General features: G+C 63.3%; 210 protein-coding genes, 3 other RNA genes and 2 pseudogenes (1 of these 215 cut by a window edge). 129 read left to right on the forward strand and 86 right to left on the reverse strand.

Translation table 11 applies throughout. From position 1 onward, the window contains the following. From ACR65W_RS12330 to queF, 4 genes and pseudogenes are all read right to left on the reverse strand, one after another. Nucleotides 1-557: pseudogene (locus tag ACR65W_RS12330) on the reverse strand (hypothetical protein); the annotation flags it as partial. Then, nucleotides 554-1294: an NTP transferase domain-containing protein gene (locus tag ACR65W_RS12335; protein WP_434502690.1), complete on the reverse strand. Its 741-nt coding sequence runs from the start codon at nt 1292-1294 to the stop codon at nt 554-556. The pseudogene ACR65W_RS12330 and the gene ACR65W_RS12335, both read right to left, overlap by 4 nt. Nucleotides 1295-1317: 23 nt before the next feature. Further along, nucleotides 1318-2418, reverse strand: coding sequence for an inositol-3-phosphate synthase (locus ACR65W_RS12340; protein WP_434502692.1), 1101 nt, complete (start codon nt 2416-2418; stop codon nt 1318-1320). Between the two features lie 313 nt (nt 2419-2731). Beyond that, nucleotides 2732-3190: a preQ(1) synthase gene (gene queF, locus ACR65W_RS12345; RefSeq protein ID WP_434502694.1), complete on the reverse strand. Its 459-nt coding sequence runs from the start codon at nt 3188-3190 to the stop codon at nt 2732-2734. Nucleotides 3191-3219: 29 nt separating this feature from the next. Here queF and ACR65W_RS12350 point away from each other — a divergent pair, with 29 nt between their 5' ends. The 11 genes from ACR65W_RS12350 to cysN all read left to right on the forward strand — a co-directional run bounded on the left by ACR65W_RS12350 (nt 3220) and on the right by cysN (nt 14222). Continuing rightward, nucleotides 3220-4431 (forward strand): hypothetical protein, encoded by a 1212-nt coding sequence (locus ACR65W_RS12350; RefSeq protein WP_434502696.1) that lies wholly within the window; start codon nt 3220-3222, stop codon nt 4429-4431. 51 nt (nt 4432-4482) lie between these two features. Next, nucleotides 4483-5328, forward strand: coding sequence for a sulfurtransferase (locus tag ACR65W_RS12355; protein WP_434502698.1), 846 nt, complete (start codon nt 4483-4485; stop codon nt 5326-5328). Beyond that, nucleotides 5325-6536: a cystathionine beta-lyase gene (gene metC, locus ACR65W_RS12360; RefSeq protein WP_434502700.1), complete on the forward strand. Its 1212-nt coding sequence runs from the start codon at nt 5325-5327 to the stop codon at nt 6534-6536. Before ACR65W_RS12355 ends, metC begins: the two co-directional genes overlap by 4 nt. After that, complete coding sequence (locus ACR65W_RS12365) at nt 6533-7522, forward strand: mechanosensitive ion channel family protein (RefSeq protein ID WP_434502702.1); 990 nt, start codon at nt 6533-6535, stop codon at nt 7520-7522. The genes metC and ACR65W_RS12365 overlap by 4 nt, the downstream gene beginning before the upstream one ends. Before the next feature lie 98 nt (nt 7523-7620). Then, on the forward strand, nt 7621-8379 hold the full coding sequence (cobA, locus tag ACR65W_RS12370; protein WP_434502704.1) for a uroporphyrinogen-III C-methyltransferase: 759 nt from the start codon (nt 7621-7623) through the stop codon (nt 8377-8379). After that, on the forward strand, nt 8376-8672 hold the full coding sequence (locus ACR65W_RS12375; protein WP_434502706.1) for a DUF2849 domain-containing protein: 297 nt from the start codon (nt 8376-8378) through the stop codon (nt 8670-8672). The genes cobA and ACR65W_RS12375 overlap by 4 nt, the downstream gene beginning before the upstream one ends. A gap of 96 nt (nt 8673-8768) precedes the next feature. After that, complete coding sequence (locus ACR65W_RS12380; RefSeq protein ID WP_434502708.1) at nt 8769-10442, forward strand: nitrite/sulfite reductase; 1674 nt, start codon at nt 8769-8771, stop codon at nt 10440-10442. Further along, complete coding sequence (locus ACR65W_RS12385; RefSeq protein WP_434500034.1) at nt 10426-10932, forward strand: DUF934 domain-containing protein; 507 nt, start codon at nt 10426-10428, stop codon at nt 10930-10932. Before ACR65W_RS12380 ends, ACR65W_RS12385 begins: the two co-directional genes overlap by 17 nt. Next, entirely contained in the window at nt 10929-11678 is a 750-nt protein-coding gene (locus tag ACR65W_RS12390) for a phosphoadenylyl-sulfate reductase (RefSeq protein WP_434489660.1), read from the forward strand. Before ACR65W_RS12385 ends, ACR65W_RS12390 begins: the two co-directional genes overlap by 4 nt. Further along, nucleotides 11675-12592 carry a sulfate adenylyltransferase subunit CysD gene (gene cysD / locus ACR65W_RS12395; RefSeq protein WP_196401984.1) on the forward strand — a complete coding sequence of 306 codons (918 nt, stop codon included), beginning with the start codon at nt 11675-11677 and terminating at the stop codon, nt 12590-12592. Before ACR65W_RS12390 ends, cysD begins: the two co-directional genes overlap by 4 nt. 1 nt (nt 12593) lies before the next feature. Further along, a complete protein-coding gene (gene cysN / locus ACR65W_RS12400; protein ID WP_434500036.1) occupies nt 12594-14222 on the forward strand; it encodes a sulfate adenylyltransferase subunit CysN in 1629 nt (542 codons plus the stop codon). Between the two features lie 5 nt (nt 14223-14227). Here the strand turns inward: cysN and polA are convergent, their stop codons facing one another. Continuing rightward, entirely contained in the window at nt 14228-17221 is a 2994-nt protein-coding gene (polA, locus tag ACR65W_RS12405) for a DNA polymerase I (RefSeq protein ID WP_434500037.1), read from the reverse strand. Between the two features lie 93 nt (nt 17222-17314). Between polA and aroC the strand changes: the two genes are divergently transcribed. Then, nucleotides 17315-18397 (forward strand): chorismate synthase, encoded by a 1083-nt coding sequence (gene aroC / locus ACR65W_RS12410; RefSeq protein WP_434500038.1) that lies wholly within the window; start codon nt 17315-17317, stop codon nt 18395-18397. Between the two features lie 33 nt (nt 18398-18430). On the opposite strand, the gene ACR65W_RS12415 is transcribed toward aroC, so the two are convergent. Both ACR65W_RS12415 and ACR65W_RS12420 read right to left on the reverse strand, forming a co-directional pair. Next, nucleotides 18431-21277 (reverse strand): AMP-binding protein, encoded by a 2847-nt coding sequence (locus ACR65W_RS12415; RefSeq protein WP_434500039.1) that lies wholly within the window; start codon nt 21275-21277, stop codon nt 18431-18433. A gap of 346 nt (nt 21278-21623) precedes the next feature. Further along, nucleotides 21624-21878 (reverse strand): hypothetical protein, encoded by a 255-nt coding sequence (locus ACR65W_RS12420; RefSeq protein WP_434500041.1) that lies wholly within the window; start codon nt 21876-21878, stop codon nt 21624-21626. Nucleotides 21879-22231: 353 nt separating this feature from the next. Here ACR65W_RS12420 and ACR65W_RS12425 point away from each other — a divergent pair, with 353 nt between their 5' ends. Continuing rightward, nucleotides 22232-23005, forward strand: coding sequence for a methane monooxygenase/ammonia monooxygenase subunit C (locus ACR65W_RS12425; RefSeq protein WP_434500042.1), 774 nt, complete (start codon nt 22232-22234; stop codon nt 23003-23005). 124 nt (nt 23006-23129) lie between these two features. Here the strand turns inward: ACR65W_RS12425 and ACR65W_RS12430 are convergent, their stop codons facing one another. Both ACR65W_RS12430 and hemW read right to left on the reverse strand, forming a co-directional pair. After that, nucleotides 23130-23645, reverse strand: a complete 516-nt coding sequence (locus ACR65W_RS12430; RefSeq protein WP_434500043.1) for a GNAT family N-acetyltransferase — start codon at nt 23643-23645, stop codon at nt 23130-23132. Between the two features lie 24 nt (nt 23646-23669). Continuing rightward, a complete protein-coding gene (gene hemW / locus ACR65W_RS12435; protein WP_196392922.1) occupies nt 23670-24839 on the reverse strand; it encodes a radical SAM family heme chaperone HemW in 1170 nt (389 codons plus the stop codon). A 65-nt stretch (nt 24840-24904) separates the two neighbouring features. Between hemW and ACR65W_RS12440 the strand changes: the two genes are divergently transcribed. Continuing rightward, on the forward strand, nt 24905-25393 hold the full coding sequence (locus ACR65W_RS12440) for a hypothetical protein (protein WP_434502710.1): 489 nt from the start codon (nt 24905-24907) through the stop codon (nt 25391-25393). A 25-nt stretch (nt 25394-25418) separates the two neighbouring features. Continuing rightward, nucleotides 25419-26060 (forward strand): hypothetical protein, encoded by a 642-nt coding sequence (locus tag ACR65W_RS12445; RefSeq protein WP_434500045.1) that lies wholly within the window; start codon nt 25419-25421, stop codon nt 26058-26060. Between the two features lie 9 nt (nt 26061-26069). On the opposite strand, the gene ada is transcribed toward ACR65W_RS12445, so the two are convergent. Continuing rightward, the gene (ada, locus tag ACR65W_RS12450; protein WP_434502712.1) at nt 26070-27146 is read right to left on the reverse strand and encodes a bifunctional DNA-binding transcriptional regulator/O6-methylguanine-DNA methyltransferase Ada; all 1077 of its coding nucleotides are present in this window, start codon (nt 27144-27146) and stop codon (nt 26070-26072) included. Nucleotides 27147-27267: 121 nt separating this feature from the next. On the opposite strand from ada, the gene ACR65W_RS12455 reads away from it, so the two are divergent. Then, the gene (locus ACR65W_RS12455) at nt 27268-28287 is read left to right on the forward strand and encodes a histone deacetylase family protein (RefSeq protein WP_434500047.1); all 1020 of its coding nucleotides are present in this window, start codon (nt 27268-27270) and stop codon (nt 28285-28287) included. A gap of 14 nt (nt 28288-28301) precedes the next feature. Here the strand turns inward: ACR65W_RS12455 and hisG are convergent, their stop codons facing one another. Both hisG and ACR65W_RS12465 read right to left on the reverse strand, forming a co-directional pair. Continuing rightward, nucleotides 28302-29273, reverse strand: a complete 972-nt coding sequence (hisG, locus tag ACR65W_RS12460; RefSeq protein WP_434500053.1) for an ATP phosphoribosyltransferase — start codon at nt 29271-29273, stop codon at nt 28302-28304. Beyond that, the gene (locus tag ACR65W_RS12465; protein ID WP_434500048.1) at nt 29273-30424 is read right to left on the reverse strand and encodes an ATP phosphoribosyltransferase regulatory subunit; all 1152 of its coding nucleotides are present in this window, start codon (nt 30422-30424) and stop codon (nt 29273-29275) included. Before ACR65W_RS12465 ends, hisG begins: the two co-directional genes overlap by 1 nt. 139 nt (nt 30425-30563) lie before the next feature. Between ACR65W_RS12465 and ffs the strand changes: the two genes are divergently transcribed. The 4 genes from ffs to recR all read left to right on the forward strand — a co-directional run bounded on the left by ffs (nt 30564) and on the right by recR (nt 33673). Then, nucleotides 30564-30660: signal recognition particle sRNA small type (gene ffs / locus ACR65W_RS12470), an RNA gene on the forward strand. A gap of 76 nt (nt 30661-30736) precedes the next feature. Next, nucleotides 30737-32590 (forward strand): DNA polymerase III subunit gamma/tau, encoded by a 1854-nt coding sequence (locus ACR65W_RS12475; RefSeq protein ID WP_434500049.1) that lies wholly within the window; start codon nt 30737-30739, stop codon nt 32588-32590. Then, a complete protein-coding gene (locus ACR65W_RS12480) occupies nt 32587-32910 on the forward strand; it encodes a YbaB/EbfC family nucleoid-associated protein (RefSeq protein ID WP_192879583.1) in 324 nt (107 codons plus the stop codon). Before ACR65W_RS12475 ends, ACR65W_RS12480 begins: the two co-directional genes overlap by 4 nt. A 157-nt stretch (nt 32911-33067) precedes the next feature. Beyond that, the gene (gene recR / locus ACR65W_RS12485; protein ID WP_434500050.1) at nt 33068-33673 is read left to right on the forward strand and encodes a recombination mediator RecR; all 606 of its coding nucleotides are present in this window, start codon (nt 33068-33070) and stop codon (nt 33671-33673) included. A gap of 59 nt (nt 33674-33732) precedes the next feature. Here the strand turns inward: recR and ACR65W_RS12490 are convergent, their stop codons facing one another. From ACR65W_RS12490 to rpsA, 6 genes are all read right to left on the reverse strand, one after another. After that, a complete protein-coding gene (locus tag ACR65W_RS12490; protein WP_434500051.1) occupies nt 33733-34383 on the reverse strand; it encodes a DsbA family protein in 651 nt (216 codons plus the stop codon). A gap of 96 nt (nt 34384-34479) precedes the next feature. After that, nucleotides 34480-34683 (reverse strand): hypothetical protein, encoded by a 204-nt coding sequence (locus tag ACR65W_RS12495; RefSeq protein WP_196402000.1) that lies wholly within the window; start codon nt 34681-34683, stop codon nt 34480-34482. A 282-nt stretch (nt 34684-34965) separates the two neighbouring features. Next, nucleotides 34966-35583 (reverse strand): 30S ribosomal protein S4, encoded by a 618-nt coding sequence (rpsD, locus tag ACR65W_RS12500; RefSeq protein ID WP_434494753.1) that lies wholly within the window; start codon nt 35581-35583, stop codon nt 34966-34968. Between the two features lie 280 nt (nt 35584-35863). Next, entirely contained in the window at nt 35864-36202 is a 339-nt protein-coding gene (locus tag ACR65W_RS12505) for a hypothetical protein (RefSeq protein ID WP_175092708.1), read from the reverse strand. A gap of 115 nt (nt 36203-36317) precedes the next feature. Next, nucleotides 36318-37253 (reverse strand): hypothetical protein, encoded by a 936-nt coding sequence (locus ACR65W_RS12510; protein WP_434501520.1) that lies wholly within the window; start codon nt 37251-37253, stop codon nt 36318-36320. Between the two features lie 187 nt (nt 37254-37440). Continuing rightward, nucleotides 37441-39186: a 30S ribosomal protein S1 gene (gene rpsA, locus ACR65W_RS12515; RefSeq protein ID WP_175092710.1), complete on the reverse strand. Its 1746-nt coding sequence runs from the start codon at nt 39184-39186 to the stop codon at nt 37441-37443. A gap of 557 nt (nt 39187-39743) precedes the next feature. On the opposite strand from rpsA, the gene ACR65W_RS12520 reads away from it, so the two are divergent. The 3 genes from ACR65W_RS12520 to ACR65W_RS12530 all read left to right on the forward strand — a co-directional run bounded on the left by ACR65W_RS12520 (nt 39744) and on the right by ACR65W_RS12530 (nt 41746). Then, nucleotides 39744-39974 carry a hypothetical protein gene (locus tag ACR65W_RS12520; RefSeq protein ID WP_124738695.1) on the forward strand — a complete coding sequence of 77 codons (231 nt, stop codon included), beginning with the start codon at nt 39744-39746 and terminating at the stop codon, nt 39972-39974. A gap of 90 nt (nt 39975-40064) precedes the next feature. Beyond that, nucleotides 40065-40910 (forward strand): MNIO family bufferin maturase, encoded by an 846-nt coding sequence (gene bufB / locus ACR65W_RS12525; RefSeq protein ID WP_434501519.1) that lies wholly within the window; start codon nt 40065-40067, stop codon nt 40908-40910. Then, nucleotides 40907-41746 (forward strand): HvfC/BufC family peptide modification chaperone, encoded by an 840-nt coding sequence (locus tag ACR65W_RS12530; protein ID WP_434501518.1) that lies wholly within the window; start codon nt 40907-40909, stop codon nt 41744-41746. The genes bufB and ACR65W_RS12530 overlap by 4 nt, the downstream gene beginning before the upstream one ends. Here the strand turns inward: ACR65W_RS12530 and fae are convergent. Then, nucleotides 41716-42258: a formaldehyde-activating enzyme gene (gene fae / locus ACR65W_RS12535; RefSeq protein ID WP_434501517.1), complete on the reverse strand. Its 543-nt coding sequence runs from the start codon at nt 42256-42258 to the stop codon at nt 41716-41718. The two genes, ACR65W_RS12530 and fae, sit on opposite strands and share 31 nt — an antisense overlap. Before the next feature lie 161 nt (nt 42259-42419). On the opposite strand from fae, the gene ACR65W_RS12540 reads away from it, so the two are divergent. After that, the gene (locus ACR65W_RS12540; protein WP_434501516.1) at nt 42420-43205 is read left to right on the forward strand and encodes a hypothetical protein; all 786 of its coding nucleotides are present in this window, start codon (nt 42420-42422) and stop codon (nt 43203-43205) included. Between the two features lie 72 nt (nt 43206-43277). Here ACR65W_RS12540 and ACR65W_RS12545 read toward each other — a convergent pair whose 3' ends face one another. From ACR65W_RS12545 to ACR65W_RS12560, 4 genes are read right to left on the reverse strand one after another with little or no spacing between them, the layout of a single operon-like run. Beyond that, nucleotides 43278-44348, reverse strand: coding sequence for a quinone-dependent dihydroorotate dehydrogenase (locus ACR65W_RS12545; protein WP_434501515.1), 1071 nt, complete (start codon nt 44346-44348; stop codon nt 43278-43280). Further along, nucleotides 44345-44689: a DUF952 domain-containing protein gene (locus ACR65W_RS12550; RefSeq protein ID WP_434501514.1), complete on the reverse strand. Its 345-nt coding sequence runs from the start codon at nt 44687-44689 to the stop codon at nt 44345-44347. The genes ACR65W_RS12545 and ACR65W_RS12550 overlap by 4 nt, the downstream gene beginning before the upstream one ends. 31 nt (nt 44690-44720) lie before the next feature. Then, entirely contained in the window at nt 44721-46904 is a 2184-nt protein-coding gene (gene mdoH, locus ACR65W_RS12555) for a glucans biosynthesis glucosyltransferase MdoH (RefSeq protein WP_434501513.1), read from the reverse strand. Between the two features lie 32 nt (nt 46905-46936). Next, nucleotides 46937-48481, reverse strand: coding sequence for a glucan biosynthesis protein (locus ACR65W_RS12560; RefSeq protein ID WP_434501512.1), 1545 nt, complete (start codon nt 48479-48481; stop codon nt 46937-46939). Between the two features lie 246 nt (nt 48482-48727). Here ACR65W_RS12560 and glmU point away from each other — a divergent pair, with 246 nt between their 5' ends. The 4 genes from glmU (at nt 48728) to glmS (ending at nt 52730) form a co-directional block, all read left to right on the forward strand. After that, nucleotides 48728-50089 carry a bifunctional UDP-N-acetylglucosamine diphosphorylase/glucosamine-1-phosphate N-acetyltransferase GlmU gene (gene glmU, locus ACR65W_RS12565; RefSeq protein ID WP_434501511.1) on the forward strand — a complete coding sequence of 454 codons (1362 nt, stop codon included), beginning with the start codon at nt 48728-48730 and terminating at the stop codon, nt 50087-50089. A gap of 38 nt (nt 50090-50127) precedes the next feature. After that, the gene (locus tag ACR65W_RS12570) at nt 50128-50400 is read left to right on the forward strand and encodes a hypothetical protein (RefSeq protein ID WP_434501510.1); all 273 of its coding nucleotides are present in this window, start codon (nt 50128-50130) and stop codon (nt 50398-50400) included. Beyond that, nucleotides 50397-50789 carry a type II toxin-antitoxin system VapC family toxin gene (locus tag ACR65W_RS12575; protein ID WP_434501509.1) on the forward strand — a complete coding sequence of 131 codons (393 nt, stop codon included), beginning with the start codon at nt 50397-50399 and terminating at the stop codon, nt 50787-50789. The genes ACR65W_RS12570 and ACR65W_RS12575 overlap by 4 nt, the downstream gene beginning before the upstream one ends. Nucleotides 50790-50900: 111 nt before the next feature. Then, complete coding sequence (gene glmS, locus ACR65W_RS12580) at nt 50901-52730, forward strand: glutamine--fructose-6-phosphate transaminase (isomerizing) (protein WP_434501508.1); 1830 nt, start codon at nt 50901-50903, stop codon at nt 52728-52730. A 5-nt stretch (nt 52731-52735) separates the two neighbouring features. Here the strand turns inward: glmS and ACR65W_RS12585 are convergent, their stop codons facing one another. Next, nucleotides 52736-54235 carry an FAD-dependent oxidoreductase gene (locus ACR65W_RS12585; protein ID WP_434501507.1) on the reverse strand — a complete coding sequence of 500 codons (1500 nt, stop codon included), beginning with the start codon at nt 54233-54235 and terminating at the stop codon, nt 52736-52738. A gap of 203 nt (nt 54236-54438) precedes the next feature. Here ACR65W_RS12585 and ACR65W_RS12590 point away from each other — a divergent pair, with 203 nt between their 5' ends. Together ACR65W_RS12590 and ACR65W_RS12595 are read left to right on the forward strand one after the other, a co-directional pair. Continuing rightward, nucleotides 54439-55263, forward strand: a complete 825-nt coding sequence (locus tag ACR65W_RS12590) for an ABC transporter permease (RefSeq protein WP_434501506.1) — start codon at nt 54439-54441, stop codon at nt 55261-55263. Beyond that, on the forward strand, nt 55253-56014 hold the full coding sequence (locus ACR65W_RS12595) for an ABC transporter ATP-binding protein (protein ID WP_434501505.1): 762 nt from the start codon (nt 55253-55255) through the stop codon (nt 56012-56014). The genes ACR65W_RS12590 and ACR65W_RS12595 overlap by 11 nt, the downstream gene beginning before the upstream one ends. On the opposite strand, the gene ACR65W_RS12600 is transcribed toward ACR65W_RS12595, so the two are convergent. Continuing rightward, nucleotides 55993-57159 (reverse strand): LptF/LptG family permease, encoded by a 1167-nt coding sequence (locus ACR65W_RS12600; RefSeq protein ID WP_434501504.1) that lies wholly within the window; start codon nt 57157-57159, stop codon nt 55993-55995. The genes ACR65W_RS12595 and ACR65W_RS12600 overlap by 22 nt on opposite strands. Before the next feature lie 122 nt (nt 57160-57281). Continuing rightward, complete coding sequence (locus ACR65W_RS12605) at nt 57282-58175, reverse strand: hypothetical protein (RefSeq protein ID WP_434501521.1); 894 nt, start codon at nt 58173-58175, stop codon at nt 57282-57284. A 170-nt stretch (nt 58176-58345) separates the two neighbouring features. Between ACR65W_RS12605 and ACR65W_RS12610 the strand changes: the two genes are divergently transcribed. The 4 genes from ACR65W_RS12610 (at nt 58346) to hrcA (ending at nt 63082) form a co-directional block, all read left to right on the forward strand. After that, a complete protein-coding gene (locus ACR65W_RS12610) occupies nt 58346-59623 on the forward strand; it encodes a glycosyltransferase (RefSeq protein ID WP_434501503.1) in 1278 nt (425 codons plus the stop codon). Nucleotides 59624-59707: 84 nt separating this feature from the next. Then, nucleotides 59708-60973, forward strand: coding sequence for a glycosyltransferase (locus tag ACR65W_RS12615; RefSeq protein ID WP_434502715.1), 1266 nt, complete (start codon nt 59708-59710; stop codon nt 60971-60973). A gap of 168 nt (nt 60974-61141) precedes the next feature. After that, nucleotides 61142-61912, forward strand: a complete 771-nt coding sequence (locus ACR65W_RS12620) for an outer membrane protein (protein ID WP_434501501.1) — start codon at nt 61142-61144, stop codon at nt 61910-61912. A gap of 84 nt (nt 61913-61996) precedes the next feature. After that, nucleotides 61997-63082: a heat-inducible transcriptional repressor HrcA gene (hrcA, locus tag ACR65W_RS12625; protein ID WP_434501500.1), complete on the forward strand. Its 1086-nt coding sequence runs from the start codon at nt 61997-61999 to the stop codon at nt 63080-63082. 37 nt (nt 63083-63119) lie between these two features. On the opposite strand, the gene ACR65W_RS12630 is transcribed toward hrcA, so the two are convergent. Then, a complete protein-coding gene (locus tag ACR65W_RS12630) occupies nt 63120-65363 on the reverse strand; it encodes a primosomal protein N' (RefSeq protein ID WP_434501499.1) in 2244 nt (747 codons plus the stop codon). A 100-nt stretch (nt 65364-65463) separates the two neighbouring features. Between ACR65W_RS12630 and ACR65W_RS12635 the strand changes: the two genes are divergently transcribed. Beyond that, nucleotides 65464-65955 (forward strand): hypothetical protein, encoded by a 492-nt coding sequence (locus tag ACR65W_RS12635; protein ID WP_434501498.1) that lies wholly within the window; start codon nt 65464-65466, stop codon nt 65953-65955. A 30-nt stretch (nt 65956-65985) separates the two neighbouring features. On the opposite strand, the gene ACR65W_RS12640 is transcribed toward ACR65W_RS12635, so the two are convergent. Both ACR65W_RS12640 and smbP read right to left on the reverse strand, forming a co-directional pair. Continuing rightward, nucleotides 65986-67245, reverse strand: coding sequence for an NAD(P)/FAD-dependent oxidoreductase (locus tag ACR65W_RS12640; protein ID WP_434501497.1), 1260 nt, complete (start codon nt 67243-67245; stop codon nt 65986-65988). A gap of 268 nt (nt 67246-67513) precedes the next feature. Further along, nucleotides 67514-67876, reverse strand: coding sequence for a small metal-binding protein SmbP (gene smbP, locus ACR65W_RS12645; protein WP_434501496.1), 363 nt, complete (start codon nt 67874-67876; stop codon nt 67514-67516). Nucleotides 67877-68044: 168 nt separating this feature from the next. Between smbP and rnpB the strand changes: the two genes are divergently transcribed. From rnpB to ACR65W_RS12745, 20 genes are all read left to right on the forward strand, one after another. Further along, nucleotides 68045-68425: RNase P RNA component class A (gene rnpB / locus ACR65W_RS12650), an RNA gene on the forward strand. Between the two features lie 510 nt (nt 68426-68935). After that, complete coding sequence (rsmH, locus tag ACR65W_RS12655) at nt 68936-69937, forward strand: 16S rRNA (cytosine(1402)-N(4))-methyltransferase RsmH (protein ID WP_434501495.1); 1002 nt, start codon at nt 68936-68938, stop codon at nt 69935-69937. Next, the gene (gene ftsL, locus ACR65W_RS12660) at nt 69937-70350 is read left to right on the forward strand and encodes a cell division protein FtsL (RefSeq protein WP_434501494.1); all 414 of its coding nucleotides are present in this window, start codon (nt 69937-69939) and stop codon (nt 70348-70350) included. Before rsmH ends, ftsL begins: the two co-directional genes overlap by 1 nt. After that, nucleotides 70347-72122, forward strand: a complete 1776-nt coding sequence (locus ACR65W_RS12665) for a peptidoglycan D,D-transpeptidase FtsI family protein (protein WP_434501493.1) — start codon at nt 70347-70349, stop codon at nt 72120-72122. The genes ftsL and ACR65W_RS12665 overlap by 4 nt, the downstream gene beginning before the upstream one ends. Then, nucleotides 72122-73573 (forward strand): UDP-N-acetylmuramoyl-L-alanyl-D-glutamate--2,6-diaminopimelate ligase, encoded by a 1452-nt coding sequence (locus ACR65W_RS12670; protein ID WP_434501492.1) that lies wholly within the window; start codon nt 72122-72124, stop codon nt 73571-73573. The genes ACR65W_RS12665 and ACR65W_RS12670 overlap by 1 nt, the downstream gene beginning before the upstream one ends. Further along, nucleotides 73570-74988 carry a UDP-N-acetylmuramoylalanyl-D-glutamyl-2,6-diaminopimelate--D-alanyl-D-alanine ligase gene (locus tag ACR65W_RS12675; RefSeq protein ID WP_434501491.1) on the forward strand — a complete coding sequence of 473 codons (1419 nt, stop codon included), beginning with the start codon at nt 73570-73572 and terminating at the stop codon, nt 74986-74988. Before ACR65W_RS12670 ends, ACR65W_RS12675 begins: the two co-directional genes overlap by 4 nt. 9 nt (nt 74989-74997) lie before the next feature. Beyond that, on the forward strand, nt 74998-76080 hold the full coding sequence (gene mraY / locus ACR65W_RS12680) for a phospho-N-acetylmuramoyl-pentapeptide-transferase (protein ID WP_434501490.1): 1083 nt from the start codon (nt 74998-75000) through the stop codon (nt 76078-76080). Nucleotides 76081-76082: 2 nt separating this feature from the next. Then, on the forward strand, nt 76083-77510 hold the full coding sequence (gene murD / locus ACR65W_RS12685; RefSeq protein WP_434501489.1) for a UDP-N-acetylmuramoyl-L-alanine--D-glutamate ligase: 1428 nt from the start codon (nt 76083-76085) through the stop codon (nt 77508-77510). Continuing rightward, on the forward strand, nt 77507-78661 hold the full coding sequence (locus ACR65W_RS12690; protein ID WP_434501488.1) for an FtsW/RodA/SpoVE family cell cycle protein: 1155 nt from the start codon (nt 77507-77509) through the stop codon (nt 78659-78661). Before murD ends, ACR65W_RS12690 begins: the two co-directional genes overlap by 4 nt. A 13-nt stretch (nt 78662-78674) precedes the next feature. Then, nucleotides 78675-79784 (forward strand): undecaprenyldiphospho-muramoylpentapeptide beta-N-acetylglucosaminyltransferase, encoded by a 1110-nt coding sequence (gene murG, locus ACR65W_RS12695; protein ID WP_434501487.1) that lies wholly within the window; start codon nt 78675-78677, stop codon nt 79782-79784. Between the two features lie 2 nt (nt 79785-79786). Then, nucleotides 79787-81193 (forward strand): UDP-N-acetylmuramate--L-alanine ligase, encoded by a 1407-nt coding sequence (gene murC / locus ACR65W_RS12700; RefSeq protein ID WP_434501486.1) that lies wholly within the window; start codon nt 79787-79789, stop codon nt 81191-81193. 237 nt (nt 81194-81430) lie between these two features. Next, complete coding sequence (locus ACR65W_RS12705; RefSeq protein WP_434501485.1) at nt 81431-81712, forward strand: ribbon-helix-helix protein, CopG family; 282 nt, start codon at nt 81431-81433, stop codon at nt 81710-81712. Continuing rightward, nucleotides 81690-82142 (forward strand): type II toxin-antitoxin system VapC family toxin, encoded by a 453-nt coding sequence (locus ACR65W_RS12710; protein ID WP_434502717.1) that lies wholly within the window; start codon nt 81690-81692, stop codon nt 82140-82142. The genes ACR65W_RS12705 and ACR65W_RS12710 overlap by 23 nt, the downstream gene beginning before the upstream one ends. A gap of 29 nt (nt 82143-82171) precedes the next feature. Further along, on the forward strand, nt 82172-83092 hold the full coding sequence (murB, locus tag ACR65W_RS12715) for a UDP-N-acetylmuramate dehydrogenase (protein WP_434501483.1): 921 nt from the start codon (nt 82172-82174) through the stop codon (nt 83090-83092). Between the two features lie 294 nt (nt 83093-83386). Further along, the gene (locus ACR65W_RS12720) at nt 83387-84310 is read left to right on the forward strand and encodes a D-alanine--D-alanine ligase (RefSeq protein ID WP_434496469.1); all 924 of its coding nucleotides are present in this window, start codon (nt 83387-83389) and stop codon (nt 84308-84310) included. Between the two features lie 179 nt (nt 84311-84489). Then, entirely contained in the window at nt 84490-85290 is an 801-nt protein-coding gene (locus ACR65W_RS12725; RefSeq protein ID WP_434501482.1) for a cell division protein FtsQ/DivIB, read from the forward strand. A 4-nt stretch (nt 85291-85294) separates the two neighbouring features. Next, entirely contained in the window at nt 85295-86605 is a 1311-nt protein-coding gene (ftsA, locus tag ACR65W_RS12730) for a cell division protein FtsA (RefSeq protein WP_434501481.1), read from the forward strand. 146 nt (nt 86606-86751) lie between these two features. Beyond that, the gene (gene ftsZ, locus ACR65W_RS12735; RefSeq protein WP_434501480.1) at nt 86752-88386 is read left to right on the forward strand and encodes a cell division protein FtsZ; all 1635 of its coding nucleotides are present in this window, start codon (nt 86752-86754) and stop codon (nt 88384-88386) included. A 192-nt stretch (nt 88387-88578) separates the two neighbouring features. Continuing rightward, on the forward strand, nt 88579-89514 hold the full coding sequence (gene lpxC, locus ACR65W_RS12740) for a UDP-3-O-acyl-N-acetylglucosamine deacetylase (RefSeq protein WP_434502719.1): 936 nt from the start codon (nt 88579-88581) through the stop codon (nt 89512-89514). 342 nt (nt 89515-89856) lie between these two features. After that, nucleotides 89857-90756 (forward strand): outer membrane protein assembly factor BamD, encoded by a 900-nt coding sequence (locus ACR65W_RS12745; RefSeq protein WP_434502721.1) that lies wholly within the window; start codon nt 89857-89859, stop codon nt 90754-90756. On the opposite strand, the gene ACR65W_RS12750 is transcribed toward ACR65W_RS12745, so the two are convergent. Next, nucleotides 90700-91635 (reverse strand): alpha/beta hydrolase, encoded by a 936-nt coding sequence (locus ACR65W_RS12750; protein ID WP_434501422.1) that lies wholly within the window; start codon nt 91633-91635, stop codon nt 90700-90702. The two genes, ACR65W_RS12745 and ACR65W_RS12750, sit on opposite strands and share 57 nt — an antisense overlap. A 112-nt stretch (nt 91636-91747) precedes the next feature. Here ACR65W_RS12750 and recN point away from each other — a divergent pair, with 112 nt between their 5' ends. The 3 genes and pseudogenes from recN to ACR65W_RS12765 all read left to right on the forward strand — a co-directional run. Beyond that, a complete protein-coding gene (gene recN / locus ACR65W_RS12755) occupies nt 91748-93427 on the forward strand; it encodes a DNA repair protein RecN (RefSeq protein ID WP_434501423.1) in 1680 nt (559 codons plus the stop codon). Between the two features lie 289 nt (nt 93428-93716). Further along, nucleotides 93717-94277 (forward strand): hypothetical protein, encoded by a 561-nt coding sequence (locus tag ACR65W_RS12760; RefSeq protein ID WP_434501424.1) that lies wholly within the window; start codon nt 93717-93719, stop codon nt 94275-94277. 148 nt (nt 94278-94425) lie between these two features. Continuing rightward, nucleotides 94426-94536: pseudogene (locus ACR65W_RS12765) on the forward strand (integrase); the annotation flags it as partial. A gap of 241 nt (nt 94537-94777) precedes the next feature. Here the strand turns inward: ACR65W_RS12765 and ACR65W_RS12770 are convergent. Together ACR65W_RS12770 and ACR65W_RS12775 are read right to left on the reverse strand one after the other, a co-directional pair. Next, complete coding sequence (locus tag ACR65W_RS12770; protein ID WP_434501425.1) at nt 94778-95065, reverse strand: type II toxin-antitoxin system RelE/ParE family toxin; 288 nt, start codon at nt 95063-95065, stop codon at nt 94778-94780. Further along, complete coding sequence (locus ACR65W_RS12775) at nt 95062-95358, reverse strand: CopG family ribbon-helix-helix protein (protein ID WP_434501426.1); 297 nt, start codon at nt 95356-95358, stop codon at nt 95062-95064. The genes ACR65W_RS12770 and ACR65W_RS12775 overlap by 4 nt, the downstream gene beginning before the upstream one ends. Nucleotides 95359-95472: 114 nt before the next feature. Here ACR65W_RS12775 and ACR65W_RS12780 point away from each other — a divergent pair, with 114 nt between their 5' ends. From ACR65W_RS12780 to ACR65W_RS12795, 4 genes are read left to right on the forward strand one after another with little or no spacing between them, the layout of a single operon-like run. After that, entirely contained in the window at nt 95473-96351 is an 879-nt protein-coding gene (locus ACR65W_RS12780) for a chorismate mutase (protein WP_434501427.1), read from the forward strand. A gap of 2 nt (nt 96352-96353) precedes the next feature. Beyond that, a complete protein-coding gene (hisC, locus tag ACR65W_RS12785; protein WP_434501428.1) occupies nt 96354-97484 on the forward strand; it encodes a histidinol-phosphate transaminase in 1131 nt (376 codons plus the stop codon). Next, entirely contained in the window at nt 97477-98400 is a 924-nt protein-coding gene (locus ACR65W_RS12790) for a prephenate/arogenate dehydrogenase family protein (protein ID WP_434501429.1), read from the forward strand. The genes hisC and ACR65W_RS12790 overlap by 8 nt, the downstream gene beginning before the upstream one ends. A 38-nt stretch (nt 98401-98438) precedes the next feature. Then, complete coding sequence (locus ACR65W_RS12795) at nt 98439-99134, forward strand: class I SAM-dependent methyltransferase (RefSeq protein WP_434501430.1); 696 nt, start codon at nt 98439-98441, stop codon at nt 99132-99134. Here the strand turns inward: ACR65W_RS12795 and ACR65W_RS12800 are convergent. Then, on the reverse strand, nt 99109-99462 hold the full coding sequence (locus ACR65W_RS12800) for a polyhydroxyalkanoic acid system family protein (RefSeq protein WP_434501431.1): 354 nt from the start codon (nt 99460-99462) through the stop codon (nt 99109-99111). The two genes, ACR65W_RS12795 and ACR65W_RS12800, sit on opposite strands and share 26 nt — an antisense overlap. Before the next feature lie 283 nt (nt 99463-99745). Here ACR65W_RS12800 and ACR65W_RS12805 point away from each other — a divergent pair, with 283 nt between their 5' ends. Next, nucleotides 99746-100708: a class I SAM-dependent methyltransferase gene (locus ACR65W_RS12805; RefSeq protein ID WP_434501475.1), complete on the forward strand. Its 963-nt coding sequence runs from the start codon at nt 99746-99748 to the stop codon at nt 100706-100708. A 72-nt stretch (nt 100709-100780) separates the two neighbouring features. Here the strand turns inward: ACR65W_RS12805 and ACR65W_RS12810 are convergent, their stop codons facing one another. The 4 genes from ACR65W_RS12810 to sseA all read right to left on the reverse strand — a co-directional run bounded on the left by ACR65W_RS12810 (nt 100781) and on the right by sseA (nt 104946). Further along, complete coding sequence (locus tag ACR65W_RS12810; protein WP_434501432.1) at nt 100781-101752, reverse strand: PstS family phosphate ABC transporter substrate-binding protein; 972 nt, start codon at nt 101750-101752, stop codon at nt 100781-100783. Nucleotides 101753-102039: 287 nt separating this feature from the next. Further along, a complete protein-coding gene (glnA, locus tag ACR65W_RS12815; RefSeq protein ID WP_175092761.1) occupies nt 102040-103449 on the reverse strand; it encodes a type I glutamate--ammonia ligase in 1410 nt (469 codons plus the stop codon). A 105-nt stretch (nt 103450-103554) separates the two neighbouring features. Further along, on the reverse strand, nt 103555-103893 hold the full coding sequence (locus ACR65W_RS12820) for a P-II family nitrogen regulator (protein WP_014890136.1): 339 nt from the start codon (nt 103891-103893) through the stop codon (nt 103555-103557). 174 nt (nt 103894-104067) lie between these two features. Next, entirely contained in the window at nt 104068-104946 is an 879-nt protein-coding gene (sseA, locus tag ACR65W_RS12825) for a 3-mercaptopyruvate sulfurtransferase (RefSeq protein WP_434501433.1), read from the reverse strand. A gap of 91 nt (nt 104947-105037) precedes the next feature. Between sseA and ACR65W_RS12830 the strand changes: the two genes are divergently transcribed. After that, a complete protein-coding gene (locus tag ACR65W_RS12830; RefSeq protein WP_014890134.1) occupies nt 105038-105454 on the forward strand; it encodes a hypothetical protein in 417 nt (138 codons plus the stop codon). An 88-nt stretch (nt 105455-105542) separates the two neighbouring features. Further along, nucleotides 105543-106379: a DUF3108 domain-containing protein gene (locus ACR65W_RS12835; protein WP_434501434.1), complete on the forward strand. Its 837-nt coding sequence runs from the start codon at nt 105543-105545 to the stop codon at nt 106377-106379. A 16-nt stretch (nt 106380-106395) separates the two neighbouring features. Here the strand turns inward: ACR65W_RS12835 and ACR65W_RS12840 are convergent, their stop codons facing one another. Then, nucleotides 106396-106788 carry a hypothetical protein gene (locus ACR65W_RS12840; RefSeq protein ID WP_434501435.1) on the reverse strand — a complete coding sequence of 131 codons (393 nt, stop codon included), beginning with the start codon at nt 106786-106788 and terminating at the stop codon, nt 106396-106398. Nucleotides 106789-107580: 792 nt separating this feature from the next. Here ACR65W_RS12840 and ACR65W_RS12845 point away from each other — a divergent pair. Beyond that, nucleotides 107581-108333: a LuxR C-terminal-related transcriptional regulator gene (locus ACR65W_RS12845; RefSeq protein WP_434501436.1), complete on the forward strand. Its 753-nt coding sequence runs from the start codon at nt 107581-107583 to the stop codon at nt 108331-108333. Nucleotides 108334-108453: 120 nt separating this feature from the next. Here the strand turns inward: ACR65W_RS12845 and ACR65W_RS12850 are convergent, their stop codons facing one another. Both ACR65W_RS12850 and ACR65W_RS12855 read right to left on the reverse strand, forming a co-directional pair. Further along, nucleotides 108454-109245 (reverse strand): YdcF family protein, encoded by a 792-nt coding sequence (locus tag ACR65W_RS12850; protein WP_434501437.1) that lies wholly within the window; start codon nt 109243-109245, stop codon nt 108454-108456. A gap of 58 nt (nt 109246-109303) precedes the next feature. Continuing rightward, entirely contained in the window at nt 109304-110980 is a 1677-nt protein-coding gene (locus ACR65W_RS12855) for an electron transfer flavoprotein-ubiquinone oxidoreductase (protein WP_434501438.1), read from the reverse strand. A 176-nt stretch (nt 110981-111156) separates the two neighbouring features. Here ACR65W_RS12855 and ACR65W_RS12860 point away from each other — a divergent pair, with 176 nt between their 5' ends. The 4 genes from ACR65W_RS12860 to ACR65W_RS12875 are packed head-to-tail and all read left to right on the forward strand — an operon-like array spanning nt 111157 to nt 114503. Next, nucleotides 111157-112146, forward strand: a complete 990-nt coding sequence (locus tag ACR65W_RS12860; protein ID WP_434501439.1) for an HlyD family secretion protein — start codon at nt 111157-111159, stop codon at nt 112144-112146. After that, nucleotides 112143-113072, forward strand: coding sequence for an ATP-binding cassette domain-containing protein (locus tag ACR65W_RS12865; protein WP_434501440.1), 930 nt, complete (start codon nt 112143-112145; stop codon nt 113070-113072). The genes ACR65W_RS12860 and ACR65W_RS12865 overlap by 4 nt, the downstream gene beginning before the upstream one ends. Further along, nucleotides 113069-114256 (forward strand): ABC transporter permease, encoded by a 1188-nt coding sequence (locus tag ACR65W_RS12870; protein ID WP_434501441.1) that lies wholly within the window; start codon nt 113069-113071, stop codon nt 114254-114256. The genes ACR65W_RS12865 and ACR65W_RS12870 overlap by 4 nt, the downstream gene beginning before the upstream one ends. Before the next feature lie 43 nt (nt 114257-114299). Beyond that, nucleotides 114300-114503, forward strand: coding sequence for a hypothetical protein (locus ACR65W_RS12875; RefSeq protein ID WP_175092770.1), 204 nt, complete (start codon nt 114300-114302; stop codon nt 114501-114503). Between the two features lie 33 nt (nt 114504-114536). Here the strand turns inward: ACR65W_RS12875 and ubiA are convergent, their stop codons facing one another. Together ubiA and ACR65W_RS12885 are read right to left on the reverse strand one after the other, a co-directional pair. After that, nucleotides 114537-115493: a 4-hydroxybenzoate octaprenyltransferase gene (ubiA, locus tag ACR65W_RS12880; protein WP_434501442.1), complete on the reverse strand. Its 957-nt coding sequence runs from the start codon at nt 115491-115493 to the stop codon at nt 114537-114539. After that, nucleotides 115490-115933, reverse strand: a complete 444-nt coding sequence (locus tag ACR65W_RS12885) for a hypothetical protein (protein ID WP_434501443.1) — start codon at nt 115931-115933, stop codon at nt 115490-115492. The genes ubiA and ACR65W_RS12885 overlap by 4 nt, the downstream gene beginning before the upstream one ends. 140 nt (nt 115934-116073) lie before the next feature. Between ACR65W_RS12885 and ACR65W_RS12890 the strand changes: the two genes are divergently transcribed. Further along, nucleotides 116074-116835, forward strand: a complete 762-nt coding sequence (locus ACR65W_RS12890; RefSeq protein WP_434501444.1) for a 16S rRNA (uracil(1498)-N(3))-methyltransferase — start codon at nt 116074-116076, stop codon at nt 116833-116835. A 256-nt stretch (nt 116836-117091) separates the two neighbouring features. Further along, nucleotides 117092-117415 carry a hypothetical protein gene (locus ACR65W_RS12895; RefSeq protein ID WP_434501445.1) on the forward strand — a complete coding sequence of 108 codons (324 nt, stop codon included), beginning with the start codon at nt 117092-117094 and terminating at the stop codon, nt 117413-117415. 26 nt (nt 117416-117441) lie between these two features. Here ACR65W_RS12895 and ACR65W_RS12900 read toward each other — a convergent pair whose 3' ends face one another. Further along, nucleotides 117442-118830: a glutamate--cysteine ligase gene (locus tag ACR65W_RS12900; protein WP_434501446.1), complete on the reverse strand. Its 1389-nt coding sequence runs from the start codon at nt 118828-118830 to the stop codon at nt 117442-117444. Between the two features lie 200 nt (nt 118831-119030). Next, nucleotides 119031-119951 carry a DUF937 domain-containing protein gene (locus tag ACR65W_RS12905; protein WP_434501447.1) on the reverse strand — a complete coding sequence of 307 codons (921 nt, stop codon included), beginning with the start codon at nt 119949-119951 and terminating at the stop codon, nt 119031-119033. 298 nt (nt 119952-120249) lie between these two features. On the opposite strand from ACR65W_RS12905, the gene ispH reads away from it, so the two are divergent. From ispH to ACR65W_RS12950, 9 genes are all read left to right on the forward strand, one after another. Then, nucleotides 120250-121218, forward strand: coding sequence for a 4-hydroxy-3-methylbut-2-enyl diphosphate reductase (gene ispH / locus ACR65W_RS12910; protein ID WP_434501448.1), 969 nt, complete (start codon nt 120250-120252; stop codon nt 121216-121218). A 29-nt stretch (nt 121219-121247) separates the two neighbouring features. Next, entirely contained in the window at nt 121248-122213 is a 966-nt protein-coding gene (thrB, locus tag ACR65W_RS12915) for a homoserine kinase (protein ID WP_434501449.1), read from the forward strand. After that, nucleotides 122210-122686 carry a ribonuclease HI gene (gene rnhA, locus ACR65W_RS12920; RefSeq protein ID WP_014890115.1) on the forward strand — a complete coding sequence of 159 codons (477 nt, stop codon included), beginning with the start codon at nt 122210-122212 and terminating at the stop codon, nt 122684-122686. Before thrB ends, rnhA begins: the two co-directional genes overlap by 4 nt. Nucleotides 122687-122878: 192 nt before the next feature. Beyond that, nucleotides 122879-124630, forward strand: coding sequence for an OmpA family protein (locus ACR65W_RS12925; protein ID WP_434501450.1), 1752 nt, complete (start codon nt 122879-122881; stop codon nt 124628-124630). Nucleotides 124631-124651: 21 nt separating this feature from the next. Beyond that, nucleotides 124652-125440, forward strand: a complete 789-nt coding sequence (locus tag ACR65W_RS12930) for a hypothetical protein (RefSeq protein ID WP_434501451.1) — start codon at nt 124652-124654, stop codon at nt 125438-125440. A gap of 29 nt (nt 125441-125469) precedes the next feature. Continuing rightward, nucleotides 125470-126255 (forward strand): pentapeptide repeat-containing protein, encoded by a 786-nt coding sequence (locus ACR65W_RS12935; RefSeq protein ID WP_434501476.1) that lies wholly within the window; start codon nt 125470-125472, stop codon nt 126253-126255. Continuing rightward, complete coding sequence (locus ACR65W_RS12940) at nt 126252-127178, forward strand: ROK family protein (RefSeq protein ID WP_434501452.1); 927 nt, start codon at nt 126252-126254, stop codon at nt 127176-127178. The genes ACR65W_RS12935 and ACR65W_RS12940 overlap by 4 nt, the downstream gene beginning before the upstream one ends. Nucleotides 127179-127307: 129 nt before the next feature. After that, nucleotides 127308-128111, forward strand: coding sequence for an NAD kinase (locus tag ACR65W_RS12945; protein WP_434501453.1), 804 nt, complete (start codon nt 127308-127310; stop codon nt 128109-128111). A 5-nt stretch (nt 128112-128116) separates the two neighbouring features. Next, a complete protein-coding gene (locus ACR65W_RS12950; RefSeq protein WP_434501454.1) occupies nt 128117-128416 on the forward strand; it encodes a (2Fe-2S) ferredoxin domain-containing protein in 300 nt (99 codons plus the stop codon). Here the strand turns inward: ACR65W_RS12950 and ACR65W_RS12955 are convergent, their stop codons facing one another. The 3 genes from ACR65W_RS12955 to ACR65W_RS12965 are packed head-to-tail and all read right to left on the reverse strand — an operon-like array spanning nt 128417 to nt 132010. Beyond that, a complete protein-coding gene (locus ACR65W_RS12955) occupies nt 128417-128824 on the reverse strand; it encodes a hypothetical protein (protein ID WP_434501455.1) in 408 nt (135 codons plus the stop codon). It abuts the gene before it with no gap. A gap of 48 nt (nt 128825-128872) precedes the next feature. After that, entirely contained in the window at nt 128873-130249 is a 1377-nt protein-coding gene (locus tag ACR65W_RS12960; RefSeq protein ID WP_434501456.1) for a type ISP restriction/modification enzyme, read from the reverse strand. A 27-nt stretch (nt 130250-130276) separates the two neighbouring features. Continuing rightward, nucleotides 130277-132010, reverse strand: coding sequence for an N-6 DNA methylase (locus ACR65W_RS12965; protein WP_434501457.1), 1734 nt, complete (start codon nt 132008-132010; stop codon nt 130277-130279). A 106-nt stretch (nt 132011-132116) separates the two neighbouring features. Between ACR65W_RS12965 and ACR65W_RS12970 the strand changes: the two genes are divergently transcribed. Together ACR65W_RS12970 and ACR65W_RS12975 are read left to right on the forward strand one after the other, a co-directional pair. Further along, nucleotides 132117-132845: an aldolase/citrate lyase family protein gene (locus ACR65W_RS12970; protein WP_434501458.1), complete on the forward strand. Its 729-nt coding sequence runs from the start codon at nt 132117-132119 to the stop codon at nt 132843-132845. Between the two features lie 8 nt (nt 132846-132853). Next, nucleotides 132854-133849: a hypothetical protein gene (locus ACR65W_RS12975; RefSeq protein WP_434501459.1), complete on the forward strand. Its 996-nt coding sequence runs from the start codon at nt 132854-132856 to the stop codon at nt 133847-133849. 54 nt (nt 133850-133903) lie between these two features. Here the strand turns inward: ACR65W_RS12975 and ACR65W_RS12980 are convergent, their stop codons facing one another. Further along, entirely contained in the window at nt 133904-135526 is a 1623-nt protein-coding gene (locus ACR65W_RS12980) for an outer membrane beta-barrel protein (protein WP_434501460.1), read from the reverse strand. A 353-nt stretch (nt 135527-135879) separates the two neighbouring features. Here ACR65W_RS12980 and ACR65W_RS12985 point away from each other — a divergent pair, with 353 nt between their 5' ends. Beyond that, nucleotides 135880-137436 carry an FAD-dependent oxidoreductase gene (locus ACR65W_RS12985; RefSeq protein ID WP_434501461.1) on the forward strand — a complete coding sequence of 519 codons (1557 nt, stop codon included), beginning with the start codon at nt 135880-135882 and terminating at the stop codon, nt 137434-137436. Nucleotides 137437-137443: 7 nt separating this feature from the next. Here ACR65W_RS12985 and ACR65W_RS12990 read toward each other — a convergent pair whose 3' ends face one another. Next, complete coding sequence (locus ACR65W_RS12990) at nt 137444-143497, reverse strand: apolipoprotein acyltransferase (protein ID WP_434501462.1); 6054 nt, start codon at nt 143495-143497, stop codon at nt 137444-137446. 269 nt (nt 143498-143766) lie between these two features. Between ACR65W_RS12990 and ACR65W_RS12995 the strand changes: the two genes are divergently transcribed. Then, nucleotides 143767-144210 (forward strand): Hpt domain-containing protein, encoded by a 444-nt coding sequence (locus ACR65W_RS12995; protein WP_434501463.1) that lies wholly within the window; start codon nt 143767-143769, stop codon nt 144208-144210. On the opposite strand, the gene ACR65W_RS13000 is transcribed toward ACR65W_RS12995, so the two are convergent. Beyond that, nucleotides 144177-145073 (reverse strand): transporter substrate-binding domain-containing protein, encoded by an 897-nt coding sequence (locus tag ACR65W_RS13000; protein WP_434501464.1) that lies wholly within the window; start codon nt 145071-145073, stop codon nt 144177-144179. The two genes, ACR65W_RS12995 and ACR65W_RS13000, sit on opposite strands and share 34 nt — an antisense overlap. Nucleotides 145074-145146: 73 nt before the next feature. On the opposite strand from ACR65W_RS13000, the gene ACR65W_RS13005 reads away from it, so the two are divergent. Next, complete coding sequence (locus ACR65W_RS13005) at nt 145147-146211, forward strand: hypothetical protein (RefSeq protein ID WP_434501465.1); 1065 nt, start codon at nt 145147-145149, stop codon at nt 146209-146211. Here ACR65W_RS13005 and ACR65W_RS13010 read toward each other — a convergent pair. Both ACR65W_RS13010 and ACR65W_RS13015 read right to left on the reverse strand, forming a co-directional pair. Next, on the reverse strand, nt 146126-146962 hold the full coding sequence (locus tag ACR65W_RS13010; protein WP_434501466.1) for a hypothetical protein: 837 nt from the start codon (nt 146960-146962) through the stop codon (nt 146126-146128). The two genes, ACR65W_RS13005 and ACR65W_RS13010, sit on opposite strands and share 86 nt — an antisense overlap. Before the next feature lie 71 nt (nt 146963-147033). After that, a complete protein-coding gene (locus ACR65W_RS13015; protein ID WP_434501467.1) occupies nt 147034-147279 on the reverse strand; it encodes a DUF6471 domain-containing protein in 246 nt (81 codons plus the stop codon). A gap of 71 nt (nt 147280-147350) precedes the next feature. On the opposite strand from ACR65W_RS13015, the gene ACR65W_RS13020 reads away from it, so the two are divergent. Further along, complete coding sequence (locus ACR65W_RS13020) at nt 147351-148361, forward strand: IS1595 family transposase (RefSeq protein ID WP_434501468.1); 1011 nt, start codon at nt 147351-147353, stop codon at nt 148359-148361. Nucleotides 148362-148510: 149 nt separating this feature from the next. Beyond that, nucleotides 148511-149410, forward strand: coding sequence for a KilA-N domain-containing protein (locus tag ACR65W_RS13025; RefSeq protein WP_434501469.1), 900 nt, complete (start codon nt 148511-148513; stop codon nt 149408-149410). Nucleotides 149411-149412: 2 nt separating this feature from the next. Here the strand turns inward: ACR65W_RS13025 and ACR65W_RS13030 are convergent, their stop codons facing one another. Then, complete coding sequence (locus tag ACR65W_RS13030; protein ID WP_434501470.1) at nt 149413-149850, reverse strand: hypothetical protein; 438 nt, start codon at nt 149848-149850, stop codon at nt 149413-149415. Nucleotides 149851-149902: 52 nt separating this feature from the next. On the opposite strand from ACR65W_RS13030, the gene ACR65W_RS13035 reads away from it, so the two are divergent. Then, nucleotides 149903-151021, forward strand: a complete 1119-nt coding sequence (locus tag ACR65W_RS13035; protein ID WP_434501477.1) for a glycosyltransferase family 2 protein — start codon at nt 149903-149905, stop codon at nt 151019-151021. Here ACR65W_RS13035 and ACR65W_RS13040 read toward each other — a convergent pair. Then, nucleotides 150980-152053 (reverse strand): DGQHR domain-containing protein, encoded by a 1074-nt coding sequence (locus ACR65W_RS13040; RefSeq protein WP_434501471.1) that lies wholly within the window; start codon nt 152051-152053, stop codon nt 150980-150982. The two genes, ACR65W_RS13035 and ACR65W_RS13040, sit on opposite strands and share 42 nt — an antisense overlap. 280 nt (nt 152054-152333) lie before the next feature. Here ACR65W_RS13040 and ACR65W_RS13045 point away from each other — a divergent pair, with 280 nt between their 5' ends. Together ACR65W_RS13045 and ACR65W_RS13050 are read left to right on the forward strand one after the other, a co-directional pair. After that, nucleotides 152334-153821, forward strand: a complete 1488-nt coding sequence (locus tag ACR65W_RS13045) for an ATPase domain-containing protein (RefSeq protein WP_434501472.1) — start codon at nt 152334-152336, stop codon at nt 153819-153821. After that, nucleotides 153818-155395, forward strand: a complete 1578-nt coding sequence (locus ACR65W_RS13050) for a hybrid sensor histidine kinase/response regulator (RefSeq protein WP_434502723.1) — start codon at nt 153818-153820, stop codon at nt 155393-155395. The genes ACR65W_RS13045 and ACR65W_RS13050 overlap by 4 nt, the downstream gene beginning before the upstream one ends. A gap of 63 nt (nt 155396-155458) precedes the next feature. Here ACR65W_RS13050 and ACR65W_RS13055 read toward each other — a convergent pair whose 3' ends face one another. Together ACR65W_RS13055 and ACR65W_RS13060 are read right to left on the reverse strand one after the other, a co-directional pair. Further along, nucleotides 155459-157081: an ABC-F family ATP-binding cassette domain-containing protein gene (locus tag ACR65W_RS13055; RefSeq protein WP_434501478.1), complete on the reverse strand. Its 1623-nt coding sequence runs from the start codon at nt 157079-157081 to the stop codon at nt 155459-155461. Between the two features lie 178 nt (nt 157082-157259). After that, complete coding sequence (locus ACR65W_RS13060) at nt 157260-157973, reverse strand: MgtC/SapB family protein (protein WP_434498351.1); 714 nt, start codon at nt 157971-157973, stop codon at nt 157260-157262. A 305-nt stretch (nt 157974-158278) separates the two neighbouring features. Here ACR65W_RS13060 and ACR65W_RS13065 point away from each other — a divergent pair, with 305 nt between their 5' ends. Next, nucleotides 158279-159607, forward strand: coding sequence for a DEAD/DEAH box helicase (locus tag ACR65W_RS13065; protein ID WP_434498357.1), 1329 nt, complete (start codon nt 158279-158281; stop codon nt 159605-159607). A gap of 36 nt (nt 159608-159643) precedes the next feature. Then, entirely contained in the window at nt 159644-161110 is a 1467-nt protein-coding gene (locus ACR65W_RS13070; protein ID WP_434498352.1) for a glycerol-3-phosphate dehydrogenase, read from the forward strand. Nucleotides 161111-161344: 234 nt separating this feature from the next. Here the strand turns inward: ACR65W_RS13070 and ACR65W_RS13075 are convergent, their stop codons facing one another. Next, nucleotides 161345-163084 carry an acyl-CoA dehydrogenase gene (locus ACR65W_RS13075; protein ID WP_434500831.1) on the reverse strand — a complete coding sequence of 580 codons (1740 nt, stop codon included), beginning with the start codon at nt 163082-163084 and terminating at the stop codon, nt 161345-161347. A 122-nt stretch (nt 163085-163206) separates the two neighbouring features. On the opposite strand from ACR65W_RS13075, the gene ACR65W_RS13080 reads away from it, so the two are divergent. The 6 genes from ACR65W_RS13080 to ACR65W_RS13105 all read left to right on the forward strand — a co-directional run bounded on the left by ACR65W_RS13080 (nt 163207) and on the right by ACR65W_RS13105 (nt 166830). Continuing rightward, a complete protein-coding gene (locus ACR65W_RS13080) occupies nt 163207-163767 on the forward strand; it encodes a hypothetical protein (RefSeq protein ID WP_434500832.1) in 561 nt (186 codons plus the stop codon). A gap of 38 nt (nt 163768-163805) precedes the next feature. Continuing rightward, complete coding sequence (locus tag ACR65W_RS13085; RefSeq protein WP_170162493.1) at nt 163806-164030, forward strand: FmdB family zinc ribbon protein; 225 nt, start codon at nt 163806-163808, stop codon at nt 164028-164030. Then, nucleotides 164027-164902 (forward strand): alpha/beta fold hydrolase, encoded by an 876-nt coding sequence (locus ACR65W_RS13090; protein ID WP_434500833.1) that lies wholly within the window; start codon nt 164027-164029, stop codon nt 164900-164902. Before ACR65W_RS13085 ends, ACR65W_RS13090 begins: the two co-directional genes overlap by 4 nt. 201 nt (nt 164903-165103) lie before the next feature. Beyond that, entirely contained in the window at nt 165104-165631 is a 528-nt protein-coding gene (gene infC, locus ACR65W_RS13095; RefSeq protein ID WP_018408763.1) for a translation initiation factor IF-3, read from the forward strand. Between the two features lie 122 nt (nt 165632-165753). Further along, complete coding sequence (locus ACR65W_RS13100) at nt 165754-166599, forward strand: hypothetical protein (protein ID WP_434500834.1); 846 nt, start codon at nt 165754-165756, stop codon at nt 166597-166599. A 30-nt stretch (nt 166600-166629) separates the two neighbouring features. Further along, entirely contained in the window at nt 166630-166830 is a 201-nt protein-coding gene (locus ACR65W_RS13105) for a hypothetical protein (RefSeq protein WP_434500835.1), read from the forward strand. Nucleotides 166831-166849: 19 nt separating this feature from the next. On the opposite strand, the gene ACR65W_RS13110 is transcribed toward ACR65W_RS13105, so the two are convergent. The 7 genes from ACR65W_RS13110 to ACR65W_RS13140 form a co-directional block, all read right to left on the reverse strand. Then, nucleotides 166850-167680 (reverse strand): ABC transporter permease, encoded by an 831-nt coding sequence (locus ACR65W_RS13110; RefSeq protein ID WP_434500836.1) that lies wholly within the window; start codon nt 167678-167680, stop codon nt 166850-166852. Beyond that, a complete protein-coding gene (locus ACR65W_RS13115) occupies nt 167677-168423 on the reverse strand; it encodes an ATP-binding cassette domain-containing protein (RefSeq protein ID WP_434500837.1) in 747 nt (248 codons plus the stop codon). The genes ACR65W_RS13110 and ACR65W_RS13115 overlap by 4 nt, the downstream gene beginning before the upstream one ends. Then, nucleotides 168420-169373, reverse strand: a complete 954-nt coding sequence (locus ACR65W_RS13120; RefSeq protein WP_434500838.1) for a YVTN family beta-propeller repeat protein — start codon at nt 169371-169373, stop codon at nt 168420-168422. Before ACR65W_RS13120 ends, ACR65W_RS13115 begins: the two co-directional genes overlap by 4 nt. A gap of 131 nt (nt 169374-169504) precedes the next feature. Next, on the reverse strand, nt 169505-170683 hold the full coding sequence (locus ACR65W_RS13125; protein ID WP_434500839.1) for an ABC transporter substrate-binding protein: 1179 nt from the start codon (nt 170681-170683) through the stop codon (nt 169505-169507). Nucleotides 170684-170748: 65 nt separating this feature from the next. Beyond that, entirely contained in the window at nt 170749-171153 is a 405-nt protein-coding gene (locus tag ACR65W_RS13130) for an EF-hand domain-containing protein (RefSeq protein WP_434500840.1), read from the reverse strand. A gap of 91 nt (nt 171154-171244) precedes the next feature. Beyond that, the gene (locus tag ACR65W_RS13135) at nt 171245-173644 is read right to left on the reverse strand and encodes a TonB-dependent receptor (protein ID WP_434500841.1); all 2400 of its coding nucleotides are present in this window, start codon (nt 173642-173644) and stop codon (nt 171245-171247) included. Nucleotides 173645-173961: 317 nt separating this feature from the next. Next, on the reverse strand, nt 173962-174690 hold the full coding sequence (locus ACR65W_RS13140) for a DUF1614 domain-containing protein (RefSeq protein WP_434500842.1): 729 nt from the start codon (nt 174688-174690) through the stop codon (nt 173962-173964). A 319-nt stretch (nt 174691-175009) separates the two neighbouring features. Between ACR65W_RS13140 and ACR65W_RS13145 the strand changes: the two genes are divergently transcribed. Beyond that, entirely contained in the window at nt 175010-175375 is a 366-nt protein-coding gene (locus ACR65W_RS13145; protein WP_434500843.1) for an STAS/SEC14 domain-containing protein, read from the forward strand. Here the strand turns inward: ACR65W_RS13145 and ACR65W_RS13150 are convergent. Then, nucleotides 175369-176700: an ATP-binding protein gene (locus ACR65W_RS13150; protein ID WP_434500844.1), complete on the reverse strand. Its 1332-nt coding sequence runs from the start codon at nt 176698-176700 to the stop codon at nt 175369-175371. The two genes, ACR65W_RS13145 and ACR65W_RS13150, sit on opposite strands and share 7 nt — an antisense overlap. A 106-nt stretch (nt 176701-176806) precedes the next feature. On the opposite strand from ACR65W_RS13150, the gene ACR65W_RS13155 reads away from it, so the two are divergent. Continuing rightward, nucleotides 176807-177427, forward strand: coding sequence for a response regulator (locus ACR65W_RS13155; RefSeq protein ID WP_434500845.1), 621 nt, complete (start codon nt 176807-176809; stop codon nt 177425-177427). A gap of 40 nt (nt 177428-177467) precedes the next feature. Here ACR65W_RS13155 and ACR65W_RS13160 read toward each other — a convergent pair whose 3' ends face one another. Further along, complete coding sequence (locus tag ACR65W_RS13160; RefSeq protein ID WP_434500846.1) at nt 177468-178505, reverse strand: cytochrome-c peroxidase; 1038 nt, start codon at nt 178503-178505, stop codon at nt 177468-177470. 158 nt (nt 178506-178663) lie between these two features. Then, on the reverse strand, nt 178664-178741 hold the full coding sequence (pqqA, locus tag ACR65W_RS13165) for a pyrroloquinoline quinone precursor peptide PqqA (RefSeq protein ID WP_083481414.1): 78 nt from the start codon (nt 178739-178741) through the stop codon (nt 178664-178666). A gap of 348 nt (nt 178742-179089) precedes the next feature. Between pqqA and ACR65W_RS13170 the strand changes: the two genes are divergently transcribed. From ACR65W_RS13170 to ACR65W_RS13200, 7 genes are all read left to right on the forward strand, one after another. Continuing rightward, the gene (locus tag ACR65W_RS13170) at nt 179090-180190 is read left to right on the forward strand and encodes a formylmethanofuran dehydrogenase (RefSeq protein ID WP_434500847.1); all 1101 of its coding nucleotides are present in this window, start codon (nt 179090-179092) and stop codon (nt 180188-180190) included. Continuing rightward, the gene (locus ACR65W_RS13175) at nt 180181-181818 is read left to right on the forward strand and encodes a formylmethanofuran dehydrogenase subunit A (protein ID WP_434500848.1); all 1638 of its coding nucleotides are present in this window, start codon (nt 180181-180183) and stop codon (nt 181816-181818) included. The genes ACR65W_RS13170 and ACR65W_RS13175 overlap by 10 nt, the downstream gene beginning before the upstream one ends. Next, a complete protein-coding gene (fhcD, locus tag ACR65W_RS13180) occupies nt 181806-182714 on the forward strand; it encodes a formylmethanofuran--tetrahydromethanopterin N-formyltransferase (RefSeq protein WP_123175878.1) in 909 nt (302 codons plus the stop codon). Before ACR65W_RS13175 ends, fhcD begins: the two co-directional genes overlap by 13 nt. Further along, nucleotides 182711-183520, forward strand: a complete 810-nt coding sequence (locus ACR65W_RS13185) for a formylmethanofuran dehydrogenase subunit C (RefSeq protein ID WP_434500849.1) — start codon at nt 182711-182713, stop codon at nt 183518-183520. Before fhcD ends, ACR65W_RS13185 begins: the two co-directional genes overlap by 4 nt. A 62-nt stretch (nt 183521-183582) precedes the next feature. Further along, on the forward strand, nt 183583-183798 hold the full coding sequence (locus ACR65W_RS13190) for a hypothetical protein (protein WP_434500850.1): 216 nt from the start codon (nt 183583-183585) through the stop codon (nt 183796-183798). Between the two features lie 34 nt (nt 183799-183832). Then, entirely contained in the window at nt 183833-186949 is a 3117-nt protein-coding gene (putA, locus tag ACR65W_RS13195) for a bifunctional proline dehydrogenase/L-glutamate gamma-semialdehyde dehydrogenase PutA (RefSeq protein ID WP_434500852.1), read from the forward strand. 95 nt (nt 186950-187044) lie between these two features. After that, the gene (locus ACR65W_RS13200) at nt 187045-187545 is read left to right on the forward strand and encodes an Hsp20/alpha crystallin family protein (RefSeq protein ID WP_434496555.1); all 501 of its coding nucleotides are present in this window, start codon (nt 187045-187047) and stop codon (nt 187543-187545) included. Nucleotides 187546-187578: 33 nt separating this feature from the next. On the opposite strand, the gene ACR65W_RS13205 is transcribed toward ACR65W_RS13200, so the two are convergent. Beyond that, complete coding sequence (locus ACR65W_RS13205) at nt 187579-188856, reverse strand: FAD-dependent monooxygenase (protein WP_434500853.1); 1278 nt, start codon at nt 188854-188856, stop codon at nt 187579-187581. Between the two features lie 137 nt (nt 188857-188993). Here ACR65W_RS13205 and ACR65W_RS13210 point away from each other — a divergent pair, with 137 nt between their 5' ends. The 4 genes from ACR65W_RS13210 to rlmH all read left to right on the forward strand — a co-directional run bounded on the left by ACR65W_RS13210 (nt 188994) and on the right by rlmH (nt 192069). Beyond that, nucleotides 188994-189707, forward strand: a complete 714-nt coding sequence (locus tag ACR65W_RS13210) for a CDP-alcohol phosphatidyltransferase family protein (RefSeq protein WP_434500854.1) — start codon at nt 188994-188996, stop codon at nt 189705-189707. After that, the gene (locus ACR65W_RS13215; protein ID WP_434500855.1) at nt 189700-190671 is read left to right on the forward strand and encodes a quinone oxidoreductase family protein; all 972 of its coding nucleotides are present in this window, start codon (nt 189700-189702) and stop codon (nt 190669-190671) included. The genes ACR65W_RS13210 and ACR65W_RS13215 overlap by 8 nt, the downstream gene beginning before the upstream one ends. Nucleotides 190672-191178: 507 nt before the next feature. Beyond that, entirely contained in the window at nt 191179-191523 is a 345-nt protein-coding gene (rsfS, locus tag ACR65W_RS13220; protein ID WP_434496558.1) for a ribosome silencing factor, read from the forward strand. A 66-nt stretch (nt 191524-191589) separates the two neighbouring features. Further along, nucleotides 191590-192069 (forward strand): 23S rRNA (pseudouridine(1915)-N(3))-methyltransferase RlmH, encoded by a 480-nt coding sequence (gene rlmH, locus ACR65W_RS13225; RefSeq protein ID WP_434500857.1) that lies wholly within the window; start codon nt 191590-191592, stop codon nt 192067-192069. Nucleotides 192070-192113: 44 nt separating this feature from the next. On the opposite strand, the gene ACR65W_RS13230 is transcribed toward rlmH, so the two are convergent. After that, nucleotides 192114-192587: a YgaP family membrane protein gene (locus ACR65W_RS13230; protein WP_434500858.1), complete on the reverse strand. Its 474-nt coding sequence runs from the start codon at nt 192585-192587 to the stop codon at nt 192114-192116. Between the two features lie 167 nt (nt 192588-192754). Between ACR65W_RS13230 and ACR65W_RS13235 the strand changes: the two genes are divergently transcribed. The 5 genes from ACR65W_RS13235 (at nt 192755) to ACR65W_RS13255 (ending at nt 198648) form a co-directional block, all read left to right on the forward strand. Beyond that, nucleotides 192755-194050, forward strand: a complete 1296-nt coding sequence (locus ACR65W_RS13235) for an adenylosuccinate synthase (protein WP_434500859.1) — start codon at nt 192755-192757, stop codon at nt 194048-194050. 455 nt (nt 194051-194505) lie between these two features. Continuing rightward, complete coding sequence (locus ACR65W_RS13240) at nt 194506-194907, forward strand: hypothetical protein (protein ID WP_434500860.1); 402 nt, start codon at nt 194506-194508, stop codon at nt 194905-194907. Between the two features lie 166 nt (nt 194908-195073). Next, nucleotides 195074-196444, forward strand: coding sequence for a glycosyltransferase family 4 protein (locus ACR65W_RS13245; RefSeq protein WP_434500861.1), 1371 nt, complete (start codon nt 195074-195076; stop codon nt 196442-196444). 105 nt (nt 196445-196549) lie between these two features. Then, the gene (locus ACR65W_RS13250; protein ID WP_434500862.1) at nt 196550-197611 is read left to right on the forward strand and encodes a glycosyltransferase family 2 protein; all 1062 of its coding nucleotides are present in this window, start codon (nt 196550-196552) and stop codon (nt 197609-197611) included. A 188-nt stretch (nt 197612-197799) separates the two neighbouring features. Beyond that, the gene (locus ACR65W_RS13255; protein WP_434500863.1) at nt 197800-198648 is read left to right on the forward strand and encodes a glycosyltransferase; all 849 of its coding nucleotides are present in this window, start codon (nt 197800-197802) and stop codon (nt 198646-198648) included. A gap of 94 nt (nt 198649-198742) precedes the next feature. On the opposite strand, the gene ACR65W_RS13260 is transcribed toward ACR65W_RS13255, so the two are convergent. Continuing rightward, nucleotides 198743-199801 carry an SGNH/GDSL hydrolase family protein gene (locus ACR65W_RS13260; RefSeq protein ID WP_434502726.1) on the reverse strand — a complete coding sequence of 353 codons (1059 nt, stop codon included), beginning with the start codon at nt 199799-199801 and terminating at the stop codon, nt 198743-198745. Nucleotides 199802-200198: 397 nt separating this feature from the next. Between ACR65W_RS13260 and ACR65W_RS13265 the strand changes: the two genes are divergently transcribed. Next, entirely contained in the window at nt 200199-201677 is a 1479-nt protein-coding gene (locus ACR65W_RS13265; protein WP_434500218.1) for an asparagine synthase-related protein, read from the forward strand. A 63-nt stretch (nt 201678-201740) separates the two neighbouring features. Here the strand turns inward: ACR65W_RS13265 and ACR65W_RS13270 are convergent, their stop codons facing one another. The 4 genes from ACR65W_RS13270 to ACR65W_RS13285 form a co-directional block, all read right to left on the reverse strand. Further along, complete coding sequence (locus tag ACR65W_RS13270; protein ID WP_434500219.1) at nt 201741-202757, reverse strand: glycosyltransferase family 8 protein; 1017 nt, start codon at nt 202755-202757, stop codon at nt 201741-201743. Between the two features lie 9 nt (nt 202758-202766). After that, nucleotides 202767-203996, reverse strand: coding sequence for a class I SAM-dependent methyltransferase (locus ACR65W_RS13275; protein ID WP_434500220.1), 1230 nt, complete (start codon nt 203994-203996; stop codon nt 202767-202769). Nucleotides 203997-204138: 142 nt separating this feature from the next. Continuing rightward, a complete protein-coding gene (locus ACR65W_RS13280; RefSeq protein WP_434500221.1) occupies nt 204139-205719 on the reverse strand; it encodes a glucan biosynthesis protein in 1581 nt (526 codons plus the stop codon). Nucleotides 205720-205818: 99 nt separating this feature from the next. After that, nucleotides 205819-206052 (reverse strand): hypothetical protein, encoded by a 234-nt coding sequence (locus ACR65W_RS13285; RefSeq protein WP_434500222.1) that lies wholly within the window; start codon nt 206050-206052, stop codon nt 205819-205821. Nucleotides 206053-206324: 272 nt separating this feature from the next. Here ACR65W_RS13285 and ACR65W_RS13290 point away from each other — a divergent pair, with 272 nt between their 5' ends. The 4 genes from ACR65W_RS13290 (at nt 206325) to ACR65W_RS13305 (ending at nt 211562) form a co-directional block, all read left to right on the forward strand. Next, a complete protein-coding gene (locus ACR65W_RS13290; protein ID WP_434500223.1) occupies nt 206325-207788 on the forward strand; it encodes an amino acid permease in 1464 nt (487 codons plus the stop codon). Between the two features lie 146 nt (nt 207789-207934). Further along, the gene (locus tag ACR65W_RS13295) at nt 207935-209377 is read left to right on the forward strand and encodes a cryptochrome/photolyase family protein (RefSeq protein ID WP_434500228.1); all 1443 of its coding nucleotides are present in this window, start codon (nt 207935-207937) and stop codon (nt 209375-209377) included. 111 nt (nt 209378-209488) lie between these two features. Beyond that, a complete protein-coding gene (gene cobT, locus ACR65W_RS13300; RefSeq protein ID WP_434500224.1) occupies nt 209489-210511 on the forward strand; it encodes a nicotinate-nucleotide--dimethylbenzimidazole phosphoribosyltransferase in 1023 nt (340 codons plus the stop codon). Nucleotides 210512-210596: 85 nt separating this feature from the next. Further along, entirely contained in the window at nt 210597-211562 is a 966-nt protein-coding gene (locus tag ACR65W_RS13305; RefSeq protein ID WP_434500225.1) for a LysM peptidoglycan-binding domain-containing protein, read from the forward strand. A gap of 88 nt (nt 211563-211650) precedes the next feature. Here the strand turns inward: ACR65W_RS13305 and ACR65W_RS13310 are convergent, their stop codons facing one another. From ACR65W_RS13310 to mnmA, 5 genes are all read right to left on the reverse strand, one after another. Then, nucleotides 211651-212031: a hypothetical protein gene (locus ACR65W_RS13310; protein WP_434500226.1), complete on the reverse strand. Its 381-nt coding sequence runs from the start codon at nt 212029-212031 to the stop codon at nt 211651-211653. A gap of 188 nt (nt 212032-212219) precedes the next feature. Next, nucleotides 212220-212822: a 5-formyltetrahydrofolate cyclo-ligase gene (locus ACR65W_RS13315; protein WP_434500227.1), complete on the reverse strand. Its 603-nt coding sequence runs from the start codon at nt 212820-212822 to the stop codon at nt 212220-212222. Between the two features lie 26 nt (nt 212823-212848). Next, nucleotides 212849-213003, reverse strand: a non-coding RNA gene (gene ssrS / locus ACR65W_RS13320) — 6S RNA. A gap of 54 nt (nt 213004-213057) precedes the next feature. After that, nucleotides 213058-213780, reverse strand: coding sequence for a class I SAM-dependent methyltransferase (locus ACR65W_RS13325; protein WP_434499344.1), 723 nt, complete (start codon nt 213778-213780; stop codon nt 213058-213060). Continuing rightward, nucleotides 213777-215009, reverse strand: coding sequence for a tRNA 2-thiouridine(34) synthase MnmA (gene mnmA / locus ACR65W_RS13330; RefSeq protein WP_434499345.1), 1233 nt, complete (start codon nt 215007-215009; stop codon nt 213777-213779). The genes ACR65W_RS13325 and mnmA overlap by 4 nt, the downstream gene beginning before the upstream one ends. Before the next feature lie 248 nt (nt 215010-215257). On the opposite strand from mnmA, the gene ACR65W_RS13335 reads away from it, so the two are divergent. Beyond that, complete coding sequence (locus tag ACR65W_RS13335) at nt 215258-216190, forward strand: ribose-phosphate pyrophosphokinase (protein ID WP_041927112.1); 933 nt, start codon at nt 215258-215260, stop codon at nt 216188-216190. A gap of 33 nt (nt 216191-216223) precedes the next feature. On the opposite strand, the gene ACR65W_RS13340 is transcribed toward ACR65W_RS13335, so the two are convergent. Next, nucleotides 216224-216679, reverse strand: coding sequence for a hypothetical protein (locus ACR65W_RS13340; RefSeq protein ID WP_434499347.1), 456 nt, complete (start codon nt 216677-216679; stop codon nt 216224-216226). A gap of 127 nt (nt 216680-216806) precedes the next feature. On the opposite strand from ACR65W_RS13340, the gene ACR65W_RS13345 reads away from it, so the two are divergent. Then, nucleotides 216807-217751, forward strand: a complete 945-nt coding sequence (locus ACR65W_RS13345) for a helix-turn-helix domain-containing protein (protein ID WP_434499348.1) — start codon at nt 216807-216809, stop codon at nt 217749-217751. A 52-nt stretch (nt 217752-217803) separates the two neighbouring features. On the opposite strand, the gene ACR65W_RS13350 is transcribed toward ACR65W_RS13345, so the two are convergent. Beyond that, a complete protein-coding gene (locus ACR65W_RS13350) occupies nt 217804-218316 on the reverse strand; it encodes a DUF1697 domain-containing protein (protein ID WP_434499349.1) in 513 nt (170 codons plus the stop codon). A gap of 165 nt (nt 218317-218481) precedes the next feature. Here ACR65W_RS13350 and ACR65W_RS13355 point away from each other — a divergent pair, with 165 nt between their 5' ends. Continuing rightward, nucleotides 218482-219990 (forward strand): acyl-CoA synthetase, encoded by a 1509-nt coding sequence (locus tag ACR65W_RS13355; RefSeq protein WP_434499351.1) that lies wholly within the window; start codon nt 218482-218484, stop codon nt 219988-219990. Between the two features lie 91 nt (nt 219991-220081). Here the strand turns inward: ACR65W_RS13355 and ACR65W_RS13360 are convergent, their stop codons facing one another. Then, complete coding sequence (locus tag ACR65W_RS13360) at nt 220082-220558, reverse strand: integration host factor subunit alpha (RefSeq protein WP_434499352.1); 477 nt, start codon at nt 220556-220558, stop codon at nt 220082-220084. A gap of 144 nt (nt 220559-220702) precedes the next feature. Next, nucleotides 220703-220876, reverse strand: a complete 174-nt coding sequence (locus ACR65W_RS13365) for a hypothetical protein (RefSeq protein WP_434499353.1) — start codon at nt 220874-220876, stop codon at nt 220703-220705. A gap of 298 nt (nt 220877-221174) precedes the next feature. Here ACR65W_RS13365 and ACR65W_RS13370 point away from each other — a divergent pair, with 298 nt between their 5' ends. Continuing rightward, nucleotides 221175-221543 (forward strand): hypothetical protein, encoded by a 369-nt coding sequence (locus tag ACR65W_RS13370; RefSeq protein ID WP_434499354.1) that lies wholly within the window; start codon nt 221175-221177, stop codon nt 221541-221543. A 130-nt stretch (nt 221544-221673) separates the two neighbouring features. Here ACR65W_RS13370 and ACR65W_RS13375 read toward each other — a convergent pair whose 3' ends face one another. Beyond that, nucleotides 221674-222060, reverse strand: coding sequence for an AprI/Inh family metalloprotease inhibitor (locus ACR65W_RS13375; protein ID WP_434499355.1), 387 nt, complete (start codon nt 222058-222060; stop codon nt 221674-221676). 174 nt (nt 222061-222234) lie between these two features. Here ACR65W_RS13375 and hemN point away from each other — a divergent pair, with 174 nt between their 5' ends. From hemN to ACR65W_RS13390, 3 genes are all read left to right on the forward strand, one after another. Continuing rightward, nucleotides 222235-223581, forward strand: a complete 1347-nt coding sequence (gene hemN, locus ACR65W_RS13380; protein ID WP_434499356.1) for an oxygen-independent coproporphyrinogen III oxidase — start codon at nt 222235-222237, stop codon at nt 223579-223581. 24 nt (nt 223582-223605) lie between these two features. Then, nucleotides 223606-223995, forward strand: coding sequence for a hypothetical protein (locus ACR65W_RS13385; protein ID WP_434499357.1), 390 nt, complete (start codon nt 223606-223608; stop codon nt 223993-223995). Between the two features lie 72 nt (nt 223996-224067). Beyond that, a complete protein-coding gene (locus ACR65W_RS13390) occupies nt 224068-225162 on the forward strand; it encodes an ATP-dependent DNA helicase (RefSeq protein WP_434499425.1) in 1095 nt (364 codons plus the stop codon). Between the two features lie 45 nt (nt 225163-225207). Here ACR65W_RS13390 and ACR65W_RS13395 read toward each other — a convergent pair whose 3' ends face one another. Together ACR65W_RS13395 and ACR65W_RS13400 are read right to left on the reverse strand one after the other, a co-directional pair. Continuing rightward, nucleotides 225208-226398 carry a hypothetical protein gene (locus tag ACR65W_RS13395; RefSeq protein WP_434499358.1) on the reverse strand — a complete coding sequence of 397 codons (1191 nt, stop codon included), beginning with the start codon at nt 226396-226398 and terminating at the stop codon, nt 225208-225210. Nucleotides 226399-226762: 364 nt separating this feature from the next. Further along, on the reverse strand, nt 226763-227263 hold the 3' portion of the coding sequence (locus tag ACR65W_RS13400) for a hypothetical protein (RefSeq protein WP_123175916.1). The gene runs 12 nt beyond the window's last position; only the last 501 of its 513 coding nucleotides appear in the window; the start codon falls outside the window, past its right edge; it ends in the stop codon at nt 226763-226765.

Here is a 227263-nt window from a genome sequence, read left to right on the forward strand (position 1 = left end):
GGCGGCAACGGCAACCCGTTTGCCTTGGCAAAGAGTTGAAGACTCGCAGCCGTCGCGCGTGAATTGACGATGATTCCGGCCGCGCCGCTCAGCGCGTTGACCACCCGTCCTGTGTGGCGACGCACTGCATGAGGCGTGCAAAATTCGGCATCTTCGATCGGGATCAGGTCATGAACGAGATAGACCGCCTTCAGGTCAAGCCGCCGAATCCAGCGATGATGGCTGGCAAGGTCGAAGTCGGTATGGCCGACATTGAGATAGACCTTGCCAGCGCAATGAACGCCAGCCGATTTCGCGGCAAGAATGGCGGGCATCATGCGCGTCAATCGTGCGCGGAAGCCCGCACGACGGTCTGCAAGCAAGGCAAACAACGAATCTGAAAGTGCTTCACCAAGAACCCTGACAATCCCGCGATGCTGAATCACGGCATGTGAACGCTCGCCATAATGTGCAAGATAGGCGTCGCAAACGCGGTCGATGCCGGTAGAATGCCGACCGGTCCAGCCAGTCGCGATCGACCGCGTGACGTCGAGCAGAAACGGGCGATCAGACATCATACAGGTGCCAAAAGATGCGGCATTCGGCGGGGCAAAGCCTCCTCTGCCAGCGCATGCATGGCAGGGTCATCGACATCGATCCACCATTCCTGTCCGATGTCGAGCGTGGCGGCGCGTCCGCGATCGGCCAGCCATTGCATGCCCTCCGAAAGACTTCCGGGGCGACCCTCGGCGATCGCAGCTTCGATCCCTTCGGCGAGTCCGGGCGTCGCCAGGAAGGCCCCACAATCGACCGCATCGGCCCCGTCAATCCGTTTTCCGATCTTTGTGATGCGGCCATTTCCGTCAGTCTGCACAAAAGTTGCGTCATCAGGATCGATCAGCGGGCCGTCCAGTCGGCGATCTATCGCCAGCTTAACCCCGCGATCAGGCACATCGGCCGCAGCCAGATTCCGCAAGATTGGCAAAGAAATCAGATGGTCCGCCATCACCAGGAGATATTTGCCACTGGTCCGGGCTGCCCCCGCAACTACCGACAGGCCGTTGGGCAGGGTCCAGTTGTCAATCCTGACGGCTTCGATGGGCAGGCCCGCCGCCTTGCCGATTTCCGGCAGGGTCGCCTCAACGTCCGCCGCCTTGTAGCCGGTCACGACCACAACCCTGCGAACACCCGCCTGCGCAAGTTGCCGCACCGCGATTTCGAGCAGTGAAAGGCCGCAGACCTTCGCCAACGGCTTCGAATCGCTTAACGATTGCAGTCTGCTGCCCAAGCCGGCAGCGATAATCACGCTATCCATGGTCTGACCCGCCCTTGACCGGGTTATGCTACAGCGATCGCGAGTGCTGCCGCCTGTTCGGCCAGCAACTGACGCGCGAAGTTTTCTTCCATCTGCTGCGGCGGATGCTTGCAATAATAAGCGGAAGGCACCACCAACGGCCCGCCTTCACCTTGATCCAGTGCCAGTTTGGCGAAACGGATTGCATCCGCAACGCATGCGGCGGAATTGGGGCTGTCCTCAACAGCAAGGCGAAGCTCGATATTCACCGGCGAGCCCCCCCAATGTTCTCCCTCGATCCGCAGGAAACACAATTTGTTGTCGTTCTGCCAAGGCACATACTCGGCAGGGCCGATCAGGATATTCTCGTCCGCAAGACGCTGCGCCAACGCCGCCTGAACAGCTTCGGTCTTCGATTCCTTCTTGCTCTCGAGGCGCGACCGATCGAGCATGTTCATGAAATCGGTATTGCCGCCCGTGTTGAGTTGGTACGTCCGGTGGACAGTGACCCCACGAGCCGCGAACAATTCCGACAGGGTCCGGTGCACGATCGTGGCGCCAACCTGCGCCTTGATGTCGTCACCAACGATCGGCAACCCCCGAACACGGAAGCGCTCGGCCCATGCAGGGTCGCTGGCGAGAAAGACCGGAATGCAATTGACCATGGCAACGCCCGCCTCAAGGGCGCACGCCGCGTAGAATTCGGTCGCTTCCTGCGAACCGACGGGCAGGAAATTGACCAGTATCTCGGCCCGCGCCTGCTTTAGCGCTGCGACAACTTCTTCTTGCGATGGCTCAGTCTGGTCAGCCAGCCGAAAGCCGCGCTCCCCAGCCGAAAGCATATGCGGAGCAATGCCGTCAAGCACGCGCCCCATGCGGACTTTCACCCCGTTGGCCGGAATATCCCGGTGAAAAACGAACGTGTTGTTGGGGGCAGAAAATATCGCTTCCCCCAATTCAAGTCCGACTTTTCTCTCATCGACATCGAATGCGGCTACGACTTCGAGGCTTTCCACCCCGTATCCGCCGATTCTTGAATGAATAAGGCCTTCACGCGATGCGTTTTGGCGATAATAGCCGATCCCCTGCACAAGGGAACTGGCGCAATTGCCAATGCCTACAATTGCGACACGAATACATTTCATGTTGCATCCTACCTGGTAGATTTCGATTCAATATGGCTTCCCTCTCCGCGACCCCCCTAACACTCTTGCCATATGTTTGCGGTGTTAGCGTGTCAAAAGAAAAGGGAACGCTTCGTCCCATGCTAAATGCAATTTAACGATAACCTGGTGAAGCGTCGCGATCATGCCTGGGCAATTGAAACCCAGCTTCCCTTTGGCAGAAATTTCTGCCGGATTCCAGTAGTGTAACAACTCAATGACAACTTGGACACATTTCTGGCAGCAGCCAGTCCGCTCTTATCCGCACAAATACTTAAATTGGCGGGTGTTGAACCTACCCCCGGCCGCGATAGGGGGCGACGCCCTGATCGGGCACCCACAGCCCCTCCGGCGCGGGGTTGGTCTGCCAGAATACATCGATGGGGATCCCCCCGCGCGGATACCAGTAACCGCCGATGCGAAGCCATAGCGGCTTCATCTCGTCCGCTAGCCGCTCACCGATGCCGACGGTCACATCCTCGTGAAAACCGGCATGGTTGCGAAAGCTGGCGAGGAAGAGCTTGAGGCTCTTCGATTCGACGATGGTTTCGCCGGGCGCATAATCGATCACCAAGTGTGCGAAATCGGGCTGCCCCGTCACCGGGCACAGCGAGGTGAATTCGGGCGCAGCAAAGCGCACGAGGTAGAGCGCACCCCCTCGCGGATTGGGTACATAGTCGAGCCGCGCGGCTTCAGGCGAGGCTGGCAGCGGCGCGTCCTTGCCGAGGTGCAAGGTCCGGGGTTTTTCTGTCATGCCGCGCTGTTGCCGCGAACCGGCACTCGATGCAAGACAATCGATGGCTGGCGTCCGTTCAGCGCTGCTCCATCCTGCGCCGGTATGAGAAGGGGCCAATGCGTGCGAACCTCGCCTTGATTCTGTCCGCTGCTGCCCTGCTGGCGTTGCCTGTAGCCGCGCAGCAATCGCCGCGCGATTTCACACTGCCGCCCCCGCCGGCCGAGCCCGCACAAGGGCCGGTCGATGACAGCGGAGTGGTTCCCGTCGCGCCCCGCACGATCCCCGTTGAACGGCGCACGCAGGAACCTGCGAGCGATGGTGCGTCCGAGGCGGCTCCAGCCACGGCCCCTGCTTCGGCCTCTGCTTTAACCACACCAATCACGCAAAGCGGCGGTGATGTCCGCACGAATCGCGAGGCGCGCAGGCCGGGCACCGCGCAGGCCGCACCTGCGCCTTCTGAGGCAACGTCGCGTCCTGAGCCTGCCATTGAATCGCCGTTGTCAGAGTCCCTTGCAGCGCCGGACGCTGGAGCACGCTCCGATGCCGAACAAGCGAATGCCCTCCCCTCGTCGCTTCCTTCAACGAATGTGACTTCCGGTCCGGCCGATCGCTGGGCGATAATTCCAGCGTGGCAATGGGCGCTGGCGGGCGGGTTGGCATTGCTGCTCGGGCTTGTGCTGGCCGCTCTGGTCCTGCGGAGCAGGCGGATTGCGAAGCAGGTGCCGACTATCGAGCCTCCGCTGGTGAATTCGCGCGCCATTGCCAATAATGATGCAAACCTTGGTCAGGCAGTTGAGCTTGCGGTCGAGATTACCGGGCTCAGCCGCAGCCTGATGATGCTGTCTCTGACCTGCGAGCTTTCAATCGCCAATCGCTCGGCCCGGGCGCTGCGCAACCTTTCCATCCATGCCGATATCACCAGCGCGCATCGCACCCTGCCCGTCGATCGGCAGCTGGCGCTTGAAGACACGGTGCTGCCTCTGAGCGCCACGATAGAGCGGATCGCCCCGCACCAATCGCTGGTCACGCGTTTGAACCTGCAATTGCCGGTTCGCGAGCTTGCTGCCTTCCGCCGGGGCGAAGCGATCGCCTGCGTGCCGCTGTTGCGAATCAGGGTGGAGGGGCCTTCGATCGAAAGCAGGATGCAGACGCATGTGATCGGGTTGGCGAACGGGAGTGCGACAGGCCGCCTCCGGCCGGTGCCATTGCATACTCCGCCCGGGGGCTATCCCGACGTGCGGGCACGCGCATTGGCCTGATCGTCAGCCAAGCCCCTCGACGGGCGAGGACGTCGCGGCTAGCATAAGCGTATGGAAAGCCTCGTCAGCACAGATTGGCTCGCCGCGCGGCTGGGCGAGCCGGGGTTGGTGGTGATCGATGCCTCGGCGCACCTGCCCGCCGCCGGGCGCGATGCCCATGCCGAGTTTCTCGCGGGACATATTCCCGGTGCACGCTTCCTTGCGCTCGCCCGATTGATCGATTCCACATCCTGTGTCCCGCAGGCCCTCCCCCGCCCCGAACAGCTGGCGCATGAACTGGCGCTGCTGGGTATCGGCCCCGGCGTGCGCATGGTCTTTTACGATGATTCAGTGGTGAAAACCGCGGCGCGCGCATGGTTCCTGTGCCGCGCGCACGGAATCGATAGCGTCGCCATCCTCGACGGCGGACTTGCCAAATGGAAGGCCGAAGGGCGCTCGCTCGAAATCGGGCCGTCGCAGATCGAGCGGGTCGAGCCAATGCCGCTCCCCAGCCCATCGCGCATCCGCTACAAGGCGGACATCCTCGCCAATATCGCACACGGCAGCGAGCAGGTGCTTGACGCGCGCGACAACGGGCGCTTTTCGGGCACCGTTGTCGATACCGTGCACAACCTGCCCGGAGGGCATATCCCCGGTGCCTGCAACCTGCCCTTCGCCACGCTGTTTCGTGAGGATTGCACCTATAAACCGCTCGACGAGTTGCGCGCGGCGCTTGATGCCGCCGGGATTGACTCCGATCGCCCGATCGTGACCAGCTGCGGCAGCGGGGTCACCGCGTGCGTGCTGCTGTTCGCGCTCCATCTTGTCGGGAGGGACGATACCGCGCTTTACGACGGCAGCTGGCTCGACTGGGGTGGCGACCCGGCCACGCCCAAATCGGTCACGGCGCCGAAATGAGCGACAGGCACGACAAGGGCCAGGCGCCAGCGACGCGGCTCGTCAAGGGCGGGCGCAGGCCCGAATGGACCGGTGCTGTGGTCAATCCTCCGGTATGGCGCGCCAGCACGCATCTCTATGCCAGCGAAGCCGAGCGTAAGGCGGCGCAGGGCAAAGATCGCGACGGCCAGTTTTTCTACGGACGGCGCGGTGCGCCCACGCAATGGGCGTTGGCCGAAGCGTTGACCGAGATCGAACCCGGTGCGCATGGCACCATGCTCTATCCCAGCGGCGTTGCGGCAATCGCGGGCGCACTGCTCGCGGTTTTGCGCCCCGGCGATGAACTACTGGTCAGCGACAATTCCTACGAACCGACGCGCGACATGGCCCGCGGCCTGCTCGCGCGCATGGGGATCACACATCGCTTCTTCGATCCGCTCGATCTCGATGCCTACCGCGAGATGTTCACCGAGCAGACCAAGGCGGTCTGGCTCGAAAGTCCGGGCAGCCTGACGATGGAAGTCTGCGATGTCCCGGCTCTGGCGGCCATCGCCCGCGACAAGGTTGCGGTCACGCTCATCGACAATACCTGGGCTACGCCGATTGGCTTTACCGCGCTGGAGCATGGCTGCGACATCGCGGTGATGAGCCTCAGCAAGCACGTTGGCGGCCATTCGGACCTGATGATGGGCTCGGCCTCTGCTGGCGAACACTTGTATCGCCGCCTGCGCCAGACCAGCCACCAATTGGGGCAAGTGGTTTCGCCCGACGATGCGGCTCTGGCGCTGAGGGGCCTCAGGACCATGGGCATCAGGCTGGAGCGCAGCTCGAAGTCCGCGCTTCAGATCGCCAAATGGCTGAAGGGCCGACCCGAAGTGGCGCAAGTGCTGTGTCCGATGCTGCCGAGTGATAGTGGTCACAAGCTGTGGCGGCGCGATTTCACCGGAGGCTGCGGCCTGTTCAGCATTGTCCTCAGGGGCGAAGATCGTGCCGCGAGCGCTCGCCTCGTCGACAATCTCGAGCTGTTCGGTATCGGTTACAGCTGGGGCGGATACGAAAGCCTCGCCCTGCCCTTTGACCCTTCGGGCATCCGCGTTTCCATGCGATGGCCGCCGCAGGGTGTGGACGATGGCTGGCGATCGGGAGTGCGTCTGTCGATCGGCCTGGAAGACCCCGACGATCTGATCGCCGACCTCGAACAGGGACTGGCCGCAATGGGATTGCCATGACACCAATTCCTCCAGACGATACGATCAGGTCGGCGGACAACCTCAGGGATGTCGCTCACGCAAAGAGCCAAACCGTCGGCTCGATCATCGATACGCTCGATTCGGTTGCCTTCACGCTTGGCAGCACGCGCATGTCGTTGTGGGACGCCGCAGTCGGTATCAGCCTGATCCTGATCGTTATCCTGGCGGCCTGGTCGTCGAGCAAGGTCTGCGGCACGCTGCTGCGGCGAGCCACTCGCCTGGACGAAACCCAACGTGTGCTGGCGCACAAGATCACCTCGATGCTGATCTGGGCCTTTGCCTTCTTTGTTGGCATCGACCTGCTGGGTATCGACCTGACCGCATTCGCGGTTTTCTCCGGCGCATTCGGCCTTGCAATCGGCTTCGGTCTGCAAAAGACCTTCGGCAATCTGATTGCTGGGCTGATCTTGCTGATGGACCGGTCGATCAAGCCGGGGGACGTGATTTCGGTCACCGATCAGGCGGGTAACGAGAGTTTCGGCCAAATCCGCAGGATCGGCATACGCGCCATCTCGGTTGTGACCCGCGACAAGACCGAATATCTGATCCCCAACGAGAACCTGATGGTCAATCAGGTAGTCAACTGGTCCTACAGCTCGCGCGATGTGCGGGTCAAAGTGCCGGTCAGCGTAGCCTATGGCACCGATATGGAACTGGCCGAGCGGCTGATGGCAGAGGCGGCAAAGGACAATCCGCGCATTCTGACGCAACCGACTCCGGTTGTTCTGATGATGGGCTTTGGCGACAATGCGATCAACTTCGAAATCCGGTTCTGGATTGACGATCCGGAAGACGGACTGGGCAGTGTGCGATCCGAAGTGCTCAAGCGGGTCTGGAAGCTGTTCAAGGAAAACGATGTCGTGGTCCCCTTCCCGCAGCGTGACATCAATCTGCGCCGCAGCGAGCAGCTGGACAGGCTGATCACGGCGATGGAAAGTTCCCAGAAAACCTCGCGTAAAACCTGATGCTTGATCGCACTGCACCACCCCGCCGATAGCTTTGCTACCCATTCGCAAATCCATTCTCGCTTTTGCGAAAGCGCCGCTTCGCCCATCTGGAAATCATGGCAAAAACCGGCACCATCTACCTCGTCGGAGCAGGTCCGGGTGATCCCGACCTGCTTACGCTGCGCGCGGCGCGACTGATCGAACGCGCGCAGATCATCGTTCATGACGGTCTGGTCGATCCGGCAATCCTCGCGCTTGCGCACCCCGATGCCGAACTGATCTCGGTCGCCAAGCGGCGCGCCCGGCACACCATGCCACAAGACGCAATCAACGCGTTGCTGGTCCGCGAGGCGCGTGCCGGGCGCGACGTGGTGCGGCTTAAGGGCGGCGATCCGTTGATCTTCGGGCGTGGCGGCGAAGAGGCGGAGGCTGCGCGCGCCGCGGGCATCCGGGTCGAGATTGTGCCCGGCATCAGCGCCGCCAATGGCGCCGCGGCGGCAGCGCAGATCGCGCTGACGCACCGCGAGGCGTCTTCGATCGTCAGCTTCGTCGCGGGGCAATGTCAGGGCCTCAGCGAACAGAATTGGGCGGGTCTTGCAGGCAAGGGCCGTACCCTGGTGATCTATATGGGCGTGGCTACCGCGCCGCAGATTGCCGACAAGTTGATGGCCGACGGACTGACGCCCGACATGCCGATCGCCCTGATCGAGAACGCCACGCGCCGCGACATGCGGGTGCTGCGCGGCATGCTGGCGGGCCTGCCCGATCTGGTCGAAGCCGAAAACGTCCGGAGCCCCGCGCTGATCGTGATCGGCGAGGTTGCCGCGCGCACGGATCGCGCGCTGGCTATGGTTGCGATGGAGGCGGCACAATGATCGTGCTCACCGGAAACGACCTCAAGAGCGGAGCGGTCGTATGGTGGACCGGCGCAGACTGGTCGGTACATGTCGACCATGCCGTCGATGTGGGTGACGAAGCCGACAGCATCGCCGCACGCGAAGAGGCGGCGCGCCGGGTCAACGCACCCTATGCGATTGAGGCCGCCCGCGACGAGCGCGGTGTGCGCCCGGCGCACATCAAGGATCGTATCCGCGCGCTTGGCCCAACGGTCCGCCCCGACCTCACTCTCAAACCCGCCGAACCCGATATCGGCAACTGGGTGATCTGATGGCGCACCTTACGCCCCTCCCGTTCGTGTCGAGCGTAGTCGAGACACATCGCGCGGACACTTCTCGACTTCGCTCGACGCGAACGGAGCGCTGACATGTATCTCTATGACCAATATGACCAGGCGATGGTCGATGCCCGCGTCGCCGAATTCCGCGACCAGACACGCCGCCGCCTCGAAGGCAAGTTGAGCGAGGACCAGTTCAAGCCGCTTAGGCTGATGAACGGGCTCTACCTGCAACTGCACGCCTATATGCTGCGCGTGGCGGTGCCCTATGGCACGCTCAGCAGCCGTCAGATGCAGGCGTTGGCCGATATCGCGGACAAGTATGATCGCGGTTACGGCCATTTCACCACGCGCCAGAACATCCAGTACAACTGGATTAAGCTGGAGGACGCGCCCGATATCCTCGCTGACCTGGCGGCGGTTGAAATGCATGCGATCCAGACCAGCGGCAATTGCATCCGCAACATCAGTTCGGATCATTTCGCGGGCGCGGCGGCGGACGAACTGGTCGATCCCAGGCCCTATGCCGAATTGCTGCGCCAGTGGTCGAGCTTCCATCCCGAATTCACCTATCTGCCGCGCAAGTTCAAGATCGCGGTGACGGGCGCCGCGCATGATCGCGCCGCGATTCTGGTGCATGATATCGGCCTGCGCATCGTGAAGAACGATGAGGGCGAGATCGGCTATCAGGTCGTGGTCGGCGGCGGACTCGGCCGTTCGCCCTTTATCGGCAAGGTCGTCGGCGAGTTCGTGCCGCGCGAGGATCTGCTCGCCTTTCTCGAGGCGATCCTGCGCGTCTATAACCGCTTCGGCAGGCGCGACAACAAATACAAGGCGCGAGTCAAAATTCTCGTCCACGAGAAGGGAATCGACGAAATCCGCGCCGCGGTCGAAGCCGAGTTCGCGGCGATGGACCGCTCGGCATTTGCCCACGATTCCGTGGAATTCGAGCGCATCGCCGCCTTTTTCGCGCCGCCGCCCTATGACTCGCTGCCGGCGACGTCCGCCTTGCTGCGCGCCGCGAAATTGGAGACGCCGGCTTTCGCCAATTTCGTCGACGTCAATGTCGGCGCGCATAAGATCCCCGGCTACGCCATCGTCACCGTTTCATTGAAGCCCATCGGCGGCGTCCCCGGAGACGCCACGTCCGATCAGATGCGGGTGCTGGCCGACGCCAGCGAGCGCTTCGGCTTTGGCGAACTACGGGTCAGCCATGAGCAGAACATCATCCTGCCGCATGTGAAGCAGGATGATCTTTTCGCCCTGTGGACTATGCTCGACGCCGCCGGGCTCGCGACGGCGAACGCCGGCCTCGTCTCCGACATCATCTCGTGCCCCGGTCTCGACTATTGCTCGCTCGCCACCGCCCGCTCGATTCCCATCGCGCAGGCGATCTCGAAGCGCTTTTCCGACATGTCCAGGCAGCGGCGCATCGGCAAGCTCGGCGTCAAGATCTCAGGCTGCATCAACGCCTGCGGCCATCACCACGTCGGCGCGATCGGCATTCTCGGGCTGGAGAAGAAGGGCCAGGAATCCTATCAGATCACGCTTGGCGGCGACCCGACCTTCTCCGCGTCCATCGGCGAGATTCTGGGACCTGGCGTCACCGCCGAGCAGGTGCCCGACGTCGTCGAACATCTCGTCGATTACTATCTCGCCGAACGCGAGGAGGGCGAAGCCTTCATCGACACCTGGCGCCGCATCGGCCATGCGCGTTTCAAAGACGTTCTGCGTCGGGAGGGCGAAGATGGCGCTGATATCTGACGGCCGCTTCATTGAAGATACATGGCGCCGGCTTGCCGACGAGGAAGCGCTGCCGAAGACCGGCAAGTTCATCGTGTCATTGCCGCGACTCGAACATGCCGTGGAGGTCCTTGGGCCGACGGCCACATTTGGCGTGATTGTTCCGAACACGACGGAACCGTCGGCGCTCATCGCGGCCTTGCCGCGGCTCGACCTTGTCTCGATCGCTTTCCCGGCTTTCGCTGACGGCCGCGGCTTCTCTTTGGCGCGCCTGTTGCGGCGGGCGGAGTTTAAAGGCGAGTTGCGCGCCAGCGGGCGTCTCGTCGCCGACCAGTATCCTCACGCGATCGGCTGCGGCTTCGATACGATCGAAATTCCAGACGATCTCGCCGATCGCCAGGACGAAGAACAATGGCGCGCCGCGCTCAACACCTATTCAATGAGCTATCAGCGCGGCTACGCCGGGCGCGGCTCGATCCTCGAAGCGCGCCGAAAGGCGATGCGGTCATGAAGCCTTCGATCCCCGAAACGCTGGCGCCGCGACTGGCGCCGCTCGATCTCGATCATCGTTTGCTGCTCGTGCGCGAGTTCATTCCCGGCCGGATCGTCTTCACCACGAGTTTCGGCGTCGAGGATCAGCTCATCGCGCATTCGATCTTCACGCAGGGCCTCGATATCGACGTCGCGACGATCGACACCGGCCGGCTTTTTCCCGAAACCTATGAGCTGTGGGAGCGCACCGAGGCGCGCTATGCGCGGCGCATTCGCGCGGTTTACCCGCAGGCCGCGCCGCTCGAAGCGCTCATCGAGGAGCAGGGGATCAACGGTTTTTATAAGTCCGTGGACGCGCGCAAGGCCTGCTGTCATGTTCGCAAGGTTGAACCGCTGTCGCGGCTGCTCGCGGGCGTTTCCGGCTGGGTGACGGGGCTTCGAGCGGACCAATCGCAGGCGCGCGCCGAGGCGCCGCTCATCGCCTTCGATGAGACGCACAGGGTGCTCAAGCTCAATCCGCTCGCAGATTACACGCGCGACGCGGTCGTCGCCGCGGTCGAGGAGTTTTCAGTGCCGATCAACGATCTCCACGCCAAGGGATTTCTATCGATCGGCTGCGCGCCGTGCACGCGCGCGGTGCTGCCCGGCGAGGACGAACGCGCCGGACGCTGGTGGTGGGAAGAAGACAACAAGAAGGAATGCGGCCTTCATGTCGGCGACGACGGCGTGTTGCGACGCGGCGCGCCGCAAGAGGCGAGCCTATGACGGCGCTTGCGACACGTCCGCTCGGCCATCTCGATCGCCTCGAGGCCGAGAGCATCCATATCATGCGCGAGACCGTCGCTGAGTGCGAACGGCCGGTGATGCTCTATTCGATAGGCAAGGATTCGGCGGCGATGCTGCACGTCGCCATGAAGGCCTTTTATCCATCCAAGCCGCCGTTTCCGCTGCTCCATGTCAATACGACCTGGAAATTTCGCGAGATGATCGAGTTTCGCGACCGTCGCATGAAAGAGCTGGGCCTCGAACTCATCGAATATATCAATCCCAGAGGGGTTGAGATGAACATCAGCCCCTTCGTTCATGGCTCGAAGCTTCACACCGAGATCATGAAGACCGAGGCGCTGAAGCAGGCGCTGGACAAGTATAAATTCGACGCCGCTTTTGGGGGCGCGCGTCGCGACGAGGAAAAATCCCGCGCCAAGGAGCGCGTGCTGTCCTTTCGCACCGCGCAGCACCGCTGGGACCCGAAGAATCAGCGCCCGGAATTCTGGCGTCTCTACAATACGCGAAAGGCGCCCGGCGAGAGTCTGCGCGTCTTCCCAATGTCGAATTGGACCGAGGCGGACATCTGGGATTACGTCGCGCGCGAGAACATCCCCGTCGTTCCGCTCTATTTCGCCAAGGAGCGGCCGGTCGTGCGCCGCGGCGGCACGCTCATCATGGTCGACGACGCGCGCATGGAGCTCGCGCCCGGCGAATCGATCGAACATAAGATGGTGCGCTTCCGTACGCTCGGCTGCTATCCGTTGACGGGGGGCATCGAAAGCGATGCAGCCAGTCTCGAAGAGATCATTACGGAGATGCGCGAAAGCCGCTCCTCGGAGCGCCAAGGGCGGCTCATCGACCACGACGGCTCCAGCTCCATGGAGCAAAAGAAGCAGGAAGGATATTTTTAACATGCACGGCGCCGTCGCTGCCGCATCGCCGTCGCGCGCGCCAGCGCGGTTGGTCGGCGAAAAGCCGCTCTTGCGGTTCATCACCTGCGGCTCGGTCGACGACGGCAAATCGACGCTGATCGGTCGTCTGCTGTACGACGCCGATCTCGCGCCCGACGACATTATCGCGGCGCTGGAAAGCGATTCGAAAAAGCATGGCACTCAGGGCGAAGAGCTGGATTTCGCCTTGCTCGTCGACGGGCTTGCGGCCGAGCGCGAACAAGGCATCACCATCGACGTCGCCTATCGCTATTTTGCGACCGACAGGCGCAAGTTCATCGTCGCCGACACGCCCGGCCACGAGCAATACACCCGCAACATGGCCGTCGGCGCCTCAACCGCGGAACTCGCCATTCTGCTTGTCGATGCGCGCAAGGGAATCCTGCCGCAAACGCGACGTCATAGCGTCATCACCTCGATGTTCGGCGTGCGCCATGTCGTCGTCGCCGTCAACAAGATGGATCTCGTCGGCTACAGTGAAGAGGTGTTCCGCAAGATCGAAGCGGATTTTCACGCCTTCGCCGACCATCTTCGCTTCGCGTCCATTTACGTCGCGCCGCTTGTCGCCAAGGATGGCGATAATCTTGTCCACCATAGCGCCAATATGCCTTGGCACGATGGGCCGCCGCTGCTCTCCTATCTTGAGGGCGTCGCGGTGGAGGACGCCACGCGGATCGCGCCCTTCCGCATGCCCGTGCAATGGGTGAATCGGCCCAATCTCGACTTCCGCGGCTTCTCGGGCTTCATCAGCGGCGGCAATATTCAGCCGGGCGACATCGTGCGCGTTCTGCCCTCGGGGCGCGACACGCGGGTGGCGAGGATCGTGACCTTCGACGGCGATATCGATAGCGCCGTTTCCGGCCAATCGGCGACCCTCACGCTCACCGAAGAGATAGACATTTCGCGCGGCGATCTCTTGTGTTCGCCGGTCTCGCCGGCGAAGACCGGGGATCGTCTCGAAGCGAAGTTGTTGTGGCTGGTGCGTGAGCCTCTTGTCGTCGGCAAGAGCTATCTCTTAAAGCTCGGGACGAAGACTGCGCCGGCCGCCGTGACCGCGGTCGATGCGCGCATCGACATCGAAACCGGCCTGCCGCAGCCGCTGCCCGAAGGGTCGACGCTCGCCTTCAACGAGATCGGCGGCGCGCGCCTGTCGCTCGAGACCGTGATCGCCTGCGATCCCTATGGCGAGAACCGCGAGACCGGCGGATTCATTCTCATCGACCGCATCACCAATGAAACGGTTGCGGTCGGCATGGTCAAAGCCGTCGCCGCATCGAATGGCCGCGTCGCGCCGCCGCTGACGGAGCTCAGCTACGCCTCCATGGAAGGACTGCCGCTGGCGCGGGAGTCGTTTCGACCGACCCCGACGCGCAGCCTGGTGAAGGCGCTCTCCTGGCTCCTGCCGGCGAGCATTTCGACGTTCCTGATCGTTTACGCTTTCATCCAGAGCGCCGCACTCGCCGCCGAAATCACCGGCGTTGAAATGATCGCGATCTTCGCGCTCTATTATTTCCACGAACGGTTCTGGTCGCGACTAAATTTTGGACTTGCGACGGGTGAGGCGCAGGGAAGCGACGATCAGGCGATTTAAGAGCGTCAGTGGGCTTCGTCCCAATTGGCGGCGGCGCGCGCATCGACTTTCAGCGGCACGGCGAGATGGATGGCGGGCGCAGGCGCCTGCTCCATGACGCGGCGCGCGAGTTCGATCGTCGCCTCGGCTTCATCGTTCGGCGCTTCGAAGACAAGCTCGTCATGCACCTGCAGAAGCATCTGCGCCGAGAGACCGGCGCGTGCGAGCGCGTCATCCATCCGTATCATGGCGCGTCTGATGATGTCCGCGGCCGCGCCCTGGATCGGCGCATTGATCGCCGCGCGCTCATAGAAGGCGCGGTCTGACGCATTGGCCGAGGAGATGCCGGGAAAGTGGTAGATTCGGCCGAAAATCGTCGAGACTTCGCCTTTCTCGCGCACCGTCTTGCGCGTTGAATCCATGTAGTCGCGAATGCCGGGAAAGCGTTCGAAATAGCGCTTGATGTAGGCGCTCGCCTCTTCGCGCGGAATGCTCAGCTGATTGGCGAGGCCGAAGGCGGAAATGCCGTAGATGATGCCGAAGTTGATCGCCTTGGCGCGGCGGCGCGTTTCGGCCGGCATGTCCTTGATGGGCACGTTGAACATTTCGCTAGCAGTCATCGCGTGAATGTCGAGGTTTTCGGCGAAGGCGCGTCTGAGCTGAGGAATGTCGGCGATATGGGCGAGCAGCCGCAACTCGATCTGCGAATAATCCGCCGAGATCAGCACATGGCCGGGCGTCGAGACAAAGGCCTTGCGGATTTTGCGGCCCGCCTCATTGCGCACGGGAATGTTCTGCAGATTCGGCTCGGATGAAGAGAGCCGTCCCGTCGTCGTGGCGGCGAGCGCATAGCTCGTGTGCACGCGACCGGTTTCGGCGTTGATATAGCCGGGCAGGGCGTCGGCGTAGGTGCTCTTGAGCTTGGAGAGCTGTCGCCAATCGAGAATGCGGCGCGAAAAATCATTGCCGGCGACGGCGAGGTCTTCGAGAACGCTTGCGGAAGTCGACCAGGCGCCGGTCGCCGTTTTCTTCGCGCCGGGCAACCCCATCTTGCCGAAAAGGATGTCGCCCAACTGCTTGGGCGAGCCAAGGTTGAAACTCTCGCCGGCAAGTTCGAAGATCTCGGCCTCGAGACGCGCCATGTCCTGCGCAAATTCGCCGGAGAGTCGCGACAAGGTCGCGCGCTCGACCATGACGCCCCTTCGCTCCATGCGCGCGAGCGTCGCGACCATCGGCCGCTCCAAAGTCTCGTAGACCGTGGTCATGCGCTCGGCCAAGAGCCGCGGCTTCAGCACGCGCCAAAGGCGCAGGGCAATGTCCGCCTGTTCCGCGGCGTATTCGGTCGCCGCCGTGAGCGCAGCCCGGGCAAAGCCGAGAAAATTGCGGCCCGCGCCGGCGACGGAGGCGAAGGTCAGAGCGTCATGGCCGCAATAATTGCGCGCCAGCTCTTCTAGACGATGATCGCGACGTCCGGAGTCCAGCGCGTAGGACATGAGCATGGCGTCGTCGATCGGCGCGACGTCGATTCCGTAGCGCGAAAGAACCAGCAGATCATGCTTCATATTATGCGCGATCTTGAGGATCGAGGCGTCCTCAAACAACGGCTTTAATCGCGCCAGAGCCGAGTCGAGCGGGATCTGTCCCTCGACCAAATTGGCGCCGGAAAAAAGATCAGCCGAGTCGCCCGAGCGATGCTGTAGCGGGATATAGCAGGCGCGTCCCGGCGCGGTCGCCAGGGAGACGCCGATGAGTTCGCAACGCATCGGGTCCGGCAAGGTCGTTTCGACATTGATCGCGACGAGCCCTGCGCCAACGGCTTCCGTGATCCAATCATCCAGACGCTCGGCCGAGACGACCGTTTCATAAGTGGAGCGGTCGATCTTGACCGCCTTCGCTTCGACGAGACGCGCGGCGACGAGGCTCGCGGGCGTGAGCGCGTCGCTTGTCGGCTTTTCGGCGCGGTTCGGCGCTTCAGAAGCGGGCGGCGCGATATCGGACAATTCGCCGTTGCGCCCGCGCCAGCCGGCGGCGCCCAGAAATTGGGGATCGGGCTCGATATCCTGCGCCTGGACCCCATACATCTCGGCGACGCGGCGGGTGATCGTCGTGAACTCCATCGCCTGGAGAAAAGCGATAAGCTTCGCCGCGTCCGGCTGATGAAGGCCAAGCTCTTCGAGCGGGGTTTGGAGCGGCGCGTCGCGCACCAGTTCGCAGAGCTTCTTCGAAAGAAGGATGCGCGCGACCGCATCCGGCTCGGTCAGCGCCTCGCGGCGCTTGGGCTGCTTGATGCCCGACGCCTGGGCGAGCAGCGTTTCGAGATCGCCATATTCGTTGATGAGCTGAGCAGCGGTCTTGACGCCGATGCCTTTGGCGCCCGGCACATTGTCGGTCGAATCGCCTGCGAGCGCCTGCACGTCGACGACCTTCTCCGGCGTAACGCCGAAATAGTCGACGACCTCGGCTTCGCCGATGAGGCGTTCTTCGCGCGCGCCTTTCGTTCCAGCCGTCCCCGAGGCGGGGTCGTACATTCTGACGCCGGGACCGACGAGCTGCATCAGATCCTTGTCGGCCGAGACGATCAGCACGTCCGCGCCCTTGGCCTGCGCCTGCGTCGCATAGGTGGCGATGAGATCGTCGGCCTCGTAGACGTCCTGTTCGATCGGGGTGAGGCCGAAAGCGCGCACGACGGCGCGCATCAGCGGGAATTGCGGAATGAGATCGTCCGGCGGCTCGGTGCGGTGCGCCTTGTAGTCGGGATAAAGGTCTTTTCGAAAGGAGTGCTCGCTCTTGTCGAAGATGATGGCGAGATGCGTGGGCTTCACGCCGGCGGCGCCTTCGCGCACGAACTGCAACAGCTTGGTGCAGAACAGCCGCACGGCGCCGGTCGGCAGCCGGTCGGAGCGATAATTATATTTCGCATCCTGTCGGATCGACTGGAAATAGGCGCGAAAGACGAAGGAGGAGCCGTCAACGAGGAAGATATGGCTCCCGGGGCCGACGGGCTTATGCGTGAGGGTCATGCGCCTATCTTAGCGGCGCGCGCGCGCCGCGTCATGACGCCGGCGCCTGAAACCGCCGTTTGACCGTCGCCGGCGCCAAGCCTAGAAGATCGCATGTCCCACAACAGTTTCGGCCATCTTTTCCGCGTCACCACCTTCGGCGAGAGCCATGGGCCGGCGCTCGGCGCGATCGTTGACGGATGTCCGCCGAAAATTCCGCTCGAAGCGCAGGAGATCCAGGGCTTTCTGGACAAGCGCAAGCCCGGACAGTCGCGCTTCACCACGCAGCGGCGGGAGGCCGATGAGGTGAAGATTCTTTCGGGCGTTTTTGCCGACCGCGACGGCCGAGAGGTGACGACCGGCGCGCCGATCGCGCTCATGATCGAAAATACCGACCAGCGCTCCAAGGATTATGGAGAGATCGCCGACAAATACCGGCCCGGCCATGCCGATTACGTCTACGACGCAAAATATGGCGTCCGGGATTATCGCGGCGGCGGGCGCTCCTCGGCGCGGGAAACCGCGGCGCGAGTCGCCGCCGGGGCTGTCGCGCGCAAGGTCATCGCCGGCGTGACGATTCGCGGCGCGCTGGTGCAGATTGGCCCGCATAAAATTGATCGCGCGAATTTCGATTGGGCGGAGGTCGAGCGCAATCCGCTGTTTTGTCCCGACGCGCGCGCGGCGGAATTATGGGCGGACTATCTTGATAATGTGCGCAAGGACGGCTCCTCCATCGGCGCGGTGATCGAGATTGTCGCCGAGGGCGTTCCGGTCGGCTGGGGCGCGCCGATTTACGGCAAGCTCGACGGCGATCTCGCCGCGGCGATGATGTCGATCAATGCGGTGAAGGGCGTCGAGATCGGCGCCGGCTTCGCCGCGGCCGAGCTGACCGGCGAAGACAACGCCGATGAGATGCGCGCCGGACCAAACGGACCGGAGTTTTTGTCCAACAACGCTGGCGGCGTGCTCGGCGGCATTTCGACTGGCCAGCCCATCGTCGTGCGCTTTGCAGTGAAGCCGACGTCGTCGATCCTGACGCCGCGCCGCACGATCGATCGCTTCGGCAAAGAGACCGAGATCGTCACCAAGGGCCGTCACGATCCCTGCGTCGGCATTCGCGCCGTTCCGGTGGGCGAAGCGATGATGGCCTGCGTGCTCGCCGATCATTTCCTGCGCCATCGCGGGCAGGTGGGGTGACGGCCGCGTCGTCGCGAGTTGTCGCGAGTCGACTCATCCCGTCAACGCCACGCGTTCGTGACCGAGGTCAGGTTCGCCGCAGCGCTCCAATATTCTTTGGCGGGCGGCGTCGCGCAACGCGATCGCCGCCTGGAAATCGTCGCCCTCGGGCGCGATCGGCGCGCCGATATGCACGGCGATCGGGCCTCGCCTGAACAGCCATGAATCGCTGCGCAAAATCGAGCGCGTGCCGCGTATGGTGATAGGGACAATTGGAAGCCCCAACTGCGCGGCGCTGGAAAACGCGCCGATATGAAACCCCAGCAGTCCCGGCATCCGCGAAAAGGTGCCCTCCGGAAACCAGACCAGACGCACGCCGGCGCGCGCCGACTTCAAGGCTTCCTTGGCGTCGGCGACGCCGCCTGCCGGATCAGAGCGGCGAACGAAAATCGCGCCGAGTCGCCGCAAGAAGGGACCGGCGACGCGCTGATGCGCAAGCTCTTCCTTCGCAATGAAGGAGAGCTCTCCAGCACAGACGGCGACCAGCACGGCGCTGTCTAGATAGCTGGAATGATTGGCGACGATGATCGCATTGTCTTGCGGGAGCGGCGCGTCGCGCGTGACCGAGAGGGGGCATCCGATCATGCGAAAAAACGATCGAGCCGCCGCGCTGACAAGGCGGTGACGCCATGACCGCTTTGGCGTCGCCAGCACGCATGGCCACACGCAAACGCCAATGAACGCCAGCACGCTCCACGCGTAGCCGTTGTATGCCGAGATCGCGAGGTTGGCCAAGGCTTTGCGCAGCCAGGGCCCCGCGCCCGATAGGGCGAGGCGGACAAGCTGCAATTGCGGGCTCTCGCTTTTCACGCGCAGCCGGCCGGATTCGAACATGGCGCGCGCAGCCGAGCGTCGTATCTTGCCGCTCGACGTTTTCGGGATGGTGTGCGGTGGAACGAGAACGACTTCATCCGGCGCGAGATCAAGCAAGGCTTGGGACGCCTCGACGATCATTTTACGCAGCGATTCCCGCCTCGCGTTTTCGGTCAGGCGCGTTTCGGCCAACACGATGAGTCGTTCCGTACCGGCGCGCGCGTCGAGCGCTGGAAACACCGCGACGCAGCCTTTTCTCGTCCCTTCAAGCGCCCCGACAGCCTCTTCGAGCTCCTGCGGATAGATGTTGCGCCCTGCGCGCTTGATCAAATCCTTGATGCGGCCGGTGACGAAAACGTCGCCGCCGGCGACATAGCCGCGGTCGCCCGTCTCGAGCCAATCGCCGTCGAACAGCGCGCGAGTCTTTTCCGGATTTTGGAAATATCCTCGCGTTGCAGATGGTCCGCGAAACTGGATGCGTCCCTCCTGGCGTTCAGGCAATTCGCGACTTAAGTCATCGACAATGCGGATCTCGTGATGCGGGAGAGGACGCCCGCAGGCCACCAAGGAAATGACATCCTCGTCGCGGGCGTCCGCCACGCGCGCCACGCTGTCCCGATCGAGCGCTTTCCGATCGACGCGATCGATGAGCGGTCCTCTGCCGAGCGGCGGAAAGGCGAGCCCCACCGCATTTTCCGCAAGGCCGTAGACGGGAGTCATCATCTGATGCTGAAAGCCATAAGCCGAAAACCGTTGGACAAAGCGCGCAATTGACGTCGGGCTCACCGGTTCAGCGCCGTTCATGATCGCGCGCAGCGAAGAAAGATCGAGATTGGCGATCTTCGTATCGTCGATGGCCTTCAGGCAGAGTTCGTAAGCAAAATTCGGCGCCGCCGAGATCGTCGCTTTATGAGCGTCGATCGCCCACAGCCAGCGGGCCGGATCAACGAGAAAAGACAGTGGCGACATGATCAGCGCAGGCGCTCCATAGTAGAGACTGCCCAGCCAGCAACCGATCAGCCCCATGTCGTGATAGAGCGGCAGCCAACTGACGACCCTATCCGCCGACGAGGCCTTCAACACGGCGCCCATGGCGCGAATGTTGGCGAGAAGATTGGCGTGCGTCAGCACGACGCCCTTAGGGTCGCCTGTGCTGCCCGAGGTGTATTGAATGAGCGCTGTCGCGTCGGGCGGCGCCGGCAAAGGCGTGGGCAAAGGCGCCGCAGAGCTCAGCTCAGGAATCGTCACGATGTGCTGAAGCGCGCCGACCAGCCCGTAGAGCAAGCGTCCGACAATTCTGATCTCGTCGTTCGTGATCAGCGCACAGGCCTCGGCGTTCGACAATATGCCGGCTTGGCGGCGCAGATGATCCTCGATCTGCGATAGACGAAATGGCGGGTAAATCGGAACGGGAACAGCGCCGCAGAACAAAACCGCGAAAAAGGCGACGAAGAAATCACGGCTCGTCGGCAGCATGATCGCGATGCGATCGCCAGAGCCAACGCCTCGTTCGATGAGGCCGCCAGCTGCGGCCCGGGCGGCGTGATAGAGGTCGTGATACGTCAGGGGCTCCGGAGGCCCTTCAGCGCGCCAAAGAAGGACATTTTCGCGCGCGCCATGCCGCTTTGCGTGTTGAGCCAGCGCCTCGACCAGCGTTTTGGCCTCGAGCGGTTCGTCCACAGACTCGAGCGAAAGACGGGGAGCTGGACGAGGCGCCGTAGGGGCGACCGCGGCGCCGGCCGCGAGAACGGCGTTGAGGAGATCGCGGGGACGGCTGACCTCTCCGAGGAGCCGTTCGGAGAGCTGCACCTTGAATTTGCGGTTGAGCCGCAGCAACAGCTCGGCGCGGGTCAGGCTATCCAGCGCCAAATCGCGATCAAGGTCGCTGTCGAGCTGCACGAGACGCGACTCGACCATATCCGGATGCAACTCGATGACGAGACCGCGGACGACCTCAAGAACGATCTCCTGGGGGTCTTCCACGGGGCGCATCGACGCCCGCTCAGCGCCTGATTTCGCCTCCGGCATGGCCTTTCCACTCGTGCGCCGCATAACGCGTCACCCGATACAACTATGGTCGCGCCTGCGACTCGGCGAGTCTGCTCGGCGGAACATCGTGTTCAACCCGGAAGGCTGATCGAAGGTTGCGCGGTCGAGCACAGCTACGGCAAAGCTGGAGACGATGAAGACTCTTTTCATGTCTCTTATCGCCCGACACATTGCTCCTGATTACGATCAAAGCGAGTGAAGAGCGATTGGAACCAAGCGTGAAGCGGCGTCGCGTATTCGCTTTGCCTTGCATCAAAAATCGACGCGTCGCTTCGTCGCACAGCGGTTTTTCGTCACCTCGCTTGACCGCACGCAAGATTGAAACCTAAGTTCGGTGCTTGGAACCCGAGAGGCGGCGGTGGATCCAGTCTTCCAGCGGACAAGTCAGCGCGCGCGCATTTTTGCGGCGCTCGTCGCCTTCCTTATGCTCGTGCAGACCACGACTGCGGACGCAGGCGCCGTTGCGCTGGGAGAAGGCGTCGCTTTCGGAACAGTCTGCGCGCCGCAGGATGCGGTGAACGGCGAGCTGCCGCTTTTCCCGAATGAACGCCATCGCCATGGATTCTGTTGCGTTCTTCACAATGGCGCGTTGGACGCGCCTCCTTCCAAGCCAGTTGTTTCGATCGCTCTGATTTTTCCAGCTGAGGCTCATGCGTCTCCGCTGGAGACGTCCAGTCACGCGCCGCGCATCGAGCCAAAGCGCGCGCCACAATCGCCACGAGCTCCTCCCCGACAGGGCTGAAGTTTTTCTCGCGCTGAGATTCAACGCAGCCGCCATCATTACGATGGTGATGCGGCGAGAGCGCGTTCGCGAAAAATCTTTCAAACGGATCCTGCTGCCACCGCTGCGAGAGCAGACGCGGGGCCGCGCGCGCATCAAACCATTCGAAGGGGCGTTCATGCCCCACATAACCAGTATTTTGGAGATGACTTATGAGCATGACAAAAGCAGAGGCCCATGCCGCCGCCCGAAGCGCCGAACGAATTGTCGACACCAGACCCGTTCTTATCGGCGTTGCGGTCTTGATGTTCTTCGTGGCCTGCCTGCGCCTCTACGAACAACTCTTCGCCTGGAGCTTCGGTCTCGATTCCTTCTCGCCCGAGTTTCAGCTCTACTGGATGGGTCTGTTGCAGTTCGCGATTATGGCGTCGAGCTTTGCCGCGATCGCCCTTGTCGGCTTTCTGTGGCGCACGCGCGATCGCGATCTGGCGAATTTGGGAGCCTCAGCGGAAACGCGACGGCTCGTTTATCTCGTCCAGTGGCTGCTCGTTTTCTCGCTCGCCCTGTTTTGGGGCTTAAGCTTCTTTTCGGAGCAGACGGCTGTCTGGCACATGACCGCCGTGCGCGACACGGATTTCACGCCGAGCAATATCATCACCTTTTATATTGCATATCCGCTCTTTGCGATCATCGGGCTCGGCGCGTTCTTCTATGCGAAGACGCGTCTGCCGACTTTCGCGAAGGGATATTCTCTCGCCTTCGTGGTTCTTGTCGTTGGCGTCTTCATGACGATCCCGAATGTGGGATTCAATGAATGGGGTCACACGTTCTGGGCGATGGACGAAGGCTTTGCAGGTCCGCTGCACTGGGGCTTCGTCTTTTTCGGCTGGATGTCGCTGGCGACTTTCGGCGTCGTGCTGCTGATCCTTGGCCGTCTTCGCGAACTCCTCGGCGCGGATGCGCTAGAGCAGCTCTATCGACGTTAAGTTCGCCCGGCCCATCGGCCGCATAATTGCGAAGCCGGCGCCGACTCCATGGAGCGGCGCCGGTTGCATTCTCAGGTTCGGCGTATGTGCAGAGGCCGACGCGTCCGTGTGGCTGACATCTGCCTCACGGCAATGCGTGCTGCATCAGAAAAGCCGGGAATGACACCTGCGAGTCGAGAGGGATATTCGCCCCCGCTACAGTTTTGAAGCCTAACGCCTTGTAAAAATTTTCGGCGGCGAACGTTGAGCAACAATGAAGTTCGCTTACGCCCCGAGCCTTGGCGTCCATGCAGCACCGATTCATAATGGCACGCGCGACGCCCCTGCGGGTCCAGCCAGGATGGGTGGCGAAATGTCGGATATGCGCTTCCCCTCGGACGATCTTCGCAGTTCCTGGACGCTCGAGCGACCAGCCACCGCACCCGATGAGTTCGCCGTGGCCGCTCTGCGCGACGTAAAAGGCGCCAGATGCGAGGAGTGTCGGATTTGCCTTAGTCATGAAAGGCAAGGCTCGATCGAGCAGCTGCTTTTCGTAACGCGACGCCAACAGAGTTGAGTAGCTCGCCGCCAGAAGGGCGCTCACCGCGTCTGCGTCAGAGGGAGCGGAGAGCCTTACGATGTAGGTCACTGTCGCGACCATTGCGCCAAGAGCGGCGGAGCGCCGCTACGCCGCGAGATCGGCGACCACCGCATCAAGCACCGGGAAGCCTTCCGAGCTGACGCGTAGCCTGTTGTCGCGGGTGAATTCGACCAGCCCGTCGCCGATAAGTTCGCTGATGCGCGATTGCGACAGGCGTTTGCCGGTCAGCAGGAAATAGCGCTGCGGATCGACGCCTTCGCGCAGCCGCAGCCCCATCAGCAGGAACTCATCGCCCTCCTGCTCGGACGAGAGCAATTCGTCCTCGATGATGCCGTGGCCTTCGGTCTCGACGCAGGTCAGCCACATCTCGGGATGCCGCTCGGTGGATTGGGCGCGCCGCCCGCGCGGCGTGACCACCCGCCCATGCGCGCCGGGACCGACGCCGACATATTCGCCATAACGCCAATAAACCAGATTGTGCCGGCACTCGGCGCCGGGCCGCGCATGATTGGAGACTTCGTAAGCCGGCAGGCCGGCGCGGGCGGTGACTTCCTGCGTGACGTCCCAGAGCGCGCGCTGCGTGTCGGCGTCGGGCAGCGCCATCTTGCCGGTGTTGACCATGCGCTCGAACATCGTGTCCGGCTCGATCGTCAGCTGATAGAGCGAGACATGCTCGGGCGAACGGGTGAGCGCCAGCTCCAGCTCTTTTCGCCAGGCGGCGGCCGTCTGGCCGGAACGGCCGTAGATCAGATCGAAGGACGTGCGCTCGAAGACCGAATTAGCGACGTCGAGCGCCATCAGGGCTTCCGCGACCGAATGCTGTCGGCCGAGCGCGCGAAGATCAATGTCGTTCAAGGCCTGCACGCCGAGCGAGACGCGGTTGACGCCTGCGGCTTTGAAGCCCTTGAAACGCGAGGCCTCGACGCTTGTCGGATTGGCTTCGAGCGTGATTTCGCAGTCCTTGGCGAGGGGCCAGTGGCTCGAGATCTGGGAGAGAATGGCTTGAGCGGTCGAAGGCGCCATCAATGACGGCGTGCCGCCGCCAAAGAAGATCGAGCGGACTTCGCGCCCGGGCGTCAGAGCGGCGCGATGCGCCAGCTCCGCGCTGAAGGCCTCGACGAAGCGGTCCTCGTCGACGTCGCCGCGCCTCACGTGGCTGTTGAAGTCGCAATAGGGGCATTTCGACAGGCAAAACGGCCAATGGACATAAACGCCAAAGCCTGGGTCGAAAGCATTGCGAATCGGTGTCGCCATAGTCCTTTATCGCACGGAATGGCGGGAAGGGCACGGCGATCTGGACCCCCCTTTTAGGAGGCTGCATGGCGTTTTGGGAGGTCTTGCGGTTCTGGCGGAGGAAGCCGGCGGTTCAACGGTCGGACCCAGCGATGCTGGCGATCGCCGAGGCGATCTCCCGCAATCTCGCGGCCCTCGGCCTCTTCGTCGATTCGCGGCCCTACGGGCGCGGGTTCTTTGAAATCAAAGCCTCGACCTCCTCGAAATTGATCACCACGCCCGACGGGAGGGAGGCGTCTGGGATCGCGCTCCTGCTCGCCCGCGCGTATGAGCCGCCGTCGCTGGTTTTCGAACAGATCAACTCTTTGCAGCGCGGCTTGGGGCGGGCGATGGTGGAGGCCGCCATCGCCGGGGTAAAGGAGCGTCCCGGCGCGTTCCGACTGCTGCGGGTCAACGACCTTTCGCCGCGCTTGCAGGACGGCCGGCGATGGTGGGAGCATGTCGCCGCGGCGCATCCCGAATTCGATTGGGTGATCACGCATGAGGAGCCGTTCGGAAGTGCGCCTAGGACGTGAGCGACGGGGTTTTGAGGCGCTGTCTTTGCTCCGCTCAAGGCTTGCCGCACGGCGCCTGGCGCACTCCGACCCAGCGCCCGTGCAGACGGTGAGCGAGATCGAAAACGCGCCCGATTTCTTGAGGAAGCGGCAAACGCTCGCGGCGCTCGTGGCGCAGTTCGGCGACGACGTCAGCAAAGTGACCCTCAGCCCACAGAAAAAGACGTTCAACTTTCTCGGCCAGAGCTTCACTTCGGAGGGACAGTCTTTCTCCGACGGCCGCATCGAAATCTTTTACGATCCGCAGATGAGCGACGCGCGCCTCGGCTGCTGCCTCGCGCATGAATTGCAGCATGTGCGCTATTTCGCGGTGCGCGACGCCTATCGCGCAGAAATGTCGGATGGACCTCTGCATCGGCGCTTCGCCAAATATGCGCCGGAACTGCTCGCGGCGCAGCGCGGCGTTTCCAATTATTCAAACGAACATTGGGACGCCTGGAAAGGCGATGCGCCGCCGAAACTCTTCTCTCTCGAGTTGGAGGAGGGGGAAAGCGAACCCATCAATGAGACGATCGCGGAAGTCGCCAAGGCGCTCTACAATTGGGGGCCGGACGTGCGCATCAATGCTCTGTGGAAAGAGCTGCACGACGCGATCAATGCAGAACATGCGGCGCTGCGAAGCACATAGAGCGCCCGTTCACGGTTTGCGTTCACGTTCGAGCAGCTCGCGTTTGCGCTCCACGCCCCAATAGTAGCCGGAAAGCGCGCCGTCGCTGCGCACGACGCGATGGCAGGGAACCGCGAGCGACACCGGATTGGCCGCGCAGGCGCCCGCGACGGCGCGCGTCGCCTTCGGCGCGCCGATGCGTTTCGCAATGTCGGCATAGCTCGCCGTCTCTCCCGCGGGAATGTCGCGCAGCGCGGCCCAAACGCGCTGCTGAAAGGCCGTGCCGCGCATGTCGAGCGGCAGATCGAAAGATGATTGCGGCCGCTCCACCATGCTCACCGCCGCGGTGACATAGCGTTCGAACGACTCATCGCCGCCGATGAGAGTCGCGCGCGGAAATCGATCCTGCAGATCGCGCAGCAGCTCTTCGGGGTCGTCGCCGAGCGAAATGGCGCAAACGCCCTTCGCGCTCGCCGCGACCAGCACCGCGCCCAGAGACGATTGGCCGATGGCGAAGCGGATCGTTTCGCACGGCGCCCCGGCGCGATAGGCGCTTGCCGTCATGCCCAATGTGTCCTTCGCCGTCGCGTAGAACCGCGCGCTCGAATTATAGCCAGAATCATAGATCGCATCGGTCACTGTCTGACCTTCCATGAGTTTGCCGCGCAGGCGTGCGCGCCGATGCGCCTGAGCATAGGCCTTGGGTGTAACCCCGGCGATGCGCGAAAACAGTCGGTGGAAATAATAGGGGCTCAGTCCGATCGTGTGCGCCAGCTGCGCAAGCGTCGGCGGCGCTTCCGCCGCCTCTATCATTCTGCAGGCGCGTGCGATCTTCTCCACGTCTTGCTGCTGCTGAGATAGCGCCTCCGGCCGGCAGCGACGGCAGGGACGAAAACCTGCCGCCTCCGCTTCGGCGGCTGTGGCGCAAAAGCGCACATTGGCGCGCTTCGCCGGCCGCGAGGGGCAGGAGGGACGGCAATAGACGCCGGTCGTTTCGACGCAATAGTAGAAGTCGCCGTCGCGGCGCGCATCGCGCGCGACAACCGCCGCCCAGCGCGTCTCGTCGAGGCGGAGCGAATGTGCCTGCGTCATGTCGTTCGTCTGCATGCCGCGCATCATCCAACTTTTGCGACGACCGCCGCAATGCGTTTCTTGCTGTCAAATCCAAATTGGCTGACAGTCCGTCGGGCGATCCTATGCTGTAGGTTTGAGCCACGGACCCGAGGAAATGGCCGGAGAACGTCGCGTCGCCTTTACGCGCCGAGAAGCAATCGCCGGCGCTGGCGCATGCCTCGCCTTCGGCGCGCGAGCCGCGACGGCCTCGACCCTGCTCGTCACGCACCCGGCGGGGTTGGCGCACGACATGGGGCCGGCGCATGTCGAGCGGCCGGAGCGGCTTCGCGCCATTCTACGCGCGCTGGACGACGCGCGCTTCGCAGGCCTCATGCGCGCCGAGGCGCCTTTAGCGGCGCAGGAGGCGCTGCTGCGCGCGCATAGCTCTGAACACCTCGCGCGTCTCGCGAAATCGGCGCCTTCAGAGGGATATGCGCGCATCGGTCCGGACGTCGCCATGAACGCCGCCACGCATGAAGCGACGTTGCGCGCCGCGGGCGGCGCGCTGGCGGCTGTCGATGCGGTGATGCGCGGCGACGCCAAGAACGCTTTCGTCGCCATGCGGCCGCCGGGCCATCATGCGACGCGCGACTTGCCGATGGGCTTTTGCTTCTTCAACAACGCCGCCGTGGCGGCGCTGCATGCGCGCGCGGCGCATGGCGCCTCGCGCGTCGCCATCGTCGATTTTGACGTGCATCACGGCAATGGCGTGCAGGAGATTTTCTGGAGCGATCGAAACGTGCTTTACGCTTCGACGCATCAGATGCCGCTCTATCCCGGCACGGGGGCGGTGAGCGAAACTGGCGCGCATGACACGATCGTCAACGCGCCACTCGCAAAGGGCGACGGCGGCGCGCAATTCCGCGAGGCGCTGGCGTCGCGCATTTTGCCGCGTCTCGACGCGTTTTCGCCCGATCTCGTCGTGCTTTGCGCCGGCTTCGACGCCCATCTGCATGATCCGCTCGGCGGATTGCGTTTCGTCGCAGAGGACTTCCGAGACGTCACGCTGCGCGTGATGGAGATCGCCGCGCGACGTTGCAAGGGACGCATCGTCTCGCTGCTCGAAGGCGGCTATCGGCCGGAAGATCTCGCGCGCAGCGCTGCGGCGCATGTCGGCGCGTTGATGGAAGCTTGAATGAGCTGCTGCGGTCACCCAAGCCGCGCCGCCAGCTTGCTCCACAAGGCGTTCTCCGCCTGAAAGATGTAATCGAGCCGCGCGCTGGTGACGCTTTTGGCGCCTCGGGCGATCAGCCAATCGGCGAGCGCCGCCACCTTTTTCGCCGGACAGGAGAAGGTCGCTGACTCATCGTCGATGTTGCGCAATCCGGCGCCGAAGTTCGCTTCCGCTTCTCGCAGGATATGTTCGCTCGGCGTTGGCAGGCTGGCGCGCACGTCGCGCGTCGTGCGCGCTTCTTCTTCCGCGGCGATGCGCGAGAGAATGACGCGCGCCGCTTCGCGCGCCGCCTTGTCCCACGGCGCCGTCAGCGAGGCGACGAGATTGGCCTGCGAACGCAGAATGACGCCGTCCTCGATGATCTTCAGCGCGTTCGCCGCGAGCGTCGCGCCTGTCGTCGTGATGTCGACGATGAGATCGGCGGAGCCGGCGGCGGGCGCGCCTTCGGTGGCGCCGGAACTCTCAACGATCCGATAGTCGGACACGCCGTGCGCGGCGAAGAAGCGTCGCGTCGTGTTCACATATTTCGTCGCGACGCGCAGTCCGCGGCCGTGGCGCGCGCGAAATCCATCGGCGACGTCGGCAAGATCGCTCATGTAGCGCACGTCGATCCAGGCTTGCGGAACCGCGACGACGACATTCGCGGCGCCAAACCCAAGCGGGGCGAGAAGCTCCACTTTCTTGTCGGCGTCGGCGATCTCCTCGCGCACCAGATCCTCGCCGGTGACGCCGAGATGGGCTTCGCCCAAGGCCAGACGACGCGTGATCTCGGAAGCGGAGAGATAGGCGACTTCCGCGCCTTCGACTCCGGCGACGGCGCCGCGATAGTCCCGCGCGCCGCGGCCTTGCGTCAGCTCCAGGCCAGCGCGCGCGAAGAAGGCGGCGGCGTTCTCCTGCAGCCGGCCTTTTGACGGGGAGGCGATAATGAGTTTTTGCGCGGGCGCCATCATGCTTCTCTCGCGCTCGGGGAAAGACGGTCGATCCAGATCGCGGCGCCGACAGCCGGTATGTCCGACGCTGCGCCGAGCGTCTTGAGCAGTCGGTCGTAGCGTCCGCCGCCGATCACTGGCGCGCCGTCGCTGGAGTGGCGGGCCTCGAAAACGAAGCCGGTGTAATAGTCGAGATGACGCGCAAAACTTGCCGAGAAGCGGATCTCGTGAGCGGCGAGGCCGCGCGCGCTAATGGCCTCAGCGCGCGCGTCAAAGCCGTCCAGCGCGGCGGAGAGGTCAAGCTGCGCGTCGGCGGCCAGCCGGCGCATGGCTGCGGAAGCTGAGTCGGGCGCGCCTTCGATGGTGAAAAAAGTCTCCGCCAGCGCGCGCGTCTCGTCGGAAACGCCCGCGCCTTCGGCGAGCGTCGCCTGATCGAGAAAGCGTTCGGCGATTTCAGCCGCGCTGCGGCCGCCGACGGCGGTGATGCCGGCGATGGACAACAAGTCCTCGACGAGACGGCGCGCATCCGACGGGTCGACTTTCGTCAGCGCCGCCAAGACGCCCGACTGTTCCGATCCGCCATTGCGTTCGGGCGACGCAAAAATATCGGATATCCTTTGGCCGCGCGCGTGCCCGGCCGCCAGACGCCGGCGCCAGACCGGCGGCATCTCGAGCCGTTCGAGGAAGGCGGCGACGAGCCCGGCGTCGCCGATCAGAACCTTGAGCGCCGTCGCGCCGGCCGCCCCCGCGGCGTCGAGGGAAGCGGCCAGAATTTCGACGTCCGCGGCTTCGCGGTCCTGGCGGCCGAAGCTCTCCAGCCCCGCCTGAAGAAACTCCCCGTCGCCGGTCGCGCCATGTTCAGGCGCGCGAAAGATCGAGCCGCCGTAAGCGTATGCGGCCGGATCGCCCGCCCGAGCGGAGGCGAGATAATCCAGGCAGACCGGAATCGTATATTCCGGCCGCAGGCAAAATTCAGCGCCTGAGCCATCGCTCGTCAGGTAAAGCCGGCCGCGGAAATCCTCTCCGGATCGATCCAGAAAGACATGCGCCGGCTGCAGGAGGCGCGGCTCGCAGCGTGCGAACCCCTCGCGCGCGAAATGCGCAAGAATGGCCGCAAGGCTGGTGGCTTCGCGTTCTGCTGAAGTGGCGGTGACGGCGTTCAAGCGCAAATTCCTCGAAATTTGCGCTCTCTTTAGCAAGTGCGCCGCGCGGGCGCACCCCTGCTCCGGGCGAAAGGTGAACGCCCCAAAGCAAAGGCCGCGGTCCAAAGCCTTGCATCCCTCCCTCTCGTCTGCCAAATAAGGGGCCGGGAGGTTGGCGGTGGACGCTTCACTCGCCAACCGGGTCAGGTCCGGAAGGAAGCAGCCCTAACGAGCTTGGGCGGGTCTTCGTTCAGCCTCCCACCTTCTTCGGCGAGCAGCGAATGGCGTAGCGCAATACACTGCGCTGTTCGTCGCTCGTCTGCCGCCGGATGGATGCAGATGGACCACGAGCACGATCCGCCGAGGCCATCGCTGGCGCCCGCCGAGGGCGGACCTTCGCTGTTTGGCGCCGATCAGGCGCCGCCGTCGGCCTATCGCGTGCTGGCTCGCAAATACCGACCGACCACCTTCGCAGACCTGATCGGCCAAGAGCCGATGGTGCGCACGCTCGAAAACGCATTCGATCTCAACCGAATTCATCAGGCCTATCTGCTGACCGGCGTGCGCGGCGTCGGCAAGACGACGACCGCGCGCATTCTCGCGCGCGCGTTCAACTATGAACTGCCGGCGGGAGACGGGCGGCCCGCGATCAATCAGCCGACGATTCATATGGAGGAGCTCGGCGTCCACTGTCAGGCGATCATCGACTCGCGCCATGTCGACGTGCTCGAAATGGACGCCGCCTCGCACACCGGCATCGACGACATCCGAGAGATCATCGACAACGCCCGTTACCGCCCGGTCATGGCGCGAACCAAAGTCTACATCATCGACGAAGTGCATATGCTCTCGAAGGCCGCGTTCAACGGTCTCTTAAAGACGCTTGAAGAGCCGCCTGAGCATGTGAAGTTCATCTTCGCGACGACGGAAATCGACAAGGTGCCGGTGACGGTGCGCTCGCGCTGCCAGCGCTTTGATCTGCGCCGCATCGACGCCGGCCTGCTCGCCAATCATCTGCTGGGCGTCTGCAAGGCCGAAGGCGTCGCCATCGAGCCGGAAGCGCTCGCCATGATCGCGCGTGCGGCGGAAGGCTCGGCGCGCGATGCTTTGTCCTTGCTCGATCAGGCGATCGCCTATGGCGCGGCCCATTCGGCCGGCGGCGCGATCGCCGCGGAGGATTTGCGGCTGATGCTCGGCGTCGCCGACAAGGCGCGAATCATCGACCTTTTCGAAGCGGCGATGTCGGGCGATATCGCCAAGGCGATCGCCATTCTCGAAGATCAGTACAACGGCGGCGCCGATCCGGCGCAGGTGCTGCTCGAACTCGCCGAATTCACGCATCTCGCCACGCGCCTGAAGCTTGCGCCGGAGACCGCCCAGTCGGCGGCGCTGACGCCCGAAGAGAAACGTCGCGGCGAAGAGGCCGCAACGCGCCTCTCGGTTCCCGCGCTCACGCGCGCCTGGCAGATCCTGATGAAAGGCGTTGAGGAGTTGCGCGGCTCGCAGCGGCCATTGGCGGCGGCCGACATGGTGCTTGTGCGGCTCGCTTACGCCGCCGACATGCCTTCGCCGTCGGAGGCGCTGCGCCGCCTGGGGTTTGGCGAGAACGCATCGAGCGCCGACTCCGGGGCGCCCTCAACGCGAAGCGCAGCGCCTGCCGGAGCTGGCGCTGCGCCGCAAGCGCGCGGCGGCGGCCAAGGATTCGCGCTGGCGCCCCGCTCCGCCGCGCCTCAGCCCTCCGCAGCGCCGGCGCCAGGAATCATCATCGAGAGCTTCGATGCGCTTGTCGCGCTTGCCGCGCAGAAACGTGACATGCGCCTCAAGATCGGGCTCGAATCCGAAGTGCGGCTGGTGCGGTTCGAACATGGACGGATCGAATTTGAACTCGCGCCGGGCGGCGCGCGGGAACTGGCGTCGACTCTGATGCAGAGGCTTCAGGCCTGGACCGGCGAGCGCTGGATGGTGTCGGTCGTCGCCTCCGGCGGCGCGCCGACGCTCAAGGAGCAGCGCGACGCGGAGGAGCGCAAGCGCCGCTCCTCGCTCGAGTCGGATCCGCTCGTCGCGAGCGTGCTCGCGCGTTTTCCCGGCGCGCAGATCGTCGCCGTGCGGGGCAGGGACGAGGGCGCAGCGTCCGCCGAAACGCTCTATGATGACGCGACGCCAATCGAGGAAGACGACGGAGACGCGCAATGATGGACTTCATGGGCCTGATGAAGCAGGCGCAGCAGATGCAGGCCAAAATGGCCGAAGCGCAGCTGGAGCTCGAACAGACCGTCGTCGAAGGCGAGGCGGGCGGCGGCATGGTGAGGGTCGCGCTCACCGCCAAAGGCGGGATGAAAAGCATTTCCATCGACCCGAGTCTGTTGACGCCCGACGAAAAGGAAATTCTTCAAGACCTGATTCTCACGGCCCACATGCAGGCGCGCGCCAAGGCGGAGGAGGCCATGGCCGAAAAAATGAAAGCGCTCACCGGCGGGCTGCCGTTGCCGCCAGGCTTTAAGTTGCCGTTTTGATGCATATTGCTGCAATTCTCGCGTCATGGCCCGGCCTTGAGCCGGCCATCCACGTGATGACGCCGCCCAAAGCTTCCAATTATACGTAGCATTCTGACTTGGATGCCCGCGACAAGCGCGGGCATGACGCGAAACCACATGAGGCGTTGATCCGGCTATGGCGGAAAAGGTGGCCGGTCCCGAGATCGAAAAACTCGTGCAGCTCCTGGCCAAATTGCCGGGGCTCGGTCCGCGGTCGGCGCGGCGCGCGGCGCTGCATCTCATCCGCAAACGCGAAGAACTGCTGGCGCCGCTCGCCGAAGCGATGCGCGTCGCACATGAGCGCATCGTCGTTTGCTCGGTCTGCGGCAATATCGATACGAGCGATCCGTGCACGATCTGTCGTGACGCGCGCCGCGACGAATCGATCCTGGTCGTCGTCGAGACGGTCGCCGATCTCTGGGCTCTGGAGCGGGCAGGGCTGCTCAATGCGCGCTATCACGTGCTCGGCGGCGTGCTGTCGCCGCTCGACGGCGTCGGCCCCGACGATCTCTCTATCGCGAGCCTCGTCACGCGCGTGCGCGCCGGAGAGACCGGCGAAGTCGTTCTCGCGGTCAACGCAACGGTCGACGGCCAGACGACCGCGCATTACATCGCCGATGTGCTGGCGCCGTCAGGCGTGAAGGTGACGCGGCTCGCCCATGGCGTGCCGGTCGGCGGCGAACTCGACTATCTCGATGAGGGAACGCTTGCGGCGGCGCTGGAGCGCCGGACAGCGTTCTAGAGGGCGTTTTTGAGAGCCGTCATGGCTGGCCTGATACAGCCATCCAGCGCAGGAAGCGATCACTTCGCTGCGGTTTTCGATGTGATGATCTTGTCCCAGTCCTCGACGCCGATCTCGCCGGTGTATTTGTCGCCATTGACAAAAAAGGTCGGCGTAGAGCTGACGCCAAATTTCTCGGCGGCGCGATTACGCACCTTATTGACGTTCTCGTAAAGCGTCTGATCCTTTAGGACGGCCTCGAACTTCTCCTGGCCGACGCCAGCCTGTTTCAAGACATTGGCCAGACCGTCGAGCGGCTTATCGGAGAAGGCCCAGTTCTTCTGCTGCGAGAACAGAAGATCGACCGTCGCGTCGCGCTTGTCGCCGAGTTCGCGCGCCAGCATGAAGGCGGCCGTCGCGAGCGGATCGAGCGGGAACTCCCGCAAAATGAATTTCGCCTTGCCCGTGTCGATATAGTTCTTCTTCAGCTCCGGGTACACGTCGTGATGGAACGCCGCGCAGTGGCTGCACGTCATCGAAGCATATTCGACGATCGTCACGGGAGCGTTCTCCGCGCCTTCCACCACATCCGGCAGGGCGTTCGGCGCCATCAGGTCATCGATCGCGACTTTGCCCGAAGGCGACTTGTCGGCAAGGGCGGGCGCTGCGGCGACGAGCGCGCAGGCGGCGCCGACAAGAAAACCACGACGGGGCATAAAAGCGAAGGGCATGTGCGTTCCGTAACTGTTGCGAAGCCGAAGACCATAACGTCTTCGACAATTGTGGCAAATCAAATCTGGCGAGGATGTGGAGCCGCTATGCGGGCGCTACAGCCCGTGTTTCGGCCGAATGAACCAGTAAAGCACGCCGATAAAAGCGAGCACGACGCCGAACCAGAAAACGACGTCGCCGAGCATCAGGTCCCTCATGGTGTAGCTTAGAACGCTGACCAGCAAGCCGCCGATCGCTATCCAGAGCGGACGCTGACCGCGTTCCTTCTCCGCCGGCCGCTTCTTCGGTAGCCCGGACACGCGCCTCTCCTTCTGCGTTCCCTTGGTGGTTCGGCCGTCTTTCAGCTTGCTTGCAAGCGATGACGGCGCTTTTGCGCGAGAGCAGGTTCTGAAAAAGTTGACGGACTTTTTCGATGGGAACCTGCTCCAACTTTTGATTTTGAGCGATTCCTTATCGATCACATGAGCCCATGTGATCGGGAAGCGCTCTAGAGTTTCCGATTGCGGTCCCACAGTCAAGAACGGGCATAAAAAAACAGCCGCTCGACGCGGCTGTCTTCTTCACATTGCTGCGCGTCGAGGTTAGCGCGAATAGAACTCGATGACGAGGTTCGGCTCCATCTGCACGGGGTAGGGCACCTCCGTCGCATGCGGCACCCGGATGAGCTTCGCGGTCATCTTGGAGTGGTCGACGTCGTAATATTCCGGCGCGTCGCGCTCGGCGAGCTGAACCGCCTCGAGCACGGTCACGGCCTGTTTCGAGGCTTCCTTCACCTCGATCACGTCGCCGACCTTCACCTGATAAGATGGAATGTTGACGCGCTTGCCGTTGACGCGGATGTGGCCGTGATTGACGAATTGGCGCGCGGCGAAAACCGTCGGAACGAATTTCGCGCGATAGACGATCGCGTCAAGGCGCCGCTCCAAAAGGCCGATCAGATTATCGCCCGAGTCGCCCTTTAATCGGATCGCTTCCGCATAATATTTGCGAAACTGCTTTTCGGAGATATTGCCGTAGTAGCCCTTGAGCTTCTGCTTGGCTTTGAGCTGGGTGCCATAGTCGGAGAGCTTGCCCTTGCGCCGCTGTCCGTGCTGTCCGGGGCCATATTCGCGGCGATTGACGGGGCTCTTCGGCCGGCCCCAGATGTTCTGGCCCAGGCGGCGGTCGAGCTTATATTTTGATTCTGCGCGCTTCGTCACTTTGACTCTCGTCCTCTCATGGTCGCGTTTGAGGCGTGCGAGAGGCGAAAGACGAAATGCGTCCGGAGCGTTGCGCTCGGACGTCGTCCAGATTCGCGTCTCTCGCCGCCCCCGGCCAGCGCCGGGGCTTCAAGAACGCGCCCTCCTCTGCCGTCAACCGGCCGACAGGCGTTTGCAGCAAACGCCACGGGTGCTGGCCTGGCGCGAACGGGCCGCGTCAGGCTCGTGGGGAGCTAAAGGAAAGCGCTCCCTAAGTCAAGATTTCTTGAGAAAAGCCGACTTACGGCCACCAGAACGGGAAACCCTCATCGTAGGGCACGATCATGCTCGCGTTATAGGGCGGCCGCTGCGGAAGCGTCTCCTGCATATACCAGCTGCGCTGGTTGCGCTCGATCGGATCGTGATTGAGGTAGGTCTGCTGCACCATGTAGCGGTTGGTGCTGCCGACCGGCACCTGGGTGCCGGGATCGAGCCAGCTGCGGCGCTGGATGTCGATCGGACCGCGGGCGCAACAAGCATCGCTCGAGGATACGCGATAGCGGGACTTGGCGAGCGCATCGCCCGCCGCGAACAACACCAGACAGGCGAGCCCCGCCGACAGCACTTTATTCCTGCGCATCACGATCCCCTTTTGGACTGAACGCCGTAGATCATAATAGCGGATCGTTTCGCAAAAGCGAATTAAAGCGGGCTTATCCCGCCAGCAATCCGTCGTCAGGGTGAATGCGGAGCGCCTAGCGCGTGATCTGTGCGCCTTGGCGCGATGGCCGCGCATGCGCGCGGCGCGCGCCCTGCGTTGGACGCGCGGCGTTCTTTTGCGCTGGGATGGTCGCGGTCAGGTCGTCGCGCGAGATGTCGCCGCAGCCAATGGCGCGCGTCGACGCCGCTTGTGCGAAGAAGTCGTTCAGCGCCGGATTATCCGGACTCGCCGTGTAGTTGATGCGGTCGAGCAGGCAGCCGAGCGCGACCCGGTCGATCGGTTTCGCCGATTCGCCGCAGGCCAGTCCGGCGATTTCGAGGGCGAGCTTCCCATCGATGAAACGCGCCGCAATGCAGCTTCGTTCGCTCGCCACGACGCCCTCGGATGCGGTTTGCGAGAGCCGTATTTCGGCCGTCTCAAACGCCCCGAATTTGGTGATGAGCGCGCTCGGCTGGCCGATCTTCGCGACGTTAAGGCCGGCCTGGACGGCGTGTCGGGCCATGTCGAGGAAGAAATCGGACGTCTTTTCCTTGTCGATGATATCCTGATGAATATCGACGCGCATGAATGGCGCGCCCATTGCGAATTGCCCGATGGCGATCGTGTCGATACGGCCAGAGCCGTTCTCGCTGTCGCGCACGGCGATCGTTTTTTTCTCCCGGTCGAATTCCGGCGCGGCGATGTCGAATGCGCTGAAGGGCTTCGCCATCAGCGCCGAAGCCTCGATGGCTTCGACGGAAATTTTGGTGGAAATCTTGCGCGAGGGTGCGACAGGGACGCGCGGTTGCTCGACGTTCGCCGCGACTTTCGGTTCCGCGATCCTGGGTCCGCGCGGAAGAAGGACGAGCGCGGCGAAGAGAATGAGCGTCGCGCCGACGCCCATTCCGATCGCTGCGCGGACGCCCGCCGGGCGGGCGCGCAGCGGCTGCGCATAACGCCTGTAGTTGGGGTCCAGTTCGGCAACGCTCATGAGACGCGACTCCGGCGGCCCGCGGCGGCCGCGGGCGGAAAACGCGCCGAGTTTGCGCAGTTGTTTCAAAAGTTAGCGTTAACGGCCCGGCGCGAATTGAGGCATGGTGAATGAAAGGTTTACGCGACGCGCAGAGAAAAGCCCGCGCCTTGAGGGCGCGGGCCTGAAACTGGTGGTGAAGGAGATCTTACTCCTCTTCGTCCTTCTTGGCTTTCTTGGGCGTCTCTTCGCGGGCCTTGAGCGCCGCGCCAAGAATATCGCCGAGCGACGCGCCGGAGTCGGCCGAGCCATATTGCGCGATGGCCTCCTTCTCTTCGGCGACTTCGAGCGCCTTGATCGAGACGGAGACCTTGCGGGCCTTGCGGTCGAACAGCGTCACGCGGGCGTCGACCTTCTCGCCGACGGCGAACCGTTCAGGGCGCTGGTCGGCGCGGTCGCGAGCGAGTTCGCTGCGCTTGATGAAGGTGGAGAGATCGGTGCCGGCGATCTTCACGTCGATGCCGGACTCCTTCACCTCGATCACTTCGCAGGTGACGACGAGGCCCTTTCTGAGCTCGCCGCCTTCTTCGGCGCTGACGGAAGCGAACGGATCGCCCGCAAGCTGCTTGACGCCCAGTGAAATGCGCTCCTTCTCGACGTCGACGTCGAGGACCTGGGCGTTGATCGTGTCGCCCTTCTTATACTCCTCGATGACCTGCTCGCCGGGACGGTTCCAGTCGAGATCCGACAGATGGACCATGCCGTCCACGTCGCCGTCGAGGCCGATGAAGAGTCCGAACTCGGTCTTGTTCTTCACTTCGCCAGAGACGGTCGAGCCGACCGGATGCTTCTCGGCGAAGGCCTCCCACGGATTCTGCAGGCACTGCTTGAGGCCCAGCGAGATTCGGCGTTTGACCGGATCGACTTCGAGCACCTGAACGTCGACTTCCTGGCTCGTCGAGACGATCTTGCCGGGATGGACGTTCTTTTTCGTCCAGCTCATTTCCGAGACGTGGACGAGGCCTTCGATGCCAGGCTCCAGTTCGACGAAAGCGCCGTAGTCGGTGATGTTTGTCACGCGGCCGTGGAATCTGGCGCTGATCGGATATTTCGCCTCGATGCCCTGCCAGGGATCCTCGAGCAGCTGCTTCATGCCGAGCGAGATGCGGTGCGTCTCGTGATTGATCTTGATGATCTTCACCTTGACGGTCTGACCGATGGTCAGCACCTCGGACGGGTGATTGACGCGCCGCCAGGCGATATCGGTGACATGCAGCAGACCGTCAATGCCGCCGAGATCCACGAAGGCGCCGTAGTCGGTGATGTTCTTCACGACGCCGTCGATCACCTGTCCCTCTTCGAGGTTGGCGACGATCTCGTGGCGCTGCTCGGCGCGGCTCTCTTCGAGCACGGTGCGGCGCGAGACGACGATATTGCCGCGCCGGCGGTCCATCTTCAGGATGTGGAACGGCTGCGGGACGTTCATCAGCGGGCCGACGTCGCGGATCGGTCGGATGTCGACCTGGCTGCGCGGCAGAAAGGCCACGGCGCCGTCGAGGTCGACGGTGAAGCCGCCCTTGACCTGATTGAAGATGACGCCCTCGACCTTTTCATTGGTCTCGAAGGCCTTTTCGAGCTTGACCCAGCTCTCTTCGCGCCGCGCCTTGTCGCGCGAAATGACGGCTTCGCCGAGCGCGTTCTCGACGCGCTCCAGATAGACTTCGACCTCTTCGCCCACTTGGGGAGCGGGGTCGCGGCCATAGCCGGTGAATTCCTTGATGGCGACGCGGCCCTCGGTCTTGAGGCCGATGTCGATGACGGCGACATCCTTTTCGATGGCGACGACGCGGCCCTTGATGACGGAGCCTTCGAAGGCCTCGTTCTGGCCATAGCTCTCATCAAGCAGAGCGGCGAAATCTTCGCGCGTAGGCGCGCGATCGGTCGTGGCGGACATTTGTTCTCCCGAGAGCCCAGAGAGGGCGGCGCCGGCAAGGGTTAGCGTTGCAGATCGGCTTTCGGCGATCGGACGTCCCCCGCGGCTAAAACGCGAGGCTGGACGAAAAGTTCGCTAAGCGAACTGCCGGCGCGGCCCGATGTCGAAAACCAAAGCGAATGCCCCGGCTTGGTTACCGAGGCGGGGCCTATCTACCAGCGGCGCGCCGCCGTCGCAAGCGCGCCGAAAAGAAAAGAGTCGACGCAGCCTGCGCAAAGCTATGATATTGCACTGCAATAAGTTAACAATATACTGTTTTAATATAATAATCATAATGCAAAAGGGCTCGTTTGTTGGCGAATTTCTCGCTAGCGGAATCGCAGCCGCACGCATAGTCTGCGTCCTACTGCCACGCTTCGGCGCGCCGCCAAGCGTCAGCGCCGGCGCGCCCGCCGCCCGGAGCAACATTGGCGCGCCGGGCCGCTTGGCCGAAGCCCAGTAGAACTTCGCTTTCGCCGTCCAGACGGCGAGAGCGTCGACTTCCCGTCGTTGCGACGGGGATATAAAGAGGAGAAGAGATGAAGACGAATATTATTTCAGGTTCGGCTCTCGCCGCCGCCGCCGTCGCCCTTGCTCTGAGCGGCGCATCGGTTGCGCCCGCCCACGCGCATTCCGCGAAGTCGACCCACGCGAAGACCCATTGCGGGGCCAAGGGAACATGCCGCGGCATGGCCAAGTGCCACCACAAGGCGCAGTGTCACCATCACAAGGGTCGCTGCAACATGAAGAGCCGCTGCCACAGCAAGTAATCGGCTTGCGCGGGGGCGGCGCCTACAGCCGTCCCCGCCACGCTGATGCGGCTCCGGCATGAGCGGCGATGCCTGAGAGGGGAACACGTCATGGAAAAACCCGCGCCGCTTGGCTACGGCTTGGGTCTGCGGCCAATCTATTATGAAGAGATCCTGTCGTCGCGCCCGCCGATCGACTGGTTCGAAATCATTTCTGAAAACTACATGCTCGCCGGCGGCCGGCCGCTGGCGATGTTGGAGCGGATACGCGCCGATTATCCCGTCGTCATGCATGGCGTCTCGATGTCGCTTGCGTCAACCGACCCGCTCAACTTCGACTATTTGCGGCAGTTGAAGGCGCTTGCTGAACGTGTCCAGCCGGCATGGGTTTCAGATCACATCGCCTGGACAGGCGTTCATGGCGTGACGCTTCACGATCTGCTGCCGATTCCCTACACGCGCGAGTCGCTCGCGCATGTCGTCGAGCGCATCCAACGGGTGCAGGACTTTCTCAAGCGCCGGCTGGTCGTTGAGAACGCCTCGACCTACGTGTCCTTTGTCGATTCCGAGATGAGCGAACACGAGTTCGTTCGCGAAATGGCCGAGCGCGCCGATTGCCTGTTGCTGCTCGACGTCAACAATGTTTTCGTTTCGAGCTTCAACCACGGCTTCGATCCCGTCGCCTTCATCGATGGCGTTCCGGCTGAGCGCGTCGTGCAATTTCACATGGCGGGTCATACCAACAATGAGACTCATCGCGTCGACACACACGACCAGCCGGTCTGTGACGAGGTCTGGGCGCTGTACGAGCACGCGCGTCGTCGCTGCGGCGACGTCTCCGCCATGATCGAGCGCGATGACAATTATCCGCCGCTTGCGGAGCTTTTGGACGAACTCCAGAATATGCGTGATATCGACGCCCGTATCTCAAAAGTGCAAGCGCTCAGCGCGGCATGAAACTCGCCGATTTTCAGTCTCTGTTTCAGCAGCGCGTGCTGGCCGGCTCTGGAGAGGCGGACAAGCCTCTTCTGAAAAAATTGAGGCCGTCGCCGCGCGGCGCCACGCCAGAGACGCTGCTGGACGTCTATCAGACCGGCTACCGCATTCGACTGGCGGACTTTGTCTCGCAGGATCACCCGGGGCTGCGCGCGATTCTCGGAGACGAGGCGTTTGACGCGCTGGTCCACGACTACATCGACCAATGTCCGTCGCGCGATCCGAACGCCCGCTGGTTTACGACCGGACTGCCGGACTTCATGCGCGAGAATGCGCGCTGGCGCGACGATGGCGCGGCCGTGTCCATGGCGCTGTTTGAGCGCGCCATGGTCGACGCCTTCGACTCCGCTGACGAAACGCCGGTGACGGTGCAGGCGCTGGCGGGATTTGCGCCCGACGATTGGGCGCGGCTCGCTTTCGAATTCGACCCGAGCCTCACGCTGCTCGAACTCGTCGCTGGCACGATCGAGGCCTATAGCGCGGCGATCAGCGAGGAGGCGCCGGCGAAAGTCGATAAGCCCGCGGCGGGCGATCACATCGAATATGCCGCCGTATGGCGCGTCGATCATGAATCCGCCTATCGCCAGCTCGAGCCCGACGAATATGTCGCGCTGTCCGAAGCGCGCGCCGGCCACGCCTTCGGCGACATTTGTCAGATGACCGCCTTTCAGCAGGCGGGCGAGATTGCGCCGGAGCGGCTGGCGCAATCGCTGTCGAGCTGGTTTGAGGACGGCATGATTATCGGCGTGCGCGTCCGCGGGGACGATCAGTCTTCGAATACGCCTTCAAGCGCGTAGTGCTGGACGCTCTTGCGGTTGGCGATGAGTTCGTCGGCCGTCGGCTCGCCCTTCATGGCGCGAGAGATCGCGAGCTTCGTCGCTTGGTAATTGGTGCGATAGAGGTCTTTCTTGTCGAGTTCCGCATGGGTGGCGCAACGCGGATCGAGCCAGACCATGATGATCATGCACAGGTCGTTGAGCTGATCCTTCGGGAGAATTCCTTCGGCGACGCAGTCGACGATGGCGTCGCCGGTCGCCGCTTGCACCACGCCGCCAAGAAGCTCGACGTAATCTTCCGATTTGACCGTCATTTTGGTGGTCATCATCGTCGACGGCCGCACCTGCTGGTTGAGGTCGCGGATGACGAACATGCGCGGATGGCCGGCGACCTGACCCGCCATGCTGGCGAAGGCGTGCCCGACCGGTCCCTTGACATTGCCGATCATGACTTCCGGCATGGCGTCGGTATATTGTCCGTCCGCGGCCAGAACCGTCGCTTCGCCCGTCGCCAGCCAGATATGCTCGGTCATTTTCCATCCCCTGCAATGAAGTGGCTGGGAAATAGCATTGAGGCGGGCAGTAGGGAAGGCCAAGTGCGGCGCGCTCTTGGCGCGGACAGAGCAAAAGTCGATTTGGGAAAGATGTGAATATAGTGGTATTTTTGCGAGACGTCGGATCGTTTGTGCGCTCAGTGGCCATCGCCTTGCTGGCTGCGGCCGCGCCAATGTTCGGATTTTATTTTCTTCTGACAAGCCAGCTGGCGCCCGTTCGCGAACCTCTCTGGAGTTTGCCGACGATCTTCATTCCGGCTGTTTATTGCTGCCTTTGGCTCTTGAGGCGCGAACGCAGTTTCCGCTCGGCGAGCTTTGCTCTAAAACTGACATTGGTTCACGCTGCCGCGATGCTGGCGCTTCTGGCGCTCGGTTGGTGGCGGAACGTCGCGGTCGCGGCTCTGTTCTTTGACAGCCTGCTCCTTTTTGCGCTGCTTGGCCCTGTCACTGAGAAACGAGAATCATCGGAGCGCTACGCTTTCTCGAAAGCCACTATCTTTTGGATCGGAACTATTCTCGCTATTTTTTTGCCGCTCGGCTTTCTCAATTCGGTCGTCGTTGTTTTTCGCGCCGAGCAACTGGCTGGAGAGCGACCCTATTGCATCCAATATGCAAACGACGCAGACCGCAGTCCTCGATACGATTCAGTGCGCAGCGTCTTTGATCTCTCGATTTTCAGGTTGCTAAACAGATCCAGCGGCGGGGGCAATACCGGCGTGACGTTTGAATGGAAGCACCATGGCCTGCTCGCGCTTGATGATGACGTTCGTCGCTACTACAACTGGTCTTATGCTTATGAGGAATTTCGTGATGAGGTTGTCAATCGCGGGTTGTTCGATAACGACGTTTTCCGACCCGAAATAGTTTGTCGCGTTGAACCTCATTTCGCGATGAAACTTCCGCTCTGGAGTGGATCGCGCGATTAATGGACACTTTGTTCCAGCATAGCTGAGCAGTCCCCACTCAGGGCGCGTGCGCGACGGTTTCGCTGGTTTGTGTCACGGTATTGACGCACTCGCGAACGCCACCGCATTTCTGCCCACCATCGTCGAAAGCACCGGTTTTTCGTTCGCAAGTTGTTCCGCCAACCCGCGCTTGATGCGCGTGACCAGCCCTGGCCCTTCATAAACCAACGCGGAATAAAGCTGCACGAGCGTCGCGCCCGCTTCGATCTTGGCGAGCGCCGCATCGGCGCTGTCGACGCCGCCGACGCCGATCAGCGGGAACTGTCCTTCAACGCGCAAAAATGTTTGCGCGAGCATGCGCGTCGAGAGATCGAACAAAGGCGCGCCGGAGAGGCCGCCGCTCTGCTTCGCAAATGGCGAGCGCAGCGTCGGGGGCCGCGAAATCGTCGTGTTCGACACAATCATGCCGTCGATGGGCTGATCGCGTGCGACGCGCACGATGGCGTCGAGCTGTTCGAGCGTGAGATCGGGCGCGATTTTGAGGAGCAGGGGACGCCGAATGGGCGCCGCGTCGCGCGCCTCGATGACGCGCGCGAGGAGATCGGACAGCGCTTCCGGCTCCTGAAGATCGCGCAGGCCGGGCGTATTGGGCGAACTTACATTGATCGTGAAATAGCTCGCGACGTCGGCGAAGGCATGCACGCCCGCGACATAGTCGGCGACGCGATCGCCAGCGTCCTTGTTGGCGCCGATGTTGACGCCGACGATTCCTCGCCGCGCGCGCTTCGACAGGCGCGCCAACGCCGGCGCATGGCCTTCATTGTTGAAGCCGTAGCGATTGATGACGGCGCGATCCTCGATGAGTCGAAAGGCGCGGGGACGCGGATTGCCGGGCTGCGCGCGCGGCGTCAGCGTGCCGACTTCGACGAAGCCGAACCCCAAACCGAGCATCGCGTCTGGGACTTCGGCATTTTTGTCGAAGCCTGCCGCGAGGCCGATCGGATTGGGAAAGTCGAGCCCGAAGGCGTGGACCGCGAGACGCGGATCATTCGTCGGCGGCGCGCGACGGGGCAGCAGTTTCAGCGCCGCAATCGTCGCATGATGCGCCGTTTCAGCGTCGAGCAGACGCAAAAGCGGCGATGCGATCGCGAAGGCGTCCGTCATTCCAGGACGGCCGAAAAATCGTGCCGGCCGTTCGCGCCTAAGGGCAGCGGATGGACGCGCGCAACCGACTCGAGAGGAAGCGGCGCATAAAGATGCGGGAAGGGCGCGCCGCCGCGCGAAACCTCCCATCTGAGCGCCTCGCCGAGCGCGGCGGCGTTCACCGCGACGAGCAGCAGATCAGTTTGGCCGGCGAAATATTTCGCCGCTGTTTCCTCGACCTGATCCGCGGCCGAAAAATGAATGAAGCCGTCGGCGAGGTCGACCGCCGCGCCGCTAAAGACGCCCGCCGCCTCCGCCGCGCGCCACTCGGATTGCGAAACGATTTTGTAGATATGAGTCACCGGCCCACCAGCCTTTGCTCCACGCGCCGAGTCACTCCGCGGCGTGCGGGGTTCTCTGCGCAGCGGCCGCCAGCGCGGCGCGGCGCGGCAGACGCGCGATCATGCCGATGAGCGCGCGGTCGGAGAGCGCCACCAGCCGCTCGCCGCGGTTCAGCCAATTGACCGCGTCCTCGATCGTCTCGGCGTCGGCGATTTTCGTTTCGGCCAAGGCGCGGTCCGCGGTGATCTGACCGCGCTGCCTCGGGCGTCGTGTCGGCAGCCAGCTTTCGTGCAGCGCGCGCAACTCCGGATCGGCGTGGATGGCCAACAGACCATTGACGTCATCTTCCCCGGCGCGCGCCAGCGCTTTCGAGAGCGCCTTGCCGCGCTTGGCGATCGGCGGCGTCGTGGTTTCTTCGGGTGTCGTCAGCACGCCGGCGCGACGAAACATCAGGCCCAGCCAACGTTGACTCGTCGCCCAGGAAATCAGGATCGCAAGCACGAGGCCGGCGATCGTCGGCGACATCCAGGCGACGAGCGAGGGCGAAATCATGAAGCCTGCGATGAGGCTTAAGAGGCCCAGCGCCACGTGCCACATGTGGCGGCGAACGATATCGCCAAACGGCACCGAGCCGTCGTCGCGTCGCTGGGGATCCCAACCGGTATCGAAGCCGAAAACGATGTGCAGCACATGGCCGGTCTGAATCAGCATCATGATCGGCGCCAGCAGGGCGGACAGCACGACTTCGAAAAGGGTCGAGATCAGCAGCATGATCACGCCGCCGGAGCCTTTGCGCGTTTCCGGCTCATAAATGGCGACGATCAGGCCCAACATCTTGGGGGCGAGCAGAATGCCCATCGTCAGTCCGAAGAGTTCGAGCGACCGTTCGGCGTCGAAGCGCGGGAAGGTCGGAAAGAGCGCAAATTCGCCGGTAAAATATTCGGGTCGGAAATAGCTCGCCTGGAAGACGATGACGATGCCGATGAGAAGTTGCAGCAGCCAGAGCGGCGATGTCAGATAGCCGAAAATGCCCGTGAGAAAATGCTGCCGCGACGCCCAGTGAAAGCCTTTGCCGAGCAGTACCCGCGAATGCTGCAAGTTGCCCTGACACCAGCGGCGGTCGCGAATCGACAGGTCGATCAGGGAAGGCGGGCTTTCCTCATAGGAACCGCCGAGCGTCGGCGTCATGTAGACCGCGTATCCGGCGCGGCGGATAAGCGCGGCTTCGACGAAGTCATGGCTCAGGATATGGCCGCCCCAAGGCGGCCGGCCGTGCAAGTCGGGCAGGCCGCAGTATCGGGCGAAGGCCTCCGTGCGGATGATCGCGTTATGCCCCCAATAATTGCCGTCGCGGCCCATCCAGGCCGTCAGGCCCATCGCGATGACGGGGCCATAGATGCGCGCGGCGAATTGCTGGACCCGGGCGAAGAGCGTGTTCCGATTGATGATCAGCGGAAGGGTCTGGATGATGCCGCTGTCGGGGTCGGCCTCCATTGCGGCGGCGAGCTGCACGATGGTCGGCCCGCTCATCAGGCTGTCGGCGTCGAGCACCACCATGTGCTGATAGGCGCCACCCCAGCGCGAGACGAAATCTTCAATATTGCCCGCCTTGCGTCCGGTGTTCTTTTCACGCCGGCGGTAGAAGATTCGCGCCTGTGGGCCCAGCCGGCGGCGAATGCCGATGAAGGCGCGCTCTTCGGCGACCCAGATGTCGGGATTGGTGGTGTCGGAGAGGAAGAACCAATCGAAATGCGCGCCAAGGCCGGTCGCTTGCACGTCTTCGTAGATCGTCTGCAGGGCGGCGAACACTCGGCTCGGCGCCTCATTGTAGATCGGCATCACGACGGCGGTGGTTTCGGCGAGCGCCGTCGGCAGAGCCGGGCGCCGGCGCCGGCGCATCAGCAGGGCGAAGCCAACGACGCAGCTCGTGAAGGACAGCGCGATCCAGGAGAAGTTCAGCACGAACAACCCCAGCAGCGCCCACTTCAATGTCGTCACCCCGCCGACGTCGACGACCTTATACATCTCGTGAGCGCCATAGGCGGTCAGCGCCAAGCCGCCGCCAAAGGTGACAATCCTCGCAAGCCATGGCGTGCGCCACAGCCAAGGCGCCTCGGTTTTGCGCCGCTGCCGCTTGTCGAATTTGAAAAGGCTTTGCGCCGGCATCGACAGCCGGCTCTCGATCGGGGTCGGCGGGGCGGCGGCGGGATCGGAGCTGGCGGTCCGCCATGCCATTGCCCGCGGCGGATCGTCTGAAGGAGCGAGGGTCACGACGTCCATCGATAAAGCCAGGTCTCGCTGATCGGTCGCTCGTCGGACTGCAAAACGAGCCGAAGCTCGCAGTAGTTCTCGCCGGCAGGGTCTACGTCGAAGACGACGCGGCAGGACTTTGCCGACGGATTTAAATAGGTGCGAATATTCGTCGCCAATCCCGGAGAGGTCGTCAACGCTGCTTTCAGCTGCGTTGTGCGTTGAGGGTCCGCCAACACGTCGCCGGAAAACACGACAATAAAACGGCGGAGCTTGCCGTCCGGCGCACGGCCCGAGCGCGCACTCATGGCGATCGCCAGCGGCGGCCGCGTCGGCGGCTCCCAGCACCAGAACTGCCGATAGGCGAAGGACGTCTCCTTGCCGGCGACGAGAGCGGTTTTGGGCCGCCAATAGGCGACGATATTGGCGTTGATTTCGGACTCCGAGGGAATTTCGACGAGCTGCAGGCCGCCTTCACCCCACTCGCCGAGCGGTTCAATCCATAGCGACGGCCGGCGCTCCCAGTGCTGCTGGTCGTCCTCATAGTCGTCGATGTCGCGCTGTCGGATCAGCGAACCAAAGCCCTGCGGACTGTCGTCGACAAAGGAGGAGAATTGCAGGATCTCACGGTTCGACACGGGTCGCCAGAGCCATTCGCCCTGGCCGCTGAGCATCTGAATGCCGTTGATGTCGGCGACCATCGGCCGCCAATCGTCGAGCCTGGGGCGGTCGAGCGGCGTAAAGAGCGAAGCCCCGGCAAAGCCGGCGATTCCCAAATGATCGACCGCCGTGCGCGGATAGAGCGTCAACTCCGTGTCGATGAGCGTCGCTTCGCCGGGCCGCAGCGTGAAGCGATAGACGCCGGCGACGCTGGGCGAATCGAGCAGAGCATGGATGACGAGCGCGTTGTCGCCGAGCGCGGGCTTCTCGATCCAGAAACTGCGGAAGGCGGGGAATTCCTCGCCGCGCGGATCGGCTGTTCGGATGGAGAGGCCGCGCGCCGTGACGCCCAGATTCTGCCCGCGCGCGACGGCCCGATAGAAACTCGCCCCCTGGAATATGGCGAGTTCCGCTTCGGCGCCGCCATTTTGGGCGTGAAGCACCCGAAAGCCCGAAAAGCTGAGGTCTGGAAGCGTCTCCGGGACATTGAGCGCGCCATAGTCGAAGCGGCTCGCCTCATAAGGCAGTCGCGCGGCGGCGGCGTTCTCCACGACGTAGATATCCACAGCAGCCGCAAAAATATGGCCGCGGTGAAGCGGCTCGATGCTGAAACCCGTGTTGTCGTAACGCCAAATCGCCGCGTCGGGCCTCGTCTTGATCCCGACGAATTGTTCGTAGGAGAGATTAGCGAAGGGTTCGGGCAGGTCGGTTCGCGGCGGCGTATATGGCTTTGCGGCCAGCGCGCGGGCAAGTTCGACCACCATGTCGCGCGAGAATGGCGCAGACTTTTGAACAGTCGGGGGAGCAGCCTGACCGGCGGTCCCCGCGCTTGCCGGCGGCGGAACGATCCCCGCCGCGATTACGCCCAAGCCCGCTTTCAAAACATCTCGACGTTCAAACATGAGCTACCGAAGGAGGCCGATCCGCAGTCCATGAACGGGTGATTGAGCCTTTTTGCGGCGCTCGGCAGGCGACAGCCCCTCTATACAAGAAAGCTAAGGAGACAAAATGGTTTTCTTGGCGGTTTTTGAGGGCTGCGCGCGAAAGCCGCGGCGGCTTGCGCTCCGCCGCTCGAATCTGCCAGAACCTCGGCCTGAGCGGCGTCGCGACGCCGGCTCCTTACGCCAACGTCTAGCCTTGGGCGCCAGATGCCGAAATCCAGAAGCGCGCTCGCGATCGTCCTCGCCGCCGGCGAAGGCACGCGGATGAAATCCGACCGGCCGAAGGCGCTGCACGAGGTCGCCGGCCGCTCCATGCTCGCCAATGTGCTGTCGAGCGCCGCGACGGCGGGCGTCGGCCGCGTCGCCGTGATCGTCGGCCCGGGACGCGATGACGTCGGCGCTGAAGCGCGCCGCTCGATCGCTGACGCAGAGATCTTTGTGCAAAGCGAAAGGCTCGGCACGGCGCACGCCGTTCTCGCCGCGCGCGCCGCCATCGCGGAAGGATGCGACGACCTGCTGGTGCTTTTCGCCGACACGCCGCTGGTGACGGCGCCGACGATCGGCGCCTTGCGCGCCGCCCTTGCCGGGGGTGCCGCCGTCGCCGTTCTTGGCTTTTGGGCTGCGAACCCCTTCGGCTACGGACGGCTGCTGCGCGACGACTCGGGACGTCTCGTCGCCATCCGCGAGGAAAAAGACGCCACCGATGAAGAACGCGCGGTCACGCTTTGCAACGGCGGTCTGATGGCGATCGACGGCGGAGAGGCGGTGCGCCTGCTCGAAAAGATCGACAACAAAAACGCCAAGGGCGAGTTCTATCTTACCGACGTGGTCGAGTTCGCGCGCGCCGACGGACGCGAAACGAGAGTCGTCATCGCCGACGAAACCGAAGTTCTCGGCGTCAACGACCGTATCCAGCTCGCGCAGGCTGAGGCCCTCGCGCAGACGCGTCTTCGCCGCGCCGCAATGGCCGCGGGCGCGACGATGACCGCGCCGGAGACGGTTTTTCTCTCCGCCGACACCGTGATCGGCCGCGACGTGACGATCGAGCCGCATGTCGTCATCGGACCGGGCGTTGAAATCGCCGACGGCGCGGTGATCCACGCCTTCTCGCATCTTGAAGGCGCGCGCGTCGGCGAACGCGCGAGCGTTGGTCCCTTCGCGCGACTGCGTCCGGGCGCGGCGCTCGCCGAGAAAGCCAAGGTCGGGAATTTCGTCGAGATCAAGAACGCCAATGTCGCGCCAGGCGCCAAGGTCAATCACCTGTCCTACATCGGCGACGCCGACATCGGCGCCAACGCCAATATCGGCGCAGGAACCATTACCTGCAATTACGACGGCTTCCTCAAATATCGCACGACGATCAGCGAAAACGCCTTTATCGGCTCAAACTCGTCGCTTGTCGCGCCGGTGACGATCGGGCAGGGCGCCTATGTCGGGTCCGGCTCCGTCATCACCAAGGATGTTGCGCCAGACGCGCTCGCGGTGGCGCGCGGCCGGCAGATGGAAAAGGCGGGCTGGGCGGTCTCGTTTCGTATGGCGCAGGCGGCGAAAAAAGCGAAGGTGGAATAGGCCGGACTTTCTTTCACGCTCATGCTAAATTGCGCGCGATGATTGCGCTTTCCCGTAAGACCGAGGTCCTGGCTGAGCGCCTCGCGGCCGCCCGGCGGGTCTCGGTCGATGAGGCCGTCCGTCAGGCGCTGGAAGCGTCCGCGCGGGCGGTGGGCGTGTCGCCGGCGCAGCGATCCGCGCGCGCGCCGAGCGACGCCGAAATCGCCGCGAAAAAAGCGCGCATCGACCAACTCGTCGCGGAAATTGCCGCCTTGCCGATCCTCGATCCGCGTTCTCCGCAGGAAATCATGGACGACATCAACGAGCTATGATCGTCGTCGATAGCTCGGCATTGATCGCCATCGTCCTGAACGAGCCGGAAAGGGAGGCGTTCGAGGCCATCGTCATCTTCGAGCGGCGTGATGTCGGCCGTCAATGTGCATGGTCCGCATGCGTTTTGCGCGCGCGCCTCGGTGAGGACGGCGTTGCGCTCATGTGGCGGCTTATGGCGGAATTCGAGATTGAGATCGCGCCCTTCGACGCGGCGCAGGCGCGCGCGGCGATCGCCGCCTATGGGCGCTACGGCAAAGGCGTCGATCCCAAGGCGCGCCTCAATCTCGCCGATTGCGCCTTCTATGCGCTCGCCAAGACCCTCGATTGGCCGCTGCTTTTCAAAGGCGCCGACTTTTCGGCGACCAACGTGCGCGCCTGTCGTTTATGAAGCTTGCGGTGAGGCCGAGCGAGCGGGAGCCTCCCTCAACCCTGATTCGCGTCTTTACTCGCGCCCATTCGCTTTGGCGGCGCTCTTGCTATTATGCTTTTGGAGGTTGTCATGTGCGGCATTGTGGGAATCATCGGAACGGCTCCGGTCGCCGGGAAAATCGTCGAGTCGCTCAAGCGTCTCGAATATCGGGGCTATGATTCCGCCGGGATCGCCACTCTGGAGAACGGGCGGCTCACCCGTGTGCGGGCGAGCGGAAAGCTCAAGAATCTCGAAGAAAAGCTCGCGACCGCGCCGCTCTCCGGCGCCATCGGCATCGGCCACACGCGCTGGGCGACACATGGCCGCCCCACCGAGAACAACGCCCATCCGCACGCCAATGACCGCGTCGCGGTGGTTCATAATGGCATCATCGAAAATTTCCGCGAGCTGCGCGCCGAACTGACGGCGAAGGGCCATGTCTTTTCGAGCGAGACCGACTCCGAGGCCGTCGCCCATCTTGTCGCCGACGCGCTGCGCAATGGCGCGACGCCGGAAAAAGCCGTCGCTGCGGCGTTGAAGCGGCTCAAGGGCGCCTTTGCCCTCGCCTTTCTTTTTGAGGGCGAAAACGATCTGCTGATCGGCGCGCGGCGCGGTTCGCCGCTTGCCGTGGGTCGGAGCGACGAGGGCGTCTATCTCGGCTCCGACGCCTTGGCGCTCGCGCCATTCGCGACCTCCATCGCCTATCTCGAGGAGGGCGACTGGGTGACGCTGACGCGCGACGGCGCGCGCTTCCATGACGCCAGCGACGCTTTGGTCGAGCGGCGCTTTCAGCCGCTGACGGCCGGATCCTTCCTGGTCGACAAGGGCAACTATCGCCATTTCATGGCCAAGGAGATCCACGAGCAGCCGGAGGTCGTCGGCCGCACGCTCGCGCATTATCTCGATCTCGCCGAGGGCGTCGTGCGCCTGCCGTTCGAACTCACATTCGATCCGCGGACGCTCTCGCGCGTGACCATTTCGGCCTGCGGCACGGCCTATTACGCCGGTCTCGTGGCGCGCTACTGGCTTGAGCGCTTTGCCCGCCTTTCGGTCGAAATCGATATCGCGTCGGAATTTCGCTACCGCGAAGCGCCGCTGCCCGAGAATGGATTGACGATTCTGGTCTCGCAGTCCGGCGAAACCGCCGATACGCTCGCCGCGCTGCGCTACGCCCGCGAGCAGGGCCAGCACATTCTCTCGATCGTCAATGTCGAAACTTCGACGATCGCGCGCGAGAGCGACACGGTGGCGCAGACATTGGCGGGACCCGAGATCGGGGTCGCCTCGACCAAGGCCTTCACCTGTCAGCTCGCGGTTTTCGCTTGTCTAGCATTGGCGCTGGGCCGCGCGCGCGGCGTGCTGAGCAAGGAGCGCGAACGCGAACTGGTCGCCGAGCTCGTCGCGGCGCCGGGGCAGATGGCGCAGGCGCTCGCGCGCGAGGAGCAGATCGAACCCGTGGCGCGCGACGTGGCGCGGGCCTCAAGCGTGCTCTATCTCGGTCGTGGACCGGCCTTTCCTCTGGCGCTGGAAGGCGCGCTGAAGCTCAAGGAGCTCTCCTATATCCACGCGGAGGGCTATGCGGCGGGAGAACTGAAACATGGGCCGATCGCGCTCATCGACTTCGCCATGCCGGTGATCGTGCTGGCGCCCCCGGACGCCAGCCTCGAGAAGACCGTATCGAACCTGCAAGAAGTCGCCGCGCGCGGCGGCCATCTGATTCTGATCGGCTCGCCACATGCGCGGGACGCCGCGGCCGCCGAGCTCGCCGGTTTCATCGAAATGCCGGAAAGCGTCGCGGGCCCGTTCGCGGTCATCGTCTACGCCGTTCCGGCGCAGCTCCTCGCCTATCACGTCGCGACCTTCATGGGCAAAGACGTGGATCAGCCGCGCAATCTCGCCAAGAGCGTCACGGTGGAGTAGGGCGCTCAGCCCCTCGTGATGATCTCGACGGCGTTCTGCGCCTCGACGAGGGCGCTCTCGACCGCCGGCATGCCCTGACCGTCCGAATGGGCCAGCAGGACGTTGCCGAAGCGTTTTGGCAAGGCGCGCATCGTGGCGACGATCCCCGGCGCGGCGATGAGGTGATGGTGGCCCCAGCGCGTCAGCCGCACCTCGGCGAGCCGCGCCTTGCCGAACGCCTCCGGCAGGAAACGTCGCAGCTCTTCGACGATCGGCGCGGCGAAGGCGGCGCGTTCGCCCGCGAGCAGGCGGGCGCGACCCGCGCGAGGGTCTCGAAACGGCGCATAGACGGTCAGGACGCTGTGATCCTTGGGCCGCTCGGCGGCCGGCAGGACCGCAGTCGCGCTGATCGCGTCGCTGAAGCTCTGGGCGCCCAGGGCCCAGCTGTCATAGGGCAGCTCCGCCGGCGGTCCCTCGAAACAGCAGTTGGCGACGAGATAGCTGCCCTGCCGCAACCGGGTCATTTGCGCCGTTGCGGCGGGATCGACGCCGCGCAGAATGCGGCCCGCGAAAAAGTAGGGCGCGGCGACCACCGCCCAGCGCGCCTCGAGGCAGCGCGGCGCTTCTGGATGTCGCGCATCGAACCAGCCCACGCGGGCGTAGCCGCCTTCCGCCGGCTCGATCGCGTAAACCGCGGCGCCCGTGACGACGCGTCCCTCGCCGGCGCGTGATATGCGCGCCGCCAAGGCGCGGGCGATCGCCGCGTTGCCTCCTGGGAAGGCGTAGATCGGCGCGTTGATCTCCGAAAGAAAATTGACGCCCGCATAGGCGGATATTTCGGCCGTGGGCGCGCCGAGCGCCGAGAGGCTGTAGGCGTCAAGCAGGCCGAAGAGTTCGGCGTCGATATGCTCGCGCCGCAAGAATTCGTGCAGGGAGAGCTGGTCCAGCGCAAGCGCCGACTCCGACGCCTCCCCGATCGGAATCTTGGGAAAGTCCGGGCTCTCGCCGAGACGGCGCAAAAGCGCCTTTAGCCGCTCATAGCCGCCGCGCCATTCCCGCTCCCGGGGATCCCCCGCGCCGGCCGCCCCTGACAGCGCTCTGTCGACCGGTTCGCTGACAGGGCGCGGCGCGAGGCCCAGCGTCTCGTAAAGCGCCATGAAACGATGTGATATGTCAACGATATAGGCTGATCCGAGCGCATAATCGACATCGCGCCAACGCTCGGATTTGGCGACGCCGCCAGGATCCGACTCGCGCTCAAGGACGAGCACGTCGCGATCCCGTAGCAGCGCCGCGACGGCGAGGCCGGCCAGACCGCCGCCAATAACGACGACGTCGACGCGCCGCTCGGGGGCCGAAAGCGGAGCGCGCCAAAGCCCGTCGCGGATCGCGTGCATTGGCGCGAAACTGTCGCCCGTCCATTCGCCCAGCTGATAGGGCGGCTCTGGCGCCGCTTCGGCGCTCGGCAGGATCAACTGAGTCGCCAGAGCGCCCAGTCCGGCGATCGTCGCGCGACGCGTCACCATGGCCGCTTCCCAAGACAATAAACTCGATACTGCATGCCGTTCCACTAAGGGTGAGCGTCGCCATTGACAGGGGGCGGGCTGAACTGGTCTATGCGGGCGACGCCGCGCCAGGCGCGATAGCTTCGATCGGCGCACGATCCTGTCCGAGGGACGCCTCGCGCTTTTCGAGACCAAGTTCTGAACCTGAAAGGACGCGCCGACACTTGCTCGCCTCGATCCCTCCTGTCTATGTCGCGCCCTTCGAACGGGCCTGGCGCAACCGGGAGCTTATCCGCGCCGTCGTGCGGCGCGAGTTCATTTCCCGATTTCGCGGCTCGGCGCTTGGACCGCTCTGGGCGGTGCTCTCGCCGCTCATCATGCTGCTCACCTATACCGCGCTGTTCTCGATCACGGTTCCGCAGCTTTCCGCCGGCATGAGCGTCACCGACTATGCAAGCTCGATTTTCATCGGGCTTATTGTCTTCAATCTGTTTAGCGAACTCGCCTATCGAGCGCCAATGCTCTTGCACGAGCATGTCAACTTCGTGAAGAAGTCGATTTTCCCCAGCGAAACCATCGCCTGGACTGCGACGATCCGGGCGTTCACCTACGGTGGAGTGGGCTTCGCCGTCTACATCGTCTTTCGGTTGCTGACAGCAGGAACGATTCCCTTGACGATCGTGCTGACGCCATTCCTGATCGCGCCCTTTTTTCTCTTTACCATTGGCATAGTGTGGTTTCTGATGGCGCTCGGGGCGTTCACGCGCGACGTCGCCCATATCATGGCCTCCGTCGTGCCGGTGCTCATGTTCGCGACGCCGATCTTCTATCGCCTGGACCAGATCGCCGCCATGTCCGGATCGGTCGCATTGTGGCTGCGTCTCAACATCGTCGGCGATTACATCGAGATGCTGCGCGGCCTTGCGCTCGATGGAACAATTCCAAACGTCTTCGGCTATTTCGCGCTTGTCGCGATCTCCTACGCGGTGTTCCTTGGCGGCTATCAGTTTTTCATGCGCTACAAATCGGTCATCGTCGATGTCATCTGAGCCCACTATCCGCTGCGCGGGCGTCGGCAAGGCTTTCCAGCTCTATGCGCATCAGAACGATCAGCTCAAGCAGATCCTGTTTGGCCTATGGAAGAAGTTCTATAAGGACAAATGGGTTCTGCATGACGTCAATTTCACGGTTGAGAGAGGCGAGCGCGTCGGCATCGTGGGACGCAACGGCGCCGGCAAAACAACGCTGCTGCAGATTCTGTGCGGCATTACCCAGCCAACGAAGGGCGATTTCAGGGTCGGCGGTCGTATCGCGCCAATTTTGGCGCTCGGCTCGGGCTTCGACGGCCTGTTGACGGGGCGCGAAAACGCCCGCATCGGCGCGGCGATCCTGGGGCTGTCGCGCAAGGAGGTCGACGCGTGCATCGAGGACATCGCCGCCTTCGCGGACATCGGGCCATTTTTTGAGCAGCCGATGCGCACCTATTCGATGGGCATGATCGCGCGAGTGGCTTTCGCGATCTGCGCCTACGCCAAGGCCGACGTGCTCATCGTCGATGAAGCGCTTTCGGTCGGCGACGAAATATTTCAGCGCAAGTGCGAGAAATACATCGCCGAATTCGCCAAAACCGGCACCATTCTGATGGTGTCGCACGATCTCAACTTTCTCGCCTCTCTGTGCAACCGCGTGCTCTGGCTGGAGGACGGCGTCGTGCGCGAGATCGGCGACCCGGCGAAGGTGGTCGCCGACTACCGTAAGGCGATGCGCGCCGAAGAAACTCAGGCGAGCGGCGTCGCGTAGGCGTCCCGCGCGGATGAAGCGCGTTGGCCGCGAAGGCGCTTGGGCTTTGGGCTGCGGTTGAGCCGGGCAAGCAGCCAAACTGAAACGCCGACTTCGGCGAGGGCGAGCGCGGCAAGCAGCAAGACGAACAGCCCATTGATGCGCAGGAGCGATTCGAGCGCGACGAGAAAGCCGATGTGCACGGCTGGAACCGCAATCGTGGCGAGGCCTCCCGCCGCGCCACGCCGGCCGGTGATGTTCCCGAATGTCAGGACGAGCGCCATCGCGAGGAGCGTATGGGCAAAGGCGAGCGCCGGCACGCCGAAGCGCTTCGCCGCCTCGGCCGTCCACTCTCCAAGCTGGCGCGGATCGCCCCGCGCCGCAGCATAATTGGCGAGAAAGGCCCCGGCCGACAATTCATAGACGCCGCGCCAGCCCCGGTCGGGCAGCGATGCGCTGCCCTGCATCGGCAACGCCATGGCGTATTCATCGAAATTGGCGATGCGCACGTCGCCCGTCGTCAATGAGCGCGTCTGGATGCTGCCGTTGGAGAGCGCGACGATCACCCCTGATTCATTGCGGCGAAATTCCGCGCGCGCCGCCGTCACCGTCTCTTCCTGCATCTTTTCGATCGACAGCTGACGCACGAACAGATTGACCGCAAGGTCAGGCGTCTCCCAACGCTCGATGTAGAGCGTCTTCACGCCATTGTCGAAGGTGTAGAAATGCGCCGCGTCGAGCATGCGATGGTTGAGCGAATTGCGCACGACATTGAGCACATCCTGCATGCCGCTCGAATAGTAGGGCGCCGCGAAATTGGCGAGCAGATAGCCGAGGACGACGACGCCGGCCGCCAAGACCAGCGCGGGGCGGCAGATGGCCCAGACGGAAAGGCGCAGCGCGTAGAGAACGGCGACCATGCCTTCGCTCGCCATGCGGCCGAATTCGAGCGCGGTGGCGACGCCGACCGCCATCGGCAGCGTCACATAGGCCACGGTCGGCGTCACCCCGATCAAAGCGGGAATGACAAGGCCGCCGCGCACGGCGGCCGGCGGCAGTTGGTAAAGCAGATATGACAAGACGACCGGAATGGAGAGCGCGAACTGCACGATGAGCACGCCGAACCCGATGCGCTTGAACAGATAGCGGAACAACAGGCGCGGCATGGCGGGGGCTCCGCGCTATCGCTCGGCGTCGCGCCGAGCGGCAAAGAAAGCTCGCGTCGCGACGCCCAAGCGGAAGAGCGGCGCGCTGGAGTCAAGCCGCGCACGATGCGAGACGCCGCGCGTCATTGCTTGAACCTCGCCCAGGCGGCCTGCGAATAATGCGTCCACGCCTCATCGAACACGCCATTCTTCGGCAGCGCTGTCGCGCCGGCCCAATGCGCGAAATAGATCTCCTTGCCTTCGTAGTCGACGGGCTTGCCGTTCTTAAATTCTACGCCTGGCGCCTTGTAGAAGCTTTCGTGGGAGGCGCCCGCGATGACATTCGGCAAAAGCTCGATTTTCAGGCCCCGGCGGTGCGTGACGAAATTGACGAGCGGCTGAGCGAAGAGCTGACCGCGCTTGCGCACGTCATGGAAAATTACGGCGTCGTCGCGGATCGTATTGATGAAATCGGACAGCTTCAGATATTGGTTCGATGTGACCCAGAAGCCGTCATTGAAGAGGAGCGCGTCCTTGAGAAACGGATAGTGGTCGCGCCTGTCGTTGTAGACATATTCGAAGCTCGGCGAGGCGACGATGAACTCCGTCTTGCCCTTGTCCAGACGGCCGAACAGCGGCGTGAAGTCGCGAAACAGAATGACGTCCACGTCGACATAGGCGACTTCATCAAGCGGCAGCGCGAGCGCTTGCAGCTTTCGCAGCCGACGGCGGTTGGCGTTGAAGATGCCGGGATATAGTTCGTGCGAGAGCTTGTCGATTTCGGTCGGCTCTTCGCCGACGTAATGCGCCCCGTAAATTTCCGCGGCGCGGCGCGTCATGCCAACATTGTCGTCATAGGGAATGAGATAAAGCGGCAGCGCGGAATTTGTGTCTTGGTAGCTTTCGAGAAAAGGGAGCAGCCAGTCGATGATTTTGTCATTGCCGACAATGGCGACGCCGTATCGCTTGGCGGGGGCGGGGCTGGCCCCCGCGGCGCCCTCGGGCGATAAGACTGGATTTGGAACGTGAAGCCTCATATAGGGGATGTATTTGAAAATGGCGGGCAAAAGCAAGGGGCGGCTCGGCATTGAGGGAAGATGCGGGTCGGGACGCCTCAATCTGAAACAGCAGCGAGTCGGCGCGCCTGAGAGGCCGAGCGCGCGATTTTCGTAAGGCATTTGAGAACGATCGACCATGTTGCAGCACGATGTCTGATACGATGGGCCACATTTCGTCATTCGCGGCGCGCCGGGCGGAGACCGCCGGCCCGCCGGCGCGGCCTTTTGCTGGCAAAACCGTCGCCGTGGTTCATGCCGCTTGGCACAGTTGCGGCAGTTATCAGGTGAACATCAGTCAGATCGCCGCCTATAAGGCGCTTGGCGCGCGCGTCGTGTCTGTCGCGATGATGGACGATCTCGCGCCCCGTCCACCGCGCGGCGGGCGCTGGACAACCTATTTTGAGGCGTCGCGCGACATCGGCGCCGATCGCCGCTTCTATTCGGGCGCGCCGTTCTCCGCCTTGGCGTCCCGGTTGCTCGTCGATGGCTGGTGGCGACTGATCCACGGCGATCAGGCGTCATGGCTCATCGAACTCGCAAAGCGCGCGCCCTTGCCCGAAGGATTCGAGAGCGAGTCGATCGACTTCATTCACGCCAATCATTACTTCACGCTGCCCTTCGCGGAAACGCTGATGCGCGGCCGTAAAGTTCCAGTCGTTCTGGAGACGCAGGACATTCAGGCGCGCCAATATGTGTTGCGCAACAAGGGCGGGTTCTTCGTCACGCCCCATGCGACTTACGACGACATGCTCGAGGTCGAACTCTCATGGATGCGCCACGCCGATCTTTGCGCGCATCTCAACGAGGAAGAGCATCGCGATTTTCAGAAGCTCCTTCCGGAGTTGCGACATGCGCTCATCTATCCGGCGGTGGCGTCGGCGCCCTTGGCGCGCGGACGCGACATCATCATCGTGGCCAGCGACAATTATGCCAATTACATGAGCCTTCGCTGGTTCTTGCAGGAGGTCATGCCCTTTGCGGGCGGCGCCCGCGTCGCGATCTACGGCAATATCGACGGCGGCGTGAAGAGACGCGACGCGGCGCTCTATGAGTCGCATCGCGCCTTGTTCAAAGGCCGCGTTGACGACATCGGCGCGGTTTACGCCAATGCCGGCTGCGTGCTGCTCCCGACTGTTGAAGGCCACGGCCTGTCGATCAAGGCGGTCGAGGCGCTCTCCAGTGGCGCGCCCCTGATCGCGGCCCCGCTGGCGTTCCGCGGCATGCAGGTCAATCCCGCCAAATTGGGAAATGTCGCTCTCGCCGAAAACGCCAGGCAATTTGCGGCGTTATGGCGTGACGCTCAGGCGCGGGCCGAAAGCGGAGAACCTGCAGAGCCGGAGCGAAGCGATACGCGCCGCCTGTACGAAGACGCGTTCAGCCCCGAAGCCTATGCGCGCGCTTTGGCGATGGCCGCCGCAACGCTCTGAATCAGGCCCCGTAAAGCTACGCGGTAATTGTCGGAACAGTTGAACTCTGCTTAGGCTGCGGCTCGCGGAAGCTGGAGGAACGGGTTGAGAGCATCAAGTGATTGCTTGGCCTGCGCGCAGCGTCCGCTTCTTGGCCGGCGCGTCGCGCTGATCCACCCGGCTTGGCACTCCTGCGGCACCTATCGCGTCGTCCTTGGCCAGATCGCCGCCTATCGCGCGCTGGGGGCCGAAGTTTTTCCGATCGCGGTCAGTTCCGATCCAGGCTTCGTTCCGGGCCGGAACTGGCTTTGGAAATCTTTCAACCAGGCGACTCCGGAACTTGATGGCGGCGCGCGCTATTACGGCGGCGCGCCGGTCCACGCGATGCTCTCGCCCCTTTTTTTGCGTCACGTGCTGTGGCCCTATCTCCATGGCGATCAGGCGGTGGTGCGTCTCGCCATGGCGGAGCGCGCGCGGCTGTCGCGCGCGATCGAGGGCGCGACTTTCGATCTCGTTCACTGCAATCACTTTTTTCTGATGCCGATTGCGCGCCGTCTCGCGCGCGGCGCCGCGCCGATCCTGCTCGACACGCATGATCTGCAGGCGCGGCAATTCGCGCTGATCAACGAAACAAAGTTCTGGCTTTCCCCACGCGCCTCCTATGAATCGATGTTGGCGCAGGAACTTGAGGCGATGCGCGGCGCCGATCTGCTGCTGCATCTCAATGCGCAGGAGGCCGAAGACTTTCGCGCGTTGGTTCCAGAGAAGGCGCATGCGCTGCTCTATCCCGCAACGCCTGAGGCGCCGACCGGTCCCGGCGGGCCGGACATCATTCTTGTCGCGAGCAACAACACCGCCAATGTCGAAAGCGTCGTCTGGTTTTTGCGCGAAGTCGCGCCGAAAGCGCCGGGCGTCACGGTGAAGATCGTCGGCAACGTCGACGCCGGGGTGCGTTCAAAGGCGCCGGAGCAATACGCCGCTTATAAGGACTGGTTTCTGGGCCGGGTGGAAGATCCCGGCGCCGTCTACGCGAACGCCCGCCTCGCGCTGCTTCCGACGATCAGCGGAACTGGACTTTCGATCAAAACGGTCGAAGCGCTGTCGAGCGGCCTGCCGCTGATCGCCACCAGGCAGGCGATGCGCGGGATGGATGAGGAAGCGTTGAGCCTTCCTGGCGTCGTCATTGTCGATTCGGCTCAAGAATTCGCCGACGCGCTGAGCCGGGCGGTCGCCAGCGCGCCTTTGGACGAAGCGGGGCGGCGCGGCAGCCCGGCGCGCCGCTATTACGAGTCGCGGCTTTCGCTCGCGGCCTATAAGGCGAGCCTCGGCGTCCTCGCAGCGGCGCTGATCAGCGCCGGATCAGGGGAGTAGATTCCGGGAAAATCAGCATGTTGCGCGAAAGTGTGTCCCATCGGCAACGGCGCCCGAAAAACGCCGTTGCATGCCTTTGCGGTAATTACGTCTTAGGTTTGATGGTGATACTTTGCATTCGAAACTGCCGTTCGTCCCAAGCGGACGAGCTTATTGGAGGCGCCTCGGATGACTTTCAGAACTTATATTGTTGGCGCCTTTGCGTCGGTGCTGGCGGTGAGCGCCGTTTCGGCGGCTGACCTCCCGATTTACAAGGCTCCGCCGCCTCCGCCGCCGCCGCCGGTCTTCAGCTGGGAAGGCTTCCACATCGGCATCAGCGGCTCTTACGCCGGCGGCGTTTCCAGCCAATATTCGCAAACCTACTTGCTGACGCCCGGATCCCTCCTGGCGATTCCGACAGCGACTTCGTTCGGCACGAGCGGATATTTGGTCGGTTACCAGAACGGCTATAACTGGGTGTTCGCCAACGGTCTCGTCGCTGGTTACGAAAGCGAATTCAACTACGCCGACGTTCGTGCGACGAATGCGGGCTCCTCTTTCGGAGGCGGCGCCAGCAGCCGCCTGCAATGGTTTGGCATGGAGCGCCTGCGCTTCGGCTACGCCTTCGGCCGGTTTCTGCCTTACATCACTGGCGGCCTGGCCTATGGCAAGGTGCGTCCCTATGGCCAGCAGGGTGTGTTCCCCGTCAGCCAGTCCGTGTGGCAGGGCGGTTTCGCCATCGGCGCCGGCATCGAATACGCCATCCTCGACAATTGGACCGTCAAGGCGGAGTACATCTTCACCCGCATGAAGGGGGCCAGCAGCGCGAACCTCGCCTTCCCGATCGGTTACCGCACCGGCACCGGCAACTACCTGGATACGAACATCGCCCGCATCGGCGTGAATTATCAGGTCAAGAGCTTCGGCGCGCTGATCGGCATGCCTGAACTCGGCCTCTGATCGACCGTCCTCCCCGACGTCGACAAAGCCCGGCCGCGCAGCCGGGCTTTTTTTGTTGGCGCTCCGATGCGATATTCTCGTGGAATGATCCGCAACGCCCCGCTTGCCCACCCTTCGGCTCTGAGCCTCGCGCAGCTCAGCGAGCGCTCCCGCGAAATCTTCAGGCATATCGTCGACAGCTATCTCGCCTCAGGCGATCCGGTCGGCTCGCGCAATCTCGCCCGGCTCCTGCCGATGACGCTGTCGCCCGCCTCGGTGCGCAATGTCATGCAGGATCTGGAGGAGCTCGGCCTCATCTATGCGCCGCATACGAGCGCCGGACGTCTTCCAACCGAGCTTGGCCTGCGCTTTTTCGTCGATTCCATGCTGCAGATCGGCGACGTTGAGGAGAATGAGCGCGCGCGCATCGCCGCCGAAGTTGAAGCGGCTTCCAAAGACCATGATTTTCCCGGCGTCCTCGCGGAAGCGACCAGTCTGCTGTCGGGCCTGACGCGCGTCGCCGGCGTCGTCGTCGCCTCCAAGGACAATGTGCGCTTAAAGCAGATCGATTTCGTTCGGCTCGAGCCCGAGCGGGCTCTGGTCATTCTGGTCGCCGACGACGGATCGGTCGAAAACCGCGTGATTCCCGTCGCACGCGATCTCCCGGCCTCAGCGCTTACGGAAGCAGCGAACTATCTGAATGCGCGCGTCTGCGGACGGACCATCGCTGAAGCGCGCGAGAACATTGAAGGCTCGCGCCGGGCCGCGCAAATGGAGCTTGACGAACTCGCGGCGCGGATTGTCGAAGCCGGGCTGGCGACCTGGGCGGGCGCCATGGGCGAATCGCGGCAGCTGATCGTCCGGGGGCAGGCGCATCTTCTTGAGGACCTGACCGCCGCCGTCGACCTCGAACGCGTTCGGCTCCTGTTCGCGGATTTGGAAACGAAGACGGAGGTCATCGACCTGCTGGAACGCGCCGAGCTAGGCGAAGGGGTCCGCATCTTCATCGGCTCGGAGAACAAGCTGTTCTCGCTCTCTGGCTCATCGATGATTGCTGCGCCGCTGCGCGACAGCGAACGCCGGATCATCGGCGCGCTCGGCGTCATCGGCCCGACCCGGATCAACTACGCTCGGATCGTGCCCATGGTCGACTATACGGCCAGGGTCGTGGCGCGAGTCATCGGAGGGTAAAGCGGCTGCTCAGGCGGAGCGGGCGACAGGCGACGGGTCACGAAAAATTCTGCGGGTCGACGTCCACCTGAACGCGCACGCCGCCGCGCTCCTTCGGTCCGCCCGCGAGCATGTCGCGCAGAAACGCCTGCATGTCGGCGCCGCGTGGTCCTTTGGCCAGCAAGCGGAATCGATAGCGGCCGCGGATGAGCGCGATGGGCGCCTCCGCCGGACCGAGCAGCGCGATCTCATTTTCTTCCGGCCAGGCGCCGGGCGCGGCGACTCTATAGCGCGGCGATGGCGGCAGTTCATGCGCGGCGCGCGCGAGGGCGCGCGCATGCGCTTCCGCCGTGGCGGCGTCCTTGGCGGAAACGATCAGCGCGGCGAGACGGCCGAAGGGCGGCAGTCCAGCGCGTTCACGTATGGCGATCTCCTGTTCGTAGAACTTTTCCGCGTCTCCCGAGAGAAGCGCCGTGATCACCGGATGCGACGGGTGAAACGTCTGGATCAGCGCCTGGCCGGGCTTGTCGCCGCGCCCGGCGCGCCCTGTGACCTGATTGAGCAGCTGAAATGTGCGCTCAGCGGCGCGCGGATCGCCGCTGCCCAAGCCCAGATCCGCGTCGACCACGCCGACAAGCGTCAGATGCGGAAAATTGTGGCCTTTGGCGACGAGTTGCGTCCCGATGACGATGTCGAAGGTCCCCTTTGCAATCTCCTCCAGTTCGCGCCGCAGCCGATCGGCGCCGCCGGGAAAATCCGACGAGAGGACGAGTATGCGCGCATCCGGAAACAGCGTCGCCGCTTCCTCGGCAAGTCGCTCGACCCCCGGTCCGCAAGCGGCGAGCGAGTCCTCGCTGCCGCACTCCGGGCACCGGTCTGGACGGCGCTCGATATGGCCGCAGTGATGGCACATCAGCGCGCGGCGGAAGCGATGCTCGACGAGCCAGGCGTCGCAGTTTTCGCAGCGGAAGCGATGGCCGCATGTGCGGCAAACCGTTAGCGGCGCATAGCCCCGCCGATTGAGGAAAAGCAGCGCCTGCTCGCCGCGCGCGATGGTTTCGCCGACGGCCAACGCCAGCCGCGGCGCGATCCATCGGCCGCGCGGCGGGCCTTCCTTGCGCATGTCGATCGCTTCGAGCGTCGGCATGAGGCGCGCCCGCGCCCGCGAATCGAGTCTCAGATAACCGTAGCGGCCGCGCATGGCGTTGACGCGGGTTTCGATGGAGGGCGTCGCCGAGGCGAGAACGATCGTGGCCTCCTCCATCCGCGCGCGCACGACCGCCATGTCGCGCGCGTGATAGCTCGCGCCGTCATCTTGTTTGTAGGCGCCTTCATGCTCCTCATCGACGACGATCAGCCGCAAATCCGAAAAGGGCAGGAACAGCGCCGAGCGCGCGCCGACGACCACGCGAACGTCGCCCGTCGCGCAGCCGCGCCAGATGCGCGCGCGTTTGCGCGCCCCGACGCCGGAATGCCACTCGGCGGGCTTTTCGCCGAAACGGTCCGCGAAACGCTCAAGAAATTGAGTCGTGAGCGCGATTTCCGGCATCATGACGAGCGCCTGTCCGCCGGCCTCCAGCGCCTGGGCGATCGCCTCGAAATAGACCTCGGTTTTGCCCGAACCGGTGACGCCTTCGAGCAGAAAAGGCTTGAACGCCCGCGGCGAAAGCGACGCCTTCAGCGCGTCGGCGGCGTCCTGTTGCGCGGGCTCCAGCACCGGCGCGGCGAACAGAGGATCGAGCGGCGGCGAAATCGGCGCCGGCGGCGCCGCGATCGCCTCCAGCGCGCCCTCGTCGACAAGCGCGTCGATGACGCCTGTCGAGCAGGCGGCGGCTTCGGCAAGCGCTTTCTTGGCGAAAGCAACGCCGCCTGCCGCGGCTTTGAGGACGCGGGCGCGCGTGGGCGTAAAACGTTCCGGGACATTGCCCGTCGCGCGATAGAGAATGCGCGGCGCCTCGGGTCCGGCCTCTTCCGCCGCGCGCGTGGCGAGCCGTAGCGCCATGCCGCGGGCGGTGAGCGTGTAGCGCGCAAGCCAGTCGATGAAGCCGCGCAGCTTTTGCGGAAGCGGCGGCCGGTCGAGACGGGCGCTGATCGTCTTGAGATTCCCGCCCGGGCCGGAGTCGCCATCGATGCTCCAGACGACGCCATATGCCTCCCGGCGTCCCAAGGGCGCGGTGACGCTGTCGCCGGGCGAAAGCCGCATCGCCGCCGGGGCGAGGTAGGAATAGGTCGAATCGACGGCGACGGGCGCCAAGATCTCGACGACTCGCGCTCTTTCTTCCTCGTCCTGCGCCGCGCTCATGCCGAGGGCTTAATCCATTTCCGGTGCTCAGCGAAAATTTTCTGGAACGAAGCGGCGCGCGACCGGGTTCGAGTATCTCAACGTCTCCACGGAGCCTTCGATGGAAAAATTGTCGCGCATCGGTCTGTCAGCGCTTGTGACCGGAAGCGTCGCAAGCGTCATCTCTACGGCCGCACTGGCGGCGCTGGCGAAGCTTGAAGGCAGGGGCGCGCTCGAGCCGACCAACGCCACCAGCCATTGGCTTTGGGGGCGCAAATCGCGCGGCCGGCGCGACATCGACGCCGCACACACCGCGGTGGGCTACGCGACGCATCACGCATCGGCCGTCTTCTGGGCCTTGCCCTTCGAGGCTTGGCTCGCGATGCAGCCGCCCCGCTCAACGTTCGAACTGATCGGCGATGCGGCGATGATGTCGGGAATCGCCGCCACCGTCGATTATGGCGTCGCGCCAAAGCGCATCACGCCAGGCTGGGAGCTCGCCTTGTCGGATCGCTCGATGGTTGCGGCCTTTGCCGCCTTGGCGGTCGGTCTGGCCTGCGGCGCGGCGGCGTCTCGCGCGCTTCTGGGGGAAGCGGAGCTAGAGCCAAGGTAGCGACTCCGGCCATATGTCGGCGCAATTGAATTAGCGTGTAATCAATCGCGAGCCTCGATTGCCTGTCAGATAGGTCGCGATCCAGCTGATCGCGACGAAGATGCGGCTGCGCAAATTCACTAGAAAATAGATGTGCACGACGCTCCAGAAGAGCCAACCCGGAAAGCCGGTCAGTTCCAGTCGGCCGAGTTTGACGATCGCCGAGTTGCGGCCGATCGTCGCCAAATTGCCGTAGTCTCGATAGCGGAAGGGTTTGCGCGGAAAGCGCCCTTTCAGACGGAGCCGGATGGCGCGTCCGGCGTATTTGCCCATTTGCTTGGCGGAAGCCGCGAGCGCCGGAACCGGCGAGCCGTCAGGACCGGTCAGGAGAGCGAGATCTCCAATCACATAGACGTCGGGAAGGGCGGGAACCGTCAGGTCTTCGCTCACCGGAATACGTCCGGCGCCGTCGCTTTCAACGCCCAGCCAGTTCGCCGCGGGCGACGCTCGCACGCCAGCCGCCCAGAGGATGACGCCGGCGGGAATCTCCTTTTCTCCAGCGACGAGTCGGTCCTCGAAGATCTGGTCGACGGGCGTATCCGTCCGCACTTCCACGCCCTTTGCTTCGAGCGAATCGCGCGCATAGTCCGAAAGCCGTTCGGGAAAGCTTGCAAGAATGCGCGGCCCCGCCTCGAGCAGAATGATGCGCGCGTTCCGGGGATCGGCGCGGCGAAACTCCGGTGGGAGCGTTCGCCGGGCGAGTTCGGAAATCGCGCCGGCGAGTTCGACTCCCGTCGGACCGCCCCCGACAATGATGATGGTGAGCAGTCTCTCGCGCTCGCCGGGATCGACGCTGACCTCGGCGCGTTCGAACGCGAGAAGCAGCCGGCGGCGGATAAGCGTCGCGTCGGAAATGGATTTCAACCCCGGAGCCAAACTCGCCCAATTGTGACCGAAGTAGGAGTGGGTGGCCCCTGTCGCGACGACAAGGAAATCATAGCCGATCTCGCATTTGTCGGTCTTCACGACTTTGCGGGCGGCGTCGACGCTCTCAACCGTGAGCATCAGGACGGTCACATCCTTCTGGCGCCGCACGATGTGGCGTATCGGCCAGGCGACGTCAGGCGAAGCGAGGGCCGCCGTCGCGACCTGATAGAGCAGGGGCTGGAAGCAATGATGATTGTTGCTGTCGAGGATGAAGATGCGCGCTCCGGCGCCAGCAAGCGCCTGCGCAGCCGCAATCCCGGCGAAACCGCCGCCGATGATGACGACGCAAGGTTTGCACTCGGCGGCGCTGCTGTGCTGCTGCATAATGAACCATCCATGCGCAGGCGAGTCGTCGATTGGCTAAGCCGCCGATCGCGACTCAAGATTTAAGCCGTCAAAGGCGCCAAGGTTCCAGTCTCGCGCGACGCCTTCTCGCCGACATCCGAGGCAAAGCAACAAACTCAGACAGTGCAGGGCGCGACGCAGCGTGGGTCCCGCGGAAATTGAAAAATGATGAGCGGTATGATCGAGGAATGTGCGCTACGACATCGGAGAGCCGCGACGCGCAGCATGCGCATCGCGGCTCATCGCTTTACTGATTTGCCGCCTTCAAATGGACGAGCGCGGACTGGGCATGACGAACGCCTTTGTCAATGCGGCTGGCGTGGTGGGTGCGCTTGGCCGTCTTGAGCGCCCGACTGAGATGCTTCATCGCCGTCTTGATGTGGCCCTTGGGGTCTTCCCCGCTGGCCGCCTTGGCGTGATCCCAGGCGTTATGCGCATGCTCGGCGAAGGAGGAGGCATTATGCCGCTTGCCTTCCTTGATCGCCTCATTCGTCTCCTCGATCGCCTGAGTCAGATGCTCGCTATGGCTTTGCGCCAACGCCATATGCGGCGTCACGAGAAAAGCGGCCGCGACGGCCAAAGCGGCGAAAATCGAACGACGTGCCAACATTAATATTACTCCCTTATCGCATTTCTCTTTGGTCTCGGCTCGGCGCCCGTCAGTATTAACCAAGGCGAAGAACCAATTTAAGAAATGGCGACTATTGCTTAGCTATCCAAGGCGACGTTTTGACGCCGTTCTTGCATTCCGTCGCGAGGGCGCCTATCCCTCAAAAAGCCAGTCGGCTGGACGGCCGCTGCCGAAAGGCAGAGGAAAGTCCGGGCTCCACGGAGACACGGCGCCGGATAAGGTCCGGCGGGGGCGACCCCAGGGATAGCGCCACAGAAAGCAAACCGCCGCGCAAGCGGTAAGGGTGAAAGGGTGCGGTAAGAGCGCACCGCCCGAACGGCGACGTTCGGGGCACGGCAAGCCCCGCCGGGAGCAAGACCGAATAGGGGCGACGGAAGGCCTTAAGCGCGAGCTTTTTGCCTTCAACCCGTCTCCGGGACTGTCGCCCGGGTTGGTTGCTTGAGGCGGGCGGCAACGTCCGTCCCAGAGGAATGGTCGTCACGTTCTGCAAAGAACGTACAGAACCCGGCTTACAGGCCGACTGGCGATTAAATTAGCGGTATTTCGTAGAGGAGATAAGGCGCTTCAGCGAACCAGGCCGGCGCGCATTGACGCAGGAGCACGCCGCCATTGGCTTTGATGACGCGGCGGAAACGACATTGTCGACGTCGCAGCTTAACCGGCGATTCCGATCCCCATGCAGCGACAGATGTCCAGTGCGAGCGCGAGCTGGCGCTTGCCATAGTGCGTCGAGATAGCTTTCGCGAAAAAGCGGCGTCGGCCGGACCAGAAAGCTTTGCGTCATTCTGCTTGCGCCGCCTTGAGCCCGCCAAATTCGCGCCACCGTAAACGCTCCCTTAACGATAACAAAGCCTAATGAAGACGGTTGCCGAATTCGGCGCGTGGCGACCAGCCTGCTTCCGACGCCTCGCGGGTTTCATGTCGATCCAGACCGCCCAGCCGCAATTGAGTCGTCTCGACGAGCCACAACTCGCCGGACGCACAGCGTCGCGCCGCCGACCCTCTCGCGCCGCGCGCCGCCTGGTGAGGAGCATGAGAATGACGTCGGCGCCGCATATTCCGGTGCTGCGCGAGGAGGCGATCGCCGCCCTCGGCGTCCATCGTGGCGGCCGCTATATCGACGCCACCTTCGGCGCCGGCGGCTATACGCGCGCTATAATGGCGCAGCCGGAAACGCGCGTGCTCGCCTTCGACCGCGATCAGACCGCCGTGAAAGCCGGTCAGGCGCTTGTCGACGAGATGCGCGGACGGTTGACGCTCATTGAAGCGCGCTTTTCTCAACTCGAGGACGTTGCGCGCGCGCAAGGCTTCACGCCGCTTGACGGCGTCATCTTCGACATCGGCGTCTCGTCGATGCAGTTCGACCAAGCCGCGCGCGGCTTTTCCTTCCGCGCCGAAGGACCACTCGACATGCGCATGGAGGGGCGTGGGCGCAGCGCCGCCGACATCGTCAATGAAGCGGATGTAGAGACGCTCGCCGATATCCTGTATTTCTACGGCGAGGAGCGCGCCGCGCGGCGTATCGCCCGCGCCATCGTCCACGACCGTGAGATTGCGCCTTTCACAACGACAAGAGCGCTGGCCGAAATGATCGCTCGCGTCGCTCCCAACCGCGCCAGCGACATTCATCCGGCGACCAAAAGCTTTCAGGCGTTGCGCATCGCCGTCAACGACGAGCTTCAGGAATTGCTGAAGGGGCTGCTTGGAGCGGAACGGCTTCTCGCCGAAGGCGGTCGTCTCGTCGTCGTGACGTTCCACTCGCTTGAGGATCGCATCGTCAAACAGTTTCTCGCCGAACGCTGCGGTCGCGGCGAAACCGGTTCCCGCCGTCTGCCGGGCGAAGCCGCGCCGCCGCAGCCAAGTTTCGTTTGCGAAGGCCGCCAACCGGTGACGCCCACGCCCGGTGAAACGGCCGCCAATCCGCGCGCGCGTTCGGCCAAATTGCGTTACGCGACCCGCACGGCCGCGGCGCCTCACCCGCTCGACCCAAAGCTCGCGCGCCTCGTTCATCTCCCCGATCGCGACAAGGGAAAAGCCTGATGCTGCGGCTCCTCAATATCGTTGCGGTTCTCGCGCTCGTCGGTTCGGCGGTTTACGCCTATTCGATCAAGTATCAGACGAGCTATCGCGCCGAGCAGATCGCAAAGACCAAGATCGAGATCAGGCAGGAGCGCGATGCGATTGCGGTGCTGCGCGCCGAATGGGCTTATATGACACGGCCTGAGCGCATTCAGCAGCTCGCTGACGCTTATCTGCCCGGCATGAAACAGATTGAAGCGACGCAGATCGTCGCCGCGCAATCGCTTCCCGAGAGATCGCCGCGCGTCGACTCCATCGGCAATAAGCTTGACGCGCTCGGATTGAGCATGCCGGCGACGCCGCCCGTCCCCGGCAGCGCGCCGACGACCACGCCCAAAGCGCAGGGACAAAGCCAAGAGCGACGCAAGCCATGACGCAGATGATGCGCGACACGCAACCTTCGCCGCCGCCGAGCGGTAAAATTCGCGCGTTTCTGCGCGCCCTGTTTTCGACGAGTCTCGCGCTGAGCGCATCGCGCATGCGGCTCGCGGCGATGGGCTTTCTCGTGCTCTACGCGGTGATTTCGATCAAGCTCGTCTATCTCGGCTTTAAGCCGGAGGCGGCGACGTCGCGGCGCGCCGCGGCGGAGGCGGTCGCGGCGTCCCGCCCGGACATCATCGATCGCAACGGCGAGGCGCTCGCAAGCGACGTCAAGGTGATGTCGGTGTTCGCCGAGCCGCGCCGCATCATTGACAAGGACGAAGCGACCGAGCTGTTGACCGCGGTTTTGCCTGGCCTCGACGCCCGCGAATTGCGAGAGCGGCTCGGCTCCAAGAAGGGCTTCGTTTGGGTGAAGCGCGAGGTGACGTCGCATCAGCGCGACGAAGTTTTCCATCTCGGACTGCCGGGCGTCGGATTGATCCCCGAGAACAAGCGCGTTTATCCCAACGGACCGATCGGCGCGCATGTGCTCGGCTTCGCCAATGTGGACAATCAGGGCATCGCCGGCATCGAGAAATACATCGACGGGCAGGGTCTCGCCGATTTGCACGGCGCCGGCTTCGGCGTAACGCCCGAGGAACTCAAGCCCGTGTCGCTTTCGCTCGACATTCGGGCCACGCATGCGTTGCGCGACGAACTCGAAAAGGGCGTCGTTCATTTCAAAGCGAAGGCAGGCGCCGCGGCGATCTTGGACGTCAACACCGGAGAGGTCATCGCGCTCGCATCGCTTCCCGACTACGATCCGAACAAGCCGACGGAAGCGCTCGATCCGATCCACATCAACCGCATGAGCGTCGGCGTCTATGAGATGGGCTCGACCTTCAAGGCGCTGACCATCGCGATGGCGCTCGACTCCGGCAAGGTCAATTTGAATTCACGGCTCGACGCGCGCGGCGTGCTCTCTTTCGGGCGCTTCAAGATCCATGACTATCACGCGCAAAACCGCGCGCTCACATTGCCGGAAGTTTTCACCTATTCCTCCAATGTCGGCACCGCGCGTATGGCGATGGGACAGGGCGTGGAGCGGCACAAGGCGTTTTTGCGCAAGATGGGCCAGCTCACGCGCATGCGCACCGAACTGCCCGAAAGCGCCGAACCCATCGTGCCGAAAAATTGGGGCGAGTTGAACACCATGACCATCGCCTTCGGCCATGGCCTCGCGGTGGCGCCGCTCCAGGCGATGATGGCCGTCGGCGCGCTGATGAATGGCGGCTATCTGATCACGCCGACCTTCATCAAGCGCAGTGAGGAGGAAGCGAAGGCCGGCGCCGAACGCGTCGTGAAGCCGGAGACGAGCGAGGCGATGCGCTATCTCATGCGCCTCAACGCCGAAATCGGCACGGCGCGGAAGGTGAATGTCCCTGGCTATTACGTCGGCGGCAAAACCGGCACCGCGGAAAAGGTCGTTAACGGCCATTATTCGAAGAACCGGCTGTTTAACACCTTCATGGCCGTCGCGCCGTCGGACAAGCCGAAATATCTGTTCCTGACCATCATGGACGAACCGCAGGGCCTGCCGGAAACCGGCGGCTACGCCACTGCGGCCTATAACGCGGGGTATGTTACGGGCGAGATCATCGAGCGCGTCGGTCCGATTCTCGGCCTCGCGCCGCGTTTCGAGCCGCCGCACCAGCCTTTCCCTCTCCTCGCCAAATTGGGGTATGGCTATGCCAATGTTCCGGCCCGCGGCGGCGGAGGACATTGATGCTGCTTTCGGAACTGCTTGCGACGCCAGACCTTGAGCCCGCCTTGCGCGGGCTTGCCGTCTCCGGCCTGACGGCCGATAGTCGAATGGCGCGCGGCGGTTTTGCCTTTTTCGCCATCCCGGGCCACGCCGGGGACGGCATGTCCTATGTCGCCGACGCGAAGTCGCGCGGCGCCTGCGTCGTCGTCGCTCAACAGCGAGCGGACAGCCCGCTGCCGGTCGTCGTCGTCGATGACGTTCGGCGCGCCCTGGCCCTCGCCGCGGCGCGCTTCTTTTCTCGTCAGCCGTCGACGATCGCGGCTGTTACGGGAACGAGCGGCAAGACCTCGGTCGTGGCCTTCTTGCGCCAGATCTGGGCCGCGCTTGGACATGAGGCGGCGTCGCTCGGCACCGTCGGAATCGTCGATTCTCGCGGCGCGCATTATGGAGCGCTGACGACGCCTGGACCCGTCGAACTGCACCGAACGCTGGACGAACTTGCTGGACGTGGCGTGACGCATCTCGCCATGGAGGCGTCGTCGCTCGGGATCAATCAGCGGCGGCTTGACGGCATGCGCGTCGACGTCGCGGGCTTCACCAATTTCTCGCGCGACCATCTCGACCATCACGCCGACATGGAGGAGTATTTCGCGGCGAAGATGCGGCTCTTCGACACGCTGCTGCACCCTGGCCAGACAGCGGTGATCGACGCGGACAGCGACGTTGCGTCCCGCGTCATCGACATTTGCCGGGCCAGGGACCTCACAATTTTGAGCGTCGGTTTGAAGGGAGAGGCGATAAGGCTCCTATCGGCGACGCCGTCCGCCTTAGCAACGTCGCTGCGGCTCGCCCATGAGGGCGTCGAATATGAGGTCGATCTGCCGCTTGCCGGCGCCTTTCAGGTCTCGAACGCCCTCGTCGCCGCGGGGCTGGCTATCGCAAGCGGCGATGATCCGGGGCAGGTCTTTGCGGCGCTCGAAGCGCTTAAAGGCGCGCCGGGGCGGCTCGAACTCGTCGGTCAGCGTAATGGCGCGCCGATTTTCGTAGATTACGCGCATAAGCCCGACGCGCTGGAGAAAGTGCTCGCCACTTTACGGCCGCTGACAAAAAAACGCCTGATTGTCGTCTTCGGGTGCGGCGGCGATCGCGACCGTGGCAAGCGCCCGCTGATGGGGGACATCGTCGCCCGGGCGGCGGATATCGCCATCGTCACGGACGACAATCCGCGCAGCGAGGACGCCGCCGCCATTCGCGCAGAAATTCTCGAAGGAACCCGCGGCGGCGCGGCGCACATCATCGAGATCGGAGACCGGCGCGCGGCGATCGCCAACGCCGTCGCGGGGCTTGAACCGGGCGATGCGCTCGTCGTGGCTGGAAAGGGCCATGAAACCGGGCAGATCGTCGGCGACCGCGTTTTGCCTTTCTCCGATCATGAGGCGATCGCGCAGGCGCTCAAGGAGAATCATCCATGACCAAGAGGCCGTTATGGTCGGGATTGGCGCTGGTCGGCGCGCTGCGGGCGCGCGCGAGCGGCGGCCTTGCGCGCGAAGCCGCCGGCGTTTCCATCGACACCCGCACCCTTCAGCCCGGCGATCTGTTTATCGCCATTAAGGGCGAGACGCGCGATGGTCACGACTTCGTGCGGATGGCGTTCGAGAAAGGCGCGGCGGCGGCGGTCGTCGACGAAGCGCATGCGCCTGAGCTTTCCGGCGCCGGGCCGCTTTTCGTCGTCAGAGACGTGCAACAATCGCTGGAGTCGCTGGGCGCGCGGTCGCGCGAGCGAAGCGCCGCCTTCATCGCCGCCATCACCGGCTCCGTCGGCAAGACCTCGACGAAGGACATGATCCGGCTGATGCTGTCGCGTTTCGGCGAAACGCATGCCTCGGCGGCGTCTTACAACAATCACTGGGGCGTGCCGTTGACGCTTGCGCGCATGCCGGCGGAGTCGCGCTTCGGCGTATTCGAACTTGGCATGAATCACGCGGGCGAGATCGCCGCGCTCGTCGCTCAGGTGCGCCCCCACGTCGCCGTCGTGACCCGCATTGCGCCGGTTCATCTCGAATATTTCGGATCAATCGAAAAGATCGCGGACGCCAAGGCCGAAATTTTTTCCGCGCTCGACGGCGGCGTCGCGATCATTAACCGCGACGACGGATTTTACGAGCGCCTCGCCGCGGCGGCCGCGCCAACCGCCAGCCATGTCTTTGGTTTCGGCGAGGCGGAAGGCGCGCATGCGCGGCTCCTGTCTTACGAGGCCGCCGGCGAAGGCGCGCTGGTCGAGGCGGAAATTCTCGAGCGGCGACTACGCTTTCGCATCGGCGCCCCAGGCAAGCATATCGCCATGAACGCGCTGGCGGCGCTGCTCGTGGGCGTCGTTTTCGACGTGGATTTGGAGGAAGCTGCCGCGGCCTTCGCCGAATTCACGCCGCCGTCCGGACGCGGCCGGCGCGAGAAAATAGCGACGCCAGATGGCGAGTTTACGCTCATCGACGAAAGCTACAACGCCAACCCGACCTCCATGCGGGCGGCGCTGCAGCTGCTCGGCGGCGCGGCGACCGGCCCCGGAGGCCGGCGCATCGCCGTGCTCGGCGACATGCTGGAGCTCGGGCCTCAGGCGGCCGAACTTCACGCCGAGCTCGCTCAGGATCTTATCGACGCCAACGTCGATCTGCTATTCACCTCGGGGCCGTTGATGTCGCGCTTGAGTTACGCTGTGCCTGATTCGATGCGCGCGGCGCATCGGGCGACGCCGCTGGAGCTGGAAGAGGCCGTTCTCGCAGCGGTTCGTCCCGGCGATGTGGTGATGGTGAAAGGCTCTAATGGTTCGCGGATGGCGCGGATCGTCTCGGCCTTGAAAAGCGCATTCGCTCGCGAGATGGCGAGCTGAGGAGAGACGATGCTGACGCTGCTTGCGGACTTCTCTTATTTATACAGTCCGCTAAACATCTTCCGCTACATCACTTTTCGCGCCGCTATGGGGGCGGCGACGGCGCTGTTCTTCGTGTTTTTCTTCGGACCGGGCGTCATCGCCGCGTTGCGCATCAAACAGGGCAAGGGCCAGCCGATCCGCGAGGACGGACCGGCTTCGCATCTTGTGACCAAAAAAGGCACGCCGACGATGGGCGGCCTGATGATCCTCTCGGGACTGGTCGCGGCGACGCTGCTCTGGGCGAATTTGCGCAACGCCTATGTGTGGATCGTGCTCTTCGTCACCGTCAGCTTCGGCCTCATCGGCTTTTATGACGACTATCTCAAGGTGACCAAGCAGTCGCACGCCGGCTTCTCGGGCAAGATGCGATTGGCGCTCGAGTTTTTGATTGCCGGCCTGGCCTGCTACGCGTTGATGGAAACCGGCGGCGAGAATATGACGAAGCTCGCCATCCCCATGGTGCGGGGCTATGTCGCGACGCTGGGTCCGCTCTTCATCCTGTTTGGCGCCTTCGTCATCGTCGCCGCGGGCAACTGCGTCAATCTCACGGATGGACTCGACGGCCTCGCCATCGTGCCGTCGATGATCGCCGCCGGCGCCTTTGCGATCTTCGCCTATCTCGTCGGCAATTCGATCTTTTCGAATTATCTCGGCGTCAATTACGTCGCGGGCGTCGGCGAACTGACCATCGTTTGCTCGGCCTTTATCGGCGCGGGACTCGGCTTTCTCTGGTTCAACGCGCCGCCGGCGCAAATCTTCATGGGCGACACCGGCTCGCTGGCGCTCGGCGGGCTCGTGGGCGCCGTCGCCGTCGCGGTGAAGCAGGAATTCGTGCTCGTCATCGTCGGCGGGCTCTTCGTGATCGAAGGCGCCTCGGTCATCATCCAGGTCGCCTATTTCAAGCTGACCGGCAAGCGCATCTTCCTGATGGCGCCGATTCATCACCATTTTGAACAGAAGGGCTGGAAGGAGCCGCAGATCGTTATCCGCTTCTGGATCATCGCCTTCGTCCTGGCCCTGATGGGCCTCTCGACCTTGAAGCTGAGGTGACGATGACGCCGATCGAGACCTTCAAGGGCAAGCGCGTCGCGCTTTTTGGCCTCGGCGGTTCGGGCCTTGCCACGGCGCGCGCGCTGATCGCCGGCGGCGCGCAGGTCGCCGCCTGGGATGACGGCGAGGCTGGCCGACTCAAGGCTGTCGCGCAAGGCGTAGCGCTCGAGGATCTCGTGGCGGCGGATTGGAGCGGCTTCGATGCGCTCGTCCTTTCCCCCGGCGTGCCGCTGACCCATCCCGAGCCGCATTGGATGGTGCTGGCGGCGAAGGCCGCCGGAGTCGAGATTATCGGCGATGTCGAACTGTTCTGCCGTGAACGCGAAGCGCGCGCCGGGGGATCGCCCTTCATCGCCATCACCGGCACAAACGGCAAATCGACGACCACGGCGCTGATCGCGCACATCTTGCGCGAAGCCGGCCGCGACGTTCAGCTCGGCGGCAACATCGGCGTGCCGATTCTCGACCTCGAGCCGCCGTCCGATGAGCGCATTCATGTTATCGAATGCTCGTCGTTCCAGATCGATCTCGCGCCCTCGCTGGCGCCGACCATCGGCGTGCTGATCAACATCACGCCGGATCATATCGACCGTCACGGGACAATCGAAAATTACGCCGCCATCAAGGAGCGGCTCGTCGCTGCGGCGGAAGTGGCTCTGGTCGGCGTCGACGACGCCTATTGCCATGCGATCGGCGCGCGCCTCGTTGAAGCCGAGACCCCCGAGCGGCGCGTCGTGCCGGTCTCCGGGAAGCGCGCGCTCGACTGGGGATTTTATGTCGAGGATCGAAGCGTCTATTTCCGCGAGCAGGGACATCCGCCCGAGGAAGCCGAGCTGATCGGTTCGCTCGAAGGCGCGCGCGCGCTTCGCGGCGCGCATAATGCGCAGAACGCCGCCTTCGCCGCCGCCGCCGCGTGGGAGTGCGGATTGGACGACGACGAGATCTTGCGCGGATTGTTGAGCTTCCCCGGCCTGCCGCATCGGATGGAGGAAATCCGGCGCATCGAGCGCGCGCTGTTCGTCAACGACTCGAAGGCGACCAACGCCGACGCGGCCGAAAAGGCCTTGGTGAGCTTTACCGATATTTACTGGATTCTCGGCGGCCGATCGAAAGAGGGCGGCGTCGAACCGCTGCGACCGCATTTCTCGCGCATACGCAAAGCCTATCTGATCGGCGAGGCCGCCGACGATTTTGCGCGCACGTTGGAAGGCGCGCTGCCATTCGAGCGCTGCGGAACGCTAGAGGCTGCAACGACGCGCGCGGCGCTCGACGCGCTTGCCGAAGGCGCCCCCGAGCCCGTTGTGCTGCTGTCGCCGGCCTGCGCCTCCTATGACCAGTTCGCCAATTTCGAGGTGCGGGGCGATGCGTTTCGCGGCCTCGTCGAAGGGCTTCCCGCCGTGATCGCGGCGCGAAAAGGAGGGCTGACATGATCTCGCGCGCGGAACGAACGCTATTCTCCGACTGGGCGTGGACGGTGGATCGCTGGCTGCTCGCGAGCCTCGCCCTGCTGATCGTCGCCGGTCTCGTCTTCGCCATGGCCGGCAGCCCGCCCGTCGCGGAGCGGCTGCATCTGCCGACCTTCCACTTCGTCAACCGGCAGGTGCTCTATCTTCTGCCGGCGCTGGTCCTGATGATTGCGACGTCCTTTCTTTCGCCGCGTCACGTGCGCCGACTGGCGCTGGTGATTTTCATCGTCTCTCTCGCGCTCGTCTTCGCCACCATCTTCTACGGTCAGGAAGTGAAGGGCGCGAAGCGATGGATCTTCGGCGTTCAGCCCTCGGAATTCTTGAAGCCCGCCTTCGTCGTGCTCGTCGCCTGGGCCTTCTCCGAAGGAGCGCGTCGCAAGGATGTTCCAGGCAATCTGATCGCGCTTCTGCTCCTGCCGATCGCGATCGCGCCGCTGATGCTGCAGCCTGATTTTGGCCAGACGATGCTGGTTTCGATTGTCTGGGCGGCGCTGTTTTTCATGGCCGGCTTGCACTGGATCTGGGTTGTCGGACTGGGCGGGCTTGGCGGCGTCTCGGCGCTGCTCGCCTATAAATTCGTGCCGCACGTCCATGCGCGCGTCGAATCCTTTCTGGAGCCGCCGCCGCCGGTCGCAGGCGTGCCCACGAATTTTCAGTCGGAGACGGCGCTTGAGAGCTTCATCGCCGGTTCGTGGTTCGGCAAGGGCCCGGGCGAAGGGGTCATCAAGCGCATCCTGCCCGACTCGCACACGGATTTCATCTTCGCGGTCATCGGCGAGGAGTTCGGCGTTCTTATCTGCATCGCGCTTGCCGCGGTCTTCGCCTTCGTCGTGGTTCGGGGGTTGTTCTCGGCGGCGCGCAACAGCGATCCCTTCTGCCGTTTTGCGACTGCGGGGCTCGTGATGCTGTTTGGCCTGCAGAGCTGCATTAATATGGCGGTGAACGTGCATCTTATGCCCGCCAAGGGCATGACGCTGCCCTTCGTCTCCTATGGCGGCTCTTCGCTTATTTCGCTGTCGCTCGGCATGGGCTTTCTGCTCGCCGTCACGCGTAAGCGGCCGCGGTCCCGCGTGCTGAGCGAGCTCGCCGCGACGGGCGCGCCCGCCGCCGCGTGATAAAAGCTTCGGTATGATCGATTCGCCGATTCTCCTCGCCGCCGGCGGCACCGGAGGCCATCTTTTTCCAGCCGAGGCGCTTGCGCATGCGCTCGCCGCCCGCGGGTTGGCCGTGGAGCTCGTCACCGAGGAGCGCGCCCTGCGCTACGGCGGCGCCTTTCCGGCGCGGGCCATGCATGTGATCCCCGCCGGCACGCCGCGGGGCGGCTCGCTGCTGGCCAAGGCCCAGGCGGTCGCGCGTCTCGCCCTCGGCACGGCGCAGGCGGCCGCGCTGCTGCGCCAGGTCAAACCGGCCGCGGTGATCGGTTTCGGCGGCTACCCGACCGTCCCGCCCTTGCTTGCGGCGTCCTATCTCGGCGTGCCGAGCGCTTTGCACGAAGCGAACGGCGTCATGGGCAAGGCCAATCGCTTCCTCGCCGGCCGCGTCGACAGGATCGCCGCCGGCCTGCCGACTCTCGCCGTGCCGGCGGCCCTGCAAAGCAAGCTCGTCGTCACCGGCAATCCGGTGCGTCCCAATGTGCTCGAGGCCGCCGAAACGCCCTATCCTTCGTTCGACGATGGAATGTTCCGGCTGCTCGTCGCCGGCGGCTCTCAGGGCGCCCGCGTCATGGCGGACATCGTGCCGGCGGCCGTCGCGGCGCTCCCAGACGCGCTGCGGGCGAAAGTCGCCGTCGTGCAGCAGGCGCGTCCAGAAGATATCGCGCGGGTCGAGGCGATCTACGCCGGCGCCGGGGTCGGCGCCGAGATTGCGCCGTTTTTCGCCGACTTCCCGGCGCGGCTCGCTGCGGCGCATTTCGTCATCACCCGCGCCGGCGCGTCGACGGTCTCGGAGCTTGCGGTCGTCGGGCGACCGGCGATGCTGGTGCCGCTGCCGCATGCGCTCGACCAGGATCAGGCGGCGAACGCCGCTTTTCTGGAGCAGGCTGGCGGCGCGGAAACCGTGCGCCAGAGCGACTTCACGCCGGAATTTTTGACGCGGCGGCTTTGTGACCTCATCAATGCGCCGGCGCAGCTTTCCGCGCGCGCCGAAGCCGCCAGACGCGTCGGCGTCGACGACGCCGCCGATCGTCTCGCCGATCTGATCATCGACGTGGCGCGGACAGGCGCTACGAAACGGAGCTAGGAATGAAACTGCCGAAAGAGTTGGGCCCGATTCATTTCGTCGGCATCGGCGGCATCGGCATGTCTGGAATCGCCGAAGTGCTGCTCAATCTCGGCTACAAGGTGCAGGGGTCGGACGCCGCCGAAAACGCCAATGTCAAGCGTCTCGTCGAAAAGGGCGCGACGGTCAGCATCGGCCATGACGCGAAAAATCTCGGCGACGCCGCGGTCGTCGTCGTCTCGACTGCAATCAAGCGCGACAATCCCGAACTTGTCTTGGCGCGCGAAAAACGCCTGCCGGTCGTGCGCCGCGCCGAAATGCTGGCCGAGCTGATGCGCCTCAAGCAATGCGTCGCGATCGCCGGCACGCATGGCAAGACGACGACGACTTCGCTCGTTGCGACGCTTCTCGACGCCGGCGGGCTAGATCCGACCGTGATCAACGGCGGCATCATCAACGCCTATGGCACGAATGCGCGTCTTGGCGCCGGCGACTGGATGGTGGTGGAGGCCGACGAAAGCGACGGCACGTTTCTCAAACTGCCGGCGGACGTCGCCATCGTCACCAATATCGATCCCGAACATCTCGACCATTTCCATACATTCGACGCCATCAAGGAAGCCTTCCGCAATTTCGTCGAGAATATTCCCTTCTACGGCTTTGCGGTGATGTGCCTCGATCATCCGACCGTGCAGGAGCTCGTCGGCCGCATCGAGGACCGCCGCATCATCACCTATGGCGAAAATCCGCAGGCCGACGTGCGTCTGCTCGACGTCGATCTCGAGGGCGGCGTGTCGAAATTCAATGTGCTGCTGCGCGACCGCAAGACGTCGCAGGCGATCTATCTCGAAAATCTCGTCCTGCCGATGCCGGGCCATCACAATGCGTTGAACGCGACGGCGGCGGTCGCCGTCGCCAATCAGCTCGGCCTGTCGCCCGAACAGATCCGCAAGGCGCTTGCCGGCTTTGGCGGCGTGAAGCGGCGCTTCACCAAGACCGGCGAATGGAACGGCGTGCAGATTTTCGACGACTATGGCCATCATCCCGTCGAAATCGCCGCCGTGCTGCGCGCGGCGCGCGCCTCCACCAAGGGCAAAGTCGTCGCGCTGATGCAGCCGCATCGCTATTCGCGGCTGCAGTCGCTTTTTGATGCTTTCGCCACCTGCTTCAACGACGCCGACGTGGTCATCATCGCCGACGTCTATCCGGCGGGCGAGCAGCCGATTCCGGGCGCCGATCGCGACGCGCTTGTGTCCGCCATCAAGGCGCATGGCCATCGCCGCGCGATGGGGCTGCCCTCTCCCGAAGTGCTGGCGGCGATGGTTCGCGAGATCGTCGCGCCTGGCGATTATGTCGTCTGTCTTGGCGCCGGCAATATCACGCAATGGGCCTATGCGCTGCCGGAGCAGCTCGCGGCGGGGCAGGGGTGATGGCGTCGGCTTCGCCCCCTCCCTGTCCCTCCCCCGCTAAAGCGGGAGAGGGGACCCTAACGAGCGGCGCTCGCGCAGCTTGGATGAAGGGCGCGATCTGCTCCCTCTCCCGCGAAGCGGGGGAGGGTTGGACGCTTCGTAGCTTGTGACGAAGTGACGTGAATTTACGTGGCATGATTTGACTTCCGCAGGATTGTTACTAAAATTGACTACATCATAGTCAATCCTCTCCAAGTCATGAAATCCGCCGCGCCCACGCCGACATCCGTTCGTCTGACCGACGAAACGCGCAAAATCCTCGACGAGGCTGCGCGGCGCACACGCCGCTCGCGTTCCTATCTCGTGGAGGAAACGCTGAAGCAGTTTCTTCCGCGCGTCGTGCAGAAGGAAACTCAGCCGTCGCCGCAAGAGCGCATTCGTCGCCTGAAGGAGCTGGAGGGCATCGGCCACCGGCTTGTCGGACCGCAATCCATTGAGGAGATCGACGCACGCATCCGTGAATTCCGTGGCGACGACTGAGACGCTTCCGGTCGAAGGCGGGCGGGCCTATTTCGACGCAAATTCGGTCATCTATTTCATCGAGGCGAAGCCGGAATTTTATTCGAAGATATCCAGCCTCTGGTATGCCCTCATCGAACGAAACACGACCTTTGTCACGAGTGAAATCTGCATTGCGGAATGCTTCTACGGCGCCTTCAGACGTCAGAGTCAGGTGCTCGAAAATGCTTACGATCGCCTGTTCTTTGAGGAGCGGACCTTCGACATTCGGCCCGTGGACCTCGAAACGCTCGTCGGGGCGGCGCGCCTCGGCGCCGATCTCGGCCTAAGACTGATAGACGCGGTGCATTTTCGAACGGCGTTGGCCTCGCAATGCGATATCTTCGTCACGAACGATCGCCGATTCCGCTCGAGTCATGGCGTGCGTGTCGTCCAAATCGCCGAGCTATGATGTAGCGTCGATCAAGCCGAAAGCCGCAGATGACCTTCCCCGATATCACCGCCGATATTGTCCGCTTCGCGCCTGAACTGCGCGGAAAGATTTCCGCCAATGAGCCGCTTGCGCCCTACACTTGGTTTCGCGTCGGCGGGTCGGCGCAGATCCTGTTCATGCCGGCCGACGAAGCCGATCTCGCCTATTTCCTCGCGCGATTGCCGCGAGAGATTTCCGTCACCGTCGTCGGCCTTGGCTCCAATTTGATCGTGCGCGAAGGCGGCGTCGAAGGCGTGGTCATACGCCTTTCGGCCAAGGGCTTCGGCGAGATCGTCGTCGAGGACGGCAGCAGGTTGCGCGTCGGCGCCGCGGTCCCCGACGTGAAGGCGGCGCGCGCAGCGGCGGAAGCGGGAATTGACGGTCTCGCCTTCTATCGCGGCATTCCCGGCGCGATCGGCGGGGCGCTGCGCATGAACGCCGGCGCGCATGGCGGCGAAACAAAGGACGCGCTGATTGAAGCGCGCGGCGTCGACCGCGCCGGCGACGTCCGCGTCTTTGGCGTCGCCGACATGGGCTACGCCTATCGCCATTGTTCCGCCCCCGACGACGTGATCTTCACGCAGGCGCTTTACCAGGGACGTCCCGGCGATCCGGCGACGATCATCGCCGAGATGGAGCGCATCACCGCGGCGCGTGAAGCTTCGCAGCCGATCAAGGAAAAGACAGGCGGCTCGACCTTCAAGAATCCTGACGGCGAAAAGGCGTGGCGGTTGATTGACGCGGCCGGCTGTCGCGGACTCATCGTCGGCGATGCGCAGGTCAGCGAGATGCACTGCAATTTTCTCATCAATCGCGGCCGCGCGAGCGCCGCCGACATCGAGGCGCTTGGTGAGGAAGTGCGCCGGCGCGTGCGCGAGACGAGTGGCGTCGAACTGCATTGGGAGATCAAGCGCATCGGCGTCGCTTGAGAGATTGCGTCGTCGCTGCTGAGATCTTAGCGTGGACGCTTGAGGAGATTCCCGCCGTGCCGCCTTCAAAAAAATCGCACCGATTCTCGGACGCTACTGAAACGGCGGCCACGTCGAAAAGCGGCGACGAGCAAGGACCGAAGAAGGGTCCTTCGGTCGAAGATCGAGTTTCGCCAGCGTCAGGCGCGTTAAGTGACTCGCTCTGTCCTTTCGCCACATTCACCGAATGGGCTTCGGAAGCCGACGAAGCCGCCTATTCGGATCTCTAGTTGGCATTTTTCAAGTCGAGAGCACATGACCAAGCACGTCGCCGTTCTGATGGGCGGACTCTCCGCCGAACGCGAAATTTCCTTGCGCTCGGGCGAAGCCTGCGCGAAGGCTCTCGAAGAGCAGGGATTTCAAGTGTCCCGCGTCGATGCGGGGCATGACGTCGCGAATGTTCTTGCGGCGCTCAAGCCCGATGTCGCCTTCAACGCGCTCCATGGCAGGTTTGGCGAGGATGGCTGCATTCAGGGCGCGCTGGAGCTTTTGCGCATCCCCTATACGCATTCGGGCGTGCTCGCCTCTTCGGTGGCGATGAAAAAGGATATCGCGAAGACGGTGATGGCGGCCGCCGGCGTTCCGACGCCAAAAGGGCGCGTTCTGCACAGGCTGGACGCCGCCAAAGCGCACGCGCTGCCGCTTCCTTATGTCCTCAAGCCCGTCTCCGAAGGCTCCTCCTTCGGCGTCTTCATCGTCAGCGAGGGCCAAGAGCATCCCCCGCAGGAATTATGGCGCGAGGATTGGACTCATGGCGACATGATGCTCGCGGAGCAGTTCATCGCCGGGCGCGAACTCACATGCGCCGTCATGAACGACAAGGCTCTCGACGTGATCGAAATTCTCGCGGCCGACGGCGGCTGGTACGATTATCACGCCAAATACGCCAAGGGCGGCTCGAAACACGTCCTTCCGGCAAATCTTAAACCGAATATTTACCAAGAGGTCCAACATTTGGCCCTTGAGGCTCACCGAGCTCTCGGCTGTCGCGGCGTAAGTCGCGCGGACTTCCGATACGACGACCGCCCCGGAGGTACGGGCGAGCTCGTCGTATTGGAGGTGAACACGCAGCCGGGAATGACGGAGACCTCGCTCGTGCCAGAAATGGCGGCATACGCAGGTTTTTCATTCGGTGAGTTGGTCAGATGGATGGTGGAAGACGCATCCTGCGATCGTTGAGAGAGTCATTTTCGGCTCGGCACTCGCTCGTCCCCATCGTTCCCGGAGACGCCCCATACGCCTTGGCGGCCGCTGTTGCGACCATCCCGCCGGCAGCCGTTCCCGCCGCCGCTGCGGCGGTCGCTCCGCGCGCCTCGGCGCGAAGAACCCGCGGTGAACGTCTCCTTTCGCGCCTCGCCTTGTTGGGCCGTCCCGGCGTCGGCGCTCTGGCGACGCTTGCGCTCTTCGCCGCGATCGGCGTGGCAGGATTCATCGAGAACGGCGGCTACGCCGCTCTCGTCGCAAGCGAGGGCGAGCTCTACGACATAGCGGGGCGCGTCGCCGGGTTTCCGATTTCCGCCGTCACCATCACCGGTCAATCGCGCTTGACCGAACGCGAACTCCTCGACGCTGCAGGCGTCGGGCCGCGAAACTCCTTGCCCTTTCTCGATGCGACGGCGGTGCGCGACCGGCTGATGCAGGTCCCCCTCGTCAAATCCGCGCGGGTGATGAAGCTCTACCCCGATCGCCTGGTCATCGCGATCGAAGAGCGGCAGCCAAGCGCCTTGTGGCAGCGCGACGGACGCGTCGCCGTCATTTCCGAAGACGGCGTGCCGATCGATGAGTTGCGCGACCAGCGCTATCTCGGTCTGCCGTTCGTCGTCGGCGAGGGCGCGCAGAAGCGGCTGCTCGAATTTCTCATGCTGATGACGAAGGCCGGCGACCTTGCGCATCGGATCAAGGCCGGCGTGCTCGTCGCCGGACGCCGCTGGAACTTCGAGATGACGAACGGCGTCACGGTGAAACTGCCGGAGGTTGATCCATCCGGCGCGCTGGAGACGCTTGCGCGGCTGCAGCGAGAGGCGCGGATCCTCGACAAGGACGTCATGTTCATCGACTTGCGCATTCCCGACCGCGTCAGCGTAAGGCTGACGGAAGAGGCCGCGGCGGCGCGCGAAGCGCAACTTGCGCCGCGCAAGTCGACCAAGAGTGGTGGTTAGCTGCATGAATTCCCCTGGTGTCCCACCGCGCATGAAGCCGCTCTCGCCACGTCGCTCGGCGACGTTCGCGGCGCTTGACGTCGGCACGTCGAAGATCGCCTGCCTGATCGCGCGGCTCACGCCGCTTGGCGCGGTCGCGCCCGGCGATTGGCGCACGCATCGCGTTCGCGTCGTTGGCATTGGCCATCAGCGCTCTCTGGGCGTGAAGAACGGCCTCGTGGTCGATATGGACGCCGCCGACGCCGCGATCCGGCAAACCGTGGACGCCGCCGAGCGCATGGCCGGCATGCAGGTGGAGCGCGTCATTGTCACGGCGTCGGGCGGCCGACTGTCCTCGCAGCATTTTCAGGCGAAACGCGTCATTGGCGGCCGCGAAGTCGCCGAACACGATATTCATCGGGTTCTCGAAGCTTCGGCCGCACATCATCTCCATCGCGGCCGCATCGCCGTGCACTCGCTGCCAACAGGCTTTTCGCTCGACGGCGTGTCCGGCATCCGAGAGCCCAAGGACATGATCGGCGAAGAGCTCGCGGTCGATCTCCACGTCGCGACCTGCGATCAGGCCGCCGCCCGCAATCTTCTCTTCGCCGTCGAGCGCAGCCATCTCAGCGTTGAAGCCTTGGCAGCCGCGCCTTACGTCGCCGGGCTCTCCACGCTCGAACCCGACGAGGCCGAGATGGGCGTCGTGGTCGTCGACATGGGGGCTGGATCAACGTCCGTGGCCGTCTTCGCACGGGGCGAGATGATTCACCTTGACGCCGTCACGCTTGGCGGCGCCCACGTCACGATGGACATCGCGCGCGGACTCGACGCGCGGCTCTCCGACGCGGAGCGGCTGAAGACCTTTCACGGCTCGGCGATCGCTTCGACCTCCGACGAGCGCGAAACCATTTCCTTCGATCACGTCGGCGAGAGCCATCACAAGGCGCACGCGCCTAAATCGCATCTCGTGCGCATCATCCGCCCGCGAATCGAGGAAACGCTGGAGTTCCTGCGCGACCGCTTGGCGAAGGCGGGCCATCCGAGCGGTCCAGGCCGCCGCATCGTGCTGACGGGCGGCGCGAGCCAGCTCACGGGCGTCGCCGAGGCGGCGCGCCGCATTCTCGGCGGCCAGGTTCGGGTCGGACGGCCGATCGGCATCGAAGGCTTGCCGGATTCCTCGAAGAGCCCCGCCTTCGCGGCCGCGGCCGGCCTGCTCGTTTATCCGCAAGTCGCCGCGCATGAATATTTCGAGCCGCGCCGGGTCGAGCGCGCGGCGACGGGAACTGACGGATACATCTCGCGCGTAGGGAGATGGTTAAGAGAAAGCTTCTAGTATCGCGTGAAAGTGATTCTTTCGACCCGGCGCGCCATTCAACGCGCCGAGCATGATTGCCAAGGACGACGCGTTCGGCGACCGGGCGTCCAGGGCGAAGGACAACGGGCGCCGAGTTGTGAACGCATTGGTGAGAGGCCTGGCAGATGACGATCAACCTTAAAGCTCCCGAACTCAGGGAATTGAAGCCCCGCATCATGGTTTGCGGCATCGGCGGCGGCGGCTGCAACGCCGTCAACAATATGATCACCTCTGGTCTGTCGGGCGTCGATTTCCTTGTCGCCAATACAGACGCGCAGGCGCTCGCGTCGTCGCAGGCCGAGCGAATCATTCAAATGGGCCTGCAGGTGACGGAAGGACTGGGCGCCGGCGCTCAGCCAGAAGTCGGCCGCGCCGCCGCGGAAGAAGCGCGCGAAGAAATTCGCGAGCATCTCTCGGGCGCGCATATGTGCTTCGTCACCGCCGGGATGGGCGGCGGCACCGGCACGGGCGCCGCGCCGGTGATCGCGCAGATCGCGCGCGAAATGGGCATTCTCACCGTCGGCGTCGTCACCAAGCCGTTCCATTTCGAAGGTCAGCGTCGCCTGCGCATCGCCGAATCAGGCATCTCCGAACTGCAAAAATGCGTCGATACGCTGATCGTCATCCCGAATCAGAATCTCTTCCGCATCGCCACGGAGAAGACGACTTTCGCCGACGCCTTCGCCATGGCTGATCAGGTACTCTATTCGGGAGTCGCCTCGGTCACGGATTTGATGGTTAAGGAAGGCCTCATCAACCTCGACTTTGCTGACGTCCGCTCGATCATGCGCGGCATGGGCAAGGCGATGATGGGCACCGGCGAAGCCACGGGCGAAAATCGCGCCAATCTTGCCGCGGAAGCCGCGATTGCGAATCCGTTGCTCGACGAAGTGTCGATGAAGGGGGCGCGCGGCCTGCTGATCTCGATCACCGGCGGCCACGATCTGACCCTCTATGAAGTCGACGAGGCGGCGAGTCGTATTCGCCAGGAGGTCGACGAGGACGCCAACATCATTCTGGGCGCGACATTCGATTCGTCGCTTGAAGGCGTGGTGCGCGTCTCCGTCGTCGCGACGGGCATCGACCTGACCGCGATCACGGCCGACGATCCGACGAGCGAATCGCGTCTCGCCGAGGCCGCCGAGCGCCTGCGCGCCCAATTGCAGCAGGCGCGCGCGCAGCAGGTGCCGGCTGTCGACGCCGCGCCGGCCCTGCGTCCTCGCGAAGAGCCGCAGGCCGCAGCTGGCTATTATTCTGAGCAGGCGCCGGCGCATGGCGTCTACCTCGAGCCGGCGCCGCCGCGTCTCGCCTATGGCGAGCCGAGGTTCGAAGCCGAGCGCCACGAAGCGCCGGCCGGCGCCTATGTGCCGCCGGCCCCGGAGCAGCCGCGTGCGCCGCGCATGCCTCAGATCGAGGATTTTCCACAGCCCATCCAGGAACAGCTGCGTCAGCAGATGGGCGCTGGCGATCCTCGTCGCAAATCGATTTTCGAGCGGCTCGCCTCCTTCGGGGCGAGCCGTCAGGAAGATTCGATGCATGGCGCGCCTGCGGCGCCGACTCCGCGCCCGCACATGGCTCCCCCAGGCCAGCCTTCGGCGACGCACGCCGAATATGGCAAGCGACCGGCCGCGCCGGCGCCGGTTGTTCCCGGCGGACATGCCGCGCTCGATTCGCACGGTCGTCGCGCCCTGCAGCCGCGCCCGTCCGAGGAGGATCATCTGGAGATCCCGGCGTTCCTGCGCCGCCAGGCCAACCACTGAGGCGCTCGACAATCGGCAAAAGGCCCGCCTCGCGCGGGCCTTTTCATTTTGGCCGCCAAGCTTGTAACAAATTGCAGGCCTGTAACAAATCGTAAGAAAGCGTGACTGGAGCGTCGGCGCCCGGATTTGCTATCGTTCGTCCGGGCTTTAGGGGAGGGTTGCGCCATTCGTTCGGATTCACGCCGACATGCGTTGCGCGCGCGCCGCGCCGCGCTTCCCGGAAGCGCGGCCGCGCCAGCGGTCCAGCAGACGCTCGCACGAAGCTTCACGTTAACCGGCCAGGGCGTGCACGGCGGTCGTCCCGCCAGCATGACGCTCGCGCCGGCCGGCGCTGACGTCGGGATCGTTTTCAGCGTCGCCGGAGCCGAGATTGAAGCGCATTGGTCGCGCGTCGACGCATCGAAGTTGCGCACACGGCTCGCCGGCGACGGCGCGAGCGTGTCCACGGTCGAGCACATGATGGCCGCGCTTGCGGCGCTTCGCGTCGACAATGCGCTGGTTTTGCTCGACGGCGACGAGGTTCCAGCCATGGACGGCTCGGCTCGCGACTTCGTCTCGGCGATCGACGAAGCCGGCGTCGTCGCTTTATCCGCGCCGCGGCGCGCGCTGCGCGTCGTCAATCCGGCGCGCGTATCCGACGGGGCCGGCTGGGCGGAGCTGCGGCCGGCGGAATCCGGCCTTCATCTGGATGTGGAAATCGCCTTCCCCTGTCCAATCGGACGCCAGCGCCTTGCGCTTGATCTGACGCCCGAGACGTTCCGGCGCGAATTGGCCGGAGCTCGCAGTTTCGGATTCACGCGCGATGCGGAGCGGCTCTGGCGTGAAGGTCTGGCGCTTGGCGCCAATCTCGACAATACGCTGGTCTTTGACGCGCGCGCTGCGATCAATCCGCACGGGGAGCGATTCGCCGACGAATGCGTGCGTCACAAGATGCTCGACGTCGTCGGCGATCTGGCGCTGGCTGGGGCGCCGATCATCGGCGCCTTCCGCTCCTATCGCGGCGGGCATAGTCTTAATCTCGCGCTGCTCGAAGCTGCGGCGCGCGCAGGCGCCCTGGCGCTCGAACTCGACGCGCATAATGACGGCATGAGTGCGACAGGCCGAAGCCTATCCAGGGCGATCGGGTGAAGGGCTTCCTCATCCTGAGGAGCGTGCGCAGCACGCGTCTCGAAGGGCGAGGAAGCCCGTTTTCGCGTATTTTTCCTCACCCTCGTCCTTCGAGACGCCGCCTGCGGCGGCTCCTCAGGATGAGGGTGAGGAAAACAATCCTTCACCCGATTCCCCTGGAAGCCTATCGCCATAATCTCGCCAGATGAAGGTTCTTCTTTCAGCCGACCGCATAGGCGGGATTGGCGCCCCGACGCGCGCCGTGAGGCAGGGCAGGGGGCGTCCTGCGACGCCATTTGGCTGATTAAGCTTAGAGGGCGCCGGGACGCACGAGCGTCGCGCCGCGCCGCAATGGGGCAACACATGTCTGTTTTCGCACGTTCATTCAAAGTGTTGGCTTTGGCGTCGGCCTTGTCGATCGGCGCGGCGCCGGCGCGCGCCGACCTCATGGACTCGATCACCAGCGGTTTCGGTCTCTTCGGCAGCGGCGGGACGAAATATCAGACGGAGATCACGCCCGACATTCCGGCCGAGGATATCTATAACGCCGGTCTGGCGCGGCTGAAGGCCAAGGATTACGAGGGCGCGGCGAAGAAATTCGGCGAATTGGAAAAGCAATATCCGTCATCGGACTGGTCTCGCAAAGGCCTGCTGATGACGACCTTCGCGCAGTACGAGCACCCCAAATATGACGACGCCGTGCAGTCGGCGATGCGTTATATCGGCCTTTATCCGAATTCCGCCGATACGCCCTATGTCTACTATATCGCGGGCATGTCCTTCTATAGTCAGGTGCCGGACGTCATGCGCGATCAGCAGTCGGCTGAGAAGGCGCTGGAGGTTTTCACGCAGCTTGTACAGAAATTCCCGAAGTCGGAATATGTGAACGACGCCAAATACAAAATCCAGGTGACGCGAGACCAACTCGCCGCCAAGGAGATGAACGTCGGTCGCTTCTATCTGCTTCGCAAGAACTATCCCGCCGCGATCAACCGTTTCCACGACGTTCTCGGCAAATATCAGATGACGCGCCATACCGAAGAGGCGCTCTATCGCCTCACCGAAGCCTATCTCGCGATGGGCGTCACCAATGAAGCGCAGACCGCCGCCGCCATCCTGGGGCATAATTACCCGGATTCGCAGTGGTACAAGGACGCTCACGCGCTGCTGCAATCGGACGGTCTCGAGCCGCACGAATACACAGATTCATGGCTCTCGAAGATCGGAAAGTCGCTCCACGCGAATCTGGCCGTCCTCCAATAATCGCGCCTGGATGAATGCGCCGGCATGCGCCAGCGCGCGCCGGCCGGCTTCAAGCCTTGCATTCCATAAGTGCCACGCGTGGATCATGCGCGGCCAAATTTCCAGCGTGATCGAGACGTCGGCGGCGCCGGCCGCCGCGGCCAGTCGCGTCGAATCGGCAAGCAGCGTTTCGTTCGAGCCCACCTGAATCATGAGCGGCGGCAGCCCGCTCAGATCGCCAAACAGCGGCGAGACGCGCGGGTCATGGCGATCGACTCCTGCCGGGACATAAGCCTGCGCGAGTTCCTCGAGATAGGCCTTATGCAGCAGCGGGTCGGCGTCGTCTTTCGTCGCCAGCGTTTCGCCGGAGAGGGTGAGATCGGTCCAAGGCGAAACGAGCCAGGCGCAGGCAGGAAGCGCCTCCTTGAGGTCGCGCAGCCGCATCAGCAAGGCAAGCGTCAGGCCGCCGCCGGCGCTGTCGCCGCCGACCGCGATTTGGCGCGCGGCAAACCCCTGCTCCCGAAGAAATCGCCAGGCCGCGAGCGCATCGTCATAGGCGGCGGGAAACGGATGCTCGGGCGCCAGTCTGAATTCGACGGCGAGCGCGCGGGCGCGCGCGGCGCGTCCGGCTTCAGTGGCCATGCGGCGGTGGCTGACGATCGAGCCGGAGCAATAGCCGCCGCCATGGAAGAACAGCAGCGCGCGCGACGGGTCGCTCGTTGGCGCGCAAGACCATTCGGCGGCCATGCCGTCGATCGACGCCGGCTCCAATGAGATATCCGGCGCGCTCGGCCAAGCGGCGCCGACTTCCTCGATGCGGGCGCGCCGCGCCGGCCAGCCGACGGGTCGCGGTTTTGCGCTCAGCAGCGCGCGAATGTCGTCGATGCCGAGATCAGCCATAAAATCTCCGTTTGGAAAAGGGCGCTGGCGACTATAATCGAGGGCCGTCCGCGCGTCGCCGGCGCGCGGCTTCCGGCGCATGTGCGCGCCCAGGGCATTTGAGCAAAGCCTCATGCTGGTCCGTCTTTCCATTCGCGACATCGTGCTGATCGACGCGCTCGACCTGGAATTCGCGCCGGGCCTGACGACGCTCACGGGCGAGACCGGCGCGGGAAAATCGATCCTGCTCGACGCCTTCGTGCTGGCGCTGGGGGGGCGGGGCGACGCGTCGCTCGTGCGCGCCGGCTGCGAACAGGGCCAGGTGACGGCGGCCTTCGATACGCCCGCGAATCATCCCGCGCATCTCGCGGCGCGCGAATTCGGCCTCGCGAGCGAGGACGAGCTGGTGTTGCGCCGCGTGCAGTCGGCGGACGGGCGCACCCGCGCCTTTGTGAACGATCAGCCGGCGACCGCGCAGGCGCTGCGCGCCATCGGACGCGAGCTTGTCGAGATCCACTGTCAGCACGACGAACGCGCGCTGGTCGATCCGAATGCGCATCGCGCGCTCGTCGACGCGCATGGCGGCCTTATCGCGCAGGCGAATGACGTGCGCGCGCGCTACGGCGCCTGGCAGGCGGCGCGCCGCGCGCTGGCGGAAGAAGAAGCGCGCATCGCCAAGGCGCGCGCCGACGCCGACTATCTGCGCCATGCGCACGCCGAGCTTTCGGAGCTGGCGCCTCAAGAGGGCGAGGAAGAGACGCTCGCCGAACGTCGGCTTTTCATGCAGCGCGCCGAGAAGGTCGCTTCGGATATTTCCGACGCGCTCTCGGCGTTTTCGAATGACGGATCGCCGGCGCGGGAAATCGCTCAGGCGGCGCGGCGATTGGAGCGGCGTCTGACGCAGGCGCCGCAACTGCTGGACGCGCCTGCGCGCGCCTTGACGCAGGCTGTCGATGCCTTGGGTCTCGCCGAGGAGGCGCTTGAACGCGCGCTCACTGAGACGAAATTCGATTCCACGGAATTGGAGCGCGTCGAGGAGCGGCTGTTCGCCCTGCGCGGCGCCGCGCGTAAGCATCAGGTCGCCGTCGCCGACCTTGCGAAGCTTGAAGAAAAATTCGCCAACGACATCGCCGCGCTCGACGCCTCCGAAGCGCGGCTGGTCGCGCTGGGGCGCGCGCTTGCAGACGCCAGGCAGTCCTATGACGAAGCGGCCTTGGCCCTGTCCGCGGCGCGCCGCGCAGCGGCGAAGACACTCGATGCGCTGGTCGACGCCGAGTTGAAGCCGCTGCGGTTGGAGGGCGCGCATTTCTCGACGCAGGTGACGAGCGACCCGGAGTCCGCCGGACCGGAGGGAATCGACCGCGTCGAATTCTGGGTGCAGACCAATCCGGGATCGCGCCCCGGTCCGCTGACCAAGGTGGCGTCGGGCGGCGAACTCGCGCGTTTCATGCTGGCGCTGAAGGTCGTGCTCGCCGATCGCGGCTCGGCTCCGACGCTCGTTTTCGACGAAATCGACACGGGCGTCGGCGGCGCCGTGGCCGACGCCATCGGTCAGCGGCTGGCGCGTCTCGCCGCGCGCGCGCAGGTGCTCGCCGTCACCCATGCGCCGCAGGTCGCCGCGCGCGCCGGCCAGCATCTGCGCATCAGCAAGGGCGCGCCGGCGAAGACCGGCAAGGACAAGCGCGTCGCGACCAGCGTCGCGGTGCTGGCGGAGGGCGAGCGGCGCGAGGAGATCGCCCGCATGCTGTCGGGCGCGGCGATCACCGAGGAGGCGCGCGCCGCTGCGGCGCGGTTGCTGGAAGGGGCGGGGTAGACGGCCGCCTTGTGGTGGTGTCTCCGTTTGCATTCCGCCTTTGGCGGGAAACGGAAACTTTTGGCTGGCAGGCGGGATGGCCACTTCGCGCCCGGAACTGCCGTAGACCTGCGGCCAGTTACCAGAACTTGGCGCGCGACCCTCGGGAATGGCCGCTATCGGTCGCAGCCCTGCGCAAACTATCGATCGTTCTCCGCCTTCGTCGGCGGCAGATGCGATAGGTTCGCTTCGAACCGTACGTGATGATAAAGCACGGCGCGCGGCTCAGTTCGATGTCAAGGATTTCCAAATGCGCAACATCTCCGTTTTTTGTTCCGTTCTATTTAGCATTGCAAACGCAGCCGTCGGTGCTTCGGCAGAAGAAACTCATGTCCTGCCTATTCCGAAAAACCACGAGCAGGCGCTGATCAATGCGTTCGAGATCATGTGCAATCTCGAACCTCCCAATCTCGACCGCCTTGCCGAGCGCGCCACAGCGATGCGCATGCAGCCGCAAGATGTCGCGCCTCTGAACCTTCCGAGCAATCTGACGCTTCGTAGGAAGGCTTGGAATGGAAAACTGACAACAGGACCGTTCTCGTTTCTCGTCGACGAAACGTCGGGACCGATGGGAACCATTACCACCTGCGCAATCGCAAGCAGCGTTCCGGACGTGAACGCCTTTCGCGGCGAAGTAATGCGCGAATTGCGTCTTTCGACAGAGCCACAACCAACCTTCCTCGGAGGACACCGCGCATTCATTTTCAAAAACTTTCAGGGCGACGGGAGCGGCTTGGTCATTGAAGACCTGACGCCGAGCGGACAGCCCAGCGTCATGATCAAATTGTCCTCATTAAAAAAATCGAATTAGCTATTACCACGCCCAAAGCAGGATCGGAAACGTCGGTTTTCCACCCCGTCCAGCCGCCCGCCCAGTCCGCTATCGGGGCGCATTGGTCGAGATCCAGTTCTGATGGAAGCGAGGCCGATCTTTATTGCTTTTAAGGATCATAATGTTGCGCGGATGCGGCCAGCTGTTGCTCGGCCACACGAAGCTGGAGAGTACTGTTCGATATCTTGGTGTCGAGGTCGACGACGCGTTCGTCCTGTCTGAGCAGACCGACCTGTGATCGAAGGCCGGCGGCATTGTGCCGCCGTCGGCGCTCCCGCACAGCGATTTGCCCGTGAACTCGACGGCGAATTGGCTCCCGTCTCAGTTCACCGACGTGAAGCGCCCGTCTCGTGAGCGGACGTTCAGCAGAGCTGGGTTGGGTCAAATCAAGCCATTCATCATCCCGGCGGGGCGACTGCTATGGGTCGCAAGCCGAAATTCCAGCCGATAACCTACCGCCTTTGGAAGGCGGGCTGATCTCACAGCGACTCCGGCCAGCGGCGCGCTCCATGATAGATGCGCAATATCTGAAGCGCGTTGTCCTTGACGCGATAAGGAACGATGTAGGGCGTCTTGTCGATGACGAATTCGCGCGTTCCAGGCACGCGGCCGGGGCGGCCGATATGCGGATTCTCAGCAAGAGTCGTCTCGACCATTTCAAGAAGGTGAAGGGCGATGCGTCGCGCAGCCGACGGATTGTCCCGCGAAATATATGCGCGTAGGGCGGCGAGATCGTCGATCGCCTCGGGCGACCAGATGATCTTCACGGGCGGCGGGTTTCGTTAGGCGTTTCCCAGCTCTCGATCCAATGACGCACGTCTTCATCTTCAACGCCGCCGCCGCGATCGAGAGAGTCCAGGGCTTTGCGAATTCCGGCGACTTGCCATTCGTTGGCGTCGAGATATTCGGCGATGGCCTCGGCTGTGAGAAAGGAACGGCTGCGGCCCGTGCTCGCCGCGAGGCTGGCGAGCCGCTTCTTGATCTCTGGACCGACCCTCACGGTGAAGGTCTCGGATGTTTCGCGCTTTGTGCGCTTGATCTTTGCAGTTGGTGATTGCATGTACACAGCATAACACACCGCCTGTCGGCGACAATCGTCGTTCAGCAATATCCGGGACGACGGCGCGTCGCCCTTCGTTGCCTCCCGTCCCGCGCTGGCCTAAGAGAGTGCGCCATGCAGAATGCGCCTTTGCTCATGCCCGCCGCGGACACGCTTGCCGAATTGCGCGATGAGATCGACCGGATCGATCGCGACATGCATCGGCTGTTGATGCAGCGCGGCGAGATCATCGACCGGCTGATCGCCGTGAAGCGCGCGCAGGGCGTCGGCTGCGCCTTTCGACCCGATCGCGAGGCGCAGATGATGCGTGCGCTGGTCGAGCGTCACCAGGGGCTCCTGCCGCTCGACGCCGTCGAGGGCGTATGGCGCGTCATCGTTTCGACCTTCACCTATGTGCAGGCGAATTATTCGGTGCATGCGGATGATTCCGGCGGCGACGCGCAGATGCGCGATTCGGCGCGCTTCCACTTCGGCTTCACCGTTCCCTATGTCGCGCATCACGGCGCTGGCGCGGTGATCGACGCGGTCGCCGCGTCGACCGGCGATCTGGGGATACTGCGCGCGACGGGCGGCCTGTCGGATGGCGCCTGGTGGATGCGCCTCGTTGGCGAAGGCGCCCCCAAGATCATCGCGCGCCTGCCTTTCGTCGAACGGCCCAATCATCCTGCGGGTCTGCCGATGTTCGTCGTTGCGCGGCTTCCGGCCGACGCAATGGCGCAGGGCGTGACGCTTTATGCCGTCGGCCTCGCGCGCTGGACACATGCGCTGCCCGCCGCTTTCCAGACGCTCAAAGGCGAAATTCTCGCGAGCGCACCCCATCCGGAAGGGCTCGCGCTGCTTGTCGCGGCAGCGGGGGACGCTGACGCGCAGTCCTTCGCCAAAGCCTTGGCCGAAGCGGGGGTGGAGGGCGCGCGCGTCGACGTGATCGGCAGCCATGCGATGCGCTTCCAGCTTAACGACGCGCGCAGCGGCGTCTTCGCGCCAGGCGATTGATCATGACGAAGCCCACCCCCCGTTCAACCGTTCTCGCGATCGACGCTTATGTGCCCGGCAGGAGCGCCGCGCCGGGCGCTGCGCGCGTGTTCAAATTGTCGGCCAATGAGACGCCGCTCGGGCCTTCTCCGCGCGCCATAGAAGCGCTACGCGCCATGTCCGGCGAGATCGCGCTGTATCCCGAAGGCTCGTCGCGCGCCCTGCGCGAGGCGATTGGCGCGCGTTACGCGCTAGACCCAGACCGGATCATCGCCGGCGCCGGCTCGGACAATCTTCTGGAGCTGCTTGCGCTCGCCTACATCGGGCCAGGCGACGAGGGCGTATACAGCCAGCATGGGTTCCTTGAGTACAAGATCGTCACGCTCGCCGCGGGCGGAACGCCCGTCGTCGCGCCCGAGAGGAACTACACAGCGGAAGTCGACGCGCTGCTTGCCTGTGTGAGCGAGCGAACAAAGATCGTTTTTCTCGCCAATCCGAACAATCCGACGGGAACGTTTTTGTCGGCGAGCGAAGTCTCGCGGCTGGCGCATTCGTTGCCCGCGCATGTGCTGCTCGTGCTCGATTCCGCCTATGCCGAATATGTCCTGCGCGAGGATTACGAGCCGGGCGTCGCGCTGGTCGATGCGCATGAAAATGTCGTGATGACCCGCACCTTCTCGAAAATTTACGGCCTTGCGGGCCTGCGCGTTGGCTGGGCCTATGGACCGGCGCATGTGATCGACGCGCTGAACCGAATCCGCTCGCCTTTCAATGTCTCGAGCGCGGGTTCAGCAGCGGCGATCGCCGCGCTGTCGGATCGCGCGCATCTCGACGCGGCGATCGCGCATAATGACCGCTGGCTGCCGTGGCTCTCGCGAGAAATTTCCGCGCTCGGCCTCGACGTTCTGCCGAGCGTCGCCAATTTCGTCGCCATACGTTTTCCCGACGCGCCGGGATTGACGGCCGTCGACGCCGACCGCTTCCTCATGTCGCGCGGCCTGGTGCTGCGCGCCATCGGCGCCTATGGCATGGGGGAATTCCTGCGGCTCACGGTCGGCGCGCAGGAGGCGAATGAACGCGTCGTCGAAGCGCTTGCTGAATTCATGCAGAGCGCCCGGGCGCCGCAAGACGCGCAAGCAGGCGTTCATGGCTGATCCTGCGTGTGAACGCCTGGCGCTGATCGGCGTCGGGCTCATCGGCTCGTCGATCGCGCGCGCGGCGCGCCAATTCGGCGCAGTCCGGCGCATCGCGGTGATGGATTCATCGCCTCAGGTCGTCAGCCGCGCTGGCGAACTCTGCCTCGCGGACCTCGCAACCCAGGATCAAGCGGAGGCGGTTAGGGGAGCCGATCTCGTCATCGTGTGCACGCCTGTCGGCGCTTGCGGCGACGTCGCGAAAGCCATCGCGCCGCATCTGGAAAAGGGCGCGGTTCTTTCCGACGTCGGCTCGGTGAAAGGCGCCGTCGTCGCGCAAATGACGCCGCATCTTGCCGAACCGGCGCGCTTCATTCCCGCCCATCCGATCGCCGGCACGGAGTTCTCCGGGCCGGACGCTGGATTCGCGACGCTGTTTCAAAACCGTTGGTGCATTCTCACGCCGCCCGACAACGCTGACGCCGCAGCCGTGGAAAAGCTGACGAAATTCTGGATGCGTTTGGGGGCCAACGTCGAGACAATGAGCGTCGCGCATCATGACGCCGTGCTCGCGCTCACGAGCCATCTGCCGCATCTCATCGCCTATAATATCGTCGGAACGGCAGATGATTTCGGCGACGAGACGCGTTCCGAAGTCATCAAATTCTCTGCGTCCGGCTTTCGCGATTTTACGCGCATCGCCGCGTCGGATCCCATCATGTGGCGCGACATCTTCCTCGCCAATAAGGACGCCGTCCTGCAGATGCTCGGACGCTTCAATGAGGATCTCAGCGTGCTGCAGCGGATGATCAGGCGGGGCGACGGGGAAGGACTGCTGGAATTTTTCTCGCGCACCCGCGACATCCGCCGCTCGATCGTCGAGCAAGGTCAGGACACGGCTGCGCCCGACTTCGGAAGGCGAGCGGAAGGGCGGTGAATACCGTCTCGCCCGGGCGGTCTTCACGGGAATCACATATGACCGAATCGAATTTCGACGCGCTGCGCGCCGCTTTCGAAAACGCCGTTCCCGGCTATGACGCGCTGCGACGCCAACTCATTCCGCATTTCGACGCGTTCTACGGGACCGCGCTCGACCTTCTCGAAGAGGTCGTTGGCGAGGGAGAATTTCGATGCGTCGACCTTGGCGTCGGCACCGGTCTCTTGTCGGAAATGATTCTCAAGCGGTTTCCCGGCGCGCAGGTCGAAGGCGTCGATCTCGCGCCGAAGATGCTCGATGCGGCGCGCGAACGGCTCGCGATTTACGGCGCGCGCCTGCGCCTGTCGCTCGCGGATTATGCAACCGCGTCGCTCCCTGGGCCGCTCGACGCCGTCGTCTCGGCGCTCTCCATCCACCATCTCGATCACGAGGCGAAGCGCCGCCTCTTCCGGCGGATTCACGATGCGCTGCGACCCGGCGGCATTTTTCTCAACGCCGACCAGTCGCTCGGCGCGACGCGCGAGATCGAGGACGCCTATCAGCGCCGTTGGGAAGCGGATGTCCGAGGTTCCGGAATCGCCGCCGAAGATTTCGCGGCGGCGAGAAAGCGCGCGGAACTCGATCGCAGCGCGACCTTCGCAGATCAGATCGCCTGGCTCGAAGAGGCCGGGTTCCGCTATGCCGATATCGGCTGGAAGCGCCACCGCTTCACGGTGTTTTACGCGCGGCGCTAGCGTCGTTTTTCGGCGCTTGGCCGATGCGCAAGGCGTCGCCGGCGTTGCGCGAGATGACCTGCTGCACCTTGCCGGAGAGCGCGGCGAGCAGCCAGGGCAGCTGAATGTCGATGCGCAGCAAATCTTTCAGCACCGTGATCTGCGCCGTCGCCGTCTGACCAAGCGCCGTCACGCGAACTGTCCCGACGTCGCCGGCCCAGGTGACCTCGGAATGCGCGACCTTGTCCACATACTCGCGCTGCATCTTGGTCAGCTGCTCGGAAACTCGGGCTTTCGCCGCTTCGACGCCCAGATTATGCGGCACTGTGACGGTGATGGCGTTCGACATAGGCTTCCTCCACTTGCCCCAATGTAGGCGTCTCAGCGCCGGTTTAAATGGCGCGGCCAAAGCCGGTGGATGATCGCTCGACAGTCGGTTCCGCCGGGTCAAGATTGCGCCTTTCACATCAAGTTCCGCGTCGATCGTCGATCGATTGCGCCGATATTTGAAGGTGCAAGGGTCGAAAATCATAGAATTCCTTGCGCTGAAACGTTAAGGTGCCGTTCATCTTTCATGATGAACGCGACGCGCCGGCGTGGCACGCCGCAGCGATGCAGCGTTGTCGCTTCGGATGGACAACATAGGGAGGCTTGGAATCGTGATCGATGACTATGGCGAGATCAACACAGCCAAGGCGAATTTCGACGAAATCTATGTAATGGATGACCCAAGGTCGTACTATTCTGTCCTGGGTGGTTTGGATTACATGATTCCCGACGTCGCTGAGCCCGTCATCCGGCAGGTGCTTGCGGCAAAGGCTTCCGGCGGAAATAAGCCAGTCGTCCTCGATGTCGGTTGCTCTTACGGGATCAATGCCGCAGTGCATCGGTTTCCGCTCACTTTCGATACGCTGAGGCGCCGATACGCCCGGCGCGAATTGGTGGAATTATCCTCGGAAGATCTGTTGCGGCTCGACGCCAATTATTTCGCGGCGTGGCCGGATCGCGGACTTGCGAGCTTTATCGGTCTTGATATCTCGGAGCCTGCGATCCGTTACGCCAAGAGCGTTGGTCTGATCGCGGACGGCGTGGTCGCAGACCTTGAAGAAAATGATTTGACGCCGGACGCTGCGCGCGTCGTCTCCCGCGCGGACGTCATCCTCTCGACGGGCTGCATCGGTTACCTGGGCGAGGCGACGTTTCGCAAGTTGCTGGCGCGGATGAATCGTCGGCCATGGGTGATCTCCTTCGTGCTGCGCATGTTTCCCTTCGATGGCGTTGCGCAGGCGCTCAGCGACTTTGGCTACGTCACGGAGCACTTGGACGGCGCCACCTTCATCCAGCGGCGCTTCCGCAACGGCGACGAATTCGAGCACACGTTGCAGACTCTCGCGGCCCTCGGAAAAGACACGCATGGCCTCGAGGCGGAGGGCCTCTATCACGCCGACCTCTACATTTCCCGTCCCGCCGAGGAAGCGGCGCAACTGCCGCTCTGCGACTTCGTCACGATCGCGAGCGGCCGCTATCGGTCGTTCGGACCGCGCTATGTCCATGTCGAAACCGAAGAAGGCAAGCTCGTCACGCTCGAGCCTTGAGCGCACGACCGGATAGGACGAACTCGGCGAAGTGAGCGCGGTCAAACGGAGACCAGTCTCACCCGTCGCGATTCATCTCGCCGATGCGAGTAGGCCGAGCCGCGTCAGCTCGTGCTCGCGAATGTTGCGGGTGATCGGATAATAGCCGCCTTTTTTTGCCTGGGTCTGGCCATCTCTCGAAAGCACATATGTGACGAACTCGCCGCTCAGCGTGTCGATCGGCTTCTTGGGATCCTTCAGCAGATAGACGTAGAGGCCTCGCGCCAGCGGATATTTGCGCGAATAGGTGTTGTCGAAGGAGGCGTCGTAACAGGCCTTGCCGGCAGTCACGGGAACGGCGCGCACTGCGTCCGTCCTATAGCCTATGCCTGAATAGCCGATTGCAGACTTGTCGGCGCCGACGGCGCTCACGACGGCCTCCGATCCGACCTGCATCTTGATGTCGTCCTTGAAATCGGCGCCGCTCAAGACATGCTGTTTGAAGAACTTGTAAGTGCCGGAAAGCGTGTTGCGGCTATACATGGCGATTGGCTTCGCCGCCCACTCGCCGGTCAAACCAAGTTCGCCCCAGGTGCGGATGCTCTTTCCGCCGCCGCTTTTCGGATCGGCCGCAAAAACCCGCTCCATCTGCTCCATGCTGATGCACTGGAGCGGATTGTCCTTATGGACATAAATCGCGAGGGCGTCGATCGCGACCAGAACCGCCGTTGGCTTATAGCCGAATTTCGTTTGGAAGGCGGCGATTTCGTCCGGCGTCATTTGACGCGACATTGGACCGAGTTGCGCTTCTCCCGAGAGGAGCGCCGGCGGCGCCGTATTCGAGCCCTTGCCGACAAGTTCGATCGACACATTCGGGTACATCGACTGAAACCCTTCGGCCCAGAGCTCCATTTCGTGATGCATCGTGTCCGAGCCGACCGACCTCAATTTTCCCGACAGTCCGTTGACGATCTTGTAGGGGGAGAGCTCCAGATCGAGCGCGACAGCGCCGGCGGTCAAAGCCACCAAAGCGGCCACGGCGGCGGAGAGGGCTCGCAGTTTCATGGCTTTTTCTCCGTTGCATCAAGTCATTGCGGCCGAAGCCACTTCGCCGCGGCAAGCGCGCGATCGACGTGGAATGGCTGGGGGATCGCCCTCTAGGCGGATTTCAGTGAGTCGTTCTTTCGCCGCAATTTCGCTCGGCGAAATGACAGGCGCATGACGCCTGTGCGACGGCGCGGCCGCGCAGCGTGCGGCTCAAGAAAAAGCGCAAAAAAAACCGGAAGGCGAGGCGTCGCCTTCCGGTTTGACGTGATGCGGCCGCTGCGCGAAGGCGCGGCCGCGTCTGTTCGTCAGTAGCTGTAATACATGTCGAATTCGACCGGATGCGGCGTCATTTCGAAGCGCATCACGTCCTGCATCTTGAGGTCGATGTAGGAGTTGATGAAGTCCTCGTTGAAGACGCCGCCGGCCGTCAGATAGGCATGGTCGGCTTTGAGATTCGCGAGCGCTTCGCGCAGGCTGCCGCACACCGTCGGAATGGCCTTCAACTCTTCCGGCGGGAGATCGTAGAGATCCTTGTCAGCCGGTCCGCCCGGATCGATCTTGTTGGCGATGCCGTCGAGGCCCGCCATCAGCATGGCGGCGAAGGCCAGATAGGGATTCGCCGTCGGATCTGGGAAACGAACCTCGACGCGCTTCGCCTTCGGGCTGGAGCTGAAGGGGATGCGGCACGACGCCGAGCGGTTACGTGACGAATAAGCGAGCAGCACCGGCGCCTCATAGCCCGGAACCAGACGCTTATACGAGTTGGTCGACGGGTTGGTGAAGGCGTTCAGCGACTTCGCATGCTTGATGATGCCGCCGATGTACCACAGGCACTCCTGAGAGAGGCCGGCGTATTTGTCGCCTGCGAAGACCGGCTTGCCGTCCTTCCAGATCGACTGATGGACGTGCATGCCCGAACCGTTGTCGCCAAAAACCGGCTTCGGCATGAAGGTCGCCGACTTGCCGTAGGAATGCGCCACCTGATGGATCGCATACTTATAGATCTGCAGGTGGTCGGCGACCGTGACGAGCGTCTCGAACTTCAGACCGAGTTCGTGCTGGGCGGAGGCGACTTCGTGATGGTGCTTCTCGACCTTGACGCCCATGGCTGACATGGCGGCGAGCATCTCGCTGCGCATGTCCTGTCCGGCGTCGACCGGCGGCACCGGGAAGTAGCCGCCTTTGGTGCGCACGCGGTGGCCGAGATTGCCGCCTTCATAGGCCGTGCCGCTATTGGAGGGCAGCTCGGTCGAATCGAGCGTGAAGCCCGTATCGTAGGGCTCGGTTGAAAAGCGCACGTCGTCAAAGACGAAGAATTCGGCCTCGGGACCGAAAAAAGCCGTGTCGCCGACGCCAGTCGATTTCAGATGCTCCATCGCCTTCTTGGCCACGCCGCGCGGGTCGCGGTTGTAGGGCTGGCCCGTCGAGGGCTCGACGACGTCGCAGACGACGGAGAGCGTCGACGCCGCGAAGAACGGGTCCACGGCGATGGAATTCAGATCCGGAAGGAGCGTCATGTCCGATTCATTGATCGCTTTCCAGCCGGCGATCGACGAGCCGTCGAACATGATGCCTTCGGTCAAAGCTTCTTCATCGACAATCGAAACGTCGAACGTCACATGCTGCCACTTGCCGCGCGGGTCGGTAAATCGGAAATCGACGTATTTAACGTCGTTATCCTTGATCTGCTTAAGAACGTCCTTGGCCGTTGTCATGTGGTTCGATGCCTCTCTTTGCTGATCTTGCTGTTTAGCTGTTTTCGTATTGGGCGCGGCGGAGCGTCTGAAGATGTTGGCGAGAAAGCTCATGGGGGGCTCGTGCTAGATGGCGTCCGCGCCGGTCTCGCCGGTGCGAATTCGGATCGCGCCTTCGACGTTGGAAACAAAAATCTTGCCATCGCCGATTCGGCCGGTTTGCGCCGCCGTGCGTATCGCCTCGACGGCGCGCTCCACGGCGTCGTCCGCAAGAACGATCTCGATTTTAACTTTCGGTAGGAAATCAACGACATATTCGGCGCCACGATAGAGCTCCGTGTGGCCTTTTTGACGGCCAAAACCCTTCGCCTCGGTGACCGTAATCCCCTGGAGGCCCGCCGCCTGCAGCGCTTCCTTCACTTCATCGAGCTTGAACGGCTTAATGATCGCCTCGACCTTTTTCATCAAATCCCCCGCGCGCTTAGCTTAAGCCCCGGCCCGCTAGCGACTTTGGCTCTGCTGAAGAGCCGCCGAGCTTCTAACATTGCCGCCCTAGTCGCGCCATGGCCAAAGTTCCGGCGCCAACCCAGGCCTGGCGCCTATTAAACATACTGTACGCACTTATTTTCAGCTATAAGCCTAACTTATAGGCGCTGCTGGCTCGTCGACGATGGCGGGCAAATCTTCCCGGGCGCCCCATTCCGACCAGGAGCCGTCATACACCGTGGCCGGCGGACGCCCCGCGGCTGCGAGCGCGAGGCTGATGAGACAAGCCGTGAGCCCGGAGCCGCAGGTGGCGATGACCGGCGCGTCGGGATTGACGCCCGCCGAGGAAAAGGCCGCTTCGAGCCCGGGCTTGTCTTTCAGTCTTCCGCCTTCGAGGACATCGCCGAATGGAAGGTTCAGCGCGCCGGGCATGTGGCCGGAGCGCAAGCCCGGGCGCGGCTCAGGCGCCCATCCGTGGAAACGCTCCGCGCCGCGCGCGTCGACCACTTGCGGCCCGCCGAGATCAAGCGCGCGCCGCACCGCCTGCGCGTCGGCGACCAGGCTCGCGTCGAAACGGGGCGTAAAAACCGCCGGCGCTCTCTCTCGCGCCTCGCCCTGTTCGAGCGGACGGCCTTCGCCCCGCCACGCAGGAAGTCCGCCCGCAAGGATCGAGACCCGTTCCACGCCGAAGACAGTCAGCGTCCACCAGAGACGCGGCGCTGAAAATATGCCGACGCCATCGTAGACGACGGCCTGCATGCCGTCTCCAAATCCGAGCCGGCGCATCTCCGCCGCAAAGACTTCCGGCTTGGGCAACATATGCGGCAAGTCGGTGGACGGATCGGCGATCGCGTCTATATCGAAGAACTGCGCGCCGGGAATATGCCCCGCAAGGAACTCGGCGCGAGCGTCGCGGCCAGTCGCCGGCATGTGCCACGACGCGTCCAGGACAACGAGATCCGGCGCATCGAGATGCTCTGCGAGCCACGCCGTGGTGACGAAAAGCTTTTCGGGATCAATTCTACGCGACATCGTCCGCTCGCTGCGCCCGACGCTGCTTGCATCCGGCGGTCCGGCGTTCACAATACGCCGATTCGATTCTCACGCCATCGGCGCTTGACCCATGCTCGACATTCCAGGCAAGGCCTGCGGCTCCTGCTTCTTCTGCTGCAAGGTTCTTGAAATCGACGAATTCAAGAAGCCGGCGGGCAAGCTCTGCGAGCATTGCGTGCTGACGGGCGGCTGCGGCGTTTATGACACGCGTCCGGACGTGTGTCGCGACTACTACTGCCGATGGAAAGATGAGCGCAGCTTTTCGTCGCAACTGCGACCCGACAAGGTCGGCACGCTGCTGATGGACGACCCGGACAGCGACGAATACCACGCGGTCTGCGACCCGGAAAAGCCGTTTTCCTGGCGCAATCCTCTCGTATTCAGGCATCTTGTCGCCGAGGCGAAGGCGGGACGGCTCGTCGTCGCAAAGGCGGGGTTGCGGGCATGGCGCATTTTCGAAGACGGACGGTGGCAAGAATGGGCCTGAGCCTCACAGCCGCGCGCGCCAAGAATTCGACCGAGAATTCGACCGAGAAATCCGAGGAATTGTCTGCGCCGAGCGACGCTTCGAGGCCATGAGAGCGGCCGCCCGGCTTTCTTGCCTTGCGGCGCGCGGCGGCTGTGCCGCCGCCGCGATGTCGGTAGCGCTCTGCGCGCCCGCCGCCGCGGAGATGCTCAGGGCGCATTACGCCTTGAGTCTCATGGGGCTCTCCATCGGCAGCGCATCCGCTTTCGGCATCGTCGACGCGCAGAACTACCGCGTTGAGATCTCGATGCGGACGACAGGGCTCGCCAATCTCATCAACAACGCCAAGGGCGCCGCCAGCGCGAGCGGCGGCCTGACCGCCGGCGGTCCGTCGCCGGCAAATTACGCCAACACCACATCAAACAGCGAGGAGACGCGTACGGTGCGCATGTCGCTCGCCGGCAACGCGGTGCGCGCGGTGGAGGTGAGGCCCGCGCCCTGGGACGCCGAAGCGCGCGTCCCCGTGACGGAAAGGGCCAAGCGCCACATCGTGGATCCGGTCAGCGCGCTGATCATGCGCGTGCCGCCTGGAGAGGAGCTCACGGGTCCTTCGGCGTGCAACCGAACCATTTCCGTTTTTGACGGCGTGACGCGTTTCGACGTGGAGCTCGCCTATGCCGGCGATCACACGGCGCAAACGCGAGGTTACGCCGGCCCCGTCACCGTATGTTCGGCGCGTTATACCCCGATCGCCGGGCATCGCCCCGACAGCTCCGCGACGCGCTATATGGCGAACAATAACGACATCAGCGTCTGGCTCGCGCCGCTTCCCGACGCGCGGGTCGTGGTGCCGATTCACATCGCGATCGGCACCGCCGCCGGCAAGCTCGTCATCGACGCGTCGGAGTTCCAGATCGAGCAGCGCCGCGCCGATTTCAGGCGCTGACCGGCTTCGGCCGATTTCACTCGACGCGAACTTCCTTGGTCTTTTTCCGGTTCATGCGGTCGGACTCATATTCGAGATATCTGACTTCCAGAGGGTCGGCGCCCTTATTCGGGCGCAGACAGAATGACGGGCGCGGCGAAAAGCCTCCGTCCTGCGCCTCGAAGCAATCCGAGAAGCGCACCTCGCACTGAAACATCGTTTCGCTTTTTGGCGCCGCCCGCGCCACGACGGCGCGCGCGTTCTCGATCGCCTGCCTGCAGACGTCGGGGTTGAAGCCCCAGGCCTCGCAGTCGCTTTGCGTCGCCATATATTTGCCGTCGGCCGAACAGACGGGCGAGCGTCGGAACGCGTAGTAGGCTGAAAATCCAGCGGCCGCGACAGCGACAGCGATGATGAAAAACTTGAACATCGGACTTCACGCTCGCGAGATGGACTGTTGCCGCGCTCCGATAGATAGTCGTCGGCGCGCAGCGGCGGCAAGCGCAAACTGAGCCCTTGTACGAGCTTTAATGCGGCGATGCAGCGCAGCGGCGGCCCTGTCGATCGCTTGACAGCGCTTTGCGTCTGCAATACTCCGAAACCACCGCATTTCGGAACCGCGGCCGAGAGCTGCGAGCATTATGGCTCTCCGGACGCGGCTAGGGCCGAATAAGCGATGCAGACGCGTTCCCGCCTAGGTGAGGTCGACGTTGAACCAAAACCGAGGCGGGCCGACGTCAGCCATGCTTTCCACTTGACCAATTCGACGAAGAAAGCAACGCCGCGGTCGCGGATTGCAGCCTGAAATCTCGGCTTGTGGCGAAACCGGCAGTGTGTGTGACAGAAGGAGGAAACTATGGGCGCTATTCTTGAACTGACGAGCTATGCAGCGACCCCGGTCGGCATGATCGCGATCATCGTTATTGGCGCGGCCGCGTATTTCGCCGCCCGCTGGGTGTTCAGCGACTAAAACAAGCTTCAGCATACAAAACGCGGCGCGCTGGCCTTGGGCCAGCGCGCCGTTTTTGTTTGTCTGTTCGCCCGCGTTCGGCGCGCGCAAAGAGGCTTGCATCCGTGGGAGCCTGCGGTATTGTGACTTACGCTCCCACCTCTAACGGGCAGGGCGCGCCGACCCGCCGGTCTCCAGAATTGGGGTGCGTCCAAGGCCGGTGCGGGGCGATATCGACCAATACGCTGCGCTTCGCGCGGCGGCGGAGGCTGAATGGCTCCTACCTCTTCGATCAGGGCTGCGAACGATCACAGGGACGGCGTCCGCGCGACGGCGGAGGCGGATCGCATCGACGTCGCCATCGCCGATAAGAGCCCGCTGATCCTCGCGGGGCTGGACAAGCTGCTGTCGGACGACCGCCGGTTCACCCTTGTGGCGAAGCTGACGGACGGCGAAGAATTTCTCGAAGCGGCGCGTCAGCAGAAATTCACTATCGCCGTGATCGGATGGCAATTGCCGACGCTGCACGCCCGCGACGTCTTGCGCGCGCTGTCGCGCCAAGTCGCGGCGCCCAAGATCGTCGTCTACAGCGGCACCAATGATCCTGCCGCGCCGGCCGAAACTCTGCAGCTTGGCGGCGCAGGCTTCGTCTCCAAGCGCGCGCCGCCGGAGCGGCTTCTGGATGTGTTGGCCGCGGTGGCGGCGGGCGACATGGTGTTTCCCTTCGTCGATATCCGCAAGATGCGCAGCGACCCGCTGGAAAATCTTACCCTACGGGAGCGGAGCCTGTTATCGGCGCTCGGCTCCGGCCACACCAACAGTCAGCTCGCCAAGGATTTCGGCGTCTCGATCAACACGATCAAATTCCATCTGCGCAATCTTTTCGAAAAGCTCGATGTGCGCAATCGGGCGCAGGCGATCGCGCTCTTTCTGGAGATGAAGCACGGCGCATATCCAGGCGGGGCCGGCGGGCGCAGCATGGAGCCGGCGGGCGCGTCGCGCGGAAGACGGCACCGTTCGGACTAGACGCTGCATTTGGGCGGAATCGCCCAAATGCAGATAAATTGATCGATTCCAAAAATTTAGAGCGCGCTCAACGCGAAAAACCGGTTCCCACTTTTTCGCAGCGCGCGGGCGATGGCCGGACTATGGCGCGGGAAACAGCGCGTCGCTTTTTCCGGTCAGCCAATAGGCGACCAGCCCCGCCCACTCATGCGCGGCGAATTCCATAAGTCCGAGCGCTTTCGTCGCGAAACGCGGGAATTCGAGCCCGGAGTCGCCGCTGGTGCGATAGTCGACCGGATAGGCGATCACATCGAAGCCCGCCTGACGGAACACGCCGACGGCGCGCGGCATGTGAATCGCCGAGGTGACGAGCAGCCAACGCGCGCCAGGCTTGGGGCCAAGCAGTTCGCGCGTGAAGACGGCGTTCTCGTAACTATTGCGCGAGCGGCGCTCGTAGAGAACATCGCCCTGATCGAGTCCCATCTCACGCCAGAAGCGCTGCACGGCGTCGGCTTCAGAGTAGGGCGAAGCCTGCGGCGCGGCGGAGCCGCCGGTAAAGACGAGACGCGCATTGGGATATTTGCGCTTCAGCGCGATCGGCGCGGTCAGGCGCTCGGCGGCGTCGACCAACGCCGGACGATTGCGGCTGGCGCTTAGCCGCTCGTCGATCGTCCCGCCGAGCACGATAATGCCGTCCGGCGCCGGCATATCGTCGGGCGGCGGAGGAAAACGCGCCTCGAGCGGACCGGCCAGCAGACCGCTCAGCGGTCCGAAGGCCATCAGCAGCAAGGCGAGCGCGCTTAGTGTCGAGAGCGCGCGTCCCCAAGTTTTCCAGCGCGTGAACAGCAGCGTTGCGCCGACGACGGCGAGGAAAATGAAAAAGTGGACCGGCGCCAGAACGAACGCCAAGCTTTTCGAGACGATGAAGAACATTGGTTCACGCGACTCCTCGGCGCGTCATCGCGCGCAATGGCGCCTTCGCTGCGACCAATCACATATTCGGATAGTTCGGTCCGCCGCCGCCCTCCGGCGGGACCCAGGTGATATTTTGCGCCGGGTCCTTGATGTCGCAGGTTTTGCAGTGAACGCAATTTTGCGCGTTGATCACAAAGCGCGGATCACGGCGCGTCGCCTCATCGGCATAGACCACCTCATAGACGCCCGCCGGGCAATAGAGTCGCGCGGGCTCGCCGTAGATCGGGAGATTGCGCGCGATTGGAATCGCGGGATCGGCAAGCTTCAGATGAACGGGCTGATCCTCCTCGTGATTGGTGTTCGAGACGAACACCGACGACAGCTTGTCGAAGACGACATCGCTTGCGCGCTTGGGGTAGACGATCGGCGTGACTTCCGAGAGCGGCTTTAAAGTCTCGTAATCGGCCTTGCCGTGCTTGAGCGTGCCGAAGAAGGAAAAGCCGAACAGCTCATTCGTCCACATGTCGAGGCCAAAGAGCGGCGCGCCGACATAGGTGCCGTATTTCGACCAGAGCGGCTTGACGTTGCGCACGGGCTTCAAATCGCGGCCGATCTCGGAGGCGCGCCAGGCGGCGTCATAGGCGTCAACCGCGTCATGCGCGCGGCCTTCGGCGATCGCCGCCGCGATATGTTCGGCGCACAGAATGCCCGAAACAATGGCGTTGTGGGAGCCCTTGATGCGCGGCACGTTCATGAAGCCCGCGGCGCAGCCGACCAGGGCGCCGCCCGGCATGACGAGCTTTGGCACGCTCTGCCACCCGCCTTCCGTCAGCGCGCGCGCGCCATAGGAAAGACGTTCGCCGCCTTCGAGCGTCGGCGCGATCATCGGATGCGTCTTGAAGCGCTGAAACTCGTCGAAGGGAGAGAGCGTCGGATTTGAATAGTTGAGATGCACGACGAAGCCGATCGACACGAGATCGTCGTCGAAATGATAGAGGAAAGAGCCGCCGCCGGTGTCGGCCGCAAGCGGCCAGCCGAAGGAATGCTGCACAAGTCCATCCTTGTGCTTCTCCTTCGGAATGCGCCAAAGCTCCTTGAAGCCGATGCCGAATTTTTGCGGCTCGCTGTTTGCGCAAAGGTCGTATTTGGCCAGCAACTGCTTGGTGAGCGAACCGCGCGCGCCTTCGGCGAAGATCGTATATTTGCCTTTGAGCTCCATCCCGCGGGTGAAGCTGTCTTTGGGTTTGCCGTCGCGTCCCACGCCCATGTCGCCGGTCGCGACGCCGACGACTTCGCCCTCGTCGCCGTAAAGAACTTCGGCGCCGGCGAAACCGGGATAGATCTCGACGCCTAGGTTTTCCGCTTCCGAGGCGAGAAAGCGCACGACATTGCCGAGCGAGCCGATGAAATTGCCGTGATTGTTCATCAGCCGCGGCATCAACATATTGGGAATGCGAATGCTGGCTTTTTCCGACAGCAACAGGAAATGGTCCTCATGCACTTTCGTCTTCAGCGGCGCGTCGTCGCGCGTGCGCCATTCGGGCAGCAGCCGGTCGAGGCCGATCGGATCAATGACCGCGCCGGAGAGAATATGCGCGCCGGGCTCGGAGCCTTTCTCGATGACCACGACCGAGAGATCCGGCGCAACTTGCTTCAAGCGAATCGCCGCGGCGAGGCCGGCCGGTCCTGCGCCGACCACGACCACGTCATATTCCATAGATTCGCGTGGCGGCAGCTCCGTATCTTCAGCCATTTTCAATCCCTTTTGCCTTTTCTTGGAGGCATTCTAGCCTTTTTGCCGCCGCCGCGGCAAAAGGAGTTTCGCCTTCGGGAGGGGCTTTGTTGGAGGCGCCTCGCCGCAAGGTTTCGTCGCGCGGCGGGGAAGGTGCATAATCCGGCCATGCTCGATCCGCTCTACGCCCCCGCCGCATGAAGCGTCTCGCGGTCTTCATTGCGCTGGCGCTCCTCGCCGTCGTCGTTTGGCGCGTCGCCTATCGTCCGGCGACTCCCGCCGATGTCTTTCTGGGCTATGTCGAAGGAGAGATGCTCTACATCGGCCCTTACGAGACCGAGAGGGTCGCGAGCCTCGCGGTTTCGGCCGGCGCCGAGGTCAAAAAGGGCGATCCGCTGTTCACGATGTCGACGACGCTTCTCGATCGCGTGCGCGACGAGTCGTCGGCGCGCCTCGCCCAACTCGAGGCGCAAGTCGAAAATCTACGCGCGGCGATGAATCGGCCCGAGCAGATCGCCGTTTTGCAGGCTGCGCTGGAGCGCGCCGAGGCCGCTCTCGAATTGTCCCGCGCTGATTACGAGCGGCAACGAAAACTCTACGCCAAAGGTCATGTCGCGAAGGCCGCGCTAGATCGCGCCGAAATGGCCCGAGCGCGCGATGAGGCTAGCGTAGAGGAAGCGCGCCGGCAGGTTCAGGCTTCGCGCATGGCAAGCCGTTCGCAGGAGATCGAAGCCGCGGAAGCAAGCTTGAAGCAGGCGCGCGCGCAACTCGACGCGCTGAACATTCGCATCAAGCGCCAGAGCGTGGTCGCGCCCGCCGACGGCGTCGTGCAAGACGTTTTTTTCCGCCCCGGCGAGATCGTCAACGCTGGTCAGCCGGTCGTTGCGCTGTTGCCGCCGGAGAATCGCAAGGTACGCTTCTTCATTTCCGAGCCGGAGCTGCCGAAGATCTCGCTGGGCGAGCGGATGCGCGTCACCTGCGACGGCTGCGCCGACGACCTCTTTGGGCGCGTCAGCTATATAGCCAGCCGGCAGGAATATACGCCCCCCGTGATCTTCAGCGACAAGGAGCGCGCAAAACTCGTTTTTAAGGCCGAAGCGCGGCTCGAAGGCGCGGCGCGCGCGTTGCCGCTTGGCATGCCGGTCGCCGTCGGGCCGGCGCCGGAGTCGACGGGAGCGGCGCCGTGAGCGCTGCGAGCGACATCGCGATCGACGTGCGCGGGCTCACCAAATCCTTCGGCGCCAAAAAGGTCGTCGACAATTTCACGCTGCAGGTGGCGCGCGGTCACATCCAGGGCTTTCTCGGCCCCAACGGCAGCGGCAAGACGACGACGATCCGCATGCTCTGCGGCCTGCTGACGCCCGATTCGGGCGAGGGCGAATGTCTTGGCTACGACATTCGCCGGCAGCAGGAAGAGATCAAGCGCTATGTCGGCTATATGACGCAGGGCTTTTCGCTTTATCGCGATCTCACCATTCGCGAAAATCTTGAATTCGTGGCGCGGGTTTATGGCCTCGAAGCGCCCGAGGACGCGGCTCAGGGCGCGCTCGAGCGCCTCGGCCTCGTCGCGCGCGCCGACCAACTCGCCGGCGAACTGTCCGGCGGCTGGAAGCAGCGACTGGCGCTTGGCGCATGCATCTTGCCTGGCCCGTCGCTGCTCCTCCTCGACGAACCGACCGCGGGCGTCGATCCCAAGGCGCGACGCGACTTTTGGGACGAGATCCATCATCTGGCGACGCAAGGCTTAACGGTGCTCGTTTCGACGCACTACATGGACGAAGCGGAGCGCTGTCACCGGATCGCCTATATCGCCAATGGGCGGCTGCTCGCTTCGGGCACGATTCCGGAGATCATCGCCGGCGCGAATCTCTCGACGTGGGTCGTGACGGGCGAAGGCCTCGATTCGCTCAGCAGCGAATTGAAACGTCAACCCGGCGTGGACATGGTTGCGCGTTTCGGCTCGGCGCTGCATGTCGGCGGCCGCGATGAAGCGGCGATGGAGCGCGTCGCGGATCGCTATAGCGCCGAAGGCCTTCATCATTGGAGACGCGACGAGCCATCGCTCGAAGACGTGTTCATTGATCTGATGACTCGCGCTGGAGCCGACCCGTGAGCACGCAGGAAGACCCGCCGAGCGTCGTCCCGCGTCCGGCGCGCCGCGGCCCGCTCGCGCAGTCCTGGCAGCGTGTCGTCGCGATGTTCGTCAAGGAATTCATTCAGCTTCGGCGCGACCGGCCGACCTTCGCGATGATCGTCGGCATTCCGCTCATTCAGCTGATGCTTTTTGGATATGCGATCAACACCGATCCCAAACATCTGCCGACGGCGGTGCTGACGGGCGACGACAGCCCGATCGCGCGCGCGCTGATCGGCGCCTTGCGCGCCACCGATTATTTCAACATCAAATATGTCGCGCGCGGCGAGGCCGACGCCGACGAATTGATCCTCTCGAACAAGGTGCAATTCGTCATTCAAATTCCGCCCGATTTCTCTCGCCAGCTCGTCCGCGGCGAAAAACCGGGGCTGCTACTCATCGCCGACGCCACGGACCCGACGGCGACCTCGGGCGCGGTCGCCGCCGCGCTCGGCGCCGCGAATCAGGCGCTCGACCGTGAACTGACCGGACCGCTGGCGTCGCTTGCGCAGAATGCGCCGCCTTACGAGATCCGCGTGCATCGGCGCTACAATCCGGCTGGAGAGACGCGCCGCAATATCGTGCCCGGACTGATCGGCACGATTTTGACCATGACGATGCTGATGTATACGGCGATGTCGGTGACGCGGGAAATCGAGCGGGGAACGATGGAGGCGTTGCTCGCCATGCCGATACTCCCGGTCGAGATCATGCTCGGAAAAATCGCGCCCTATGTGGTCGTCGGCGCCGTCCAGATGTCGACGATCCTCATCGTCGCTTCCTTGTTGTTTCAGGTGCCGGTGGTCGGCTCGCTCTTTACGCTCACCGTGCTGACTCTGCTTTTTATCGTCGCCAATCTGTCGGTGGGCTACACTTTCTCGACGGTCGCGGTAAATCAGTTGCAGGCGATGCAGATGACCTTCTTCTTTTTTCTGCCGAGCATGCTTCTTTCGGGCTTCCTTTTTCCTTTCCACGGAATGCCGATGTGGGCGCAATATACGGGTGAGGCGCTGCCGCTCACCCATTATCTGCGCATTGTGCGCTCGGTGATGTTGAAGGGCTCTAACTTCGGCGATCTCGCCGTCGACGCCGGCGCGCTTGCGGCCTTCACGCTTGTTGCGATGAGCGTCGCGGTGATGCGCTTCCGGCAGACGCTGGACTGACGGCCCAATTTTCGGCGGCTTAACTTTGGCGCGGAGACAAACAATGTCGGACACCCAAGACGCGGAAGCGCGATTCAACTTCATCATGAAAATCGCCGCCGTCGCCGCGGTGGTGCTGACCGGCTATTACATCTGGTCCTTCTTCGTCAGCAGTCGCTATGAGGCGCTCTGCGGCGGCTCCTATTGGGAGCTCGACAAGAAACAAATCGACTCCTGTCTCGACAGGAAAAAGGAACTCGAGAAGTAGAGCAGTTCCGCATCGCGCGTCGCCCGAGACCCTCTAGAAAAGAAAGGCGAGGCTCTGCGCAAAAAAGCCTGCGAACAGCAACAGACCGGCGTCGCGATTTGAGCGGAACAGTCGCAGAGCGGTGATCGGCGCGACATCCCCTCGGGTCTGCGCGGTCTGCCAGGCGAGATGCGTCGCATAGGCGGCGACGCCGGCATAGGCGAACCACCCGCCGCCCGCCAGAAAAACGGCGACGGCGGCGCATGCGGCGGACACCGCATAGAGCGCGCCGACCGCCAATTGCACGCGCCGTCCGAACAATCTCGCCGTCGAGCGCACGCCGACGATCGCGTCGTCACGCATGTCCTGGAGCGCGTAAATCGTGTCGAAGCCGATCGTCCATGCGATCGCCGCCGCATAGAGAAAAAGCGCCGGCGCGCCGAGTTCGCCCGTGCGCGCCGTCCAGCCGAGCAGCGCGCCATAGGCGAAGGCTAATCCGAGAATCGCCTGCGGCCAGGACGTGAAGCGCTTGGCGAAGGGATAAATCAGCACGATCAGCGGAGATATCAGCCCAAGACCGATCGTGAGGCCGTTGAACGACAAAAGCACCGCGAGCCCGACGAGGCATTGCGCGACGAGGAAGCCCACCGCCGCCGCAGGCGTTACGCGCCCGCTGGCGAGCGGCCGCAGGCGCGTGCGCTCGACCTTGGCGTCGATCTCGCGATCAACGTAATCATTATAGGTCGAGCCCGCGCCGCGCATGGCGACGGCGCCAATGAAAAACAGCGTCAGATGCCAGAGATTAGGCGCCTCCCCCAATGCGACTGAGGCGAGCGCGCTCGCTTCCCAGCAGGGAAGCAGCAGCAGCCACCAGCCGATAGGCCGATCGAGGCGCGCAAGCTGGATATAGGGCAGGAATGCTGGCGGCGCGCGGCGCAGTAACGGATGATCCGCGATGGCGTCGGGCAGCGCGGTCGCTCCCGCCGAATCGCCGCTTCGCCTTATGCTCACAGCGGTCCGGCAGGCAACTTTGGCGGCGCCATCATACCGCCGCCGCCAGCCGCCGCTTGATCGCGCATCTCTTTCATCTTCGCAGCGGCCGCGCAGGCCTGCGACGCGAAGCCCTGAGTTTTGGCGCGCGCTTCCTTGAAGCCGTCGGCGACATTGTCAGGAATGTTGCACCATTCCTTGTTCTTGGTGATGTAATTCATCATCTCGGTTTCGACGGCGACGAGACGTTTCGCCGCGGGGCAGGCGGCTTCGGGATCCATCTTGCCCTTGCCTGCCTTTCCGAGAGTGTTGAGCGCCTCGATTCCCGCCATGCGCTTCTGGGTGAGCTTCTGGAAGTCTTCCTGACAGGCTTGCGCATGCGCGCCGGTAGAGGCGAGCAGCATCGCAAACAGCGAAAGTCGCGCGACAGCGCGAGAAATATCGACAGCGCCGATGATCATGTGTCTTGGTCCGCTCATCAGGCTCGCAGCATTACCAGCAGGCTTGCCGGCGACGCAAGTTTTGGCGAACCTGCGCGCAACAAAGCGGCGGCTTCATGGCGAGCGCGCCTTGCGCTCGCGTCTCCGCTTGGGAAGCCATTGTGTCAGCTTACGATTTTTCTGCGCAGCGCTTGTTCGTTCGTGACGATCTCGCGCCGGATGTCGAACTCGCGCCTTCAACTGAGGCGTCGAACTATCTGCTCAATGTCCTGCGCATGCGGGAGGGCGCCGCGATCCATCTGTTCAATGGCCGCGACGGCGAATTTCACGCGACGCTCGCGAACGTCTCGCGACGCTCCGCAAGATTACGCGTCGGCGAGCGGCTGCGCGCCCAGACGGATCGCGCCGACCTCGATTATTGTTTCGCTCCCCTAAAGCAGGCGCGGCTCGACTACATGGCGCAGAAGGCCACGGAGATGGGCGCCGGCCGTCTCCTGCCGGTGGTGACGCGCCGAACGCAGGTCCGCCGGCTCAACGCGGGGCGGCTCGAATCCAATGTCATCGAGGCCGCCGAGCAATGCGGCGTGCTGGCCGTGCCCGAAGTCGCCGCCGCCGTCGAACTCCCAGATTTTATAGCGCGATGGCCGGCGCGGCGGCTCCTCGTTTTTTGTGACGAACGCGCCGCGCTCGCCAATCCCTTGGACGCGCTCGAGGGCCGCACGGCGGGACAGGGCGTGAGCGTGCTCATTGGACCGGAAGGCGGCTTCGATGACGTCGAACGGGCCGCCATCGCTGGTCTGCCGAACGTCGCGCGCCTTTCGCTCGGACCGCGCGTGTTGCGCGCCGACACCGCCGCCGTCGCGGCTCTGGCGATCGTCCAGGCCGCGATCGGCGATTGGCGTTCTCGGACGGCCGCCGTCTAAACCAAAAATAAATAAATAGAAAATAAAGGGTAGTTCTCACGTGGCGCCGACTGTTTCGCCAGTGGGCGTCCAAGACACGATCCTGCCACGATGTTTGGCTCTAGTTGGATTGCAGCGCCGGAATGCGCCGCTCGAAGGCGAGGAGGTTCTCGTCGCCGCCAGCGCAATTACGGCGTATCGAGACATTGTCGGGATCGTAAGGCTCCGGAAATCTCGCGCGACGCGCGCGAACTTTCGGAAATGAGGCCCTAAACTCATGACCCTAGCCAACATCAGCCGCAGTAACCGTCTTCTGCCGGCGGGCTTTTTCGGCGCCATCGCGCTCACGGCCATCGCCGTTGCGCCGGCGCATGCCGACAATGTCAGCCAGTGCGCGCGATATGGCGCCGATTATGTCGCAGTCGCGGGGTCAAACGGTTGTGTTCGGCTCGGCGGCCACGTCCGCGTCTCTATGCCTCGCACCCCTGTCGCCCCATTGGGTTACACGGATATGCGCCGGGACGGCATGCAGCATGCCGCCGCGCGTTCCTCGCTGCCGCCGATGGCGCCCTTCGGGTTGCACGACCTCTTCCCACGCTAACCATCGCGTCGGCGCCGGCTCCAATATTATTGCGGAAGCACGCAATCGGTGAAGGCGGCGTCGATCGACTGCCCCCACCCACCGTAATAGGCGTCCAAGCGGCGCTGGGCCAAGGTGCGTCCGTCTTCGAGAATTGCTTCCAGCGGCGCAAGGAAAACGCTCTCATCGCGTCCTTTGGCGTCAAGGCGGGCGCGTTGGCGCAATCCGACCTTCGCCAGCGCGAGAACGTCGCGCCCAACGTCGCGCAGGCTGCGGCCCTCGATTCTCGCATCGAGCGCCAGACCGGGCACATCGGCGCGTAGCGCCTGACGCGCGGCGGCGCTCCACCCTTTCGTCAGTTCGCGCGCCTGATCGAGCCCGGCGGCGTCATAGAACAGACCGGCGCAAAGCGCGGGAAGGGCGGTGAAATGTGCGCGCGGGCCTGCGTCCGCGCCGCGCATTTCGAGATAGGTCTTTAACCTCACCTCCGGAAAGATCGTCGAGAGGTGATTGGCCCAGTCGGACATTGTGGCGCGCTCGCCAGGCAGTTGCTGAAGGCGGCCCTCCATCAAGTCCCGAAAGCTCGCGCCCGCCACATCGTGATAGACGTCGCCGCGTTTGACGAAATACATTGGCACGTCGAGCGCATAGTCGACGTAGCGTTCGAAGCCGAAGCCCTCCTCGAAGGCGAAGGGCAGCATGCCGGTTCGGTCAGGATCGGTGTCGAGCCAAATGTAAGACCGTTGCGACAGCCGGCCGGTCGGCTTGCCGTCGAGAAACGGCGAATTGGCGAACATCGCGGTGATGAGCGGCTGCAAAGCGAGGCCGACGCGCGTTTTTTGAACCATGTCGGCCTCGTCGACGAAGTCGAGGTTGACCTGCACGGTTGCGGTGCGAAACATCATATCGAGCCCGAGCGCGCCAACTTTCGGCATGTAGGCTTGCATGATGGCGTAGCGCTGCTTGGGCATCGTCGGCGTCTCCGAGCGGGACCACTTCGGACTGCAGCCAAGATCAAGGAACCGCACGCCCAGCGCTCGGGCCACGGGCGCAAGCGCCGCGAAATGCGCGTCAAGCTCGTCATGCGTGGCGTGAACGTCGTCCAGCGGCGCCCCGGAAAGTTCGAATTGTCCGCCGGGCTCGAGCGAAATCGCGCCGCCGCCATCGGATTGATAGAGGCCGATCAGCGCGTCCCGGTCGAGGATGGGGGCCCAGCCGAGCGTGTCGCGCAGGCCCTCTAACAGCGCCCGCACGCCGCCCCGACCTCCGGAGCCCTCATAGGGGACCGGCGAATCGTCGGCCGCATAGAAGGGGATTTTCTCATGCTCCGTGCCAATGCGCAGCGGGGCGCCGCCAGTCTTGGAGCCAGCTTCGAGCCATTCGACCAACATGTTGCGCGACGTGATCGGCGTCGTGTCGGATACGTCGCGGGCCATCTACGGGGAATTTTCCGTGCTAGAGGAGACGCGCGATTGCGGCGCGGGATGCGCCTCGCGGGTGAAGGAATCGGGCCGATGGATTGCAGGAAAGCGGGCGTTGCGCAAGCCTCCGCCCGCGCCGGCTCGCCGGTGCGGCGCGCCGAAGGGCGTCCAGGGTTTAGAACTTTGCGGGCCGTCCCGAGCTTGGCGGCCAGCCCCTAGCGCTTGCCGAACATCTGGCCGAGAATGCTTTCAAAGTCCGAGCGCGCGCCGGCGTTTTCGCCGCCGCCGCCGCGTCCGATCTGCAGCGTCTTCTTGATCTCTTCGATCGCCTGCTGAATCGACGCCTGATCCATGTCGTCGGGCAGGCCTTGGGAGCGCCCAGCGTCCGGGTCGAGGTCAAGCGGGCCGCCCATCGGTCCGCCAACAGGTCCACCCAAGGGTCCGCCAATGGGTCCGCCAATGGGTCCGCCGTAGGGGTCGGGCGCGCGCCGGCGGCCACCGCCGAGCAGCGAGCCCAGAATTGACCCCAGAAGTCCGCCAAGCAGGCCGCCGCCGCCAGTTACGCCGCCAGCTGCGCCGCCAGCTGCGCCGCCTCGAGGCGTCGGCATCGGCGCGGGTTCGGGCTGCGAGGCCCGCCCGCCGCCGAGCATTTGCTCCAATATGGAGCCGAGCGCGCCGGAGCTGACGAGCTGGCCGAGCACGCCGCCGAGGCCCCGGTTGCTCACATTTTTGAATAATCCGCCGATGAGGACGGAAACGAGCACCGGCAGCAATTGCGAGAGAATGTCCGGACGCAGCCCCGACTCGCGGGCCGCGACCTGCACAACTTGCCCAGCGGCCGCCGGCGAGCCGAAGAGATCTGCGAGCAGCTGTCGCGACTGGGCGAGAGAGTCCGCGTCCTGCACGGCGCCAGGGTCGTCGAAGGCGGTCGCGCGCAGCGGGGACGCGATATCGCCCAAGACCTTTTCGAACAGCAACGGCTGTTCGGCGGCGTTGCTCAGGCCGACTTCGAGCGCGGGAGAAAGGGCTTTGATGGCGCGGTCCATCTGTTCGTCGGAGAGGCCGAAGCGCTGAGCGAGATTGGAGACCAACTGGCCGCCTTGCGCGGACTGCAAAATGTCGTCGAGATAGGACATGCGCGCAGCTCCGTTCACGCGAGCCCGGAAGGCGAGCCCGCCGTCATGGTGTCACAGTCCGGCGGTCGCGCCAATCGGCGGCGGAGCTGGAAACTTGTTGCGGCGCGCCGGCGTCAGCAACGCGTTGACCGCGTTCGCCGAGGGGTCTCTCGCAGCGGATCCGCGCTGCGCCGGCGGCTTGACACCGTCGCGCATGCGCGACATTGCTTGCCGGCATTCAGCCGGGTGATCCGGATGGCCGCGTTTGGCGCTTGAGCGGCTCGCCGCCTCGGCGCCGCCTCTGCCAAAAGGCGCGAAGATGAACGTTCACCCCCGACCGACAAAGCCGCCGCTCAAGATACTGCTTTGCTCGCCGCGGGGATTTTGCGCAGGCGTCGTGCGTGCGATCGACGCCGTCGAGCGGGCGCTGGCCAAGTTTGGCCCGCCCGTTTATGTGCGCCATGAGATCGTGCATAATCGCTACGTCGTCGAATCGCTTAAGGCGAAGGGCGCGATTTTCGTCGAGGAGCTCGACGAAATCCCCGACACCAACGCGCCGGTGATCTTCTCGGCGCACGGGGTCGCCAAATCAGTTTCGGCGGCAGCGGAGGGACGCGGACTCCTCGCCATCGACGCGACCTGCCCGCTCGTCACGAAAGTGCATCGAGAGGCGGAAATACACAGGCGACGCGGCCGCCGGGTGTTGCTCGTCGGACATTCCGGCCATCCTGAGGTCGTGGGCACCATGGGACAGCTGCCGGACGGGGCGGTGGTGCTGGTCGAATCCGTGCAGGACATTGACCGGCTCAAACTCGATGACGAATCGAATCTGGCGTATGTGACGCAAACAACGCTGTCGCTCGACGACTCCCAGGAGATCGTCAGCGCGCTGATGCGGCGCTTTCCATTGATCATTGGCCCGCACAAGGAAGACATCTGCTACGCGACTACGAACCGCCAGGCTGCGGTGAAGGAGGTCGCTCCGCATGTCGCGGCCGTGATCGTGGTCGGCTCGCCCAATTCGTCGAACTCGCAGCGGCTGCGCGAGGTGGCCGAGCGCGCTGGCGCGCCGGCGCAGCTCGTGCAGGGACGGGGCGAGATCGACTGGGAGATTTTTGGCAGCATATCGTCGCTCGGCATCACCGCCGGCGCGTCCGCGCCCGAAGTTCTGGTCGAGGAGATCATGGACGCATTTGCCGAACGCTACGACATTGTCGTCGAAACGATCTCCAGCGCCGACGAGAACGTTTCCTTCCCTCTGCCCAAGGAGCTGCGGGCGATCGCCTGAGGGCGGCCCGCAGTGAACGGTCGGCGCCCATGGCCGTCTACACGCTGGTTGACGACGAGGAGCTGATCGCTTTTCTCGCGACATACGATCTCGGGCCGCTGCTCTCCTGCAAAGGCATCGCCGAGGGCGTCGAAAACTCCAACTATTATCTCCATACCGGCGCCGGCAGCTTCATCCTCACGCTTTACGAGAAGCGCGTCGCGGAAGCCGATTTGCCATTCTTCCTGAACCTCATGGAACATCTCGCGGCGCGGGGCGTGACCTGCCCGCTGCCGGTGAAGAACCGCGCGGGGCTCGCGCTGGGGCGCCTTGCCGGCCGACCCGCCGTCATCGTCACTTTTCTGGACGGCTATTCGATCCACCATCCGGAAGCCGCGCACTGCGCCGCGCTCGGCGCAAATCTCGCGCAACTGCACCTCGCCGGCGCCGATTTCGCGCATCGGCGCCGCAACGCGCTTTCTGTCGAGGGATGGCGGCCGCTTTTTTCGACGTGCGCGTCCCGTGCGGAAGAGGTCGCGACGGGATTGCGCGCGCTCGTCGACGCGGAGCTCGATCATCTGGAGCGGAACTGGCCGCGGGACCTGCCGAGCGGCGTCATTCACGCCGATCTCTTCCCCGACAATGTTTTCTTTCTCGGCGAGCGCATCTCGGGGTTGATCGACTTCTATTTCGCCTGCACCGACGCCTACGCCTACGATCTGGCGATCTGCCTGAACGCCTGGTGCTTTGACGCCGAGCATCGCTATCAACCGGACAGGGGCGCCGCGCTGCTCGACGCCTATCAGCGGATTCGGCCGCTCTCCTGCGCCGAGATCGCGGCCTTTCCCATGCTCGCGCGCGGCGCCGCGCTGCGTTTTCTGCTCACCCGCTACGTCGATTGGCTCAACGTGCCGCCGGGCGCGCTGGTGCGTCCCAAGGATCCGCGCGAATATCTCGCCAAGCTCCGGTTTCATCAGTCCGCCGCAGATGCGCGCGTCTACGGAGTCGGTGCATGACACTCGGCGTCGAGATCTGGACCGACGGCGCCTGCTCGGGCAATCCGGGGCCGGGCGGCTGGGGCGCGATTCTCCGTTTTGGCGATCGCGAAAGAGAGATCAACGGCGGCGAGCCGCTCACCACCAATAATCGCATGGAGCTGATGGCGGCGATCATGGCGCTTGAAACTCTCACGCGTCCTTGCGCGGTCGATCTGCATACCGATTCGCAATATTTGCGCAGCGGGGTCACCTCATGGATCGCCGGCTGGAAAGCGCGCGGCTGGCGCACCGCCGACCGAAAGCCGGTCAAGAACGTCGATCTGTGGCAAAGGCTCGAAGCGGCGGCGGAGCGGCATGAGGTCGACTGGCATTGGGTCAAAGGCCATTCGGGCCATGACATGAACGAGCGCGCCGACGAACTGGCGCGCGCCGGCATGGCGCCTTTCCTCCCCGGCAGACCGCCTGCAAGCGCGCGCTTTTCATCAAGATAGCCTTGTCGAAGAGCGGGCGAAGCCTATCTCACAGTCGACCAGGACTCTTCTTCGCCTTTGGGGAGCGCGGCGCGGCCGCGTTCCCCATTTTTGTTTGCCATCATATTGACACGTCGCCGCGCAAAACGAGCATGTGCGGTTGAGTTAAGCGCGTCTTTGCTGATTCTCTCTTCGATGGAGGGCAAGACGTCGATGCACCTTCCCAAAAAATGGTGGATTGGACTGCCGGTCCTTTTTGGACTGGCCTATTTTGCGCAGGGCGCGTTGGCGCCTCGTCTAGAGGACGATCTGCGCGCTGCGATCTTGTTGCGAGTCGCACAGTCGCCGGACGCGATCGACAGGCCGGAGGTCCGCGTCTCGGGCCGTGACGTCCTCCTCGCCGGCATTTCGCTGTCGCCTGATGTGAAAGCGAGTCTTTTGACATCATTGGGCGTTGAAACGCCGGCGCGGCGCATCGTTGACGCGACGCAGCCTCTCTCGCGCGCAACGCCCTTCGTGCTGACACTCGAACGCCGCGGCGGCAAGGCGATGATCTCGGGCAACGTGCCGCCGACGGGCGCGCGCGAAAGGCTGCGCGCCGAGATCGCCGCCTTAGGCCTGGAAGTGTCGGACTCCGCCGCCTACGCCGACGGCGCGCCGAAATCCTTCCCCGATCTCGCGTCCTTCGCCGTGCGCCGCCTCGCCGAGCTCGATCCCGCGACGACGACGATGACCGACGCGACTCTGGCTGTTTCCGGCGAAGCGCGCAGCGCGGCCGATTACGAGAAGGCGCTCGCCGCGCTCAAGGCGTCGCCGTTCGGCGAGAGCGCGTTAAAGGTGGAAGTGTCGCCGCCGCGTGTTTCTCCCTACGTGTTTTCAGCGGCGGCGCGCGACGGCGTCATCAGCCTCTCCGGCCATTTGCCGAGCGACGATCTGCGCAAACAGGTCGTCGCTATGGCGGCCTCCGTGGGCGCCGGCGCCGCGGTCAGCGACGCGACCGAGCTTGGCGCCGGCGCGCCGGCCGGAGACTTCGCCGGAGCGCTTGCGTTCGCGGTCGGCGAGCTCGGCAAGTTGTCGCAAGGCAAAGTCGCGGTATCCGACGGCAAGATCATCATCGAAGGGCAGGGGCGCCAGAACATATTGGGCGAGACGATCCGGGCCGATGCGAAAGCGCGGTTGCCTTCCGGATTTGAGATCGCGCGGCTCGACGTCATGGCGGGTCCGATGACGCCATATGTTTTCAGCGCCCAGCGCGCCGGCGGAGACGTTGCGCTCACCGGCTATGCGCCGGATGAGGCCGTCCGCAATCGCCTCGTCGAAACCGCGCGCAGGAGTTTCTTCGACGCGAAGGTCGTTGACCGGCTCGTCATCGCGAAAGGCGCGCCGCAAAACTTCGCGGAAGCGACGGATCATTCCCTTGCCGCGCTCGCGCGGCTCGACGAAGGCAAGCTCGCGATCAGCGACTCGAATATCTCGCTCGCCGGCGTCGCGCGTCATCAGAGCGCACGCGCCGAGATCGCGGCGAGCTTCGCCGATGCGCTTCCGCAGAGTTTCCGCGGCGACGCGCAGCTCTCGACACGCATCGTCGGCTCGCCGCTCGATGCAAGCCAATGTGGCGCCGCGCTCTCCGAGCTTCTCGCCAGATCGCCGATCGTCTTTGCGTCCGACGATTCGGCGATCGCCGCTGAATCCGCGCCTCTCGTCGATGCGATCGCTGCGACGGCGCTGCGCTGCCCGGGCGCCACTCTCGAGATCGCGGCGCACACCGACAACATCGGCATTGCCGAAGTGAATCTGGGGCGCAGCAAGCGTCGCGCGCAGGCGGTCGTCGAACGCCTGGCGAAGGCCGGAGTCGACCCGTTCAGAATAATCGCCGTCGGCTATGGCGGCGAGCGGCCAATCGCTTCCAATGACAGCGACGAAAATCGCGCGCGCAATCGCCGCGTCGAAATCGTCGTCAAGTAGCGCCAGAGAAGGAGACGGCAGATGTCCTACTTGCTGACGCTTGGCTGGCCTTGGTTCGCCGCCGCCTGTGCGCTTGGCGCGCTTGCCGGCTATGTGACGACCTCGCGGGCGAAGGACGCCCCTGCGCCGCCCGGCTGGAACGTTATCGCGATCGCCGCGACGCTCGGCGCGGGCGCAGCCGCCTCCTGGCTGGGGCTCCTTGACGGGCGCGCCGCGCTGACGATGGACGTGTTGCTGATCGCGGCGCTCGCTTATCTCGTCGGTCTGCCGGTCGGCGCTGCGCTCAAGACGACCAAGGCCGCGCCCGCTTACGCCGGCAAGCGGCCGATCATCGTACTACGCGGCGCGACGCGCGACGTTTACGAATCGACCGTCGCGCAGTCGCCCGAACCGCGAGATGAGCAAGATGAGATTTTCGCGATTGCGCAGCCAGCGACGCCGACGAGCGTTGAGCCGGCGCTAGAGGCGGCGGCTTCAGCCGCCAAGGCGCTGAACGAAAAAGCCGCGCAAATGCGCGCGCCGAGCGGCAAAAGGACGCCGGGCGCTCCGCCTGCCGCGCTTCCCGCGCCACGCGGCGGCGCGGCGGACGATCTTGCAAAAATCAAGGGCGTCGGACCAAAGAGCGTCGAGAAGCTGCACGCGCTCGGGGTTTTCCATTATGATCAGATCGCTGGCTGGAGCGACGACAACATCAAATGGATCGAGGCGTCGATCGGCGCGGCGGGGCGGGTGAAGCGCAACGGATGGATCGCGCAGGCGCAAGCGCTGAGCGGCGGCGCCTCGGCCGATCGCAACGCCGACGCGGCATAAAGCGCCGGCAGAAGGACGAGTTCGTGCGTATGCGTTTGGGTCTGAGCTTCGTCTTCATCTGCGTCGCGTCATTGTCCGCCCAAGACCTTCGCGCGCAGGACATGCTGCAAGGCGTCGATCTCGCGCAGCCGGCTTATTCCGAGGCCGAATTGACGCGCGCCGACGTCGAAGCGGCGCTGTTGCATCGCAAGAGCGGGAAAAGGGTGGATCTTTCGGAAAAAAGCCTCAACGGGCTCGATCTTTCCGGACTCGATCTGCATGGCGTTGATTTTCGCGCGGCCCGCATGAACAAGACATCGCTCGCCGGCGCGCGGCTCGACGACGCGATCCTCGATCAGGCCTGGCTGATCGAGGCTGACCTCACCGGCGCGTCGCTGAAGGGGGCGCACGCCTTCGCTGCGCAAATGCAGCGTATGCGGGCCGACCGCGCAGACTTCGCACATGCGCGTCTCGCCGGCGATCTGACCGGCGCGTCGGCGCGCGGCGCCAATTTCAGCGAGGCGGATCTCTCCGCCGACATGAAGAACCAGTCGATGGGATTGATGCGCGCAGTGCTGCGCTCGGCCGCGCTCGAAGGCGCGCGTTTTCACAAGGCCAATCTCGCGAGCGCCGACCTGCGCTTCGCGCGCGCCGCAGGCGCGGATTTTTCCGGCGCGAATCTGAAGGGCGCCGACGCCGCCGGCGCGGATTTGACCGGCGTAAACTGGACCGGCGCCACGACTGACGGTCTTGATCTCGATTCCGCGCAGATCGACGCCGCCGCCGGGGGCGCGCTTGCAGGCGCGCAAAACATCGATCGCGCCCGCGTGAAATGACGCGCGAAATTATCCGCATCGGCGTTGATCTCGGCGGCACCAAGATCGAGGCGATCGCGCTCGACGCCGCGGGCGAGACGCTGGCGCGCCGCCGCGTCGCGACGCCCGCCGACGATTATGCGGCGATCATCGAAGCCGTCGCGACAATCGTGCGCGAGATCGAATCCCATATCGGGCGGCGCGGCGTGGTGGGCGTCGGCGCGCCTGGCGCGATCTCGACGCATACCGGCCTCGTGAAAAACTCCAACACGGCCGTCGTCAACGGCAAGCCGCTCGACGTCGATCTCGCGCAGGCGCTCGGGCGCCCGGTGCGGGTCGCCAATGACGCCAATTGTTTCGCGCTGTCGGAGGCGATTGACGGCGCCGGCCGCGGCGCCGGCGTGGTGTTCGGCGTCATTCTTGGCACGGGCGTCGGCGGCGGCGTCATCGTCAACGGAAAGATTATCGAGGGGCGCAATCGCGTCGCCGGCGAATGGGGCCATACGCCGCTGCCGTGGATGACTCCGCAGGAATATCCCGGGAGCCCCTGCTTTTGCGGGCACAGCGGCTGTATCGAGACGTTTCTTTGCGGCGCCGGCCTTTCGCGCGACTATGAGAAGCGCGCCGGCGCGCGCCGCCATGCGGCCGAAATCGCCGCGCTGGCGGAAGCCGGCGACCCTGCCGCGCAGGCAAGCCTCGATTGCTATCAGGACCGTCTGGCGCGGGCGCTGGCGGTGGTCGTCGATCTCATCGATCCTGACGTCATCGTGCTTGGCGGCGGACTTTCCAACATCTCGCGCCTCTATGAGGGGCTCGCGGCGCGCGTGGGGGAGAACGCCGTCACCGACGCCTTTGACACGAAAATCCTGCCGAATGCGCATGGCGATTCGGGCGGCGTGCGAGGCGCCGCCTGGCTATGGGGCGCCGGCGAGGCCGACCAATGAGTTGCACATTTGGAGGCCGCCGCGGCGCGCCTCGCGCGCAGCTCGCGCCGGCGCCGTTCCCTCCGGCCTCGCGCCGGTGTATGCCGAAGCAATCGCGGCGGTTGCGGCGAGCGTGAGGGGGAGTTTGCGATGGGCGCCGCCGGAGATCGGCAGAATCACGGGAAGAAGCCGTGCGCCCATTTGGCTTTTCTCGCCTCGGGCGCGCCGGAGGCGGAGGAATCGCGCCAGCGCCTCATCGAAAAATACGGCGACTGCCCGCCTGAGGAGGCCGATTGCATCGTCGCGTTGGGGGGCGACGGCCTCATGCTTCGCACGCTGCATCGGTTCATGGACGCCGGCAAGCCGATCTACGGCATGAATCGCGGCTCCGTCGGCTTTCTGATGAACCAATATCGCGAGACGGGGCTGCGCAAGCGGATCGCCGAGGCCAAGCCATCGATCATTCACCCCTTGCTGATGCATGCCGTCAATGTGCGCGGCGACGAGTTTTCGGCGCACGCCATCAACGAGGTGTCGCTGTTGCGCCAGACCTCGCAGATCGCGAAGCTGCGCATTCTGGTCAACGGCCAGGAGCGCCTGCCGGAACTCGTCACCGACGGCGTGCTGGTGTCGACGCCCGCCGGCTCCACCGCCTACAATCTTTCCGCCAATGGTCCGATCCTGCCGCTCGATGCGCCGCTGATGGCCTTAACGCCGATCTCCGCCTTCCGCCCGCGCCGCTGGCATGGCGCTCTGCTGCCCGACCTCGCCAAGGTGCGGATCGAGGTCCTCGAAGCGGCGAAGCGGCCCGTCTCCGTCGTCGCCGATCATGACGAATTCCGAGACCTTGCTTATGTGGACGTTGTGATGGACCACGCCACCACTCTGATCCTGCTCCATGATGCGGGCCATTCTCTGGAAGAGCGAATCCTGCGCGAGCAGTTCGGATACTAAGGACAATGACTGAATCCGCGATCAAACCTTTCCGCCGCCACGTCTTCGTCTGCGTCAACATGCGCGACGGCCGATCCGCCTGCGAGGACCACGGCGCAAAGGAGGCGCTGGCCAAGGTGAAGGAAGCGCTCAAGGCGCTGCCCTTCGCCAAGCGCGACGGCGTGCGCCTGTCGCAGTCGGGCTGCCTTGGCCAGTGCGAGCACGGTCCTGTCGCGGTCGTCTATCCTGGCGGGAAATGGATCAGCTATTCGTCGGCCGACGAGCTGATCCGCTTCGTGCTGGAGGCGATCGAGGCCCCGGACTGATCAGCGGCCGGGCGGCCGACGGACCCAGCGCGGCGCGAAGTCGCGGGTAGGATAGTTGATATATTCGGTCCGTTCGCCCTCGGGCGCGCGGGGGCCGGTCGCGTCGAGCCGAGCCATCTCGGCCTCATAGCGCTCCCGCCATTCTTCCGCCTCGGCATCGTCGGCGGTAATGCCGTAATAATATTCGGCGCTCTCGATGAGACGGATGCGGCCCCAGGCGCGCTCGTCCGCCCAAGTCTTGACGGCCCTTAATTTTTCGAGCGCCCCTAGGGCGCCGCTGCGCACAGCCTCTGGCTTGGGGATATAGACGTCGCGGCGCGGCGCCGCCGCCTCGCCAAAGAGATCAGGCTGGTCGGCCGGAAACAGTCCCGGCTGGTCGTATGACTGCTTCGCAGCGCGGCTCGACATGGAGGAAATATAGCGCTGAGAGCAGCGCGGGTCTCGCGTCTCGGAGAGTTATCCCCTGTCAGGGAAGGCCTTGCGCCAGGCGTCGTCGATTTTCTCCATCTGCTCGATGGTGAAGGCCAGAACGTTGGCGACGGCGGCGAAATGGTTGATCTCATCGAGGGAGAGGGTGCGGCCCTTTCGCGACTTCAAATATTTGTCGAGCACCTGATAGCCGCCGATGTGGAATTCCCACACGGCCTTCGGAACAGGTGCGAAAGACTGCGTGTCGTTGATGAAGACGCGCTCCTCGGCTTCGACATAGCGCGGCTTCTCGACGCTGTTGTCGCCGCGCCCGTGATAGTCGCCGAGGCCGCGACGCGGGACGTCCTTCAGAAGATGCGCCTCGATCAATTCCGCGCCCAAGTGCGAAAGTGTCTCGAAGTCCTTGCGCTTGTCCGCGAACGGAATGCGCGGAAAATCGATGCGCAGAAATTCGGCGTAGCGGCGCCGGTAAGTCGGCGCGTGCAGGGTCGCGTAGATATAGCCGAGGATTTGTTCGGCTTCGTAATGATGGCCGTCGTAACGCTTGTCGATGAAGTCTCGGAAGGCTGGGGAGAGGTTTTCTGAGCGCGACCCATTCTTGCCATAGGACCACAAGGGATAGACGTAATTCTGCGACTTGGTATCGCTTGAGATCAGGCAGCTTTCAGCGGGAAGCTCACAGAGAAATGCGTGCCGCCAAATGGGGGTACCGATTTGTCGCGGCACCAAGATACATGGGTTAAATCGACCTTCCACGTGGTCGATTAATTCTCGTCGAGGAAAATCCATCGTCAAATTACTAAACTCGCTCCAACGTTCGTCGAACGGCCGATACGCAACGAGCTGCGGCGGTTTCGCTTTACCGGAGCGTCTGGCTGAGCGAGCCTCCTGCAAAGACCAGTCACGATTGTTCTTAAGGCCGTATCGTTCAATAAGATCGTCATCGGACAATCGCGGGTTCATAAAATCAGACAGCTTCTTTTTCATCTCAACTTCGGAAAATGAGATGGCGAAGCTGTCACGGTGGGTCTGGAAGCCAAGAACGTTGACCGGATAGACGGAGGGCACCGGCCACCCGGAAATGTATTCATCACTCAGAATTCCATTTCGCGGCGCGAACAGAAAGAAAGGCGTAGCGGGGGTTAGATTCGTCCCGGCCGATTTTTCAAGTGTCTTCTCCACTCCTTGCTTGTACTTCTCCAGCCTTTTCCCCCACCAGTCGCCGCGCCAAACCCCGCGTTCCAGGCCGGGCTTTTTGACGAAGATGCTGATCGCCACGCCCTGCTCAATGTCAAAAATATTTTCGTCCTTCGAGCCGTCTGGCGCGACTTCCTTCTTCTTGGCGTTTCCGTGCAGGTCGATTACGTAAATTTGATCGAAGCTGCGCATCAGCGACTGGCGCATGCCGCGAAATGTCGGATTGTCGAGCCATTAATGATTGGTGATGATTCCGACGACGCCTTCATCGACTGCGTCCATCTTCAACTGCGCAAATCGGATGAATTTCACATAGTCGTCGTTAAGCCACTTCGGATTGCGTTCGCCGAGCGGCTTATTGAATTCCTTACCCTTATCGTCTTTTTCGACTGTGTATTTGTATCCGTCGATTGCGGTAGTTATCCATGCGCCTTTATTCTTGGAATGACCTGAATAGGGTGGGTTCCCCAAAATCACCAATATCGGCTTGTCCTTCACCGCCTGCGCCGCCTCGACCTCCGCTGAAATCGCCGGCAGCAGGAAATTCTTCTGCGGCTCGATCGGCTCAAGCGTGTTGGTGAGAAAGACCTGAAGCCGCTCGTCATCCTTCAGCGCATGGCCGCGGTCCTTCAAAAATTGTGAGAGCTTCAGATGCGCGATGGTGTAGGGCGCGATGAGATATTCGAAGCCGTAGATGTTCTTCAAAATGTGCTCGCGTACGATCGGGTCGGCGCGCCCTTTGTCGGCGCCGCCGATATTGTCGAAGATGCGCTGAAACACTTCGAGCAAAAACGTTCCCGTGCCGCAGGCGAAATCGAGCACGGTGACGCGCTTTGAATCCGCCAGCCCCTCGCGAATGCCGAAACTGTCCTTCAGAACATCGTCTACCGCGCGGACAATGAAATTCACGATCGGCGGCGGCGTGTAATAGACGCCACGGCTCTTGCGCATCTTGGCGTCGTAGGCCTTTAGATAATCCTCGTAGAAGTAAATGAAGGGATCGCGCTCGAAAAGCCGATGCTCTTCTTCATCCTGCGCGCGCACTTTGCGATTGATCGCCTTGCGGGTTCGGAAGGATAAGTCCTCGTGAATCGCGGGCAGATCGAGCCCGTTGACGATGGAGAGCACCTCTTCAACGACCCATCGCACCTCGCGATATTCGTCGCTATCAAGCACGGTCAGGAAGTCGACGAGTTCGCGAATCAGCCGGAAGGAGCCCGGCACGAACTCGCGTGCGTTATGCAGCGTGACGCGTTCAGTATCGGCGTTGAGCTTCGCGAGAAACAGACCGTAGGCCAGCATCTGCGCGAAGGCGTCGGCGAAATCCGCAGTCGTGAGCTCATGGAAGACTTGGTCACGAAAAATCTGAAATAGGCCGAACAAACGGCCCTCTTGATGTTCTCGCTGCTGTCGTACCAGTTCTTCGCCCAAAAATTCGCGCAGCAGCTTGCTGCGCGTTGCGAGCGCCAGCGCCAATTGCTGAGCCCGGCCAATGCCCTCGGGCGCTTCGGAGAAGAACGCCGAGATCAGTTTGCCGACGGCTTCCGCGCGCTCCGGCGCGATGCGAATTTTGCGGGCGTCGAGTTCGGTCGGGAAGGCGAGCGCTTCGCGCGCCTTCACATGCGCGCCATCGATCCATATCCACTGCAAATAGTCCGTAAGGATTATATTGGCCGAGAGTTCGCGATACCGCTTGATCTGGTCGGACTTGAGAATCTTGTCGAGATTGGTCCCGACTTCCTTCACCTCGACATAGCCGAGGATCATGCCGTGGCGCGAAACCTTGAAGTCCGGCGCGCCCTTGTCCTTCTCCCGCTTGGGTTCATGCTGGACTCGCAAGCCTGCGCGCGCATCCTTGGCGAATTGATTTAGCAGAGCTTCCAAGGCGGCGCGGCCCGTATGCTCGGTATGCTCCGCGAGGGGCGTTTCGCGCAGTTTCAAAAGATAGGTTTCAAAACGATCGATCATCGAGGCGCTTATGCGCGCCGCTCCGCGGGCCGTCAACGCGCCCTCGCCACGCTGGCCGTTGAGCATGATAGAAGTGGGCCGAGGTCTCCTGAACAAGCCCGGTCGCATGCGCTCCTGTTTGATCCTTGAGTTCGACGCCAGCGATGAGGAACTCGCGGCGGCGCTCGATTGCGGCGCCGATGCGCTTTTGTTGCGGCTCGGCCCCTGCGCAGAAGACGCGGCGCGACGCAGCGCCCGCGCGCGCGCCGGCGCGCTGATCAATGCGGCGCGCAGCAAGAGCGCGGCGCCGAAGCTCTTCGTGGAAGTGGCTCCTCTCGACAACGAGCTCATCGAAGCCGACCTCGACGCGCTGTTCGGCCCGGGACCGGACGGCGTTTTGCTTCCATCCTGCGACGGCGCCGCGAGCCTGCAGCGCATGTCGGTGAAGCTCGCCGTGCGCGAGGCGCAAGCCGGCCTCGCCGACGGCGCGACCAGGATCGGCGCCTTCGCCGGGGGCGATCCCGCCGCCGTGTTGGCGTTGCGTTCCCTTGCCGGCGCGTCGCCGCGTCTCGCGGCGCTGGCCTTCGATGACGCCGGGCTGCGTGCGGCGCTGGGCCTCGCCTGCGGCGACGGCGCCGCTGTCCAAATGGCGCGCGCGGCCGTCGTTCTGGCGGCGGCCTCGGCCGGCGTTCCGGCGCTCGCGCCGCCCGTGCAAACCGGGGAAACGGAGGCCTATGCGGCGGCGCGCCGCGACGGTTTTCAGGGGGCGATGGCGCTTTTTCCCGGACAGATCGCGGCCATCCACGAGGTCTTCCCGGCGAGCGAGAATCGACAAAGACCGCAATCCTCGGCATAGACAGGTCGATGAAAAAGGTCCGATTGGACGCGCTTGGCCGGGCCGCCGCGGCGGCGCTCGCCGGCGCAGCGCTTCTCCCCGAGCCGACGCAAGCGCAGCAACAGCCCCCGCGCCGTCCCCATCCGCCGCATAGCGCCGGCGAGGCGGCCGGACCGGCCGCGCCGCCGACCGAAAGACGCGCCACGCTGCGTCTGAGCGCGACCCTTGCAGCCAACTACCAGCAGCCGGTCCACTCGGGGCTCGTCTGGCGCGTCTTTGAGGAGAGCGCCCAGCCGGACGGGTCGCACAAGCTTGTGGCGCAATCCGAGGAGGCGATCCCGACGCTGCCGCTGCCGGACGGCTCCTATATCGTCCACGCCGCCTATGGGCTTGCAGGCGTCACGCGCCGCGTCGCCATAGAGGGCGGCAATGTGTCCGAGCGGATCGTTCTGAACGCCGGCGGGCTGAAGCTCATCGACAAGCTGGGAGACGCGCAAATTCCCGCGCAGCGGCTGTCAATTTCGATCTATGTGCCGGAACGCGGCAATTCCGAAGCGAAGCTCATTCTCGCCAACGCCAACGCCGATCAAGTGATCTGCCTCCCCGAGGGCGCCTATCACGTCGTGTCCACCTTGCTCGACACGGGGCAGGGCGCCCAGGGCGGGACGAACCAGACCAACTCCGTCGTTACGGCGGATTTGAAAATACCGGCCGGAAAGCTGATCGAGGCGACCCTGCGCCATCGCGCGGCGACCATGACCTTGAAGCTCGTCAAACAGCCGGGCGGCGAGGCGCTCGCCAATACCAGCTTCTCGGTGCTCACGCCCGGCGGCGACGTCATCCGCGAGATGATCGGCGCTTTCCCATCGCTCGTTTTGGCCGAAGGCGAATATGTCGCTATCGCGCGCCACGAGGGCAAAACCTATCAGGGCACTTTCCGCGTGCAGTCGACCAAGGACTCGGACGTCGAAATTCTGATTCGCGATCAGCCGCGCAATCACGCGAACGATGAACATCCGCAATAAAAAGCCGCCCGGCGGACCGGGCGGCTTGCTTGGGTCGCGCTTGAAAACTGTGTTCTAGAGGAGCGTGAAGGGAACGATCACGTCCATATTGAACATGCCCTGGTTCGAGCTCAGGCCGCTGCGGCTGAAGAACGGCGTGGTGCCATTGACCGTCGTGTCCCAACGCAGCTCCGGCCGGATGATCAGGCCGGTGATGTAGGGCAGTTTGACCGGCAGTTCAGGCGTAATCGTCATGCCCAGCGTGAAGGCGAGATAGCTCGTGCCGGAATAGACCGGCTTGTTAGCATAAAGGCCCGTTCCCAGGTTCTGGTTGATGCAGGACGGACACCAGAAGCCGTGGAACAGATTGACGGCGTCGAAATTTCCCGGATAGGCGCCAATGAAGAAGTTGTTGTTATCCCGGAAGAATTCGGCGCGCCCGTTGAGCTTGAAGATATCGTTGATCTTATAGGAGAAATATTGCGCGATGCCAAAGGCGCGCGCGCCCATCGGATTGGCCGGGGCCATTCCCCAGAAGCTGGTGCCGGTGATCTCATTGGCCGCGGCCCAGGCTTTCTGCGGTAGACCGAAGGAGCTCGGATTCCAGCCGCTTTCCATCATGAAGCTCATGTCGGTGACGAGCGTCAGGTCCTCGGTCACTTTCCAGGTCGTGGTCAGGTTATTGAAGGAGCGGATCGTCGTGTTGACGTTGCAGGCGCAGAGGCCCGGCGCGCCGAAGCCGCCTTGGTTAAAGGGCCAGCCCGCCGTGAGCGTCGTCGGCCAACCATCCGGCGTGAATGGGGTGCCGACGAAGCCGACCGGCCAGCCGACGCCGAGCGGATCCGTCTGCCTCGGGTTCTCGGGACCGGTATGGGTGATCGCCAAAATGGTCAGGTCGCCGTCCAGAAAGTTGAAGCCGAAACCGCCGTGGAAGGCCGCCGCGGCATTGTTGTCGCCCGGCCATCCAAGGCTCGTATTCACGCCGCTGGTCACGCCGGTATAGACGTCGAGCCAGGGTTTGACGTGGGTGGTGGCCATCACGCCGGTGTGAATGAACGGTCCGTAGTTGAAAATGTACGAGTGGCTGTAGAACAGATTGTCCTTGGCGTAGATGAGCTCGGCGCCGTTGTAGGTCGGGAACATGCCGATCTTCAGGTCGACGCCGCCCTCGCTGATCGGACTGACCCAGGGGAGATGGGCTGTGACATTAGCCTCGATCGGTCCGATCTGCGTTCTTGAATTGATCGCATAATCAAGAATGCCAAGGTAATGGTTGTAGCGCATGTCCTGGCCGACCATGCCCTGGAACTTGAAGCCGAAATCATAGCCTTCGGCCTTCGGGTCGAGCGGACGCTGCACGGTCAGGACGGCGCCGTTGAACGTCGGCCAGTTGGCGCGGTCCGTATAGAGGTGCCCCCAGTTCAGCTTGTTGAACGGCTGATTGAAGTTGACGGCGACGCCGCCTTCGATGTAGCCGTCGACGGTCAGCGTATCGATCCAGGCCGGCGTCGGCGCCACGGCCGGACCCTTGACGATCCGGCCTTTCTTGACGGGCGTGGCCGCAGAGTGAGGCGCGGGTTGATTCTCTTCGATGAGAGTCGGGTCGACCTCCATCAGCTTCGACTGAGCATGAGCAGCGCTCGTGACGCTGGTTGCTAGCGAAAGTGCAGCGACGGTCGAAAGATAGGGCCATTTCATTGCTGGGAACTCCGTCTGGGAGGCGAGATCTGATTGATATCACTCGCGAGCGAGGTTCCGTTCAAGCCCAACGTCCGCGCATCTGCTCAATTGTTAGGCAAAAAAAGCCCTGGCGAAAAATTGTTCTAATTAGTGTGGCGGCAATGTCACAATTTTTGATGGTTCCACGGCGGCCGATGCTGATTTCATAGCGCCTCTCGTCGTGAATAAGATGACAAATGTTCGTTTCTTGACGAATCACGATCGCTTCCGTCCGGACCGAGGCTTGCCTCGCTTCAAGCGCCGCCCTCTTTAGTAAGCGTGGCAATAGGCGGGCGCGCGGGGCGCGACGGCGCGGAACAGGAGAGAGCGACATGGCGGAAGAGGGGCGCAATCAACCCGAGGGCCCCGACTTCACGCAAGGAGTCGCTCCAGCCGAGGTTGCCGAAGGCCGCCCGTTGCTTGGCCATGTGGCCGGCGAGGACGCCGTGATGGCGCGACAGGGCGACGAGTTCTTCGTGATCGGCGCTCATTGCACGCATTATCATGGGCCCTTGGCCGAGGGCCTCGTGGTCGGCGGCTCGATCCGGTGCCCCTGGCACCATGCCTGTTTCAGCTTGCGAAGCGGCCGCGCGTTGCGCGCGCCGGCGTTTGATCCGCTGCCGCGGTGGCGGGTCGAGCAGGTCGATGGAAGGGTGTTTGCGCGCGAAAGGCTTCCGGACCCTGCGTCCGCAAGGCGCAAGGGCGGCGCTGTCGAGCCGCGCGGCGTCGTCATCGTCGGCGGCGGCGCCGCGGGTTTCGCCGCCGCGAAGATGCTCAGGGCCGAGGGCTATGACGGCGTTCTGGAGCTGGTCAGCGCCGATTCCGCCGAGCCCTACGACCGGCCCAATCTCTCGAAGGATTATTTGGCCGGAAGCGCGCAGCCGGACTGGCTGCCGTTGCGCGATCCCGCCTGGTATCGAGACAGCGGCGTCCAACAGCGTCTGGGGCAGCGCGTCGAGTCGCTCGACCCTGCGGGCAAGCGGCTGACGCTCGCTGACGGGGCGACGCTGTCGTACGACGCGCTGCTTCTCGCCACGGGCGCATTCCCCACCAAGCTGCCGACGCCGGGAGCGGAACGGAGCCACGTTCATTATCTGCGCTCGCTCGCCGACGCCGACCGTCTCATCGCGGCCTGCGCCGGGGCGCGCCGCGTGGCCGTGATCGGCGCGAGCTTCATCGGCCTGGAGGTGGCGGCGTCGCTGCGCGCCCGCGGCCTCGACGTGCGCGTCATTGCGCCCGAGGAGATACCGATGGCGCGCATTCTTGGACCCGAAATCGGCGCGCATGTGAGAAAGCTGCACGAGAGTCACGGCGTCATCTTCCATCTCGGGGACACGGCGACGGAAATCGGCGAACGCACGCTCCAATTGAAAAGCGGCGCAACCTTGGACGCCGATCTCGTGGTCATCGGCGTTGGCGTCAAGCCGGATCTCTCGCTCGCCCAGTCGGCGGGCCTCGCGGTGGACCGCGGCGTGCTCGTCGACGAATATCTGCAGACAAGCGCGCCCGATATTTACGCCGCTGGCGACATCGCCAGCTGGCCCGACAAGATCTCCGGCGAGCGGATTCGCGTCGAGCATTGGGTGGTCGCGGAGCGTCAGGGACAGACGGCCGCGCGCAATATACTCGGCCGCAAGGAAAAGTTCGACGCCGCGCCCTTCTTCTGGAGCCAGCATTACGACGAGGCGATTTCCTATATCGGAAACGCCGCGTCGTGGGACCGGCTGGAGATTTCAGGCGATCCGGTCGCCGCCGACTGCGCCGTTTCCTACTTTAAGGGCGACCGGCTGCTGGCCGTCGCGACCATCGGCCGCGACCTCGACAATCTGCGCGCCGAAGTCGCTTTTGAAGCGCGCATCGGCGCCGAGCCGCCGGAATTGATCGAATAGTGTTCAGCTATTCGAAGCGTCCGGAGGCGTGGCTGAGCATGGTGTAAACCTTGCCGGCGTCGCCCGTCAGCAGGTCAAGCGCTTTCGAGCCGTCGTGATCTCCGCGGCTTGTCTCGATGAGCAGATCCTCGAAGTGCGTGACGTAGCGATCGGCGGTCGCGCGAAACGCCTGATCGACGCGATAGCGGCGACGAATTTCCTCGAAGGTCTGATGGCCTTGCGCGGTGTAGAGACGGCGACCGAAAAGTCCGCCCTTCTCGCCGCGCTGATAGCGGCGCCATAGCTCCGCCACGGCGGCGTTGTCGACCATACGCGCAATGTCGAGCGTCAGGCTGTCGAGGGCGCCCGCCGTCGCCAGTGACCGCGCCTGGCGTGGCGGCTGCGGCGCGGAGTCGTCGAAGGAGGCGCGCGCAAGCAGGTTGCTCAGCCATCCGCCCTGCGGCTCGCGCGTCGGGTCCGCCGTGCGATTCTGCGCGCCGCCTGGCGCTGCGTGCTCGGCGCGCGTCGCCTGATCCAGGACCGTCTGACGGAGCGGAGGCGCGCTTTGTTCGGCGATGTCATAGACACGGCCCGAGCGCGCCACGATGTCGGTGAGCTCGTTCAGCGCCTTCACCTGATCGCCGACGACCCGCCGCAGCGCCGCCGCCTGCTCCGCGGTTTCGCGCGGAATTTCGGTCGCGCCGCGGCGCACCTCCTCGCGGGTCTCCTCGATCTCGCGGTGGATGTTGCGCGCGAGGCCGCGAATCTCGTCGGTCGCGGCGTCGAATTTCGAGCGCGCGTCGCCGAAGAGACGGGTGATCTCTTCATTGGCTTGTGAGAAGGCGGCGCGCAGCGCTTCCGACGTCTGCTCGCGCTCGCCTTCCGCGGCGGCGCGCACCGCAGCAAAGCGCGTCTCGATCAAATCGGCGGTTTGCCTGGAGGTTTCGCTCAGCTCTCCTCCAAGGTCGCGCGACCGCGTCTCGATAGAGCGGAACGAACGGTCCATCAGTTCGCCGAACTGTGTCATGGCGCTTTCGAATTCGGCGCGCCGGCCTTCGATGAGCGTCACCAGTTCCTCGAGCGAGCGGCGGCGGGCCGCCATCACGGCGTCGAGCGCCTCCTGGCTTTGAGCCAGTTTTTCCGCGCTCTGCGCCAGCGTGTGCTGTCTCTCGTCGAGCGCCGCGACGATGGCGTTGGCGTCCTGCATCGTGCCGCCGGCGACGGCGCTGATATGTTCAACTTGCGTCGAGGCTTCGCTTAGCGCGCCGTGGAACTCGGCGAGACGCTTGCCAAGTTCGTGTTCGAGCGTGACCAGATTCCCGCCGGTCTTGTCGATGACCGCATGAAGCGAGGCATTTGTCTCGCCGAGCGTGTCGAGCAGGGTCGGCAGCTCGGTGCGAATCCTTTCATTTGTCTCCAGCAGCGCCGCAATCGAGGTCTGCGCGCTGGTCTCCAGCGTCAGCGCCAGCGCCTCGCGGGAGGCGTCCAGCGCATTCGTCAGCTCGTCGCGCTTGACGCCGAGGCGTGAGACAAGGGCGGCGCTGCTATTTTCAACGGCGGTCGTCACGAGATCGCCAATCGTCGTCAATTCCTGGGCGACGGCTCCGCCGCGGGCGTTGAGCACAGTCTGCATTTGCGTGAGGCGCGCATCCAGCGCGCCGCTGATCTCCGCGACGCGTTCGGCGAGTGACTGACCGAGATCGCCGGTGCGCGCAAGAAGCGTCGTATCGAATTCGCGCCGCGCCACGGCCAGAACGTCTTTGATGTCCTGCAGACGGGCGCCGATCGTGTCCACGACCAGTCGGCCACCCTCGTCGATCTCCGAAGAAACGGCGCCGAGCCGGCTGATCACATTGTTCTCGAGCAGCGCGATGCGGCCGTCGAGGGTCGTTTCCAGCTCCTTCGCGTGTCCACCCAGCGCTTCGTTGATTTCCTCTGTTCTGGAGGCGATCGTATGGGCAAGTTCGCTCGAGCGCGACAGCAGCACCCAGTCGACGTCCTTGATCTTTGCGTCGAGCGTTTGCATGACTTGGCGCCCGCCGTCTTCCATCACCCGCGCGACTTCAGCCGCGTGTTTGGAGAGCGCCTCCTGCAGCATCTGGCCGCCGACGCCGAGGCCCGCGTCAACGCGGCCGACCAGTTCGTCGATGCGGTCCGCCGCCTCCATTGTTCTGGCGTTGGCGACGTTCTCGAAGGCTTCGATCTTGTTCGACATCGTGGACGCGATGTCGATCGCGCGCGCGCCGAGCTTTTCGACCAGATGGCCGCCTTTGCTCTCGATCGCGCCGTCGATTTCGGCCAGTCTCGCGTCGATCTCATCGGCGAAATGGCGAGAATTATCGCCGATCCGGGCGTTGTAATGCTCGACTTGCGCCGAGAGCCTTTCGACAAGCGCGCCGCCCTGCATGCGGATGGTCTCGTCGAGCGACTGCAGCTGGTCGTCGATCCGATGCGTAATCTCTTGCGCCTGCACGTCGAGTCGAGCGGCCGCGTCCATCGTTCGCGTCGTCAGATTGTCGACGAGCTGCGTTCCCTTGCCGCCGATCACGTCCTCGACGATAGCGAAGCGCTGCGTGAGTTCGGCGCTGAGGCGTTCGGCCTGCGCGCCGACTCGGTCGGCGAGTTCGCCGCCGTCGCGAAGCAGCGCATTCTCGAATTGGGTGAGCTGTTCGCCGAGCGTGACCGCGATGCGCTCGCCATGGTCGGCCAGCGACGCCACGACGTCTTTGCTTTCGGACAGGACGGCGTTCTCGAAGGCTCCGAAACGATCGTTCACCAATTCATGCAGCCGCTCGCCCTGCGTGGCGATCGCTAGAACGGCGTCGCTCGCCGTATTTGCGAAGCGCTCATGCATCGTCGCGGCGTTTTCGGCGAGAGCCGAGGAGGCGTCGGCGACGCTTTGGCGAAGCTTGTCGCGCAACGCCGCGCCGTGCGTTTCGAATTCCTGCAGCGCGAGTTCGCGCGACGTCTCCATCGTTTTGGCGACGAGCATTCCCGCCGTCTCGAGCGCGTTGAGCCGCTCGCCGAGCAATTCGTCGACGCGCGTCGCATGTTCGCCGACGACCGACGCCACGCTTTCACTGTGACGCTTAACGGCCTCTTCGAAGGCGCCGATCTTTTCGGCGATGTCGATTTCGGCGCTGTCGGCGCGCGCCGCCAGGCGCTGCGCGATCTCGCCGCCCTGGCGCACAAGCACGTCTTCAATCGCTTCGAGACTCTGCGCGACAGCTTCGCTGACCTGTCCGCTGTTGCGCGCGACGCTGTCTTCGAAGGCGGCGAGCTTGTCGCCAAGTTCTGCGGCGGCGCGCTCGGTACGGGCAGAGACCCGGGCCGCCAAATCTTCGCCCTGGCGCGCGACGACGTCTTCGAACGTCGATACGCCCTGCGAAAAGGCCGCCGTTGCGCGTTCGCCGTGCTCGCTGACGCGCTGGGTGATTTCTTCGCTGTGACGCTCGACGGCTTCTCCGAAGGCGGCGAGCTGCGCGGAGAGGGTCGATGCGGCGCGTTCTCCCCGCTCGCCGACGCGCTCGGCAACCTCATCGCCATGGCGGATGATGGAGTTCTCAAAGGCGGTGAGTTGCGCCGAGAGCGTCGATGTTGCGCGTTCGCCTTGCTCGCCCACACGCTGCGCGATCTGTTCTCCGTGGCGCGTGACGGCGTCTTCAAACGAGGCCAGCTCAGCCGCGAGCGTCGATGTCGCCCGCTCGCTCTGTTCGCTCACGCGCAGGGCGATGTCGTCACTGTGGCGTACGACTGTCTCTTCGAAAGCGGCGAGCTGCGACGTCAGCGTCAATGTCGCGCGCTCGCCATGTTCACTGACGCGCTGGGCGACTTCCCCGCTGTGGCGGGCGACCGTCTCCTCAAAGGCGGCGAGCTGGGTTGCAATGGTGGACGTCGCGCGTCCGCCATGTTCGCTCACGCGCGTCGCGACGTCGTCGCTGTGCTGCGTGACCGCTTCCTCAAATGCGGCGAGTTGAGCCGACAATGTCGCCGTCGCGCGCTCGTTCTGTTCGCTGACTCGTTCGGCGATTTCGCCGCTTCGGCTATTGACCGACTCTTCGAATGCGGCGAGCTGCGTGGAGAGCGCCGACGTGGCGCGCTCGCTATGGTCGCCGACGCTCTGCGCAAGTTCCTCGCTGCGCAGCGCGACCGCCGTCTCGAAGGCGGCGAGCTGCGTCGCGACGGTCGTCGCGGCTCGCTCGCTGTGTTCGGCGACGCGCGAGACGACTTCCTCTCCGTGGCGCGCGAATGTGTCTTCAAAGGCGGCAAGACCGTCCGAAATGACGGAGCTGACACGGTTGCCATGTTCAGCGACGCGCATGGCCGCTTCCGTGCTGTTGCGCACCACGGCGTCTTCGAAGGCGGCAAGCCGCTCGGCGAGAGTGGTCTCGATCTGCAGCCCTCGTTCGGCGATCCGTTCCGCCACTTCGCCGCCGCGGCCGAGCACGGTTTGTTCGAAGGCCTGGAAGTTGTCGGCGAGCGTTTCATTGACTCGATCGCCATGTTCCCCGATCGCGGACACCGCTTCGCTGGCGGCGGCGACGAAACGCGCCTGCACGGCGTCGACCTGTTCGACAAGCGCCGTTGAACTCAGGTCCAAGCTGGACGAGATTGCGTCATGCAGCGCCTGTCCGCGCAATTGAAATTCGTTCTGCGCCTTCTGATGCGTGTCTTCGAGCAGGCCGACGATTCGGGTTTCCGCGGTTTCGAATGTCGCCCTGGCGTTTTCGACATGTTCGGCGACGCGGGTCGTAAGCCGTTCCTGAGTCTCGCCGAGCGAGCGCTCAAAGGCTCCGCCCTGCGTCTCGATCGTGTCGCGAATGGCGCCGCCGGTCTCCGTGAGCTGCGCGACAATCCGCTCCCCCTGGCCGCCGATCGCCTCGGAAAAACTCGCGCCGAGCTCTTCGAACCGCTCGAGCACATCTGCGCCGCGCGCGCCGAAATCGCCGGCGATCGCTTCGCTCGCGGCTTCCAGCTTGCGGCCAACTTCCTCGACTCCATCGGCGAAACGGCGGCTGACGTCGTCGCTCGCGCCGGTCACTTTCTGCGCGACTTCGTCGCCGGTCTGGGTCAGGGCGATCAGCACTCTTTCGCCGTGACTGGCCAGGGTCGATTCAAAGGCGTCGCCCGCTTCGTCAAGCGCGAGCCGGATCTCCTCGCCCTTGGAGCCGAGCGAGGAGGCGACGCGCGCTCCCGCCTGGCTCACCGCTTCGGCGAGATGGACCGAGGTCGTGGCGAGTTCCTGAGACAGCGTCTCGCGCGCGCCAAAGAGCGCCGTACGGGCGTTGTCGGCGTTGACGACAATGGCTTCGCGTTCGCGCGTCAGTTCGTCGATGAGAAGCCGAATGCGCCGTTCATTCTCGGTGTAGGAGCGTTCGAGGTTGGTGACCTCGGTGCGCACGATCACTTCCAGTTCGCCGGCCCTTGCCAGCGCGCGTTCAATGCCGTCTCCCATGGAGGCGGCTTCGCGTCGGATCGCTTGAGAGAGCGAGACCACCTGTTCGGTGGCGACCGTTTCCGGCTCGATGAGCCGAATGGCCACTTCAGTCATGGAGTTGGCGATGAGCCGCATCTCATGGGCGCGGCGCGCCATCAATCCTGTGAGGAAGAGGAAGACGAGAGGCGCGATCAGCGCTGCGAGCGTCAAAACCGGTTTCGGCGCGAGCATCGAGCCGTCGAAGTCAATGATTTCGCCTTGATGGAAATAAACGTACAGAGCCCAGCTGCCCGCCCACAGCCCCATGGAAGCGAAGGTGAGCGCCATGATCGAGCGATTGGGCTTGATCTGCAGCGCTTGCCGCAACTCGCCGACCGTGCGGCGGTCGTCGTTCGCGGGCGCAAGGGCGGGCGCCATCGCTCCGGGCTGCGGTTGAACACGGTTCTGCGGTTCGCCGTAGGCCGAGGCCGGCCTTCTCGGGTCGCCGGCGTGCGCTTCCGCTCTCCGGCTCTGGGCCGGGCCGGACCGGTTGTTCGCCTCATCCGCAGCGCCTGCGGCGTCCGGCGGCGCGCCGATATCGAGCGCCTCCTCGATCGCCGTCAGAGCGGCGGACGCCGCGTCCTGGATCTTTCCCGATGTCGCCATTCGCCCTCTCCAGCCGGCGCAGACGCGTCGCCCGGCCCGATCTCACGGCCCGCCGCTCAGCGACCGCCAGTGAATAAAGATTAACCAAACTTTACAGCCCATCCCTGGCAATTGAAACATCCGGCGGGGCCGTATCGGGAAACTTCGTTAACGCGCCCTTCAGGATAGACGCGCCAGTCTCCACTCTGAGCGCCGCTTTTGGCAGGCCTTTCTGCGGGGCTGCAAAACGAACCGCTTTGCGATAGATATCAAGGGGAACAGGAATGGGGATGGCGAAACTGGCGGACTCCACGTTTCTAAATTGCGAAGCTCAACCGCAGCCGTTTTCCGAGGCCGACGCGGAGTCGCCGATCGACCTTGTCCATCTCTCCCGACAGACCTTCGGCGATCATGATCTCGAACGGGAGCTGCTGGGACTTTTCGACGCACAGGCGGCGCAATTTGCGAAACGCTTGCGCTCCCCCGCCGCGCAGGGCGACGCCGACTGGCGCATCGGGCTTGCGCATACCATCAAGGGGTCGGCGCGGGCGATCGGCGCCTTTGAGGTGGGGCAGGCGGCGGAGGCGTACGAGCAGGCGCTGCGCGGCGCGGATGCGAGCGCCGCCGAGAAGTCCGAGATCCTCGGCGCCGCCATCGGCCGCGCGCGCGGCGCCATCGCCCTATTGCTGGGCGGCGCGGCTCAGAACGGCCCCACGGGGAAATATTTCAGATAAAGCTCGGCGAAAACGCCGCGCTGGGCGAGGCGGGAGAGCGCGTAGTCGAGCGCCCGGCGCAGCGGCGTATTGCCTTTTTTCACGGCGATGCCGACGCCTTCGCCGAAATATTTCGGATCGGTGAAGGGGCCATCCCGAAAGACGCAGCAGCCGGCCGCTTCGGCGCCGTTCAGCCAATAGGAAAGGGCGATCGCGTCGCCGAAAGTCGCCTGAACGCGGCCGTTTTTGAGCGCGTTACGGGCGAGGGCGGGCGTTTCGAACGTCACCAAGGTCGAGCGCGGATAGAAGGCTTGCAGAAACGCCTCGTGTCGCGAGCCCGCGACAACCGCGATCGGACGATCGGCGAGCGCGGCGGGAGAAGCCGACGTCAGGGTCGTATCGGCCTGCATGGCGAAGCGGCCGGGCGTCAGCATGTAAGGTCCGGAAAAATCGACCTGTTTTCGAGTTTCGTCATTGATCGCGAGCGAAGCGATGATGGCGTCGCCGCTATTGTCGTTGAGCGCGGGAACGAGCAGATCCCACCGCCGCCGCTGGATCGTGCAGGCGGTGTCGAGTTCGACGCAGATCGCCCTGGCCAGATCGATGTTGAAACCCGCGACCTGCCCATCCGAAAGCAGGAAATTGAACGGCGGATAGTCATCCTCGGTCAGGAAGCGGATCTGGCGCAGTCCGGAAACATCCGGCTTTTCCGGCGTGCGGTTGGGGTCCCAAAATGAGGGCGCATTCGCGGCCGGCGGCGTCGACGCGGGCGGCGCGCCGTCAGCCGCCGCAGCCGTGACGCAGGAGGTCAGGAACAGCGCGGCGAGCGCCGCACGAATGGAGGCGAGAAGACCGGTTCGGCGCGGCTGGGTGAGACGGCGCATAATAAGAATTGCGTGGCCCCTGCTGGAGGTCGATAGTCGCGCGAAGGCTGCTTGCGCTTGCCGGATGTATTGCATGAATTTTGTGCCGATCGATAGTGTTGCTTCCTCTGCTTCGCAGATCAAGGACGAACTTCCTCCTCAGCCTTTCAGACGCCGGGCGCTCGCTGACTCCTCGGCCGTTCGCCGGCCGTCGCCGTCGCGCGCGACCGCGTCGAGAGCCATTCCCATCGAAATCGCCTTTCTTTCGGCGCACGGCGTGCCGGAGCAGGTGCTGCAATTCGCCGCTGCGACGGCGCGCCGCCAGGGCGTTTGCGCCGACGAAGCGCTGCTCGCCGAGGGGCTCGTCTGCGAGGATGTCTTCTATCGGGCGCTGGCGAAGCATCTCAACGTCGACTTCATCGACAGCCCTATTGACGTCGCCGCGTCGGGCGTTGCGACGGCCGAATGCGGCTACGCGCGGGTTCGGGATCCGTTGAGCGGATATCTGTGGCTGTTCGCGCCGAGCGGCAGCGGCGTCTTCCGGTTGATGAGCGCGCGGCGTGCGGCAAGAGGCCGGCCGCTCTTCGCCATCACGACACGGACGCGGTTCTTGGAGGCGGTGCGCCGCGCCGATCCGGCCAAGGTCGCGCGCAACGCGGCCTTTCTCGTCGAGCGCGTCGACAGGGACCTATGCGCGCGCGGCGGCTTGCGGCGCGGACAGGTGGGACTGCTGCTCGTCGCGCTGGTCGGACTGGCGGCGAGCCTTTACGCGCCCTTCTTCTCTCTACGCCTTGCATCGGCTTTGCTCCTTGCAGGCGCATTCTTTGGCGGCGTGTTTCTGAGGCTTTTCGCCTGCGCGGCGAGCTTGCGACACTGCGCAGACGCCGAACCGCTGGAAAGCGAGGCGCAACTGCCGATCTACACGATCGTGCTTGCGCTCTACCAGGAAGCCGCCGTGGCGCGCCAGCTCGCTCGAGCGATCGACCGTTTCGACTATCCCGGTATTATGGCGCAAACGCCACAACGGGAGCCGCTGAGTGATCGCGGCTGCCCGTGGCGGGCTAATCACATTCCTAATTTGCGTTGTTGCCGCGCTCGTAGAGATGCATTTGACAGATGGGCTCATTGCTATGGGTATGTCGCCTATCCCCATGCATAAAATACGTCATGAATCTATTTTTGTTGAAAGCGTCGACATACTGCACTCTTCCAAACACGTAAATATTGAACTCCCCAGTATCGAGGCCTCCCCATTCAGCCTCGCTTATGAGGCACACATCCTTGACTCTGGTAAACATCTCCCCGCCTGGGCCAAGTATATAATTGTTTTCGTGGCCAACCGTAACTATACGTTCAATCATATTGATATAATAGTCGATGACATGCTGCGCGTATCGTTCAAGAACGAATATTCCGCTCATAACAGCAGAATATTTATAGGCGGGTGTTTGTCCGAAATTTTTTATTTTGCAATCGGAGATAGGGTTCTGCCCTTGCACGAAATTGTTTACACAGGCACTTTCGATGGAAATGTAGGCTCTGAGTTGCGTGTTGCCGATATCTTGCGCGATTTCGTTCGACCTAACAGCTTCAGTGGCAGCGGCGGCCGATGCCCTAGCGGCCTTGCCAGCTTCGATAGCAGCCCACGCAGTAGCGATGGCCGCGAGGCCACCAACCCAAAGGCTGATTTCAGCATAGTCGGCTTGTCTTTCGGTGGCCTTTGCGCCTTGGCGCGCTATCACTCTGTCTTCGCCGGTGTCTTCGGCATCCTTACGGGGTTGCTTATCTTCGTAGGCCTTGGAAGGCTCATTCACGGCAATCAATGCGGCATTCTCGGATTGCCGGGAAAGTGGCCATTCCCCCGCGCCATAGGCGGCGTCATGCTCCCGGCATCGTTCGCCATTTTCCACTACGGGGCATTGTTTCTGGGTTGGCTTCGCGAAGCCTGCGGATAGCGAACCAGCTATTGCGAATGCTGCAATCAATCCTCGTCTAAACGAAGCGCTTTGCACCCGACGACCTCTAAACATTGGATCAGAAACGCGGCAGTAAACCCGCCACGGCTGATCTTATTGTTTAGATTCCGGTCTGTCTCCTTGACCCCGATTGTGGCGAGCTTTTCGGCAAGCTGCGCATAGGTGACGCCGCGTCGCTTCAGTTCCCCTTTCAAGAGGTTTTTCGCTTTCGTCTCATAGGCTTGTGTCGCCGGGTCTGACTTCGCCGCCATAGGGACCTCAAAATATCATCGTATGTGATGATATTAGTCCTTGCTTATGGCTACGTCTACCGCTATATCCGATGCATAACATCATCGGATGTGGTGACATGTCGCAACACTTCCTTCTCTCCCGCGCCGCTAAGACGCTCTCGCTCGCCGCGATCTTCCGCATGTCGGATGCGGACGCCGAGACGATGTTCTGCCGCGTGCGCTGGCCCGAGACTGAGGGCAAGCCGGTCTGCCCGCACTGTGGCGGCGTCGACGCCTATGACTGCCGCCGCCCGAGCGGCGCGCAGCGCTTCCGTTGCCGCGCCTGCGCGAAGGATTTCAGCGTGACGAGCGGGACGCTCTTTGCGTCTCACAAACTGCCCTTGCGCGTCTATCTCGCCGCTATCGCCATCTTCGCAAACGAGGTGAAGGGCAAGAGCGCTCTCGCCATGTCTCGCGATCTTGGCACGTCCTACAAGGCTGCATTCGTCCTGTTGCACAAACTGCGCGAAGCGATGGCCGAAGAAATGAAAGGCCGTGTTGTCGGCGGCGCCGGCGAGGAGGTGGAAATCGACGGCGGCTACTTCGGCGGCTACGTCAAGCCGGCCAACATGCGCGAGAACCGTCGCGACCGACGCCTTGCGGTCAATCAAACCGGTAAGCGCCAATGCGTCGTCATCGTCCGCGCCCGCGACGGGCGCTCGGTCCCGGCCGTCTTCCGCGCCGAAGGCCATGCGCTCGATTTCATCCGCGCTCGTATCGCCAAAGGCTCAATCGTCCATGCCGATGAGGCCGGCTCTTGGGATGCGCTGCACGCCAACTTCGAAATGAAGCGCATCAATCATCAGGAAGCCTATTCCGACGATGGCGCGTGCACGAATGACGCGGAGTCCTATTTCTCGCGCCTGCGCCGCGCCGAGATCGGCCACCACCATCACGTCGCCGGCGTCTACTTGCTCCGCTATGCGCAGGAAGCGTCATGGCGTGAGGATCACCGCCGCATGTCGAACGGCGAACAGGTTGAGCGCCTTGCAAGCTTGATGACGAAGAAAAAGGCCAGCCCGGATTTCACGGGTTATTGGCAGCGGCATGTCGCGGCATAATGATATGCTTATACGCTTCTATGCGAATTTCTGTTGGACAATAGATGTTGGCAATGGACTGGCGCGAGTGCCAATCGTAGATTTCACGAATCGGCACAAAAAAGGCCGCCAGCGAGTCGCTAGCGGCCCCGGAAACCGAGACCGAGCCGGTGGCCCGTTCCCTCCCTGAACAAGAGGAACCCTATGCCGAAAGGGCGATGCGCTGCCAGCGTTTTTTGGTCGCAACTGACAGAAAAGTTATGCAGACACACCTTGAGTTGATCCCGCATGTCGTCGAGAAAGAGATAATCCAGCAGCGCGTGAAGGATGGCTATATCAACGCAACCGCCATGTGTAAGGCGGCGGGGAAGCGATGGCCAGATTACAATCGGCTCGGCACAACCACAGCGTTCATTGGAGAACTTTCATCCGTTGTGCAGATTCCCACAACGGAACTAGTTCAATCAGTTAGCGGAGGAACGCCAGAACATCAAGGAACTTGGGTTCATCCGCAGGTTGCAATCCATTTAGCACAATGGTTGTCGCCTGAGTTCGCCGTTAAGGTGAGTCAGTGGGTTTACGACTGGATGTCTGGCCGAAGCGGGCCAAGTGCCGCCAGTCTCCCTTACCACTTGCAGCGATATCTCTTAAACAATGATCAGGTGCCGGCGGGCTATTTTTCAATTCTCGCCGAGCTTTCGATCATGCTCATCGCCCCCTTGGAAAAATTCGGATATCGGTTACCGCCAGAAATGGTGCCAGATATCTCGTCTGGGCGTTTGTTCTGCAAATGGCTGAGAGATGAGAAGGGTCTCGATACTGATGCGCTTCCAGTCTACTTTCATAGATATCCTGATGGACGCGTTGTGCCGGCTAAACTTTATCCGGAATCTCTATTGGCCGACTTTCGACGTCACGTGCGCGAAATTTGGATTCCAAAGCACGCAATAGATTACTTCCGGTCGAGAGACGGCGCTGCGCTTCAATATCTCCACAAGCTGCTGCCGAGCGCCGACTCGCCAAGAATTTTGCCGAAAAAATCAAGCTTTTGGCCCCGGAAGCAACGCTAGACTTAAATCAACTGCGGCTCGCCTTGACCAGCGAGCCGCCACACACAAACGCCCTTCCGCTTCCCGTCCATGACGATGCGCCCGCGCATAGCCTGCATTCGCAGCGAATGAATGAGATTGTTGGCGATAGCCTTCGCAAGAACCTTGTCGCCCGTATCGAAGCCTTTCTTGCGCATCAGGAACAGCGACAGTTCCTTCGTCGTCATCGGGCCATCGGCGAGCGCTTCCCGACAAAGGGCGATCTTCTCTGTCCGCTTAAAGATGCGGTGAATGTCGACGTAGGGCTTCACGTCTTCGCCAGCGTCGAATATCCGCATCGCCGCAGAGACATGCGCGAGGTCGGCGCGGGCTTGTTCTAGCTGGCGCTCATAGAGCTTGATGACGGATATGATTTCGTCGCGCTTTCTGCGCAGCGTGGTGACGGTTCGAATCTCGGCCATGCCCAGAAAATAAGGCGTTGCCGGCTAGATCGCTTGTGGCGTTTGCGCCATAATACCGGACTATCCGAGAGCAAAGCTCGACATAAAATTTATTATCGAAGCCGACGATGAACCAACGGCTGCGGCGTTGCGGTCGCATCCGCCGCATGCGCCGCATGAGATCGTGATTGCGCCCGAGGGCGCTCCGCGAACCAAGCCGCGCGCTCTCAACGTCGCCATGCCGCTTGCCCGGGGATCGCTCGTCGCGGTGTTCGACGCGGAGGATTTGCCCGAGCCACGCCAATTGCGCCGAGCGGCGACGCTCTTCGCCGCGTCGCCGCCGAGCGTCGCTTGCCTGCAGGCGAGCCTTGTCATCGACAACGGCGAGCTGAACTGGATGACGGCGATGTTCGCGCTTGAATATGCGGCGCTTTTTGACGTCTACAACAAGGGCCTCGCAGCGATGGGAATGCCGCTCTTCCTTGGCGGCACGTCCAATCACTTTCGCATCGAGGCTCTGCGCGACATCGGCTTCTGGGACGCCTTCAATGTCACCGAAGATGCGGATCTCGGCCTGCGGCTCGCGCGCGCGGGCTTCGAGGTGCGGACATTCGCCTCGCAAACTTTCGAAGAGGCGCCGGCGGCCTTCGCTGCGCTGGTGAAACAGCGCACGCGCTGGTTCAAAGGCTGGATGCAGACATTCATCGTGCATTGCCGTCGGCCTATGCGGCTTTTCGTCGATCTCGGTTCCCGGCGCGCGATCGCGGTGCTCGCAATGTTCGCCAGCGGATTGTTTGGTCCTTTGCTCGGCCCCTTCCTGGCGGCGCGTATGACCTATGACGCGATCTTTGGGGCACTGTTGGCGCCGGTCGCGCCATTTGAAATCGCCTTGAGCACGCTGTGGTGCTGTCTGGCGATCGCCGGTGCGATCTCGCTGATCTTGCCGCTCGCCATGGGAATGCGCCGGCGCGGCCTGACGCGGTTTCGCCGCGCGCTTCTCTATCTGCCGCTGTGGCTGATGATGCTGAGCATCGCGGCCTGGCGCGCCCTTTATGAACTCTGTCGCCGCCCTTTCCACTGGGAAAAGACCGAGCATGGGCTGACCATGCGCGGCGTTGTCGAAGCGGAAAAAGACGTCTGCCCATTCGTCTCAAGAGAAGAGCCACTGTTTGATCAGGAAGCCGGCGCTTAGCGCCTTGCCGTAATGCTCGTGCAGCGCGACATGGCTCATGCCGGCGCGCGGTAGATCCGATTTCTTCAATCGTTTGAAGAAGGGAATGAGCACGTCCTCGAAGTTCGTCACCGTGTATTTTCCGCCGTGGCGATCGGCGACGCGCTCGGCGACATTGGCGAACAGCAGCGCCAGCGCCTTGAACAGGGCCGGATGCGTGATCTGCTCGTCGGCGTTGTGCAAACCAAGGCCGTGCCGGCAGGCGCGCAAATAGGCGTTGAGCACCGCGTAGACTTCCTCCGCCCGCGCGTCGACGAATGCGCCCTTGATCGAGCGCAGCGCGGCGTTGAACGTGACGCGCGAAATCGTGCCCTTGCGCCGTTCCGCCGGACTCAGCAGGTCCTTGAGGGCGCTGTCGTCGCGTGTGTGAAAAAGATCGAAGACGTCGTGCAGCAGCGCGTCGGCTTTCGTCTCGACTTCCGAGAGGCGGCGGATGTCGAGCAACAGCTCATTGGGCACCGGCCGCTGCTTGGTGTTGATGTCCATGAACAGCCGGCATTCTTCCGATCGCTTCAGCTTATTGTAGATCACCACCGGCACGTCGACGGCGCGCTTCGCCAGCTTGAAGCCGAAAATGCGATGTTGCCCGTCGATGATGAGGAAGGCGCGGGGGTCCTGCCGGAACGTCAGAGCTCCCGCGGCGCGGTCATAATGCATATGCGCGCGCGACTGCGCCGACAGAACCACGGCGCCGGGAACCGTGCCGAACCCGGCGTCGATATATTTGGCGATCGACTTCGCGCGCTTTGGATCGAGCAGGCGCTGGAAGCCTTCCGCCGGATTTTCGACCCGTGGTTCGACCGTGCAGGTCTCGGCGAGCAGGCTGCTCGGCAGCACCAGCGCGTAGAAGCGGTGCGCGCCTTGAGAAACGAGTTGCGCCGGAACGCTGATCGACGTTTTGCTGGCGGCGGAAGCGGAGGAGCTGCGCAATTCGGCCCCTGCGTCCGACAACGGGGCGGATTCGGCGATATCGCTGAGCGTGTCCCGATCCATGTTCTGATCCCTCGGAAGCGTGAACTTTCAGCGTTCACGACAGCTGACTCGACGAATCGACCGGCACTCGGACGAAGACGCTAAGCGGGAAAAGGTTTGGGGGCAAGATGGGTTGAGAGCGCGAAGCCGTGTTTTATCTTCTGAATACCCTTTCAACGCCCTTGCGGCCACGGCTGCGATGGGCTCTTAGGCCGCGGAAGGGGAGACATAGCGTAAAGCAATGTTGTCGAATACTTGCCGTGCTGTAAGCTGAACACTAACGATTATCGGGAGAGCCACAGTGTCCGTGCCGATAGAGACAACCCCGCGTTTTGCGACAGGCGTTCCGGGGCTCGACAGGGTTCTTCACGGCGGTCTTCCGCGCTGCTCTCTTATTCTCGTTGAAGGTGCGCCCGGCAGCGGCAAGACGACCATGGCGCTCCAGTTCCTGATCCAGGCGGTTCGCGCCGGGGAAAGCTGTCTGCTGGCGACGAGCGCCGAATCGCCGCAACAGTTGCGGTCGATCGCCGCGTCGCACGGATGGAGTCTCGACGGAATCAATATCACCGGCCTGTCGGAGCCATCCAGCGCGGAAGACAAAGGGCTCGATTACACGCTCTTCCCGGAAGCGGAGGTCGAGATCGGCGAGACGTTCGACCATCTTTTTTCCGAAGTCGAACGGTTGAGACCGAAGCTGCTCGTGCTCGATACGATCTCGAGTCTGCGTGTCGTAGCGCCGACGCCGGCTTTCCATCGGCGTCAACTGAAGCGTATTCGCGACTTCATGGCGGCGCGCGACTGCACGACGGTCATGCTGGATGAAGCATCGATGACGGAAAAGGATCTTCGCAGCCAGACGCTGTCTGACGGCATCATCGAATTGCGGCAAAAACAGTCTTCGTACGGGGCCGACCGACGCGCATTGCGCGTGATCAAACTGCGCGGCTGCAGCTATGTGAGCGGCTCACACGACGTAACGATCGCCGCCGGAGGGCTGACCGTGCATCCCCGCCTCGTCGCACAGAGCTTTTCGAGCCTCGTGGCGACGCCGGCGCTCGGCTCCGGCAATGCAGAGATTGACGCGCTTGTCGGAGGCGGACTTCCCCGGGGCTCGAACACGCTCATCGCGGGGCCTGCAGGCGTCGGAAAATCAACCATATCATCGCTCTACGCGATGGCCGCGGCCAAGCGCGGCGAGAACTGCGCGCTTTTTCTATTCGACGAGAGCGAGGAGAGCTATATCGGTCGCAGCGAGGGATTGGGCCTAGACATGCGCGCTGAAGTCGAAGCCGGCCGCATTGAACTCAGGCATCTCGATCCGGCCGAACTGAGCGTCGGCGAAATCGCCGCCCTGGTCATGGATCGAGTCGAGAAGCAGGGCGTGAAGCTCGTCGTGATGGATACGCTGAACGGCTATATGCAATCCTCGATGGAAGAACCGAATGTTATTCTTCACATCCGGGAGTTGCTCTCCTATTTAACCCGTCGTCAGATTGTCACCATTATGACGCTGACACAGCACGGAATTTTCGGGACGGAGCTCTCTTCGCCTATGGACTTCAGCTTTTTGGCCGACAATGTGTTCCTGCTTCGTTTTTTCGAGCTTAACGGCGCGCTGCACAAGGCCTTGTCGATCGTCAAAAAGCGTAGCGGCCAACATGAGCACACGATCCGGAAACTGACGATGAGAGCGGGGGGCGTCGACGTCAGCGAGCCGCTTACTGGTTTTACAGGGGTCCTAACGGGGACGCCTGTGTATCATCCTGAGTCCATCGTTTCGATTCAATGATGGCGGAGAGCAGCGCAGCGGAGGTCATCCCGAGAGCCGAGGATAGCCTGCGCGTTCTGATTATGACGCCAACGGGACGCGACGCCGCGCTCGCCGAAGACGCGCTCAATCGTAGCGGTCTTTCCACCTGCGTTTGCAGCGACGAAGAAGAGCTGCGCCGGGAGATCGCGAAAGGCGCAGGCTGCGTTCTTATGGCGGAGGAGGCGTTGCCGCGCGAGCGCGCGGTGACCTGGGACGAGTGGTTCGGTCCTGAACCGGCGTGGTCCCAGTTGCCCATGGTGTTGCTTCTCGCCCGCGGCCACGCTCAAAAAGATTTGGCTTTACTACGAACGATCGAAAAGCGCCCGAGTATAGGTTTCATCGAACGTCCTGCGCAAAAGCGCTCGCTGATCAGCGCGCTCAAGAACGCGATTGAAGCCCGTCGTCTGCAATACGCCATTCGCGATGCGCTGGACGCGCTGCAGACGGTCAACCGCCGCAAGGATGAGTTCCTCGCCGTGCTGGCCCACGAGTTGCGCAATCCTCTCGCTGTGATTTGCGCGGCGATTCACATCAAGAAGCGGCGCTCACCCGACGGGGGTGGCGACGACATGCTATCGGCGATCGAGAAGCAAACTCAACAGCTCACGCGTATTGTCGACGATCTTCTGGAAGTTTCGCGCATCAGCCGCGGCAAGTTAGAGCTTCACAAGGAGCGCCTGGATCTTGTCTCGCTCGTGCGCGAAGTGTTTGAACATGGGGCCGACAAACTTCAGGCGGGGAAACATCGCAAGCAATTTCATGCGCCCTCGACAGAGCTTTTCATCGAGGGTGATCCCATTCGTCTGGGTCAGGTTTTTGTAAATCTTCTCAACAACGCCGCAAAATATACAGCGGATGTCGGCGCGATCGACGTAACGGTGACGCGGGACGGTGGTTCCGCGGTGGTTATCGTTAAGGATACGGGCGTCGGCATTCCGCCCGAAATGATCACGCGGGTTTTCGACATCTTTACCCAGGTCGATCGCAATCTCGGAAGGGCTCAAGGCGGGATTGGCGTCGGTCTATCGCTCACCCGTAGTCTTGTAACGCTGCACGGAGGCGCAATCGAAGCCCGAAGCGGCGGCGCGGATAAGGGCAGCGAGTTCATCGTCCGGCTTCCATTGAGCGAAGCGCCCGTTGCGGCGAATGTTGAACCCGCGCAAAATACAAGGGAGCGGCGCGCGTCCCAGACGAAGGTGTTGGTCGTGGACGACGAACACCTTGTCGGCAAGCTCACTGGCGAACTGATCGCCTCCTTTGGGATGGAGGTGCAGGTCGTTCCTGGCGGAGCCGAGGCGCTGGACGTCATCCCGAAATTCCAGCCCCGCATCGTCTTTGTCGATCTCGGCATGCCCGGGATTGATGGTTACGAGACTGTCCGGAGGATCAGACAGCTTCCCGGCGGAGATTCTCTCTTCATCGTAGCGTTGTCGGGTTGGGGCCAGGCCGAGGACTTTGAGCGAAGCGCCGAGGCTGGATTTGACCGGCATTTCGTTAAACCGATCAAGATTTCAGAATTAGAAATTCTGTTCGCCTCGGAGTCACCAGCCTGAGCACATGAGTCAGGGCGTCGCGATTCACGTCGGTGCGAGCTCTTGTCGCCGGCCGCGCTGTCGTCAGCTACGGAGGCCGGGCGCCTCCTGGCCCGTGCGCGCCACATATTCGGTGTAGCCGCCGCCATAAACATGAACGCCGTCGGGCGTCAGTTCCAGCACCCGATTGGATAGCGCGGCCAGGAAGCGCCGGTCGTGCGAGACGAACAGCATGGCGCCCTCATATTGCGACAGCGCCGTGATGAGCATCTCCTTGGTCGCCAGGTCCAGATGGTTGGTGGGTTCGTCCAGCACGAGAAAGTTCGGCGGGTCGTAAAGCATTTTCGCCATGACAAGTCGCGCTTTCTCGCCGCCTGATAGCACCCGGCATTTCTTCTCCACATCGTCGCCGGAGAAGCCGAAGCAGCCAGCCAGCGTGCGCAGCGAGCCCTGTCCCGCCTGAGGAAAAGAGTCCTCCAGCGACTGGAACACGGTGCGCTCGCCGTCCAGCAACTCCATGGCGTGCTGCGCGAAATAGCCCATTTTCACGCTGCCGCCCTGGGCGACGGCGCCGTCGTCCGGCAGCGAGGAGCCCGCCACCAATTTCAGCAGCGTGGACTTGCCCGCGCCGTTGACGCCCATGACGCACCACCGCTCATTGCGGCGCACTTGAAAGTTCAGTCCCTCGTAGATTCTCCGGGCGCCGTAGCTCTTGTGCACGTTCTTCAGGGTGATCACGTCGTCGCCGGAGCGCGGCGCTGGCGGGAATTCGAACAAAACCGTCTGACGGCGCTTGGGCGGCTCGACCCTGTCGATCTTCTCGAGCTTCTTCACGCGGCTCTGCACTTGCGCGGCGTGCGATGCGCGCGCCTTGAACCGCTCGATAAACTTGATTTCCTTGGCGAGCATCGCCTGCTGACGCTCAAACTGCGCCTGCGCCTGCTTCTCGTTCTGCGCGCGTTGTTGTTCGTAGAACACGTAATTGCCCGAATAGGTGGTCAACGCGCCGCCGTCGATTTCCACGATCTTGGTGACGATGCGGTTCATGAACTCGCGATCGTGCGACGTCATCAGCAGCACGCCCTCATAGGCTTTGAGGAATTCCTCGAGCCAGATGAGGCTTTCCAAGTCGAGATGGTTGCTTGGCTCATCGAGAAGCATGGCGTCGGGGCGCATGATGAGGATGCGGGCGAGCGCCACGCGCATTTTCCAACCGCCCGACAGCGCGCCGACATCGCCGTCCATCATCTCCTGCGTAAAACTCAGGCCCGCGAGGATTTCGCGCGCGCGGCCTTCCAGGGCGTAGCCGTCCAGTTCCTCGAAGCGTCCCTGCACCTCGCCGTAACGCTCGATGATTTCTTCGATGTCGCCCGCCTGGTCAGGATCGACCATGGCGTCCTCCAGCTGCTTCAGCTCGGAAGCCACCGCGCTGACCGGACCCGCGCCGTCCATCACCTCCGAAACGGCGCTGCGGCCAGTCATCTCGCCGACGTCCTGATTGAAGTAGCCGATGGTCACGCCGCGGTCGACCGCCACCTGGCCCTCGTCGGGATGCTCCTGTCCCGAAATCATCCGGAAGAGCGTCGTCTTGCCGGCCCCGTTGGGACCGACGAGGCCGACCCTCTCGCCCTTAAGGAGCGTCGCGGAGGCCTCGATGAAGAGGATCTGATGACCGTTCTGTTTGCCGATGTTTTCGAGACGAATCATGTGTGCAGGGGACCCCGGAAAGAAAGTTTGCGTAGCCATTAGGCCATGCGGCGCTTCGGCGGAAGAGCATTCCGAACCGCAACTCATCCTTGCCTAAGCCTCGACGGGAAACGTCCGCTCTGGGTCAAATTCATGAATCACGGGTGCGATGGCGGCGCTGCTTGCTCGCGGCGCGATTTCAGTCGCTCGTGCGAGAGGACCAGGTCGCGTGCGAGACGCCGTCGAGCGCGGCGAGCGCCTCGACCACGGCGTCAAGCTGTCCGCCCGTTGCGCTCGACGTCGCGAGCGTCGCGACGATCTCGACGTCGTCTTCGCGTTCGTTCTCGGCAATGTCCTGGATCGGATAAGAGGCGGCTTCGAGCCGCTCGATCAATATGTCGCGAATGGCGTCGCGTCGGGCGCCGCTCGCGGTGACGCGGACATCATAAATCGCTTCCGTCGCGGTTTCGTCGATCGGCGTACGTTCGATCAGACGCACGAGCGGTCGAAGGATCGTGTTGCCGGCGAGCACGAAACCCGCGAGCAACAGGGCTTCCGCCGGACGGTCGGCGCCGGCGAAGCCGCCCGTCACCGCCGAGCACCAGACGGTCGCCGCTGTGCTCAGTCCGCGGATATTCATGCCTTCCTTGATGATCACGCCAGCGCCGAGAAAGCCGACGCCCGACGCCACATAGGCCAGCACCTGGGTCGCGCCCTGATTGCCCATGAGCCGCATGCCGAGATCGACGAAAGCGGACGCGCCGAGCGCGACGAGAGCGTTAATCCGCAACCCGGCGGTGCGCTGCCGATACTGGCGCTCCGCGCCGATCGCGGTCCCGAGAACGAACGCCACGAGCAGCGACACAAACGTATTGAGAATTTCCGCGCTGTCGAAATTTGCAATGGCGTTCATGGCTAAATCCGTCGGCGTTCCGCTTCTCGGCTTATAGAAGCCCGAACGAAGCTTGTCGCGGCCGACGCCGCGGTCTTACGGAATGTTGACCCTGAGGCGACGCTCCTGTATGAAGACTGCGCTGCGCCGCAGCATGAGGCGCTCCAGCCGCGTAGGTCGACGTTTCCGTCGACGAGCTGTCGAGCGCCCCCTTTTCCCACGCCGAGGCCCGTTACGCGGGGCCGACTCTTTTTTGGTCCTGAGCTGGCGCTCTCCTCGCCGGTCCTCGTGGCTCGAATCGACAACTGAAAGCAACAACTGACGTGATGACATTCTCCGATCTCGGCTTGAACGAGATCCTGCTGCGCGCGCTTGAGCGCGAAGGCTACACCACTCCCACCCCGGTCCAGTCGCAGGCTATTCCCGCGCTTCTGCAAGGTCGCGACCTTCTCGGCGTGGCCCAGACCGGCACCGGCAAGACGGCGGCTTTCGCTCTGCCGATACTGCAACGGCTGCTGGCCGATAAGCGCCGCCCGGCGCCCAACACGGCGCGCGCGCTGATTCTCGCGCCGACACGCGAACTCGCGGCGCAGATCGCCGATAGTTTCCGTTCTTACGGCCATTTCTTTCGCCCAAGCGTCGGCGTCATCGTCGGCGGCGTGTCGCATCGTCCGCAAAATGAAATGCTGGCGCGTGGCCTCGACGTTCTGGTGGCGACGCCCGGGCGTCTACTCGACCATCTCGGCAGCGGCCGCTTAAGGCTCGCAACGACCGAAGTGCTCGTTCTCGACGAAGCCGACCATATGCTCGATCTCGGATTTATCGTTCCGATCCGTCAGATCGTCGCGAAATTGCCCAAGCAACGCCAAACCCTGCTGTTCTCGGCGACGATGCCGCGCGAGATCTCCGCGCTCGCGGACGACATGCTGCGCGATCCGACGAAAGTTTCGGTGACGCCGGCGGCGACCACCGCCGAGCGTGTCGCGCAACATGTCTATCTGGTCTCGGGCGGCGCCAAGCGCGACCTGCTCGTCGAACTGTTGAACGACCGCGAGATATCGCGCGCGATCGTGTTTACGCGCACCAAGCGCGGCGCTGATCGCGTCGCGCAGCATCTGGAGAGCGCCGGCGTCGGCGCCGACGCCATCCACGGCAACAAGAGCCAGAGCCAGCGGCTGCGCGCTCTCGACGGTTTCCGCAAGGGCCGCACGCGGGTGCTTGTCGCGACCGATATCGCCGCGCGTGGCATCGACGTCGACGGCGTGACGCATGTCGTCAATTTCGAATTGCCCGAAGTTGCAGAAGCCTATGTGCATCGCATCGGCCGCACTGCGCGGGCCGGCGCGACCGGCCAGGCGATTTCGCTTTGCGATAATGGCGAGCGGCCGTTGCTGCGCGCCATCGAAAAGCTGACGCGTCAGACGCTTGAATTTACTGACCGGCGCGCCGAAGGCGCCCGCCAGGATGACGGCGACTCCGCACGCCCGGCGCCCAAGAGGCCGAATTCGCCAGCGCCGCATCGAAACGGCGCGCAGCATCCGCGGCGCGAGGGACAGCGTCCCGCCGCGAAGCGACCGGGCGCCTCTTTCAATGGACAGAAGCGCCCCGCAAATGGCGGCGCGCGTCACAAGCAGGCGAACCGTCCGCAGGGATAACGCTATAGTCATGGCCGCTTCGAATCGAGGGCGGCCATGATCTACGATCTTCTCATTGTCGGCGGCGGGATCAACGGCTGCGCCATCGCCCGCGACGCCGCCGGCCGCGGCCTCGCCGTCAGGCTCGTCGAGCAGGGCGATCTCGCGCAGGGCACGTCGTCCGCCTCGACGAAGCTCATCCATGGCGGTCTGCGCTATCTCGAGCTCTATGAATTTCGTCTGGTGCATGAGGCGCTCGCCGAACGCGAACTGCTGCTCGCCGCCGCGCCGCACATCATCTGGCCGTTAAAATTCGTTCTGCCTTATGAGAAGGGGCTGCGGCCGGTCTGGCTGCTGCGACTCGGACTCTTTCTTTACGACCATCTTGCGCGCCGCAAGCGTCTCGAAGCCTCGCATATGGTGAGGCTTTCGCAGGATGCGCTCGGCGCGCCGCTACGCGACGCTTACCGCGTGGGCTTCACGTACGCCGATTGCTGGGTGGACGATTCGCGCCTCGTCGTGTTGAACGCGCGCGACGCGGCGGAACGCGGCGCGACGATCAGCGTTGGCGCAAGGCTTGTTCACGCAGCGCGACAGGGCGACCGCTGGCGCGCGACGCTCGCGGACGGCGAGGCGATCGAGGCGCGCGCGCTGGTCAACGCCGCCGGCCCCTGGGTGTCGCAGGTGATCGAAGACGCGCTGCGCATTCCTTCGCGCAAACATGTGCGGCTCGTGAAGGGCTCGCATCTGGTTCTGCGCAAGTTCTTCGAAGGTCCGCAGGCCTATATCCTGCAGAACCCCGACGGCCGCATCGTTTTCGCCATCCCCTATGAACGCGACTTCACGCTCGTCGGCACGACCGACGTTTCCTACGACGGCCCGCCCGGCGCCGTGGCGATCAGCGACGCAGAGACGGACTATCTTCTCAATTCGCTCAACCATTTCTTGCGCGTTCCAGCGACCCGCGACGACATCGCGTCGAGCTACGCCGGGCTTCGGCCGCTTTACGACGACGGTGCGCTGAAAGCGTCCGTCGTGACGCGCGACTACGCTTTCGATCTCGATGCGCCAGAAGACGCGGCGCCGTCGCTGTCGATCTTCGGCGGCAAGATCACCACGGCGCGCCGGCTCGCCGAACATGCGCTGAGCGAACTCTCGCGCTTTCTTCCCGCGCATGGCGAGGCCTGGACGGCGGACGCGATCTTTCCCGGCGGCGACATGCCGCAAGGCTTCGACAGATTTCTCGACGATCTCAAGCGCGACAAGCCATTTCTCGGTGACGAATTGGCGCTGCGCCTCGGGCGCGCCTATGGAATGCGAGTCTTCGAGATATTGAAGGATGCGCGAGCGTTGAGCGATCTCGGCCGTGATTTCGGCTGCGGCTTGAGCGAGGCGGAGATCGCCTATCTGCGCGAGAAGGAATGGGCGCGGACGGCTGACGACATTCTCTGGCGCCGCTCAAAGCTCGGCCTCCATATGAGCGACGCGCAGCAGAGAATGCTGGGGGAGTTCATCGGCGCCTGACCCCCTCCCTGTCCCTCCCCCGCTTCGCAAACCGGGTGCTCCCGGTTTGCGCATCGACGCCCAAGTCGGCAACAGCCGACTTCGGATGGGAGAGGGGACCCTAACGATCAGCCTTTCGCGAAATGGAATTGCGAGCCTTTCGCGAAACGGAGTTTCTGGCCTTCCGCGAAATGTGGATGACGGGCGCGGCCTGCTCCCTCTCCCGCGAAGCGGGGGAGGGTTGGGGAGGGGGCGTCACTCCCCAAGCCCCGCATGCGACTCGTTCACCGATGCGCCGCCGTCGATCACGGTCTTCGCCAATCCCGTCGCGGCGATCGCGATATTTTCGGCAAAGAAGCGGGCGAGCGCGGCGTAGCGCGCCGCATTCGAATCGGATTCGCGCTGCGCATGTTTCGCGCCTTTGACGAGCAGCGTCGCGCCGCGGGCCAGCGCGAAGAGGCGCAGATAGGGCGTCGCGCCGGCGAGTGCGCCGGCGAGTTCGGCTTTCGTCAGAAACGCGCTCGCCTGCGCCAGCGCCTCGACACTCTCGCGCAACGCCTCGCGCGAGACATCGGCTTCGCCCGCGATGGCGCGCATGTCCTCGATCTCGCGCGCGAGCGCCACGCCGTCGCCGCCGCGAATCTTGCGCGTCACGAGATCAATCGCCTGAATGCCGTTCGTGCCTTCGTAGATGGCGCAAATACGCGCGTCGCGCATGAGCTGCGCAACGCCGGTCTCCTCGATATAGCCCATGCCGCCGAAGACCTGCACCGCGAGCGAGGTCGTCTCATTGGCGATATCGGTCGAGAACGCCTTGGCGACGGGCGTCAGGAGAGAAGCGCGCGCATGCGCCGCCGTCGCGCGCGCGGGATCGCCTTCGCGATGCGCGCGATCGATCGCGGCGGCCGTCTCGTAGCAGATCGCCCGCGCCGCCGCCGTTGAACTCGCCATGGTCAGCAGCATGCGCGCGACGTCCGGATGCTCGATGATCGCGCTCGTCTCCTTGGCGCCGGGCGCGCTCCCCTGCTTGCGCTCGCGGGCGTAGCCGAGCGCCATTTGCGTCGCGCGTTCGGCGAGCGCCACGCCTTGCAGTCCGACGGAGAGTCGGGCGTTGTTCATCATGGTGAACATGCAGGCGAGGCCCTTGTTCTCCTCGCCGATGAGATAGGCGACGGCGCCGTCTTCATCGCCGTAGATCATGGTGCAGGTCGGCGAACCATGAATTCCGAGCTTGTGCTCGATGCCGGCGCATCGCACTTCGTTGCGCCGCGTGAAGCCGTCCGTTTCGTCGGGCAGGAATTTCGGCGCCAGGAACAGCGAAATGCCGCGCGTGCCTTCGGGCGCGTCGGGAAGGCGCGCCAGCACGAGATGCACGATGTTGGGCGCAAGATCATGCTCGCCATAGGTGATGAAAATCTTCTGGCCGAAGAGACGATAGGAGCCGTCAGGCGCGCGTTCGGCGCGGGTGCGCATCAATCCGAGATCGGAGCCGGCGCCGGGCTCAGTCAGGTTCATCGTCGCGGTCCATTCGCCGCTGACGATTCTGCGCAGATAAGTTTCCTTCAGCGCGTCGCTGGCATGGGCCTCCATCGCTTCGATCGCGCCATGGCCGAGCAGCGGGCAAACGGCGAAAGCCATATTGGCTGCGTTCCAGATCTCCGTGCAGCCGGCGTTGAGCAGGGCAGGGAGGTCCAGTCCGCCATAGTCCTCGCCGGCCGCGATGGCGTTCCAGCCGCCTTCTTTCCATTGCGCGTAGGCCTCTCGCCAGCCGGGAGGCGTCGTGACGGCGCCATTGGCGTATGTCGCGCCCACGCGATCGCCGATCCGATCAAGCGGCAGCAGAACCTGTTCGGCGAATTTGGCCGCCTCGGCCAGCGTCTGTTCGGCGACGCCGTCAGCGAGATCGCGGTAGACGCCGTCCGCCTCGATCGCGCCTTCGCCGGCTGCGAGGCGAAGCGCAAAAACAATGTCGTCGAGCGGCGCGCGATAGGTCATCCGATTTTCTCCAATCCGAATCGTTGCACGGAATCTAGCGCGCCAGCGTGGGCGCACGGGCCATCTCCTTCGTGTGCGTCAAAACGCATATTTCGCCTCATGGGTCTGGCATTCGCAGAAGTATGGATAAGAAATGGCGCTTCAATTACGAGGAGCGGGCGGCGGCGGCGCGCGCGGCGCATCAGGAAATCGGCCGCACTTTCGCGCGACTCAAGAATCGCAACGACGAGAACGATCCTGCGACGATCGCCTGGAAGGCGGCGATCGCCCGCTTTCATGACGCATTGCGGCTCGCCTATCCGGGTGATTTCGGAGAGGATCTCGAACGACTGAAAGCAGGCGACGCGCGTAGACTTGAGGGCGTGATTCGCTTTCTTGAAGCCGATCCGATGTTTTTCGGCTCTGGCTACGCCAAGGCCGATCTCATTCGTTTCATCAACCGCATGGCGCTGACCGAGCATCAGGCGGAGCGCCTTCGCGCGGTTGCTCTCGCGATCGTCGACCGGCGCGCGTCGCAGGAATTTCGGCGCTATTGCCGACTGGCCGCAAAGGTCAACCACCCAGCCTTGCGAGAGGAACTGCGGATTCGAGCGGCGGGCGGCGATCCCGCCGTTGCGCGGCGGGATCGCTGGATGCTCGCCTATGTCGAATCGCCGCCTTGCGCGAGGCGCGCCGGCCGGTAAAATCGGCGGATCGTCAATTCGGCAGATCAGAGGGACTCATGCCGCTTTTCGCCTATCGCTGCAGTGACTGCGCGCATCAGTTCGAGACTCTGTCGCGTTTCGACGAGATTCCCGAGTGCCCCGCTTGCGGCGGCGCCCATGTCGAGCGCCAGTTGTCGCTCATCGCGCGACCTGCCGCAGGCGGCGAATCTGCGGAGAGCTGCGCCGCGATGGCGGGCGGGTCGCCCTGTCCGAGCTGCCCGGCGTTAGCGGGCCAGATGTGACGTCGGCGGCGACGCTTCTCAAGGCGCGTCGGATCGTCGTTCCGGCGAACGGAATAGAGTTCGAGGTTTTCGAGGCGGGCGCGGGCGATCGACTCGCGCTGCTCTTGCACGGCTTTCCCCAGCACGCCGTCATGTGGCGTCATCTCGTCGGACCGCTCGCCGCCGCCGGATATCGCGTTTGGGCGGTCAATCAGCGCGGCTATGGCGCCACGACGCGCCCCGTGGAGAAAGACGCCTATTCGCTCGAGGCGTTGACAGCCGACGTCGCCGGATTGATCGACGCCGCGAATCCCGCCTCGGTCTCGCTTATCGGCCATGACTGGGGCGGTTTCGTCGCCTGGGTCGTCGCCATTCGCAAGCTGCGGCCGATCGACGCTCTCGTCGTTCTGAATATTCCGCACCCCCAGTGCTTCCTGCGCGCGCTCGAACAGGAATGGAGACAGAAGCTGAAGTCCGCCTATGCGGCCTTCTTTCAGGTGCCCTGGCTGCCTGAACGACTGCTGTCGGCGCGGCGCGGCGCGGGAGCCGAGTGGCTGATGCAACGGGCCGCAGGTCGGGACGGCGTCTTCGCAAAAGAGGCGATGGACATCTACCGCGCCAATGTCGCGGCGCCGGGCGCCGCCAGCGCCATGCTCAATTGGTATCGCGCCGCGGGCCGCGACATTCTGGCGGCGGAAGACCTCGATGCGCCGATAGATGCGCCGACGCTTTTGGTCTGGGGGATGCAGGACGTGGCGCTCGGCGAGTCCTGTCTTGACGGCACGGAATGCTATGTTCGCGATCTGCGGATCGAGCGTCTGCCAGGCGTGTCGCATTGGACGCCCGAAGACGCGCCGGAAAAAGTTAATGAGCTGATTTTGGGCTTTGTTTAAAATATTCGACGTTCCCGTCGCAAAAAGCAGCCTGTCGGGGCCAGTAACGGTTGACTTGGCGCGCTGGCGTGGGAATCTGTTCAATGGTCCCGGACCCCTGCGTCCGGCAGTCGCTGTTCTGCGCCTTTGCTCAGCTTGGCGCGCCTTTGGTTCAGCGGCCGGCTTTTGGCCAAGAGAAGGAGATGATCCATTCGCCGTCCAATGAAGAGCATCGCGGCCCCCCAGAAGGAAGGGCCGCGCATCAATCGGGAAATTCGCGCGCGAGAAGTGCAGCTAATCGATTCCGAGGGGAAAAATCACGGCGTCATCCAATTGCCGGACGCGCTGGGCATCGCCGAAGCGGCGGGACTCGATCTCGTCGAGATAGCGCCCAACTCCACGCCCCCCGTCTGCAAAATTCTTGATTACGGGCGTTTTCGCTTCGCCGAGCAAAAGAAGGCCGCCGAGGCCCGCAAAAAACAGAAAGTCGTCGAGGTTAAGGAAATAAAGCTTCGGCCCGGCATCGACGACCATGATTACGGCGTGAAAATGAAGGCGGTGCGCCGCTTCTTCGAAGAAGGCGACAAGGTTAAGGTCACTCTTCGCTTTCGCGGCCGCGAAATCGCGCATCAGGACATCGGCTATCGGCTTTTGTCCCGCGTGAAGGCTGAGACCGCCACGCTGGCCAAGGTCGAACTCGAACCGTCCATGGAAGGACGGCAGATGGTGATGGTGCTGGCGCCTCGATAGCGCGCGTCTCGCCGCAAGGGCAGGGGCCGGGCTGCGGCCGAGGGGTGGCGATCGCTATGTTTGGATCTGGGTTTGGCACTCTGACCGCGCGTCGCGCTTGCGTTCTCGGCGCGGCGGCGCTGATGGCTGCGGGCATCCCGCCTGCCAGAGCACAGCTTGTGCTGCCTGGGGCGGTCGCCCCGACTCCCGAAGGGACGGTCGCCAGTCCCGGACAAGCAAAGAAAAGGTCCATTGGCGGCGAGATGGGAGCGGCCGCGGGGCCGGCCATCATGCCCAAGGCGCCCACCGAAGACGCGATCGTCGGTAAAATTCTCAAACGCGACGGCGAGGGCAGCGCCATAGAATTCTCCCGTGCCGGAGCTGACCTGCAGGTCGCCAAGGTCACGCTCGTCGGGGACGATTTGCGGCGCTCCGGCGAAGCCTGCCGAGTCGAAGTGGCCGGAACGCCGTTGAAGCTCACGGCCCGCCAGAGCGACACCGGATTGCGGCGCTATCAAATCGCATTTCCAGCCTGCGCCTTCACATTCGATGTTCTTGACGGCGCGATTCTCGTCACCAACGAGGGCAAGGCGTGTGAACTGAAGGACGCGGGTTGCCGCGCCGATCCCGAAGGACTCTGGGGGATGAGCGCGGATGAAATCGACCCCAAGAAGGGCGAAGAGATGCTCGGCGCCCGCGCGCGTGTCGAGAAGACGGTACGAAGCACATTCCGCGCGCTTTACGACCAGAACAAGAAGGAAAAGGCGATCCGCAACTTCATTGTGAAGGAGCAGGCGGGCTTCTCCTCCTGGCGCGAGGAAGTGTGCCGGTCCTATGCGCGCGAGCCGGATTTCGGCTACTGCGCCTTGAGACTGACGGAAGCCCGCGCCATTGCGCTCGGCGCGCAGCTCGCCACTGGCGTCAAGTTGCCGCCTGGGGTCGCCGAAGAGGTCGCGGCGGAGAACACGAAGAAGGACGCGAAGAAATAGTCGCGGCGTGGTTTCGCCGGAGGGGGCGCAATGTTGAAATCAGCGGCGATGACAATCGTTCTGGCGATGCTCCTGTCGCCGCATTCCGCCGCCGCGAGCCCTTGGACCGAAGGACAGGCCGAGTGGTTCAGGCATGGCGCGCGGCATGGGCGCTGGGACTGCTACGGCAAATGTCCTGAAGGGCGCATTCGCAATCGCGAAACTCAGCGCAGCCATCATCGTCCGCGCTAACGCCGGCATAAACCACCGTTCAACCGCCCCTGCGCATCAACATGCCGCGCCCCGGATCATAAGCGAGGATGGCCGCGACCAGGAACGCGCTCGTGTAGGCGAAAACAATCGTGAGCGAAGTCCACTCGACTTTCTCATGGAAGGCGAAGCGGATCAGTTCGACCGCATGCGTGAACGGATTGACCTCGCACACGTAATAGAGCCAGGGGCTCGACTCTTTCACGCGCCACAGCGGGTAGAGCGCGGAGGAGGCGAAGAACATCGGAAAAATCACGAAATTCATTACGCCAGCAAAATTTTCGAGCTGTTTGATCAGCGATGACAGCAGCATGCCGAGCGCGCCGAGCATCAGGCCACTGAGCGCGAGCGCCGGCAGCAGGGTGAGATAGCCCCATTTCGTCGGCGGCTCGATCTCCCAGAAATAGGCGATCACCAGGAAGGCGTAGACCTGCAGTATCGAGACGGCGACGCCGGCGAGAAGTTTGGAGCCGAGCAGAAACCAGCGCGGAAAGGGCGAGACGAGCAGCGTGCGCATGCTGCCCATTTCGCGGTCGTAGACCATCGAGAGCGAGGACTGCATGCCGTTGAACAGCTGGATCATCGCCATCAGGCCGGGCGCGATATAGACCTCGTAAAGGACGTAAGTTTCGTAAGGCGGGATGATCGAAACGCCGAGCACCTGCCGGAACCCCGCCGCGAAAATAAAGAGCCAGACGAGCGGGCGCACCAGCGCCGAGACGAAGCGTTCGCGCTGATGCAGAAAGCGCAGGCCCTCGCGCCAGACGACTCCCGAGAGGCAGATGAGATATTGGCGAAGGGTGAAGCCTCTCGGCGCGGCAATTTCGCTCATGCCGAAAGCTTCTCCTGACCGATCCCGGCGATGCGCGCGAAAGCGTCGCCAATATTCGCCGCGCCTTGCGCCGCGACGATCTCCCGCGCCCGGTCGGTCGCGAGCACCTTGCCCTGATGCAGAATGACCACCTGATCATCGTCGGCGATCTCGTCGACAAGATGCGTGGTCCACAAAACGCCGAGATGTTGATCGCGCACCAGACCGCGGACAAGCGCGAGGAGATCGGCGCGCGCCTTGACGTCGAGCCCGACAGTCGGCTCGTCAAGAAGCAGCAGCCGCGGATCATGCAGCAGCGCGCGGGCAATTTCGACGCGGCGCATCTGTCCCCCAGACAGGGAGCGCGCCTTGTCCTTCGCGCGGTCCGCGAGGCCCGCGCGCGATAGCGCCGCCTGTCCAAGGCGGCGCGCGTCGATCGGGCCGATGCCGTGCAGGGCTGCGTGGTAGAGGAGATTCTGCATCACGCTGAGTTCGAGATCGAGCGTGCGCGCCTGAAAGACGACGCCAAGCTGGCGTAGCGCTGCGCCGGGCTCGCGCATGACGTTATGGCCGAAGATGTCAATCTCGCCGTGACGCGCCGCGTAGAGCCGCGTGATCAGCGAGAACAACGTGCTCTTGCCCGCGCCGTTTAATCCAAGCAGCACCGTAAAGCTGCCGGCCGGGACGGAAAAACTGACGTCGTCGAGCGCCTTGCGCGCGCCATAAGAGTGGCTGACATTTCTGATCGCGAGCGCGGGAGTCATTGCGGCGCCACGACGACGCCCCAGGGGAAAGCGCCGACCGGGATTGACTTCACCACTTTGAGCGATGCGACGTCGATCACCGAGACGTCGTTGGAGACGCCATTGGCGGTGAGCAGATATTTTTCGTCGGGCGTGAAAGCGAGGTGCCAGACGCGCTGACCGACGAGCAGATATTTTTCGATCCTTTTCGTCTCGGCGTCGATCACCGCGACGCGATTGGCTGGCCCCAGCGCGACGAAGGCGCGTTTACCGTCGCGCGTGAATGAAATGCCGATCGGCTGGATCGCCTCTTTCGACATCGCCGGAATGTCGAAGGCGATCTTCTGTTTCAACTCACGTTTCGTAGGATCGATGACCGAAACCGTCCCGCCGACTTCCGAGGAAACCCACAGCTCCGAACCGTCCTTCTTGAACTCGGCGAAACGCGGCCGGCCATCGACGAGAATATTCGCGACGATCTCTTTCGACTGCGTGTCGATCAGATGCGCCATATTGGTCGTTTCCGAGGTGTTGACGAGCAGCTTGCCGTCGGGACTGATGGCCATGCCCTCGGGTTCGACGCCGACGGGAATGTCGCCGATCATTTCCTTCTTCTTCACGTCGATCAGCGTGACGAGATTGTCGTTTTCGTTCGAGACATAAATCACGTCGCCATCGGGACTGAGCGCCAGGAGCTCGGGATCCGGGCCCGAGGGCAGCTTTCCGGTGACCTTGAGCGTCTTCGTGTCGAGCACTTGAATGGCGTCGTCGTCGCCGGCGCAGATATAGAGTTCGGAGCCATCCTTGTTGAGCGCAATGCCGCGCGGGCGTCGGCCGACCTTCACGGTCGCTGTCGCTTCCATCTTCTCCGTATCGAGGACGGTGATGGAATTGCCCTTCTCGTTGCTGACGTACGCCTTGTAGGCGTGGGCGGGCGCGATCAAAGTTGCGAGCAGCGCCGCGACCCACAACCCCCTCCCTATCCCTCCCCCGCTTAGCGGGAGAGGGGACGCTAACGATCGGCGTTTCGCGAAAAGGAGCGGGAGGCCGAATCTGCTCCCTCTCCTGCGGCAGCGGGGGGGGGGTGGGGAGGGGGCGCGCTTCATTGCAATTTGCATTTCGTCTCCGGCTGATCGACTCCAAGCGTGTCGAGTTCGCTCGTTTGATGGAGAAAGCCTTCCTGCGGCGAAACCGAGACGATCATCCGTCCGTCGGAAAGCAGTATCGGCTGGCGCAATTGCTGGTTCCAGGGCCGCAGCGTCAGCCGAACGCCTTTGAACGCGGCGATGGAGAAGTCCGTGCCGAGCAGGTAGAGGCGGAGCTTTTCGGGGTCGTTCGACCCGGTGCGCGTTGCGGCTTCGCCGATCATCCGCATGGCGGTCCACGCCGCATTGTCTCGCGCATTCATCAGGCGCCTGAACGTCTGAGTGAAGCGATTCTGCAACTGGCGCGCGCCCCATTGCTCATGTGAGGCGTCCCAGCTTGTCGGCATGAGTCCGCCGGAGCCCGCCACGGGACGCGGGTCCCAGGTGCGGTAGGGCAGATAGCCGCCAAAGACCTCGTTCTCGTCGGCGGCGATGAGCGTGTCATAGGCGGGCGCGTTCTGCGTCAGGACCGGGATCTGCCGCTGGGTCTGCACGGAGCCGGAGTCGCTGCGCCGTCCGCCGCCGGTGTCTTCATAGACGCGTTCCTCGACGACCTTCGCGCCGAATTTTTTGGCGCTCTTGTGGAAGGCTTGCGCCAAAAGTTCGTCTTCCGGATGCGACCCCTTGACGAGGAGCCAGCGGCGCCATTGCTTCCAGATGAGATATTGCGCGAGACCATCAGTGAGCATCGACCGCGTCGGCGCGACATGGATGACATTGGCGCGGCAGTCCTCTTCGCGAAGCCTGTCATCCGTCGCGGAGACATTAAAAAGCAGGGCGCCTTTGGGCTTCGCGCGCTCGGAAGCGGCAAGCAGACGTTCGGGCGAAAGATCGGCGATGATGAACAGCGCGCCCTTATCGAAGAGCGCGTCGAGGGCCGCCACGACGTCATCGCCGTCCTCGAGCTTGGCGTCGATCGCCTCGAACGTCTGGTTGGTGAATTTGCCTGTGGTGTTGTTGTCGGCTGCGCCCATCAGCGCCCCCGCGAGCGTATCGTCGGCGGCCGGAATATCGAGAATAGAGAGGGTTTCTCGGGCGTGCGTTTCGCGCAGGACGCCGACTTTGACGTTGACCGTTTCAGCCGCGACCGGCGCGGCGAAAAGCACGAAACAGAAGGCGGCGACCAAGCTTTTCATATTGCCTAGATGGCCGCTTTGGCGCGCAGGATCAAGTTCTTCAGAGCCCGCGCGCCTTCCTCGATTCACCGTGTCACGCGCAGCAGCGCCTTACCCTTCTTGGATGCAAGCTCCTTGGCGTCGAGCGTGCCGTCATTGTCGGGATCCGCATCCTTGAACATGACGGAGACCATCGTCAGAAATTCGTCCTTTGACAGCGTGCCGTCATTGTCCGGATCGGCCGTTTTGAAATCCTTCTTTGAGACGCGGCCTTTCATTTCTTTAAAATCGACCGTTCCGTCAGCGTCCTTCTCGAGGCTCGCAAAGAGATCAGTCGCAGACTTGTTGATTTCCTTGAGATCGACAGTTCCGTCATCGTCGGTGTCGAGCGCGGCCACGGCGCCCGCCGCCTTCTTGGCGAGCGCCGACGTCGCCGGCAGCGTCATGACGCCAGCAAGCGCGAGCGCGCCGAATAGCAATGCTTTCTTCATGTGCGACTCCTTTGGGTAAGGCCATCGCACGCAATATAGCGCGGGCGCCGCCGAGCCGGCTAGCGGCCCGCGACATTCCTGCCCTCTGGCGTCAGTAGGTGATCTTCACGCCCCCATAGACGCCGAGCGGCGGCCCAATCGAGACCATGCGCGGATTGTTGAAGGCGAGGAAGGAGATGTCATTCGTGTCGAAAAACGTGCCGAAGCTGCGCGCTCGGGTGTTGGTGACATTTTCGAGCAGGCCGTAGACCTGGATGTTCGGGCCAAGCTGATACGACGTGCGAAAATTGAGAATGCCGTAAGATGGCAGCCTTCCTGCGAGGTTGATCTCATCGCCGCGAATCCACGGACCGGAGGAATACTGAAAGTCGGCGCCAACTTTCCACAGCGGGCTCACGGCGAAATCAATCCCGGTCTTGAACCGGTGACGCGGCACTGAGGTTAGATTTGCGCCGGGCGTCACCAGGATGGAGCCGCCGGTCCCAAAAATCCCGGTCAGCGGATTATCAGGCGCGCCGAGCACGATCGTCGAGCGGAACGTCGCGTCCGTGTGCGTGTAGTTCAAAAAGGCGTTCACCCGTTCGGTCGTGTAGCGGAACGACGATTCGACGCCTTGGCGTAGAGTCGTGCCAGCGTTAGTGAAATAGCCGCGGCCGTTGATCGAACTTGGCACGCTCAGAATGTCATTGAAGCTATAGGTGCGGAAGACGCCAAGGCTCCAGTTGAGATTGCCGGGAAGCGCGTCGGCATAGGCGGGCAGGACCGTGGGCATGGCAAGATCGCCCCGAAAGCCGGCTTCGATCGTTTGCGCCTCCACCTGCTTCAGCGGCGGATCGGCGACGAGGAAGTTGTCGATCAGACAGGGCCGGTTGGGATCGGCGCAGCCGAGTTCGAGCGGCGTCGGCGCGCGGTTAGCCTCGGAATAGCTGGCGTAGGCGGAGACGTTCGGCAGTATTTTGTAGGTCAGGCCCGCGACCGGATTGATGCGGGTGAAAATGCCATTGCCGTTCAGCGTCGTGCCTCTCATGTCGTAGAGCGCGATGCCGGCGCGGTTGAAACGGGCGCCCGCCGTAACCTTCAAATCATCGGTCAGATCGAGCGAGTCGAGGGCGTAGACGCCGAGATAATCGTTCGCCGCGCGCACAGAGACGCTGGAGATGCCGGTCGCCTGCTCTTCGACAATGTAGCCGAAGCCCCCGACGACGAGATTGGGCTGAATGATGCCCAGCTCCTCATTGGCCGAGAAGGCGGTCCAACCATGATCGTAGCTGACGCCGAAGGTGATCTTGTTATGGAAGCCGAAATAGAGATCGTCGTTCGTGACCTGCACCGTGCCGCCGACGGTGCGCGAACGCGTCCAGGTTCTATCGATCGCCCCCAGAGCGACCTGCCCGTTGAAGAAATTGGGGATGTTTGTGTCGCCGGCGTCGCTCTCGCACAGCGACTCGTCGGCTTCGCATTCGAATTCCGTCGTATTGCCGTCGACCCTCGCCTGATCGAAGGCGCGGTAATGGATGTCGCCAAAGAGCTTCCATGTCGGCGTCGCCTGAAACACGCCATTGATGTCGAACATCGAGAGCGTGTTCTTGATCGTCTGCGGCGTGGTGAACACCGCGCTTTCGTCGAGATTGGTCAGATCGACCGGCGCCGGCCCTGAAACGCCGAACTTGTTATTGGCGAGCGTCACATTGGCGTGGATCTCGCCGCTCTCGCCGCGGTAGCCGACATCCCCATAGAAGCGCTTGATGTGCGCGCCGGAAAACTGGCGGTAGCCGTCGTCGCCGAGCGCCTCCATCGCCATGTAGGTGGCGAACGGCCCAGAGATGAGACCGTGCTGCATTGATGCCTGGCGACGGCCGCGGCTGCCGAAACGCCCGTCGAGTTCGAAGCCCTGCCATGTGAAGCCGGTTTTCATGTCGAGCGTGACGGCGCCGCCGATGGCGTTGAGGCCGAACAGCGGGTTGCCGGTGACGAGCGTGAAGCGATCAATCGCAACGCTCGGAATCATGTCCCAGTAGACGTTGTCGCCCCAGGCTTCATTGACGCGAATGCCGTTCTGATAAACAGCGAGGCCTTGCGGCGTTCCGGCGATGGGCGAGGCGACGAAGCCGCGGAAATCGATTTCCGGCAGGAACGGGCCGCCCGCCACGTCATTGACGGTGACGCCGGGCGCCTGACGAACGAGGTTTTCCGGGAGATTGAAAGCGCGCGTGTTCTGCAGCTCATTGCCGGTGATCGTATAGGTCGCGGCTGGAACAGCGTAGCGCACGATGGGAGACGCCGGCTGAGCAGGCGTCGCTGGCGCTGACGTCACCGACGCCCGACCTGCCGGCGCGCGCTGGGTCGAGGGCGTCGTCTGAACAGGCGGCCGCGCGGTCGAACGCAGAGGCGCGCCTCCCACCTCGATCGTCGGCAGCGCCTGCTGCGCGCGGGCTGTCGTGGCGAGAGAGGCGCAAAGAGCGATGAGCGAGACCTGTTTGACGTAGCGCATTGAGAGCCCTGGAACATTTAATCCTGTTGAACGACTTATAGCTATGAGGCTCGCAGCCGGTAGTGGCCAGAGGCGACAAACCGGCAATATTTCCCGTCTGTTGTACGACGGCTACACTTCTGAAAAATAACGCAAAACCGCGGATGTGTTCCTGTATTTTTCGGGAAGATATCCCGACTCGTGCGACGAAGGCGAACGGCCGTGCGCTCCAGCGTCAACAGCCGAATACTGGCGGGATAAATGTGTTTGTCCGGCGCAAAATTGCCGTCAAGCGCGTCGAACATGCGGGCTCGCGCGCTGTTGGCCCGGCGCAGATCTTAAGTCGTCGCGGAAACGCCAGTGGTTTTCCGCCGCAAGGGCAGGCTCGCGATCAGAACAGCAAGAATTCCGGTGACGAAAATGCCGTCGAACGTTCCTGCGCCGCCAAACGAGACGATCGGCGTCCCGATGCCCTCGATTTTATCAAGATTGAGCAGGTCGGCGCCGATAAGCGTGCCGAGACTGCCGCTGACATAGGCGACCGGCGCAGCGAAATCGCGCGACAACAGGATTGCGAGAGCCGCCGACAACAGCGGCGGCGCCAGGATCGGCACACTAATGCCGGCGCCGGGCACAATCCGCGCAAAGTAATGGACAACCACAGCGACGATCGCCGTCGCAAGCGCTGCGACGATCCAGATGCGATTGCGGACGAGCAAATAGATCGAAAGCAACAGCGGAATAACGGCGCCGCCGACATTGACCGCCAGTATCATTCCCGGCCAATCGACCACCACCGGGACGACATAGCGCCTCCCGAAAAAGTCGATCATCTCTTGAGGAACGACGCGTTCGTCGGCGAAGTGCGCGATCGGAATGTTCACATAGCTTCCCAGAAGCGACGCGAGCAAGAGGAGCGTCGCAAATTTGGAACTCAGGCCGATGCGGCCGAACGCATAGCGAAGCACTCCAAACTGGATCAGCAGGAACAGCGCGATGAGCGCGCCCAGGAAGACCGCGTAGAGGATTGGCGGCAGCGGGAGATAGTCAACATGTTGTGAGTTCACGCGCCACCCCGTGCGTTGCGGTGCGTCGACCGTTAAGCCGCATATAGGGGCGAAGCGATGCGAGTCGAGTTGAGTCTCAGTTAGGCGAAGGGCCGAGCCGAAGCGAGACGGAGCGCGACCTTAGCTTGACCCTCGCAGTGGCCCGGCGGCGTCTGCCGGAACGGATGCTCGCCCGATCTAAATTTTGGCGATTGTCTTCAAATTCCTGGCGGACAGCACAATTACGCGATGTCGGGCGCTCGAGCATCGACGCGGCGTCCAAAAGTGGAGTCCTGCGCATAGCCGCATCTTGCGCGGCGAAGATTTGAGGAGAAAGCCGGTGATCGAGCAGCTCTCGAACTTTCCCGCGAACGTCGTTGCGATCGTTTGCAAGGGACGCGTGACGAAAGCGGATTATGACGCCGTTCTTGTGCCGGCGGTTCGAGATGCGCTCGAGAAACATGACAAGGTCAGGATCTATTACGAAATCGCGCCTGATTTTTCGGGATTTGATCCGGGCGCGATGTGGGAGGACTTTAGGGTCGGCATGGAGCATCTCACGCGCTGGGAACGTGTCGCGCTTGTCACGGATGTTGAGTGGATCAAGCACACGATGCAGTTTTTCAGCTTCATGATGCCCGGCGACATGAAGGCCTTTCCGACCGCGCATGCCGATCAGGCGCGCGACTGGATTGTCGCTCAGTGACGCGCCGCTCCGCCCTCGCGCATCGGCAGCGACGCGGTTAGCCGCGCGCCGCCCTTTGCGTCGTTCGCAAGCGTGAGCGCGCCGCCGAGCGCGCCGACTCGTTCGCTCATGCCGCGCAAGCCGAGACCGCTCGAAGACGGCGAACGAGTCGCTTGGAGACCCGCCCCATTGTCCCGCACGACAATATGCAATGCGCCCTTCGACCGCTTGACGGCAACCTCGACTCGATTGGCGCCTGAATGTCGAAGCGCATTGGCGAGCGCTTCCTGCACGATGCGATAGGCGGTGAGCGCGGTCGCCTCTTCGATGTCCGCTGAGGCGCCGTCGAGCGAAAGCGCGATGGCGACCTTCGGATTGGCTTGGCGCCAGCCTTGCGCCAGCGCCTCTAACGCGTCGGCAAGTCCCATCTCCTCGAGGGCGGCGGGACGCAGCCGGCCGAGAATGCGCCTGTTGACCTGTTGCAGAGCGGCGATCTGCGCGTCGATGCGGGCGCAGTCTGCGGCGAGCCGGGTCGGGTCTGCGCCCGACGCCGTCGCCCGTCGCGCCAACGCGCCAACGCCAGCGCGCACCGTGAACAGAAAGGGGCCGATTTCGTCATGCAGATCGCGGGCGATGTCTTTTCGCTCTTCGTCCTGCACATGGATCATGCGCCGCACGAGCTTGCGATTTTCTTCGTCGAGCCGTTGCAGCGTTGCGGCGAGCGCGTTGATTCGTTCGGCGATGATGACGAATTCCGGAGAGCCGTCGGCGGGAACGCGCATCGAATGCTCGCCGCGCTCCAGACGCTTCAGTCCCTCCGCGAGCGTCGCGACCGGACGCAGCGTCCGCGACACGGCGAGCGAAACGAGCGCGAAGGCGGCGACGGCGATTCCCGCGCCGCCGATCGCGAGCCAGACGATCTCCTGCCAAATCTCGGCGATCTCATCCGCGGGATTGGGAGCGATCATGATCGCGGCGCCGCGGCCGGTTTCGATTCGGGTCACGGCGGCGTTCGGCAGCACGAGCCGGGTGAACCACTGCGGCGCGCGGTCGACGTCCTCCCGAGCGGGCGTCTCCTCTCCGGCGAGCGTGACGCGAACATGGCGCAGCCGCCGCGCGTCGACGAGAAGTCGCGCGATCTCCGCCTGCGGATCTGGCGCCGCGTCAAGCCGCGTTAGCGTCGCTTCTATGAGTTCGCGCGCAAGCCGCGTCGCGCCGTCGGCTTCGGCGCGAACGCGCGCGCCCGCATGCAATACGAGCAGGCCGACGCCGAGCGCCAATCCCAGCGCAAGCACGACGCCGAGCAGCAGCGACAGGCGAAGGCGCAGGGAGAGCCTTCGAAGCATGGGCCAATTCTCTAGAGAAGCATGCGACTTTACGAAAGGCCCCAAATGCCGGCAATGTTTCGCCGCCTGCCTTCGGCAAGCCCGGGATACTTGGAGCCACGCCATTATGCGCGTTCTTATCGTCGACGACCATCCGATCATCGTTTCCGGCTGCGCGGCGATGCTCGCCGGTGAAGGCGACATCGACGTCGTCGACGCGCGAGACGCGGAGACGGGTCTTGCCGTCTTCGTGGCGCAAAAGCCGGACGTGACCGTCGTCGACATCGGCCTGCCGGGGGTTTCGGGATTTGAGTTGACGCGGCGGATTCTCGCAGCTGATCCGCAGGCGCGCATCGTCGTCTTCAGCATGAACGACGATCCGATCTTCGCGGCGCGCGCGATTCAGATGGGCGCCAAAGGCTATGTGACGAAGAACGACGATCCCTATCTCTTGCTGACCGCGGTGCGCGAGGTCGCGTCCGGCGGCGTTTTCCTCATGCCCAAAATCGCCAACCAGCTCGCCTTCGAAAAGAGCGGCGCTTCGGCCAGTCCGCTCTCCGCGTTGACCGCGCGCGAATTGGAGATCTTGCGAATGCTCGGGCGCGGGCTCGGCATGGCGGAAATCGCCGACGCGACTCAGGTCTCCTACAAGACCATCGCCAACAGCTGCTCGATCATGAAACGAAAGCTTGGCGCGCGCACGCCGATGGAGCTGATGCGCATGGCGCTCGAACACAAGTTGACCTGAGAGGCGTATCCCTTCTCCCGCATGCGGGAGAAGGTGCGGCCTATTTCGTCTCGGCGTCCGGATAGGGCTCCGGCGCAGAATAATTCGCAGGAACGGGGCCGGTCAGCGCGCCGAGAAAGGCGACAATGTCGGCCGCGTCCTTGTCCGACAAGTCCTGCCCGAGCTGCGTCGCGCCCATGATTTTCACGGCTTCGGTCAGATTGTCGACGGACCCGTCGTGAAAATAGGGCGCTGTCTGCGCGACATTGCGAAGGCTCGCGACCTTGAAGACATAAAGGTCGGCGTCATTCTTTGTGACGTCGGCGCGACCCCTGTCCGGCGTCGTGACTCCTGTCGCCTTCCAGTAGTCGCTCACGACGCCAAATTTCTGAAAGGAATTGCCGCCGACGCCCGGGCCATTGTGGCAAGAGGCGCAGCCGAGATCGATGAAATTGCGCAGCCCGGCCTCCTCTTGAGTCGTCAGCGCCGAGGCGTCGCCCGAAAGGAAGGCGTCGAACTTGGAGGGCGTCAGCAGGGTGCGCTCGAAGGCGCCGACCGCGACGCCCCAATTCTTGGAATTGATGGGGTCCTTGTCGCCGGGGAACGCTTTGGCGAAGGCGCCGGCGTAGGCGGGAACCGCCTTCAGCTTGCTCATCGCCGTCGCCTGATCGGGATTGCCGAAGCTCGCCGCGCCGAGCAGCGATTTTTCCGCCTGGTCTTCGAGCGATTCGCGTTCGCCGCGCCAATGCTGTTTGAAATTCAGCGCGGCGTTGAAGATCGACGGCGCGTTGCGTGGATTCTCCTTGCCGAACACGCCGATCGCCTTCGGCAGCCCGTCGCTCGCCTGCTTGTCCGGCAAATGGCAATGCGCGCAACTGACGTTGCCGTCCATCGACACGCGGTTTTCGAAAAACAGCCGGCGACCAAGCGCGATTCGCGCCGCCGTCACCGAATCATTGATGGGGGGAGGAATGACGATCGGCTGGAAATTCTGTTTCGCGTCCTCAAGAAGAGTCTTCGCGTTCGGAGGTTCCGCGTGGGCGGTCGCAGCCATGAACAGGAGAGAGACGAGGGCGATGAAAAAAGAAGGCGAGCGCAAATTCGACGCTCCTGTTCGCGGCCACTCGTCTCGCCGACGTTGGCCAAAATTATTCGAGCCGGCGATGCGAAGCGCAACCGCTTTGCGCAGCGCTCTTCTTGCCGGCTCGATTTTTGGAATTCGTTGGCGGCTTCGGCGAAGCGAAGGCCGCGCCGAAATTAGATCTCGGCGGACTCGTAGCTGGTGATTTCCATGCCGACGCAGACTTCGACAATCACGGGAGTCGTCCAGGCCATTTTTTCCTCCGTATTAGGACTCTTTACGGCTCTGCCTGCTTATGTGGCGCGTCGCGCCCGCAGGTTTAAGCTCGGCGCAGCATTTAACATGATCTCCGCTGCTTCGCAAATGGGATGCGGCGCACAATATCGGCCGCTTGCGACGATAGCCGAACGCTTCTGTGGGGCCTCGAATGCAAATGACGCAGCCGAACGTCTCGACAGTCGCCGTGACGGCTGATAGGCATAAGCAAAACGCGGGAGGAGCCGCCCGGCTCGGCGAGTAGGCGCTAAAAAACAAATGGATAGCGTTCACTTCGCCGTTAAGCTTTCGAGCTTGGCCAGGGCAGGTCGCAAATCGGGGTAGGAATGGAGACAGCAACGCTCGACGGCAAGGCGATTGCGCTTGGCGACGCCTATCGACATGCCGCCAAAATTCTCAGTGGGGCGGCCTTTCCGCTCGTCGCCGGCCTTGGGGCCGACGTCGCCGGCGCGCGCGCCGCGATGCTCTTGGCCGAGCGGCTGAAGGGCGCCTTCGATCATCTCGCGTCGCGCGAAACGCTCGCCGATATCGACGTCAAGCGTTCCTTCGGCATGTTCACGACGACGGCGAACGAGGCGCGGCTTCGCGGCGACTGCGTCGTGCTGATCGGCCCGGGATTGACTCAAGCTTGGCCTGGCATGCTGGAGCGCCTTGCGCTTGCCGAGCCGCCGCGCCGCGGGGCGCAAGCGCAGCAGCCGCGCAAGGTGATCTGGGTTGGGCCGGACGGCGAGGAGGCGAAGGCCGTCCCTGGCGCAAGGATCATTCCGGCCTCTCAGCAGGAACTTTCCGGCGTGCTGGCGGCGTGGCGCGCCCGCTTCGGCGGACGGCCGGTGGCGCTGGGCGCTGAAAAAGTCAATCTCATTGACGGCCTCGTGGAGACGTTGCGAAACGCGCGTTTTGGCGTCTTCGTCTGGTCGGCGTCGACGCTTGATCTTCTGGCGATCGAGATGATGCAGGCTTTGGTGATCGAGCTTAACGCCACGACCCGATTCACCGGCGTCCATATCGGCGGCCGCAGCGGCGCTTCGGGCGTGACCCAGACGGCGGGCTGGATGACGGGCTTTCCGCCGCGCACGGGCTTTGGCCGTGGTTATCCGGAGCATGACCCGTGGCGCTTCGAATCCTCGCGGCTTGTCGACAGTGGCGAGGCCGATGCGGCGCTGTGGATTTCCGCCTTCGACGGCGAAAAACCCGCCTGGTCCCGCGCCGACATCCCGCTCATCACGCTTGCGCCGGCGCAGGCGGCGCCGCCTCGTGGGCTGTTCATTAAGGTCGGTCAGCCCGGCGTCACGCATGACGCGGTGCTGATGAGTCAGGAAACCGGCGGCATGACGCTGCGCAAAGCCAGCGCGCCGACCGACGCGCCGAGCGTCGCGCAGGCGATCGGGGCCATCATGGCGGAAGTTTCGGAGGGCGCATGGCGCTGACAGTTTTGCGCGGCGGCCATATCGTCGATCCGGCGACCGGCCAGGACGCGATTGGCGACGTGTGGTTCGAGGACGGCCGCATCGTCGAACGGCCCGAAGGGCGCAGCGCCGACAAGGAGATCGACGTCTCCGGCCATATCGTCATGGCCGGCGCGATCGACATCCATTCGCACATCGCCGGCGGCAATGTGAACACGGCGCGACTGCTGCTGCCGGAGCTGCATCGCGCGATTCGCGCGCGGCTGGCCGACACGCCGCTTTCGACCGCCAAATGGTCGAGCTACGAGACGGGCCGCCTCTACGCGCAGATGGGTTTCACCACTGTCGTCGAGCCGGCGATGGCGCCGCATCACGCCTTGCAGACCCATCTCGAATTCAACGACGTGCCGATCATCGACAAGGGCGCGCTCACCGTGCTCGGCAATGACGACTTTCTGCTCGGCATGTTGCGCGACGGCGATACTGACGGCGCGATCAATGACTATGTCGCACAGACCGTCGAGAACACCCGGTCGCTCGGACTGAAGTGCATCAATCCCGGCGGGGTCGAGGCCTTCAAGGAGAACATGCGCGCTTTCGGGCTTGACGATGTCGTGCCCTTTTACGGGCTGACGTCGCGCCAGATTTTCCAGGCGCTGCAGAAGTCGACTCAGGCGGTGGGCATCGCCCATCCGCTGCATCTGCACATGAACAATCTCGGCCTTGCCGGCAACATCGACACGGCGCTCGCCACGATCGACGCGGCGCAGGGGCTGCCGCTGCATCTCGCGCATGTGCAGTTCTACGCCTATGGCAAGGAAGGCAAGAACGGCTTTTCGTCGGCCGGCGCGCTCTTCGCCGAGAAGATCAACGCCAATAAGAATGTGAGCGTCGACGTCGGCCAGGTGATGTTCTCGGACACGGTGACGATTTCGTCCGACGTTCTGAAACAGTTCAACAGCCTGCCCGGCGCGATCCCGAAGAAGGGCGCGATCTTCGATGGCGACGCCAATGGCGGCGGCATCGTTCCCTACGCCTATAAGGTGTCAAACTACTATAACGCCATCCAGTGGGCGGCGGGCCTGGAGCTCTTCCTGCTCATTGAAAATCCCGAGCAGGTGTTCTTCACCACCGACCATCCGAACGGCGGTCCCTTCACGACCTATCCGGAGCTCTTCGCGCTGCTGATGAGCGCCGATCTTCGCGCGCAGCATCTTGCGCGCCTTCCGGCCGACGTGCTGGAGCACACCACGCTGCCGTCGATTTCGCGCGAATACACGCTTTACGAAATCGCGCAGATGAGCCGATCCGGCGCCGCGAAGCTCTTTGGCTTTGTCGATCGCGGCCGGCTCAGTCCAGGCGCCGTCGCCGACATCGCCGTTTATAAGCCCGGACGCGACGTCGCCGGCATGTTCCGGCGCGCGGCCCTCGTCTTCAAGGACGGCGCTCTCGTCGTGCGCGATGGCCAAGTCTCGCATTACACGCGCGGCAAGACGCTGCATATTCGCCCGCGTTACGATGGGCAGATCACGAAGCGTCTCGATTCCTATTACGACGACCTTTACGGCCTGCCGCGCAGCATTTTCGACGTGCCCGACGCGGCGCTGCCGCACTCGGACGCCTTTGCGGAGGTTCCATGCCGGATATAATTCGCAACGGCGTGACGATAGACGACAATTTCGCCGAAGCCTTCCCGATGAGCGGGACGGGCATTCTGATCACCGCGCCGAACGCCAAATGGGCGCGGCAGGCGGCGCTGACGATGACGGGTTTTGCAACGTCGGTCATCGGCTGCGGCTGCGAGGCCGGAATCGATCGCGAAGTGCCGCCCGAAGAAACGCCGGACGGACGCCCGGGCGTTCGCGCGCTGCTCTTCGCCATGTCGTCGAAAGACGCGGAGAAGCAGCTCGTCAACCGGCTCGGCCAATGCGTGCTGACGTGCCCCGGTTCCGCGGTCTATTCGACGGTCGCCGGCGAATTCGAGATCAAAGTCGGCGACGCGCTGCGCCAGTTCGGCGACAAATGGCAGATGTCCAAGGTCGTCGACGACCGGCGCTACTGGCGCGTGCCAGTCATGGACGGAGAATTTTTCTGCGAAGGCAAGGTCGGCCTGACGAAGAAATCCGTGGGCGGCGGCAATCTTTTGATCATGGGCGCGGACTGGGACAAGACCATGCGTGCGACCGAGGCCGCCGTCTCGGCGATCGACGGCGTCGCCGACGCCATTGCGCCGTTCCCCGGCGGCATCGTGCGCTCGGGCTCAAAGGTCGGTTCGAAATATAAGGGCATGAGCGCGTCGACCAATGACGCTTATTGTCCGACATTGCGCGGCGTCACCAAGAGCGAACTCGACGCGGATATCGGCTGCGTGCTTGAAATCGTCATCGACGGCTTGACCGACAACGCCGTGCGCGAGGCGATGCGCGCGGGGCTTCACGCCATCATCGAGATGGGGCCGGAGCAGGGCGCCAAGCGCGTCGGCGCCGGCAATTACGGCGGCAAGCTCGGACCGTTTCATTATCATCTGAAGGAATTGCTGCCGTGAAGCCTTTTACCTTCACGCTTCGCCAGGAGCCGCCGCAGCGCGTCGATCTCTCGGCGCTGACGCCCGACCGCCTTGCGGGAAAATCCGTCGCGCAGATCGAAGAGATCGAGCTCGGCGTGACGCGCATTTCGACGAAAGTCGGCGACCTCTTCAAGGTTGCGGAAGGCGAACTGAAGACTGTTCGCTTTGAGGGCGGCTCTTCCCGCTTCGATCTTCTCGGCGCGAAGCTTCTGCCTGGCTTTGCGATTCATGTCGAAGGCGACGTCGGGGCGCAGTGCGGCCGTCTGGCCAAGGGCGGCAGGATCACCGTCGCCGGGAACGCTGGCCCGCATGCAGCATCCGGCAATCTTGGGGCCGAGCTGGAGATCAAGGGCGACGTCGGCGATTTCCTCGCCGGTCCGCTCGCGGGCGAACTCGCCGGCATGGCCGGCGGGCGCGTCATCGTGCGCGGCAAGGCGGGCGAACGCGCCGGCGACCGGCTGCGTCGCGGCATTCTCGTCATTGAAGGCGACGCCGGCGAAGATCTCGGCGCACGCGTCATCGCCGGCACGATCCTGGTTTTGGGCGAGGCCAAGGGGCGCGTCGGCTATCTCAACAAACGCGGCTCGATTGTGCTCGCGCGCGGCGGCTGCTTCGGTTCGACCTATGTCGACTGCGGCGTGCATGAGCTGACGTTCGCAAGGCTTTTCGCACGCTCTCTCAGGGATCATAGCGCCCCCGCCGCCGATCTGCTGTCGCGCAAGCTGCGCCGCTATGGCGGCGACACTGCGGTCTATGGCAAGGGCGAGATATTGACCGCCGACTGACGGGCATTACCCTTGCTAAGAAGCAAAACGCCCTCCAGCGGGCGCTTAGCAAGGAGATTGCGATGATTTTCGTCGAACTCATCCTTACTGTCTGCACGCTGGCGCAGCCCGCCGCCTGCGACGAGCGCAAGCTCGTCCTCGAATCGACCACGGGCTCGACCAGCAATTGCGTGATGCAGGCGATGCCATATATCGCTCAATGGTGCGGCGAACACCCGCAACTGACGGTTACGAAGTGGCGTTGCGCGCGGCCTGGAGAGGAAGGCGACAAGATCTGATCGAGCCCTTCGGGCGCGGTCGGTTCCATGGCGAATGAATCGAAAAGACGATCGACCGGCGCCCTTTGCGGCGCCTTACGCGCCCCCCGACGAGAGCTTCGCTGAAGCCTTTCTCGGTTCGCGACCCGATGTTGGGACGCAACGGCTTGTCGAGGAAACTGCGCTGACGCTCGTGCGCGGCATTCGCGCACAACGTGATCCGCTCGGCGGCGTCGAAGACTTCCTTCACGAATTCTCCCTCTCCTCGCGGGAGGGTCTGGCGGTTATGGCGCTCGCCGAAGCGTTGTTGCGCGTCCCCGATGACGCCACGGCGGATCAACTCCTTGCTGATAAGCTCGCCGAGGGCGATTTCACTCATCACGAGACATCGAGCGACGCGCTGCTCATTCAGGCCTGCGCCTTCGCGCTGGGATTTTCGGCGCGCATCGTCGACGTCACGGAGCCGCGCGGGCTCGTCGCCGACCTTGCCCGGCGTCTCGGCCTGCCCGCGCTGCGCGCCGCCGCGCGTCAGGCGATGCGGTTGATGGGCGCGCATTTCGTCTTTGGCGAAACCATCGAAGCGGCGATCAGACGTGAGCAGGGACGACGCGAGCGCTTCTCTTATGACATGCTTGGCGAGGGCGCGCGGACCGCGGAAGACGCCGAGCGCTATTTTGAGGCCTACGCCCACGCCATTCGCGCCATCGGCGACTCGGCCGGAAGCTCCGGCCTCCCTGTGCGCCCCGGAATTTCGATCAAACTTTCGGCGCTGCATCCGCGCTATGAGGCGATTTCGCGCGAACGCGTTTTGCGGGAATTGCCGCCGCGGTTGCTCGACCTGGCGCGCCTCGCCAAAGAGCGCGATCTCGTTTTCACCATCGATGCGGAGGAGGCGGATCGACTCGAACTTTCGCTGGACGTGTTCGCACGCGTCGTCGAAGACCCGTCGCTTTCCGGCTGGGACGGATTCGGGCTCGCGGTGCAGGCCTATCTGAAGCGCGCGATGGCTACGATCGACTACGTCGCCTCGCTCGCGGAAGCGAACCATCGGCGCTTCATGGTGCGTCTCGTCAAGGGCGCCTATTGGGACAGCGAAATCAAGCGCGCCCAGGAGCGCGGTCTCGCCGATTATCCCGTGTTCACGCGCAAGGCGATGACCGATCTTAATTTCGACGCCTGCGGGGCGCGGCTCTTCGAACAACCGCGTCTCTTCCCGCAAATCGCCACGCATAACGCGCGTAGCGTCGCCGCCGTTCTGACGATGGCGGGCGCGCGGCGCGACTTCGAGTTTCAGCGCCTGCACGGCATGGGCGAGTCGCTCTATGAGTCGCTGGCGGAAATGAGCGACGCCGCGGTTCGAATCTATGCGCCGGTCGGTCCGCACCGCGATCTTCTCGCCTATCTCGTGCGGCGCTTGATCGAGAACGGCGCCAATTCCTCTTTCGTCGCACGCGCCGCCGATCCCGAGACGCCGGAGAGCGCGCTTGTCGCGGACCCTTATGAAGCGCTCGGCGCGCCAAATCGCGCGCGTCATCCGCGCCTTCCGCTGCCGAGCGAGATTTACCTGCCGCAACGCGCCAATTCGAAAGGCGTGGAGTTTGGCGATCGGACTGCGCTTGCGGCGCTGGTTGAGGAGACACGCGCGCCTTTTCCGCCGCCTGACGCGCGACCGAGCGTCGAGTCGCGGGCTGCGGCGCGCGCGGTCCTGTCGCCGATTGACGGCGCCATCGTCGGTCACGTCGTCGAAGCGGATGAAGCTGCGGCGCATGCTGCGATTGCGACGGCGGCGCGCGCCTTTCCAGAATGGTCCAGGACTCCATTCGAGGCGCGGGCGCGGATGATCGAACGCGCGGCCGATCTCATTGAGGCGCGACGCGGTCCGTTGATCGCCTTGTTGCAAAGCGAGGGCGGCAAGACTCTCGACGATGCGCTCGCCGAGGTGCGCGAGGCGGCTGACCTTTGCCGCTACTACGCCGGTCAGGCGCGAATTCTCTGCGCCGACATGCCGCTGCCGGGCCCGACGGGCGAAGCCAATGTCCTGCGCCGGCATGGACGCGGCGTCTTCATTTGCATTTCGCCCTGGAATTTCCCGCTCGCGATTTTCATCGGTCAGGTCGCAGCGGCGCTGGTCGCGGGAAATTGCGTCGTCGCCAAGCCCGCCGAGCAGACGCCGCTCGTCGCCGCCATGGCGATCGCACTCCTGCATGAAGCCGGCGTTCCGACGAACGTGCTGCACTTTGCGCCGGGCGATGGCGCGATCGGTGCCGCGCTTGTCGCTGATCCGCTGACCGCCGGCGTCGTTTTTACCGGCTCGGTCGAAGTTGCGCAGCGGATCAATCGCGCGCTCGCCGAGCGAGATGGCGCGATTGCGCCGCTCATCGCCGAAACGGGCGGGATCAATGCGATGATCGTCGATTCGACGGCGCTGATCGAACAGGTCGTCGACGACGTCATGGCGTCAGCGTTCCGATCGGCGGGCCAGCGGTGTTCAGCCTTGCGGCTCTTGTGCCTGCAAGAGGAGATCGCGTCCGTCTGCCTCGAAACGCTGATTGGCGCTGCGCGCGAGTTGCGGGTCGGCGATCCGCGCGAGATCGGGACGCATGTCGGCCCGGCGATTGACGCCGAGGCGAAGGACAAACTCGACGCCTATCTTTCGCGTCAGCGCGCAGCCGGGCGAATTCTTTACGCTGGCGTTGCGCCATCGACAGGAACTTTCGTCGCGCAGCATATCGTCAGACTCGATCGCGTCGAGGATTTGCAGGAAGAGATCTTCGGACCCGTCCTGCATGTGGCGACGTGGCGTTCGGAACGCCTGGCGCAACTGCTCACGGACATCGAAGCCAGTGGATATGGCCTCACGCTCGGCATGCATACGCGCATCGAACAGCGCATTCGCGCGTTGTCGCGCAAAGCGTCTGCCGGCAATATCTACGTCAATCGCAACATGATCGGCGCCGTCGTCGGCAGTCAGCCTTTCGGCGGATTCGGCTTGAGCGGCACCGGCCCCAAGGCCGGTGGGCCAGATTATCTGCTGCGATTTCTTCATGAGACGACGCTGACGATCAACACCGCGTCTTCGGGGGGCGACGCAGGACTGTTGTCGCTCGGAGACTCCGACGAGCTTGATCGCGACAAATTGGCGCAAACACGCCCGTTGAAGTCACACCTCTGACGCTCCACTTCACTAACGTTTCCACATCGATCGTCAGCGCCATCGTTGCTGAATTTTCGGTTGCTTGGCGATCGTCCGTAAAGAGGGAGATCAGCATGGCCGAACAAAGCAAGCTGCCAGCGTCACGAGAGTCCACGCAGGCCGGCGTTTTCGATTGGCATCCTTTCGAATCCTTCCGGCGCCAGTTCGATCGGCTCTTTGACGACTTTCCGTCGCGTAGAAGCTTGGCCGATTTCCAGCCGTTTGACCGACTGATGTCGGCGGCGACGCCGCCGGTCGATTTCGTCGAGAAGGACGGTGGATACGAGATCACCGCCGAACTGCCCGGGCTCGATGAGAAGAGCGTCGATGTGAAGCTTTCGAACGGCGTCTTGTCGATTTCCGGCGAAAAGAGCGAAGAAAAGGAAGAGAAGAAGGAAGGCTATTACTGTTCAGAGCGCCGATACGGCTCGTTCCGACGCGCCTTCAGGGTTCCCGAAGGAGTCGACGCGGAGAAAATCACCGCGGACTTCGAAAAGGGCGTGCTGAAAATCAAGCTGCCGAAAACGCCGGAATCCAAGCAGGAAGAAAAGAAGATCGAGATTGCAGCGAAGTAGCACCACGTTAGACGCGGCCCTAAAGCGCAGCCTCTAAGATCGCAGGCCGGCGCGTCCGTGCGGAGCGCCGGCGACTTCGCGCTTGTGCGCTGGCCGGCGCATCAGGCGCGGCAGAACGAGATGCGGCAACACGCCCTCGCGAATGACAGCCCGCCGCAGCGGCCCGAGCGCCGCCATGGCGATGAAGCTTGCGCCGCGCAGCAAATCCACCGGCAGATAGGGAATGATAAGCGACCGGTTCAGCAGGTCGACGCCATGCGTTCTAAAGCCGATGTCGGCGCGCCGGTGAAGGTCGTAGCGCGCCAGCGCCCGCGATAATTCGCGCGGATTCTTGAGATCGACGCTGGCGAGACAATCCTCGAGATCGGCGACGTCGCGCAGACTTAAATTCAGTCCTTGCGCGCCGATCGGCGGAAAGATGTGACAGGTCTCGCCGACCAGCGCGAGGCGCCCCGTCGCATGTTTCGACACCTGCATGCCGCCCATGCGGAACTGCCCGATGTCGCCTTCGATGCGCATGGCGCCCAGTTCCGACTTGGCGAAATCCTCGATTTCATATTCGAGCTCTTCGCGGGGCTTGGCGAGGCGTCGCCGCGCATCGGCGACGCTCATCAGCCAGACGAGGCTCGAACGATTCGGCGCATCATCTCGCGCGGGCAGCGGCACCAGCGTGAAAGGGCCCGAGCGCGTGTGATATTCCGTCGAAACATTTTCGTGCGGGAACTCGTGGCGCAGCATCATGGTGAGCGCGATCTGCGGATAGGTCCATTCCTTCACGTCGATGCCGGCGACCGCGCGGGCGCGGCTGTTGCGCCCGTCCGCCGCAACGATGAAGTCCGCCTGGAGCCGGCGTCCGTCTGCGAGAATGGCGACGGCGCCGTCGCTGTTGAATTCATAATCCGCGATATCGGCGTCGACGAACGCGATTTCGGAGCGGCCGCGACAAAGATCCAGCAGAATGGCGACGAGGTCATCGTTCGACACATTGACGCCGAGCGCCGGCAGCCCGATCTCGCGCGCACGCAGGCTGAGTTCCGGCACCGGCAGAAACTGATCGGTGTCGTCGATCATGTGGATCGCTTCGACGGCGCAGCCGCGTGCTCTGACGCGCTCCAGCGCGCCGAGCGCATCGAGAAATCGGACGGATGATTCGAACAAGGCGACCGTGCGTCCCGGCAGCGGCGGCGGAATGCGACCGGCGAGCGTCGTTTTCAATCCCGCACGCGCGAAGGCCAGCGCCGCTGCAAGGCCGGTCGCCCCGGCGCCGGCGACGAGAATGTCCGATCTGATGTTTTCGTGCGCCGCTGTCATCTCATTCGTCTCCTGCGCCTGTTATAGCGGGAGACTCTTCGGAGCGCGAGCAGGACCGGCGCGAGCAGCACGACTTTGGCTCGGCGCGAGGGCGGTGGTAGGCTGACGTCCCGCTTCTCCAGTCGTCTCCGCGCCTCGTGACGTCTTCTCGGCTCATCGGCCTTTCTGTCCACCTGTTCACCGCGAGCGGCGCGGCGCTCGGCCTGATCGCGCTGTTCCTCGCGGCGGACGGCCATTTTGCGGCGATGTTCGCCTGGCTTGGCGCGGCCCTCGTCGTGGACGCCGTCGACGGAACGCTGGCGCGGCATTTCCGGGTGACGGAAACGGCGCCCTTCATCGACGGCGTCGCGCTCGACCTCGTCGTCGACTTTCTCAACTATGTCGTCACGCCGCTTGTGGCGCTGTGGCGCTCCGGCCTCTTGGATCCGGCGCTCGCCGCGCCCGTTTGCGCCGCGGTCTGCGCCTGTTCGGCGCTCTATTTCGCGGATCGGCGAATGAAAACGGCGGACTACTGGTTTCGCGGATTTCCGTCGCTGTGGAACATCGTGGTCTTCTATCTTCTCGTGCTGCGGCCGCCGGCCGCCGCGAGTCTCACGCTCGTTGTCGTGACGGCGGCGTTCATGTTTGTTCCGGTCGCCTTTGTTCATCCGCTGCGTGTTAAGCGGCTGCGACCTGTGACGCTCGTCGTGACCATCATCTGGGGCGGGGCGGCGATCGCGGCGGTCGCACAGAATCTTGCAGCGGCCTCCTTCACCGTAAAGGCGGTTCTGGTCGTGACGGGGTGCTATTTTCTCGCTTTGCCGCTTTTTCGCGAGGGCGGCGCGATCACGAAAGGGGAGGTCGATGGTTAAGGCGATTCGCGTGCATCAACCCGGCGGGCCGGATGCGCTCGTCATGGAAGACGTCGATCTGCCGGCTCCGACCGCCGACGACGTGCAGATCCGCCACGCCGCCATCGGCGTCAATTTCATCGACGTCTATCGCCGTACCGGCGCTTATCCGGCGGACTATCCGTTTATCCCCGGACATGAAGGCGCCGGCAAGGTGATCGCCGTCGGCGAGAATGTGAAGGACTTCAAGGTCGGGGATCGGGTCGCTTACGTCGGCGCGCTTGGCGGCTATTCGGAGGCGCGCAACATCGCCGCCGGCTCAGTGGTCCATCTGCCGAAATCCTTCAGCTATGAGCAGGGCGCGGTGATGATGCTGAAAGGGCTGACGGCGCAATATCTGCTGCGCAGGACGTTCAAGGTGGAGAAAGGTCATCGTGTTCTCGTCCATGCCGGCGCCGGCGGCGTTGGGCAGATCCTCTGCCAATGGGCGAACGCGCTCGGGGCGAAGGTCATCGCCACCGTCGGCTCTCCTGAAAAGGCGAAGATCGCGGAGGAGGCCGGCGCGCGGCATACGATTCTTTATCGCGAGGAGAACTTCGTCGAGCGCGTGCGCGACATCACCAAGGGCAAGCTGTGCGATGTCGTCTATGACGGCGTCGGGCGCGCGACGTTCCCGGCTTCGCTCGATTGCCTGAAGCCATTCGGCATGTTCGTAAGTTTCGGCTCAGCCTCCGGTCCGATTGCGGCGTTCGATCTCGGCCTTCTGGCGCTGAAAGGATCGCTCTATGCGACCCGTCCCTCGCTTTTTACCCATATCGCCCGTCGGGGCGACTATGAGGAGATGATGGATGATTTCGTCCATGCGGTGAAGCGGGGGTTCGTGACTCTCGCCGAGCCCGCGCGGTATCCGCTCGCCGACGCCGCCAAGGTGCACGCCGCGCTCGAATCACGCGCCACCAGCGGCTCCATGGTTCTAATTCCATGATTTCGCCATAAAGGGACCGGCGAAAGCAGGGCTCCGGCGACAAACTTGACTTGTGTTGCAATTTAAGCACTAGGCCGACTGATGCGCTTCGCAACGCTTTGTTTACTTAGCCGAATCGGGCGCCGTCCGCGCGCCTCTCGCGGCACGCGTTCAGCAGTTTTTCCCCGCTTTTCACGCCGCCGCCTGGCGAGTCGCCAATTTCGTCCTACGCTTTTGGCGCAAATCGATTATGCTTTCCATGTTCCGGCTTTGAGGTTCCTCCCGCCTCTCGATTAGCCCGAACCGCCTTCCAAAGCCCGGCGCTTGAGCCGGGCTTTTTTCTTGGCCCCTCCCGACAACCCCCCAGTTTCTATTGCAATTTTTCGGCAAGAGCCCCATCCTTGTGTGGCGGCCGGCTCTCTTACGGGCGTGGGGCCGCGAAGCATGAGGGTTGCAACGCTGTCGACAGGTGTTCATCCGGGGGCGGCTCGTGGCCGGCTCCGACCGGAAATTGGCGCAAGTGCCCCATTGGCCGGCTCAATCGTGCAAAAGGTTCTCGCCAGCCTGGACGAAACCAAGGCCGAGGACATCGTCTCCATCGATCTACGCGGAAAAACGGCGCTCGCCGATGACATGGTCATCGCGACGGGCCGTTCGACCGTGCATGTCGGCGCCATCGCCGACAAGGCGATCAAGGCCCTCAAGGCCGCGGGCGTCATCGCGCCGCGCGTCGAAGGCCTGTCCCAGTGTGACTGGGTGCTGATCGACGCCGGCGACGTCATCGTCCACATCTTCCGGCCAGAGGTGCGCCAGTTCTACAATCTTGAAAAGATGTGGGGCGGCGACCGACCGCTGGAGATTCGCCTGGTCTGACGGGAGCGGACGCAAGCGCCCTTGGGATTGCTTGTCCATCTCGCTTCTCGTCTCGCCTGGCGTCGAATGAAACTGGGACTGATCTGCGTCGGCCGCCTGAAGGCGGGTCCCGAGCGGGAGCTTTTCGCGCGCTACGCCGAGCGCGTCCGCGCCCTGCGGCGGCTGGGCCTCGAAGGTCTCGACCTCAAGGAAATCGACGAGAGCAAGGCCTCCTCCAGCGCCGAGAGGGCGTCGCGCGAAGCGATGGAACTGCTTGCGGCGCTGCCTGCCGAATCACGGCTTGCGGCGTTTGATGAACGGGGCAGGGCGGAGACCAGCGCAGCCTTCGCGCAATTCATCGCCTCCGAACGCGACAGGGGCTGCAAGGCGCTGTGGTTTGCCATTGGCGGCGCCGAAGGCCTCGACGAGAGCGTGCGCGCGCGAGCAACGGCCGTCTTCTCCTTCGGCGCAATGACGCTGCCGCATCAGCTGGCGCGCATTCTCGCGGCGGAGCAGATTTACCGGGCGATGACAATACTCTCAGGGCACCCGTATCACAGGGCCTGACGATTTGGGTCCGATCACTCAGGGCGGGCCAGTGGCGATAGATCCTAATGCACGGTCCGTCCGTGCATCTCGCAGCCAAGTCCGGCCGCGCGCGCCGCCTCCTGAACCTTGTTGTCGGCCTTCTTCACCTTGTCGAAATCGCCGCGCAGCGCCTTGAGCGCGTTGCGCTCCTGACTGATTTCCTCGGCCGTTCGGAACGACATTCGACGCAGGAGCGGCAAAGGCGGGCACCAGCCCTGCAGCGCGTGCTGGAGCAGAAAGCCGCTGACGAGAACCGGCAGCGCCAGCCAGCGGCGATCCGACGTCAAGCCCAGCGCAAGTCCGACGAGCGCCACCGAGGAGGCGTTGGCCTCGAGCGCGCGCTCGATATCCCACTCCCGGTCGAGCTCTTCCAAGCGCTCGTCGATCTTCTCCGGGTGTTTGGCGAAGTAAGACAGCCGCGCCTGCGTTTCCTTGCGAATGGCGCGATTGATGTCTTCATCGGTGTTTTGTGCGACGCGAGCGACCGTGGTCGGCATGCATTCTACCTCCCCTTGTTCCTTTCCAACCGAAAACGCCGGCTGAAGTTCCTGATGTCGGGCCGCCGGCGGCCTTTACGGTCCGAACGGCATGCGCTAAACCCCGGCGGTAACGAGCCCCGGCGTTACCGCGCGGGGCTTTTTCTGTTGGAGATCGAGATACGGCCATGGCGAATGTGGCGGTGGTCGGCGCCCAGTGGGGCGACGAGGGCAAGGGCAAAATCGTCGACTGGCTGTCGCTGGAGGCCGACGTCGTCGTGCGCTTCCAGGGCGGCCATAACGCCGGGCACACGCTCGTCATCGACGGCGTGACCTATAAGCTCGCGCTGCTGCCCTCGGGCATCGTGCGACCCGGCAAGCTTTCCGTCATCGGCAATGGCGTCGTCGTCGACCCGCATTTCCTCGTTGGCGAGATCGACCGGCTGCGCGAGCAGGGCGTCGACATTTCGCCGATGAATCTCAAGATCGCGGAAAACGCGCCGCTGATCCTCTCGCTGCATCGCGAGCTCGACGCGCATCGTGAGGAGGCCGCTGGAAACGGCGTCAAGATCGGCACGACCAAACGCGGCATCGGACCCGCCTATGAGGACAAGGTCGGGCGCCGCTCGATTCGCCTCATGGATCTCGCCGAGCCGGATCTGCTCGACGACAAGATCGCGCGCGTGCTCGCGCATCACGATCCGCTGCGGCGCGGCCTGGGCCTGCCCCAAGTCGATCCTGGCGCCCTGCGCGAGGAGCTGCTGTCCGTCGCGCCGCGCATCCTGCCGTTCATGGATGCGGTGTGGGAGCTGCTCGAGGACAATCGCCGCGCCGGAAAGCGCATCCTTTTTGAGGGCGCGCAGGGCGTGCTGCTCGACGTCGATCACGGCACCTATCCTTACGTGACGTCGTCCAACACCGTGGCCGCGTCGGCGGCGAGCGGCTCGGGGCTTGGCCCCGGCGCCATCGGCTATGTGCTCGGCATCGCCAAGGCCTATACGACGCGCGTCGGCGGCGGCCCGTTTCCGACCGAGCTCCATGACGAGATCGGCCAGTTGATCGGCGATCGCGGCCGCGAATTCGGCACCAACACCGGACGGCGGCGCCGATGCGGCTGGTTCGACGCCGTGCTGACCCGTCAGGCGGTGAAGACGTCCGGCATCAACGGCGTCGCGCTGACGAAGCTCGACATTCTCGATGGTTTCGACGAGATCAAAATCTGCACGCATTACATGCTCGACGGAAAGCGCATCGAGCGCCTGCCGGCCTCGCAGGCGGCGCAGGCGCGCGTGCAGCCGGTCTATGAGAGCTTCCCCGGCTGGAAGGAATCGACGAGCGGCGCGCGCTCCTGGGCGCATCTGCCGGCGCAGGCGATCAAATATGTGCGTCGCGTCGAGGAGCTGATCGAGGCGCCGGTCGCTCTGCTCTCGACGAGTCCCGAACGTGACGACACGATCCTCGTGCACAATCCGTTTCAGGATTGAGCATACCCTCCCCCTCAAGGGGAGGGTTTCTCGATCACGCGCTCAGGGGGCTGAACGAGCAAACGCGGATTACCGACCAACACGTCGCTTGGATAAGCGAAAATTCTTTCATACGACCGGACGCCATTGCGCGGGTTATCGTGGAAGAAGAAAGAGTGAACAGTCGGTGCGCGCGAACTGCACATGCAGCGGTTCAACGATTTGAAATCTAAAGTTACGCTCTCCAATCCCTCATCGGCGCAACCGAAAATCTAATCTCGTGAGCGGTCAGCGTCATTGGTTTTCGCCTAAGCGGCATACACCCGAGCGCCGCGCTAAGCGCCGGCGGGATCGATGATTTTAGCGTCTCCTTTTGTTTGCCGTAATTATGTATTTGAGGTAGATGCCTGAGCAATAAGGCTTCCGGCTTGCTTGCGTCTTAAAGCCTAGACTTTGCGCTTCGGGAAGGGTGTAGGATGAATGCGAATAATGCTAAGCTTTTGACGGACAGCCGAGCGTGCGCATTCTTTGAAGACGCCGCGAATAAGCTTCGCACCCATTTCGAGCGCCAAGTGCTCGCGGCGCTGCCGGATTTTGCGCGCCGAGCGCTCGAAAGCGAGTTGAACGCATTCTCCAAATTGTCGGGCGCTGATCCTGTGCCGCCATTGGCGGAAGTCTCGCTCATGCGCGCGGAACAATGCGCCCATGACTTGCTGAGCATGAATTACGAAGGCGCCGCCCATTCATTTTTCCAGCGCTGTGTCAGCGAAGCGTCGGCGGAGATTGCTGCGGCGGTGATCGCCGCATCGGGGCAGGGCGGAAATATCGTGATTTTTCCGATGCCTTCCAGCAGAGTGGCGGTTGGCCGCACGCTATAGCTTTCCTGCGAGATTCCGTCTGCACCCGGCTGCGTCGGAGCCAGCTCAAAGCGCTCGGTCAGTCAGCGCTCTGAAGCGAGCCAGTATCATTGGCGCGGCGCCTTGTTACGGCCGACACGCCGCCGTACGAACGGGTGGCGGCGCGAGCTACGTGTGGAGAGCGGGAATGAAGGGAAAGATCGACGCCTATCTGCTCGAGGAGCTTCATCGCGAGTTGAGCGATATCGAGCAGTATGACGTCGATCCGCGCACGCGTTTCCTTTACGGGAAGGCGCTGGAGTTCTATTGGACGCTCTCGCGCCTCTTTGGTCTTGGCCGCCTGCATGACGGGCGCTGGCGCGAGCCGGATGCGGTCAAAGCGCAGGCGCTGCGCACGCGGATTGAAGGCGACATTCCGGCGCCGGCGGCGCGCGATCGTCTGCTCATCGATATGACGGCGACGCATCGCTTTCGCGGCCATACGGGCGTCCAGCGCGTCGTGCGCGAAATCGCGCGCGCCTGCGTTGAAAGCGGCGAAGCGCTTCCGGTCTATCTTGAAGGAGGCCGGCTCTACGGCCATTTCAAGCATGACAATTTGCCGGACGCGGTTGAACTGCAATCGGGCGACAGACTGCTCTTGCTCGATTCAGGATGGGGCTTCGTCGAGGAATATCCGCCGCTTTTGAGCGCAGCGCATGATGCTGGCGCCGAAGTCGTCGGCTGCCTCTATGATCTCATCCCCTTGCGTTATCCCGCCGCCACCGCCTTAAAGAACAGCGCGCCCTTCGCGTCCTGGTTCGAGAAGGTTCTGCTGCAATGCGACGCCATCGTCTGCATCTCGCAAAGCGTCGCGCAGGACCTTGTCGCCTATGTGCGGGAACAGCATCTCGCGACTCCCGCGAATATGCGGATCGGCTGGTGGCCGCTTGGCGCCGATTTTGGCGCGAGCGCTCAGGAAGCGCCCTCAAAGGCCGCCGAGCGCATCGCTTCAGCGCCGGCGCCGTTCTTCATGAGCGTCGGCACGCTCGAGCCGCGCAAGGCCTATCCCATCGCTTTGGATGCGTTTGAACGTCTTTGGTCGGAGGGCTGCGAGACGCGCTACGTCATCGTCGGCCGGCCGGGTTGGAACACGCGGGCGTTGCAGCGCCGAATCCGGCGACACAGCGAATATGGGCGCCGGCTGTTCTGGCTCGACAATGCGAGCGACGCCGATCTTTCGCATCTCTATCCGCGGGCGCGCGGCCTGATCTTTCCGTCCTTCGTCGAAGGCTTCGGCATGCCGCTCATCGAAGCGGCGCATCACGGCGCGCGAGTGATCGCGAGCGACATTCCAGTCTTTCGCGAAGTCGGCGGCGACGGGGCTGTCTATTTCGATGTGCTCGACGCGCAGGCGCTGGCCGAGCGCTTGCGCGAAGCGCTCTTTGAAACGAGAAACGTCAAGCCTCCAACGGTCACGACCTGGCGACAGTCGGCCGCGCGCCTCGTCTCAATGGTGCGGGGCGATCACTATCAGATCGACGCCGTCGAACTGGCCAAGGTTTTGGAGCCCGCGGAATGAAGGCGCGGGTCGCCGCGTTGCCTCAACCGCCGCTTCCGCCTATCTTCCGCGCGACTGAAGCTCTGTGAGGGCTTTTCTTTGCTCTCGCGAAGGGACCTAGCGTCGATGACCGCCAGCCTTTCCGTCTGCATTCCCATCTATAATTTCGCGAAATTCATTCCTGAAACTCTGGATTCGATCCTCGGTCAGGACGGCGGGGATGACGTGCAGATCGTCATTCTCGACGGCGCTTCGACCGACAACACCGCGGAAATTCTCGCGGGCTACGAGCGCAAGCATCCGAATATCAAATATGTGCGCCAGCCTCAGAAAGGCGGCATCGACCGCGACATGGCGAAATCCGTCGAGCCCGCGACCGGCGACTATTGCTGGCTGTTCAGCGGCGACGACATCATGCGGCCGGGCGCGCTGCGTCGCGTGCTCAACGAAATTCAAAGCGGCCATGATCTCTATTTGTGCAAGCACATGGAGTACATCGCCGATAGAGAAGAATGGATCGAGTGGCCGACGGTCGATGCGCCGGATGGCGCTGTTTTTGAGCTTTCGGACGAGCGGACGCGACATGAATATTTTAGACGCGCGGCAAACACCGAGGCGTTTTTCAGCTTCATTGGCGGATTGGTCGTTCGCCGCGAAAAATGGAACAGCGTTCCCCTTAACGAAGAATTCGTCGGCAGTTGCTGGGCGCATGCCGCGCGCTTGTTTGAATTGATGCGTAGCGGCCTCAGCGTCAAATGCCTTTCCGGAGCGCTGCTCGACCGGCGCCCCGATAACGACTCATTCGCGGCCGGCGGCATGGTGAATCGATACCGCTTAGCGATCGACGGCTTTCACAAGATCGCCGATCATTTTTTCGGACATGGCAGCGTCGAGGCTTTCCAGGTGCGCCGCGTCATTCGCGTCGAATTCCATCCTTTGGCGATGCTGCTCGGCAAATTCATGTGCTCGGTCAATCCGGCGGGCGAAAGCCGCGCGATGATGGATCGTCTCATGCGTGCCGCCTATTGCGATCTGACTCTCGCCAACCTCAGGGCGAAATTCGCCTACGCCACGACATCGCCGAGGCGCTTCAGACGCCAACAACCGGAGCTATGCGCGCGTCACGAGCGGAAGTTTAGGAGCGAACGCCAATCGCGGGGAGAGGCGGCAGGACTCAGCGCAACATGAAAGCAAGTGATGCGGGTTCTCCAAGAGGCGGATAATGCGCTAAATTCGGCGCGTCGCTTTCCAGCGCAATCGCTCTCTGGGAGTGGCGATTACCGCAACCATATGCCGCTGGCTTTCTCGATGGCGATCTAATGACTCAAAAAGTAGTCTATGCGCTGACCTCGGCGAGCGAAGATTTCTACTCCGTTTTGACGCGCGTCTCGGCCGCAGCGTTGAGAGCGAGTAATCCAAACGTAAAAATTGTCGTCGCCAGCGATCCGCAAACGTATCAGGCTCTGCAATCAGGTTCGGACCCGCTCCTGAACGAGATCGACGAACTCATAAGAATCGAGACGCCCTCCGGCGAAAGCAGCTTTCGCAACCGCTGGGTGAAGACAAGGCTGCGTTCCGCGATCGATGGAAAGTTCCTCTTTCTCGATAGCGATACGCTCGTGAAAGCCGATATCTCCGAAATATTTGCGATCGACGCCGACATCGCCGGCGCCGCCAATCATTCGGCCCGCCTCTATGAAGAGCAAATATGGGTGGAGGACCGGAAGGCTTTCGAAACGATGGGCTGGGAAGTTCATCCGGAGATCTACATAAATGGCGGCGTGATATTTTATAACGACACCAAAAAGGCTTTCGCGTTTGGAGAAGAATGGCACAAGCTTTGGCGCTCTTCCTTTGAAAAACTAAATAGGTACCGCGATCAGCCTGCGCTTAACGCGTCATTGAAGGCGGCGCAGCCGGAATTATTCGTATTGGACAATAGTTACAACGCGCAATTCAAGGTCTATCCGTCGGTCGCGAAAAACGCGAAAATCTTGCACTATTATTCTGCAAATAATGATGAGACGCACACCGCTTTCGAAGCGGCCGTGATGGAAGTTCTCCACGGCGGTCAGCTCACGCAAGCAACCATATCGAAAATGCTGAAAAGCGAGCATCCTTGGAGAAACAATACCATTTGGGACAGAGTTCTCGCAAGACGACTGCTGCGACAACGACGTTATGAGGGCATTGCCTGGAGTTGGCTTCGTAAGACTCGCCAATGACAAATATTGGCTGATCGCCAGTAGGTGAACGACAGTTAAATTTTGTGCGGTTCCCGAGCGCTTGCCGGATGCGCATGTCAAATCTTTAGCGTTTTTATCGAGGCTTGTATCCGAGTCTCTCCAAAAGCCGTACCGCTTTACGGGCAAAGATCGTAGTCTGCACGTCGCCCGGGTGGCCATCCGCCGGATTCGCCCAGTACGATCTCGGTCTTGGAGCGCGACCAAAAATGGTCTCCTGCTCGTCGAACGTGTTCTCAAATATTAGGTTATACTTTAGCATTGTTTGCTCAACTCGTGTCCATCTGAGTCGTTCCTCCTTCGTCGTCTCGTTGGGCGTTAGTAAAAATCCGAAGGGATGTCGAGCGATCGCTGCGAAATCGACAATTGCCGACTCCCAAAGACGGTAGATGTCGTCTTCATAAATTCGCTTCGTCCAACTGTCATAGCTGTAAGAGATTATCGGCGGATGCTCGAGAGAGCCAGTTGTTGGGGCTTTGGCGGCGAGGTAATTCTTTACGAATTGATCAATATAATCGAAAGCATAGGATCTGTTTAAAATATCCTTGTATTTATACAGTTTTAGCATATACGGTAGAGAATATAAATCCGTCAAATGAAATGGCATGATCGTTGGAGCGTAATCATGTGTGAGAAACTTGCCGATTGGATGCGGATCATTGCTCACAAGCCCGATCACCAAGTAGTCAAACTTCATCTCACGCAAATGTTCGTAATAAAATCCGAAATAGTCGAGGCTGCTCCATCCGTTCTTGCCAAAGGGATAGACCTCGCAATCGCTCAAATTCTGCAACTTAGCCGGCCATCGAACTTCTGGAGGGAGGCCGTCTCCCCAGACATAGCTGTCGCCCAAGACCACAATCTTGCATTTCTTGCTGTCTCGTAATTTCTCGATAAGATCGGGGACCTCGACATCGGTTCGAAAGCCATTGGCGTCAAGAAAGCCGAGTTTGTCGATGCGCTGATCTTCAAGTTTCAAGTGCTGGGGGATGTAAGAAGGAGCCGGATTTTGCGCCTGGTCAAATATCTGAGTCGTCCTCAGAACCATTTCAAATATTGCCAATGCAAAAATCGCTATGCCGAAAAAAACGACGAGATTAACGAGCGCTAGTTTTGCGAGCGCCTTGAAATTCATCTCCTCTGCTCACTGGCCGCATTGCCGCGGTCAAACCGAATGCCACGAATGGCGTTGGCGGCAGAACTGATCATCGGAGGTCAAAGCATCTCCTTGGACTTCCAACCATAACAATGAATGACTAATGTGGCAATGGAGACGAACGAAGGAAGGCTGGCTGCCGCAAGATCGCTCGGCGTTATTATCGTAGCGCCTCGGGCGTACATGATCTTTGGTTCGCCGATCAGCGAAAGGCATCAGGCGACCCGGCGGGGCGGGAGCGCAGGTTGGGGGGCGCTAACCCCCGGCAGGTGAAAGATTTAAAACGGATTGTGCAATTTAAGCTTGTTTGTCGATCCACGTGCTATAGTGAGTTTGGAGGCCGTCAGGCGTTATTCGAGCACGGGTCGACTATACAATGTGTGGCTTTATCTGGGCAAAGCTTCCTCAGCGTCCCACGGAAGAGCAGGTTTCGTCATCTGCTAAATTCATTGCCTCCAGAGGGCCTTCCTATTCGTCGTTTGACGTACGCCAAAACAAGAATTCATATATATATTCCGCACATTTTCTTTTGGATGTTTCCGGCGCCGCCGCAAAACAGCCGGCGCACTTTCCTGACGCGTCTTCCGCCGAATTGTCGCTTCTATTCAATGGCGAAATATACAATTATAAAGACCTTCAGCCCGGCGCGAGCAGCGATACCGAAGCTTTGCTTCCCTTGTTTTCGCGATTTGGCGCCGAGCTATGGGCGCGACTTGACGGCGAATATGCGATCGTCATCCATGACTGGAAGCAAAACCGGCTGCATATCGCCGCCGATCAATTTCTGACAAAGCCCATCGCCATCGCCTATGATGTGGAGACCGGCGCGTTCGGCGTCGCCTCCTATCCTTCAGCGTTGGAGGCGTTGGGCTTCAAGTCTTCTTCTTATTTTCAACCGAACGCCTATGCCGAATTCGATCTCGACGTCCCCTTGGCCTGGGCCGACGCGCTGAGGTCCACGAAAGAGAAGAGCGCCTATCATTACGATTTGGCGCAATTCGACACGACCTTCTTGAATTGGGAGACGGCCTTTTTGCGGTCCGTAAAAAAGCGGGCGACTCACGGGACGCTGCCGATTTTCGTACCGCTTTCTTCAGGCTATGATTCGGGCGCAATTTGTCTCGCGCTCAATTTGCTCGGGCTTCCCTATTCCACGATCACGATCAATTCTTCGGAGAATGACGAGGTCATAGCTCGAAGAATTAGAATCAACAAAAAGAGCGGCTGCGTAAAAGCAATCCAGCGGCGCCCGCTGTCGCCCCGCCAAAGGCAGGCGATCAAGCATTCGATAGCCAGAGATTGCGAACCCTTGAAATATTTTCACGCCGACGAAACGCTGTTGAGCGACGGGGGAGCGCTTGGCGCATATCACGTCGCGGAAATCGCAAAGAAAAATGGCACATATGTTTGCCTGTCGGGATGCGGGGCCGACGAGATCATCTCGGACTATGGCTACAACGGCACGAAGATTTACGACCATTCCGAATTCGGAGGCCTTTATCCAGATGACCTGAGAGGGTTCTTTCCCTGGAAAAAAGTGTACGGGGACACTATGAGAAGCTACCTGTTCAAGGATGAATATATATTCGGGGTTTTCGGCATTGAAGGACGCTATCCATTTCTCGATCCCGCTGTCGTCCAGGCTTTCTTGAGTCTCACGCCCGCTTTGAAAAATTCGAGATATAAGGCGCCGATCGCCGCCTTCTTGGAACGACACGGCTATCCGTTTGAACCGGACGTTAAAAGAGGCTTTTCGCCTTCCGACCATCGGATTGACGAGTCCTTGACCGGGCGTTTGAGGGAGAAGTTCGATTTGATCCGGCGATATGTCCCGGGCTTCAGGGATCGGATATAGCTGAACGGTCGCGAAGCGCGCCGACCGCCCGGCCCTTCCCTTCGCGGAATGCGGGGCTCCGCGCTATCGGCGCAAAAAATGCTTCATCGCCCACATCATGACTGTAGCGGTCCCAATTTTCGGACCCCGATTTCGAGCCTCCCAGAGATAAGAGCCAATTTGGTAGGGCCGAAGGTAAGGAATAACGCGCCAAAACGCACAAAGCAGCGGCCATTCTACGTGGGCCTCCTGCGCCGCTTGCCAAAATTGCCGTTCCCATGGCCCAGGAAGGACATTTGAACGCCATGGCTTGACGCCAGCATAATGTATGATCCACGGCTCTTTATAGAGAGCGATCACTGTCTCGATTTGCGCGGGCAGGCGCTGATGAAATTCCTTGAATAGAATGTCCTGAATTGCGTTCCACCTTGGGTCGAGTTCGACGAACGCGCCGGCTACCGCGAAATTAAGCGCGTCCTGATCATTAAAAATCGCACGACTTAACTCATTGGCTAAAGCTTCTCGCGCGAGTTGGGCGATCCCGAGGGAGCGGAATTTCACCAGATCGATAAGAAGCGCGCCCGCGTTGAAATATCGACGAGGGTTGGAAAGTCTTATCGTATCCTTGAGATAATCGCTGATCAGCATGGTCGCCCCTTGCACGGGCAGCGGCTCGTCGCGAAGCAGCCGGATCAAGAGGCCATAGTCTATGACGGCGCCAAGCGCGCAATCGCCGAGGTCGGCATAAAACAGGGGCGCAATGTCTCGCGTGACGAGCATGTCCGTATCGAGATACAGCACCCGCTCGACGCCTTCCAATATATCGGGGAGGCTCAGCCGGGCATATGTGACGGTCGTTTGCGGTCCGTGCGTGTTAAATCGTCCGTAGCAATCCGTGACGTCTATGAATTTTACGGTAAGTCCCGGCGCATCGCGGAGTTCGCGCGGTGCGAGATGTAACGGTCCTTCATGGAGAGCGTGCAAAACCACATGGTGGGATGACGTATGCTGAATGCTTTTCGCCAGCACAATGAAAGGTAATTCGTAATTGCGATCGAAACAGCACGCTACATGAATCGTCGAATTCGAATTAGACGTCACGCGCGGCTCCTAAATGATCTCGATCTCCGGGAAGGGGAAGATCATCTTGCCGCCGCTGGCGAGATATTCCTGCTCCCGCGCCAATATCCCGTCCTTGAAATGCCAGGGCAGCACGAGGAAGTAATCCGGCTTCATGGCGCGCGCGTCCGCCTCTGAGACGATCGGGATATGTGAGCCGGGCGTGAAGCAGCCGAATTTGTCTGGATTGACCTCGGCGATCGCCTCGACGAGGTCGGGGCCGATGTCGCAGAATTGCAGCACCACATTGCCCTTGGTCGAGGCGCCGTAGCCGAGGATCCGCTTGTTGTCGTCCTTGAGCGCGCGCAGCAGCCGGCGCAAATCCTCGCGATGGCGGAACACGCGGTCTTCGAATTCGCGGTAAGGGCGAGGCGTATTCAGCCCCATCCGCTCCTCTTGCGCCAGCAGCCAGTCGATCACCGCGAGATTGCGCTTGCGCTGCGCGTTCTTGTGGCCGGCGGTGACGGCGAAACTGCCGCCGTTGACCGCATTCATCTGCACGTCGAGAATCTCGAGATCGGCCGCATCGAGAATTTTCTCGATGACCCCCAGTGAGTAATATTCGATATGCTCATGGCAGATCGTGTCGTAGGAGGTGAGCCGCAGCATTGACGGCATATAGCTCTGCTCGAAATGCCACACGCCGTCGGGCGCAAGCGCCTTGGCGACTTCGCGGGCGAACCAGACGGGATCGTCGAGATCGTAGAACATCGCGATCGACGTGACGATCTTCGCCCGCTTCGGCGAGAGCTTTTCAAACGCCTGCGAAGAGAAGAACTCCGGCGCGAGCTTGATCTCATCAGGATAATATTGTCGGAACTTGGCGCCGGTGGGATCGATCCCGATGCGCGTCAAGCCCGACGTTGTATAGGCCTTGAGGGACGTCGCGTCGTTTGAGCCGATGTCGAGCACCGCGTCGCCGGGCTTGAGATCGGCGAATCGCTCGAGATGGGCGATCTTCTGGGTCAGGTGTCGCACCATCGACTGATTGAGGCCCGAGCGATAACCGTAGTTCTCGCCATACATCTCGCTTGCTTCATAGCTGTGTGCGAGCTGCAGCAGGCCTGAATCAGGGCACCAGACGAGCTCCAGCGGGCCGACCGTGACAGGCGTTTCGCGAGAGCTCGGAAAAACGCCCGTGAGCGCCTGGTCGCCGAGCGCCAGAACCGAGACGAGATTGGTGGAGCCGCTAACGCGGCACTTCGTGATTCTCTTCGTCATTGTCCAATTTCCCGGCGCATTCGCGAATGAACGTCCGCAGCCTTAGAGGCTTTGCGGGCAAGCCAGAAAGCCCTTCCATGGATGGTTTGTTGCAACTTAGCGAAGTCTTGGCCCGAAGACGGCGAGAGTGTCAATCGCCGCGTCAGAACGGGTGATACTGATACAGCCAATTTTCCGAAAGCACGTCATCGCCGTTCTTGAGGAACAGGCGCATCTCCACAGGCTCGGAGCCTTCGACGGTGAGGTCGAATTGCGCCCGCCAATGGCCCGGCACATTGTCAAAAACCGCTTCGGTGAACACGTAGGAGAATGTTCCGCGGGAAGCCCATAACACCGGTTCGGGCTTCACCCCGAAGGGGAGCTTGGCGAGGGGCTCGCCCAGAAACTCCACCATAAACTTGCGGACGCCCTTGGGCCGCGGCCTGCCGGGCTGGCCGCCGTTGCCGAGCCTCGTCGCGACGCAGCGCGCGAGCTTGGTCGGATAGGGCTCGTCCGCAAGCCAATGCAGCCGATAGGAATATTGGAAGGAGGCGCCGGGAACGGCGGGCTTCTCGGGCGCCCAGATGACCACGATATTATCGTGGATCTCGTCGTCCGTCGGGATTTCGATGAGTTGAATCGCGCCCTTGCCCCAGTCACCCTTGGGTTCGATCCAGACGCTCGGACGGCGATCGTAAAAGACGTTGTCGAGATAATGGTCGTAATTGCGGTCGCGCTGCATCAGGCCGAAGCCCTTGGGATTGGTGTCGCCAAACGCCGACGCCATGACCCGGTTCGGATTGTTCAACGGCCGCCACAAGCGCTCGCCCGCGCCGGTCCACATGCTGAGCCCGTCGGAATCATGCACTTCCGGCCGCCAATCGATCGCCGTCGGCTTTGCGGTCTCCGAGAACCAGAACATCGAGGTGAGCGGCGCGACGCCAAAGCGCGTGAAGGCGCCGCGCAGATACAGCGAGCAATCGATGTCCATGACGACGCCCTTGCCGCGCGTCATCAGGAAGCGATAGGCGCCCACGATCGACGGCCCTTCGAGCAGCGCATGCAGGACGACGCCGTCGGCGGTCTCCGGGCCGATGTAAATTTCAGTGAAATCAGGGAATTCTTCATTCGATCCCGCCTGCCAGGTGTCGAGCGCGACGCCGCGCGCCGACATGCCATACTGGCGCAATTCGCCGATCGCGCGGAAATATGACGCGCCCAGAAACGCCACCCAATCGTTCTTCTTCCAGTCGAGCGCGCCGTCCTTGGCCTCCTGAATGCGAAATCCCGCGAAGCCGGCGCCGGGCGGCAGTTGGCGGGCGATCGAATCCGCCGGCATATTGAAGTAGCTCGTATCGTAAAGAACCTCGCGCGCCTCGCCGTTTTCAACGACATTCATGCGCACGGCCTTCTTGAAGAACATCCCAAGGTGGAAGAACTCGATGGGGAAGCGGTCCTTGGTGTCGGCGAAAAGCGCGTGATCGGTGTTGTAGGTGATCTGTCCCCACTTCTCGTAGTCGATCTGCGAGGTGATCTCGGGGGCGGGGATATTCGGCTTGCGGTAAGGCTGTTTGACGAGGCGCTGCGCCGTCTGCTTGAGCGTCTCGAAGGAGAATGGCCGCGCTTCGCCGAGCCGGAGATTGGAGACGCTCGCCGCCGCGCTGCGAGGCGCGCTTACGGCGCCCAAGGCGCTCGTCGCCGCCGCCGCCTTGATAAACGAGCGACGATCCTGCTTCTCGACCATCTCGGCGTCCTTGTTGCGAAGTTTGGGAGATGCGCGCTTGGATCTGCCGCCGCCGCGAGCCTGTCGGGGGGCGCGAGACATTAAGGCGCAGGACCTTAATTAGCCGCGAATCGGCTCATTGCGGAGGGCGGTCCGCATGAAGAAATAGAGTCCGACGAGCCCCGCGAGGGAGAAGATGATTTCGAGCGAGCGGCTGATGAGGGGATCGAGCTGAAAAAGGCCGCCCAACGCCCAGCCGGCGGCCCAGGATGCGCCGACAAGCTCGGTGCCGACCAAGATCGCCACGGCGACGAGCGTCGACAGGCGCAGATAATTGATGGGCTTCTGGCTCATGACGTCATTCTCGAGCTCAACCCCTTAACAGGCGGCCGACGCCGCGCTCGCGACGTGCTATAGCAAAGGCAGCTGCAAGGCAAGCCGGACGGGCCGCGCCGCGGTGCGCCGACGAGCGCGAAGTCACGGATCTCGAACGCTAATTGATGCGCGACGCGATCGCGCGCCGCTTCCCGCAGTCTTTCCGCTTGTATGTTTTGGCGTCGCAATGATAATCGGCGCCGCCGAAGGCGCGGCGCGCTCGCCACGTCGCGAATTCGAAAGGGTGACGCTTGTTCCAAGGCGCCAGCAAGAGCTATCTGAACCGCAAGTCCGTCCACAAGATCATCGCCGATCACGACGCTGCCGGAGGAGACGGCCTCAAGCGCGCGCTCGGCTGGGCGTCGTTGATGTCGCTTGGAGTCGGCGGAATTATCGGCGCCGGCATTTTCGTGCTGACCGGCACGGCGGCGGCGAGTTACGCCGGGCCCGGCGTCATGATCTCCTTCATGCTGTCGGGGCTCGCCTGCGCCTTCGTCGCGCTCTGCTACGCGGAACTTGCGTCGCTTATTCCCGTCTCGGGGAGCACCTACACTTATACGTATGTGACGCTCGGCGAGATTTTCGCCTGGATCATCGGCTGGAATCTGGTGCTCGAATATGCCGCCGGCGCGGCCACGGTCGCGGTCGGCTGGGCCGGCTATTTCAATCGCGTCATGCAAGGGCTCGGCATACATGTGCCGCCCGAATTTACGACCGCCTTCTTTGCCGATCCGACCGCGCACGGGGCGCCGCCCGGCGCCGTGCATGGGTTGTTCAATGTTCCCGCCGCCGGAATCGTGCTGCTGCTCACCGCGCTGCTCGTGCGCGGCACGTCCGAGTCGACGCTGTTCAATAACGTCATCGTCGCCATCAAGGTCACTGTCGTGCTGATGGTGATCGTGTTTGGCGCTGCGCATATCGACCAAGCCAATTGGTCGCCGCTCATTCCGGAGAACGCGGGCGAGTTCGGAACTTACGGCTGGAGCGGCGTCGTGCGCGGCGCTTCGGTGGTATTCTTCGCCTACATCGGATTCGACTCAGTCTCGACCGCGGCGCAGGAAGCGCATAATCCACAGCGGGACGTGCCGATCGGCATCATCGGCTCGCTCATCATCTGCACGATTCTCTACATCGCCGTGGCGGCGGTGGCGACCGGCGTCGTCAACTACAAGGAGCTGGGCGTTCCGGACCCGATGGCGCTGGTCATGGACCGCACCGGCGTCTCGTGGCTCGCCTGGGCGGTGAAGCTCGGCGCGCTGGCCGGACTGACGACGGCGATTCTGGTGCTGCTCTACGGGCAGACGCGCATCTTCTTCGCCATGGCGCATGATGGCCTGCTGCCTCCGATCTTTGCGAGGCTTCACCCGGCATGGCGCACCCCCGCCGTAAGCCAGATCCTCGTCGGCGTGGTCGTGGCGCTCGCGGCGGGTCTGTTGCCGCTCGATATTCTCGGCGAAATGGTGAGCATCGGGACTCTGGCGGCTTTCGCGCTCGTCTGCTTGGCGGTGCTGCGCCTGCGTCGAATGCACCCGGAACTCCGCCGCCCGTTCCGCGCGCCCGGGATTCCATGGTTGCCGGTCGCCGGCATTTTGTCCTGTTTCGCTTTGATGGTCGCGCTTCCGCTCGACACTTGGCTGCGGCTGCTGATCTGGACCGTCATCGGCGTCGCCATCTACCTCTTTTATGGCATTAAGTACGCCAAACGCCTCCATTAGGCGGCTGGCGCGACTGTATTGACGTCGTGAAAGCGCGGACGGGGGAACCCTTGGCCGCCGGCGAGGTTACGACTTAGTCCCGATCCTTCGTCGCAGCGAAGCGATCGGGCGTGACCTTTCGGAACGTCAATCGGGGTTCTCGCGATATGAATGCGCCGGCGATCGTCTGGTTTCGCAATGACTTGCGCATCTCTGACAATCCGGCGCTTTTGGCGGCTGCACGATCGGGAGCGCCGCTCGTCGCTCTGTACATCCTCGACGATGAAAGTCCTGGAGAATGGCGCACCGGCGCCGCGGCGCGGTGGTGGCTGCACCATTCTCTCAGAGCGCTGTCCCAGAGCCTCGCCGGCAGGGGCGTGTCGCTGACCCTGCGCCGCGGGCGCGCGCCCTACGTCTTTGAGCAGATCGTCGCCGAAACCGGCGCCGGCGCCGTCTTCTGGAACAAGCTTTACGAGCCTTGGGCGATCCGACGTGACGCCGAGCTCGAGGCGCAGCTGCGCGACGATGCAGTAGAAGCCCATTGTTTCCATGAGTCGGTGCTTTTTGAGCCGGAGACGCTTCCCACCAAAGAGGGCGAGAGCTTCCGCATGTTCACGCCTTTTTGGCGGGCCTGCCTCGCCTCGCCGCCGCCGGAACGCCCCCTTCCGGCGCCCGAAATTCTGCACGCCGCGCCGCTTCCGCCCGACAGCGACGATCTCGACGCTTGGCGGTTGCTGCCCCAGAACCCCGATTGGGCGATCGGCATGCGCAAGGTCTGGCTCGTCGGCGAGACGGCGGCGCGCGCCGAGCTTGCAGACTTCGCGCGCCACCATGTCGGCGACTACAAGGTCGAACGCGACTTCATGGGCCGCGTCGGCGTCTCCAGGCTTTCCCCGCATCTGCACTTTGGCGAATTGTCGCCGCGCGAAGTCTGGCATGCGATCAGCGAGCCTCAGAGCATCGGCGGCGAAGCCTATCTGAGGGAGCTTGGCTGGCGGGAATTCTGCCATCACTTGCTGATCTCCAACTGGGACCTGCCGGACCGCCCTTTGGATCGGACCTTCGAGCGCTTTCCCTATCGCGACGACGAGACGTCGCTCGACGCTTGGCGGAACGGTCAGACCGGCTATCCGCTCGTCGACGCGGCGATGCGCGAATTGTGGATCACGGGCTGGATGCATAATCGCGCGCGTCTGGTTTCGGCGAGCTTCCTGATCAAGCATTTGCTCATTGACTGGCGGAAGGGGGAGCGCTGGTTCTGGGACACGCTGGTCGACGCCGATCTCGCCAACAACAGCGCCAACTGGCAGTGGGTGGCGGGCTGCGGCGCCGACGCCGCGCCTTACTTCCGCATCTTCAATCCCGCGCTTCAGGGTGAAAAATTCGATCCGGACGGCGCTTATGTGCGCCGTTACGTGCCGGAGCTCGCGGGGCTCGACGTCCGCTACATTCATCGTCCGTGGGCGGCGCCAGACGACGTCTTGCGCGCGGCCGGCGTCGTGCTTGGCGTCACCTATCCCCATCCGATCGTCGACCATGCCGAGGCGCGGGAGCGGGCGCTCGCCGCTTTCGAGTCGATGCGGAGCCAGGCGTCGATGCGATCCGCATAGCGGCGTTGCGAGGAGGCGAAGCCTCGCTCGCAAACATGGATAATTGGCTTCGCTGCGCCAGAACGACGCGAGCGCTCGCCAACGTCGCCGCGACCCGGTAAAGCCGGCGGCATGTCTCACGCCGTTCATCCCTTCGAAGAAATCCGTATCCTGCTGGCGGCTCTGCCCGGCCCCGATCTGCAAGCCGCGGAGGCGGTCCGCGCGCGCGACGGTCGGCTCACCAAGCCGCCCGGCGCGCTCGGTCGTCTCGAAGAGATCGTCGAATGGCTCGCAGCCTGGCAGGGCAGGGCGGAGCCCGCGATCGAGCGCCCGCTCGTCGCGGTTTTCGCCGCCAATCACGGCGTCGTGGCGCAGGGCGTTTCGGCTTTCCCGGCGAGCGTCACGCAGCAGATGGTGGCGAATTTTCTCGCTGGCGGCGCGGCGATCAATCAGATCTGCAAGTCCTATGGCGTCGGCCTGAAGGTCTATGAGCTGGCGCTCGAACGGCCGACGGCCGACTTTACTGTGGCGCCGGCCATGGACGAGCGCGAGGCGGCGGCGACCTTCGCCTATGGGATGGAGGCGATCCAGGGCGATATTGATCTCCTCGCCCCTGGCGAGATGGGCATCGGCAATACGACGAGCGCGGCGGCGATCTATGCCGCGCTTTACGGCGGGCCGGCGTCGCGCTGGACAGGACGCGGCACGGGCCTCGACGACGCCGGACTTTCGCGCAAGAACGCCGCGATCGACGCCGCGCTGACGCTGCATGCGCCGCATCTCGCCGATCCTCTAGAAATCCTGCGCCGGCTCGGCGGCCGGGAGATCGCGGCGATGATGGGCGCCATCGCCGCCGCGCGGCTCAACCGCATTCCCGTGGCGCTTGACGGTTATGTCGCCTGCGCCGCCGCCGCGCTGCTCCATGCGATCGCGCCCGAGTCGATCGCGCATTGCCTGGCGGGCCACGTCTCGGCGGAGGGGGCGCATCGCGACGTTCTGACGCGGCTTGGCAAGCGCCCGCTGCTCGATCTCGACATGCGGCTTGGCGAAGGCTCGGGCGCGGCGCTCGCCATCGGCCTGATCAAAGCGGCGCTCGCGTGTCATAGGGATATGGCGACTTTTGAGAGCGCGGGCGTTTCGGAAAAATCGGAATGATTCACGGAGGGCGGCTTTCACTCAAGAAACTGTCACATCCGCAGCGCATTGAATGTCAAAACCGACCCCTGAGGAGCGCGGTTGCATGAACTCCAATCTTACATCCGCCTACGCGGCCGTGATCTTGATGGCGGCGCTTGCGGCGGCGCTGCCCTTTCATCTCAGTCGGATCCTGGGTCCGCAGCGGCTGCTTCACGCGGCCTATGCCGCCGCCGCCCTGGGGCTGTTTTATCTACTGGGGGCGACCGCCTTCGGCTGGACGTTCGACCGGCAAGGCGCGCTGCTCTGGGCCTATCTGGCGCTTTTCTTTCTAGCGGCGGTGGTTGCGGCGCGTCGGCGGATGACGCTCGGCGCGATTGGGCTGCCCTGGCTTTCGGCGCTGATCCAGCTCGGCGTCATCGCTTATATGTTTGCGCCGGATTCGTTTCGAAAGCCGCCGGTGACGGCGGCGCTGTTCCTGTATTTCATATTCGAGGCGCTCGTCTGGCTGCGCGGCCGCGAGGCGCAGGAGCCGGCAGAGTCCCTGGGAGCGAGCGATCGCGCGCTGCCGCCGCTGTTCCCGCCCCTGCGCCGTCGGGGTTTCGCAGAAGCCTCACTGGCGGCCGCGGCGATCGCCATCGCCTTTCTGCTCGTCGCTGGGCCGCAAGCGGCGCATATCGATCCGGAAGCGGATTCGGCGTCGCAGCAGGAGGCGCAGACTGAAGAAACCGCTGCGAGCAGCGACGCGCCGATTGGCGAGGAGCCTGTTTCAGAGGCGAATCCATCTGCAACCAAGGAAGAGCCGAAGACAGGGAGCCGAGAAAGCGAGCCGGCTGAAACCGCCCCGCAAGTGGCCGGCAATGCGCCCGTCGAGCCCCCGCCGACTGCGGCGAAGGACCCAGGAATCTATACGGCGCGCGCAGGCGATACGTTTAAATCCATCGCCAAACGTCTCTATGGCGCAACAAGCAAATGGCGCGCGATCGCCGAACTCAATCCCGACCTGAAGTCGAAAAAGCTGCGCGCCGGTCAACTCGTCAACCTGCCGCCGGCGCCGGCGCCGGCGCGGTGAGGCGAGGAAGGGTTCGAATTCTCGGCGGCTCCTGTCGAACCGCCGAGACGTCTCTGATTTTGCGATTGCCGATCGGCTCCGCGCCAAATCAGCACATGCAGAGCGCTTCTGAGGCCTGATCGTTCCAACGGTCGCCGACGTAACGGTAGCTTCTGTTGGAGCGAAATCTCGCGCCGCCCTGATTGACGTGCTGCCACAACGTGAGCGTGCATCCGTTCTTCACGCGGAAAGACGAGACGTGATCGTTCCAAGACGGATTGTAAATCGTGCTCTCGCACCCGCCGCCGTGACCATTCGTCGTGCATCCGAGGCTTTCGCCGCGCACCATCTTCATCCGCTCGAAATTGTGGAGCGTGTAGCCGGAGCCGCCATAGTCTCGATGCTGGAAAATCCGGCAGGTCGCTTGCGCGCTGGCCGGAAAAAACAAGAGGGCCGCCGTGAGGGCGGCCGCTGTATAGCAAGCCTTCATCTCAAACTCTCCGAAAAAGAAATTTAAATAGTCCGCATCTCCCGGTTAACGTGCCGCGTTCTGATTGGTTCCGCGTCCCAAATCACGCTGCATTTGGGCGGCATCGCCCAAATGCAGATAAATTGATCGACTCCCAAAGTTTAGAGCGCGCTCTACGCGAACCGGTTCCCACTTTTTCGCAGCGCGCTCTATGCGACCGCGGTTGCGAACCGCAGCGTCTCCTGCTCGGTCATGACGGCGTCGAGCCGCTGGTCATGCGGTTCGATCGGCACATGGTCGGCTTCCTGGCAGGAATAGGCGACCCCGACGGCGACGACCGGCTTTTTGGCGCGAAGCGCAGAGAGCGTGGCGTCATAGATGCCGCCGCCATAGCCGAGCCGAAAACCGCGCCGATCGAAGGCGGCGAGCGGCGAAAACACAATATCGGGGTCGTATGCAGGCTTGTCGTCCGAAGGCTCCGACAGGCCGAACGGCCCCTTGACGAGGTCGTCGCCAGGCGCGAAGGCGCGAAAGACCAAGGGCTGACGCACCTTGTGCATCACCGGCAAGGTCACGCGGTAACCTTCGGCGGCAAGCGCATCGATGAGCGAACGCGTGTTCAACTCGCTGCGGATTGGCCAATAGACGGAAACGACAGGCGGCGCGCTCAGTTTCGCATCGCGCGCAAAGTCGGCGACCAGCGCGACGCCCCGGCGCGCGACGGACGCGGCCGCCTCATGCGCTTCATGTGGCGCGATGAGATCGCGGCGCGCCAGCGAACGGCGCCGCAGCTCGGCTTTCAAATCGCTCATGCGAGAGCAATAACAGGGAAGGAGAGTGCGGGCCACAAGAGCCGTGGGACATCGATCCCGGGAACCTACAACGTAGGTGGGCGCCATATGACCAAGCCCACGGGCGAGGCCAGGGACAGCTCCCATAAGGATCGATAAGGCCCCGGGGAATAATAGTCCTGCACGCACCCCGCAGCGCCGCTTGATGAATGTAGCGCCGCGCGCGGCCGGGCGCCAGTGGCGTCTGAGAGATTCGCTAGGCGAGCGCCAATTCCAAAGGCGCGGATTTTTCGCGTTCTTTTCTATCCACGTGGAGACGCTCGATCCGCGTCAGCGTGAACAGCCCGAAGGGCGCCAGCGGGCGGCGTTCGATGAGCTTCATTTGCGGATTTTGATTGATCCAGTCGCCGATGATCGACCAGGGAAATTGCGGACGCCAGCCGAGCTTGGGAGCCATATGGCGGTCGAGCCACGCCTCAAACAGCGCGATGGCGTCGTCCTTGCCGCTCACATGATTGACGAGCACGATCTCGCCGCCTGGCCGAAGCACGCGCGCGAGTTCGTCGAGCATGGCTTGCGGCTCCGGCACCACCGTCAGGACGTAAGGCGCGACGACGCACGCGAAACTCGCGTCCGAGAACGCCATTCGCGTCGCGTCCATCTTCACGAGGCCGGCGACATGGGAGAGACGCTCGCGGCGCACGCGCTGCGCGGCGCGGCGCAGCATCGGCTCCGACAGATCGACGCCAATGACCTGCGTATTGGCCGCAAACATCGGCAGTTCGAGTCCGGTGCCGACGCCGACGTCGAGGATCGGTCCGTGCGCTTTCGAGGCTGCGGCTGCGGCGGCGCGGCGGCCGGGCTTCAGCAGCGTCGCAAAGGTCAGATCGTAGATCGGCGCCCAGCGCGCATAGGCGGCCTCGACATTGCCGTTGTCGAGCGTTTCGACTTCGCGCAAAAAATTCCTGGCTTCGCTCATCGAGGCGCCCTTCGCACTTCTTCGGCGCGCAGCGGCGGCGCCTTTGATGCCATCATCATCGCTGCGGGCTCGATCGCGGCGATAAATCCGCCGCCGAGCACGCGCGCTTCGTTTTCGTCGGCGTCGTAGAAGACGCACGCCTGACCCGGCGAGACGCCGAATTCGCTTGCCGAGAAGACCACCAGCGCGCCGCCGTCGCCGTCCGCGATCACCCGCGCCGGAACCGGCGGCCGCGTCGAGCGCACGCGCGCCATGATGTCGATGCCCTCGGGCGGCAGGGAAGAGAGTGCGCCCTCGCCAATCCAGTTGACGTCGCGCAGCCGCACCGCGCGCGTGTCCAGCGCCTCGCGCGGGCCGACCACGACCTGAGCCTTCGCGGCGTCAAGGCGCAAGACGTAAAGCGGCTCCGCGTCGCGGCCGGCGACTTTTGCGCCCAGCCCTAGGCCACGGCGCTGCCCGATGGTGTAGTGGATGACGCCCGCGTGGCGCCCCAGCACACGGCCGTCGAGATGCACGATTTCGCCGGGCACCACCGAAGCGGGCGCAAGCTTCTCAACGACGTCTGTATAGCGTCCCGTTGGCACGAAGCAGATGTCCTGGCTGTCCGGCTTATCGGCGACCTCGAGTCCGAAGCGGCGGGCCATGTCGCGAACTTCGGCCTTGGCGTAGTCGCCGAGCGGAAAGCGCAGCATCCGCAGCTGCTCGCGCGTCGTCGCGAACAGGAAATAGCTCTGGTCGCGCGCCGCATCCTTGGCGCGGTAGAGCGCACGGCCGCCGCGTCCGTCGTCGCGGGCGGAAATATAATGGCCGGTCGCGAGCGCGTGCGCGCCGAGGTCCTTTGCCGTCTCCATAAGATCGGCGAATTTGATGAACTGGTTGCAGGCGATGCAGGGCACGGGAGTCTCGCCGCTGGCGTAGCTCGCGGCGAATTCGTCAATCACCTTCTCGCGAAACTTGCTCTCGTAATCGAGAACGAAGTGCGGAACGCCGAGTCGCGCCGCAACATTTCGCGCATCGTGAATGTCGCGCCCGGCGCAGCAGGCGCCCTTGCGGTGCGTGGCTTCGCCGTGATCATAAAGCTGCATCGTGACGCCCACGACGTCATAGCCCTGCTCCTTCAGCAGCGCGGCGACCACGCTCGAGTCGACGCCGCCCGACATGGCGACGACGACGCGCGTCTCGCGCGGCGAGGAAGGCTGCGACGCATGATCCGATACGCTATTCGTCATTTACGGAAGCGACGCCTGTCTAGCACGGAAAGTGGGCGAGATGGGTGGAGGCGCGAAAATCAAGCGCCCGGCCGCCGCGCATCGGTGAGGCCGCTGTCACCATTTAGAGCATTACCCGTCCAAGAGGCAATCCTGTCGAAATTTTTCGACCGAGAAAGCCGCCATCCCGGCGTCATATTGTTCGCAGCCGCCATCGCTGCTATGACGCCGCGGCGTTTCAGGCGCGGGGATGGATCTAAATGGCGGCGATGAAACTCCTGGCGGGCAACTCCAACAGGCCGCTCGCGGAGGCGATCGCCGCCCACCTCGGCGTTCCGCTCTGTCGCGCCCAGGTTCGCCGCTTCGCCGACCAGGAAATCTGGGTCGAAATCCTGGAGAATGTGCGCGGGCAGGACACGTTCGTGATCCAGTCCACCTCCGCGCCGGCCAACGACCATCTGATGGAGCTCCTGATCATGATCGACGCGCTGCGCCGCGCCTCAGCGCGTCGCATCACGGCGGTCATTCCCTATTTCGGCTACGCCCGCCAGGACCGCAAACAGGGGCCGCGCACGCCGATCTCGGCCAAGCTTGTCAGCAATCTGATCACGCGGGCGGGCGCGGACCGCGTTCTGACCGTGGATCTGCACGCCGGCCAGGTTCAGGGATTCTTTGACATTCCAACGGATAATCTCTTCGCCGCGCCGGTCATCGTGGCGGACATCAAGTCGCACCTTGAGCTCAAGAATGTCATGGTCGTGTCGCCGGACGTCGGCGGCGTGGTGCGCGCGCGGGCGCTGGCGAAGCGCATCGACGCGCCGCTGGCCATCGTCGACAAGCGCCGCGAGCGCGCCGGCGACTCCGAGGTCATGAACATCATCGGCGACGTGAGCGGCCACAATTGCATCCTCATCGACGACATCGTCGATTCGGGCGGAACGCTGTGCAACGCCGCCGAAGCCCTGCTCGCGGCGGGCGCCGGCTCCGTCTACGCCTTCATTACCCATGGCGTGCTGTCGGGCGCGGCGGCCGAGCGCATCGCCAACTCGAAGCTGAAGCAGCTTGTCGTCACCGACACGATCCGCGCGACGGCCGCGGTCGAAGCCGCCCCCAACATTCGCGTCATTCCGATCGGCCATCTGATCGGCGAGGCGATCGCCCGCACGGCGCGGGAGGAGAGCGTCTCCAGCCTGTTTGATTAGATGTTCGGCCGAACTGCGTCAGTCGAATCAAAGTCACGAGGGTTTCGGACGGAAACTTATGCGCAGGACGGTGAGGCAAGCGCCGGCGAACCCGAACGTCGTCGTCACGATGCTCGCCTTAAGATAGACGCCGAATAGAGCCGGGCCCCATCCTTCGGCAGGCGCGCCGTCGAGGTCCGGAAAGGCCGCCATCAGGACGAACATGCTTGAGTTGGTGAATGCGCCGATCACCATCGCCCAGCGCACGGGCCAGACCAACGGAATGCGCGTCCCGTAGAAGCCCAGCAAGAGCGCGCTCATCAGCAGAAAATCAATATGCGCCTGCAAGACGCGTGAAAATTTTCCTGGGAAAATCGCCATCATGAGCGGCGCTTCCATTTTGAGCGACACGAGACACCACGCCAGAACGAGCGCGACGAGAATCCACAGGGCGGCGCCCCTGAGTAGAATAATGTTTGTCGTCTCGGCCGATTGCGCGTTATCCGTCATCACGACATCCTCGGTTCTTCTCGGCCGATCGCCGGAAGCTCGATACATGCCGCGTTTAGTAAAAAAGCGCTTGACCGGGACGGCTGATAAACTTGTCTGAAACGGCCGTCGGCGAGGGGAATTATCGTTGACGAGGGCGCAGATCCTTTCGACCGAGCACGCGCCGCCGAACCGGCGACGCGATTGGCTATGCGAGGTGATCGGACGTGAATACGCCCGCGTCGACGTGCGTCCTCTTCCGGCGCAACGCCTGTTCAACGAAATGACGATATATTCTGGGAAGGATGTTCGCCTTTCTTCGATCCGCTCAAACGCCATACTGATAGAAAAGCCCAAGTGGCCGTCGCTACCCGACAGCCATGATGTCTATCTCGCCGCCGTATTGCTTTCAGGCGAATATTTTCTGGAGCAGGACGGACGCCAAGTCTCGTTGAAGCCCGGCGATATGACAATTTACGACGCGACGCGGCCGCATAAAATTTACTGCCCGGGAAAATTCTCCAAGCTGATTGTCTCGCTGCCGCGCGCGACGACCCGTGCGTTCTCGCCTGAAGTCGACCGCTGCACGGCGTTGCGAGTCGCTGGCGCTGCGGGAGTCGGCGCGTTGGCTGTGTCCTACATCCGGTCCTTCGCAGTCCATGCGGGGGAGTTGACCGACGAATCCTTCGCTGCGGTGGCCAGTCACTGCGCCGATCTGATCGCATTGTCCCTTTTGGAGCCCAGCGAATATCACCGGGCAAATCGAGGGCGCGAGGCCACGCTGCGGCGGGTGAAGCGGTTTATTGAGAGCCGCCTCGGCGATCCGCGGCTCGATCCGGCGATGGCGGCGCAGACGCTGGGTCTCTCGTCGCGCTATCTCAATTCGCTTTTCGAAGCCGAGGGCCTATCGCTGATGCGCTATGTATGGGCAAGGCGTCTTGAGAATTGTCGCCGCGACCTCTGCGCCGATGCTTGCGCGCCGATCGGCGAGATCGCCTACCGCTGGGGGTTCAGCGATCTCTCCCATTTCAGCCGCGCGTTCCGTCGGCGGTTCGGACAATCAGCGCGCGAGGCGCGTGCAGGTCGCAAATAGCCTATTTCCCCCGCTCGCCTTTGCCTCGTCCGGAGGTCGCATCGGCGCATTCTCAAATTTCGAGCGCCATATCGACGAGTTTTGCGATCGTGCGCATATTTCGAGCCGTGCCATGCGTCGCAGCGGGAATTTTGAGTTTCGAGCGGCCCATCCCTACGCCATAGTGAACATAAATCTCGCGTGATCCCAAACGCATTTCCTCGTCTGCTTTGCCTGCGGCGCGATCTAACGCGTCAGGCGGCGGCGGGTCATCGAGAAAAATCGCCACGGTGAATTTGGCCGGCTTTTCCCCGAAGGGATTTCGGTTGAGAACCGCCTGCATTTCATTGGCGGTGCGCACGAAAACCGCGACAGGCTTTCCGGCATAGGCGAGCAGTCTCGCCTCCAGCTCCAACTTTACGCTTCTTGAAGAGGCTTTGCTTTCGAAGACGACGTTTCCGCTCGCGACATAAGTTTGGACACGACCGAAACCAGCGTCGACGCACATCGCCCTCAGTTCGCTCATGGCGAGCTTGCCGGTTCCCCCGACATTTACGGCGCGTAACAGAGCGACATAACTGGTCATGCCAAAGCCGTGCATATCGACTTGGCGCTCGTCAATCTCAAATCAACACGATGCCGCTGCGACCATATTGCGTGGCCATTCGACTCGACATTTGTCAAATGACGGCGTTCTTGCCCAAGCTGGCGTCGAATGCCAGAAGGCCGTGTGACTGCGAAGATTTCTCTCATGCTCGAACCCGTTCCGCCGCGCTTCAATCTCGCGCGCTATTGCCTCGCCGAAAATGCGCGGCTGCGGCCCGACGCCACGGCGCTCACCGTCGTCGGCGACGCCGGCGCGCAGCACTGGACCCATGCTGAACTCGATCTGAAAGTGCGGCGTCTCGCCGCCGGTTTGCAGTCGCTCGGCCTTGCGGCGGGCGCGCGCGTGATGATCCGCATGGGCAACGAAGCAAACGCGGCGCTTGCCTATTTCGCGTCAATCGCCGCTGGCTATGTGGCGCTGCTCGCGTCCTCTCAGCTCACTTTCGAGGAAGCCGAGTTCATGGCGCGCGACTGCGGCGCGTCCGCGCTGGCGTTGGGCGCATCGTTCGAGAACGAGCCGCATAGCGGAGACTTCCACGTCCTGCGCGGCGCCGATCTGGCGCGGCTCGCCGAGAGCGCGCCCATCCCGGACTATGTCGACACCGCCGCCGACGACCCCGCCTATCTCGTTTACACCTCCGGCACGACGAGCCGGCCGAAAGGCGTATTGCATGCGCATCGCGCCGCTTGGGGCCGGAGGCCGATGCGGGAGCATTGGACGGGGCTTGGCCCCGGCGACGTGATGTTGCACGCCGGCGCCATCAACTGGACCTATACGCTTGGCGTGGGCGTCGTCGATCCGCTGTCGGCCGGGGCCAGCGCGGTGCTCTACAATGGACATCCAGATCCCGCCGCATGGCCGCGTCTCATCGAAACGTATCGCGCGACGATCTTCGCCGCCGTGCCGGGCGTCTTCCGGCAGATCCTCAAATATGGCGCGCCGGAGACCGCTAATCTATCGAGCCTGCGCCACGCGCTCTCGGCCGGCGCGGCGCTGCCGTCGAGCCTGCTCGCCGATTGGCGCGGCCGTACGGGCAAAGACATCTTCGAAGCGTTCGGCATGAGCGAGATTTCGACCTTCGTCTCCAGTGGGCCGACGGCGCCGGTGCGTCCCGACTCGCCCGGCAGGCCGCAGCCGGGCAGGGCGGTGGCGGCGCTGCCGCAAGAGGGCGGCGAGACTCCGCTTCGGCCAGGCGAAACCGGCCTCCTCGCCGTGCGGCGGGACGATCCGGGCATGATGCTTGGCTATTGGAACCGTGAAGACGAGGAGCGCGAGGCGTTTCGCGGCGAGTGGTTCGTGTCGGGCGATATCGTCGAATTCGACGCCGACGGCTACATGTGGCGTCACGGCCGCGTCGACGAGGTCATGAATGCGGGGGGCTACCGGGTCTCGCCCGCGGAAGTTGAGAAAAGGCTGCTCGAGATCAACGGCGTCGTCGAAGCGGCGGCGGCGGAACGGCCGGGGCGCGACGCGACTGCGACGATCATCAACGCCTATGTGGTGATGCGCGACGGCGCGGCGCGGGACGAGACGGCCATCCTTGAATACTGCCGCGCGCATCTTGCCGCCTACAAATGTCCGCGCGCGGTCATGTTCCTCGATGCGCTGCCACGCAACGCCAATGGCAAGCTCAACCGCGCGGCCTTGCCGTAAAGAGAGAGAGGGCCCGAAGGTTCGCCGGGGCGAGCGGCGAACGATCGGGCCCCACGTCCGCTCACAGGGAGGAGCGCGGACTACCGGAAGTTCATGGGGCGAAGATTCTCACGACTTCGGCGCCGCCGTTCTGCGGCGTGAGGCGACCACGGGCGCGCTTCTTGACCTTCGTCAAGGGAACTTTGCCATTAATAGCCGCCTTCATATTGGGAGACGCCTTGAACGTTATGACTCGCCGCGCTTCGATCGGCACCGGCGCGCCGGTGCGCGGATTGCGGCCCGCGCGCTCGCGTTTCGTGCGCACGATGAACGAGCCGAAGTCGTGAAGCTTGAGCGACTCGCCGGACGCCAGAGTCGCCGCCATTTCCTCGATCACCAGGTCGGTCAGGCGCTTGGCTTCGCGGCGGGACATGCCTTCAAGCCGGCGATGGATCGCCAGGGCAATGTCCTCGCGCGTGAGGGTGCCGCGCGCGCCGTCTTCATGCGATGACGATTCATGTTCGACTTCCCCGCCATTGGCGCGCGCGACGAAGGGCTTCAGCATCTCTTTTGGATTCGCGATCGACATCAGCGCTCTAATCCCCAGTTTTGGGCCTGAAGCGGGGTTTGCCTTTCCGCTTGGCCGAGGGATTGCGCTCCACTTGCGTCGGAACCTGACTGCTCAGAAGTGCGGCAGGTTAATTGCCGATTGACTCTCTTTTCAATGCGCATCTCAGGCATCGACAAGAAGCCGCCGCACGTTCCAATTTGACGCAACTTGGCGCAATATCTCGTTATTCTGCAGATTGCGTGCTAACGCGCGGCGCTTGAGCCGCACCTTTGCCGGACGCTGCATGCCCAGCGATTTCGTGGACAACTGGATGTTGACGGCGGCGCCGAGACGCAAAAAAGCGTTCCATCTTGAAACAGCGCAGGCAAGAAATGATCAGCCTGGGCCAAAATGATACGCCTTGGCGCAGACCCTGCCTATGACTGCCTGTCCGCGGCGTCAGCAGCCGAATGGGCGTTAATGGCTCCCACGCCTCCGCTGGACGGATAGCGTCAACTTAGATATCCGCGCCCCACTGCAAAGCTGACTGCCGGATGAACGACCCGGCCATGTCCGGTTCAGCTAACGTGCGTCAGATTGTGCGCATTGGGCAGGCAGCTGTTCTCCCCGACGCCTGCTCTCCCAGGAGCCAAGCATGTCGCGCCAGCCTTTCGTCCTCGCTGTTGTCATCATGGCGCTCGCAGCTTCCCCGGTCGTCGCGCAGGATCTGGGCGACGACTCCTCTGAAAGCCTTGCTCCCCATCAAGGCGAAGGCTTTGGTCATGGCAGGGATCAAAGCGAGAGCTTTGGTCATGGCCGATACCAAAGCGAGAGCTTTGGTCATGGCTACGATCCCTATGATGACGGTCGCGAAGCCTGGTTTGCGCCGGAGCCTTACCGTGGCTCCTGGTCAGACCACGCCGACGCCTATTACGGCTATGGAGAATGCCATTTCCTCCAGGAGCCGGTTCTTGGGCAGTGGGGCGAGATCGTCGACTATCGCCGGGTACGAGTTTGCGATTAGCCGACGACCGCGCCACACGATCCGTCGCCGGCACCCCGCCCCTCTCGCGCGGCGACGGCGGAGAGCCTCCCGGAGAAATCCGGGAGGCTTCTTTCGTAGAAGTCTCTCACTGATGAAGAGCTAAGGGTTGCTAAAGAGGGCGAAGGCCGAGCGCCTTGCCTTCCTTGTCGTCGCGGCGCCAGACTCCGTCGGCGCCCTTGTCAAAATGCGCCTTGTGGCCCTTGCGGGCGGTGAGCACGAGACGCCCTCGGTCGAGCCCCCAGCCGACCGGATCAAAAATCACAACGCCATTGTCCCGGCAGGCCGGCGCAAGCTGCGCCTTCAGGCCGGCGCGGCCGCGCGCGCGCGCGTCGAGCGTCAGCATGCAGCCCGTATCCTTGTCTCCCTCGCGAAGAATCGAGTAGCGGCCAGCGGCATCCGTCGAACCGGCGGCATATGCGAGCGGCGCCGAGACGCTCGCAGCGGCGACAAGGCAGAACACCAGCCATTGCGGTCGTCGCTCAGAAAATATCGCCATTTGCGCTATGCTCCCACCCTCGTGAAATTGCCTCACTTTGCCTTTTTCCCGGCCTGCGTCCAGCCGATTCGCACGCGCCCGCGTCAAAGTGCGGCAGGTCGTGGCTTTTGCGCGCGTGGCCGAGGCGCGCTATCAATTTGAGCGGCGCCGCGCGGCGGCGAGGGAGTCAGTAGGATGGACCCAGCGTCCCTGGCCTTGGCCGAAAGATCCGCGCCGCGCTATACGAGCTATCCCACGGCGCCTCATTTCTCCAAGTCGATCGGCGACGACGACACGCGCGCCTGGCTCGCGAACCTCGATCCTTCCTCGTCGCTCTCGCTCTATTTCCACGTTCCATTTTGCACCGCGATCTGCGCCTATTGCGGCTGTCACACGAAGGCGGTGCGCCAGGACGCCCCGCTTGAAACCTATACGCGCACGCTCAAGCGCGAAATCGTGCTGACAGCGGAAGCGACGCGGGCGCGGCGCGTCGCCAGCATCCATTGGGGCGGGGGCACCCCGGGCATTCTCGGCCCTGCGCGTTTCAGTGCGATCGTTGCAGTTCTGCGCGATCATTTCGATCTTTCCGCCGAAACTGAGCACGCGATCGAACTCGATCCGCGCATTCTTGACGCCGATCTCGTCGAGGCGCTTGCCGGCGCCGGAGCTACGCGGGCCTCGCTCGGCGTGCAGGACCTGAACGCGCATGTACAGGAGGCGTCCGGCCGCATACAGCCCTATGAAACGGTGGCGCGCGCCGTGGAATTGCTGCGCGGCGCGGGCATTACCGCCATTAATCTCGATCTGATGTATGGCCTGCCGAAGCAGAGCGTCGAAGACGCCGCGCGCACCGCCTCGCTCGCGGCGTCGCTCGCGCCGCAGAGGCTCGCGGTCTTCGGCTATGCGCATGTGCCCTGGTTCAAGTCGCACCAGAAGCTGATCGACGCCGCGGCGCTGCCGGGCGCCGGCGAGCGTCTGGCGCAGGCGGCGGCCGTGCGGACGACCCTTGAAGGCGCGGGATTCGAGGCGATCGGACTCGATCATTTTGCGCGCCCCGAGGACCCGCTGGCGATCGCCGCGCGCCAAAGGCGCATGCGCCGCAATTTTCAAGGCTACACGATCGACGCCGCCGACGCGCTGCTGCCGTTTGGCGTTTCGTCCATCGGGCGGCTTCCGGAGGGCTATGTCGGAAACGCCACCGATCTTGCGGGATGGCGACGCGCGATCGAGTCAGGACGTTTTGCAACGACGCGCGGCGTCGCGTTCACGCGCGAGGATATCGCCCGCGCGGATCTGATCGAACGCCTCATGTGCGATTTCGATGTTGACTACGGCGCAGTGGCTGCGCGTCATGGCTATGCGGAAGACGCCTTCGACGCTGCGCAGGCGTCGCTCAACGCTCTCGCGAACGACGGCGTCATCGACATGCAGGGCCGACGACTCGCCGTGACTGAACGCGGAAAACCCTTCGTTCGCCTTGTCGCGGCCGCCTTTGACGCCTACCTGCAGTCAGCGCCAGCGCGCCATTCCTCGGCGGTGTGAAGGCGATTCGGCAAGGAGGCGTTCATGACGCCGCTTACGCTCTTTCTCGCGAAACTATTCGGCGCTTACCTTTTGATCATGTCCGCCTGGATGCTGGTGCGCAGGGACGTGGCGCTCCAGATGATCGAGAGCGTTTCGCGCGAGCCCGTCGCCATCGCCTTCGTCGGCATGATTCGCCTCGCGATCGGTCTCGCCATCGTGATCGGCCACGACATTTGGAGCGACACGGCCGCGGCGCTCGTCTCGCTTGTCGGCTGGATCACGCTGATCAGCGGTTTCCTGACGCTGTTTCTGCCGCCGCAGACCGTGCGCGACATTTTCGCCCGAATGGCATATGAAAAGCGCTATCCCGTGTTTGCGCTCATCTCCTTCGTGCTCGGCGGCGCGCTGCTGATCGCGGGCTTCAGCGCCTGACAAGATTGATAATGGCGCTTGTTCGCCGGCGTCGGCTCCGCCATCGTGACGCCTGGATTCGACACCGTAGCCATGCCCATCTGGACGCCCGAACAGGATCAAGCGCTGACCGCCGTCGCGCGCTGGCTTGAAACGCCCGGCGCGCGGCAGGTGTTTCGGCTGTTCGGATACGCCGGGACGGGCAAGTCGACGCTCGCGCGTCATCTCGCCGAACATGTCGAGGGCGACGTCGCCTTCGCCGCCTTCACCGGCAAGGCGGCGCTCGTCATGCGCTCCAAGGGCTGCAAGGACGCGCGCACAATTCACAGCCTCATCTATCGCGCGACCGACACTGAGACCGAAGAGCCGTCCTTCGTTCTCAACGACGACAGCGCCGCGGCGCATGCGAAACTCATCGTGGTCGATGAATGCTCGATGGTCGACGAGGAACTCGGCCGCGATCTTCTCTCCTTCGGCAAGAAGGTGCTGGTGCTCGGCGATCCGGCGCAATTGCCGCCGGTGAAAGGCGGCGGCTTCTTCACCGACGCCGAGCCTGACGTGATGCTGACAGAAGTGCATCGGCAGGCGGCGGACAATCCGATCATCCGCCTGTCAATGGCGATCCGCGCAGGCGAAGGCGTCGAGCGCGGCGTCTTCGGCGATACGCGCGTCATTAGCCGTGACTCGCTCGATCCCGCGCTCGTGACCGGCGCCGATCAGGTGCTCGTCGGCCTGAACAAAACGCGGCGCGCCTATAACGGACGCCTTCGCCAGCTGCGCGGCTTTTCGGGCGAGTTGCCGCAGTCCGGTGAGAAGCTCGTCTGCTTGCGCAACAATCGCAAGAAGGGACTTCTGAACGGCGCGCTGTTTACGGTAAAGAGCGCCGGAGCCCTGCGTCGCGGCAAGGTGAGAATGCTGGTGACGCCGGAAGATGGCGAAGCCGCCAAATTTCAGCGCGTGGCGGTCGTTCCACAACTGTTCGGCGCCGAAACCGACATTCCTTATGCGCTTCGCAAGGACTCGGACGAGTTCGATTTCGGTTATGCGCTCACCGTCCACAAGGCGCAGGGTTCGCAATGGGACGACGTGACGCTTTTCGATGAGTCCTTCGCCTTCCGCGAACATCGGGCGCGGTGGCTCTACACGGGCGTGACGCGCGCGGCGAAGAGACTGACGCTCGTCATGTGACGTTTAGGCCCGCTGTCGTCGCGTCCGTTGCAGCGAAGCTGGGATTTATTTTCCCCAGGCGTCGATGGCGTCAGCGAAGACGCGCTCGCCGGAGGGGCCTTTTTCCATGTTGATCGTCGCCGCGCGGCCGTCGGTCAGCTGCATCGGCAGGTCTATTGCCGCGAGCGACCGCAACAGGAGAATATTGCGCGCCTCGGGGTCGCCGCGCATGAGGCCGATGAGGAAATTATTCTCGGTGATGGGCACGGGAATGCCGGCGACTTTTTCTCCCGACTGTGCATCGGAGCGGCGCATCTGGATGGGGCCGATGGCCTTGACGCCGCCGATGGGACTGCCGGGCGCCACCGTGAACGACACGTTGATGGTGTGCGAGGCCGAAAGGGTGGCGTCGGTGTTCTTGCGAAACAGCAGAGTCATCTTCAGCCCCGCGTCGGGGACGTCGATGTCGCCGCGGATGGCCGATCCGACGGGTTCGCCGGGCCCGCCGACGTTCTCAAGGCGCCAGACGGCGGAGCCATTGTAGATTTTATCGACTTTCGTCGGCTCGGCGAGCGAGCCGACCCACATCTCCGCCTTTTGCGCCACCGGCACGGCGGGACTGCGCGGAGTCGGCGTTTTGACCGGCTCCCTTTCGCGCCCGACGCGATCGTTGATCTTGCCGCTTTCAGGTCCGTTGGAGGGCGACTGCTCGGGTTTCAGCTTAGCCAAATCCTCGGGCTGCTCGCGAAGCTGCCAGGCGAGCGTTCCGACGACCGCCACGAGCGCCACGACGACGCCGGCGACGGACAGAACGAGACGCTTCGAGCGCTGCGGCCTCGGCGCCGGCGGCAGCGGCGCTGGCGGCCTCTGCGGTTCGCGCAGCGGGACATCGTCTTCGCCCGCGATGGAGGAGTGAGGCGCATCACGCCTAGTCGATTCTGCGCCATCGCTCGGCGCGCGCTCGACGGGTTTGGCCGTGCTGATCGGATGTGGCTCGCGCCGCAGCGCAGACATCCCATCGCGAGGCCGTGTCGCTTGCGCCTCGTTTGCGGCGCGCTCCGTTTCGACTTGCTGGATCGCGTCTTCGAGCGCGCGGCCTTCGGCGGCGATGTCGGCTTCTGCGACCGGCGGCTGAATGCCGCGCAACTGATTGAACAACGCCTTGCGGGCGCGTTCATAGACCGCTTGGCGCGTGTCCGGCGTGGACTGCGGCAGAGCGGCGACCGCTCTCGCGATCAGAGAATGGTAGTCTGCCATGTTCGGTTAAGAGCACTTCCGGCTTTTGGCGTCAATCCTGACGCCGCCGGAGTCCAAGAAAACCCGGGGATTTCCTAGCGTCCGCGCGTCATGATCGCTTATGCGCCTCAGTTCACTCGACGTGTCGCCAAATGGAGATCACGCACGCCTTGGCGCAATGATCGCTTCAACGCTCATTCTTGCTTCGTTCGCTTGCTTCGTTCGCGCGCCTGCGCATGCTGTGAGCATGGATAAGACCTCGAGCATGAAGGATTCTTGCGACTCGGCGCTCATTCAGATGCCGGCGATTTGCCGGATGTCTCGCGCGCAAATTATTGCGACGCGCTCGCGTCTATTGGCGCCGCAGCCCCGGGAAGGCTGCGCGTTAAACTTCGCCAAGCGGCGGTTTGGGGCGCGCCATCTGACGCGCGGGCGGCGGCGCGGCGATCAACCAGTAAATCGCCCCCGCCAGCGCGCCGGTCAGAAAAAACAGAAGCGCGATTCGTAATTCGAGCGGGCTCGCTTCGCGGGCGCGATCAAGTCCCATTGCAGCGCGGGCGATCCACGGCGACGCGCCGGCGAGCGTCGCGCTCGCGCCCGAATACCAGAGGAGCGAGCGTGCGCCGGCGATCTCGCCGATCAACGCCGCGACCGCGAGGGGCGCGACGCAGGTGGCGATGATCATCGACCAAACGATGAATCCGAATGTCGCCAGAGGATCGCTCCATCCGCCGGCGCGCACGTCTTCTTCGACGAAGGCGAAGAGGCCGGAGGTCGCGGCGGCAAATCCCGCTTCCCGAGTCGCCGGATCAAGGAGCGCCGAGACGATCAGAAAAATGGCGGCGACGCCCACAGCGAGGACGAAGCCGAAAGCCATGACCACGAT

It is taken from the genome of Methylocystis sp. (assembly GCF_051062815.1).
Classification (GTDB): domain Bacteria; phylum Pseudomonadota; class Alphaproteobacteria; order Rhizobiales; family Beijerinckiaceae; genus Methylocystis.

Coding starts and splice junctions, on each gene's coding strand:
- ACR65W_RS12780 (WP_434501427.1), top strand. CDS start 95,473: ATGCAGAATGCGCCTTTGCTCATGCCCGCCGCGGACACGCTTGCCGAA.
- cysN (WP_434500036.1), top strand. CDS start 12,594: ATGCACGGCGCCGTCGCTGCCGCATCGCCGTCGCGCGCGCCAGCGCGG.
- ACR65W_RS12630 (WP_434501499.1), bottom strand. CDS start 65,363: ATGAGCGCGGCGCAGGACGAGGAAGAAAGAGCGCGAGTCGTCGAGATC.
- ACR65W_RS12570 (WP_434501510.1), top strand. CDS start 50,128: ATGATTGCGCTTTCCCGTAAGACCGAGGTCCTGGCTGAGCGCCTCGCG.
- ACR65W_RS12355 (WP_434502698.1), top strand. CDS start 4,483: ATGGAAAGCCTCGTCAGCACAGATTGGCTCGCCGCGCGGCTGGGCGAG.
- ACR65W_RS13375 (WP_434499355.1), bottom strand. CDS start 222,060: ATGGCGATATTTTCTGAGCGACGACCGCAATGGCTGGTGTTCTGCCTT.
- ACR65W_RS12970 (WP_434501458.1), top strand. CDS start 132,117: ATGCGCTCCTGTTTGATCCTTGAGTTCGACGCCAGCGATGAGGAACTC.
- ACR65W_RS13130 (WP_434500840.1), bottom strand. CDS start 171,153: ATGAAGAAAGCATTGCTATTCGGCGCGCTCGCGCTTGCTGGCGTCATG.
- ACR65W_RS13235 (WP_434500859.1), top strand. CDS start 192,755: ATGGCGAATGTGGCGGTGGTCGGCGCCCAGTGGGGCGACGAGGGCAAG.
- ACR65W_RS12790 (WP_434501429.1), top strand. CDS start 97,477: ATGGCTGATCCTGCGTGTGAACGCCTGGCGCTGATCGGCGTCGGGCTC.
- ACR65W_RS13335 (WP_041927112.1), top strand. CDS start 215,258: ATGAAACTCCTGGCGGGCAACTCCAACAGGCCGCTCGCGGAGGCGATC.
- hisG (WP_434500053.1), bottom strand. CDS start 29,273: ATGGCGCCCGCGCAAAAACTCATTATCGCCTCCCCGTCAAAAGGCCGG.
- cobT (WP_434500224.1), top strand. CDS start 209,489: ATGTCTCACGCCGTTCATCCCTTCGAAGAAATCCGTATCCTGCTGGCG.
- ACR65W_RS12375 (WP_434502706.1), top strand. CDS start 8,376: ATGATCGTGCTCACCGGAAACGACCTCAAGAGCGGAGCGGTCGTATGG.
- ACR65W_RS12560 (WP_434501512.1), bottom strand. CDS start 48,481: ATGTTTGAACGTCGAGATGTTTTGAAAGCGGGCTTGGGCGTAATCGCG.
- ACR65W_RS13390 (WP_434499425.1), top strand. CDS start 224,068: ATGCCCATCTGGACGCCCGAACAGGATCAAGCGCTGACCGCCGTCGCG.
- fhcD (WP_123175878.1), top strand. CDS start 181,806: ATGCCGGATATAATTCGCAACGGCGTGACGATAGACGACAATTTCGCC.
- ACR65W_RS12690 (WP_434501488.1), top strand. CDS start 77,507: ATGATCTCGCGCGCGGAACGAACGCTATTCTCCGACTGGGCGTGGACG.
- ACR65W_RS12950 (WP_434501454.1), top strand. CDS start 128,117: ATGACTGAATCCGCGATCAAACCTTTCCGCCGCCACGTCTTCGTCTGC.
- ACR65W_RS12335 (WP_434502690.1), bottom strand. CDS start 1,294: ATGGATAGCGTGATTATCGCTGCCGGCTTGGGCAGCAGACTGCAATCG.
- ftsA (WP_434501481.1), top strand. CDS start 85,295: ATGAATTCCCCTGGTGTCCCACCGCGCATGAAGCCGCTCTCGCCACGT.
- ACR65W_RS13155 (WP_434500845.1), top strand. CDS start 176,807: ATGCGCGTTCTTATCGTCGACGACCATCCGATCATCGTTTCCGGCTGC.
- ACR65W_RS13280 (WP_434500221.1), bottom strand. CDS start 205,719: ATGGTCGAGAAGCAGGATCGTCGCTCGTTTATCAAGGCGGCGGCGGCG.
- ACR65W_RS12475 (WP_434500049.1), top strand. CDS start 30,737: ATGGACCACGAGCACGATCCGCCGAGGCCATCGCTGGCGCCCGCCGAG.
- ada (WP_434502712.1), bottom strand. CDS start 27,146: ATGCAGACGAACGACATGACGCAGGCACATTCGCTCCGCCTCGACGAG.
- ACR65W_RS12620 (WP_434501501.1), top strand. CDS start 61,142: ATGACTTTCAGAACTTATATTGTTGGCGCCTTTGCGTCGGTGCTGGCG.
- ACR65W_RS13385 (WP_434499357.1), top strand. CDS start 223,606: ATGACGCCGCTTACGCTCTTTCTCGCGAAACTATTCGGCGCTTACCTT.
- ACR65W_RS12670 (WP_434501492.1), top strand. CDS start 72,122: ATGCTGCTTTCGGAACTGCTTGCGACGCCAGACCTTGAGCCCGCCTTG.
- mnmA (WP_434499345.1), bottom strand. CDS start 215,009: ATGACGAATAGCGTATCGGATCATGCGTCGCAGCCTTCCTCGCCGCGC.
- ACR65W_RS12430 (WP_434500043.1), bottom strand. CDS start 23,645: ATGGTCGCGACAGTGACCTACATCGTAAGGCTCTCCGCTCCCTCTGAC.
- ACR65W_RS12835 (WP_434501434.1), top strand. CDS start 105,543: ATGAGAGCGGCCGCCCGGCTTTCTTGCCTTGCGGCGCGCGGCGGCTGT.
- ACR65W_RS13070 (WP_434498352.1), top strand. CDS start 159,644: ATGATCTACGATCTTCTCATTGTCGGCGGCGGGATCAACGGCTGCGCC.
- ACR65W_RS12340 (WP_434502692.1), bottom strand. CDS start 2,418: ATGAAATGTATTCGTGTCGCAATTGTAGGCATTGGCAATTGCGCCAGT.
- hisC (WP_434501428.1), top strand. CDS start 96,354: ATGACGAAGCCCACCCCCCGTTCAACCGTTCTCGCGATCGACGCTTAT.
- ACR65W_RS12595 (WP_434501505.1), top strand. CDS start 55,253: ATGTCATCTGAGCCCACTATCCGCTGCGCGGGCGTCGGCAAGGCTTTC.
- ACR65W_RS13395 (WP_434499358.1), bottom strand. CDS start 226,398: ATGGCAGACTACCATTCTCTGATCGCGAGAGCGGTCGCCGCTCTGCCG.
- ACR65W_RS12985 (WP_434501461.1), top strand. CDS start 135,880: ATGGCGGAAGAGGGGCGCAATCAACCCGAGGGCCCCGACTTCACGCAA.
- ACR65W_RS12350 (WP_434502696.1), top strand. CDS start 3,220: ATGCAAGACAATCGATGGCTGGCGTCCGTTCAGCGCTGCTCCATCCTG.
- ACR65W_RS12760 (WP_434501424.1), top strand. CDS start 93,717: ATGCGCAACATCTCCGTTTTTTGTTCCGTTCTATTTAGCATTGCAAAC.
- mdoH (WP_434501513.1), bottom strand. CDS start 46,904: ATGGCATGGCGGACCGCCAGCTCCGATCCCGCCGCCGCCCCGCCGACC.
- glnA (WP_175092761.1), bottom strand. CDS start 103,449: ATGACAACGGCCAAGGACGTTCTTAAGCAGATCAAGGATAACGACGTT.
- ACR65W_RS13215 (WP_434500855.1), top strand. CDS start 189,700: ATGGTTAAGGCGATTCGCGTGCATCAACCCGGCGGGCCGGATGCGCTC.
- ACR65W_RS12850 (WP_434501437.1), bottom strand. CDS start 109,245: ATGTTCTTCATCGTCTCGAAAAGCTTGGCGTTCGTTCTGGCGCCGGTC.
- ACR65W_RS12900 (WP_434501446.1), bottom strand. CDS start 118,830: ATGGCCCGCGACGTATCCGACACGACGCCGATCACGTCGCGCAACATG.
- ACR65W_RS12945 (WP_434501453.1), top strand. CDS start 127,308: ATGGGCGCCGCCGGAGATCGGCAGAATCACGGGAAGAAGCCGTGCGCC.
- ACR65W_RS12975 (WP_434501459.1), top strand. CDS start 132,854: ATGAAAAAGGTCCGATTGGACGCGCTTGGCCGGGCCGCCGCGGCGGCG.
- ACR65W_RS13190 (WP_434500850.1), top strand. CDS start 183,583: ATGATTTTCGTCGAACTCATCCTTACTGTCTGCACGCTGGCGCAGCCC.
- ACR65W_RS12775 (WP_434501426.1), bottom strand. CDS start 95,358: ATGCAATCACCAACTGCAAAGATCAAGCGCACAAAGCGCGAAACATCC.
- ACR65W_RS13055 (WP_434501478.1), bottom strand. CDS start 157,081: ATGATTCGTCTCGAAAACATCGGCAAACAGAACGGTCATCAGATCCTC.
- ACR65W_RS13030 (WP_434501470.1), bottom strand. CDS start 149,850: ATGGCCGAGATTCGAACCGTCACCACGCTGCGCAGAAAGCGCGACGAA.
- cysD (WP_196401984.1), top strand. CDS start 11,675: ATGACGGCGCTTGCGACACGTCCGCTCGGCCATCTCGATCGCCTCGAG.
- ACR65W_RS12505 (WP_175092708.1), bottom strand. CDS start 36,202: ATGCGCAGGAATAAAGTGCTGTCGGCGGGGCTCGCCTGTCTGGTGTTG.
- ACR65W_RS13060 (WP_434498351.1), bottom strand. CDS start 157,973: ATGAACGCCATTGCAAATTTCGACAGCGCGGAAATTCTCAATACGTTT.
- polA (WP_434500037.1), bottom strand. CDS start 17,221: ATGACCCTCACGCATAAGCCCGTCGGCCCCGGGAGCCATATCTTCCTC.
- ACR65W_RS12830 (WP_014890134.1), top strand. CDS start 105,038: ATGCTCGACATTCCAGGCAAGGCCTGCGGCTCCTGCTTCTTCTGCTGC.
- ACR65W_RS12365 (WP_434502702.1), top strand. CDS start 6,533: ATGACACCAATTCCTCCAGACGATACGATCAGGTCGGCGGACAACCTC.
- ACR65W_RS13170 (WP_434500847.1), top strand. CDS start 179,090: ATGGAGACAGCAACGCTCGACGGCAAGGCGATTGCGCTTGGCGACGCC.
- queF (WP_434502694.1), bottom strand. CDS start 3,190: ATGACAGAAAAACCCCGGACCTTGCACCTCGGCAAGGACGCGCCGCTG.
- ACR65W_RS12425 (WP_434500042.1), top strand. CDS start 22,232: ATGAGCATGACAAAAGCAGAGGCCCATGCCGCCGCCCGAAGCGCCGAA.
- recN (WP_434501423.1), top strand. CDS start 91,748: ATGCTGGTCCGTCTTTCCATTCGCGACATCGTGCTGATCGACGCGCTC.
- ispH (WP_434501448.1), top strand. CDS start 120,250: ATGAACGTTCACCCCCGACCGACAAAGCCGCCGCTCAAGATACTGCTT.
- bufB (WP_434501519.1), top strand. CDS start 40,065: ATGGAAAAACCCGCGCCGCTTGGCTACGGCTTGGGTCTGCGGCCAATC.
- ACR65W_RS13295 (WP_434500228.1), top strand. CDS start 207,935: ATGAATGCGCCGGCGATCGTCTGGTTTCGCAATGACTTGCGCATCTCT.
- ACR65W_RS12795 (WP_434501430.1), top strand. CDS start 98,439: ATGACCGAATCGAATTTCGACGCGCTGCGCGCCGCTTTCGAAAACGCC.
- infC (WP_018408763.1), top strand. CDS start 165,104: ATGAAGAGCATCGCGGCCCCCCAGAAGGAAGGGCCGCGCATCAATCGG.
- ACR65W_RS13050 (WP_434502723.1), top strand. CDS start 153,818: ATGATGGCGGAGAGCAGCGCAGCGGAGGTCATCCCGAGAGCCGAGGAT.
- ACR65W_RS13350 (WP_434499349.1), bottom strand. CDS start 218,316: ATGACCAGTTATGTCGCTCTGTTACGCGCCGTAAATGTCGGGGGAACC.
- ACR65W_RS12810 (WP_434501432.1), bottom strand. CDS start 101,752: ATGAAACTGCGAGCCCTCTCCGCCGCCGTGGCCGCTTTGGTGGCTTTG.
- ACR65W_RS12895 (WP_434501445.1), top strand. CDS start 117,092: ATGACCCTAGCCAACATCAGCCGCAGTAACCGTCTTCTGCCGGCGGGC.
- ACR65W_RS13370 (WP_434499354.1), top strand. CDS start 221,175: ATGTCGCGCCAGCCTTTCGTCCTCGCTGTTGTCATCATGGCGCTCGCA.
- ACR65W_RS12440 (WP_434502710.1), top strand. CDS start 24,905: ATGGCGTTTTGGGAGGTCTTGCGGTTCTGGCGGAGGAAGCCGGCGGTT.
- ACR65W_RS13245 (WP_434500861.1), top strand. CDS start 195,074: ATGAAGGGAAAGATCGACGCCTATCTGCTCGAGGAGCTTCATCGCGAG.
- ACR65W_RS12940 (WP_434501452.1), top strand. CDS start 126,252: ATGACGCGCGAAATTATCCGCATCGGCGTTGATCTCGGCGGCACCAAG.
- ACR65W_RS12930 (WP_434501451.1), top strand. CDS start 124,652: ATGTCCTACTTGCTGACGCTTGGCTGGCCTTGGTTCGCCGCCGCCTGT.
- aroC (WP_434500038.1), top strand. CDS start 17,315: ATGTCCCACAACAGTTTCGGCCATCTTTTCCGCGTCACCACCTTCGGC.
- ACR65W_RS13285 (WP_434500222.1), bottom strand. CDS start 206,052: ATGAGCCAGAAGCCCATCAATTATCTGCGCCTGTCGACGCTCGTCGCC.
- fae (WP_434501517.1), bottom strand. CDS start 42,258: ATGACCGAGCATATCTGGCTGGCGACGGGCGAAGCGACGGTTCTGGCC.
- ACR65W_RS12675 (WP_434501491.1), top strand. CDS start 73,570: ATGACCAAGAGGCCGTTATGGTCGGGATTGGCGCTGGTCGGCGCGCTG.
- ACR65W_RS13265 (WP_434500218.1), top strand. CDS start 200,199: ATGTGTGGCTTTATCTGGGCAAAGCTTCCTCAGCGTCCCACGGAAGAG.
- ACR65W_RS12575 (WP_434501509.1), top strand. CDS start 50,397: ATGATCGTCGTCGATAGCTCGGCATTGATCGCCATCGTCCTGAACGAG.
- ACR65W_RS12640 (WP_434501497.1), bottom strand. CDS start 67,245: ATGCAGCAGCACAGCAGCGCCGCCGAGTGCAAACCTTGCGTCGTCATC.
- hrcA (WP_434501500.1), top strand. CDS start 61,997: ATGATCCGCAACGCCCCGCTTGCCCACCCTTCGGCTCTGAGCCTCGCG.
- ACR65W_RS13205 (WP_434500853.1), bottom strand. CDS start 188,856: ATGACAGCGGCGCACGAAAACATCAGATCGGACATTCTCGTCGCCGGC.
- ACR65W_RS12705 (WP_434501485.1), top strand. CDS start 81,431: ATGAAATCCGCCGCGCCCACGCCGACATCCGTTCGTCTGACCGACGAA.
- murD (WP_434501489.1), top strand. CDS start 76,083: ATGACGCCGATCGAGACCTTCAAGGGCAAGCGCGTCGCGCTTTTTGGC.
- murB (WP_434501483.1), top strand. CDS start 82,172: ATGACCTTCCCCGATATCACCGCCGATATTGTCCGCTTCGCGCCTGAA.
- ACR65W_RS13260 (WP_434502726.1), bottom strand. CDS start 199,801: ATGAATTTCAAGGCGCTCGCAAAACTAGCGCTCGTTAATCTCGTCGTT.
- hemW (WP_196392922.1), bottom strand. CDS start 24,839: ATGGCGACACCGATTCGCAATGCTTTCGACCCAGGCTTTGGCGTTTAT.
- ACR65W_RS13075 (WP_434500831.1), bottom strand. CDS start 163,084: ATGACCTATCGCGCGCCGCTCGACGACATTGTTTTTGCGCTTCGCCTC.
- ACR65W_RS13150 (WP_434500844.1), bottom strand. CDS start 176,700: ATGCTTCGAAGGCTCTCCCTGCGCCTTCGCCTGTCGCTGCTGCTCGGC.
- ACR65W_RS12955 (WP_434501455.1), bottom strand. CDS start 128,824: ATGTCGAGCCGCGCTGCGAAGCAGTCATACGACCAGCCGGGACTGTTT.
- ACR65W_RS13305 (WP_434500225.1), top strand. CDS start 210,597: ATGAACTCCAATCTTACATCCGCCTACGCGGCCGTGATCTTGATGGCG.
- ACR65W_RS12455 (WP_434500047.1), top strand. CDS start 27,268: ATGGCCGGAGAACGTCGCGTCGCCTTTACGCGCCGAGAAGCAATCGCC.
- ACR65W_RS13040 (WP_434501471.1), bottom strand. CDS start 152,053: ATGGATCGGGACACGCTCAGCGATATCGCCGAATCCGCCCCGTTGTCG.
- metC (WP_434502700.1), top strand. CDS start 5,325: ATGAGCGACAGGCACGACAAGGGCCAGGCGCCAGCGACGCGGCTCGTC.
- ACR65W_RS12635 (WP_434501498.1), top strand. CDS start 65,464: ATGGAAAAATTGTCGCGCATCGGTCTGTCAGCGCTTGTGACCGGAAGC.
- ACR65W_RS12800 (WP_434501431.1), bottom strand. CDS start 99,462: ATGTCGAACGCCATCACCGTCACAGTGCCGCATAATCTGGGCGTCGAA.
- ACR65W_RS12980 (WP_434501460.1), bottom strand. CDS start 135,526: ATGAAATGGCCCTATCTTTCGACCGTCGCTGCACTTTCGCTAGCAACC.
- rsmH (WP_434501495.1), top strand. CDS start 68,936: ATGACGTCGGCGCCGCATATTCCGGTGCTGCGCGAGGAGGCGATCGCC.
- ACR65W_RS12600 (WP_434501504.1), bottom strand. CDS start 57,159: ATGCCGCGCCTGTTGTTCCGCTATCTGTTCAAGCGCATCGGGTTCGGC.
- ACR65W_RS12490 (WP_434500051.1), bottom strand. CDS start 34,383: ATGCCCTTCGCTTTTATGCCCCGTCGTGGTTTTCTTGTCGGCGCCGCC.
- ACR65W_RS13355 (WP_434499351.1), top strand. CDS start 218,482: ATGCTCGAACCCGTTCCGCCGCGCTTCAATCTCGCGCGCTATTGCCTC.
- ACR65W_RS13000 (WP_434501464.1), bottom strand. CDS start 145,073: ATGCGCCGTCTCACCCAGCCGCGCCGAACCGGTCTTCTCGCCTCCATT.
- ACR65W_RS13110 (WP_434500836.1), bottom strand. CDS start 167,680: ATGAGCGAAATTGCCGCGCCGAGAGGCTTCACCCTTCGCCAATATCTC.
- ACR65W_RS12960 (WP_434501456.1), bottom strand. CDS start 130,249: ATGCGCCAGTCGCTGATGCGCAGCTTCGATCAAATTTACGTAATCGAC.
- ACR65W_RS12750 (WP_434501422.1), bottom strand. CDS start 91,635: ATGGCTGATCTCGGCATCGACGACATTCGCGCGCTGCTGAGCGCAAAA.
- ACR65W_RS12925 (WP_434501450.1), top strand. CDS start 122,879: ATGCACCTTCCCAAAAAATGGTGGATTGGACTGCCGGTCCTTTTTGGA.
- ACR65W_RS12520 (WP_124738695.1), top strand. CDS start 39,744: ATGAAGACGAATATTATTTCAGGTTCGGCTCTCGCCGCCGCCGCCGTC.
- ACR65W_RS12885 (WP_434501443.1), bottom strand. CDS start 115,933: ATGATCATCGGCGCTGTCGATATTTCTCGCGCTGTCGCGCGACTTTCG.
- ACR65W_RS12935 (WP_434501476.1), top strand. CDS start 125,470: ATGCGTTTGGGTCTGAGCTTCGTCTTCATCTGCGTCGCGTCATTGTCC.
- ACR65W_RS13250 (WP_434500862.1), top strand. CDS start 196,550: ATGACCGCCAGCCTTTCCGTCTGCATTCCCATCTATAATTTCGCGAAA.
- ACR65W_RS12380 (WP_434502708.1), top strand. CDS start 8,769: ATGTATCTCTATGACCAATATGACCAGGCGATGGTCGATGCCCGCGTC.
- ACR65W_RS12845 (WP_434501436.1), top strand. CDS start 107,581: ATGGCTCCTACCTCTTCGATCAGGGCTGCGAACGATCACAGGGACGGC.
- ACR65W_RS12965 (WP_434501457.1), bottom strand. CDS start 132,010: ATGATCGATCGTTTTGAAACCTATCTTTTGAAACTGCGCGAAACGCCC.
- ACR65W_RS13325 (WP_434499344.1), bottom strand. CDS start 213,780: ATGAGCGAAGCCAGGAATTTTTTGCGCGAAGTCGAAACGCTCGACAAC.
- ACR65W_RS13135 (WP_434500841.1), bottom strand. CDS start 173,644: ATGCGCTACGTCAAACAGGTCTCGCTCATCGCTCTTTGCGCCTCTCTC.
- thrB (WP_434501449.1), top strand. CDS start 121,248: ATGGCCGTCTACACGCTGGTTGACGACGAGGAGCTGATCGCTTTTCTC.
- rlmH (WP_434500857.1), top strand. CDS start 191,590: ATGAAACTGGGACTGATCTGCGTCGGCCGCCTGAAGGCGGGTCCCGAG.
- ACR65W_RS12875 (WP_175092770.1), top strand. CDS start 114,300: ATGTCGGACACCCAAGACGCGGAAGCGCGATTCAACTTCATCATGAAA.
- mraY (WP_434501490.1), top strand. CDS start 74,998: ATGCTGACGCTGCTTGCGGACTTCTCTTATTTATACAGTCCGCTAAAC.
- pqqA (WP_083481414.1), bottom strand. CDS start 178,741: ATGGCCTGGACGACTCCCGTGATTGTCGAAGTCTGCGTCGGCATGGAA.
- ACR65W_RS12905 (WP_434501447.1), bottom strand. CDS start 119,951: ATGTCCTATCTCGACGACATTTTGCAGTCCGCGCAAGGCGGCCAGTTG.
- ACR65W_RS12480 (WP_192879583.1), top strand. CDS start 32,587: ATGATGGACTTCATGGGCCTGATGAAGCAGGCGCAGCAGATGCAGGCC.
- ACR65W_RS13275 (WP_434500220.1), bottom strand. CDS start 203,996: ATGACGAAGAGAATCACGAAGTGCCGCGTTAGCGGCTCCACCAATCTC.
- ACR65W_RS12720 (WP_434496469.1), top strand. CDS start 83,387: ATGACCAAGCACGTCGCCGTTCTGATGGGCGGACTCTCCGCCGAACGC.
- ACR65W_RS13065 (WP_434498357.1), top strand. CDS start 158,279: ATGACATTCTCCGATCTCGGCTTGAACGAGATCCTGCTGCGCGCGCTT.
- ACR65W_RS12995 (WP_434501463.1), top strand. CDS start 143,767: ATGGCGAAACTGGCGGACTCCACGTTTCTAAATTGCGAAGCTCAACCG.
- ACR65W_RS12820 (WP_014890136.1), bottom strand. CDS start 103,893: ATGAAAAAGGTCGAGGCGATCATTAAGCCGTTCAAGCTCGATGAAGTG.
- ACR65W_RS13360 (WP_434499352.1), bottom strand. CDS start 220,558: ATGTCGATCGCGAATCCAAAAGAGATGCTGAAGCCCTTCGTCGCGCGC.
- ACR65W_RS12415 (WP_434500039.1), bottom strand. CDS start 21,277: ATGCCGGAGGCGAAATCAGGCGCTGAGCGGGCGTCGATGCGCCCCGTG.
- ACR65W_RS12990 (WP_434501462.1), bottom strand. CDS start 143,497: ATGGCGACATCGGGAAAGATCCAGGACGCGGCGTCCGCCGCTCTGACG.
- ftsZ (WP_434501480.1), top strand. CDS start 86,752: ATGACGATCAACCTTAAAGCTCCCGAACTCAGGGAATTGAAGCCCCGC.
- ftsL (WP_434501494.1), top strand. CDS start 69,937: ATGCTGCGGCTCCTCAATATCGTTGCGGTTCTCGCGCTCGTCGGTTCG.
- glmU (WP_434501511.1), top strand. CDS start 48,728: ATGCCGAAATCCAGAAGCGCGCTCGCGATCGTCCTCGCCGCCGGCGAA.
- ACR65W_RS13230 (WP_434500858.1), bottom strand. CDS start 192,587: ATGCCGACCACGGTCGCTCGCGTCGCACAAAACACCGATGAAGACATC.
- ACR65W_RS13175 (WP_434500848.1), top strand. CDS start 180,181: ATGGCGCTGACAGTTTTGCGCGGCGGCCATATCGTCGATCCGGCGACC.
- ACR65W_RS12860 (WP_434501439.1), top strand. CDS start 111,157: ATGAAGCGTCTCGCGGTCTTCATTGCGCTGGCGCTCCTCGCCGTCGTC.
- ACR65W_RS13115 (WP_434500837.1), bottom strand. CDS start 168,423: ATGACTCCCGCGCTCGCGATCAGAAATGTCAGCCACTCTTATGGCGCG.
- glmS (WP_434501508.1), top strand. CDS start 50,901: ATGTGCGGCATTGTGGGAATCATCGGAACGGCTCCGGTCGCCGGGAAA.
- cobA (WP_434502704.1), top strand. CDS start 7,621: ATGGCAAAAACCGGCACCATCTACCTCGTCGGAGCAGGTCCGGGTGAT.
- ACR65W_RS12605 (WP_434501521.1), bottom strand. CDS start 58,175: ATGAGGCTTCACGTTCCAAATCCAGTCTTATCGCCCGAGGGCGCCGCG.
- ACR65W_RS12390 (WP_434489660.1), top strand. CDS start 10,929: ATGAAGCCTTCGATCCCCGAAACGCTGGCGCCGCGACTGGCGCCGCTC.
- ACR65W_RS13125 (WP_434500839.1), bottom strand. CDS start 170,683: ATGAAAAGCTTGGTCGCCGCCTTCTGTTTCGTGCTTTTCGCCGCGCCG.
- ACR65W_RS12665 (WP_434501493.1), top strand. CDS start 70,347: ATGACGCAGATGATGCGCGACACGCAACCTTCGCCGCCGCCGAGCGGT.
- ACR65W_RS13015 (WP_434501467.1), bottom strand. CDS start 147,279: ATGGCGGCGAAGTCAGACCCGGCGACACAAGCCTATGAGACGAAAGCG.
- ACR65W_RS12745 (WP_434502721.1), top strand. CDS start 89,857: ATGTCTGTTTTCGCACGTTCATTCAAAGTGTTGGCTTTGGCGTCGGCC.
- smbP (WP_434501496.1), bottom strand. CDS start 67,876: ATGTTGGCACGTCGTTCGATTTTCGCCGCTTTGGCCGTCGCGGCCGCT.
- ACR65W_RS13100 (WP_434500834.1), top strand. CDS start 165,754: ATGGCTGCGGGCATCCCGCCTGCCAGAGCACAGCTTGTGCTGCCTGGG.
- rnhA (WP_014890115.1), top strand. CDS start 122,210: ATGACACTCGGCGTCGAGATCTGGACCGACGGCGCCTGCTCGGGCAAT.
- putA (WP_434500852.1), top strand. CDS start 183,833: ATGAATCGAAAAGACGATCGACCGGCGCCCTTTGCGGCGCCTTACGCG.
- ACR65W_RS12530 (WP_434501518.1), top strand. CDS start 40,907: ATGAAACTCGCCGATTTTCAGTCTCTGTTTCAGCAGCGCGTGCTGGCC.
- ACR65W_RS12585 (WP_434501507.1), bottom strand. CDS start 54,235: ATGGTGACGCGTCGCGCGACGATCGCCGGACTGGGCGCTCTGGCGACT.
- ACR65W_RS12855 (WP_434501438.1), bottom strand. CDS start 110,980: ATGGCTGAAGATACGGAGCTGCCGCCACGCGAATCTATGGAATATGAC.
- hemN (WP_434499356.1), top strand. CDS start 222,235: ATGGACCCAGCGTCCCTGGCCTTGGCCGAAAGATCCGCGCCGCGCTAT.
- ACR65W_RS12805 (WP_434501475.1), top strand. CDS start 99,746: ATGGACAACATAGGGAGGCTTGGAATCGTGATCGATGACTATGGCGAG.
- ACR65W_RS13315 (WP_434500227.1), bottom strand. CDS start 212,822: ATGAGCGATTTGAAAGCCGAGCTGCGGCGCCGTTCGCTGGCGCGCCGC.
- ACR65W_RS12385 (WP_434500034.1), top strand. CDS start 10,426: ATGGCGCTGATATCTGACGGCCGCTTCATTGAAGATACATGGCGCCGG.
- ACR65W_RS13105 (WP_434500835.1), top strand. CDS start 166,630: ATGTTGAAATCAGCGGCGATGACAATCGTTCTGGCGATGCTCCTGTCG.
- ACR65W_RS13200 (WP_434496555.1), top strand. CDS start 187,045: ATGGCCGAACAAAGCAAGCTGCCAGCGTCACGAGAGTCCACGCAGGCC.
- ACR65W_RS13240 (WP_434500860.1), top strand. CDS start 194,506: ATGAATGCGAATAATGCTAAGCTTTTGACGGACAGCCGAGCGTGCGCA.
- sseA (WP_434501433.1), bottom strand. CDS start 104,946: ATGTCGCGTAGAATTGATCCCGAAAAGCTTTTCGTCACCACGGCGTGG.
- murG (WP_434501487.1), top strand. CDS start 78,675: ATGATCGATTCGCCGATTCTCCTCGCCGCCGGCGGCACCGGAGGCCAT.
- ACR65W_RS13020 (WP_434501468.1), top strand. CDS start 147,351: ATGCATAACATCATCGGATGTGGTGACATGTCGCAACACTTCCTTCTC.
- ACR65W_RS13080 (WP_434500832.1), top strand. CDS start 163,207: ATGGATAAGAAATGGCGCTTCAATTACGAGGAGCGGGCGGCGGCGGCG.
- recR (WP_434500050.1), top strand. CDS start 33,068: ATGGCGGAAAAGGTGGCCGGTCCCGAGATCGAAAAACTCGTGCAGCTC.
- rpsA (WP_175092710.1), bottom strand. CDS start 39,186: ATGTCCGCCACGACCGATCGCGCGCCTACGCGCGAAGATTTCGCCGCT.
- ACR65W_RS12545 (WP_434501515.1), bottom strand. CDS start 44,348: ATGACGGACGCCTTCGCGATCGCATCGCCGCTTTTGCGTCTGCTCGAC.
- murC (WP_434501486.1), top strand. CDS start 79,787: ATGAAACTGCCGAAAGAGTTGGGCCCGATTCATTTCGTCGGCATCGGC.
- ACR65W_RS13005 (WP_434501465.1), top strand. CDS start 145,147: ATGAATTTTGTGCCGATCGATAGTGTTGCTTCCTCTGCTTCGCAGATC.
- ACR65W_RS12840 (WP_434501435.1), bottom strand. CDS start 106,788: ATGTTCAAGTTTTTCATCATCGCTGTCGCTGTCGCGGCCGCTGGATTT.
- ACR65W_RS13085 (WP_170162493.1), top strand. CDS start 163,806: ATGCCGCTTTTCGCCTATCGCTGCAGTGACTGCGCGCATCAGTTCGAG.
- ACR65W_RS12610 (WP_434501503.1), top strand. CDS start 58,346: ATGTCTGATACGATGGGCCACATTTCGTCATTCGCGGCGCGCCGGGCG.
- ACR65W_RS13310 (WP_434500226.1), bottom strand. CDS start 212,031: ATGAAGGCTTGCTATACAGCGGCCGCCCTCACGGCGGCCCTCTTGTTT.
- ACR65W_RS13340 (WP_434499347.1), bottom strand. CDS start 216,679: ATGACGGATAACGCGCAATCGGCCGAGACGACAAACATTATTCTACTC.
- ACR65W_RS12510 (WP_434501520.1), bottom strand. CDS start 37,253: ATGAGCGTTGCCGAACTGGACCCCAACTACAGGCGTTATGCGCAGCCG.